Origin of the sequence: Prauserella oleivorans, from assembly GCF_042685745.1 — a bacterium.
GTDB classification, from domain to species: Bacteria; Actinomycetota; Actinomycetes; order Mycobacteriales; family Pseudonocardiaceae; genus Prauserella_A; species Prauserella_A oleivorans.
The window spans coordinates 2,698,903-2,928,411 of record NZ_JBHUNT010000001.1; the positions used below are offsets into that span (position 1 = coordinate 2,698,903).

A 229,509-nucleotide genomic window follows, 5' to 3' on the forward strand; every position below is an offset into this window, starting at 1 on the left:
ATCGGCGCGACCCGGTTCAGCAACTCGGAGAAGCCCACGGCCGCGCCACCGAGCGCGGTGTCCTTCACGATCACCACGACCTGGCTGACGATCGCGGGCAGCATCGCGGTGACCGCCTGGGGCAGCAGGACGTTGGTCATGGTCTGCGACTTGCGCAGGCCGAGTGCCTGCGCCGCCTCGGTCTGGCCCTTCGGCAGCGAGAGGATGCCCGCGCGAACGACCTCCGCCAGCACCGAGCCGTTGTACAGCACCAGGCCCGTCACCACCGCGAACAACGGCCGCTGGTCCGAGTCGATGTCGGTGAAGTTGAAGTAGAACTCGTTGGCGAAGACCATCAGGATCAGCACCGGAACGGCGCGGAAGAACTCGACGATCGTCGCCGCGGGCCAGCGCACCCAGGCGTGGTCGGACAACCGCAGGATGCCGAACAGCGCGCCGATGGGCAGGGCGATGATGATCGACAACGCCGCCGCGATCAGCGTGTTCTGCAGGCCGGGAAGGATGAACGTCGTCCACACCCGGCCGTCGGTGAAGAACGGACTCCACTTGTCCCAGTCGAGCTGGTTCTTCTCGGCCATCGTGGCCAGCACCCACCAGAACACCGCGGCGAGAGCCACGAGGAAGACGATGGTGTAGCCGACGTTGCGGGCCTTGGCCTTGGGGCCGGGTGCGTCGTAGAGGACCGAGGGAGCACTCATCGCTTCACCGCCACCTTGTTGGCCACCCAGCCGAGGATCAGGCCGGTGGGCAGGGTCAGGATCACGAACCCGAGCGCGAAGATCGTGAACACGAGGAAGATCTTGTCGCTTTCGTTCTCGATCATCTCGCTCATCAGCAGCGACGCCTCGGCGACGCCGATCGTGCTGGCGATCGTGGTGTTCTTCGTGAGGGCGATCAGCACGCTGGTCAGCGGGCCGATCACGGACCGGAACGCCTGGGGGAGCACCACGATGGTCAGCACCTGGGTGAACCCGAGCCCCAGCGCGCGCGCCGCCTCGGCCTGGCCCACCGGCACCGTGTTGATGCCGGACCGGATCGACTCACAGACGAACGTCGCGGTGTAGGCGATGAACCCGAGCACCGACAGCCGGAAGTTCATCTCGTCGAAGTTCTGGCCGGCCAGCGTCATGCCCAGGGTCTGGTTGAGCCCCAGCGAGGTCGCCAGGATGATCAGGGTGAGCGGGGTGTTCCGCATCAGGTTGATGTAGGCGGCGCCGAACGCGCGCATCAGCGGCACCGGCGAGACGCGCATGCCGGCCAGGATCGTTCCCCAAATCAGCGCGCCGATCGCGGAGAGGACGGTCAACTGGACCGTGACCCAGAACGCGCCGAGTACGTCGTACTCGCTCAGGAAATCGAACACGGTGGTGCTCCTCAGCTCCGGTCCGAAACGAGCCTGGGCCGGCCGGGTAGGCCGACCCAGGCTCGCCGTCGGTGTGTCTCAGTGCGGCCGGATCACTGGTCGATGGCCGGCGGCTCCGGGACCTTGTAGCCTGCGGGGCCGAACCACCGCTCCGCGGACTTCTTCCAGGTGCCGTCCTGCTGCATCTTCCGGATGGCGTTGTTGATCGCCTGGCGGCCCTCGGTGTCACCCTTGCGCAGACCCACGCCGTACCGCTCGTCGGAGAGGTTCGCGCCCACCAGCTTGAACTTGCCGGGGTTCTGCGCGGCGTAGCCGGCGAGGATCGTGTCGTCGGTGGTCAGCGCGTCGACGGCGCCGCTCTCGAGGCCGTTGAGGCACTGCGAGTAGCCCGCGTACTCCAGCAGGTCGGCCTGCGGCGCGAAGTCGTTCTTGACGTTCTGCGCCGACGTCGATCCGCGCACCGAGCAGAGCTTCTTGTTGTTGAGGTTCTCGGCGCTCTTGATGGAGTTGTCGTTGGCCCGCACGAGCAGATCCTGATGCGCGATGAAGTACGGACCGGCGAAGTCCACCTTCTGCTTGCGCTCGTCGGTGATCGAGTAGCTGGCGACGATGAAGTCCACGTCGCCCTTCTGGATCATGTTCTCGCGCTGGGCGGACGGCGTCTCGACGAACTCGATGTCGCCCTCCTCGACGCCCAGCTCCTTGGCGATGTACTTGGCGACGTCGACGTCGAAGCCCTCGTACCCACCGTCCGGCGTCTGCAGCCCGAGGCCCGGCTGGTCGATCTTGATGCCGATCGTCAGCCTGCCCTGCTCGGCGCGCTGTACCAGGGACTCGTTCTGGGAATCGCCACCGCCGTTGCCGCCGCCACCGCCACAGGCGGCGAGAGCGAGGCTGGTGGCCGCCACGACGGCGCCAACACGCAATACTCTGCTGAACCGCATTTCGTCTCGTGTTCCTTCCAGTGTGATGTCCCCGCGCGCGTCAGCTGCCCGGCGGGCCACGGGCGGGGCTTAGTGAGTCAGGATCTTGCCAAGGAAATCCTTGGCCCGCTCGGACTTCGGGGCACCGAAGAAGTCGTCGGGAGTGGAGTCCTCGACGATCTCGCCGTCGGACATGAACAGCACGCGGTGCGCGGCTCGCCGGGCGAAGCCCATCTCGTGGGTGACGACCAGCATCGTCATGCCCTCGTCGGCCAGCGCCGTCATGGTGTCGAGCACCTCCTGGACCATCTCGGGGTCCAGCGCGGACGTCGGCTCGTCGAACAGCATCACCTTCGGCCGCATGGCCAGCGCCCTGGCGATGGCCGCGCGCTGCTGCTGGCCACCGGAGAGCTGTGCCGGATACTTCTGCGCCTGGTCGGCGATACCGACGCGCTCGAGCAGCTCCATGGCGGTCTGCCGCGCCTCGGCCGCGGACACCTTGCGCACCTTCTGCGGCGCCAGCGTGACGTTGTCGAGGATGGTCTTGTGCGCGAACAGGTTGAACTGCTGGAAGACCATGCCCACGTCCGCGCGCAGGGCCGCGAGCGCCTTGCCTTCGGCGGGCAGTGGCTTGCCGTCGATCGCGATCTCGCCGGAGTTGATCGGTTCGAGCCGGTTGATGGCCCGGCACAGCGTCGACTTTCCCGACCCGGAGGGCCCGAGCACCACGACGACCTGCCCCTTCGGGATCTCGATGTCGATGTCCTTGAGGACGTGCAGGTCACCGAAATACTTGTTCACCGCGGTCGCCCTGATCATGGGCACCGCGGATGCTTCGGTACTCATCTTGCCTCCATCGCGGTGAGCTGCCGGGTCGACGGCATCTCCGGCACCACCGGGATTGAACACCTTCGGGGCAATCCCGGCACGTCGTTCAGATCAAATCGCAACTTTATGTGCCCATTCGCAACATGACGCGCGTGACTGAGCACACTGTGTCCGAACCTTAGCCACCCTGCGTTCACCAGGCGTCCTGAGGTGCCGACCTGCCGTTGACCTACCCTGGTGACGTGAGCAGGACGTACCAGATCCGCACCTTCGGCTGCCAGATGAACGTGCACGACTCCGAGCGCCTTGCCGGCCAATTGGAGGAAGCGGGTTACGTTCCTGTTGCCGACGGTGACGCTGCGGACCTCGTCGTGCTCAACACCTGTGCGGTGCGCGAGAACGCCGACAACAAGCTGTACGGCAACCTGGGGCACTTGCGCGCGCGCAAGAACGAGCATCCCGGCATGCAGATCGCGGTCGGTGGCTGCCTCGCGCAGAAGGACCGGGGCGACATCGTCAAGCGGGCGCCGTGGGTGGACGTCGTGTTCGGCACCCACAACATCGGGTCGTTGCCGGTGCTGCTGGAGCGCGCCCGGCACAACGCCGAGGCGCAGGTGGAGATTCTCGAGTCGCTCGAGACGTTCCCCTCGACGTTGCCGGCCCGCCGCGAGTCCGCCTACTCGGGCTGGGTGTCGATCTCGGTGGGCTGCAACAACACCTGCACGTTCTGCATCGTGCCGTCGCTGCGCGGCAAGGAGCGCGACCGCAGGCCCGGCGAGGTGCTCGCCGAGGTCGAGGCGCTCGTCGCCGAGGGTGTGCTCGAGGTGACGCTGCTGGGGCAGAACGTGAACTCCTACGGCGTCGAGTTCGGCGACCGGCTGGCGTTCGGCAAGCTACTGCGCTCGTGCGGGTCGGTCGAGGGGCTCGAGCGGGTGCGGTTCACCTCGCCTCATCCCGCGGCCTTCACCGACGACGTCATCGAGGCGATGGCCGAGACCCCGAACGTCTGCCACCAGTTGCACATGCCGTTGCAGTCGGGATCCGACCGGGTGCTCAAGGCGATGCGCCGGTCGTACCGGTCGGCGCGGTTCCTGTCCATCCTGGACAAGGTGCGGGCGGCGATGCCGGACGCCGCCATCACCACCGACATCATCGTCGGCTTCCCCGGCGAGACCGAGGAGGACTTCGAGCAGACGCTCGAGGTGGTGCGCCAGGCGCGGTTCTCGAGTGCCTTCACCTTCCAGTACTCGAAGCGTCCCGGAACGCCCGCGGCCGAGATGGAGGGCCAGCTGCCGAAGGAGGTCGTGCAGGAGCGCTACGACCGGCTCGTCGCCCTGCAGGACGAGATCTCCTGGGAGGAGAACCGCAAGCTCGTCGGAGAGCGGGTGGAGCTGCTGGTCGCCACGGGCGAGGGGCGCAAGGACGCCGAGACGCGCCGGATGAGCGGCCGCGCCCGTGACGGACGGCTCGTGCACTTCACGCCGGACGGTCCGGCGGTGGACGGGTCGGTGCGGCCGGGTGACATCGTGGAGACGACGGTGACCTATGCCGCGCCGCACCACCTGGTCGCCGATGGCGAGCTGCTGTCCCACCGGCGCACGCGCGCGGGCGACAACGCCGAAGCGGGCCGGCGGCCGAAGACCAACGGCGTGAGTCTGGGCCTGCCGTCGTTCGGGCAGCCGGCCGCGGCCGCCGCGCCGGCCGGGGGAGGGTGCGCGCTGTGAGCGAGGGTGAGCAGGACCGCGCCCGCGACGGCGAGCACGATCCCGATCTCGACGAACTGGGAGCCGACGTCGACGCCGCGGTGGACGGGGCCGTGCGGACCGTGGAGTTCGGCAGGCGTGGCTTCGGTATCGCCCTGGCGGTCTTCGGCGCCGTGCTGGGTCTGGTGCTGCCGTGGGCAGGCGGTCATGCCGGCTGGGAGGTGCTGGCAGGAGAGGGCGATGCGATCCCGCGGTTGTTCGCCGCGACGTCCAGCGGGTTCGGCATCCTCGCCTCGGCGCTGGCACTCACGACACGGCGCTGGTGGCTGACTTGGGTGTGCTCGCTGGGCTGCTGGGTGGCCGCCGTCGACGGGCTGCTGGCGATCTGGTCGCAGCAGTCGTCCTCGGCGAGCGGCCACCCGGGCGCGGGCCCGGGCATCGGCATGGTCATCGCGTTCGTCTGCATGGTGGTGCTGGGCGTGCAGTGGGTGCGCGTCGCCTGGTCCCGGACCTGACAGACCCCGGCGTGGTGTTATCGACATCACACTTCCGCAGTGGCATACTGACGACGACATACTGTATGCACTAGCGGCGGTGGTCCGATGACGAGCGCGCACGCACTCCAGGTCAGGGAGATCCGGGACTTCTACGGCAGGCGATACCGGGTCGGCGAGAGCGATCGCGACCTGCTCGGCCGTTCGCGTGGGTGGATGCTCTGGTGCGCGTGGCTCGCCATGCTCGCGGCCAGCCTCGGCCAGTACGGCTACGGCGCGCTGATGCCGGTCATCGCCGACACCCACGGCTGGACGCTCGCGCAAAGCGGCTGGGTGCTCGCCGTCTGGATTCTGTGCCAGAGCGGCGCCGTGTATCCCGCGGCACGGCTGCGCACCACGCTCGGGTTGCGGCCGGCCGCGCCGATGATCGTCGGCGCCGCCCTGTGCGGTGCGGGTCTGGTGTCGCTGGGCGGTTCCGGCAGCTTCGCGGCGGTGCTGCTCAGCCACGGCGTGCTCGGCGGGATCGGCGCCGGGCTGATCTATGGGACGGCCCTCGGCGTCGTCGCGCGCTGGTATCCGGAGCGGCCGGGACGCACGGCGTTCGTCGGCGGTGCCTTCGCCTACGGGTCGATCCCGTTCGTCGTGCTGGCGGGTCAGTTCTCCCGGCCGCGGGAGCTCGAGACGTTCCTCGGCATCGCGGGGGTCGCCGTGGTGGTCGTGGTCAGTGCGGCGGCCGTGTTGTTGCGGGACCCGCCCGAGCACTGGTGGCCCTCCCATGTGGACCCACGCCGGTGGGCGCTGGACAAGTCCCTCAATCCCGGGTTGCGTGTCAACCGGCCGCCGATCCGGCGGTACTCGGCGGCGGAACTCCTGCGCTGCCGTGCGTCGATCCTGCTCGTGCTCGCCGTCACGTGCCTGACCGCGATGATCCTCTTCGACATCGCCTACCTCGCCGTGTTCGCGACCCACAGTGGATGGTCGGTCGGCTTCGGTGCTGTGGTGCTTGCCGTGCTCGCGGCGGCGAGCGGCGCGACCCGGACCGCCGAGGGCTGGGCAGGCGACCGGTTCGGCCGGCCGCGCGTCGTGCGCACGGCCTTGTGCGCCGGGGGACTGGCGCAGCTGGTCCTCCTCGTCGCGGGTACCCAGGGCAACGCCGCGCTGCTCCTGCTCGGCGCCGCGCTCGCCGGGGCGTCGGCGGGCGCGTGCTACGGCCTGCTGCCCGGACTGGTCGAGGGTCACTTCGGCGAGCAGCCCGGGCTGCCGAACTTCGCCGTCTTCTACGGCGCGAAGTCGCTCGGCGGGCTGGCCGGGGTGGCGCTCGCGGGCTACGTCGTCGCCGGCACGGGAAGCTACGCGGTGCCGTTCGCCGTCGCGGCCGCACTGGGCGTGGTGGGCGCGGGCCTCGTCGGGCTGCTGCGCCAGCCCGGCAGGCCACCGCTGGCGCTGCCGGGCACGGCCGAGCCGGTGCTCTCCGGGCGCTGAGCACGCCGCGGACCGTCCACTGTGGTCGGCATGACCATCGGCGTCCGGTGTGGACTCAGGAGTCGGGGACGAGTTTCCGGGCGAGTGCGGCGGTTTCGGAGGGGGTCTTGCCGACCTTGACGCCGGCGGCCTCGAGGGCTTCCTTCTTGGCCTGGGCGGTGCCGGCGGAGCCGGAGACGATGGCGCCGGCGTGGCCCATGGTCTTGCCCTCGGGGGCGGTGAAGCCGGCGACGTAGCCGACGACCGGCTTGGTCACGTTCTGCTTGATGTAGTCGGCGGCGCGTTCCTCGGCGTCGCCGCCGATCTCGCCGATCATCACGATGACCTCGGTGTCGGGGTCGTTCTGGAAGGCCTCGAGCGCGTCGATGTGGGTGGTGCCGATCACCGGGTCGCCGCCGATGCCGACGCAGGTGGAGAAGCCGATGTCGCGCAGCTCGTACATCATCTGGTAGGTCAGGGTGCCCGACTTGGACACCAGCCCGATCTTGCCCGGGCCGGTGATGTCGGCCGGGATGATGCCGGCGTTGGACTGGCCCGGCGAGATGACACCCGGGCAGTTCGGGCCGATGATGCGGGTCCCCGGGGTTCGGGGTGTCCCCGACGACGCAGCGCCCGGGGCGCAGGCGCCGGTGCCGGCACCGCTGGGCGAGGCACCGCCTGCGCCCTTGGCGCAGGCGTGTGCCCAGAAGTAGGCCGAGTCGTGCACCGGGATGCCCTCGGTGATCACCACGGCGAGCTCGATCTCGGCGTCGATGGCCTCGATCACGGCGTCCTTGGCGAACTTGGGCGGCACGAAGATGACGCTGACGTTGGCGCCGGTTTCCTTGATGGCCTCCTCGACCGTGCCGAACACGGTGAGCTCCTTGCCGGCGATGGTGACGGTCTGGCCGGCCTTGCGGGCGTTGACGCCGCCCACGATGTTCGAGCCGGCCTGCAGCATCTTGGTCGCGTGCTTGGTGCCCTCGGACCCGGTGATGCCCTGCACGATGATCTTGCTGCTGGAATCGAGGAAGATCGACATGATTTCTTACGCTCCTGCCGCCAGCTCGGCGGCCTTGTCCGCCGCGTTGTCCATGGTGTCCACCTGCGTGACCAGCGGGTGGTTGGCCTCGTTGAGGATGCGGCGGCCTTCCTCGACGTTGTTGCCGTCCAGCCGCACCACCAGCGGCTTGGTCGCCTCCTCACCCAGGATCTTCAACGCCTCCACGATCCCGGTCGCGACCGCGTCGCAGGCGGTGATGCCGCCGAAGACGTTGACGAACACGCTCTTGACCGCCGGATCGCCCAGGATGACATCCAGCCCGGCGGCCATCACCTCCGCCGAGGCGCCCCCACCGATGTCGAGGAAGTTCGCCGGCTTGACCCCGCCGTGCTTCTCCCCGGCGTAGGCCACCACGTCCAGGGTGGACATCACCAGGCCCGCGCCGTTACCGATGATGCCGACCTCACCGTCGAGCTTGACGTAGTTGAGGTCCTTGGCCTTGGCCTTGGCCTCCAGCGGATCCTCGGCCTGCTTGTCGACCAGCTCGGCCTGCTTGGGCTGCCGGAAGGCCGCGTTCTCGTCCAGGGTGACCTTGCCGTCCAGCGCGACGATCTTGTCCTGCGGGTCCCGCACCAGCGGGTTGACCTCGACCAGCGTGGCGTCCTCGGCCACGAAGGTCTCCCACAGCTTCACCAGCACCTCGGCGGCCTCGTCCTTGATCGCCTCAGGGAACTTCCCGGCGGTAAGGATCTCCAGCGCCGTGGCCCTGTCCACCCCGGCGAGCGGGTCGACCGGCACCTTCGCCAGCGCCTCCGGCCGCTCCACCGCCAGCTGCTCGATCTCCATGCCGCCCTCGGCCGAGGCCATCGCCAGGAAGGTGCGGTTGGCCCGATCCAGCAGGAAAGAGACGTAGTACTCCTCGGCGATGTCCGAGGCCTCGGTCACCAACACCCGACGCGTGATGTGACCCTTGATGTCCAGGCCCAGGATCGCCTCGGCCTTCTCCTTCGCCTCCGCCGGGCTCCCGGCCAGCTTCACACCACCGGCCTTACCCCGGCCACCGGTCTTCACCTGCGCCTTCACCACAACCTGCCCGCCGATCCTCTCAGCGGCCGCCTGCGCTTCTTCGGGGGTACTCGCCACGGCACCGGGCAACACCGGAACACCATGGGCGGCGAACAAATCCTTCGCCTGATACTCGTAGAGGTCCACGTCGTAAGAATACAGTATGTTGTATGCAAAGGTCGAGGTTTCCGTCTCCCGGGAAGCGGTCAATTCCCCGAGGGGAAGGAGGAGACGGATATCACTCGCTGTAGTGACTGGCGTCACCGGCAAGGGACATACTGCTCATTGTATGCTGTAGGCAGTCGACCAGTTAGCCGACGCCCTTGGCCGAAATGGCCGGACTACGTGACTTTTGGAGTACACCATGCCGTCGACCGAGTTGCCGCAGCAGTTGTCTGCCCGCCGGATCGACCGGCCTGTTCCGCTGCGTGAGCGGGTCTACCAGGCGATGCAGGAACTGATCATCTCGCGGCAGCTCGCCCCGGGTCAGCACCTCGTGGAGAGTGAGCTGGCCGAGATGCTCGGAGTATCCCGGCAGCCCATCCGCGAGGCGCTCCAGTTGCTGAACTCCGAGGGCTGGGTCGACCTGCGGCCCGGCTACGGAGCGTTCGTGCACGCGCCCACGGCGGCCGAGGTCGACCAGCTGCTGGTCGTCCGTAGTGCTCTCGAGGCCGAGTCCGCCCGGCTGGCCGCGTTGAACGCCGACGCGGAGGGCATCGCGCGACTGCGCAAGATCTGCGCCGAGGGCGAGGCGGCCGTCGCGGCCGACGACATCGACGCCATGGTGGCGGCCAACGCCGAACTCCACCGCCGGGTCACCGAGCTCTCCGGCAACCAGGTGCTGCTCGACTTCGTGGCGCAGGTGGACCGTCGCGTGCGGTGGTACTACACGCCGATCGCCCGCCACCGCGGCACACAGTCGTGGCAGGAGCACGCCCGGCTGATCGACGCCATCGAGGCCGGCGACGCGGACACCGCCGCGAGCGTCATGCGGGCGCACACCGAGCGGACGCGGGAGTCCTACCTGGAACAGCGTCGCGAGAACCCGGAGCCGGACGTCACGCCGGTCCAGGTGCGGTCGCGACGCAGGCGGACCGCGCCGCGCACCTGATTCGTTCTCCGAAACCGACCGGTCGTCGCACTGCCGCGGCGTACCGGAGAGTCGATGACGCCTGCGAAGGGAGGTGAGAAACATGCGTAGCTTCAAGGACATGCTCAGGTCCCTCACCGAGGAGCCCCGCGGCTTCAATGCCGACGGTCGTGTGGTGGGCCTGGGGCTGGCGACCGCCCAGGACAAGGCCCGCCGGCAGACCGGGGCCGAGGCCGAGGACTACCTGCGCGGCCGTGCCACCGACGATCGCCGCGGCACGCCGACGCGGTGACGGCCGGACCGGCGCTGCCAATGGAGCCAGCGCGTCCGGCCCGGCCGGGCACCGGCGCTCAGTCGGCCTGCGCTTCGGCGACGTCGTGGACCTCGTCCACCTCGCCGACCTCGCGCACCGGCTCACGGAGCCGGTCCCGGCGCACCTTGACCAGGCTCGCGACGGTGGTGATGGCGAGCGTGCCGACGATGACCCCGAGCGAGACCAGAATCGGGATCTCGGGCGCCCACGGAACACCGTGGTGATGCAGCGTCTCGGCGATGAGCTTCAAGCCGATGAACCCCAGCACCACCGCCAGGCCCTGGCTCAGATAGACCAGGCGATCGAGCAGGCCGCCGATCAGGAAGAACAACTGCCGTAGCCCCATCAGCGCGAACGCGTTCGCCGTGAACACCAGGTACGGCTCCTTCGTCAGGCCGAAGATCGCCGGAATCGAATCCAGCGCGAACAACAGATCCGTCGTGCCGATGGCGATCATCACGATGAGCATGGGCGTCACGAGCCGCTTGCCGGCCCGGCGGATCGTCAGCTTTGCGCCGTTGTACTCGTCCGTGGCGGGCAGGAAACGCTTCGCCGTGCGGAGTACCGCGTTCTCCTTGAACTCGTCCTCGTCGTCGGAGTGGGTCAGCAGTTTCCACGCGGTGTAGAGCAGGAACGCGCCGAAGACGTAGAACAGCCAGTCGAAGCGCGCGATGGCCTCGGCGCCGACGGCGATGAAGAGGCCGCGCAGCAGCAGCGCCACGATGATGCCGATCAGCAGCACCTTCTGCCGGTACTCCCGCGGCACCGCGAAACTCGTCATGATGATGACGAACACGAACAGGTTGTCCACCGACAGCGAGTACTCGGTGATCCAGCCCGCGAAGAACTCGCCGCCGTACCGGGGCCCGGCCAGCGTGAGCACACCGATGCCGAACAGTACGGCCAGCGTCACGTAACCGGACACCCAGAGCGTGCATTCCCGCAGGGACGGATGCCGCGGGTTGCGGGTCACGAGATAGAAGTCGAACGAGATGATCGCCAGGAGGCCGGCGATCGTGGCCAGCCACATCCACACCGGAATGTTCAACGGTCGCCCCAATCTGGCGCAGGTGTCACCTCGGGAGAGCCACGGCCATCCGCCCGCAGCGAGCGGATGGTCGTGCCCCTCCTCGGCGGAGTTGTCGTCAACGTTGCCGGGTCGCGGCGCGGCTCCGGTTCTGGCGCCGGGCCTGCCGCTGTTCGTAGACCTGCTTGGCGTAGGCGGCGTACACGCTGTAGATGCCGGCGGCCTCGGGGTTGTGCGGGGCCACCTTGCGCCACCACCGCGGGGCGATGCGCTCGTGCAGCCAGAGGTACCCGATGGCGAAGCCGGCGCTGAGAATTCCTTGGTAGGCAAGGAACCCGAGCAGGTCCGGAGGTAGCTGTGGCCGTCCCGTGAGGATCAGGTGCGTGAGCACCTCGTGGGTCAGCCGCGCGAGCGGGAACCCGACGAGCCAGAACAGCGCGGCCGGTGCGAACGCTCCGATCCGTACCTTCCGGTGGGCGACCAGCAGACTGTATCCACCGCTCAGCAGGCTGAGGGGGACACCGAGCGCGAGCATGCTGACCAGCGCCCAGCCGGCGGGCTGACCGACGATGCCGGCCAGCCCGCCGGCCACCACGCCGGCGATGAGTCCTACGACGAACCCGGGGAAGGCGAGTTCGCCGAGCCGGAGCAGGCGTGTCGTGTCCACTCAGCTCACGACCACACCGAAGCGGAACAGGCTGTAGAACAACATGCCCAGGTAGAACAGCGCACCGAACGCGATGATGACGTTGATCCACCACCGTGGCCGGATCGGCTTGGGCAGCATCCTGTTGTTCACGAGCAACAGCACGACACAGTAGGCGCCCATCGCGAACGTGGAGAGGAACGCCAGGATGTCGAGCACTCCGCTCGGCCCGTCGGCGGGCCCGAACAACAGGATCAGGATGCCGAAGATGATCACACCCCACAGGAACGCGGCGTAGAGGTGGGATATCTTGAACCGCTTCGCGCCGGGGACGAAGAAGTACGTCATGTCCGCCTGGCCACGCGAGAACGAGTCGAACAGACCCAGGGTCGCGTTCAACCCGATCAGCGCGATGAACCCGAAGAACAGCCCGCCGAGAATGGGCCCGCCCGCCGCGGCGAACGCATCGGACATGGCGTTCAGTGCCGCGTCCCGGTCACCGCCCTCGATGAGGGTGCGGACGTTCGGGTTCTGTCGTGCCGCCGACTGGGCCAGCACGGTGAACGACACGGTCACCAGCATCGTGATGCCCCAGAAGAGCAGCAGGGCATCGAAGGTGACCCAGCGCCGCCAGCCCTTCCACTTCTTCATCTCCGCGGGATCGCTCGTGTCGAACATGAACCCGCGTGCGGGCATCTCCTCCTGCTCGGCGGAGTGGCGCAGGCCGCGGATCTTCGGCACGTGGGCGCCCATGCCGGCGCCGCTGTCGCGCAGATGCAGCGTGTACCACATCTGCTGCATGCCCGACGGTCCGGCGAAGGCGATGGAGCCGACCACGATGGGGAACCACGCCGCCGACATGGCCTCCGACGGGAAGTAGCCGAAGGCGAACATGCCGGTGATGGTGCTGGTCAGATCGCCCCAGCTGCCGACGATCGAGGCGATGATGGCCGTGCCGATGACGAGCGTGCCGATCAGGATCGACAGCACGTTCTCCAGCAGGTTGTAGATCACCTTCGCCAGCGTGAAGATGATCCCGACCAGCACCAGGGCGATACACGCCGTCACCACCCAGGGGATGCCCGTGATCTCCTCGAACGCCGCGGCGCCGGCCGAGAGGTGACCCGGCCAGATGTAGACGAGTATCGCCACGGCGAAGAAGAACCACATCAGCGGTTTGAACACACGCGCCGCGCCGGTGAAGATGCTCTCGCCCGTGGCCATCGCGTAGCGGGCCATCTCCAGCATGACCACCGCCTGCAGGGTCACACCGATCAGGAACAACCATCTGATCTCGGGGCCGAACACGAGCACGAGTCTCGGCCACATGTACGACTCACCCATGCCGACGCCGAGTGCCACGAGGAACACGGTCGGGCCGAGCAGGTGGATCGCGGGCGGTGCGTCAGGCAGCTTGCGGATCGGCATGGGATCGAGCCGTCCGGCTCGCCACACCCGTTCGGCCTGGCCCGTGTCAGCGCCGGGTTGTCCGCCGGCTCCCGAGACGGGGACTTTCGAAGAATCCACCATTGGACCTCCAGTTGTCGATGTGGCTGCCCCCTGCTGCGGGTGGCGGACAGCTCTCAGCCGAGCAGCCCGGCCGCCCTCGCCCAGCGGTACTTCGCACCGAGCACCGCGACCGGTCGTTCGGTGGTGTACGGATAGGCGATGATCCGGTGATCGAAGAGGTAGTCGCTGGCCTTCTCGACCTCGGTGTCGCCGGCCAGCGACGCGACGACCGGCTTGTCGATGCCCTTCTCCCGCGCTTCCTCGACGACCCGGGCCGTCAGTTCGGCGAACACCATCGGCGGCGTGACGATCGTGTGCCAGTAGCCGAGGATGAGCGCGTGGATCCGCGGGTCCTCCAGCCCGAGCCGGATCGTGGCCTCGTAGGTGGACGGGGGCTCGCCACCGGTGATGTCGATGGGGTTGCCCGCCGCGCCGAACGGTGGAATGTAGCGCCGGAAGGCCTCGTCCAGGTCGGGTGGAATGTCCATCAGGGACAGTCCCGCCTCGACGCACGCGTCGGACAGGAGGACCCCCGACCCGCCCGCGCCGGTGATGATGACGACGTTCTCGCCCCGCGGCGTCGGCAGGAGCGGAAGTCCGCGCGCGTACTCGAGCATCTCGTTCAGCCCCGGCGCGCGCACGACACCCGCCTGCCGCAGGATGTCGTCGTAGACCTTGTCGTCGCCGGCGAGCGCACCCGTGTGCGAGCTCGCGGCGCGCGCGCCGAGCGCGGTGCGGCCCGCTTTGAGCACCACCACTGGCTTCTTCTTCGTCATCCGCTGCGCGGTCTCGACGAAGGCCCGGCCGTCCTTGAGGTCCTCGAGGTGCATGGCGACGGCCTGCGTGTTGTCGTCCTGTTCGAAGTAGGTCAGCAGGTCGTCCTCATCCACATCGGACTTGTTGCCGAGTCCGACGATCGCCGACACGCCCATCTTCGTGGTGCGGGCGAAGCCGAGGATGGCCATGCCGATGCCGCCGCTCTGCGACGTCAGCGCCACGCCGCCCTTGACGTCGTACGGCGTACAGAACGTCGCGCACAGGTTCTGTGGCGTGTAGTAGTAGCCGTAGATGTTCGGGCCGAGCATCCGGATGTTGTACCGGTGGGCGATGTCGACGATCTCGTCCTGCAGTTCCTGGTTGCCGGTCTCGGCGAAGCCGGACGGGATCATCACGGCGGCCGGGATGCCCTTCTCGCCGCACTCGGTCAGCGCGCCCGCCACGAACTTGGCGGGGATGGCGAACACCGCGACGTCGACGCCGTCGGGCAGGTCGCTCACCGACGCGTAGGCCTTGCGGCCGAGGATCTCCTCCGCCTTGGGGTTGACCGGGTGGATGTCGCCCGCGAACCCGCCGTTGACGAGGTTCTTCATCACCGAGTTGCCGATCTTGCCCTCCTGATCGGAGGCGCCGACCACGGCGACGGACCGTGGGTTCATCAGGCGCGTCATCGAGGAGAGGATCTCCTCCTGCGACGGGCGTACCGGCTCGGTGACCTCGCCGGTCTCGACGAGGATCCGGATGTCGGCGGCGGTGGCGCCCCGACCGTCGGCGAACACGGGGTTCAGGTCGAACTCCCGGATCTCCGGGAAGTCGGTGACCAGGCGCGACACCTTCTCGATCACGTCGGCGAGCGCGCCGACGTCCACCGGCTCCGCGCCGCGGGCGCCGTGCAGCACCTCCGCCGCCTTGATGCCGTCCACCATGCCGGCGGCCTCGGTGACGTCGACCGGCGCGAGCCGGAACGTGACGTCCTTGAGGACCTCCACCAGCACGCCGCCGAGCCCGAAACAGACGACCTTGCCGAAGGTCGGGTCGGTGACCGCGCCGATGATGACCTCCTGGCCACCACCGACCATCTGCTGCACCTGGACGCCGGTGATGGTCGCCGACGCCCGGTACGCCTTGGCGTTGGCGACGATCTTGTCGAAGGCCTCCCTGGCCTCGTCCGGTCCCTCGACGCCGACGATCACGCCGCCCGCCTCGGTCTTGTGCAGGATGTCCGGGGAGACGATCTTGCAGACCACCTTCTGCCCGATCTCCGCGGCCAGCGCCGCGGCCTCGTCGGCGGTCGTGGCGAGCCCCTCGCGCGGGGTCGGGATGCCGTAGGCGTCGGCGACTCGCTTGCCCTCCGGCGCAGTGAGCGCGTCGCGGCCCTCCGCGCGGACGCCGGCGAGAATCTCGCGGACGGTGGCCTTGTCCGGTGTCGCCACTCAGATCACTCCATTCGCCTTGAGCTCGGCGAACTGGTCCTCGTCCAGGCCCAGCTCGGTGCGGTAGATCTCTTCGTTGTGCTCGCCCAGCAACGGCGAGCGCTCGATGTCGACGGCGGAGTCGGACAGCTTGATCGGGCAGCCGACGGTCTTGAACTCGCCGCGCTTCGGGTGGTCGACCGACACCACCATCTCGTTGGCCTCGAGCGAGGGGTCCTCGATGATCTCCTTGGTGGACAGCACCGGCCCGCACGGGATGTTGTGCTCGTTGAGCCGGGCCAGCACCTCCCACTTGCCGTGGTTGATGCTCCAGTCCTCGATGAGCTGGAACATCTTGTCCAATTTGTTCAGGCGCGCCTCCGGTGTCGCCCACTCCGGGTCGTCGGCGAGTTCCGGCCTGCCGATGAGTTTGGTGATCGGTTCCCAGCCCACGGGCTGCACGATGACGTAGATGTAGTCGTTGGGACCGCCGGGTGCGCACCGGACGGCCCAGCCCGGCTGCCCGCCGCCCGAGGCGTTGCCCGAGCGCGGCACGGTGTCGCCGAACTCCTTGTTCGGGTACTCCGCCAGCGGTCCGTGCGTGAGCCGCTGCTGGTCGCGGAGCTTGACCCGGCAGAGGTTGAGCACGGCGTGCTGCATGGCCACCGAGACGCGCTGCCCGCGCCCGGTGTGTTCCCGCTGGTAGAGCGCCGCGAGGATGCCGGCCACCGTGTGGATGCCGGTCCCGGAGTCACCGATCTGCGCGCCGGTGGCCAGGGGCGGTCCGTCCTCGAAGCCCGTGGTGCTCATCGAGCCGCCCATCGCCTGGGCCACCACCTCGTAGGCCTTGAAGTGGGTGTAGGGGCCCTCGCCGAATCCCTTGATGGAGGCGTAGATCAGGCGCGGGTTGATCTCCCGCAGCCGGTCCCAGGTGAAGCCCATCCGGTCGACGGCGCCGGGGCCGAAGTTCTCGGCGAGCACGTCGAACTTCGGCAGCATCTCGGTGAAGATCCGCTTACCCTCGTCGGTCTTCAGGTTGAGCGTGATGCTGCGCTTGTTGCAGTTCAGCATCGTGAAATAGAGACTGTCCACATCGGGTAGATCGCGCAGCTGCTTGCGCGTGATGTCACCGCTCGGCGCTTCGAGCTTCACCACGTCGGCACCGAGCCAGGCGAGAATCTGCGTGGCGGACGGACCCGACTGGACGTGCGTCATGTCGAGAACACGGACACCCTCGAGTGCTTTACCCATGAAACAGGCCCCTTACTTGTACATGGTCTGGTTCATCGTTCCCGGCGCGTACACATCCGGGTCGACCCACACGTTGATCAAGGACGGCTTGCCGGATTCGCGAGCGCGTTCGAGCGCGGGCCGGATGCCGGCGGGATCGCGGACCTCTTCGCCGTAGCCGCCGAGCATCCGGGCGAACTGGTCGTAGGGCACGTCGCCCAGCGTGTTGCCGACCCGGCCGCGGCCTTCGCCGTACTTCTGGATCTGCCCGTAGCGGATCTGGTTCATCGACGAGTTGTTGCCGACGATCCCGATGAAGGGCAGGTTGAACCGCACGAGCGTCTCGAAGTCCCAGCCGGTGAGGCTGAACGCGCCGTCGCCGAACAGGCACACGACCTCAGCCTCCGGTCGCGCGTACTTGGCCGCCATGACGAACGGCACGCCGACGCCGAGCGTCCCGAGTGGACCCGGGTCCATCCAGTGTCCCGGCGCCTTCGGCTGCACCACCTGGCCGGAGAAGGTGACGATGTCGCCGCCGTCGCCGATGTAGAGCGAGTTCGGGGTGAGGAACTCGTTGATCTCGTGGACGAGACGGTAGGGGTCGATCGGGTTGGCGTCGGAGAGCTGTCGCGGCAGCCGTTTCTCGTAGGCCTGCGTCTCCACGGCCCGAAGTTCCTCCAGCCACGCCTTGCGGCCGACCGCGCCGTTGTCCACGCGGCCGGACGCGGCCTGGGTCACCGCGGAGAGGACGAGACCGGCGTCGCCGACGATGCCGAGGTCGATGTCGCGGTTCTTGCCGACGGTGCGGTAGTCGAGGTCGATCTGGACCACGGTGGCGTCGGGGGAGAGGCGCTTGCCGTAGCCCATCCGGAAGTCGAACGGGGTGCCGACGATGATGATGAGGTCGGCGTTCTGGAACGCGTAGCGGCGGGCCAGCTGCAGGTGGTGCGGATCCTTGGGGGCGAGCGTGCCGCGGCCGGAGCCGTTCATGAACGCAGGCACGTTGAGTGTCCGGACGAACTCGACGGCGGCGTCGGTGGCGCGACACGTCCAGACCTGGCTGCCGAGCAGCACGCACGGCTTCTCGGCCTTGACCACGAGGTCCGCCAGCTTCTCGACGGCCTCCGGGTCGCCGGCGTTGCGCGTGGAGGCGCGGTAGCCGCCGGCGCGCGGGATGCGCGCCTTCGCCAGCGGCACCTTGGCGTCGAGCACGTCGCGCGGGATCTCGAGGAACGACGGCCCGGGTGCGCCGGCGTAGCACTCGCGGAAGGCCATCGACACGAGGTCGGCCGCTCGCTCGGTGGCGGGCACCGTGGCGGCGAACTTGGTGATCGGCGACATCATGTCGACATGCGGCAGGTCCTGCAGGGACCCCATCTTGTGCTGCCCCAGTGCGCCCTGGCCGCCGATCAGCAGCATGGGGCTCTCGGCACGCAGCGCGTTGGCGACACCGGTGACGGCGTCGGTGGTGCCGGGGCCCGCGGTGACCACCGCGCAGCCGGGCTTGCCGGTGACCCGGGCGTAGCCGTCGGCGGCGTGGGCGGCCACCTGCTCGTGGCGGACGTCGATGACGTCGATGCCCTCGTCGACGCAGCCGTCGTAGATGTCGATGATGTGCCCGCCGCAGAGCGTGAAGATCACGTCGACGCCCTCTGCTTTGAGTGCCTTCGCCACCAGGTGCCCGCCGGAGATCAGCTGTGGGTCGCCGTTGGTGGCAGCCGGCGTGGTCGGCTGGCTGGCGCTGTCCGGCTCCGTCTTGGCCATCTGCCCCATGTGCGTCGTCATCCCTTCGAACTGCTGGCTACCGCATACTGCATACCGTATTGGGTTATCGTGGACCTCGCGTTGAGGCTTGTCCAGAGGCAAAGCCGATCAGTCCCGCCAGTCGATGCGAGGCCAGCGGCGGGTGAGCTCGTCGAGACGGGCGGCGGCGTCGGCCGGGGAGAGGCCACGGGCGACGGCCATGCCGACGAGGAAGGCGGTGACCGGTCCGGCGGGGTTCGAGACCACCCGCCCCACGTTCCGGGCCATGGCGACGACGGCCGCACAGTCGAGGTCCCGGGCGTCGTCGAGTCCCAGGTCGGCGCAGAGGGTGGCTGTCCATTCGCGCAGCTCGTTCACGGCCGCCACCTCCCGAGCCGGGCCATTGACCGGAGATTGCCATACCGTATACTGCATACACAGCCCTCGCAACGGTCCTTTTGTCGGACGCGACCCGTCTATCTCCCTACGTCCAGGACGGAGCCAACGTGAGAGTCGCAGTTCTCGGAGCCGGCGCCATCGGCGCCTATGTCGGTGCCAGCCTCCACCGCGCGGGTGTGGAGGTCTCGCTCATCGCCCGTGGCGCCCACCTGCGGGCCCTGCGCGAGTCGGGCGTACGCGTCATCAGTCCTCGCGGCGACTTCGCCGCCCACCCGCACGCCACCGACGACCCGCGCGAGGTCGGCCCGGTCGACTACGTCTTCCTCGGCCTCAAAGCCAACCAGTACGCCGGCGCCGGTCCGTTGCTGGAGCCGCTGCTGCACCACTCGACCGCCCTGATCGCCGCGCAGAACGGCATCCCGTGGTGGTACTTCCACGGCGTGCCCGGCCCGTACGAGGGCAGGCGCATCGAGGCGGTCGACCCCGGCGGCGCGGTCAGTGCGGTCATGCCGCCGGAACGAGCCATCGGCTGTGTCGTCTATGCGGCGACCGAGATCGCCGAACCCGGCGTCATCCGGCACCTCGAAGGCACCCGGCTCTCGATCGGCGAGCCCGACGGCACGGTGTCCGACCGCTGCCGCGCCTTCGCCGACGCCATGATCGCGGGTGGCCTCAAGTGCCCCGTGGAGGCGAACCTGCGCAACGACATCTGGGTCAAGCTGATGGGCAACATCGCGTTCAACCCCATCAGCGCACTCGCCAGGGCGACCATGGCGGCGATCTGCCGGCACGAGAACACCCGCCGCCTCGTCGTCGAGATGATGCGCGAGACGCTCGACGTCGCCGACGCGCTGGGCGTCCACCCCGACGTCTCCATCGAGCGCAGGCTCGCCGGTGCCGAGCGCACGGGCGAGCACAAGACCTCCACGCTGCAGGACCTCGAGAAGGGCAAGCCGCTCGAACTCGACGCGATCCTCACCGCCGTCGTGGAGCTCGCCGACCTCACCGGCGTCGCCGTGCCGACGCTGCGGGTCGTCGATGCGCTCGCCGACCTGCTCAACGCCCACGTCACCGCCACGGCGGCACCCGCTCCGGTGGCGGTTCCCGGAGGTGCCCGATGACTGTCCTCGCCGAACCGGTCCCGCCCGCCGCCGTGGAGGCCTTCCACGACGGCAGGCCGCTCAACTTCTGGGCCGGGCTGTGGCGCCGCGACGGCGTTCCCGAGCTCGGCGCGACCGACGCGGCCAGAGCCGTGCGCGCGGCCTTCCACCAGCACCGCACATGGTCGCTCGCACCGCTGACCGAACGCACGGCGCGCGTGGGCGGCGCGCTGCGGGAGCTGACCGCCCACCGGGACCCGCTGGTGACCGCACTCGCCGAGGACACCGGGGCCACGCGCCGAAGTGCCGCCGCCGAGCTCGACCGCTGCGTCGCCGAGGTCGCGAGCTGCGTCGAGCGGATCGACGGGCTGCTCGCGGGGCGGGTTCCGCTCCGTGGCCCCGTGAGCAACCTGCCGGACCGCGACTGCCCGCCGTCCGTCGTCGGCTTCGCGATGCTGGTCGAGGCGCTCGCCGGGGACGCCGTGATCGTCCGCGCACCCGAGGACCGCGGCCGGTTCCTCACCCTGGTGACCGCGCTGGCCGCACGGCACCGGCTGCCGCTCACGCTCGTCCACGGCGGCGATGCCGGAGCCGAGGACGCACTCACCAGGCCCGACGTGGTGGGGTGCGCGTCGTATCCCCGTGACCCGCAGCGCGGTGCCGCCGTGGTGCGCGCGGTCACCCGCCGGGCGCCGACATGACCGGCGACCCGCTGGCGGCCGCCCTCGACCGGGTGGTGCGGCCGCACACACGCGAGTGCGACAAGCGTGGCCGATTTCCCCGTGGGGGCCTGGCGGCACTGGCCGGTGCGGGTGTGCTCGGCTGCACGGTCGCGCGGGAGCTCGGCGGCGGCGGGCTGTGGCTGCGTGAGGCGGCCGACGTGGTGCGCCGTGTCGCGCGCGTGTGCGCGTCGACGGCGACGGTGCTGCAGGCGCACCTCACCGCGGTCGCCGTCCTCGAAGAGCACGGACCCCGCGGGCTGCGGGCCGAGATCGCGACGGGACGGCACCTCGTGACCATCGCCGGTGATCTCGTGGAACCCGCCGGTACGGCGGTGCGGCGCGGCACGGTCGCCGACCTGTACGGCCGGCATCCCTGGGTCGCCGCCGCGGCCGAGGCCGACAGCTACGTGTGGGTGGAGGGCGACGGCGTGTGGCTCGTGCCCGCCTCCGCGCCGGGACTGCTCGTGCCCGCTGAGACCGAGCCGCTGGGCCTGCGGGGAGCCGCCGCCGCGCCGGTGGCAGGCGACCCGGTGTCTGTCCCCGTGGAAGCGCTGCTGACGACGTGCGTGCCCGGTGCGGTACGGGACGTCGCGCTGCCGTGGTTCACGGTGCTGGGCGCCGCCGTGAGCCTCGGGATCATGGACAGTGCCATCGAAACGACCGCCGCGGCGGTGCGGGCCCCGGGAGTGCGGCCGCGCGGTGCCCTGCTCGCGGAGCTGGCCCGCATGCAGGTGCGAGCCGATTCGGTGCGCGCGCTGTTCACCGAGACGGCCGACGCGGTGGCGTGGCGGGAACGGGATGTTCACCGCGCGGTGCTCGCGCTGCGGTTCGCCGCCGTGCAGACCGCCATCGGCGTCACCGATCTGGCCATGAAGGTCTGCCAGGCCGGGGCGGGATCCGGCGTCGCCGACGTCGAGCGCCGCTTCCGCGACGCCCGCGCCGCCTACGCCGTACCGCCCACCCCGGACACCGTGCTGGAGCACCTGGGCGCGGTGCTGTACGGCAGCTGACGGCGGGCCGCGGCTGCGACGGTGACCGGATCAGCGGTCCGCGACGGCCGCCTCGGCGGCCCGCAGCCACTCCCGCCACTGCGCGGCCTGCTCCTCGGCCTGCTTCGCCCGCCGTTCGTCGCCGGCCGCGCGCGCCTTCGCCGCCTGTGCCTCGAACTGCTCGACCCGCTCGCGGAACTGGGCCGCGCGCGCCTGCGCCTCGGGGTCGGTGCGCCGCCACTTCGTCTCCTCCGCTGAGCGCACCCGGTCCTGCACGGCCTTCAGCCTGCCGTCGAGCTCCCGGATGCGCTCGCGCGGCACCTTGCCGATCTCGTCCCAGCGCTCCTGAATCTTGCGCAGCTGCGCCTTGGCCGCCTCCAGGTTGGCCGCCGGGTCGATCTTCTCCGCCTCGGCGAGCAGTTCCTCCTTGCGCGCCGCGTTCTCGGCGAACTCCGCGTCCCGCTCCGAGAACGCCGCCGCCCGCCGCGCGAAGAACGCGTCCTGCGCGGCGCGGAAGCGCTGCCACAGCGCCTCGTCGGTGTCCTTCGGCGCCCGGCCCGCGGCCTTCCACTCGGCCATGAGCTGCTTGTAGCGGCCCGCGGTCGGACCCCAGTCGGTGGAGTCGGCCATGGACTCCGCCTCCGCGATCAGTTCCTCCTTGCGCCGCTTCGCGGCCGCCCGCTGCTTGTCGAGCTCGGCGAAGTGCGAGCCGCGGCGCCGGTTGAACGACTCGCGCGCCTTGGAGAAGCGGCGCCACAGCTCGTCGTCGGTCTTGCGGTCGACGCCCTTGATCGTCTTCCACTCCTCGAGGATCGCCCGGAGCCGGTCGCCCGCTGCCTTCCACTGGGTCGACTCGGCGGCGATCCGCTCGGCCTCCTCGGCGAGGGCCTGCTTGCGCCCGACGGCGGCGGCCCGCGCCTGCTCGCGCTGCTGCTTCGCCGCGGTCAGTGCCTGCTCGGCGTGCGCGATGACGTACTCCACCCGGGCCCGCAGCGCGTCAAGGTCACCGACGACGGCGGCCTCGGCGAGACCGTCCCTCAGCTGGGTGGCGCTGGCGACCGCCTGCTTCGGATCGCCCGCACCGGACTTGAGCCGCGTCTCCAGCAGCTCGACCTCGGTGCGCAGGTCGTCGAAGCGCCGGGCGAAATGGGTGAGCCCCTCCTCGGGCGTGCCGGCCTGCCACACGCCCACCTTCCGTTCGCCGTCGGCCGTGCGGACGTACACCGTGCCGTCGTCGTCGATGCGCCCCCACCGCGACGGGTGCGGCTCGGCAGGCGGCACCGCGGGCGCGGCGTGCGTGCCGGCGTGGGTGTGGGGCACCTCGCTGGGCGCCGGAACGTCTGTGCCGTTCGGGGTGTTCTGCTCGGCCATGGCCGGCTCCTTCTCGCCTGTAGGCCCGTGTGCGGCGGGCGCCCCGCGGTCGGCGGGGCCGGGTGTTGCGTGTTGGGTTCTGGCCCGCATTCAAACAGGTCAGCGCGCTTCTCGGTACTCCGTGCCTCAAGACGTACCTCCCCCGGCCCGCCGGGTAACCTCGGAACGCGTGATCTCGCGTGCCGCCGTGGTCCCCGCACCGCCCCTCCTGGTGCCCGAACTCGTGCCCGGTCTCGTCTCCTTCACCGCCGAGGTGCGTGCGGCCGCCGTCGCGGCCGCGGCCCGGCTCCCGTCCCAGTGGATCGCCGTGGGTGCGGCACCCGAGCCCGGCACCGTCGAACCGCACCGCCGTGGCACCTTCCGCGGATTCGGCGTGGACGTGGTCGTGTCGCTGTCCCGGGAGGGAGACACCGGAACGCCGGAGGACCTGCCGCTGCCCGCCCTGCTGGCCGGGTGGTTGCGCGAACAGGCCGGTGCCGAGTCGGTGCGCGTGGAGCTGGTCGCCGAGGACGCGAGCTCGGCGGATTGCGTGGCGATGGGGGAGAAGCTGGCCGAGGTCGCCGAGGAGGCGGGGCTGCTCGTCCTTGGTGACGGCTCCGCCCGGCACGACACCGCGCCGCCGGGGTGGTCCGACGAGCGCGCCGCCGGGTTCGACGCGGCGATCGGTACCGCGCTCGGCGGCCCGGATCCCCAGGCGCTGCTGGACGTCGACCTCGCGGTCGCGGCCGAGCTCGCGGTGCGGGGCCGGGCGCCGTGGCAGGTGCTGGCCGGATTCGCGAGGGCGCGTGCGAACGCGTGGCGGGGCGAGCTGCTGTACTCGCGGGCCCCGCGCGGCGTCGCCTACCACGTGGCCGTCTGGGAGGCGGCGTGAGCGAGAATTGCGGAGCTTGCGCAGCGGCGCTTGCGCGGCCGACCGGGTGCGGGTGTCCCGCAGGGTTCTGGGAGGCGGCGTGAGCGAGAATTGCGGAGCTTGCGCAGCGGCGCTTGCGCGGCCGACCGGGGTGGGCCCCCGCTGCGGCATGCTTGTCCGCCGCAGTAGGGGAGGGTGTCCCGCAGGGTTCCGGGAGGCGGCGTGATGCGGCCCGTCGCGGTGGTGGGCCCGACGGCCACCGGCAAGACCGCCCTCGGTGTCGAACTCGCCCTCGCGCTCGGCGGCGAGGTCGTCAACGCCGACGCCATGCAGCTGTACCGGGGAATGGACATCGGGACCGCCAAGGCAACCCCCGAGGAACGCCGGGGCGTTCCGCACCACCTGCTCGACGTGCTCGACGTGACCGAGACGGCGTCCGTCGCGGCCTACCAGCGCGACGCGCGCACCGAGATCGAGCGGTTGCTCGCGGCCGGGCGGGTGCCGGTGCTCGTCGGCGGCTCCGGTCTCTACGTCCAGGCGGTCGTGGACGACCTGCGGTTCCCCGGAACCGATCCCGAGGTCCGGGCCGCGCTCGAGGAGGAGGCGCGCCGGGTGGGCGCCCAAGCCCTGCACGACCGCCTGGCCGTCGCGGACCCCGACGCGGCGGCCGCGATCCTGCCGACCAACGTGCGGCGCATCGTGCGCGCGCTGGAGGTCATCGAGATCACCGGCAGGCCGTTCTCGGCGAACCTGCCGCGGCCCGGTGAGCCGCGGTACGGCACCGTGCTGGTGGGTGTCGACCGGGACGTCGCGGAACTCGACGCGCGCGTCGACGCCCGCGTGGAGCACATGTTCGCCGCCGGGCTCGTCGACGAGGTGCGGGCGCTGGAGGCACAGGGGCTGCGCAAGGGCAGGACGGCGTCGCGGGCGCTGGGCTACCAGCAGGTGCTGGAGGCGCTCGATGCCGGCACGGACGATTTCACGGCCGCCGCCGCGGCCACGGCGCAGGCCACCCGGCGGTTCGTGCGCAGGCAGCGGTCGTGGTTCCGGCGCGACGAGCGGATCCGCTGGTTCGACGGCGCCGATCCCGGACTGGCCGAGCACGTCCTGTCGTTCGTGGCCCCGTAATCTGATCGCATGGGTGGGATCGAGTTCCTCAAAGGGCACGGCACGCAGAACGACTTCGTGCTGCTGCCCGACGCCGCGGGCGAGCTGGACCTGACGCCGGCGCGGGTGGCCGCGCTGTGCGACCGCAGGCGCGGCCTCGGGGCCGACGGTGTGCTGCGGGTCGTCCGGTCGGCCGCGCTGGGCGTCGACTCCGCGGCGGAGTGGTTCATGGACTACCGCAACGCCGACGGCTCGATCGCCGAGATGTGCGGCAACGGGGTGCGCGTCTTCGCCCGGTACCTGGTCGAGGCGGGCCTGGAGCAGGGTCCGGAGTTCGCGGTAGGGTCCCGCGCGGGCGATCGCCCGGTGCGCGTCCACGCCGACCGGTCCGTCACGGTCCACATGGGACCTGCCCGCATCACGGGCTCGTCGGTGGCCATCGTCGGCGGCCGGGAGATGTCCGGGGTCGCCGTCGACGTCGGCAACCCCCACCTCGTGTCCACCTTGGATGATGACGTGTCAGCGCTCGACCTGCGCGACGCGCCCCGGTACGACCACGACTTCTTCCCGCAGGGCGTGAATCTGGAGTTCGTCAACGTCCTGGATGGGGACGCACTCCGCATGCGTGTCTACGAGCGCGGCGTGGGGGAGACGCGGGCCTGCGGCACCGGCACGGTCGCCGCGGTGGCCGCCGCGCTGCACTTGGCCGGTACCGACCATGGTTCTTCCACTGTGGACATTCCAGGTGGCAGGGTGAGCGTGTCGGTGGACCGGGAGGACTCGACCCTCACCGGCCCGGCCGAGTTCGTCGCGCGCGGCGAACTCGACGAGACCTGGTGGCTGCGGCAGCGCTGACGGTGCGCGCTCACGCCACCACGCTGCGTCGCCGATTCCGGGAATACCGCTGTGCCCGGAGCCGTTGAACCGGTTGTCCCGTCGTGACCGTCCCGCCCGCCTCGGATGTACCCGGGCCGGTAATCCGGTCGGATTCTTCCCGTTTTCGTGGGACGATGGACGTACGACAGGGCATGGGCAATCGCCCGAACAGCGACAATGGAGGCATGTGACCGAGGCACGCTCTGGCGGCGGCAACCCGTCGCGGAGGACATCGTTTGAGGAATCCACGCAGGACGGTGCCGTTCTGGCCGGATTCGACGACCGCGAGCTCTCGACCGGAGAGCTCGAGCTCGAGGACCGTGCGTCGCTGCGCAGGGTCGCCGGGCTCTCCACCGAACTCACCGACATCACCGAGGTCGAGTACCGGAAACTGCGGCTGGAGCGTGTCGTGCTCGTCGGTGTGTGGACCGAGGGCACAGCCGCACAGTCCGAGGCGTCGCTGGAGGAGCTCGCCAGGCTCGCCGAGACCGCCGGTTCCGAGGTGCTCGAGGGGCTGGTGCAGCGCCGCTCCCGGCCTGACCCGGCGACCTACATCGGCTCCGGCAAGGTGCGTGAGCTGGCCGATATCGTGGCCTCCACCGGGGCGGACACGGTGATCTGCGACGGTGAGCTCTCGCCCGGCCAGCTGCGGCAGCTGGAGGCCAAGCTCAAGGTCAAGGTCATCGACCGGACGGCCCTGATCCTGGACATCTTCGCCCAGCACGCGCGGTCCCGGGAGGGCAAGGCGCAGGTGGAGCTGGCGCAGTTGCAGTACCTCATCCCGCGGCTGCGGGGCTGGGGTGAGTCGCTGTCCCGGCAGGCCGGTGGCCGTGCCGGCGGCGCGAACGGCGGCGTGGGTCTGCGCGGTCCCGGTGAGACGAAGCTGGAGACCGACCGCAGGCGCATCAACAAGCGCGTCGCCAAGCTGCGTCGCGAGATCGCCGCGATGGACACCATCCGGGAGACCAAGCGTGGCCGCAGGGTCGCCAACGAGGTGCCCAGCGTCGCGATCGTCGGCTACACCAACGCGGGCAAGTCCAGCCTGCTCAACGCCATCACGGGCGCCGGTGTGCTGGTGCAGGACGCGCTGTTCGCCACCCTGGATCCCACGACCCGGCGGGCCGTGACCCCGGACGGCAGGGCGTACACGATGACCGACACCGTCGGCTTCGTCCGCCACCTGCCGCACCAGCTGGTGGACGCGTTCCGGTCGACCCTCGACGAGGCGGCCGACGCCGATCTGCTGCTGCACGTCGTGGACGGCTCGGCGCCCGCGCCGGAGGAGCAGGTCCAGGCCGTCCGCCAGGTACTGGCCGAGATCGGCGAGAAGCGGTCCGAGCCGTTGCCGCCGGAGCTGGTGGTCATCAACAAGGCCGATGCCGCGGACGAGGTCAGCCTGGTGCGGCTGTCGCACCTGCTGCCCGATGCCGTGGTCGTGTCCGCGCGCAGCGGCGAGGGCATCGACAAGCTCGTCCAGGTGCTCGCCGACCGGCTGCCGCGGCCGCAGATGCTCGTGGACGTGCTGGTGCCCTACACCCACGGTGAGCTGGTGGCGCGGGCCCACGCCGAGGGTGAGGTGCTGGCCGAGGACCACACGCCGGAGGGAACGCGCCTGCAGGCGCGGGTGCACCCGGACCTGGCCGCGGCGCTGCAGCGTTACGTCACCCACGGCTCGGCGATCTGACTGGCGTGAGCTTGCGCGGTCGTCGAGCGGCGGTGGGTGTGTCCGCTCTCGTGGCGTGCCTGCTCCTGGCGCCGGTACCCGCGACCGGCGAGGTGCCCGCGCCGGAACGGGTCTGTTCACTCGGCGACGACGATCTGAGCGAGGTCTCCGGGCTGGCCGCCGACGACCGGCATTGGTATGCCGTGAACGACGGCGGCACCAGCCTGGAGATCTTCGTGCTCGACCGGGACTGCACGGTCGTCGACGTACTCGAGAACGACACCGACCCCTACGATGTGGAGGATCTGGCTCTCGCGGCGGACGGCACCCTCTGGCTCGGCGACACCGGCGACAACGACAAGGATCGTGACACGGTGGCCCTGCACGCGGTCCGGCCCGACGGCAGTGCGGAGCTCTACCGGCTTACCTATCCCGACGGCGCGCACGACGCGGAGGCGTTGCTGCTCGACCGCGCGGGAACTCCGTACCTCATCACGAAGAACGTGGTCGGTTCCTCGGCGGTGTACCGGCCCTCCGCCCCGCTGCGGAGCCCAGGACCGACGCCGCTGGAGAAGGTCGGTGAGCTGAGCGTGTCGGCGACCGGCACGCCGGGAGGCCCGCTCGGCAGCGCGGGTTCGGTGCTGGTCACCGGCGCGGCGGCCAGTCCGGACGGAACGGTCGTGGCCCTGCGGACCTACACCGACGCCTATCTGTACCGCGTTCCGGACGGCGACGTGGTGGCCGCTCTGCGCAGCGCGCCGGTGCGGGTGCCGCTGCCGAACGAGGCACAGGGCGAGGCCATCGCGTTCCAGCCGGACGGCACGCTGGTGTCGGTCAGCGAGGGCGTGGGCAGCCCGGTGCGCGTCGTCCGGGACGCCGCGGCACTGGTGGGGGAGGCCGGGGACGGTGCCGAGGAGGGCGGTGAGGGCGCTGTCGCGGCGGCGGACGACGCCGCGACGCCCGCCGAGCCAGACAGCTCCGGAATCCCCACGCTGCCGGGCATCGCCATCGCCGTCACGGTCGCCGCACTCCTGGTCTTCGGCGTCGGCAAGCTCCGCCGCCGCTGACGCACGGCCGGCGCACGCGTGCCGGCAGGTTCCTCGGCGGCGTCACCCGGCTGCCCGCTCGGGCCGGCCCACGCCTGCGTGACCCGGTGCGCCCTGGTCTCCGACGGCGTCGCACCAGGTTCGCCTCCGGCTCAGAGGCGGCGCAGGACCGCCACCACCTTGCCCAGAATGGTCGCCTCGTCGCCGGGGATCGGCTCGTAGGCCTCGTTGTGCGGCATGAGCCAGACGTGGCCGTCCTTGCGCTTGAACGTCTTGACGGTGGCCTCGCCCTCGATCATCGCGGCCACGATGTCACCGTTCTCGGCCGTGGGCTGCTGGCGTACGACGACCCAGTCGCCGTCGGTGATGGCGGCGTCGACCATCGAGTCACCGGTGACGCTGAGGAGGAACACCTCGCCCTCGCCGACGATGTCCTTCGGCAGCGGGAAGACGTCCTCGATGGCCTCTTCGGCGAGCACCGGGCCACCAGCGGCGATGCGCCCGACGAGCGGGACGAACGCGGGCTTGGGCATCTGCTCGGCGACGGCCTCGCTCCGCGCGGAGTCGGCAGGCAGCACGCCCACCGCACGCGGCCGGTTGGCGTCGCGGCGCAGGTATCCCTTGCGCTGCAGGGCACGGAGCTGGTGCGACACCGACGACGTCGACGTCAGCCCCACGGCCTCGCCGATCTCGCGCACGCTGGGCGGGTAGCCGTAGCGGTCCACCCACTCGCGGATGACCTCGAGCACCTTCTGCTGGCGCGGGGTCAGACTGCCGTCCGGCTCCTCGACCTCGGGCAGGGTGTGCACCCGGCCGCCTCCGGCATCGTCGTTGCTCTTGCGTGCCACCGCGTCGCCTCCCAGTCGTCGGCGGGCCTTCGCCTGCCCCGTGTTGCCCTGTGCTCGCGCGCGCCGCGTCCTGCCGCGCGCTGTCCACTGTCGACGCTAACCCGCATGAGGGGCGATTTCAAACGTTTGTTCGATCGACACGCCGGTGTCCTCTCGATTTTGTCAGACCCGGGTGGTACACATTCGCACGGGCGTTCGATAGAACGCATGTTCGAGGAGGTTCCCAATGTCCCTTGTCCTGCAGCGGGTGGTCCGCGAGGCCGGTCGTCCGGCGCTGTGCCGGGATGTCGCCGTTCCCCCGCGGCCGCGCGGGCCGCAGCGGTCACCCGCGTCCCCGCGTTCGCTGCGGCCGCGTCGGGCGGAGCCACGCCGGCCGCCCACCCGTGGCCGTGTGGTCGCCGGACGGCGCCCCGGAGGGGTGGGTGTCTGCCGGCCGCGGCGTGTGTCCCCGCGCTGGCCCGCGTTCGGTGCCGTCGCCGTGGTGGTGTTCCTCGGCGTGGTCGGCCTGGGCCTGTTCGCCGGAGCGCTGGCGGACACGGGAGGATCGGCGGTGCCGGCGGATACGGCGGTCGTCTCGGTGCGGGCAGGCGACACGCTGTGGGATGTCGCCGAACGGACCGCTCCGGGCAGTGAGCCTGCCGCGGTCGTCGAGCGGATCCGGGAGCTCAACGGGCTCACGGGTGCCCTGGTCGAGCCGGGGACGCCGCTGGTGGTGCCCGCCGGGAACTGACCCACGCTGTCTCCCGGTGTGCACCCGCCGGGTCCCCCGTGTCGGTGGGTATGTCCGTGATCACGCGCTCGATCGCTGTGTCAGCTTGCGTGCGGGACGGCCGACTCTTAAGGTCAACCCCTACATGTAGTAGTTACACGGCTGTAGTTGGTCCATAAATTGGGGTAGGCTCGAGGTAGTTATCCACAGCTCGTCGGCCTTCACCCACCGGGTGTCCACACAATGATCACCAGGCGATTGCCGCCCGAGGTCGGACGCCCAGGACGAGAGCCGGCACGACAACAACGTCGAACCAGGCGTGGTGAGGGAGGTGATCGGACATGCGCTGCCCATTCTGCAGGCATGCCGATTCCCGGGTCGTCGACTCTCGTGAGGTGGATGAAGGGCAGGCCATCCGGCGCCGCCGGTCGTGCTCGAAGTGCGGCCGCCGGTTCACCACCTCGGAGACGATGGTCCTCGCCGTCGTCAAGCGTTCCGGGGTCACCGAACAGTTCAGCCGGGACAAGGTGGTCCGGGGAGTGCGCCGCGCATGCCAGGGCCGCCCGGTCGACGACGATGCGCTGCAGCAGCTCGCCCAGCGCGTCGAGGAGTCGATCAGGGCGACGGGTGTCGCGGAGATTCCGAGTCACGAGGTGGGGCTGGCCATCCTCGGCCCGCTGCGTGAGCTCGATGCTGTGGCATATCTGCGCTTCGCGAGCGTCTACCGCTCCTTCTCCTCGATCGAGGACTTCGAGAAGGAGATCACGGACCTTCGTCAGGCGATTGCTGAATCAGCCGGCTCGGCCGGCAGCGGGAAGAACGCGGACGACGCCTGAAGTAGTCGCCGCTTGTGCGAATCGCGGGAGTGGGAGTCATGACAGAAACCGTGGGGGCCGGCGCCGAGGCCGCCAAGACATCGAAGAAGCGGTCGAGCGGCGGTGCGCGCAAGGGGCTGCGCATCCAGCGCGTCTTCACCACCGAGGGGGTGCACCCGTACGACGAGGTCACGTGGGAGAAGCGCGACGTCGTCATGACCAACTGGCGTGACGGGACGGTGAACTTCGAGCAGCGCGGGGTGGAGTTCCCCGACTTCTGGTCGATCAACGCCACCAACATCGTCACCAGCAAGTACTTCCGGGGTGCCGCGGGCAGCCCGGAGCGGGAGCACAGTCTCAAGCAGCTGATCGACCGCGTCGTCAAGACCTACGTCAAGGCGGGCACGGAGAACGGCTACTTCGCGACGCCGGCAGACGCGGAGATCTTCGAGCACGAGCTGACCTGGATGCTGCTGCACCAGGTGTTCAGCTTCAACTCGCCGGTGTGGTTCAACGTCGGCACGACCTCGAAGCAGCAGGTCTCGGCCTGCTTCATCCTCTCCGTCGACGACACGATGGAGTCGATCCTCAACTGGTACAAGGAAGAGGGCCTGATCTTCAAGGGCGGCTCCGGCGCGGGGCTCAACCTCTCCCGCATCCGGTCGTCCCGGGAGCTGCTCTCGTCGGGTGGGACGGCGTCCGGCCCGGTGTCGTTCATGCGCGGTGCCGACGCCTCGGCGGGCACCATCAAGTCCGGTGGTGCCACGCGGCGCGCCGCGAAGATGGTCGTGCTCGACGTCGACCACCCGGACATCGAGGAGTTCATCGAGACCAAGGCCAAGGAGGAGCACAAGATCCGCGTGCTCCGCGACGCCGGTTTCGACATGGACCTCGGCGGTTCGGACATCGCGTCGGTGCAGTACCAGAACGCGAACAACTCGGTGCGGGTCTCCGACGAGTTCATGCAGGCCGTCGAGTCGGACGGCAAGTTCGGCCTGCGCGCCCGCATGACCGGTGAGGTCATCGAGGAGGTCGACGCCAAGCCGCTGTTCCGCAAGATGGCGCAGGCGGCGTGGGAGTGCGCCGACCCGGGCCTGCAGTACGACGACACGATCAACGACTGGCACACCTGCCCCGAGTCCGGCCGGATCACCGCGTCCAACCCGTGCTCGGAGTACATGCACCTGGACAACTCCAGCTGCAACCTGGCGTCGCTGAACCTGCTGAAGTTCCTCTCCGACGACGGCTCGTTCGACGCGAAGCTGTTCGCCAAGGCCGTCGAGCTCGTCATCACGGCGATGGACATCTCCATCTGCTTCGCCGACTTCCCGACCGAGCCGATCGCGGAGACCACGCGGAAGTTCCGGCAGCTGGGCATCGGCTACGCCAACCTCGGCGCGCTGCTCATGGCGACGGGGCACGCCTACGACTCCGACGGCGGTCGCGCGCTCGCCGCGTCCATCACGTCGCTGATGACCGCGGTGTCGTACCGCCGGTCCGCCGAGTTGGCGGGCATCGTCGGGCCCTACGAGGGCTACGCCCGCAACGCCGAGGCGCACAAGCGGGTCATGCGCAAGCACGCCGCGGCCAACGAGCTGGTCCGCACGCTGCACACCAACGACGCGAACGTGCGGGCGCTCGCGACCGAGGAGTGGAAGCGCGGGATCGAGATCGGGGAGAGCTCCGGCTGGCGCAACGCGCAGGCCAGCGTGCTCGCCCCCACCGGCACCATCGGCTTCATGATGGACTGCGACACCACGGGCATCGAGCCGGACTTCTCGCTGGTGAAGTTCAAAAAGCTCGTCGGTGGCGGGTCGATGCAGATCGTCAACAACGCGGTGCCGCGTGCGCTGCGTTCCCTCGGCTACCAGGAGGAGCAGGTCGAGGCGATCGTCGACTACATCGCGCAGCACGGCCACGTCATCGACGCTCCGGGGCTGCGGCGCGAGCACTACGAGGTGTTCGACTGCGCCGTGGGTGAGCGCTCCATCGCGCCGATGGGCCACGTCCGCATGATGGCCGCGGTCCAGCCGTTCCTGTCGGGCGCGATCTCCAAGACGGTCAACATGCCGGAGACGGCGACCGTCGAGGACGTCGAGGAGATCTACTTCCAGGGCTGGAAGCTCGGGCTCAAGGCGCTCGCGATCTACCGGGACAACTGCAAGGTCGGCCAGCCGCTGTCGTCCGGCAAGAAGGAGAAGGCCGAGGCGGAGCCGGAAAAGGTCGTCGAGTACCGGCCGGTCCGCAAGCGCCTGCCGAAGAAGCGGCCGAGCCAGACGGTGTCGTTCACGGTCGGCGGCGCCGAGGGTTACCTGACCGCGGGTTCGTACCCGGACGACGGGCTGGGCGAGATCTTCGTCAAGCTCGGCAAGCAGGGGTCGACGCTCGCCGGTGTGATGGACGCCTTCTCGATGTCGATCTCGGTGGGTCTGCAGTACGGCATCCCGCTGGAGTTCTACGTGCAGAAGTTCCAGAACCTGCGCTTCGAGCCGGCGGGCATGACCGACGACCCGGACGTGCGGATGGCCACCAGCGTGCTGGACTACCTGTTCCGCAGGCTGGCCCTGGACTACCTGCCGTACGAGAAGCGGGCGCAGCTCGGCATCTTCACCGCCGACGAGCGCTCGGCGCAGGTGGAATCCGAGTACGGCGGCGGGGCGGCCGAGCCGGACAGCGTGGATCTCGAGGCGCTGCGGAGCACGGTCGACGCGAGCGGCTCGCGTCCGGCGACGTCGTCCTCGGACTCCGGGGAGCAGGTTCAGGACCCGGCGCGGGAAGCACACACCACGACCGAGTTGATGGAACTGCACCTCGGCAAGGCGGCCGACGCGCCGCTGTGCATGACGTGCGGCACCAAGATGCGCCCGGCCGGTTCGTGCTACGCCTGCGAGGGCTGCGGCGCCACCTCGGGCTGCAGCTGACGCGCTGAGCCGATGACGCGCAGGGCCGGAGGTCGTTCGCCGATCTCCGGCCCTGCGTCGTCCGATGTACCCGATCTCAGCGGGTGAGGCCGGAGACCGCCGCACGTGTTGCGGGGACGTGCCGCCGCGCGTATGACTCACGCATGGGAACCGATCCGATCCTGGTGACCGGCGCGACCGGCACGCTGGGCAGGGAGGTCGTCCGGAGCCTGCTGGAGCGTGGGCAGGCGGTCCGCGTGGCGACCCGGCGGCCGGCGCCGAGCGGACCACTCCCGTACGAATGGGCCACTGTGGACTATCGCCGGGGCCGGGGTATGGACGACGCGGTGGACGGTGCCGCTGCGGTCGTGCATTGCGCGACCGACGTGCGGGGCGGCGAGGTGCGGCTCGCCCGGTCGGTGCTGGCGGCGATGCGGCGCACCGGCTGCCCGCACTTCGTGTACGTCTCGATTGTCGGGATCGACCGGATTCCCCTGTCGTACTACCGGAGCAAGCTCGAGGCCGAACGGGCCGTGGCCGAGTCCGGGATCGGCTGGACGGTGCTGCGGTCGACCCAGTTCCATGACCTGACGCTCCGGCTGGTCGGGGCACTCACGGCACCGCCGTTGGCGGTCGTGCCCGACGACGTCCGCCTGCAACCGGTGCACGCCGCGGAGGTCGCGGATCGGCTCGCCGGGCTCGCGGCCGGTGAGCCTCAGCGCCGAGTCGCCGACCTCGGCGGACCGGAGATCCACGAACTCCCCGAGCTGACCCGGCTGTACCTGGAGGCGCGTGGCCGGCACCGCCGGACCGTGCCCGTGCGGGTGCCGGGCCGCATCGCCACCGCGCTCCGCGAAGGCCACAACCTGACGCCGGAGCATGCCGAGGGACGGCTGAGCTTCGCCGAGTTCCTCGCTCAGCGGTTCTGACCGGGCGCCAGCCGCTCCCAGAGGAACTCGAACACCAGGGCCCACTTGAATGCGAGCTGGGCGTTGTCCGCCGCCGCGCCGTGCCCGCCCTCGATGTTCTCGTGGTATTGCACGTCGTAGCCGAACTCCCGCATGCGGGCGACCATCTTGCGGGCGTGTGCCGGGTGCACGCGATCGTCCCGTGTGGACGTCACGAACAGCACGGGCGGATACGGCTGTCCACTGCGGACGTTCTGGTACGGCGAGTACCGCGCGAGGTAGGCCCAGTCCGCCGGCTCGTCCGGGTCGCCGTACTCGGCCATCCACGACGCCCCGGCCAGCAGCAGGTGGTAACGGCGCATGTCGAGCAGGGGCACCTGGCTGACGATGGCGCCGAACCGGTCCGGGTACCGCGTGAGCATGACGCCCATCAGCAGGCCACCGTTGCTGCCGCCCTGGATGCCGAGCTGAGCGGGCGTGGTGATCCCGCGCTCGACGAGATCCGCCGCCACCGCGGCGAAATCCTCGTACACGCGATGCCGGTTCTCCTTGACGGCCTGGTTGTGCCAGTCGGGCCCGTACTCTCCGCCGCCGCGAATGTTCGCCAGCACGTAGGTGCCGCCCCGAGCCAGCCACCCGCGCCCGATGATGCCGCTGTAGTACGGCGTTTGCGACACCTCGAAGCCGCCGTAGCCGGTGAGGAGGGTGGGTCCGGGGCCGGCGTCCGGCCTGCCGACCACGAAGTACGGGATGCGGGTGCCGTCCGCCGACGTGGCGAAGTGCTGCTCGGCGGTGAGCCCGTCGCTGTCGAAGAATGCCGGGGCCTGTTTCAGCGTCTCGAGCTCCTCGCCTACGACGCCCCGCACGAGCGCCGAGGGCTGGGTGAAGCCCGTGACGTTCAGCATGAACTCATCGCCGTGGTCGGGCTCGGTGTCGATCAGTTCCACCGTGCCGACCTCGGGAACGCCGGTGAGCGGCTCGTCGCGCCAGCCGCCGTCGCCGGGCGTCAGCATCCGCAGTCGCGTCTTGACGTCCTCGAGCGTGCCGAGGATGAGGTGGTGGCGGGTCCAGGCGTAGTAGTCCAGCGACGTGTGCGCGTTGGGCTCGAACAGCACGGTGAACTCGCGCTCGCCCGCCAGGAACTCGTCGAGCCGCATCGCGAGCAGCGCGCCCGCCGGATAGCGGCCCCACGGCGTACGCGGGTGGACGAGCAGCCACTCGCGGTGCACCGACGCCCTCGCGTCGTCCGGCACGTCGATGCGCACGAGACCGCTGTCGGTGCGCAGGTACAGCTCGCTGCGGTAGAACTCGACGTTGCGGCGCACCAGGTCCCGTTCCCAGCCCTCCGTGGGATCGTGATAGGCCCGCACCGACACGTCGTCGGGTTTGCCCTCGAACACGAGCTCGGCCTCGGCCAGTGGTGTCCCGCGCCGCCATTCCTTGACGAGCCTGGGGTAACCCGAGCTGGTGAGCGAGCCGTCCCCGAAGTCCGTGCCGACGTAGATGCGGTCCTCGTCGATCCAGCCGACCGTGCTTTTGGCCTCGGGCAACCGGAATCCGTCCGGGACGAACTCGTGGCGCTCGAGGTCGAACTCGCGCACGACAACGGCGTCCGCCCCACCCCGGGAGAGCTCGACGAGACAGCGTCGGAAGCCCGGGCGGAGCACGGAGGCGCCCTGCCACACCCAATTCTCGCCCTCGGCCTCGGCGAGCGCGTCGACGTCGAGCAGGAGCTCCCACCGAGGCTCGGGCTTGCGGTACTCCTCGAGCGTGGTCCGCCGCCACAGGCCGCGGGGATGGGAGGCGTCGCGCCAGAAGTTGTAGAGGTGGTCGCCGCGGCGCACCACGTACGGAATGCGGTCGTCGGCGTCGAGCACGTCACGCAGTTGGCCGCGCAGCAGCTCGAATCGGTCACCCCCGGTGAGCGCACGGGCGGTCTCGGTGTTGCGCGCGCGGACCCACTCCAGTGCGCGGTCACCGGTGACGTCCTCGAGCCACAGGTACGGGTCGTCGTCCAGGGGGGATGTCGCCTCGGTCATGCGATCCAGTCTGCCAGTTTCGGCGACGCGGGCGGGAGCCGTCCACTGTGGAGGGCCGATGGCGCCGGTCTCGGGCTTTCACCTTCCGCGGACACTCACTAACCTGGTGTGATCTGGCTCACCGCCAGGGTGAGGAGGAGTGTCATGCGCATTGCCGATGTGCTGCGGAGCAAGGGGTCGGCGGTCGCGACCGTCACCCCCGGGGTGACGGTCGGCGAGCTGCTCGCGCGGCTGGCGGAACACAACGTCGGTGCCCTCGTGGTGGTCGCGGAGGACGGGACCGTCGCGGGCATCGTGTCCGAGCGTGATGTCGTGCGCCGCCTGCATGAGCACGGCCCGGTGATCCTCGAACACCCGGTGGCCGACATCATGACCTCGGTCGTCGCCACCTGCACTCCCGAGGACTCCGTCGACCAGCTCAGCGAGGTCATGACCCGGCGCCGGATCCGGCACGTCCCGGTGCTCGTGGACGGCAGGCTCGGCGGCATCGTCAGCATCGGTGACGTCGTCAAGTCACGCATGGACGAGCTGGAGCTCAACCGCGAACAGCTGGAGGCCTACATTTCGGGCGGCGGCGTTCACCCCACAGGGTGAGCTCAGCGTGGCGGACGACCGGCGAGCGTGGGTGCCAGCGCGGCCATGCCGGCCGTCACCGCCTCGCTGGCGGAGTCGAACCCGGTGCCGTCCGGTTGGAGGGTGAACAGCGCCACGATGTAGCGCCCGCCCGTGCCGACGACGCCCGTGGTGTTGAGCACCACGCCGTTGTCGATCTCCATCCAGCCCTGTTTGATGGCCCACGCGGTGTTCGGCAGTGCTGCGGGGATGCCGAAGTGCTGGTCGAACCCGTCGAGGGCGATGCGGGTGGTGCGGGCGAGCGCGTCGAGCACGAAGTCGCCGGCCGTCGCGGGCATCTTCTCGTCGATGTAGTCGTACACCGTCACGATGTCGCGCGGGGTCATCCGCGTCATCTCCCACTGCTCCGGGTCGGTGGGAGGCGTGGTGCCCGTGAGACCCATGAGGTGAGCCGCGTTGCGGTCGATCTCGGTGCCGCCGTGGCGGTTCCACAGCACGTTGGCCACCCAGTCGGCGCTTCCGGAGAGCATCACCTGCAGTTCCGTGCGGTCCTCGCCCGCGGGCAGGCGCCACCCGGCCTGCCTGAGCACCTCGGTGACGATGAGCAGCTTCATCACCGACGCCGTGTAGAACTGCTCGTCGGGGTTGATGCTGGTCAGCATCGATTCGGTGGTGCGGTCGTAGACGGCCAGGCCGATGTCGGTGCCCGGCACGACCTCGTTGACGGCGTCGGAGACCGCGGCGGCCAGGTTCGCCTGTTCCCGCGGTGAGGCCGGGGTGGGTGGCGGTGCGGCGGGTTCCGCGGGCCGGGCGAGGACGCCCGCCGAGTAGGGAGCGCGTGCCGTGGTCGTCGCGTGACCGGCGGGCTCGCCGGGAGGGTGGTGGGCCGCCGCGGTGACGCCCACCGCGATCAGGACCGCCGCCGACAGCCCGACCGCGAGCGCGCGAGGCTTCACCCGGCCAATCGCAGCATTCGATCAGTACGTTCGGCGTCAACTGTGCGTAAACATCGCACGACCTGAACGCGCAACCGGGTAACACCGCCCCGGAATGCGAGCCGGATTCTTGACACGGTCCAGGGCCGGGGGAAAGGTCGAGCCACTCGTTGTGCCGATCGACTGGGGGTCCCGTTGAGAGCCACGCGCCTGGCCGTTCTGTTCGCCGCCGTCGTCGCCCTGCCGATCCTCGCTCCGATGGCGGCCGCCGAGCCGCCACCGCGCCCCGTGTTCGCGGGCGGCGAGGCGCAGCCGGTGTTCGATCCGGCCGACGTGGTCCGCGAGAGCCTGTGGGTACGCGCGCCCGTCGACAGCGACCGTGACGGAGCCGCCGACGAGGTGCACGTCGAGATCGTCCGTCCGCGGGCGACCGAGCAGGGACTGCGGGTGCCGGTGGTGTATCAGGCCAGCCCGTATTTCGCGGGCGGCAACGCCATCACCAACCACGACGTCGACGTCGAGCTCTACGTTCCGGGCAAACCGCGGCCGCAGATCACGTGGCGGTACGAGGACTACCTGCTGGCGCGTGGTTTCGCCGTGGTGTACGCCGAGTCGCTCGGCAGCGGTGCGTCCACCGGATGCCCCACCACGGGCGGGGAGAACGAGACCATCGGCGCGCGGTCCGTTGTGGACTGGCTGAACGGGCGCGCGACGGCACGGGACGCGTCGGGCGCCTCCGTGGTGGCGGACTGGACCACCGGGAAGACGGCCATGATGGGAGTGTCGTACAACGGAACGCTGCCCAACGCGGTGGCGAGCACGGGTGTCGAGGGACTGGAGACGATCGTGCCGATCGCCGCCATCTCCGACTGGTACGACTACTACCGCGAGAACGGCGCGGTGGTGGCACCGGGCGGGTACCAGGGCGAGGACGCCGACGTGCTCGCCGAGTACGTCTACACCCGTGCCGACACCGAGATCTGCCGCCCCGTCATCGAGGAGCTCGCCCGCCGGCAGGATCGGGTCACCGGCGACGACAACGACTTCTGGGTTGAACGGTCCTATCTGGACGATGCCGGCAAGGTGCGCGCGTCCGTGCTCGCGGTGCACGGGCTCAGCGACTGGAACGTCACCCTGAGCCAGGTCTCGACATGGTACGAGGCGCTCGCGCGACACGGTGTCGAGCGCAAGATCTGGCTGCACCAGGCCGGCCACACCGACCCGTACGTGGTCCGCCAGGAGGCCTGGCTGCGCACGTTGAACCGGTGGTTCTCGCACTACCTGTACGGGATCGACAACGGCGTGACCGACGAGCCGAAGGCGACCGTGCAGCGTGAGGACATGTCGTGGACGGAGGAGGTGGACTGGCCGGCGCCGGGTGCGCGGGACGCGACCGTCCACCTGCGGCCCGGCGGCCCTGCGCGGGGTGGCCTCGACGTGCACGGGCCATGGCACGGCGGGCCGGTGGTGGAACGGCTGACCGACGACGCCGGCAAGACCGTGGAGCAACTCGTCGACATGGCGACGTCGCCGAACCGGCTGGCGTACGCGAGTGGTCCGGCGCGAGAGCCCGTGCGGTTGAGCGGCACACCGTCGGTCGACCTGCGCGTCACGTTCGACCGGCCCGCGGCCAACGTGACCGGTGTGCTGGTGGATCGCGCGCCGGACGGCGGGTCCCGGGTCATCACGCGCGGCTGGGCCGACCCGCAGAACCGCAAGGACCGGGCGCGCACGGACCCGATCCGGCCGGGCACGCCGTACCGGGTGTCGTTCGACCTGCAGCCCCAGGACTATGTCCTGGCTCCGGGGCATCGGCTGGAGTTCGTGCTGCTCTCCAGCGACCACGACTTCACCCTCCGCCCGGCGCCCGGGGCCGGGATCGCGATCGATCTCCGGAAGACGTCGGTGACCGTGCCGGTCGTGGGCGGGGAGGCGGCGCTGCGCGCGGCCTTCTGACCCGGGGACGAGCGGGCTGGAGAGCGTAGCCCACACCACCGACACTTCCGCGCTCTCCCGGCCGCATCCTCCCGAGTTGTCCACCTCGGACCACTCTGTCCACAGATTTCCCTCACCCACGTCCGATCCCGCCTCCCCAGCGCATCGTGGAGTCATGACCACTTCCTCCACGACTGGCGCCACCACCGTCGATCTCCGCTCACCGGGACAGCTGATCGCCGCCGTCCCGCACCTGCTGGGCTTCCGGCCCTCGCACTCGCTGCTGCTCGTCGCGCACCGCGGCACGGCGGGCGACCGCGTCGGACACGTGCTGCGCGCCGACCTGCCGCCGCCTGCGGACGCCGCGAGTCTCGCGTGGACACTGCGGACACCGCTGCTCGCCGGCGATACCACGGGCGTCACCGTGATCGTCGTCGGCGGCGAGGAGTCGCCACCCGGCCCGTTGCCGCCCCGGAGGGACCTCCCGGACGCCGTCGCCGACGCGGGTCTCGCCGTGCTCCACGCCCTCTGGACACCGGAGATCCGGCCGGGCGCCCGCTGGCTCTGCTACGACGACGCGGGCTGCCACGGAGAGCTGCCCGATCCGGGTTCGTCGGTGCTGGCCGCGGTGACGGCGCACGCCGGTCTGGTGACCTACAGCAGCCGGGAGGCGATGCAACGGCAGCTCGATGCCGACGATCCCGCCGCCCTGGCCCGCCGGGCCGCGTTGCTGGAACTCGCCGCGGACGCCGAGGACGGTCTGCAACCCGGCGCTGCGTTCGCGGTCGTCGGCGCGGCACTCGGGAAGGTCGCGCGAGGAGAACCGGTGTTCTCCGACCGTGAGGTCGTCGAGCTGGCCCGGGCGCTGAGCCGGACGGAGGTTCGCGACGCATGCCTGGCAACGGCGTTGCCGCCCGGAGGGCCGAGAGCGGTCACCGCGGAACGCCTGTGGCTCACCCTGGTGCGCGCGACACCCGCACCGGAACGAGCCGAGGTCGCGACCCTGCTCGCCTACTCCGCCTACGTCCGGGGTGACGGACCGCTCGCCGGCATGGCGGTGACGAACGCGCTCGACGCCCACCCTGGCCACGTGCTCGCCGGCCTGCTGAAGCAGGCACTGGCGCATTCGACGCCGCCCGCCAAGCTCGCCCGGCTCGGCGCGACCTGCGACGACTCGCCGCTGTGGCCGCGCGAGGAACGCGGGCCCGCCGGTTAGGAGCGGGCGGCCCGCCGCTCCTGCGTGAAGCGCCACGCGTCCGCGACCATCGTCGTCAGGTCCGGGCGCTCGGGTTTCCAACCGAGCCGGGTGCGTGCCCGCTCGCTGGAGGCGACGAGAACCGCGGGATCGCCGGCACGCCGCTGCGCGACCGTGGCCGGGATCGGGTGACCGGTGACCTCACGACACGCCTCGATCACCTGGCGCACGGAGAATCCGGTGCCGTTGCCCAGGTTGTAGATCTCGTGCTCGCCTGCCCGGGCGTGTTCGAGCGCAAGCAGGTGCGCGTCGGCGAGGTCGGTCACGTGGATGTAGTCCCGGATCGCGGTGCCGTCGGCCGTCGGGTAGTCGTCACCGTAGATCTGCACCTGCGCGCGGTCGCCGGTGGCCACCTGCAGCACCAACGGGATCAGGTGGGTTTCGGTGGTGTGCCGTTCGCCGTAGCGGCCGTACGCGCCCGCGACGTTGAAGTACCGCAGGCTCACCGCGGCGAGCCCGTGTGCCCGGGCGTAGCTGCTGATCGCGTGGTCGATGGCGAGTTTGGTGGCGCCGTAGGTGTTGGTGGGTCCGGTGGGCGCCGTTTCCGGGATCGGACTGACCTCGGGTTCGCCGTAGGTGGCCGCCGTGGACGAGAACACCAGGCGCGGCGTGTTGTGCGTGCGCATCGCGTCGAGCAGCCGGAGGGAGGTGAGCACGTTGCCGCGCCAGTAGGTGCCCGGGTCCTGCATGGACTCGCCCACGAGCGACTTGGCCGCGAAGTGGAGCACGCCGTCGAAGCCTTCGCCGAGCAGGGTCTGCGCGACCTCGGCGGCGTCGCCCTGGATGAACTGGGCGCCCTCGGGGACGGCGTCGGCGTGGCCGGTGGACAGGTCGTCGATCACGGTGACGTCGTGCCCGGCCTCCACCAGCCGCGCGGCGCATACGCTCCCGATGTAGCCGGCGCCACCCGTGACCACCAGCTTCCTCGGCGTGCTGGGCTTTGCCGTGTCGGTGGGCATTACTCCGGGCCTTCCTGGTCGGGACCGTGCACGCCGGGGCCGGGCCGGGTGGCAACGGCGGCGAGCGCGGCCTGTGTGCTCAAGCTGTTGTGCCGACGGTGCCGCTGGTCTCCGGACGCTGTCTCGGGACGGTAACGGCTGTCGTGACGACGACAGTGTGCACCAGATGCCCGAGCGCCCGGAGACAGGGCTGGGTCAGGGGTAGTCGCGGGCCGCCCCGGCCGACGGCACGGCGACGAACAGCCGCGGCTCGCGGAAGCCGGCCGCGTCGAACGCGGTGGTCACGGCCACCTCGACCGCGTGCCGGTCGGACTCGCGGATCAGGGCGATCGCCGAGCCGCCGAAGCCTCCGCCGGTCATGCGAGCGCCCAGGGCGCCTGCGTCCCGGGCCGTGTCGACGGCGAGGTCGAGCTCGGCGCAGGAGATGCGGTAGTCGTCCCGCATGCTGGCGTGGGATGCGCCCAGCAGCGGGCCGATGTCGGCGATGCGGCCTTCGCGGAGGTGCCCCACGGCCTCGAGCACGCGGGCGTTCTCGGTCACGACGTGCCGGGCGAGCGGGGCGAGGTCGGCAGGCAGGCGGTCGAGCGCGGACGGCAACTCCTCCGGTGTGATGTCCCGCAGGGCGCGGACGCCGAGCAGTTCGGCGGCCTTCTCCGTCCCACGCCGCCGGTCGCCGTAGCCGGACCCGCCGAGCGAGTGCTTGACGCGCGTGTCGATGACCAGCACGCACAGGCCGGCCCCCGCCGCGTTGAACGGCACCTGCTCGGCCTGACCGGAGCGCACGTCGAGGAACAGCACGTGCCCCTCGACGCAGCACATCGACGCCGTCTGGTCGAGCACGCCGGTCGGAACGCCGACGAACTCGTTCTCGGCGCGCTGCGCCCAGCGGGCGATCTCGGCGCGGCGGGCGGCGTCGGGCGAGTCCTCGCCGGCGAGCCCCAGCAGCGCCATGGCCACCGCGCACTCGATGGCCGCCGACGACGACAGGCCGGCGCCGGTGGGCACGTCGCCGGCGACGACGAGGTCGGCGCCGCGGTCGATGCCGTGCTCGCGCAGCACCCAGGCGACCCCGGACGGGTAGGCGGCCCACCCGTCCGGGAACCCGGGTCGCAGCGTGGTGATGTCGACGGGCTCGGCCTGCTGGATCCTGCCGTCGGAGCCCACGGTCGCCATCGTGAGGATGGTGTCCTCGCGGGGCGCGGCCGCGCAGGCCAGCCGATGGGGCAGTGCGAACGGCAAGACGAAGCCGTCGTTGTAGTCGGTGTGCTCGCCGATCAGGTTGACGCGGCCGGGCGCGGACCACACCCCCTCGGGGGCGCGGTCGTGCACCGACCGGAACGCGCGGTCGGCAGTCTTGGCAGCGGTCACCGGGCCTGTGCCAGCACGGCGTGCAGCACAGACGTCGCCACGGTGTCGGAATGCGTGTCGTCGGACACCTCGACGGCGGAACCGCCGTTGATTGTGCCCACACGCACCGTGCGGCCCGGCACGATGCCGACCGACTTCAGCTTCGTCATCAGGCTCTCGTCCCGCTGGACGTGCTCGGCGATGCGGCGGATCTCCACCTTGCCGCCGCCCGAGCGCGCCACCTCGTCCAGGCGCACCAGGTCGGCCTCGGCCGGAGGGGCGGGCTCGCCCTCGCCCAGTTTGTCCAGTCCCGGAATCGGATTGCCGTACGGAGACGTGGTCGGGTGGTCGAGCAACTGCACGAGCTTGCGCTCGACAGCTTCGCTCATCACGTGCTCCCAGCGACATGCCTCGCTGTGCACGTGTTCCCACTCCAGACCGATGACGTCGACGAGAAGCCGTTCGGCGAGCCGGTGCTTGCGCATCACCGCGATGGCAAGCTCGCGGCCGTGGTCGGTCAGTTGCAGGTGCCGGTCGTCGGCAACCACCACCAGACCGTCGCGCTCCATGCGGGCCACCGTCTGGCTCACGGTGGGGCCGCTCTGCTGAAGCCGCTCCGCGATCCGGGCGCGAAGCGGGACGACACCCTCCTCCTCAAGCTCGAAGATGGTGCGCAAGTACATCTCGGTGGTGTCGATGAGATCGTTCACGCCTGTCCCCTTTGTTCGCATTGCTCATGGTAGTCGTTGGCCCGGACAGATACGGCAGGCGATCAGGAACGAACAGCGGGCGGGCTCGGGGTGTTCCATGTGTGTGACCGGAACCTCCCAGGGAGGATGAACGAATGCGTCGATTCAGTCCCGTGATGAGCACCGGTGAGCTGGCCGAGCGGCTCGACGGTCCTGCCGAAGGCCGCCCCGCCCTGCTCGACGTCCGGTGGCGCCTCGCCGGCCCGCCCGGCGCCGAGTCTTATCGCGAAGGGCACATCCCGGGTGCGGTGTTCGTCGACCTCGACACCGAACTCTCCGGTCCGCCCGGACCCGATGGCCGGCACCCGCTGCCCGATCCCGCCGACCTGGAGCGTGTGCTGCGCCGGGCAGGCGTCCGCGCCGGACACCCGGTGGTCGCCTACGACGACGGTGACTCGTCCGTCGCCGCGCGGGCCTGGTGGCTGCTGCGCTGGGCCGGTCACGCCGAGGTCGCCGTGCTCGACGGCGGCATCGCCGCCTGGCAGGCCGAGGGCAGGTCGTTGAGCACCGAACCCGCCGAGCCCGCCGAGGGTGACATCGAGGTACGGCCCGGTCACCTGCCCGTGGTGGACGCCGACGGCGCCGCCGCGCTCGCGCGGGAGGGCGTGCTCCTCGACGCCCGCGCGCATGAGCGTTACACCGGGGAGCGGGAACCCGTCGACCCTCGGGCCGGACACGTTCCGGGCGCCCGCAACGCGCCGTTCAGCTCGCAGGTCGGGCCGGACCGGCGCTGGCGCAGCCCCGAGGAGTTGCGGGAGCACTTCGCGGCGCTGGGCGTCGCCGACGAGGTGCCTGCCGGCGCGTACTGCGGATCCGGGATCAACGCCTGCTCGATCGTGCTGGCTCGGGAGATCGCGGGCAGGCCCGAGCCGGCCGCGCTGTACGCGGGCTCGTGGTCGCACTGGTCGGCCGACCCCGCTCGCCCGGCGGCCACCGGCGACGAGCCCGGCTGACCCGTTCGGTTCCGGAGATGCGGACGAGGAGCCGCAGCGGGTCCGCGCAGCCCGTCACGGTGCGTGACGACACCGGCGGGGCTCGCGGGCACGTTCGAGTGGGTGCCTGGAGCCGGGGCCGGACCGGAGGGCAGCTGCGTCGGCGAGGAGACGGCGCCGCGGGATACCTCCCACCACGCGCCGCGCCGGCCGTGCCGAGGCAGCCACGCGCGATGCGCTCGCGCGTGGCTGCCGTCACGGCTTAGGCTCAGCGCATGTCGCCCTCCGCCGTCGTCTGGGATCCCGCACTGCTGGCCTACGACCTGGGCGGGGAGCATCCGTTCAACCCCGTCCGGCTGCACCTCACCATCCGGCTGGCCACCGCGCTGGGGATACTCGACGACGTGCCGGTGCTCTGCCCCGAGCCGGCTACCGAGAAGGACCTCTACCGCGCCCACTCCGCCGACTACCTGGAGGCCGTGAAGCAGGCGCCGATGGCGAGCTGGGACGTCGGCCACGGACTGGGCAGCGACGACAACCCGATCTTCACCGACATGCACGACGCGGCGTCGCTCGTGGTCGGCTCCAGCCTTCTGGGGGCGCAGTGCATCGCCGAGGGCAGGGCACGCCGGGTGGTGAACATCGCGGGCGGCCTTCATCACGCGATGCGCGACCGCGCCTCCGGTTTCTGCATCTACAACGACTGTGCCGTCGCCATCTCCTGGCTGCTCGACCACGGGTACGACCGCATCGCCTACGTCGACACCGACGTCCACCACGGCGACGGAGTGCAGGCGGCCTTCCTCGGCGATCCGCGGGTGCTGACCGTGTCGCTGCACCAGCATCCGTTCACGCTGTTCCCCGGCACCGGGTACTCGGGCGAGATCGGTACGGACGGCGCCGAGGGCAGTGTCGTGAACGTTCCGCTGCCGCCGCGCACCAAGGACTCCGGCTGGCTGCGGGCCTTCCACGCGGTGGTCCCCTCACTGCTCGCCGAGTTCCGGCCGCAGGTTCTCGTCACCCAGTGCGGCGTCGACTCGCACGAGGAGGACCCGCTGGCCGACCTGTCGCTCACCGTCGACGGGCACCGCACCATCTACCGGGAGCTGCGCCGGCTCGCCGACACCCACACCGAGGGGCGCTGGCTCGCCGTCGGCGGTGGCGGCTACCAGCTCCTGCGAGTGGTACCGCGTTCGTGGACACACCTGATCGCCACCGTGCTCGACCGCGACATCGACCCCGACACCCCGCTGCCGGCCGCCTGGACCGACATGGTGCGTGAGGTGGCGCCGCACGCGGACCTGCCGCTCACCATGTCCGACGGTGGCGACACCGGCTACTCGCCATGGGGAGACGGGCTCGACGACGCCGTCGACATCGCGATCCGCGACACGCGCCGTGCGGTCTTCCCGCTGCACGGCCTGGATCCCGACGATCCGAGGGACTGACACGACCGATGACAGGCACGACCGGAGAAGGCACCCGCGACCCGTTCGACTACCCCCGGCAGTGGGAGGCCGACGTCGTCCTCTCGGACGGCGGGACCGTCCACGTGCGACCCATCGTGCCGACCGACGCCGACAAGCTCGTCGCGCTGCACGCCCGGCTCTCGGACCGCACCCGGTACCTGCGCTACTTCGGCGCCTACCCGCGGATTCCGGCGCGTGACCTCGAGCGATTCTCCACGGTCGACCACCACGACCGGGTGGCCTTCGTCGCGCTGCTCGGTGACGACGTGGTGGCGGTCGGGCGCTACGAACGGCTCGACGCCGACTCGGCCGAGGTCGCGTTCGTGGTCGACGACGCCCACCAGGGGCGTGGGCTGGGCTCGATCCTGCTCGAGCATCTGGCGGCGGCGGCCCGGGAATGCGGGCTGCGCCGGTTCGTGGCCGAGGTGCTCGCGGAGAACGCGACCATGGTGCGGGTGTTCCGCGACGCGGGATACCAGGTGAGCCGGGCGTTCGAGGAAGGTGTCGTGCACCTCGAGTTCGACATCGACCCGACCGAGGAGTCCCTCGCCGTCGCGCGGGCCCGCGAGCAGGCCGCCGAGGCCCGCAGCGTCCACAACCTGCTGCACCCGCGCTCGGTCGCCGTGATCGGGGCCTCGACCGATCCCACGAAGATCGGCTACGCGGTGCTGACCAACCTGCTGGCCGCCGACTTCTCCGGACCGGTCTACCCGGTCAACCCCGAGCACGCGTCCGTGCGCGGGGTGCGTGCCTACAAGTCCGTGCTCGAGATCCCCGACCCGGTGGACCTGGCGGTCGTGGCCGTGCCCGCCGACCAGGTCGAGGCGGTGCTCGACGGCGCGCTCGCCAAAGGGGTGAAGACGCTCGTCATCGTGTCGGCAGGCTTCGCGGAGGCGGGGCCGCACGGGTTGCATGCCGAGCTGCGGCTGGTCGGCGAGGCCAGGGCGCACGGCATGCGGGTCGTGGGACCCAACGCGCTCGGCGTCATCAACACCGATCCGGGCGTGCGGCTCAACGCGACGCTCGCGCCCAGGCTGCCGAAGCGCGGCCGCACCGGGTTCTTCTGCCAGTCCGGCGCGCTCGGCACCGCCATCCTGGCCGACGCCGAGGCGCGCGGGCTCGGACTGTCCACATTCGTCTCCGCGGGCAACCGCGCCGACGTGTCCGGCAACGACATCCTGCAGTACTGGGAGACCGATCCGAACACCGACGTCGTCCTGCTGTATCTGGAGTCGTTCGGCAACCCCCGCAAGTTCGCGCGGCTGGCCCGCAGGCTCGCGCGCAGCAAGCCGATCGTCGCGGTGAAGTCCGGCCGGCACGCGGTACGCCCGCAGCTGGCCGCGACCTCGACCGAGATCGACGAGTCGAGCGTGCAGGCACTGTTCGAGCAGGCCGGTGTGGTGCGGGTGGACTCGCTGGCGCAGCTGTTCGACACGGCGCTGGTGTTCGCGCACCAGCCGTTGCCCGCCGGCGCGCGCATCGGCATCGTCGGCAACTCCAGTGCGATCGGCTTGCTCGCGGCCGACACGGCGCGGGCCCAGGGCCTGCGACTCGGCATCGAACCGGTCGACATCGGCCCCCAGGCACCGCCCGAGGAGTTCGCCAAGGCCGTGGGGGAGGCGCTCGACTCGCCCGAGGTCGACGCGCTGGTCGCGGTGTTCGCCCCGCCGGTCGCGATCCCGGGCACGGCGTACGCGCGGGCACTGCGGGAAACCGTGCAGGCGCGGGGCCGCACGCCGGAGAAGCCCATCGTGTCCACGTTCCTCGCCGCCGAAGGGGTGCCCGCGGAGCTCGCGGTGCTGGGCAAGGACGGGGAGCCGGTGTTCGGCTCCATCCCCAGCTACCCGAGCCCGGAACGGGCCGTCAACGCGCTCGCCCGCGTCGTGCGCTACGCCGCGTGGCGACAGCGGCCGCAGGGCACGATCGTGCGCCCGGGCGGTATCCACACCGAGCAGGCGCAGGGCATGGTGCGCGAGCTGTTCCGGCAAGGCGAGAGCCACCGGCTCTCCGACGACGAGCTCGTGCGGCTGCTGCGGTGTTACGGCATCGATGTGGTGCCGTTCCGCGTGGTCGCGAGCGAGGACAAGGCCGCGGCCGCCGCCGCGGAGCTGGGCTACCCGGTGACGTTGAAGGCCTACGACGACCGGCTAAGGGGCAGGCCGGACCTCGCGGGCGTGCGGCTCGACCTGACCTCCGAGGATTCGGTGCGGACGAGCTACCGGGATCTGCGTGAGGTGTCGGGTGCGGACCAGGTGTACGTGCAGCGCATGGCGCCGAAGGGGTTGTCGTGTGTGATCGGGCTGCAGGACGACCCGTCGTTCGGCACGCTCGTCTCCTTCGGACTGTCCGGTGTGGTCAGCAAGCTGCTCGGCGACCAGGCGTTCCGGGCGGTTCCGTTGACCGATGTGGACGCTGCGACGCTCGTGCGCGAGCCGAAGACGGCGCCGCTGCTCACCGGGTACCGGGGCGACGAGCCCGCCGATCTCGCGGCCCTGCAGGACCTTGTGCTTCGCGTCGCGGCGTTGGCCGAGGACAACCCGGAGGTGCGTTCACTGACGCTGGACCCGGTGCTCGCCTCGCCCGAGGGCGTGTTCGTGACCAACGCCAGGATCGTGCTCGGCCCACCCCCGTCCCGCCCGGACACCGGTCCCCGGCGGCTGCGGCAGATCAACGCGTACGTCGACTGACACCCGCACGCCCACCCCGGAGGCGCACACGGCGACGCGGGTGGCGCACACGGCGACGCGGGTGGCGCACACGGCGACGCGGGTGGCAGACACGGCGATGCGGCTTCACCGGCGGGGCACGTCGTCCTTCGCGGAGACGAGTTCGTACCCGGTACCCGTGTCGCGGCGGCGCCAGACCGGGTCTCGGCAGTCCCACCGCTCGGCGGCCAGTGTGCGTTTGACGACCTTGAACGTCGCCGTCTTCGGCAGCTCGGCCGTGATGCGGAGGTAGCGGGGCAGCTGCTTCGGGCCCAGGTCGGCCTGACGGGCGAGGAAGTCGCCGAACTCCGCTGGATCCAGCGTCGCGCCGGCCTCGGGCACGAGCGCCGCCATGACCTGGTCACCGACACGGTCGGGCACCGCGTACACCACGGCCTCGGCGACCCGGGGATGCCGCAGCAGGATCCGCTCGATCGGCGCGGTACCGAGGTTCTCGCCGTCCACCCGCAGCCAGTCGCTGCTGCGCCCGGCGAAATAGGCGTAGCCCCCGGCGTCGGAGTAGGCGAGGTCGCCGGTGTGGTACCGCCCGTGCCGCAGCCGGTCGGCGTCGGCGTCCGGATCGTTGTAGTACCCGGCGAACCAGCCGGGCCCGGCCATGTTGACGAGCTCACCGACCGCCTCGGCGGCGTTGAGCAGACTTCCGTCCGGTGCGAACTCGGCGGGCGGGCACGGTTCGCCGGTGTCCGGGTGCAGGATCCGGACCTCGTCGGTGAGCCTGCCGAGCGAGCCGGGCGGTGAGTCGGGGGTACGGACGATGCCGATGCCGCCCTCGGTGGAGCCGAAGGCGTCGACGACGTGACAGCCGAAGCGCGCACCGAACTCGGCGAGATCGGCCTCGGCGCCCTCGTTGCCGTAGACCACCCGCAGCGGATTGTCGGCGTCGTCGTCCCGGCGTGGTGTGGCGACGACATAGGACAGTGGCTTGCCGACGTAGTTCGCGTAGGTCGCACCGAAGCGGCGGACGTCGGCGAGGAACCCGCTCGCGGAGAACCGGCGACGCAGCGCGATCGCGGCGCCCGCGGCGAGCCCCACGGACCAGCCCGCCATGATCGCGTTGGAGTGGAACATCGGCATGCTGACATACACGGTGTCCGATCCGGACAGTCCGAACCGGTCCGCGAGCATTCTGCCGGGAAAGGCGATCTTGCCGTGTGTGCAGCGCACCGCCTTGGGATCGCCGCTGGTGCCCGAGGTGAAGATGAGCATCAGCAGATCCTGCGGCGTCGCGCGTACGGCACGCACGGGTGCATCCTGGTGCGCGTCGAGCAGTGCCGTCCACTCCGGACCGTCGAGGTCGATCACGGGTACGTCGGTCTCGGCCACCAGCGGCAGGTAGGCCGACTCGGCCAGCACGAGCCGACAGTCGGAGATCCGGATGTCCCTGGCGAGTGCCGCGCCCCGTCGCGTCGTGTTGAGTCCCACGAGCACGGTGCCGGACAGCGCCGCGCCGCCGAGCAGCAACGAGAACTCCGGCACGTTGTCGGCGAGTATCCCGACGTGGGGCACGGCGGCGGGGTCGAGCAGCGACGTCAGCAGCGCGGCCCGCACCGCCGACTCGCGGACGCAGTCCGCCCAGGGCCACGTGCGGTCCTCGAACTTCAGGCCCGTGCCGGGATCGTCCCGCCGGGCCAGCAGCAACTCGGTGACGGTCGGCACGCCACTCATGCGAGGACGTCTCCGAGCCTGCGTAGTTGCGCGGTCGCCCCGCCGAGGGTGAACTCGTGCCGCTTGGCCGCCACGAAGTACCGGTGTACGGGGTGCTCGACGTCGATGCCGACACCACCGTGCAGGTGCACGGCGGTGTGCGCGACGCGGTGGCCTGCCTCGGCCGCCCAGTACTTGGCCGTGGCGACGGCGGCATCGGCGGCCTGATCGCCCTCGGCCAGCCGCCACGCGGCCTGCCAGAGGGTCAGCCGTACGGCCTCGACGTCGACGTAGGCGTCGGCCAGCCGATGCCGCACCGCCTGGAAGGCGCCGATGACCTGCCCGAACTGGGTGCGCTCGCGCGCGTAGCCCGCCGTGAGCTCGAGCGCCCGCTCCAGCACGCCGAGCTGCTGGGCGCAGACCCCGAGGGTGCCGCGCAGGCGCAGCCACCGCGTGGCGGGCGGGTCGAGGACCGCGGCCACCCGGACGTCGGTGGCCTCCACGAGTGCCGCGTCGGCGTGGTCGACCACCTGCTGCCGGGAGATCGCCAGGCCCGCGGTGTCGGCGTCGACGAGGGCGAGCACCTCGCCCTCGGGCGAGGCGGCCTCGATGAGCAGGCCGCCGGGTTCACCGTCGAACGCGGCGAACGGCACCGCCGTCTGCGCGCCCGACAGCCGCCAGCCCGCGCCGTCCCGTTCGGCGGTGAACCCGGCAGGCGATCCCGTGTCGGCGAGGGCCACGGTGACGATCCGGGAGCCGCGCACGATCGGCACCAGCCACCGTTCGAGGAGCTCGCCGGTGCCGAACTCGGCGAGCGCGGAGGCCGCCATCGTGATCGTCGGCAGGTACGGCACGGGCGCGGTCGTGCGGCCCAGTTCGATGAGCACCGAACACTGCTCGAGCAGGCCGAATCCGCCGCCGCCCACCGCGGAGGGCAGTGCGGCGTCCAGGATCCCGGCGCTCGCGAGTTTCGTCCACAGTGATCGGTCGACACCCGCGGTGCCCGCCGGCCCGGGCGGGTTGTCCGACACGTGCTCGCCCGCGATCCGGCGCGTCAGGCCGGCCAGGTCACGCTGTGCTTCGGTAAGGGTGAAGTCCATGGGTGCCTCCGTGCGACTCAGCGGGTGACGGGCAGGCCGAGTTCGGTCGCGGCGATCAGGTCGCGCTGGATCTCATTGGTGCCGCCGCCGAAGGTGAGGATGAGCGCGGCCCGGTGCGCCCGCTCGATCCGGCCGCGCAGCACGGCGCCGGGCGAGCCGTCGCGCACGATGCCGCCGGCGCCCAGCACCTCCATCAACAGCCGGTAGGCCTCCGTGGCGAGTTCCGTGCCGAACACCTTGGTCGCCGAGGCGTCCCCGGGGCCGAGCTCGTTCTGCGCGGCGCCCCAGGCGATCTTCCAGTTCCGCAGCTTGAGGTACTCGGTGTGGGCGTGCACGCGGGCCAGGTGCATCCGCACCCACTCGGCGTCGATGACGCGGCTGCCGTCCGGCCGTTTCGTCTCGCGGGCCCAGTCCAGCACGGCGTCGAGCGCGGCCGCCAGCGGGGCCGCGGAGGTCAGCGCCACGCGCTCGTGGTTGAGCTGGTTGGTGATGAGCGGCCAGCCGGCGTTCTCCTCGGCGATCCGCGCACTCACGGGCACGCGGACGTCGGAGTAGTAGGTCGCGCTCGTGCCGGGGCCGGCGACCGTGCGCACCTTGGTCCACGAGAAGCCGTCCGCGGTGGTCGGCACCACCAGCACGCTGATGCCCTTGTGCCGGGGTGCGTCGGGGTCGGTGCGCGCGGCCAGCCACACGTAGTCGGCGTATTCGATGAGGCTGGTCCACATCTTCTGGCCGTTGATGACGTAGGAGTCTCCGTCGCGGACCGCGCGCGTGCGCAGGGCCGCGAGGTCGGTGCCCGCCTCCGGTTCGGAGTAGCCGATGGAGAAGTGCAGCTCGCCGGCCGCGATACGGGGCAGGTAGTAGGCCTTCTGCTCCTCGGTGCCGTACCGCATGATCGTCGGGCCGATGGTGTTGATGGTCAGGAACGGCACCGGCACGCCGGCGACGGCGGCCTCGTCGGTGAACACGAGCTGGTCGAGCATCGACCGTTCCTGCCCGCCGTAGGCCTTCGGCCAGCCCAGCGCCAGCCAGCCGTCGCGGCCGAGCTGCCGCACGATCTCCTTGTACGCGGTGCCGTCGCCGTACTCGCCGCCCTCGGTCGCGAGCCCCTCCCGCCGCTCGGGCGTCATCAGCTCGGCGAAGTAGCCGCGGAGCCGGGTGCGCAGCTCCTCCTGCTCGGGTGTGTGGGCGATGCGCATCCGATCCTCCTCCTCCGCCGTTGGACGTAGTGCCGGCTCTGCCCGGCGTAGTGTAGAACAAGTTCTACTTTGTGGCGGCCGCGCGCGACGATTTCGGTAGAACGTGTTCCGGTATTGACGATGCCATGTCAGCAAAGACGCTGTTGACGACGGAATATCCCGAGAAGATCAGCCTTGCCACGATCGAGAACAAATTCTATTCTCTGGACGTCGGCGCGGGCTGGGAGGCCCGATCAGGCTTCAGCGAGGAGGCAGCACGTGAGAGCGGCCGTTCTGCACGAGATCGGGAGTGACAAGCTCGACCTGCCTGATGACGTGAGCACCATCGACGTCGGTCCCGGCGAGGTGCGGATCAAGATCATGGCCTCCGGCATCTGCCACAGCGACGTCTCCGCGATGGACGGCACGCTGCCCACCATGGCCCCGGCCGTCGTGGGGCACGAGGGCGCCGGCGAGATCGTCGAGGTCGGCCCCGGAGTCGCCCACCTCGCACCCGGCGACCACGTCACCGTGTCGTTCGTGCCGCCGTGCGGCAATTGCCCGGACTGTCACCGCGGCGAGCCCAACCTGTGCGCCGTGCACGCGGTCGAGGCGTTCACGGTCCCGCGGTTCCGGCTCGGGGAGAGCCGGCTGTTCGGCCTCTCCGGACTCGGCACCTTCGCCGACGAGATCGTCATCCCGGCCGTCGGCGCGGTGAAGGTGGACCCCGACGTGCCGTTCGAGACGGCAGCCCTCATCGCGTGCGGCGTGCTCACCGGCGTCGGGTCGGTCCTCAACACCGCACAGGTCAAGCCCGGCTCGACCGTCCTCGTCTACGGCTGCGGCGGAGTGGGCATCTCGGTGATCCAGGGCGCGCGGATCGCCGGTGCGACCACGATCGTCGCCGTCGACCCGGTTGAAGCCAAGCACGACGTCGCGCGGCGGTTCGGAGCCACGCACGCCACCACGCCCGACGGCGTCGAGGAGCTCAAGCAGCAGCTGACCGCCGCTCAGGGCTTCGACTACGCCTTCGACGTGGTCGGCTCGCCCGGCACCATCCGCGCGGGCTGGGACCACGTCCGCCGCGGCGGTTCGGTGATCGTCGTCGGTGCCGGCAAGGCCGACGCGATGGTCCAGTTCAGTGCTCAGGAGCTCTTCCTGCACGACAAGAAGATCCTCGGCTCGCTCTACGGGTCGGCGCACATCCAGCGCGACACCGCCGCCATGCTGCGGTTCTGGCGCGCCGGGATGCTCGACCTCGACGGCATGATCTCCAAGCGCATCGGCTTCGACGACCTCAACGCCGGCCTCGACGTCCTGCGCTCCGGCAGTAGCGACGTGATCCGCCAGGTGGTGAGCTTCGATTGACGCTCGAGCTTGACGGCACGGTCGCCGTCGTCACCGGAGCGGGTGCCGGGCTCGGCCGGGCCGAGGCGCTGGCGCTCGCACGGCAGGGCGCCGCCGTGGTGGTCAACGACCTCGGTGCCGCGGCCTCGGACACCGTCGCCGCCATCGAGGCGCTCGGCGGCAAGGCGCTCGCGGTACCCGGTGACGTCGGCGAGCGGTCCACCGCCGACGCGCTCATCGCGGCCGCCACCGAGCACTTCGGCGGGCTGCACGTCGTGGTCAACAACGCGGGCGTGGTGCGGGACAAGATGCTGTTCAACCTCTCCGACTCGGACTGGGACACCGTGATCCGCGTGCACCTGCGCGGGCATTTCCTGCTGTCCCGGGGTGCCGTCGCGCACTGGCGGGAACGGTCCAAAGCGGAGGGTGGTCCGGTGTACGGCCGCATCGTCAACACGTCGTCGGAGGCCTTCCTCTCCGGCCCGGCGGGCCAGGCCAACTACGGCGCCGCCAAGGCGGGCATCACGTCGCTGACCGTCTCCACCGCCCGGGCCGCCGGACGGTACGGCGTGCGGGCCAACGCGATCTGCCCGCGGGCGCGGACGGCGATGACCGCGGCGACGTTCGGCGAGGACGCGCCCGAGGACGTGGACCCGCTCTCGGTGGACCACGTCGCGCCGTTCGTGGCGTACCTGGCCACCCCGGCCGCCGAGCGGATCACCGGGCAGGTGTTCGTGGTCCACGGCGGCATGGTGGCCCTGCTGAGCCCGCCCTCGGTCGAACGCAGGTTCGCCGCGGACGGTGAGCTGTGGAGCCTCGCCCAGCTCGACGAGCAGATCGGCCACTACTTCGACGACCGGGACCCGGAGCGGATGTTCTCCGCCACCGAGGTGCTCGAACTGAACCCACGCTGAGGAGACGAGCTCATGACGCTGACCATGCAGCCGCACCGCGAGACGGTGGGGCTCAAGCCTGGCCTGCTCTACATCGAGGGCGAGTGGGGCGCCGCCCGGGACGGCGCCACGTGGACGCACCGGCATCCCGCGACGGGCGAGGAGATCGGCGAACTGGCGGTGGCGTCGGCCGCCGACGTCGACGCCGCCGTCGCCGCCGCGCGCAGGGCGTTCGACTCGGGGGAGTGGTCGAACGCGCGGGCCACGACGAGGATCGGCGTGCTGCGCCGCTACGCCACCCTGCTGCGCGAGCACGCTGAGGAACTCCGGGCGCTGCAGGCGCTCGACAACTCGGTGCCGGTCGGCTTCGGTGCCGGTGTCTATGCCGTCTCGGTGGAGGTGGCCGCCGACGTCTTCGACCACCACGCCGGCTGGATCGACAAGGTCGGCGGGCAGACACTCGACCCCTACCAGGGTGGTGACCACCTGGCCATGACCTTCCGCGAGCCGATCGGGGTCGTCGCGGCCATCCTGCCGTGGAACGCGCCGTTCCTGCTCTACGCGCAGAAGGTCGCGCCCGCGCTGGCGGCGGGCTGCACGGTGGTGCTCAAGCCGTCGGAGTATTGCACGTTCTCGGTGCTGCGGATGGTCGAGCTGCTGGAGGAGGCCGGACTGCCGAAGGGCACGCTCAACGTCGTCACCGGCCCGGGCGACCCGACCGGCGAGCGGCTCATCACCCACCCGGACGTCGACAAGATCAGCTTCACCGGGTCCCGGGCGGTCGGCAGCCGGATCGTCGAGGCCTCCGCGGGCACCATGAAACGCGTGTCGCTCGAGCTCGGCGGCAAGAGCCCGGCGATCGTGTTCGACGACGCGCCCGACGTGGGCATCGCGGCGGCCACCACGGTCGGCGCGGTGACGCTCGGCTTGTCCGGTCAGGTCTGTGTGGCCAACACCCGGGCGCTCGTGCACCGCTGCGTCTACGACGACTTCATCGCCGCCGCGCAGGGCATGGCGGCCGCGGTGAGCTACGGCGACCCATTCGACCCCGCCGTCATGTCCGCCCCGCTCATCAACGCCAAGCAGCTCGACCGCGTGCTCGGCTACATCGAGAAGGGCAAGGCGGAAGGCGCGCGGCTCGTCACGGGCGGCGAGCGGCTCGACGGCGAGTACGCGGGCGGCAACTTCGTCGCACCGACCATCTTCGCCGACGTCGACAACTCCTCGACGATCGCGCAGGAGGAGATCTTCGGTCCCGTGCTGGCGGTGGTGCCCTTCGACGACGAGGAAGAAGCCGTCCGGCTCGCCAACGACACCGACTACGGCCTGGGCGCCAGCGTGTTCACCGCCAACGGGCAGCGAGCGTTCCGCGTGGCCAGGAAGGTCCGCGCCGGAACCGTCGGCGTCAACGGCTTCCAGGTGGAACCGCACCTGCCCTTCGGCGGCTTCAAGCAGTCCGGGCTCGGCCGGGAGGGCGGGCAGTCGTCGTTCGAGGCCTACACCGAACTGAAGACGGTCCTGATGCCGCTGGGTGACGAGATGATGTGACCGGCCGTGCCGGTCGGCTGAGGAAACAGGTGGTGCATGAAAAGGCTCGAGGGCAGGGTGGCCCTGGTCACCGGCGCCGCGCGGGGGCAGGGTGCCGCCTTCGCGCGGCGTCTGGTGAGCGAGGGCGCGCGGGTGATGGTCACCGACGTCAACGACGTCGAGGGCAAGGAGACCGCGGCGGCGCTGGGGGAGGCGGCCGCGTATCAGCGGCTCGACGTGACCGACGAGGACGAGTGGGCCGCCGTGGTGGCCCGCACCGTCGAGGAGTTCGGCGCGTTGACCATTCTCGTGAACAACGCGGGTCTGCTCCATTTCTCCGAATTGGCGCAGACCACGCTGGCCGATTACGAACGCGTGGTCAAAGTCAACCAGATCGGCACGTTTCTCGGGATGCGTTCGGTCGTTGAACCCATGACAGCCGCGGGTGGCGGGTCGATCGTCAACTTGTCGTCGGTCGAAGGGCTCGCCGGCATGCCGTTCCTGGCGGCCTACACGGCGAGCAAGTTCGCCATTCGCGGGATGACGAAGGTGGCCGCACTGGAACTCGGGAGCAAGGGAATTCGTGTGAACTCGGTGCATCCCGGTGTGATCGACACCGGCATGATCCGTGATCTCGTGGGTGCCGGCGCGGATCTCTCGCCGGTGGGGCGGAAGGTCGCGCTCGGCCGGGTCGGCAGGCCGGACGAGATCGCCGGCGTGGTGGCGTTCCTGGCCAGCGACGACAGCTCGTACTGCACGGGTGCCGAGTTCGTCGCCGACGGCGGGGCCACGGCGACGCACGCGCTCAAGGTGTAGCCCGCGCGAGGATGGCTACCGGGGTACCGGTCCGGCCGGCACCACCACCTGCGGTGATGCGGCGTAACGTTCGGTGGCGAACGGCACGGAGGTTGCATGAACGCGAGGGCGAGTTCCGTTGCGATCCCGGGTGCCGCCGCGCTGGCCCAGGTCGGTCGGTTGTCCACACTCGCCTGGGAGGTGCTGCTCGCGATCCCGCGACGGCCCTTCCAATGGCGGGAGTGGATCCAGCAGTGCTGGTTCTTCGCCAGCGTGACGATCCTGCCGACTGCGCTCGTGGCGATCCCGTTCGGCGCCGTGATCGCACTCCAGCTCGGCTCGCTGACCCAGCAGATCGGCGCGCAGTCGTTCACGGGCGCGGCGAGCGCGCTGGCGATCGTGCAGCAGGCGAGCCCGCTGATCACGGCGCTGCTCGTCGCCGGCGCGGGTGGGAGCGCCGTCTGTGCCGACATCGGCGCCCGCAAGATCCGCGAGGAGATCGACGCGATGGAGGTGCTCGGGGTCAATCCGATCCAGCGCCTGATCGTGCCCAGGGTGCTCGCGGCGATCGTGGTGTCGGTGCTGCTGAACGGCCTGGTCAGCGTGGTCGGCGTGCTGGGCGGCTACTTCTTCAACGTCGTGCTGCAGGGCGGCACGCCGGGCGCGTACCTGGCGAGCTTCAACGCGCTGGCGCAGTTGCCCGACCTGTGGATCAGTGAGATCAAGGCCGTCATCTACGGGTTCGTGGCCGGTGTGGTGGCGGCGTTTCGCGGGCTGAACCCCGCGGGTGGGCCGAAGGGCGTCGGCGACGCGGTGAACCAGGCGGTCGTCATCACGTTCCTGCTGCTGTTCCTCATCAACGTCGTGCTGACCGCCATCTACCTCAAGATCGTCCCCCCCGAAGGCGTTGTGAGCGATGACGACACGCAACGCCGGCACGGCGGTCGGTGACCGGACGCTCGAGATCATCGCGCGCCCCGGCGCGTCGCTGGAGGGGTTGGGCGCCCAGCTGCTGTTCTACTTCCGGGTGCTGGCGTGGGTGCCGAGAACGATCCGCCGCTACAGCAAGGAAACGCTGCGGCTGCTCACCGAGGTGTGTTTCGGCACCGGCGGGCTGGCGGTGATCGGCGGCACGCTCGGCGTGATGATCGGCATGACGCTGTTCACCGGGCTCATCGTCGGCATCCAGGGCTACGCGGCGCTGGATCAGCTCGGCACCGCGGCGCTCACCGGGTTCATCTCGGCGTACTTCAACACCCGGGAGGTGGCGCCGCTGGCCGCCGGGCTGGCGCTGTCGTCCACCGTCGGCTGCGGCTTCACCGCGCAGCTGGGCGCGATGCGGATCTCGGAGGAGATCGACGCCATGGAGGTCATGGGTGTGCCCAGCCTCCCCTACCTGGTGACCACGCGCGTCATCGCCGGGGTGACCGCCGTGATCCCGCTGTACGCGGTGGGCCTGCTGTTGTCCTACCTGGCCTCCCGGCAGGTGACGATCTGGATGTACGGCCAGTCGGCGGGCACCTACGACCACTACTTCCATCTGTTCCTGCCACCGGAGGACGTCCTCTGGTCGTTCGGCAAGGTGATCATCTTCTCGACGATCGTCATCATGTCCCACTGCTACTACGGCTACACCGCACGCGGTGGCCCCGCGGGAGTGGGCGTGGCCGTCGGCCGCGCGGTGCGGACGTCCATCGTGCTGGTGGCCGTGCTGGACTTCTTCCTCAGCTTGGCGATCTGGGGCGCGACCACGACCGTGAGGTTGTCCGGATGAGCGCGACCCGCACCGTCGTCGTCCGCAGGCTCGGCCACCAGCTGCTCGGACTGGTCTTCCTGGTGGTGGCGGCCCTGTTCATCGCGACGACGATCGCCATCTACAACAAGACGTTCTCCGACGACGTCCTGGTGCGGCTCGAGGCCGGCTACGCGGGCAACCAGATGCGTGAGGGTGCCGACGTGAAGATCCGGGGGCTGCGGGTCGGCGAGGTCCGCTCCATCACCTCGGACGGCCGCAAGGCGACCCTGGAGCTGGCCCTGGACCCGGACCGGATCAGCGCCATCCCGGCCAACGTCTCGGCGCGGCTGCTGCCCAAGACGCTCTTCGGCGAGCGTTACGTCGCGCTGCAACCGCCCGACGGCGAGGCCGTCAGCCCGATCGCCGCCGGCGACGTGATCCCGCAGGACCGCAGCCGCTCGGCGGTGGAGCTCGAGCAGGTGCTGTCCAATGTGCTTCCTCTGCTGCAGGCCGTGCAGCCGGAGAAACTGTCGAGCACGCTCACCTCCATCTCCACGGCGCTGGAGGGACGCGGCGAGCAGCTCGGGGACACGCTGGTGCGGTTGTCGGACTACCTGCGCGAGTTCAACCCGTCGTTGCCGGACCTTCGCGCCGACGTCTCCGCCATGGCCGATGTCGCCGACATCTACACCGAGGCCGCACCGCAGTTCCTCGACGCGATGGCCGACCTCACCACGACCACCCGCACGCTCGTCGAGAAGCGCGAGCAGCTCACCGGCGTCTACGCGAGCGTGTCCGGCGTCTCGGCCGACCTCGGGCGTTTCCTCGAGGCCAACGAGGACAACCTGATCCGGCTCACCACCACCGCCCAGTCCACACTGGACGTGGTCGCCGAGTACGCGCCGGAATACCCGTGCATGTTCCGGCAGTTCGCCGCCTCGATCCCGGCGGCGAAGGCGGCATTCGGCATCGGGGACGACGAGATGAACCACGTTGTCATCAGGTTTCTGGCGAGCAACCGTGGCAAGTACCGGCCGGGTGTGGACGAACCGGAGTACCTCGACAAGCGTGGGCCTCGCTGTTACCCGCAGGTACCGGCCCCGGGCCGCTGGCCGCAGTACCCACCGGACGGACCGATCGAGGACGGCTCCACACACCCTGCCCCGTCGAAGAACTCCGGGCCGCTGCCCGCGCCGATCATCGGCTACGACGTGCCCTTCCCCGAGGACGGTTCGGGCGGCGGCTCCGCGCGCGGTGGCGTGCCCTCGCTCGCGAACTCCGCCGAGGAACACCGCCTGGTGGCCGTGCTGCAGGAGCCGGCCACCGGCATCGCGCCCCGTGACCTTCCCGGCTGGGGCGGCGTGCTGCTCGGCCCGCTCTACCGCGGAACGATCGTGGAGCTGCGATGAGAAGCTACGTCCCCGCGCTCGTCAAGATCACCGTGTTCGCGGCCGTGACCGTGGTGCTGACCGGCATCCTGGCCGCCACCATCGCCAACGCCAACTTTGGTCCCACGTCCGGGTACGTGGCGCGGTTCAGCGACGCCTCGGGTCTGCACGAGGGTGACGACGTGCGCATCGCGGGTGTGAAGGTCGGCCAGGTCAACGACATCGCGGTGGGCGAGGGCAACGTGGCGGAGGTCCGCTTCGACGTCGACGGCGACCGTGAGCTGCCCGCGCTCGTCACCGCGACAGTGAAGTACCGCAACATCATCGGGCAGCGGTACCTCTCGCTGGGCACCGACGTCCCCGAGACCGGGACCCTCGAACCCGGCGGCACCATCCCGGTGGAGCGCACGCAGCCCGCGTTGAATCTCACCGTGCTGTTCGACGGGTTCCAGCCGCTGTTCCGCGCCCTGGAACCGCAGGAGATCAACCAGCTCTCCTACGAGATCATCCAGGTGTTGCAGGGCGAGGGCGGCACGGTCCGCAGCCTGCTCGACCACACCGCGTCGGTCACGTCGACGCTGGCACAGAAGGACCGGGTCATCGGCCGGGTCATCGACGACCTCAACCACGTGCTGGGCACCGTCAACGGGCGCACGCCCCAGCTCAAGCAGCTTCTCGCCACCACGCAGCAACTCGTCACCGGACTGGCCGAGCAACGGGAACCGATCGGCGAGGCCGTGTCGGGGCTCGCGGAGCTCACCAACGTCACGTCCGGGCTGCTGGAGCAGGCGCGGCCGCCGCTGCGGCAGGACGTCGCCGCCCTCGGTGATCTGGCGGGCAATCTCGCCGACTCGGAGGAGCTGATCGACGAGGTCCTGACGCTCATGCCGACGCACCTGCAGAAGTTCACGCGCGTGGTCAGCTACGGCAGCTGGTTCAACTACTTCCTGTGCGACCTCTCCGGCACGATCGGCATCGAGTCCCTCAACGTGAAACTGCCGATCCTGCCGCTGCCCGCGACCCAGCAGCCGAGGAGGTGCCAGGTGCCGTGAAGCCGTTGAAAGAGCGCAATCAGGCCGCCGTCGGCGTGGTCAGCCTGACCCTCGTCCTGCTGACCGTCGTGGCGTCCTACCAGTCCGACCAGATCCCGCTGTTCACCAACACCACCACGTACACGGCGCATTTCGCCGAGTCGGCGGGGCTCGCGGCGGGCAACGAGGTGCAGATCGCCGGGGTCAAGGTGGGCGAGGTCGACGAGGTGGTGCTCGACGGCACGCGGGTCCGCGCGACGTTCTCGCTGGAATCGTTCGACACCAGCCGGATCGGCACCGAGACGACCGCGTCGATCGAGATCAAGACCCTGCTCGGCGAGAAATACCTGGCGCTGCGGCCGCGAGGCGCCGAGCCGCAGGACCCGAACGACGTGATCCCCGTCGAACGCACCCGGACGCCGTTCCAGCTGCAGGACGCCTTCGACGAGCTCTCGTCCACGGTGGAGGAGATCGACACCGGCCAGCTGGCGCGAAGCTTCGACGTCGTGGCCGAGACGCTCAAGGACACGCCACAGTCCATGAAGGACGCGCTGACGGGATTGTCGGCGCTGTCGCAGACGGTGTCCTCCCGCGACCGCCAGCTGGCCGGCCTGTTGGCCGACACCCGAACCGTCACCGAGACACTCAACAGCCGCAACACCCAGCTGCGCCGGGTCATCGAGGACGGCAACCTCCTGCTCGACGAGCTGCAACGGCGCCGCGAGGTGATCAACGAGCTCCTGATGGGTGCGCAGCGGATGTCCGAACAGCTTTCCGGGCTCGTCGCCGACAACCGTGAGCAGCTCGGTCCGGCGTTGCGGGAACTGGAGACCGTCACGACCGTCCTCCAGCGCAACCAGGACAACCTCGACCGCAGTCTCGAATTGCTCGCGCCGTTCACCCGGCTCGGGACCAACGTCACCGGCAACGGCCGCTGGTTCGACGGCTACATCTGCGGGCTGCTGCCACCGACTATCAACACCGGCGCCTTCGAGTACAACTCCGAGGGGTGCGTGGGCGACATCGCGGCACCGGACCAGGGCGTGGGAGGGGGCCGATGACGATCGACACCCGCGCCGCCCGCAGCGTGTACCGGTGGCTGGCGCTGGCCTGCGTCGGCATGCTCGTGCTCGCCGGGGCCCTGTGGTGGGTGCTGCGCGACACCGGCGGCACGCGGCTCACGGCGTACTTCGACCGCGCGGTGGGGCTCTACGTGGGCTCGTCGGTACGGGTGCTCGGCATCGAGGTCGGCGAGGTCACCCACGTCGAACCACTCGGAAGGCAGGTCAAGGTGGACCTGACCGTGGACGACGGCATCCAGGTGCCCGCCGGCGGCGGTGCCGTGATCGTCGCGCCGAGCCTCGTCAGCGACCGCTACGTCCAGCTCACGCCGGTGTACGAGAGCGGCCCGGTGCTCGAATCGGGAGCGGTGATCCCGCGCGAGCGCACCGCGACACCGATGGAGATCGACGACCTTTACCGCAGCCTCGACGAGCTGTCGACCACCCTGGGGCCGCAGGGCGCCAACTCCGACGGTGCGCTGTCCCGGGTCCTCGACACCGCGGCCGCCAACCTCGAGGGCAACGGCAGGAATCTCAACACCACGGTCACCCGGCTCTCCGAACTGGCCACGACGCTCGACGGGTCCAAAGAGGACCTGTTCGGCACCATCCGCAACCTCCGGTCGTTCACGCAGCTGCTCGTCGACAGCGACACCCAGCTCAACGAGTTCTACGGGCGGCTGACCGAGGTCTCGGGCTTCCTCGCCGAGGACTCCGACGAGGTCGGTGCGGCCCTCTCGGCACTCGGTACGGCACTGACCGACGTCCAGGGGTTCGTCCGCGAGAACCGGGAGCTGCTCACCACGAACGTCGACAAGCTCGCCGGCATCACCCAGGTGCTCGTCGACCAGCGTGCGGCACTGGCCGAGCTCCTCGATGTCGCCCCGCTCGGGCTGGGCAACTTCATCAACTCCTACGACGCGGCGTCGGGCAGCATCGCCATCCGCTACAACGCCAACGAGCTCACCAACCCGCTCATCACCACGGCGTGCAAGCTCACCCAGTCGCTTTCCGACCACCGCATTCCGCCGCCGCTCGCTCGGCTGTGCGACATCCTCGGCCCCGTGGTGGACGGCGTCGCCAAGCTGCCGTCGGTGTCGCAGATCCTCGCGTCCATCCAGACCGGCGAGCTGCCTCCGTTGCCGCTGCCGCTGATCGTGGCACCGGGAGGGCGGCCATGATGCGCAGGCGAGGTCGACGGTTCGCGGCGCTCGGTGCCGTGCTGCTGCTCGTGGCCGGGTGCGGCGAGGGCGGGTTCTCCGGACTGTACAACGCCCCGTTGCCCGGCGGCGCGGACCTCGGGGAGCACCCGTACCGCGTGACCGTGCACTTCCGCGACGTCCTGGACCTCGTGCCGCAGGCATCGGTGAAGGTCAACGACGTCGCGGTCGGCAGGGTCGAGCGGGTCCGGCTGGCGGAGGACGCCAGGTCGGCGCACGTCGATCTCGTGGTCAACGGCGACATCGCGCTGCCGGCCAACTCGGCCGCGGAACTGCGGCAGTCCAGCATGCTGGGGGAGAAGTTCGTCGAGTTGCGGCCGCCGACGGCGGGCGAGGCGCGGGGCCGGCTCGTCGACGGGGCGGTCATCCCGCTGGAGCGCACCAACCGCAACCCCGAGATCGAGGAGGTGCTCGGTGCCGTGTCGCTGTTGCTCAACGGCGGCGGGATCCAGCAACTCCACGACATCGTGGGGGAACTCAACGACGCGCTGGCCGGCAACGAGGCCGAGGTCAAGGCGTTGCTGTCGCGGGTTGACGAGCTGGCCACGGAGCTGGACGGGCAGCGGGGTGAGATCGTCCGGGCGATCGAGGGCCTCGACCGGCTGTCCACCACGCTCGTGAGCCAGACCGGCGACCTGACCACCGCCCTGGACCACCTCGAGCCCGGCCTGCGGGTGGTCGCCGAGCAGCGCGACGAGCTCGTCGGCATGCTGCGGTCGCTGGACGAGCTCTCGGCCGTGGGGACGCGCGTGGTGAACGCGAGCCGGGAGAGCGTCGTCGCCAATCTCCAGGCGCTCGAACCGACCCTGGAGAAGCTCGCCGAAGCCGGCACCGCGCTGCCCGAGGCGATGCAGATCCTGCCGAGCTACCCGATCCCCGTGTTCGGGCACTCCATCGTCCGGGGCGACTACGCCAACGTCAGCGTGCGGCTCGACCTCAACCTGGACGCCATCCTGCGGAACCTGCTCGATGCCGGCCGGCCTGCCGTCCAGGTGCCCACCGGCGACGGCACCGGTGCCGACGGCGCGATCCCGTTCAACAACGGCACCGCGCCACCGCCGCTTCCGCTGCCCGACTCGTCGCTGCCGCTGGACCGGCAGTCGTCCGCTCCGCCGCAGAGTGGGGTCGCCGGCTTGCTGGGCGGCCTGCTGGGAGGTGGCTGATGCGGCTCAACCGGAAGAACAGGGTCCAGCTGATCGTCTTCGGGCTGATCTCGCTGCTCGCGGTGGGCTACGCCGGCGGCAACTACGCGGGCCTGGACCGGCTCTTCGGCAACCGGGGCTACCTCGTACAGGTGCGGCTGACGGACTCCGGGGGCATCTTCGTCAACGCCGAGGTCGCCTACCGCGGCGTCACCGTCGGCCGGGTGCACGCGCTCCACCTCGACGAGGACGGAGTCACCGTGGATCTGGACATCGAGAACAGCGCGCCGAGAATCCCCGCCGACACCGACGCCGTCGTGGCCAACCGCTCCGCGGTCGGCGAACAGTACGTCGACCTGCGCCCGCGCTCGGCCGGCGGTCCGTACCTGGAGGCCGGGTCGGTGATCGACAGCAGCCGCACCGGCGTGCCGATCGCGCCCGAGACGCTGCTGGCGAACCTGGACAAGCTGGTGTCGAGTGTGGACACCGAGTCGCTGACCACGGTCGTCGACGAGACACACCTCGCCTTCTCGGGGGCGGGCCCGGACCTGCAGCGGCTGCTCGACGCGGGCGGGTCGTTCACCGCGACCGCACAGCGGAATCTCCCGCAGACCCGGGAGCTGCTGGAACGCGGCCGCGCGGTGCTGGAGACACAACGCCGCAACGGCGGCAACATCCGGTCGATCGCCACGGGTTTTCACGACATCGCCGAGCAGCTCAGGAGCTCGGACCCGGACCTGCGCCGGGTCGTCGACCGCGCGCCGGAGCTCAGCCGGGAGGTGAGCGAGCTGCTGGCGACGTCGGGGACGAGCCTGAGCGTGGTGATCGCGAACCTGCTCACGACCGCGCAGATCACCTCGGTGCGCACCGACGCGCTGGAGCAGTTGTTCGTCGCGTTGCCGGTGGCGGCCTCGTTCTCCAAGTCGGTGACGTCCAACGGCGAGGGCCACCTCGGGTTCGTGCCGACGTTCTTCGACCCGCACGCCTGTACCAAGGGCTACGAGGGCACGCCCCGCCGCGCGGCCGACCAGGTGGAGGAGACCGAACCGAACGTGCAGGCGTACTGCGCCGAACCTCCGGGCAGCCCGAGCAACGTGCGCGGTGCACAGAACGCGCCGTTCGCCGGGATGCCGGTGGAGCCGCCCGGCACCGGCGAACCCCCGGCGGAGGGCACCGGAGGGGGTCCGGACGGTGAGCCGCGGGAACCCGGCCTGCCCGGATTGCTCGACCTCGCCGGCGAGCCGTCCGCGAGCACCGGGCTGGGTGGCCTGCTGGGGCTCGCGGGATGAGGGCGCCCGGCAAGGACCGGCTCGTCCCGCTGATGGCCGTGGCCGCCCTGGTCGCGGTTCTGTGCTGTGCGGGCTTCGGCCGGCAGTGGTGGTCGGCCGCCGAGGGTGACTTCGGCCGGCGTGGGGCCGCACGGGACGCGGCCGTGCGCGACGGTACCCACGCGCTGACGGTCCTCAACACGATCGACCACCGCAGGGCCGAGCCGGATGTGGACGAGTGGCTGACCGTGACGACCGGGCAATTGCAGGAGGACCTGAAGAACGACCGGGACCTGCACATCGACCGGGCGCGACAGGGCAGGACGGTGGCGACCGCCTCGGTCACGCAGGCGGCGTTGTCCGATCTGGACGAACCGGCCGGCACGGCGCGGCTGCTCGCCGTGGTGCGGGTCGAGCTGGGCGGACAGCCCAAGCGCAGCGCACTGGTGGCCGACCTCGTTCGCGCCGGGGATACGTGGAAGGTCTCCGCGGTGCAGGCGGCAGGCCGATGACGGCGGCGGAGCCGGCCGGGCGGGCGTCGCGGAGAGCGACGTTGCTGGCGCTGCTGGCCGCCGTGACGGTGCTCGCGGCCGCCGGTGCCGTGTGGGCGGTGATGCGGGCGGACGCCGTGGTGGAGGGCAACGCGGCCTTCGCCGACCCGCAGGCGACGCGGGAGGTGACGGAGGAGATCGGGGGCGCCGTCAAGGCGGTGTTCTCCTACGACCATGCCGACCTCGCACGCACGGAACGTGCCGCCGACCGGGTGTTGGTCGGCGAGGCCGTGCGGCAGTACCGGGCGAGCTTCGCGGCCGCGAAGGAACGGGCGAGCACGCACCGGCTGGTGCGGTCGACGACGGTCCGGTCGACCGGAGTCCGGGAACTGCGGGGCGGCCACGCGCGGCTGCTCGTCGTCGTCGACCAGCGGACGCTCACCGCCGACATGCGACCGCGGCGCTCCACCACGGCCTGCCTCGACATCGTGGCCGAACGAGTGGACGGCAGCTGGCGGATCGCGAAGATCTCCGTGCTCTGAGCCGCCGGGCGGCGACATGTCCGCGGAATACCGTGCTCCCCGTTAGCATGGGCCGGGCACCGCCACACTCGAGCGCGCTCGCAAAACTACTAGAACGGGTTCTATCTATGCGGCGCGGTGTGGAACAATCGGGCCGCCTCCTTTCCGCTCTCTGCTTGTCAGAATGCCGGAACTGTGTGATCCGCTTCCATGACGTTGTGGTTGCCATGATCGAAAACACGTTCTAGTCTTGGTCGGCGGTCAACGGATCGTGACCGCGGTGTGTCGGGTTGCCGGGTCGACCGTCGGCGAGGGGTGAAGGTTGCGTATCGCAGTGCTCTCCTACCGGAGCAAACCGCATTGCGGCGGTCAAGGCGTCTACGTCCGGCACCTCAGCCGCGGCCTGGCCGAGCTGGGCCACGACGTAGAGGTCTTCTCCGGGCAGCCGTATCCCGACCTCGAGGACCCGGTGACGCTGACGAGGGTGCCGAGTCTGGACCTGTACCGCGAGCCCGATCCGTTTCGTACCCCTCGCCCGGGCGAGTACCGCGACGCCATCGATCTGCTCGAAGTCGCGACGATGTGGACCGCCGGCTTCCCCGAGCCCCTCACGTTCAGCCTCCGCGCGGCGAGGCTGCTGCGGGCCAGGGCGGACGAGTTCGACGTCGTCCACGACAACCAGTGCCTTGGCTACGGTCTGCTCGGCCTGCGCACGGCGGGCATCCCGCTCGTCGCGACGGTCCATCACCCCATCACGCGGGACCGGGTCGCCGACCTGGCGGCCGCGCGCTGGTGGCGCAAGCCCGCCGTCCGCCGCTGGTACGGCTTCGTCCGGATGCAGGCGAGGGTGGCGCGGCGGATCCCCCGGCTCATCACGGTCTCGCAGGCGTCCGCCGCGGACATCGCCGCCGACTTCTCGGTCCCCGCCGAGCGCATCCGGACGATTCCGCTCGGGGTGGACACGACTCTCTTCCGCCCTTCCCCCGGGGCGCGTGTGCCCGGCCGGGTGGTGGCCGTCGCGAGTGCCGATGTGCCTCTCAAGGGGATCCGGCACCTGCTGGAAGCGGTCGCGAAGCTGCGGACCGAGCGGCCGGTCGAACTCGTGCTCGTGAGCAGGCTGACCGAGGACGGTCCCACCCGCAGACTGATCGACGGCCTCGGTATCGGCGACGTGGTGCGCACCGTGCACGGGCTGGCCGACCACGCGCTGGCGGCGTTGCTGGCGTCGGCGCAGGTGGCCTGCGTTCCCTCGCTGTACGAAGGATTCTCACTGCCCACAGTGGAGGCCATGGCGTGCGGTACCCCGCTCGTGGTGAGCCGTGCCGGCGCGCTGCCGGAGGTCGTCGGCGACGACGGCGAATGTGCGTACCTGGTGCCGCCCGGCGACACCGAGGCACTCGGCAGACGTCTCGGCGAGCTGCTGGACGAACCCGGACTGAGCGGACGTCTCGGCAAGGTGGGACGTAGGCGAGCGCTCGCGCGGTTCAGCTGGCGCTCCGTCGCCGAGTCTACTGTGGACTGTTACGCGGAAGCGATCGAGCGTACCCGGCTGGAAAGGGCGGCGAGCTGATGCTGACGGTGGACTTCGACCGGCTGGGCGTCGGCCCGGGCTGCCGCGTGATCGACATCGGGTGCGGCGCGGGCAGGCACTCCTTCGAGGCCTACCGGCGCGGCGCCGACGTCGTCGCGTTCGACCAGGACGAGCCCGAACTGTGCCGGGTCGACGAGATGTTCGGGGCCATGGCCGCCGCGGGCGAGGTGCCCGAGGGAGCGGTGGCCACCACGGTGGCCGGTGACGCGCTCGATCTCCCGTTTCCCGACGAGTCGTTCGACTGCGTGATCGCCTCCGAGATCCTCGAGCACATTCCCGAGGACGACAAGGCCGTCTGGGAGCTCGCCCGGGTGGTGCGGCCGGGCGGCACCGTGGCCGTGACCGTGCCGAGGTGGCTTCCCGAGCGGATCTGTTGGCTGCTCTCCGACGCCTACCACCAGGTCGAGGGCGGCCATGTGCGGATCTACCGCGGGCACGAGCTGCGCGGCAAGCTCGCCTGCGCCGGGCTGCGGCCGGTGGGCCAGGCGCACGCGCACGCACTGCACTCGCCGTACTGGTGGCTCAAGTGCGCGATCGGGCCGGACAACGAAGGGAACCCGCTCGTCCGGGCGTACCACCGGCTGCTGGTGTGGGACATGATGCACCGACCGTGGTTCACCCGGTCCGCGGAACGGCTGCTGGACCCGGTGATCGGCAAGAGCCTGGTGCTGTACTTCGTGAAGCGGGAGGGCACGGTTGGCGGGCGCTGAGGTACCGGCGGTGGCGGGCGTGCTCTCGGCGTCCGATGTGGAACGGACGGCCCGGTCGATTGCGAAGGCGCAGGAGGAGTCCGGTGCCATTCCGTGGTTCGCCGGTGGCCATGTCGACCCGTGGGACCATGTCGAGTCGGCGATGGCCCTCACCGCGGCCGGTCTCGTCGCGCAGGCCCGCGCCGCCTACGAGTGGTCGCGGCGGACCCAGCGTCCGGACGGTTCGTGGCCGCTGAAGCTCGTGCGCGGCGAGGTGGAGGACGCGAGCGCCGACACCAACTTCTGCGCGTATGTCGCCGTCGGCGTGTGGCACCACCTGCTCGTGACGCGGGACGAGGTGTTCGCGGGTCGCATGTGGCCGGTCGTGCGGCGGGCGATCGACTTCGTGCTCGGGCTGCAGGCCGACCGAGGCGAGATCGGCTGGGTCCGCGATGCCCGCGGCATACCGGTGGCCGAGGCGCTGCTGTCCGGATGCTCGAGCATCCACCACAGTCTGCGCTGCGCGCTCGCGCTGGCCGAGTACGTCGGCGAGCCGCAGCCCGGCTGGGAGGTCGCGCTCGGCAGGCTCGGTCACACGTTGCGCAGGCATCCGGAGGCGTTCGCCGACAAGCGGCGGTACTCGATGGACTGGTACTACCCGGTGCTCGGCGGTGCCGTGCGGGGCGAGCAGGGGCTCACGCGGTTGCGGGAACGCTGGACCGACTTCGTGGTCGACGGGCTCGGTGCCCGCTGCGTCGACGACCACCCGTGGGTCACGGGCGCGGAGACGTGCGAGCTCGTGCTGAGCCTCGACGCGGTGGGCGAGCGTGCGCGCGCGCACGAGCTGTTCGCCGCCATGCAGCACCTGCGCGACCCGGACGGCTCCTACTGGACCGGCCTCGTCTACGCCGACGGCAAGCGGTGGCCGGAGGAACGGACCACCTGGACCGGCGCTGCCGTGATTCTCGCGGCCGATGCGTTGTCGACCACGACACCGGCGGCCGGCCTGTTCCGCGGCGACGATCTGCCGACCGGGCTGGCCGTGGACAGCGGCGCGTGCGGGTGCGACGACGTCTACGCCACCGGCGTACCGGGCTGACCCTCGACGCGGCGCAGCACCCGCAGTGAGCCCAGCACCAAGAGCTCCTCGAACTGGCCGGACGCGATGGCCCTGCGGTAGATGTGAAACGGTGGCCTGCCGCCGTCCCGCGGATCGGGGAACACGTCGTGGATCGCGAGCAGACCGCCGTGGCGCACCCATGGCCCCCACCCGGTGAGGTCGGCGTCCGCCGCCTCCTCGGTGTGCCCGCCGTCGATGAACAGCAGGTCTACCGGCGTGCGCCACAGGGCCGCGACGGCGGGTGAGCGCCCGACGACGGCGACCACGTGGTCCTCGAGCCCGGCGTCGGCGATGGTGCGGCGGAAGGTGCCCAGCGTGTCGAGCCGGCCGGTGTGCGGGTCGACGAGGCCAGGGTCGTGGTACTCCCAGCCCGGCTGGTGCTCCTCCGACCCACGGTGGTGATCGACGGTGACGACGACGCCACCGGTCGCTCGCGCCGCCGCGGCGAGGAACACCGTCGACTTGCCGCAGTAGCTGCCGATCTCGACGGCGACACCGGCGCCGAGATGCGCCCGTGCGGCGTCGTGCAGTGCGAGACCCTCGTCGGTCGGCATGAATCCGGGCGCGGCAACGGCCTTGGCGAGCAGGTCCTCGGGCATGCGGGTCGCCGATGTCATGCCGGTCATTCTCCGTCGTGCCGTGATGCCGTGCCGCATCGGGGGAGCCGAACGGGCATCGACGTCGGCAACGTCGTCGTGGTCGCCGAGCCGGGTTTCGTGAGCCGGCGAGTAAGTGAAACGTGTTATAATTTTGCCGCGCGGATCGACGTCCCCCGGCGTGGTCCACAGTGGAATCGGGTGCGTCCGGAGAGCAACGGTCCGGGCGGCGGCGAGGGCATGACCGCACCCACGCATGCCACGCATGCCACGCATGCCGCGGTGTCGTTGCCTGTCTGGTGAGGAGTGGCTGATGGGGCAGGAGTGGGATGCCGAGTCCGACGTCGTGATCGTCGGGTTCGGCGGTGCCGGTGCCTGCGCGGCGATCGAGTCCGCCGACCGCGGTGCCGAGGTGCTGGTTCTCGACCGGTTCGGAGGGGGCGGCGCCACGGCGATCAGCGGCGGCGTCGTCTACGCGGGTGGCGGGACGCCGTACCAGGAGCAGGCCGGCTTCTCCGACACCACGCAGGCGATGCTCGACTACCTGCGGCTCGAGACCGGCGGCGCCGTCTCGGAGGAGACGCTGGCGCGGTTCTGCGAGCAGAGCGTGGAGAACCTGCGCTGGCTCGAACGCAACGGCGTGCCGTTCGAGGCAAGCATGGCGCCGCGCAAGACGTCCTACCCGACCAACGAGTACTACCTCTACTACTCGGGCAACGAGCTTGTTCCGCCCTACTGCGAGAAGGCCGCGCCGGCGCCGCGGGGGCACCGGACGAAGGGCAGGGGGACCTCCGGCAAGGTGCTCTTCTCGGCGCTGCGCAAGGCCGTGGCCGCGCGGGGTGTCCGGGTTCGCTGCCACACGCGCGTCACCGCCCTCCTCACCGATTCCACAGGCCGCGTCATCGGCGTCGAGGCCCGCGAGATCCCGGCACGGTCGGTGTACCGGCTGGCGCACCGCGTGCTGTCCCGGTCGAACCGCAAGCTCAACATCTACTACCGGCCGCTGGGCAAACTGCTCGACGCTCCGATCAAGCGAATCGAGGCCAAGCGCTCGGTCATCCGGCGGTTCCGCGCCCGACGGGGTGTGGTGCTGGCGGCGGGCGGGTTCGTGTTCGACCGCCGGATGCTCGCCGAGCACGCGCCCGCCTACCGCAGCGGGTCGTCCCTGGGCACCATCGGCGACGACGGCAGCGGCATCCGGCTCGGCCAGTCCGTCGGCGGGCGGACCGACCGGATGCACCGCGTGTCGGCCTGGCGCTTCTACAACCCACCGCTCGCGCTCGTGGAGGGCGTGCTCGTCAACAGCGCCGGCGAGCGCATCTGCAACGAACTGCTCTACGGCGCCAAGATCGGCGATCACATCGCCGGGCAACCCGGCGCCAAGGCCTACCTCGTGGTCGACCAGCGGATCCACGACGAGGCCAGGCGGCAGCTGCCCGGCCAGACGCTCTGGTTCCAGCGGCTGCAGGCCGGCTACCTGCTCAGGATCGGGCACGTGAAGGCCGACGACGTGGTGACGCTGGCGCGGCGAGCCGGCATCGACCCGGCCGGGCTGACCCGCACCATCGAGGGATACAACGCCGACGCGCGGGCGGACCGTCCTGACCGGATGGGCAAGGAGCGGGGGCACGTGCACCCCCTGGAACGGGGGCCGTACTACGTGTTCGACTGCTCGCTACGCACGCAACGCGGGTTTCCCGCGCCGATGATCACGCTGGGCGGGCTGACTGTCGACGAGTCGACCGGCGCGGTCACGCGGGCCGATGGCACGCCCGTGCCCGGCCTCTACGCGGCGGGCCGCACCGCGGTCGGCGTGTGCTCGGAGTCCTACGTCAGCGGGTTGTCGATCTCGGACTGTGTGTTCTCCGGCAGGCGGGCGGGAGCGGCACTCGCTGACGAACGATGACGGACGAGGGTGGTGGGCAGTTGCCCGGCCAAGGTAGAACGTGTTACATTTTCGGCGTCCGAGGGCGACCGCGAGGCGTACGCCGTCCGCGCTCCGAGGTCATCGACGGCAACACGAGGATGCGGGGCGACTCCGGCGCACCTCTCCGGTCCGGGCCGCGCCACGAGGAGGACGCATGAGGATCGTCGTCGACTACGACCTGTGTGAGGCCAACGGAATCTGCGAGGCCGTGGCTCCGGACGTGTTCGAACTCGACGATGACGAGAACCTGAACGTCAAGACCGGTGTCGACGAGGAGAACGTCGGCCGGGTACGGCAGGCCGTGGCCTCGTGTCCGAAAGTCGCCCTGGCACTCGACGAGTCCGGCTAGGTCCGCGTGTCCACAGCAGACCGGGGTCCCGTGGGCAAGGCAACGATTTCCGCGAAAGCTTCCCGGCGGCCGGCGCGGAGCGACGTCCGGGAACGGCAGGCATTCGCAGGCGCGGAGGAGCACAGCGGTGAGCCCACAGCATCCAGGCGACCGGCACGGGACGACGGCCGCGCCGCGCGAGGTCGACGTCGTGGTGGTCGGCAGCGGAGCGGCCGGGATGACGGCGGCGCTTGCGGCCGCCCACAAGGGACTGTCCACTGTCGTCCTCGAGAAGGCGGCCACGTTCGGCGGGTCCACCGCTCGCTCAGGCGGGGGCGTGTGGGTGCCCGGCAACGACGTGCTGCGCAAGGCCGGGGTGAAGGACACCCCCCAGGCCGCGCGCGACTACCTGGCGGCCATCATCGGCGACGCGGTGCCGGCAGACCGGATCGAGACCTATCTGGACCGGGGGCCCGAGGTCCTCTCCTTCGTCCAGCGCACGACACCACTGCGGCTGCGGTGGGTGCGCGGGTACTCCGACTACTACCCGGAGGCCCCGGGCGGCCTGGCCTGCGGCCGGTCCGCCGAACCCAGGCCCTTCGACGCGAAGCTGCTCGGCCCCGAGCGGGCGAACCTGGAGCCGCCCTACAGCGCGGCGCCGCTGGGCGTACCCCTCGGCCAGGCCGACTACCGGTGGCTGAGCCTCATCGCGCGGCATCCGCGCGGGGTGGTCACGCTCGTCAGCCTCGGTCTGCGCTGGCTGGCCGGGCTGGTGATGGGGAAGCGGAACCTGGTGATGGGCCAGGCGATCGCGGGTGCCCTGCGCGTCGGATTGCAACGGGCGGGTGTGCCCGTGCTGCTGGAGCAGCCGCTCGTGCGCCTGCACCGCGACGGCGACCGGGTCACGGGCGTGGTGGTCCGCCGTGGGCAGGACGGCGAGGAGGTACTCGTGCGCGCCCGGCGTGGCGTGGTGCTCGCGGCCGGCGGATTCGAGCATAACGAGCAGCTGCGCCGGAAGTACCAGCGCGCGCCGATCGGTACGGAGTGGACGGTCGGCGCCAAGGCCAACACGGGAGACGCCATCACCGCGGCGATGGAGCTCGGTGCCGCCGTCGACCTCATGGAGGACGCGTGGTGGGGCCCGTCGATCCCGCTGCCGGGCGGCCCGTGGTTCGCGCTGGCGGAACGCTCCCGGCCCGGCTGCATCATGGTCAACCCCCGGGGCGAGCGGTTCGTCAACGAGTCCGCGCCCTACGTCGACGCGGTGCACGCGATGTACGGCGGCAAGTACGGCCAGGGACCGGGCCCGGGCGAGAACATCCCGACGTGGCTGGTGTTCGACCAGCGCTACCGCAACCGCTACATGTTCACCGGGCTCGGGCCACGCCAGCCGCTGCCCGGCCGGTGGTACAAGCACGGCGTCGTCGTCACGGCGAGCACGCTCGAGCAGCTGGCGGAGAAGATCGGCGTTCCGCCCGACCGGCTGCGCGCCACGATCGAGCGGTTCAACGGGTTCGCCCGCACCGGCGTCGACGAGGACTTCGGCCGGGGCCGCAGCAGGTACGACCACTACTACGGCGATCCGCGCAACAAGCCGAACCCCAGCCTCGGCGCGCTCGAGCGGCCGCCGTACTACGCGGTGCAGCTCGTGCCCGGCGATCTGGGCACCAAGGGCGGCCTGCGCACCGATGTGCACGCCCGCGTGCTGCGGGAGGACGGCTCCGTGATCGAGGGCCTGTACGCCGCGGGCAACACCAGCGCGGCCGTCATGGGCCACACGTACGCGGGTCCCGGGGCGACCATCGGCCCCGCGATGGTCTTCGGCTACCTGGCCGCCGAGCACGCGGCCACGCGCGGCGAGGCCGGCCGGGAGGGCGACGTCGCCGAACGGACAGGCGGACGTGTGTCATGACGCAGACGGGGTCGGTGCGGCGGATCGATGTGGGGGTGGTGCCGGAGCGGTTTGCGCGGGGGTGGCATTACCTGGGGTTGGTGGAGCGGTTCGCGGATGGGCGGCCGCATGCGGTGGAGGCGTACGGGACGAAGCTGGTGGTGTTCCAGTCCTCGGACGGGCGGTTGCGGGTGCTGGATGCGTATTGCCGGCACATGGGGGGTCATTTGTCGCAGGGGCAGGTGAAGGGGGATGCGGTGGCGTGCCCGTTTCATGATTGGCGGTGGGGCGGTGTGTGGCGGTGCCGTATGCGCGGCGGGTGCCGTTGCGGGCGCGGACCCGGTCGTGGCCGACGCTGGAGGAACAAGCAGCTTTTCCACGTCGACACCGCCGACGTCACCGACGACATGACCCGCCGCTTCGAGTACGAAGTGGACACCACCCGCGCCACCCAGGTCTGGGACCAGGAAGTCGCCGACAACCTCGCCCGCCAACACCAAGCCGACGCGGGGGTGTAGCGGGCCTCGTGCCGAGTGGAACCGGCCGGGCGCGGGACGGCCGCGCACGGCCGGTCGTCGTGCGCGCACCCTGGGCGACGCCCCGGGGCGCGGCCGCTGCAGAGCGGCTGTCGGGCCGTCGGTAACCTTCCGGCGTGTCTGTCAACAACGACGAGCCTGCTGCCACGGGAGGGCAGGTACCGGACCAGCCGGCCAGGGCGGTGGCCGCACCGCCCCGGCCGAACCTGATCGAACCGGTGCCGGTCACGACGCTGGTCGCGCGCTCGGGCGCCCGCCTCATCGCGGATCCGGTCGCCCCGGAGATCGCGGTGACCGGCGCGACGTTGCGTGCCCAGCACGTCGTCCCCGGTGACCTCTTCGCCGCGTTGCCCGGGGCCCGCGTCCACGGTGCCGACTTCGCCGCCGACGCGCTCGCGGCCGGCGCCACCGCGGTGCTGACCGACGAGAGCGGCGCCGAGCGCCCGGCCCTGCGCGAGGCCGGCGTGCCGGTGCTCGTGCACCCCGAACCGCGCGCCGTGCTCGGCGAGATCGCCGCCTGGATCTACGGCGAGCCGTCGTTGCAGCTGGCCGTGCTCGGCGTCACCGGCACCTCGGGCAAGACCACGACGGCCTACCTCGTCGAGTCGGGCCTGCGCGCCGCCGGCAGGGTCACCGGGCTCATCGGCACCGTCGAGACCCGCATCGGCGGCGAACGGCTCGCCAGCGCGTTCACCACGCCCGAGGCACCCGACCTGCAGGCGCTGCTGGCCGTGATGGTCGAGCAGGGCGTCACCCACGTGCCCATGGAGGTCTCCAGCCACGCGCTCGCGCTGGGCCGCGTCAACGGAACCCGCTTCACCGTCGGCGCGTTCACCAACCTCTCGCAGGACCACCTGGACTTCCACCGCGACATGGAGGAGTACTTCGCCGCCAAGTCGCTGCTGTTCGACGGCCGCTCCACCACGGAGGTGGTCGTCGTGGACAGCGCGTGGGGCCAGCAGCTGGTGACGCCGCACACGGTGACCGTCTCCACCGAACCGGGCACCAAGGCCGCGTGGCGGGCCACCGACATCGCCATCACGCCCACCGGCGAGCAGGCGTTCACGCTGCACGCACCCGACGGCCGCACCGCCACGGCCACCATTCCGCTACCGGGCGAGTTCAACGTCGCCAACGCCACGCTGGCCGCCGCGATCCTCGACACCACGGGGGTCTCTCTGGACAAGATCGTCGCCGGGCTGGCGGCCGTCGAGGTGCCGGGCCGCATGGAACGCGTCTACCTCGGCCAGAAGTTCACGGCGGTGGTGGACTACGCCCACAAGCCCGCGGCCGTCACCCAGGCGCTGCAGGCGCTGCGGGCGCGCACCGAGGGGCGCATCATCACGGTGCTCGGCTGCGGTGGCGATCGCGACACCGCCAAGCGGCCCATGATGGGGGAGGCGGCCGTGCGCGGGAGCGACCTGGTGATCATCACCGACGACAACCCGCGCAGCGAGGACCCGGCGGCCATCCGCGCCGCCATGCTGCAGGGCGCCCGGGCCGTCAGCCCCGCCCAGAGCGGCGAGGTGCTCGAGATCGGCGACCGGCGGGAGGCCATCGCCGCCGCCGTCGAGCGGGCCGGGCCCGGTGACGTCGTCCTCGTCGCGGGCAAGGGACACGAGAGCGGACAGGAGGTCGCCGGGGTGGTGCACCCGTTCTCCGACCGCGCCGAGCTGGAAGCGGCCATTCGCGAGAAACTCGAGGTGAACGCGTGATCGCACTGAGCCTGGCCGAGATCGCCGACATCGTCGGAGGCCGGTTGCACCGAGCCGACGGCACCGAGCGCGTCACCGGCTCCGTGGAGTTCGACTCCCGCAAGCTCACCGAGGGCGGGCTGTTCGTCGCGCTGCCCGGCGAGCGGGTCGACGGGCACGACTTCGCCGCGCAGGCCGTCGCCGCCGGAGCCACCGGGGTGCTGGCCGGCCGCGAGGTCGACGCACCCGCCGTCATCGCGCCGCCGGTGCCCGAAGGGCAGGCGCACCGGCGGGCCATGGCGCTCGCCGGTGACACCGACGGCTCCGGGGCTGCCGTGCTCGCGGCGCTGGGCAAGCTCGCGCGGCACGTCGTCACCGAGCTCGCCCGCGGTGGCCTCACGGTGGTCGGGGTCACCGGGTCGTCCGGCAAGACCTCGACCAAGGACCTCATCGCGCAGCTGCTCGAGCCACTCGGCCCGACCGTGGCGCCGCCGGGGTCGTTCAACAACGAGCTCGGCCACCCGTGGACGGCCCTGCGCGCCGGGCAGGACACCCGGCACCTCGTGCTGGAGCTGTCCGCCCGCGGGCCCGGCCACATCGCGGAGCTGGCGGCCGTGGCCCCGCCGCGCATCGGCGCCGTGCTCAACGTCGGCAGCGCACACGTCGGCGAGTTCGGCTCCCGGGAGGGCATCGCGCAGACCAAGGGCGAGCTCGTCGAGGCGCTTCCGGCCGACGGCGTCGCCGTGCTCAACGCCGACGACGCGCTCGTCGCCGGCATGGCCGGGCGCACGCGGGCCCGGGTCGTGTTCGTCGGCGAGAGCCCCGAGGCCACCGTGCGCGCCGAGAACGTCCGGCTGGACGAGGCCGCCCGCGCGTCGTTCCGGCTCGTGACACCGCAGGGCCAGGCGGACGTGACACTGCGGCTGCACGGCGAGCACCACGTCGGCAACGCGCTCGCCGCGGCCGCCATCGCGCTGGAGCTCGGCTCGAGCGTGGAGGAGGTCGCCGCGCGGCTCAGCACGGCGGAGCGGCGGTCGGCCCGCCGCATGGAGGTCACCACCCGCTCCGACGGCGTCACGATCCTCAACGACTCCTACAACGCCAACCCCGAGTCCATGAAGGCGGCGCTCAAGACGCTGGCGTCGATGTCGGCGGGCCGCCGGTCGTGGGCGGTCCTGTCCGAGATGGGCGAGCTCGGTACCGATAGCGTGTCCGCGCACGACGAGATCGGCAGGCTCGCGGTCCGCCTCAACATCGGCAAGCTCGTCGTGATCGGAGAGAAGGACACCCCGGTGGCGTCGATGCATCTCGGTGCCAGTCACGAGGGTTCGTGGGGAGAGGAGTCGGTCCTGGTACCCGACACCGACGCCGCCATCGCGCTGCTGCGCGCCGAGCTGCGTCCCGGCGACGTCGTGCTGGTCAAGGCCTCCAAGGTCGCCGAGCTGTGGCGGGTGGCCGAGGCGCTGCTGGAGCGCCAGGAGGGCACCGCGTGATCAGCATCATGGTGGCAGCCTCGGTGGGGCTGCTGGTCTCCATCCTGCTCACCCCCTACCTCATCCGGTTCTTCTCCAAGCAGGGCTTCGGCCAGGAGATCCGCGAGGAGGGACCGGAGGGGCACAAGTCCAAGCGCGGCACCCCCACCATGGGTGGTGTCGCGATCATCATCGCGATGGTGGTGGCCTATTTCGCCGCCCATTTCGCGGACTGGCTGCGCGACTCGCCCAACGGCGGCCCGACGGCGTCCGGCCTGCTGGTGCTGTTCCTGTCGGTCGGGCTGGGGGTCGTCGGCTTCCTCGACGACTTCATCAAGATCCGCAAGCAGCGCAACCTCGGCCTGAACAAGACGGCCAAGCTGGTCGGCCAGCTCGTGGTGGCCGTGGCGTTCGGGATCATGGCGCTGCAGTTCGTCGACGAGAACGGCCTCGCGCCCGCCTCCCAGCACCTGTCCTACGTCCGGGACCTGTCGCTGATCTTCTTCCCGGTCCCGGTGTTCATCCTGTTCTGCTATCTGCTGATCTCGGCGTGGTCGAACGCGGTGAACTTCACCGACGGTCTCGACGGCCTCGCGGGTGGCGCGGGGGCCATGGTGCTGGTGACCTACGTCGTCATCGCCTTCTGGCAGACCCGGCTGAACTGTGTGGAGTCACCGCAGGCGGCCTGCTACGACGTGCGCGACCCGCTCGACCTCGCCGTGGTGGCCGCGGCCGCGGCCGGCGCCTGCGTCGGGTTCCTGTGGTGGAACGCCGCGCCCGCGAAGATCTTCATGGGCGACACCGGGTCGCTGGCGCTCGGCGGCCTGGTGGCGGGCCTGTCGATGACCACCCGCACGGAGCTGCTCGCGATCGTCATCGGCGGCCTGTTCGTGGTCGAGATGATCTCGGTCGTGCTGCAGATCGCGGTGTTCCGCACCACCCGCAAGCGGCTGTTCCGGATGGCGCCGTTCCACCACCACTTCGAGCTCGCCGGGTGGGCCGAGACGACCGTCATCATCCGGTTCTGGCTGCTGTCGGCGGTGTGCTGCATGTTCGGGCTCGGCCTCTTCTACAGCGAGCAGCTCGGGCTCGGCGGAGGCTAGGCGACATGGAGCTGTCCGGAACGCGTGTGCTGGTGGCCGGCGCCGGCGTGACCGGCCGGTCGGTGACGACCGCTCTGGTGGAGCTGGGCGCCGAGGTCACCGTGACCGACGGCAACGCCGAGCGGCTCGCCGAGCTCGACGGGCTCGGCGCCCGCCTCGAGCAGGGGCTCGCCGCGCCGCCGGAGGGCACCGAGCTCGTCGTCACCAGCCCCGGCTGGCGGCCGACGGCGCCACTGCTCGCCGCGGCGGCCGCCGCCGGCATCGAGGTGATCGGTGACGTCGAGCTGGCCTGGCGGCTGGGCCAGGCCCGGCAGAACCCGCCCGCGTGGCTTGCGGTCACCGGCACCAACGGCAAGACCACGACCGTCGGCATGCTGGAGGCCATCCTGCGCGCGGCGGGCAAGGATGCCGTGGCCTGCGGCAACGTCGGCTTCGCCGTGCTGGACGCCGTCCGCGCCGGGCACGAGGTGCTGGCCGTGGAGCTGTCGAGTTTCCAGCTGCACTGGTCGAGCACCCTCGCCCCGCACGCCTCGGTGGTGCTCAACGTCGCCGAGGACCACCTCGACTGGCACGGCGGCATCGCCGAGTACGCCGCCGCGAAGGGCACCATCCACGCGCGTTCGGCGACGGTCGTGCACAACGCGGGCGAGCAGTGGTCGCGCAGACTGGCCGAGGAGTACGCGCCCGCAGGCGCCCGGCACGTCGGCTTCCGGCTCGACACGCCGCGCCCGGGTGAGCTGGGCGTGGTCGAGGACCTGCTGGTCGACCGCGCGTTCGTCGCCGACCCGGTGCACAACGCCGACGAGCTCGCCGTGCTGGCCGACGTCCGGCCACGCGGGCCGCACAACGTCGCCAACGCCCTCGCCGCCGCCGCGCTCGCGCGCGCCCACGGGGTGAGCACCGACGCCGTCGCCAAGGGCCTGCGTGACTTCCGGCCCGGGGCGCACCGGGCCGTGCCGGTCGGCGAGATCGACGGCGTGCACTACGTCGACGACTCCAAGGCCACCAACCCGCACGCCGCCGCGGGCTCCCTACTCGCCCATGCCGGGGTGGTGTGGATCGCGGGCGGCCAGCTCAAGGGCGCGTCGGTGGACGAGCTGGTCGCCACGGTCGCTCCCCGCCTGCGCGGTGTGGTGCTGCTCGGCACCGACGCCGACGTGATCGCTGCCGCTGTTGCGCGACACGCGCCGGATGTGCCGGTCCGGCACGTCGATCCGGGTGACCATGACCCCATGACTACGGCGGTGAACGCGGCCCACGGGCTCGCGCGTGCGGGGGACACGGTGCTGCTGGCGCCCGCGGCCGCGTCGCTGGACATGTTCCGCGACTACGCGGCGCGCGGCGAGGCGTTCACGGCGGCCGTCGGCGCGCTGAGACGGGAACGCCTCGGTGACGGCGGTTGACGAGACCCGCGAGAACGACACCGCACGCCGGGAGCGCAGCTCCGGGCGCAGGCGGGAACGGGCCGAACGAGGCTTCGCCGCCGTCCGCACGGCGCTGACGGCGTGGCTGTCCCGCCCCCTGGCCGACTTCCACCTGATCCTCGCCATCTGCGGGTTGCTCGGCGTCATCGGCATCGTCATGGTGCTCTCGGCGTCGTCGGTGTCGTCCTACAGTCCGGACAGCGCCTCCAGCGTGTACGCGCTGTTCCAGCGGCACCTGCTGTTCTTCGCCGTCGGGTCCGTGGCCTTCTGGCTCGGCGTGCGCGTTCCGCTGCCCAGGATCCGGGCGTTGTCCTCGACCGCGGTCGTGGGCTGCCTGGGCCTGCTCGCGCTGGTGCTGACCCCGCTCGGCAGCGAGGTGAACGGCTCGCAGGGCTGGTTCGTGCTGGGCCCGCTGTCACTGCAGCCGGTGGAGATCGCCAAGGTGGCGCTCGCGCTGTGGGGCGCACACATCCTCGTGGTGAAGTACAACGTGCTGCACCAGTGGCGGCACCTGCTGGTACCGCTGGTTCCGGTCGCGCTGCTGATGTTCGCGCTGGTGATGGCGCAGCCGGACCTGGGGGGCACGATCACGCTCGGTGTCGTGCTCATCGCGCTGCTGTGGTTCGCCGGCGCGCCGAAGCGGTTGTTCGCGGTGATCTTCCTGGCGGGTGTGGCCGGCGCGGTGGCGCTCGCCCTCGTCGCGGAGTACCGGCTGGACCGCATCATGTCGTTCCTCAACCCGGACGCCGACCCGCTCGGCAAGGGACTGCAGGCGAACCAGGCCCTGTACGCCCTCGCCGACGGCGGGCTGTTCGGCAAGGGCCTCGGGCAGGGGCAGTCGAAGTGGATGTACCTGCCCAACGTCCAGCACGACTTCATCTTCGCCCTCATCGGCGAGGAACTCGGGTTCGTCGGCTGCCTCGCCGTGATCGGCCTGTTCGGCCTGCTCGCGTTCGTCGGCCTGCGGATCGCCATGCGCAACCTCGACCCGTGGATCCGGATCGTGGCGGGCACGCTCACCGTGTGGCTCGTGGCGCAGGCGGCCATCAACATCGGCTACGTCGTCGGCCTGCTGCCCGTGACCGGCGTGACGCTGCCCATGATCTCCTACGGCGGGACGTCGCTGCTCGTGACGATGCTGTTGTTCGGCCTGCTCGCCAACTGCGCCCGGCACGAACCGGAGGCGGTGGCGGCACTGCGCACACAGGGGCCCGGTAAATTCGGACGCCTGATGCGGTTGCCGGCGCCCGACCCGTACCGGCCGCCGTCGAAACGCCGTGGCAGCGGCCGCGGTCAGGGCGGACGCGGGCAGACGCCGAAGCGGGGCAGGCCCGCGGCGCGCGGTGCGCGGTCGGCGTCGATGCCGGACCGCAGGAGAGCCGCCCCGGAGTACGGTCGGCGGACCACGTCGCGTGGCGCGGACCGGCGCGGACGAGGAACAGGATCGACCGGATCGACAGGATCGACAGGATCGACGCGGAGAGGACGCAGGTGAGCCAGCCCGACACTGGGGCGGAGAAGGCGGCGGCACGCACCGGACCGACGGTGGTGGTCGCCGGTGGTGGGACGGCCGGGCACATCGAACCGGCGCTCGCGCTGGCGGACGCCGTGACACGGCTGCGGCCGGAGGCGAAGGTCGTCGCGCTCGGCACGCAGCGCGGCCTGGAGACCACACTCGTCCCCGCCCGCGGTTACCCGCTGGAGCTCATCTCTCCGGTACCGCTGCCGCGCAAGCCCACCACGGACCTGCTGCGGCTGCCGCTCAAGGTGCGCGAGGCCGTGCGGCGTACCCGCGAAGTGCTCGACCGCGTGGGAGCGGACGTGGTGGTCGGCTTCGGCGGTTACGTCTCGCTGCCCGCCTACCTGGCCGCCCGCGGGCGGGTGCCGATCGTCGTGCATGAGGCCAACAAGCACGCCGGCCTGGCCAACAAGGTCGGCGCGCGGTTCGCCACGAAGGTGGCCGTGGCCGTGCCGGGCACGCCGCTGCCGGGTGCCGAGGTCGTCGGGATCCCGCTGCGCCGGTCGATCACCGCGCTCGACCGGCCTGCTCTGCGCGCCGAGGCCCGCAGGCACTTCGGACTCGACCCCGACGCGCCGACGGTGCTCGCGTTCGGCGGGTCGCAGGGCGCGCGCTCCATCAACACCGCGGTGTCCGGCGCGGCGAAGGCGTTCGCCGACGCGGGCGTGGGAGTGCTGCACGCGCACGGCCCGAAGAACACCGTCGCCGTGCAGGAGTTCCCCGGCAGGCCCGCCTACGTGCCCGTGCCCTACCTGGAGCGGATGGACCTCGCCTACGCCGCCGCCGACCTGGTGCTGTGCCGGTCGGGGGCGATGACGGTCGCCGAGGTCTCGGCGGTGGGGCTGCCCGCGGTGTTCGTGCCGCTGCCGCACGGCAACGGCGAGCAGGCGCTCAACGCCGAGCCCGCCGTCCAGGCGGGTGCGGCGCTGCTGGTGCCGGACGAGAAGCTGACACCCGCCACCGTGGCGGAACAGATCGTGCCGCTGGTCACCGACGCCGAGCGGCTCGGCAAGATGAGCGCGGCCGCGGTGGGGCTCGGCCACCGCGAGGCCGACGAAGTGCTGGCCACGATGGTGCTGGAGGCTGGGGGACATGGCTGGTGAACTTCCCGAGGTGCTGCGCCGCGCACACCTGATCGGGATCGGTGGTGCCGGAATGAGCGGTATCGCCCGCATCCTGCTGGCGCGGGGTGCCGAGGTGTCCGGTTCGGACGCCAAGGACTCCCGCGCGTTCCTGACCCTGCGCGCCCAGGGCGCGCGGATCGCCGTGGGGCAGCGGGCGGAGAACCTGGATGCGTTCGACGGCGGCCCGTCGGCGGTGATCGTCTCGACCGCCATCAAGGACACCAATCCCGAGCTGGCGGCGGCCCGCGAGCGCGGGATCCCCGTGCTGCATCGCGCGCAGGCGCTGGCGGCTCTCATGGAGGGCCACCGCGTGGCCTGCATCGCCGGGACGCACGGCAAGACGTCGACGACGTCGATGCTCACCGTGGCGCTGCAGCACTGCAGGCTCGACCCGTCCTTCGCCATCGGCGGCGACCTCAACGAGTCGGGTGCCAACGCCCACCACGGCGAGGGCGGGCTGTTCGTCGCGGAGGCCGACGAGAGCGACGGCTCGTTCCTCACGTACTCGCCGTCGGTGGCCGTGGTGACCAACATCGAGCCGGACCACCTGGACCACCACGGCACCGCGGAGGCCTACGTCTCCGTGTTCGCCGAGTTCGCGCGCCGCATCGAGCCGGGCGGGGTGCTCGTGGTGTGCGCCGACGACGCGCCCGCCGCCGAGCTGGCCGCCCGTGCCGAGGAACAGGGCGTGCGGGTCCGCCGCTACGGCCGGTCGGCGTCCGGCGCCGGGGATGCCACGGTGCTCGGTTACCGGCCCGGCGAGGACGGCGGCACGGTGCGGATCGCGCTGGACGGTCAGGAGCTGGACGTGCAGGTGGCGGTGCCCGGCGAGCACATGGCGTTCAACGCCGTCGCCGCGCTGCTGGCCGGGCTCGAACTGGGCGCGCCGCTGGACGGCCTGATCGAGGGCCTCGGCGCGTTCGGCGGGGTGCGCAGGCGGTTCGAGTTCAAGGGCCGGGCCGGCGATGTCCGGGTCTACGACGACTACGCCCACCACCCGACCGAGGTCGCCGCCCAGCTGCGGGCCGTGCGGCACACCGCAGGCATGGGCCGCGTGGTCGTGGTGTTCCAGCCGCACCTCTACTCGCGCACCGAGGCGTTCGCGACCGAGTTCGCGCAGGCGCTCGACCTGGCCGACGAGGTGATCCTGCTCGATGTCTACGGCGCGCGCGAGGAACCCAAACCCGGCGTGAGCGGCGAGCTCATCGCCGAGCGGATCACGGGGGCCACGGTGCACTACGAGCCCGCGTTCGACCGGGCCGCGGCGCTGGCGGCCGAGCTCGCCAAGCCCGGCGACGTGCTCGTGACGATGGGCGCGGGCGACGTGACGCAGCTGGGCCCGGAGATCCTGGCCGAACTCGACCGCCGCGGAGCGTAGGACGCGCATGACCACGACGAGGCAGCGCCCGGGCAGGCGACCGTCCCGCCGGGGCGTCCAGCCGGTCGCACGCAGCCGCCGTGGTCGCAGGCCCGAGGAGGCGCGCAGGCGCACGGCCGATCCGGTCTCCCGGCGCAGGGCGCTGCGCCGCCGGTGGGTGGCGCTGCTGTCCGTGCTGACGGTGGTCGGCCTCGGCTACATCCTGTTCTTCACCTCGCTGCTCGGGGTCCGTTCGGTCGAGGTGACGGGTGCGCGCAGCGTGCCGGTCGAGCAGATCCGCTCGGCCGCCGCCGTGCCCGAACGCCGCGCGATGTTCCGGGTGGACACCGATGCCATCGCCGACCGCGTCGCCACCCTGCCCGGCGTCGCGACGGTGGACGTCTCGCGCTCGTGGCCGTCGACGATCGAGATCGCGGTGACCGAACGCACGCCCGTCGGCTACTACAACACCGGGGAGGCGCTGTACCTGGTGGACACGGGTGGCGTCGTCTACAAGGAGATCCCAGAACCACCGGCGGGGCTGCCGGAGTTCAAGCTCGCCGCGGTGGGCCCGGACGACCCCACGACGCGATCCGTCACCTCGGTACTCGGCGCGCTGCCGGAGCAGCTGCGGCCCCGGGTACGCCAGGTGCGGGCGGAGTCGCCGGGCAGTGTCGAGTTCACGCTCGCCGGCGGCAAGGTGGTGCGCTGGGGCGACGCGGAGCAGAACGACCGCAAGGCCAAGGTGCTCGGCGCGCTGCTGACCCGCAAGGGCAAGGTGTACGACGTGTCCAGCCCCGAACTGCCGACGGTGTCCTGACCCGCGCGGTGTGCGGTCGGCCAGACTGCTCCGATGATCATGGAGCCGTCTCGGCCCGAGCCGTCGTGTACCGGCGGGGAGCGGGAGCAACTGACCGGGTTCCTCGACTTCCTGCGCGCCACGGTGCGGTGGAAGTGCGGCGGGCTGTCCGACGAGCAGGCCCGGCGGGTGCTGGTGCCGAGCGAGCTCACGACGATCGCGGGTCTGCTCGCGCACCTGACGTATGTCGAGCACTTCTGGTTCTGCGTGGTGCTCGACGGCAGACCCGATCCGTGGGCGGAGGCGCTCGCCGCGGACCGGGATGCGGAATTCCGTGCGGCACAACGAACTCCGGTGGCGACGCTACTCGCCGGCTACGAACGGCAGTGCGCCGCGAGCAGGGAGATCGCGGCGGGCCTCGAGCTCGCGGAGGAACGGACGGGCGGGGAGCGCACGGTCAACCTCCGGTACGTGCTCGTGCACATGATCGAGGAGACCGGCAGGCACGCGGGACACCTCGACCTGCTGCGGGAGCTCACGGACGGTCTCACCGGCGAGTGAGCCGGTCCGCCACACCGCAGCCATGACGCCATTCGCGTGCCGGCGCACCCCGAACGTGCGATTCGGTCATGAATACCGCGCTCTGACAAGAGTTTGTGGCGAAACACCTCCGCGACACGCGGCGTGGCTCCTGGATTCGGACCTGCCCGATGCTTACCTTCCTACTGCAACGTTGGTAGTTGACATAACTCTAACCCTCTACTTGAGGTTGAGGGTTTTGCTGGAACCGAAGACAGCGAGCCGAGTCCGTCGACATCCAGCGCCAGGCAGGGACAAGCACCACGATCAGGAAGGCGAACCCGATGACGCCCCCGCACAATTACCTCGCGGTGATCAAGGTCGTCGGTATCGGCGGCGGCGGCGTGAACGCCGTGAACCGGATGATCGAGGTCGGCCTCAAGGGTGTCGAGTTCATCGCGGTGAACACCGACGCCCAGGCACTGTTGATGTCCGACGCGGACGTCAAACTCGACATCGGACGGGAGCTGACCCGCGGCCTGGGCGCGGGAGCGTCCCCCGAGGTCGGGCAGAAGGCTGCCGAGGACCACCGTGAGGAGATCGAAGAGGTCCTCAAGGGTGCCGACATGGTGTTCGTGACCGCGGGCGAGGGCGGTGGCACCGGCACCGGCGGCGCACCCGTGGTCGCGCAGATCGCGCGCAAGCTCGGTGCCCTCACCATCGGTGTGGTCACGCGACCGTTCTCGTTCGAGGGCAAGCGCCGTGCCAAGCAGGCCGAGGACGGCATCCAGCAACTGCGCAACGAGTGCGACACGCTCATCGTCATTCCCAACGACCGGCTGCTGCAGCTGGGCGACATCGGCGTCTCGCTGATGGACGCCTTCCGCTCGGCGGACGAGGTGCTGCTCTCCGGTGTCCAGGGCATCACCGACCTGATCACCACGCCCGGTCTCATCAACCTGGACTTCGCCGACGTCAAGAGCGTGATGTCGGGCGCGGGCAGTGCACTCATGGGGATCGGCTCGGCGCGTGGCGAGGGTCGCGCCGTGCAGGCCGCGGAGAAGGCGATCAACTCGCCGCTGCTCGAGGCCTCCATGGACGGTGCGCACGGCGCGCTCCTGTCGATCGCGGGCGGGTCGGACCTCGGCCTGTTCGAGATCAACGAGGCCGCGTCGTTGGTGCAGGAGTCCGCCCACCCCGAAGCCAACATCATCTTCGGCACGATCATCGACGACTCGCTCGGTGACGAGGTCCGGGTCACCGTCATCGCCGCCGGGTTCGATTCGGGCGCCCCGACACACAAGAAGCTCGACCCGGGCACGTTCGGGTCGGGTAGCGGATCGGCCACGACCGCGACGGCGGAGGCGGGCCGGGTCGGCGGCAGCGGCCCGGCAGGCGGGACGGGGGAGCAGTCGTCCCGTCCGTCCGCTCCGGCATCGTCGTCCGACGCGGGCAGGCCCACGTCCCCGGTCTCCCGGCCGCAGTCGCCGTCGAGCGGCACCGGCTACGCGGGCCAGTCCGGTTCCCTGCCGCCGCAGGGCGGTGCGGGCAACCGGAGCTACCCGGCTCCGTCGGCGACGCCGCGCCCGCAGGGCGGACTGCCCGGCAGGGCGTATCCGGTGACCGACGACCCGTCCGACGACGACGTCGACGTCCCGCCGTTCATGCGCCGGTAGGCGATTCGGCTCACGAAGGCCACCGTCCCCGCGCCCGGCGGGACGGTGGCCTTCGCCGTGAGGGCGTCCTTATAGGCTCGGCGGTGGTTGTCGGCGGACGTGGAGAGGCGGGCAGGTTGCGCATCCGGCGGGTGGTCACGACGAGGGCGGGCGGCGCGTCGAAGCCACCGTACGACTCGTTCAATCTGGGGCTGCATGTCGGGGACGATCCCGCGGCCGTCGCGGCCAACCGGGCGCGGCTCGCCTCGGAACTCGGGCTGCGTGAGGACCGGCTGGCCTGGATGGAACAGGTCCACGGCCGGACGGCGACGATCGTCGACGGCACCGAGCAAGGTCCCGCCGAGGCCACGGACGCGCTCGTCACCGCGACTCCCGGCCTCGCCCTCGTCGTGCTGGTCGCCGACTGCGTGCCCGTGCTGCTCGCCGATCCCGAGGCTGGTGTCGTCGCCGCCGTGCACGCGGGCCGGGTCGGCGCCCGGGTGGGTGTCGTGCCCGCGGCGCTCGCGGCGATGCGGTCGCTGGGCGCCGAGCCGGGCCGGACGGAGGCGCTGCTCGGCCCGTCGGTCTGCGGCGAGTGTTACGAGGTGCCCGCCGCGATGGCCGACGATGTCGAGAAGCACCTGCCGGGCAGCAAATGCCGAAGCCGCAGGGGAACTCCCGCGCTCGACCTCCGGGCCGGGCTGTGGCGGCAGCTCGCCGACGCCGGCATCGGCAAGATCGGCGTCGACCCGCGCTGCACCGTCGAGGACGACACGTTGTTCAGCCACCGCAGGGACCAGCCCACCGGCCGCATCGCCGCGCTGACGTGGATCGAGGAGTGAGGACGTGAACCGACGGGCCGAACTCGCGACCGCACTCGACGCCGTCCGGCAGCGGATCGCCGACGCGTGCGCCGCCGCCGGGCGGGACAAGGACGAGGTGCGGTTGCTCGCCGTCACCAAGACCTTCCCGGCGTCGGATGCCGCGCTGCTGACCGACCTCGGCGTGACGGATCTCGCCGAGAACCGCGACCAGGAGGCGGCGCCGAAGAGCCGGGAGGTCGCCCAGCTGCGGCCCGAAGCCGGTGTCCGCTGGCACATGGTCGGCAGGCTGCAGCGCAACAAGGCGCGTTCGGTGGCGCGCTGGGCGCAGGAGGTCCAGTCGGTCGACTCCGCGCGGCTAGTCGAGGCGCTGGCGAAGGCCGTCCGCAACGCCGTGGACGCGGGCGAGCGGAGCGGTCCGCTCGACGTGCTGCTGCAGGCGAGTCTCGACGAGGACCCGACCCGGGGCGGCTGCCCGCTCGGCGAGCTGGACGCCCTGGCCGACGCCGTCGCTCAGAAGAGTGACGAACTCCACTTGCGGGGTCTGATGGCCGTGGCGCCGCTCGGTGTCGACCCGGAGCCGCAGTTCGCGCGCCTCGCGGCGGCCGCGGAACGGTTGCGCCACAACCATCCCGATGCCACCGAGCTCTCCGCAGGTATGAGCGGTGATCTCGAGGCGGCTGTCGCGCACGGCTCGACGTGTGTGCGTGTCGGAACCGCGTTGCTCGGGGGTCGCGGTCTAGCCTCGCCTCAGCGAGGTTCACCCACAGCGGCGTTCGTACGCGTGACTCAGCGTCAGGGGTGGGGACGGCGACCGTGAGGGCGAAGGAGAGGCATGAGCGCGCTGCAGAAGCTGAAGGCCTACTTCGGAATGGTCCCTGCCGAGGACGAGTACGACTTCGACGACGACTACCGGCGTGGCTACTCCGATGACGACTACGACGGCTACGACGAGCCCGGCTACGCGGAGTCGCAGGCTCGGCGCAGCAGGCCGAGGTACCACGTCATGGAGGAGTTCGAGGAGGCCGAACCGGTGCGCTCGCGCCGGCCGGCACCCGCCGAGACACCGGTGCACGGTGCGCTCGCCGTCGACCGGCAGCCCGATCCGGTGGCGCGGCTCCGGCCGGCTCCGGAGCCCGTGCGCTCGGCAGGCGCGGCCCGCGACCCGCTGAGCCGGATCATCACGCTGCACCCGACGAGCTACGTCGAGGCGCGCGAGATCGGTGAGGCCTACCGCGACGGCACGCCCGTGATCATCAATCTCACCGAGATGGACAACGCGGACGCCAAGCGGCTCGTCGACTTCGCCGCCGGGCTCGCTTTCGCGCTGCGGGGCTCCATGGACAAGGTCACCAACAAGGTGTTCTTGCTCTCACCTCCGGACGTCGACGTGTCCGCCGAGGACCGCAGGCGGATCGCCGAAGGCGGCCTTTTCCTGCGGCACTGACCGGGACCGGCGGCGGCGATCGCGAGGTGTGGCAGAGTGGTGGCGTGGATGCGGTCCGGTTGATCCTTTATTGGCTGCTGTTTGCCTTTTGGCTGCTCCTCACGGCACGTATCGTGGTGGAGCTGGTCCGAGCGTTCGCCCGCGACTGGCGGCCCGCCGGCGGGGTTGCGGTCACGCTCGAGACCATCTACACAGTGACGGACCCACCGGTTCGACTCGTCCGCCGGATCATTCCGATCGTGCGGATCGGCGGCGTGGGGCTGGACTTATCGATTATGGTGCTGCTGTTGGTTGTGTTCATACTGATGCAACTGGCGTATCCCGGGTAACGGGGAACCCGGAATCGTCCGGCAGGCCATGGAGTGCGTGAGGTGATCTGATGTCGTTGACCCCTGCTGACGTGCATAACGTCGCGTTCAGCAAGCCTCCAATCGGCAAGCGGGGCTACAACGAGGACGAGGTGGATGCGTTCCTCGACCTGGTGGAGACCGAACTTGCCCGGTTGATCGAGGACAATAACGAGCTGCGTCAGCAGGTCGAACAGCTCGATGCGGAGTTGGAATCGACCCGTAGCGAGCTGGAGTCCGCCAAGGCCAACGCCGGCGCCGCGCCGCAGGCCGCCCCGCAGCGCGACGATGCCCCGTCGCGCCGGCTTGCCCCCGTGCCTCCGCCGTCGTCCGCGGAGCAGACCCAGGCCACGGGCTTCATGGGCGGCGACAACGGCGAGCCGAACGTCCAGGCCGCCAAGGTCCTGGGTCTGGCCCAGGAGATGGCCGACCGGCTCACCGCCGAGGCGAAGACGGAGTCCGACGGCATGCTCGCCGAGGCGCGCACGAAGTCGGAGCAGCTGCTCTCCGACGCCCGCGCGAAGGCGGACTCTATGGTCAACGAGGCGCGGACCCGCGCCGAGAGCATGCTCAACGACGCGAGGACCCGGGCGGAGACGCTCGAGCGTCAGGCGCGCGACAAGGCGACCACGTTGGATCGCGAGGCGCAGCGCAAGTACACCGAGACGATGAACAACCTGAACACCGAGAAGAGCGCGCTCAACAAGAAGATCGAGGAGCTGCGCACCATCGAGCGGGAGTACCGCACGAGGTTGCGCGGGTTCCTGGAGTCGCAGTTGCGCGAACTCGACGACCGCGGTTCGGCCGCGCCCGCGTCGGCGTCGTCGTCGGGCTCCGGCCAGTCGGGCAGTGGTGGCTCGAGCAGCGGAGGCAACCAGGGCTACTCATTCGGCCCCCGGGCCGAAGCGGGCTGACGGGCCCGCGCGCGATCGCATCCAGCTTGGCACAGCGAAACGGTTCCGACGCTCCGTGCGAGGGTCGGGACCGTTTCCTCGTCTCCATCGTGTTGTAATTCACCGTGCTCTACATCGTCCTGATCCTCGTGCTGGGCGCGCTGGGCCTCGTGGTCGCGGCGCTGATCACGGCCGACTCCCTGTGGGCCTGGATCTCCATCGGCCTGTCCGTGCTCGCCGGCGTGCTCCTGGTGGTCGACTGGCTGCGCAGACGATCGGCGAGCGGCGCGAGCTCGGCCACACCGGCTGACGACGCGAACGACGCCGGTGACGAGAAGACGGCAGGCGAGTCGGCAGCGGCCGCGCAGGCCGGGCAGCCCGGCGAGTCGCCAGAGGCCGCCGAGCACACCGCCGGGGCCGCGGAGAACGCCGACGCCGCGGAGGACGAGACGGCCGGAAGCGAACCGGCCACGGTGGACGCGGCAGCCGGAGCCGGTGAGGGCGCGACCGCGATGCTGCCGGCGTCGGGTGCTCTCACCGACCCGGACGGCGAACCCGCCGAGGAGCAGACCGACGCCGCCGACGTGCTCGTCGTCTCGACGCTGGACGCCGAGGTGCTGGTGGTGGACGAGCATCCCCGGTACCACCTCGCCGACTGTGCGTGGCTGGAGACCCGGGAGACCATCCCGCTGCCGGCCAAGGAGGCGCGCGAGCTCGGCTTCACCCCGTGCGCGCTGTGCGGACCGGATGCCACGCTCGCCGCGAAGTACCGCGAGGAGCGCCGGACCCGCAAGTGAGGAGGGTGGGCTCGCGCAACCCGCTTGCCGGGACCGGCTAACCTGGTAGCCACAGGCATCGATCCGGCCATCACCGGGGAGCTTCCGGAAGAACGGGCGTCGGCACGCCTCAGTAGAACCGGACGGCAGCGGCCCGTCACAGCCGCCGAATGAGTGGCTCACGCCGTGACGGCGTGGGCAAGCGGGGTGGTACCGCGGAACGTGCGCCACACGGCGCCGTGTCGTCCCCGTGTGGGCCTGCGAGCCCGTACGACAGAGGACAGACCCGCGAGGAGCACACCGGATGTACCCCAAGGCGTCCGTCGGCGGTCAGCCCGCCGACCAGGTCCCGTCCCAGCCGTCGTTCCCCGCGCTGGAAAAGGACGTGCTGGCGTACTGGGAGAGCGACCGCACCTTCGCCGCCACCGTCGACGCGCGCGAGCCGGGCGAGAACGGCAGCAACGAGTACGTCTTCTACGACGGCCCGCCGTTCGCCAACGGCCTGCCGCACTACGGTCACCTGCTGACGGGGTACGTCAAGGACATCGTCCCGCGCTACCAGACGATGCGCGGCAAGCGGGTCGAGCGTCGCTTCGGCTGGGACACCCACGGCCTGCCCGCCGAGCTTGAGGCCGAGCGGCAGCTGGGCATCACCGACAAGTCGCAGATCGACGACATGGGCATCGCCGAGTTCAACCGGGCGTGCCGGGAGTCGGTGCTGCGCTATACGAACGAATGGCGGGACTACGTCACCCGCCAGGCCCGCTGGGTCGACTTCGACCACGACTACAAGACGCTCGACGTCACCTACATGGAATCGGTGATCTGGGCGTTCAAGCAGCTCTACGACAAGGGCCTCGTCTACGAGGGCTACCGGGTGCTGCCCTACTGCTGGCGGGACGAGACGCCGCTGTCCAACCACGAGCTGCGCATGGACGACGACGTCTACCAGACGCGGCAGGATCCGGCGCTGACGGTCGGTTTCCGGGTCGAGGGCAACGGCACCGAGCTGGACGGGGCATACCTGCTGATCTGGACCACCACGCCGTGGACCCTGCCGTCGAACCAGGCGGTCGCCGTGCACCCGGACGTCGCCTACGTCGTGGTGGAGAGCGACGGCAAGCGCTTCCTGCTCGCCGAGGCGCGACGTGCCGCCTACGCCAGGGAACTCGGCGAGGAGCCTGCCGTGGTGGCGCGCTACCAGGGCGCCGACCTGGCCGGGGTGAGGTACGCCCCGCCGTTCCCGTACTTCGTCGGCGCCGAGAACTCCCACCAGGTGCTGACCGCCGACTTCGTCACCACCGACGACGGCACCGGCATCGTCCACATGTCGCCCGCCTACGGCGAAGACGACAAGGCCGCGGGCGACGCCGCCGGCATCACCCCCGTCACGCCGGTGGACTCGAAGGGCCGCTTCGACGCGACCGTGCCGGACTACGAGGGCCAGCAGGTGTTCGAGGCCAACCCGAACATCATCCGGGACCTGAAGAACGGCACCGGGTCGGCCGCGCAGCAGGGTGCCGTCCTGCTGCGGCACGAGACCTACGAGCACACCTACCCGCACTGCTGGCGCTGCCGGAACCCGCTGATCTACCGCGCGGTGTCGTCGTGGTTCGTGGCGGTGAGCCAGTTCAAGGACCGCATGGTCGAGCTGAACCAGCAGATCACGTGGTATCCGGAGCACGTCAAGGACGGCCAGTTCGGTAAGTGGCTGGAGAACGCGCGGGACTGGTCGATCTCGCGCAACCGCTACTGGGGCACCCCGATCCCGGTGTGGGTGTCGGACAACCCCGAGTACCCGCGCATCGACGTCTACGGCTCGCTCGACGAGCTGGAACGCGACTTCGGGGTGCGGCCCAAGGACCTGCACCGGCCCTACGTCGACGAGCTCACCCGGCCCAACCCGGACGACCCCACGGGCATGTCCACGATGCGGCGCGTGCCGGACGTGCTGGACGTGTGGTTCGACTCCGGGTCGATGCCGTACGCCCAGGTGCACTACCCGTTCGAGAACGCGGAGTGGTTCGAGCACCACTACCCGGGCGACTTCATCGTCGAGTACATCGGACAGACGCGCGGCTGGTTCTACACGCTGCACGTGCTGGCGACCGCGTTGTTCGACCGGCCGTCGTTCCGCACGTGTGTCTCGCACGGCATCGTGCTCGGCTCCGACGGGCAGAAGATGTCGAAGTCGCTGCGCAACTACCCGGACGTCACGGAGGTGTTCGACCGCGACGGCTCCGATGCCATGCGCTGGTACCTCATGGCGAGCCCGATCCTGCGTGGCGGCAACCTGATCGTCACCGAGAAGGGCATCCGCGACGCCGTCCGCCAGGCCGTGCTGCCGCTGTGGAACTCGTACTACTTCCTGGCGCTGTACGCGGGCGCCGAGGGCGTCGAGGGGCGCGTGCGCACCGACTCCCGGCACGTGCTCGACCGCTACATCCTCGCCAAGACCCACGAGCTGGTGACCGAGGTCCAGCAGGCCCTCGACGGCTACGACATCGCGGGCGCGTGCGCGCGGGTGCGGGACTACCTCGAGGTGCTGACGAACTGGTACGTGCGCCGTTCGCGGGACCGGTTCTGGGCGGGCGAGCAGGATGCCATCGACACGCTGCACACGGTGCTGGAGGTGGTCTGCCGGACCGTCGCGCCGCTGCTGCCGCTGACCACCGAGGCGGTGTGGCGCGGGCTCACCGGCGGCCGCTCGGTGCACCTCGCCGACTGGCCGGACGCCGCCGAGCTGCCCGCCGACCCGGAGCTCGTCACGGCGATGGACCGGGTGCGGCAGGTGTGCTCGTCGGCGCTGTCGCTGCGCAAGGCCAACAAGCTGCGCGTCCGGCTGCCGCTGGCGCAGCTGCTCGTCGCCGCCGAGGACGCCGAGATGCTGCGGCCGTTCACCGACATCATCCGCGACGAGGTGAACGTCAAGTCGGTGCAGCTGACCACCGACGTCGCGGCGCACGGCGGCTTCGAGGTCGCGGTGAACGCGCGGGCGGCCGGGCCGCGGCTGGGCAAGGACGTGCAGCGCGTCATCAAGGCCGTCAAGGCGGGGGAGTGGAGCACCTCGCCGGACGGTGCCGTGGTCGCCGCGGGCATCGAGCTGCGTGACGGCGAGTACGAGCGGCGGCTCGTCGCGAAGGACCCGGGTGCGGCCGCGGAGCTGCCCGGCGGGTCCGGGCTGGTCCGGCTCGACACCGACGTCACGCCCGAGCTGTCCGCCGAGGGTGTCGCCAGGGACCTGGTGCGGGTCGTGCAGCAGGCACGCCGCGACGCCGGCCTCGACGTCGCGGACCGCATCACGCTGACCGTCGACGCGCCGGAGTCCGTGGTCGCGGCCGCGCGGGCGCACGAGACGTTCCTCGCGGAGGAGACGCTGGCCGTGGCGGTGGACTACGGCACGCTCACCGACGGCTTCGCCGGCGCGGTGGGCGACGGGGACAAGGTGACCGTCGCCGTCGCCAAGCGGTAACACACCACCGGATGAGCGCGGGATGAAGATTTCTTCATCGTGTGCTCATCCGGTTTTCGGCCGGGTCGGGGAGTGTGGGCGGCATGAACGACACGCCGCGGATCGTCGCGCTGGTGGCCGTGCTGGCGCTTCCCGTCGCCGCCGTGCTGGCCGTGCTGCTGCTGTCGCCGGGCGACGAGCCGCCGCGGGAGACGTCGGTGGTGCGCATCGGTGAGTCGAGCGTGAGCGCGGGTCCCACGGGCGCGAGCCCGACCGCCACACCCACGCCGCCGTCGGCCGAACCGCCCGCGCGCTCGCAGTTGCCGCCGCCGCCACCGGTGGACGACGACGATGACGACGATGCCGACCGCGGCGAGCAGGACGACGATGACGACGACGACGGCTGACCTCCCCGCACCGGCCACGCCGCCGGACGGGCAGCGGCCGCGTGGGACCCGTGTTCCGGCTCGCCTGCAGATCATGGCCTGGCTCGTGCTGGTGATGACGGCCGGACTGGCCACCGTCGTGCTGCTCGTCGCCGAGTTCGAGTACGGCGCCATCGATCGGCGCGTCAATTCCGGACTGGAGCAGGACGTCGAGGAGTTCCGGCTGCTCGCGCGGAGCGGGAGCGACCCGGCGACCGGGCAGCCGCTGCGCGATCCGTACGAACTGTTCCGCCGGCACCTGAGCGGCCAGTACCCGGACCGGGCCGAGGTGATGCTCGGCGTCGTCGCCGACGGCACCGGGTTGCGCTCGCTGCGCCAGGGCGACGCGGCACTGTCGCATGTGGAGCTCGACGACCGGTTGCTGCGGGAGATCGTCGGCAACGCCGAGCACACGGGCACGGTCGACACCCCCGGCGGCGAGCTGCGCTGGCTGCGTGTCGACGTGCTGCCGCCCGGCGGCGGGAACGAACCCCGGGCGTGGTTCGTCAGTGGCTACTTCGTCGACGTCGCCAAGGCCGACGCCAACGACACCGTGCGCACGTTGCTGCTCATCAGTGCGCTCGCGCTCGTGCTGGCAGCCGGGGTGTCGTGGGTGGTGGCCGGGCAGATCCTCGCGCCGGTCAACACGGTCCGCCGGGCAGCGGCCGAGATCACCGAGCACGACCTGACCCGGCGCATCCCCGTGCAGGGCCGGGACGACATCGCCGCGCTCGCCGAGCAGTTCAACGCGATGCTCGATCGGCTGGAGAACGCCTTCAGCACGCGCAGGCAGTTTCTCGACGACGCGGGCCACGAGCTGCGGACACCGATCACGATCATCCGTGGCCACCTGGAGCTCATGGGTGACGGCCCGCAGGAACGCGCCGAGGTGGTGCGCCTGTGCACCGACGAGCTCGACCGGATGGCGCGCATCGTCGACGACCTCCTGCTGCTCGCCAAGGCCCAGCAGCCGGACTTCCTGCGTCCGCAGTGGACGTCCGTGCCCGAGCTGACGAGCGACATCGACGCCAAGGCGAGGGCCATCGCGCCGCGCACGTGGGTGCTGGAGTCCATCGGCGAGGGGAAGGCGTTTCTCGACGCGCAACGCGTCACCCAGGCTGTGCTCCAGCTCGCGCAGAACGCCGTCCAGCACACCACCGACGGCGCCACGATCCGCGTCGGGTCCTCGGTGGACGAACGATCGGTGTCGTTCTGGGTGAGCGACACCGGCCCCGGAGTGTCCCCGGAGGACGCCCCGCGGATCTTCGACCGGTTCGCGCGCGGTGGGTCGGGCGTGCGCGACGGCAGTGGCGCTGGGCTGGGACTCGCCATCGTCAAGGCCATCGCCGAGGCCCACCACGGCCAGGCCAGGGTCGTCTCGCAGCCGGGCCGGGGGCCACCTTCGGCATCGAGCTGCCCCGTCGCGAAGGAGGCCGATGAGCCGGATCCTGATCGCCGAGGACGAGGGCCGGATCGCCTCGTTCATCGAGAAAGGCCTGCGGGCCAACGGTTTCTCCACCACCGTCGTGGCCGACGGGGACGGCGCGCTGGCACAGGCCGTCGCGGGGGAGTTCGACCTCGTCGTGCTGGATCTCGGGCTGCCCAAACGGGACGGTTTCGCGGTGTTGCAGGCGATGCGCCGGGCGCGGGTGAGCACGCCCGTCATCATCCTCACGGCACGCGGGTCGGTGCACGACACCGTCGCCGGGCTGGAGGGCGGCGCGGACGACTACATGACGAAACCGTTCCGGTTCGAGGAGCTGCTCGCCCGGGTGCGGTTGCGGCTGCGCCCGGCCGACCGCACACCCGAGGTGACCGTGCTGCGGCACGGCGAGCTGTCACTCGACCTGCGTACCCGCCGGGCCGAGACCCCCGGCGGGCTCGTCGACCTCACCGCGCGCGAGTTCGCGCTGCTGGACCTGTTCCTGCGCCACCCGGGGCAGGTGCTTTCCCGCGAGCAGATCCTCTCGCACGTGTGGGGCTACGACTTCGATCCCGGCTCCAACGTCGTGGACGTCTACGTGCGCACGCTGCGGCGCAAGATCGGCCCGGACCGCATCGTCACCGTGCGCGGCATGGGCTACCGGCTCGGCTGATCCGCCGCGCTCACCGCAGGCCCACCCGGATGCGGGCAGGGACGGACCGTCGTGAGCAACCTGACGCCGGCTTTGCCGACGACGTTGCCGCACCGGTGCTCGTCGCGACTACTGTCACCGATGACCGGGACTGGGGGGCAGGATGGACAGAGGGACCAGGCGCTGGGTGCTGGCCGGGGCGGCGCTCGCCGTGGTCGTGATCGTCACCGCGGGGGTGCTGGTGCTGGTGAGCGAGTCGAGCACCGGCACGGCCCAGCGCGGCGGGGCCGGGGCGGGCGAGGTGGCGCTGGACTACCTCGATGCCGTGGCCAGGCGGGACGTGCGCGCGGCGGCGGCCCTCACCGACGACCCGCGGGCGGCCGAGTCCGCGCTGTCCGGTGCCCTCGCCGGTCTCGGTGCCACCGCCGTGCGGACCGTCGCCGAACCACCGCATGGCGCCGATGGCGAGCGGGAGGCGGCGCGCACGTTCACGATCACGTGGACGCTCGGCCGCGACCGCGTGTGGACCTACGACAACACGGTGACCGTCCTGCGCGGCGACGAGGGCTGGCGCGTGCGCTGGACGCCCGCGTCGCTCCACCCCCGGCTCGGCGAGGGCCAGACCCTGCAGCTGCGCACGGTGGACGGAACTCCCGCGGTGCTGGCGCGGGACGGCGAGCGGCTGCTGGAGTGGAGGTCCGGCGAGGTCGAGCCCGCTGCGGGGGCAGGCGGGCCGCCGATGCTGCTGCCCGCGCTCGATCGGTACGCCACCGAGCGGCTCGATCCGGGGTGGTCGGTGGTGCGCGTCGGCGCGGACGGGTGGGACATCGACACCTTGACCAGCACCCCTGACCGGGAGAGCGGACCACTCGAGTCGACGGTCAGCGTGCCCGTGCAACGCGCCGCGCAGCAGGCCGTCGACGGCGTCGAGGGCACGGCGCTGCTCGTGGCGATCCAGCCCTCCAGCGGCGACATCCTGGCCGTGGCGCAGAACGCGCGGGCCGGTGCGGCGCCCGATGCCCTCACCGGGTTGTACGCGCCCGGCTCGACGTTCAAGATCGCGACCGCGACCGCGGTGCTCACCCACGGCACCGCCTCGCCGGAGACCGTCCTGCCGTGCCCGGCGACGGCGCGCATCGGCACCCGCACGATTCCCAACGACGACCGGTTCGACCTCGGTGACGTGCCGCTGCACACCGCGTTCGCGCACTCGTGCAACACGACATTCGCCCGGCTCGCCGCCGACCTTCCCGCCGACGCACTGGCCGACGCGGCGACCCGGCTCGGCCTCAACGCCGACTTCGTCATCCCCGGCCTCACCACCGAGGCCGGCACGGTGGAACCGGCCGCCGATCCGGTGCAGCGGCTCGAGGACGGCATCGGACAGGGCAAGGTCCAGGCAAGCCCGTTCGGCGTGGCGCTGATGGCCGCCACCGTCGCCGAGGGCACACCGGTGACCCCGCGGCTGTGGGACGAGGTCGACACCACGGTCCGGGCCGGGTACGACGCGCCCTCCGGCCCGGTGCTCGACGCCGTGCGCGCCATGATGCGCCAGACCGTCACCAGCGGTACCGCCACGGCACTCGCCCCGCTGGGGGAGGTGCACGGCAAGACCGGCACCGCGCAGCTGCCGGAACGCACCGAGGCGCACGGGTGGTTCGCCGGCTACCGCGGCGACGTCGCCTTCGCGGTACTCGCCCAGCGCGCCGGATCGTCGCAGCCCGCCGTCGCGGCCGCGACGGCATTCCTGCGCGGCCTGCCGGCGTAACCCCGTACCGTGTCGCCATGAGCGAACTGCGAGTCGCGCTCCGAGTGAAGCCCGGCGCCAGACGCGATCACGTCGGGGGCCGCTGGGACGGCCCGCTCGGGGACTCTCTCGTCGTGGCGGTGCAGGCGCCCGCGGTCGACGGCAAGGCGAACGACGCGGTGTGCCGGGTGCTCGCGAAGGCACTGGCCGTGCGCAGCCGCGACCTCGTTGTCGTGAAGGGACAACGCTCCCGCGACAAGCTCGTCGAGATCGTGGGAGCCTCGCCGGATGTCGCAGGCCGCCTGGAGGCCCTCAAGAAGATCTAGTGTTGGGGCGCCGGCGACCGGGCTGACAGGGAGGTGACATGGACGATCTTCCGATCATGCTGGGATCGGGGGCGATCGTCCTGCTCGCCTCAGTGCTCGCCGTCCGGTTCTCGATCCGGCTCGGGCTGCCGTCGCTGCTGATCTATCTGGGTATCGGCGTGTTCATCGGCGAGGCCGGACTGGGCGTCGAGTTCGACAACCCCGCACTGACACAGAGTCTCGGCCTTGCCGCACTCGTGATGATTCTCGCCGAGGGCGGGCTGACGACCCGGTGGGAGGTCGTGCGCCCGGCGCTGGGTCCCGGGCTTGCACTGTCCACAGTGGCCATCGTCGTGACCGTCGTGGTCACCGGCTCCGCGCTGCACTGGCTGCTCGATCTCGACTGGCGGAGCGCGTTGCTGTGGGGCGCGGTGCTCGCCTCGACCGACGCGGCGGCCGTGTTCTCGATGCTGCGTACGTCCGGGATCAGCCGCCGGCTGTCCGGAACGCTCGAGCTGGAGTCCGGGCTCAACGACGCACCAGCCTACATCGCGGTGGTCCTCCTGGCCGGGGAGACGACCTTCCACTGGGCCCTCCCGCTGCTCGTGGTGTACCAGCTGGCCGCGGGAGCGGCGATCGGGTACGCGCTGGGCAGGCTGGGCGCCGAGGCTCTGCGCCGGGCCGCGCTGCCCGCCACGGGCCTGTATCCGCTGGCGGCCGTCGCCGTGTGCGTGACGGCCTACGCCGCGGGTCAGTTCGGGCATGCCTCCGGGCTGCTGGCCACCTACGTCGCCGGGGTCGTGCTGGGCAACTCCCGGCTGCCGCATCGCGCCGGCACGCTGTCGTTCGCGGAAGGACTCGGCTGGATCGCCCAGATCGGCGTGTTCGTGCTGCTCGGCCTGTTCGCCTCGCCCGAGCGACTGCTGCACAGCATCGTGCCGGGGCTGGTCGCGGGGGCGGTCGTGCTGCTGGTGAGCCGGCCGGTGTCGGTGCTCGTGTCCGTCCTGCCGTTCCGGTTGCCGTGGCGGGAACAGGCGTTCCTGTGCTGGGCCGGTCTGCGGGGCGCCGTGCCCATCGTGCTCGCCACCATCCCGCTGGCCCAGGGTGTTCCGGGCGCCGAACGGCTCCTCGACGCCGTGTTCGTCATCGTCATCGCGTTGACGCTCATCCAGGGCGCGCTGCTGAACCCGGTGGCGAGGTGGTTGAGGCTCACCCGCGACAGCGAGCCGGAGGAGTTCGTGGTCGACGCGGCACCGCTCGACGAACTCGGAGCCGTGCTGCTCCAGGTGGGCATCCGGCGGGGATCCCGCCTGCACGGTGTGTACCTGGCCGAGCTGCGGTTGCCTGCCGGCGCCGGGGTGAGCCTGGTCGTGCGCGGCGGCAAGGGGTTCACGCCCGCCGAGACCACCCGGCTCCAGGAGCACGACCGGCTGCTGGTCGTCACCACCCAGGACGCGCGCGCGGCCGCGGAACGCCGGATCCGCGCCGTCGACCGGGCGGGTCCGCTCGCGAAGTGGAAGGGCGAATCCGGCGACTGACGGCGCGTGCCAGTCCGTTGCCGGGACAGTGGACAATGGAGGCCGTGAGCACCGAGCACCCACCAGAGGCGGACACCGGCGATCCGGAGGTCCGTTCCGCCGCGCTCCCGAAACGCCGCATCGGTCTGCTGGCCGTCGTCGCCGTGCTCGCCTACGCGGTGGACCTGGTCACCAAGGTCGCGGCGACGTCCGCGCTGGAGGGCGAGGAGCCGGTCCGCATCCTGGGCGGCGCGGTGTACCTGCAGCTCATCCGCAACCCCTACGCGGCGTTCGGGATGGACTTCGGCGGGACGTGGCTGCTCGCCGTGGTCGCGATGGTCGTGGTCGGCGTCATCATCTGGTTCGCCAAGCGGCTCCGGTCGGCGGGCTGGGCGGTCGGCCTCGGGCTGGTGCTCGCCGGGGCGCTCGGCAACCTCACCGACCGGCTGTTCCGCGCACCCGGACCGATGCAGGGACACGTCGTCGACTTCATCTCCGTCTTCGGCCCGGACGGCCGGTACTTCCCGGTGTTCAACGCCGCCGACTCTGCCATCACGATCGGCGCAGCACTGATCGTGCTGCTCTCGGTGCTCGGCCGCGACTACGACGGCAGCGTCACCAGGCGCGGCGGCGACAAGCCGTCCGCCGACTCGCCGGAGGGCACGGCGTGAGCGCGCGGATGCTGCCCGTGCCCGACGGGCTCGACGGCATGCGTGTGGACGCCGGGCTCGCCAAGCTGCTCGGCCTGTCCCGCACGATCGTGGCCGAGCTCGCCGCCTCCGGCGACGTGCTGCTCGACGGCAAGCCCGCGGGGAAGTCCGACCGGCTCGTGGCGGGCGGCCTGCTCGAGGTGACACTGCCCGAGCCGGATTCGCCGCCGCAGGTCGTCGCCGAACCCGTCGAGGGCCTGCGCATCCTGCACGACGACGACGACATCGTGGTGGTCGACAAACCGGTCGGCGTGGCCGTGCACCCGAGTCCGGGCTGGACCGGGCCGACCGTCGTCGGTGGCCTGGCCGCGGCCGGCCTGCGCATCTCCACCTCCGGTGCCGCCGAACGGCAGGGCGTGGTGCACCGGCTCGACGCGGGCACCACCGGCGTGATGGTGGTCGCCAAGAGCGAACACGCCTACACGGTGCTGAAGCGGGCGTTCAAGGAACGCACGGTCGAGAAGGGCTACCACGCGCTCGTGCAGGGGCATCCCGACCCCACACGCGGCACCATCGACGCGCCCATCGACAGGCATCCCCGGCACGACTACAAGTTCGCCGTCGTGGCGGGCGGGCGCCCGTCCGTGACGCACTACGAGGTGATCGAGGCGTTCCGGGCCGCGTCGCTCGTGGACGTCAAGCTGGAAACCGGGCGTACCCACCAGATCCGCGTGCACTTCTCCGCGTTGCGGCATCCGTGCGTCGGTGACCTGACCTACGGTGCCGACCCGGTCCTCGCGCGCAGGCTCGGGCTGACGCGGCAGTGGCTGCACGCCCGTACGCTCGGGTTCGCCCACCCCGCCGACGGCCGCTGGGTCGAGTTCACCAGCGAGTACCCGGACGACCTCGCCAAGGCCGTCGAGGTGCTGCGCGCCGAGTCCTGACGCGCGTGTCTGCCGTTCGCGTCGCCGTGTCCGCGGCCTGCGTCGCCGTGTCTGCGGTCTGCGTCGCCGTGTCTGCCGTTCCCGTCGCCGTGCGGGCTGTCCCGGTGGCCGACCCGGACGCTCAGCCCTCGACCGACCAGACCAGCGACCGCTCGTCGGGCTCGGGCCGCGGACTCCAGCGCACCGACGCGATGCGCGTGGCCTCGGGGACGATGTAGACGGTGTGGCCGCCGGTGGTCTCGCCCGGCTGGACGCCGATCTTGTGCGGTGGCCGGGAGGTCAGCGAGACGGGTGCCTTGCCGATCGCCTGGCCCTCGGCGGTGATCAGCTCGAGGTAGTTGTCCGGCAGGGACGCGAACGGGGTCCCGCCCCGGTTGGTGACCTCGGTGTGCACGACGACGGCGCGCTCGCCCTCGTCGAGCCGGTAGCCGGCGGCACCGAACAGGTAGTCGGCCGGATCCTGCACCTCCAGCAGCTGAATGGCGAGCTGTTCGCCGTCCAGCCCCACGGTCTCGAGAACGTCGCCGATGGTGCCGGTGCGGGGTGTGGCCGGCCCGGTGGTCGCGGGCGGCTGGTCACCCCGCGCCCACGATGCGGTCTGCGGCGGGCCCCACGTGCTGATCACCGGATCCGGTGGTGGAGGAGGGGTGGGTGGCGCGGCGGCCTGGTACGCGCCCGACGGCGTGCCCTGGGCCGGTGGGCCGGCGGTAACCGGCGCGCCGGGATACGGCGGTCCCGGCACGGGGTAGCCGCCGCTGGGTGTTCCCTGGACGGGCCGGCCGGCTGCCGGTGTGCTCTGTACCGGATACGCGCCGCTCGGGACGCCGTGGACGGGGTAGCCGCCGCTGGGTGTGCCGTGCGCGGGATAGCCGTGGACCGGCTGGCCGCCGGGCGGCGTGGCGTGGACGGGATACGCGCCGCTGGGCGCGCCGTGGACCGGGTGCGGAGCCGGCTGCCCCGGCCCGGGTGGCGGCGGTGCGGCGGGAGGCTGTGCGGGCTGCGGTTGCCAGGCGCCCGCCAGGGCGGCGCGCAGGCCGTTCGGGTCGCTTTCCACGCCGACGAGCAGCGGCAGCCCCGTCGCGGAGAGGTTCACGAGCCGGTAGGCGACCTCGCGGGGATCCATGCCGACCCTCGCGGCGACCTCGTGCACGGCGGCCTTGCCCAGCTCGGCCACGACGGCGAGCAGGCGGGCGTCGACAGGATCGGACAGGGACACGTTCAGAGACTAACCGTGACGCGCAGCGTCTCCGTCCGGGTGGTGGTGGGCGACGGGCGGGACTAACCGTGACGCGCATCGTCTCCGTCCGGGTGGTGGTGGAGGCGCCAGTATGCTCCGCCCATGAGTGACGTCGTTGCGCTCGCCGACGAATACATGGACCTGCTGTTCGACGCCGAGCCGCTGCTGCCGGCGATGCTCGGCCTCGACCCGGCACGCACCGGACTCGGTGAGGTGAGCGAGCAGGCCGAGCGCGAGCTGCGGCATGCGCTGGAACGGGTCCTCGAGCAGGCTCGGGCACTGGACCCGGCCGCCCTGTCCGCCGAGGACCGCACGACCCGGGACGTGCTCGTGAGCTCCGCGCAGGGCCGGATCGACCAGATCGACACGAAGACCATCGAGTTCTGCGTCAGCGACCTCTTCTCGGCGCCCGCGGCCGGGCTGCTCACGATCCTGCCGATGGTGCCGGTGGCCGCGCCGGAGCACGCCGCCGCGCACCTCGACCGGCTCGCCGCCGTTCCCGCCTACCTCGACCAGGTGGCCGAGCGGCACCGCGCCGGCGTGGCCGCGGGCCGGGTGCCGGTCGCGCGCCTCGTACGCAACGCCATGGCGCACCTCGACCGGTACCTCGCCGAGCCGGACACGGACCCGCTGCTGCGCCAGCCCGCGCCCGAGGGCGCCCCCGACTTCGCCGCCGCCCGCGAACGACTGCTGCGGGAGGTCGTGCGGCCCGCGTTCGCCCGGTACCGCGACGTCCTCGGCACCGAGCTTGCCGACCACGGCAGGCCCGACGACCGCCCCGGCGTGTGTCACCTGCCGGATGGCGACGCGCTGTACCGCACACTCGCCCGGCTGCACACCACCACCGACCGCGACCCGGAGGACCTGCACGAGACCGGCCTGCGGCTCATCGGCGAGCTCGCGCAGGAGTACCGGGAGATCGGCGGGCGTGTGTTCGGCACCGGTGATCTTCAGGAGATCTTCCACCGGTTGCGCACCGACCCGGCGCTGCGCTGGCGCGACGCCGACGAGCTGCTCGACACGGCCCGGTCGGCGATCACCCGCGCCGAGCAGGCGGCGCCGGAATGGTTCGCCACGATCCCGCCGCAGCCGTGTGTCGTGGAGCCCGTGCCCGCCGCCGAGGCGCCCGGCGCGCCCGCCGCGTACTACCTGCTGCCCGCCGCGGACGGCTCCCGGCCAGGGACCTACTTCGCCAACACCCACGAGAGCACCGAACGGTTCCGGCACGTCGCCGAGGTGACTGCCTTCCACGAGGCCGTGCCCGGGCACCACCTCCAGCTCAGCCTCGCCCTCGGGCTCACCGGCTTGCCGCTGCTGCGCAGACTCGGCGACTTCAACGCCTACAGCGAGGGCTGGGGCCTCTACTCGGAGCGGCTCGCCCACGAGGTGGGCCTGTATTCCGGTGACGTGGCGCTGCTCGGCATGCTCAGCATGGACTCGATGCGTGCCGGACGGCTGGTGGTCGACACCGGCCTGCACGCCAAGGGGTGGAGCCGTGAGCAGGCTCTCGGCTTCCTGCGGCAGAACACGCCGATGCCCGAGGTCGAGATCGTCTCGGAGGTCGACCGCTACATCGCCTACCCCGGCCAGGCGCTGTCGTACATGGTGGGCAGGCTGGAGATCCAGCGGTTGCGCGCCGAGGCCGCGCAGCGGCTGGGGGACCGGTTCGACATCCGCGAGTTCCACGACGTGGTGCTCGGCGGCGGTGCCCTGCCGCTGTCCGTGCTCGGTGACGTCGTGTCGGCCTGGGCGGCGCGCTAGGAGCCGCCGGTGCCGGTGAGCCGCGCGGTCACCAGCACGGCCTGGGTATCCTCGCCGGCCGCGTCGACGGCGCTGAGTAGGCGCAGGTCCGGCTCGTCGCTGGGGGCGAGCGCGGCGGCGAGCGCCGTCTCCTGCGGCAGCCGCTGGACGCGGAACACCGTGAACACGGCCTCGACCCCGTCCGCGCGGCCGACCACGATGCCGCTTCCCGGGGTCAGGCCGGACAAGCCGAAGAAGGCGCCCCGCTCGTAGGCGACGTCGATGTGGCCGGTCAGCAGGGCCGCACCGCGTTCGCCGGGCGTGTGCGCGGCGGGCGTCCAGCCGACGGCGTCGCCGGTACCGGGCACCTCGAGCTCCCCGGTCGGTGTGCGGCCGAGTTCGACGAGGGCGGACGTGTCGAGCCCGAGCGCGGGGATGCGCAGCGACTCGGGCGTCGCCGCGGGCAGCGGGGCGTGTGCGCGTGGCGCGGGTACGGACGCGACGATGCCCACCCGGGCCGGTTCGGTGCCGGTCCCGGTGAGCCCGGTCGGCATGGCCACCGTCCGCGACCGCGCCAGCGTCACCGTGGTGAGGACGGCGGCGAGCGTGACGACGACCGCGGCGGCGGCCGCGCCCAGCCGGCGGGCGTCGTTACGCTGTGTGTTAACGCTCACACTCATGAGTCATCATTCGCAGACCGGACAATGCTCACCAGGCGCCCCCCTCTGGACGAGTTTTCCCACGTCGTCGCCCTCGGCGCCGGCGACTCACCCCTGATGTCCGTGGATCGCTCGAACGTGGGTACCGCGTTACTCCACGAAGCGGAACTGGATTACGTCTCACTCTCCTGGGTTATACGTTCGACGTTCACTGCGTTGTCGCGGCATCCGCCGCGCTCCGGGCGTGGAGGTTCACACATGGGATCGACGACCGTCGGCGTGCTCGACGTGGGCTGCTTCAGCGCGCGTCTGCTGGTGGTCGAGCGCGGTGGCTCGCCGCTCGACCCGGTCCTCCGCCACAAGACACGGCTCCGGCTCGACCGCGAGATGGACGCCGCCGGCCGGCTCACCCCCCGGGGGATCGACGCGATCGCCGCCGCGGTCGCAACCGCCAACGACGTCACCCGGCGGCACGGGGTCTTCGACGTGTTCCCGTTCGCCACCTCGTCGATCCGCGATGCCCGCAACGCCGCCGAGGTGGTGGACCGGGTACGCCGGGCGACGGGGACGAGCCTGCGGTTCCTCTCCGGGCAGCGGGAGGCCGAGCTGTCCTACCTCGCCGCGCGCCGCTGGTACGGCGCGGCGGCAGGCCCGCTCGCCGTGCTCGACATCGGGGGTGGCACCGTCGAGCTCGCCGCGGGAGACGGCGAGCACGCCACCTTCGCCCGGTCGCTGCGGCTCGGCGCCCGCGAGATGACCCGGAACTGGCTGGGCACCGAGATTCCGTCGCGGGCACGCATCGACGCGCTGCGCGAGTACGCGCTGGAGCGGGTCCGGCACACCCTGGCCGAGGACGAGGTCTGCCTGCGCGAGTTCCGCACGGTCGGCTGTTCGAAGGTGCTCCGCCAGCTCGCGCGGCTGGCCGGTGCGCGGCCGGACCGCGATGCAGGCGCCCGGCGGCTGGACGTCGAGGACCTGCGCACCTGGATCCCGAGGCTCGCGGTGCTGCCGCCCTCGAAGCGTGCCGACCTGCCGGGTATCTCCCGCGCGCGGGCACAGCAGGCCGTCGCGGGCGCTGTGGTCGCCGAGGCGTTGCTCACCGTGTTCGGGGGGTCGCTGGAGATCTGCCCGTGGTCGACCACGCACGGTCTGCTGCTCACCCTGCTGGACCACGCCGAGCCGGTCACCGGCGACGACATGCGCCGCATCGTGGCCTGATCAGCCCTGGACGCAGACGCCCGCGCCCTTCTCGGTCCAGCCGTCGGGACACGAGCGGTCCCGGTCCGGGCCCAGGAGCAACCCGGCGAGGACGATGCCCGCCAGCAGCAGCAGCGAGGGCACGCCCACCAGCGCCCACCAGCGACGCAGGCACGCCGTCCGCCCGCAGGCGGGCATGTGCTCGCTGAACGACGTCGCCTCGCCGCACTGGCACGGCGGCCACATCTTCTGATGGCGCTTGCCCACGGCGCGGAGGATAGCGACTGCCTGCCGGGCGTGCTCGGCGTGCTCGCGCCCGACATGACAACAGGCGGGGACAGGAGTACAGATCGGGGTATGCGGAACGACGAGAACCCCAGGCAGCCGGAAACGCCGCTGTCCCCGGACGTCCCGGCTCCGCCGTCCCGGGACTTCGACACCGGGACCGAGGACGTTCCGGAGCCGCCGAACAAGGACGAGGTCCGCCCCGACGACGACGTGAACCCGGAGGCGGGCAGCACCGAGCCGCCCGACTGACCGGGCCCGGCTACGCCCCCGGCCAGATCGGGCCGGGGGCGTGGCCGCCGCCCTTGCGGCGCGCCGGCTCCCGGCCGGGCGGCTGCGTGGGCCGGGGCAGGGGCGCGAACGCCGGAACGGGCAGCGTGACCGTGTCCTCGGCCACGGTCACGGGCGTGTCGTAGTGCCTGATGTCCAGCGGGTCGCCGTGCACGATCCGGTAGCCCGCCTTGTCCTGGTCGATCTCGACGGCCAGCTGTGAACCCAGAAAGCACATCCGGAACGCGATCCGGTCCACTGCGGACGGTAGCCGTGGCCGGAACGTGAGGTTGCCGCCGTGGTCGCGCATGCCGCCGAAGCCGGCCACGAGCGCGAGCCACGCGCCGGCGAGCGAGGCCATGTGCAGTCCGTTGCGGACGTTGTGGTGCAGGTCGTGCAGGTCGATCAGCGCGGCCTCGCCGAGATAGTCGTAGGCCAGATCCAGGTGGCCGCACTCCGCGGCGAGCACGGCCTGGGTGGCCGCGGACAGCGACGAGTCCCGCACCGTCAGCGCCTCGTAGTAGACGAAGTTGCGTTGCTTCTGCTCGAGGGAGAACGCATCCCCTCGCAGGTGCATCGCCAGCACCAGATCCGCCTGTTTCACCACCTGCTTGCGGTACAGGTCGAAGTACGGGAAGTGCAGCAGCAGCGGATAGTCCGAACTCGACGTGTTCGCGAAGTCCCAGCGCGCGTGCTCGGTGAACCGCTCCGACTGCGGGTGCACCTCGAGCAGCTCGTCGTAGGGGACGAGCATCTTGCGTGCCGCCTCCCGCCAGGCCGAGATCTCCTCCGTGCCGACGTCGAGCATCGCCGCGAGGTCGGGGTGGCGCTCGCAGGAGTCGGCCGCCTCCTGCAGGTTCCGCTGCGCCATCAGGTTGGTGTAGACGTTGTTGTCCACGACGGCGGAGTACTCGTCGGGGCCGGTCACCCCGTCGATCCGGAATCCGCCGTGCGGGTCGTGATGGCCGAGCGACATCCACAGCCGCGCCGTCTCGACGAGCAGTTCGGTGCCGTGCTGGCGTTCGAAGTCCCGGTCGTGGGTGGCGGCGAGATACCGCGCGACCGCGTCGGCGATGTCGGCATTGACGTGGAACGCCGCCGTGCCGGCCGGCCAGTACGCCGAGCACTCGTCGCCGTTGATCGACCGCCACGGGAACGCCGCTCCCCGCAACCCGAGCTGGTGCGCGCGGGCCTTCGCCTTGTCCAGTGTGGAGTGTCGCCAGCGGAGGGCGTCGCGGGCGGTGTCCGGCAGCGTGTAGGTCAGTGTCTGGAGCACGAAGCTGTCGCTGTCCCAGAAGGCGTGCCCGTCGTAGCCCGGGCCGGTGAGCCCCTTGCCCGGGATCGCGCGGCTCTCGCCACGGGCCCCGGCCTGCAGCACGTGGAACAACGCGAACCGCAATGCTTGCTGCAGCTCGGGATCGCCGTCGATCTCGACGTCGGCCGTGCTCCAGAAGTGGTCGAGGAACTCCCGCTGCTCGGCGAGCAGGCCCTCCCAGCCGGTCTGCAACGCGCCCGCGAGCGCGGCGTCCACCTGGGCGCGCAGCGCGGGAATGGACCGCTGCGCCGACCAGCCGTAGCCGAGGAACTTCGTCAGCCGCAGCTTGCGTCCCTTCGGCACGTCGACGGCGACGGTGAGCCGCGCGAGGTCCTCCTCCACGGCGATGTCGGTGCGCAGCCCGTCGCAGGTGTCCAGCTCGTGGTCCATCGCCGCGGCCACGCGCAGCCCCGACCGCTTCGTGCGATGCACGAGGACGGCGCGGTAGCCCTCGGCCTTCATGTACTCCGACTGCAGAGGTGCCTCGAGCGCGGCCGCCACGCGGGGATCGCCGGTGTCGGCCTCGATCGGCTCGTTGGCGAGCAGGTCGGACTGGGCGACCAGTTGGACGTCGTCGTCGAGCGGTTCCACCTCGTACCGGATGGCCGCCACCGCCCGCTGCGTGAACGACACCAGCCGTTCGCTGGACACACGCACGCGCCGCCCGGTCGGGGACGTCCACTCGGTCTCCCGGCGCAGCGTGCCGGACCGGAAGTCGAGCACGCGGTGGTGCGCCGTGGCGTGGCCGTAGCGCATGTCCAGCGGCTCGTCCTCCACGAGCAGGCGGATGATCTTGCCGTCGGTCACGTTCACGACGGTCTGCCCCGCCTCGGGGTAGCCGTAGCCCGCCTCGGCGTAGGGCAGCGGATGCTCCTCGTAGAAGCCGTTGAGGTACGTGCCGGGCAGGCCGCGCGGCTCGGCTTCCTCGAGCGTGCCGCGCATGCCGATGTGGCCGTTCGACAGGGCGAACGTCGACTCGGTCCGTTGTAGCTGGTCCACGGCGAGGCCTCGCCAGAGCAGCTGCCACGGAGCGCTCTCGTACCCGTGGGGCACCTCGGTCACGGGCGCACCTCCAGTAGTTCCGCGAGGTCGTCCACGACGACGTCGGCGCCGTGGACGCGCAATGCGTCGGCCTGGTCCACCCGGTTTACCCCGACGACGTATCCGAAACCGCCCGCGCGGCCCGCTTCCACCCCGGCGAGGGCGTCCTCGAAGACCGCGGCCTGGGCGGGCGTGACGCCGAGTTCCCTGGCACAGGCGAGGAAGGAGTCGGGGGCGGGTTTGCCGCGCAGGCCGTCGCGGGCGATGACCAGTCCGTCGACCCGGGCTCGCACGAACCCGTCCAGGTTCGCCGCGGTGAGCACGCTCGTGGCGTTGGCCGACGACGTGACGACCCCGATGGCGAGCCCGGCGTCGCGGACGGCCTCGAGGTAGCGGACCGAACCAGGGTAGGGCGTGACCCCGCGCTCCTCGATGAGTGCGAGGACGAGGCTGTTCTTGCGGGTGCCCACGCCGTGCACGGTCTCGGCGCCGGGCGGGTCGTCCGGACTGCCCTCGGGCAGCTCGATGCCGCGGGAGGCCAGGAACGTGCGCACGCCGTCCAGCCGTGGCCTGCCGTCGACGTAGGCGGCGTAGTCGCGGTCGGTGAACGGGGCGAACTCCTCGCCGGCACGCGCGCGCAGGAGCTCGTCGAAGGTCTGCTTCCACGCCTCCATGTGCAGGGCGGCGGTGCTGGTCAGCACGCCGTCCAGGTCGAAGAGGCAGGCCGTGATCGTCCGGGGCAACCCGATCATGCCGGTCACGCTAGTGCTGGTGTTCCAGGCTCGCCACGCCTAACATCTGAGCGGTTGAAAAGATGAAAAGGCGAGCAGCTCGCCGGGCGGAGGAGCCCGGGCACGCTCGCCGTTTCCGGCCCGGCAGTGCCGCCCGGCCGGGTCCCGGCGCGGCCACGGACCCGCGCGCGAAGGGGCCCGCACGACACAGGAGGTGGCATGACCACACTCGCGATGCACGCCGCCGACGGTCTGCTCGACGCGCCCACGTCCGTGCTGTTCGGCGTCGTGGCGGTGGCGGGGCTGGCCGTGGCGGTGGCGCGGGCACGGCGAGACCTCGACGACCGCACCGCTCCACTCGCGGGACTCGTCGCGGCGTTCGTCTTCGCCGTGCAGATGCTGAACTTCCCGGTGCTGCCGGGCGTGAGCGGCCACCTGCTGGGCGGGGCGCTCGCGGCGATCCTCGTCGGACCATGGGCGGGCGCGCTGTGCGTCGGCGTGGTGCTCGTGCTCCAGGCGTTGCTGTTCGCCGACGGCGGGCTCACCGCCCTCGGCGCCAACATCACCAACATGGCGCTGCTGGGGACCGCGGCCGGGTTCGCCGTCGCCGTGGCGCTGCGGCGGTTCGCGACCCGCTCGCCCGCCGGCCTGGCGGCCGTGGCGTTCACGGCCGCGCTCGTCAACACGGTCGTCGCGGCCGCGGGTTTCGTGGTCGAGTACGCCATCGGCGGCCAGGGCGCGGTGTCGCTCGGCGGCTTCGCGGCCGCGTTGCTCGGGGTGCACGTGCTGATCGGCATCGGGGAGGGAATCATCACCGCGCTCACGGTCGGGGCCGTCGCGTCGGCGCGGCCCGATCTGGTGTACCTGCTGCGCGGCCGGCAGTCCAGCGAGGTGACGGCATGAGCGCGACGTCGTCGCGGCGGACCCGGTGGTTCTTCGCCGGGTTCGCGCTCGTCAGTCTCGTGCTGGCGGGCGTGGTGTCCTACGCCGCCGACAGCGACCCGGACGGGCTCGACACGGTGACCAGGCAGGGCTGCACGGAGGCTGGTGAGGAGCTGTCGGGCTCCTGCCCCGCCCAGCACGCCGAGGATCACGCGCTCGCCGGCACACCACTGGCCGACTACACCGTCGGCGGCGACGACGCGTTCACCGGCGTCGCCGGAGTGCTGGGGGTGCTGGCGACGCTGGTCGTGGCCGGAGCCTTGTTCTGGCTGCTGCGCGGGCGGTCGCGGGACCGGCAGTGAGCGCGGCGGTCCTGCACCGGCCCGGGGACTCACCCGTCCACCGGCTGCCCGCGCAGGTGAAGCTGGTCGGCGCGTTCGTGGCGGTACTGGGGGTCGTCGCGACGCCGCGGGAGGCCTTCTGGGCCTTCGGTGTGGACCTGCTGGTGCTGCTGGGCGTGTGGGCGGTCGCGGGAGTGCCGGTGGGGTGGTTCGCGCGGCGGGCGCTCATCGAGGTGCCGTTCGTGGTGCTGGCGCTCGTGCTGCCGTTCACCGGCGGCGCCCCGCACACCGACGTGGCCGGGGTGTCCGTGTCCGTCGACGGCACGCTGGCGGGGTGGAACATCCTCGCCAAGGGCACCCTCGGCGTGCTCGTCTCGCTGACCCTTGCGGCGACGACCCACCCACACGACCTCGTGACCGGGCTGCGGCGTCTGCGTGTGCCGGGGATCCTCACCACGATCGCAAGCCTCATGCTCCGGTACGTCGAGGTGATCGTCGCCGAGGCGAAGCGCATGCGCACGGCGCGGGTGTGCCGCGGGCACGACCCGCGGTTCCTGTGGCAGGCGGGTGCGACCGCCCGCGGCATCGGGATGCTGTTCCTGCGCAGTTACGAGCGTGGCGAGCGCGTGCACCTGGCGATGCTCTCGCGCGGGTGGTCCGGTTCGCTGCCCGCGCCGCCCGCGCCGCCGGTCTCCGCCGGGCACTGGTGCGCCGGGATCGCTCCGGCGCTCGTCGTCGCGGTCTGCTGTGGAGTGTCGTTGTGGACGGTGTAACGCCGGCCTTGCTGGTCAAGGATCTCGAGTACTCCTATCCGGACGGTCACCGCGCGCTGGCCGGGGTGAACCTGCGGGTCGAGCCCGGCGAGCGGGTGGCGGTGCTGGGACCGAACGGCGCGGGCAAGACGACGCTGATGTTGCACCTCAACGGTGTGCTGACCGGCTCCCGCGGCGAGGTGGAGGTCGGTGGGGTGCCGGTGCGCAAGCCGAATCTGGCCGGCATCCGCCGGCGTGTGGGCGTGGTGTTCCAGGACCCCGACGACCAGTTGTTCATGCCGACGGTCGCGGAGGACGTCGCCTTCGGGCCGCGCAACTTCGGCCTGCCCGAGGACCAGGTGAGCAGGCGGGTGCGCGAGGCGCTCGAGACCGTCGGCATGGCGGGGCATGCCGATCGCTCCCCGATGCACCTGTCGATGGGACAGCGGCGCCGGGTGGCGCTCGCCACGGTGCTGGCGTGCGACCCGGAGATCCTCGTGCTCGACGAACCGTCGTCCAACCTGGAGCCGGTGGCCCGCCGCGAGCTGGCGGAGGTGCTGCTGTCGCTGGACCGGACCATGCTCATGGTCAGCCACGACCTGCCCTACGCGCTGCAGCTGTGCCCGCGCAGCGTGCTCGTCGACGACGGTGTCGTCGTCGCGGACGGACCGACCCGGGACCTGCTCGCCGACGTGGAGCTACTCGCCGCCCATCGCCTCGAGCTGCCGTGGGGCTTCCGCCTCGATTGAGCGCACCGGCAGGCTCGGATCCGTGCCCCACACGAGGTCGGTGACGATGCGCACCGCCCTGGGCACCGCCGCGCGCACGGGGGCGCTCAGCCCGATGCCGTCCGTCTTCAGGGGCTCGCACCCGACCACGAGCACCCGGCCCGCGTCGCCGCCGAGCACCTGGAGCAGGCGCAAGGCGCCCTCCGGCCGGATACCGTGCGGGTCGAGCAGCGTGGGGATGCGCGAGGGATGGTCGTCGAGCTCGGCCTCGATCACGCACACCTCGCCGGGACGGCCCCCGCGAGGCGTGCCGTCGATCAGGATGGTGGTGTCGTAGCCGCCGCACAGATCGGCCTCGACCCGGCCGCAGCCGATGCCGTAGTCCGCGATCTGCACCCAACTGGGCAACACGGCTTCCTCGAGCCGCTGGACGACCTCGACGCCGAAGCCGTCGTCACCGAGCGCGACGTTGCCCACTCCGGCGAGAAGCACGCGTGGCCGCATGTCTCAACGGTAGAACCGCAGGCAGCACGGCACAACGCGAGCCACTCACTCGGCCGCACTGTGCGGGCGCACGTGGTGGATCAGCTCGTGCATCGTCTCGTCGGCGAGCTTGTAGTACACCACCCGGCCGCGGCGTTCGGAGGTGACCAGCCCGTGCGCGCGGAGCAAGCGCAACGCCTGCGACACGGCCGTGTCGCTCATCCCGGCGGCCACGGCCAGGTCGGACACGCAGATCTCCCGCGCGTAGTGGATGCACACCAGCAGCGTGAGCCGCGACGGGTCCGCGATGACGGAGAAGCGGTCCGCCCACTGCTGGACCGTCTCCCGCTCACCCAGCCCCGCCAGCGCGGCGGTGACACGCTCGGGGTCGATCAGACGGCGTTGCGGCTCGGTCGGCACGTTCCCATGATCCCACCTCCGGGCGCCACCGCGTCGCCCCTGGCCTCACGACCGCGGCAAGCCGGCCACCAGGTCCGTCTCGGTGATACCCGGTCCCTGGCCGGCGCGGATGAACCACTCGGTGCCGAAGGCGTAGGCGAACGCGTCGTCGGGGAGGGCGAGGAAGAACGACTGCTCGGAGATCTGGCTCGCGTGCGCCCGCATGGCGCGGCGTTTGTACTCGAGGTAGGGGGTGACGTCGACGGCGACCGTGATGGCCGACTCCGGCTTGCCGAAATCCGGCTGGGTCGCCGGGTCGGGCAGCTCCAGCTCGGCGAGCCCGGGCACCTCGGCGAGCGCCTGCCTGCCGCGGGCCAGGTGGTCGCGGTTGATGGTGTTCTGGTAGACACGCGGCGTGCCGGCGAGCTCGGCGGCACGCAGGCCGACGCGGTGCACCTGGATGTGATCGGGGTGGCCGTAGCCGCCGATGTCGTCGTAGCAGGTGAGCACGTCCGCCGACTCCTCGCGCAGGATGGCGGCGAGCCGCTCGGCGGCCTGTTCGACCGGAGCCGTCCAGAACGTGCCCGGGAGGTCGTTGGCCGGTTCGCCCATCATCCCGGAGTCGGTGTAGCCGAGGAACTCCACGCGGGCGACGCCGAGGATCTCGGCGGCCGCGTGCGTCTCGGCGACCCGCCGTTGCCACAGCGGCTCGCCGGGGCGGAGCAGCCCTGACGGGATCTCGCCGCGCTCACCACGCGTGGCGACGACGAGGACCACCCGGTGGCCCTCCTCGGCGGCCTTGCGCATCACGCCACCGCAGCCGATGCACTCGTCGTCCGGGTGCGCGTGGAAGGTCACCAGGGTCGCCATGGCGCGAGCCTAACTGGAAGGGTGGCCGGCGTGTCTGCCGTTCGGGTTGCCGTGTCTGCCGTCTGGGGCGGCGTGTCTGCCGTTCCCGCGGCGCCTTCGCCGTCCGAGCAGCGGTGCCGGCGGTCAACTGCGACGGCACCGACCACCGCAGCGGCGCAACGCGCCAGTCACCGCAGTGGTGCCGGCCGGCCCCACCTGCCTGGCCGCGGTGGTTGCTCCGTCCTGGACGGACCACCCGCGCCGGCTCAGGACACCGGCTTGAGCGGGTCGTGACCGATGGACATCAGCCTGTGCCGCCAGTGCGCCTGGCCCGCCGTCGGTTCGAGGTCCTCCCGCCGCTGTGCCCGCACCCGGTCGACGACCTTGCGCATCACCCGCAGGTCGTCGGTGTCCAGGTCGGTCTTGCGCTTGCCGAGGATCTCCAGCACCCGCTGGCCGAGCCGGGGACCCGACTGGTCGGGCAGTTCCTCGTCGTCCGGCGCGGCCGCGTCCGTGCGCAGCCACTCGCTCAGTTCGCGCGAGGTCATGTTGACCACCTGGTGGAACTCGTCCCACAGTTCGTCGGTTTCCTGGTCCGCCACGGTGTTCACCTCCTCAGCCACCGGGCGTGGTCTCGCCGCCGAGCGCGGCGAGCACCTCGCCGGTGTAGTACGACGACATCACTTCCGAGGCGAGGAAGACATACGACGGTGCCAGCTCGTCGGGCTGTGCCGCCCGGCCGTACGGCGCCTGTCCGCCGAAGCCCTCGACGTGCTCCTCGGACATAGTCGCCGGGATCAACGGCGTCCACACTGGACCCGGCGCGACACAGTTCACGCGGATCTTGCGCGGGATGAGCGACTGGGCCATCGCATACGTCCACGCGTGCACGGCGCCCTTGGTGGCCGAGTAGTCGATGAGCTTCTTGTTGCCGCGCAAGCCGTTGACCGATCCGGTGTTGATGATCGAGCTGCCCTCGCCCATGTGCTTCAGCGCGGCCGCGGTGACCCGGAAGTAGCTGTGGATGTTGACGTCGAAGGTGCGCATCCACTGCTCCTCGGTGAGCTCGTCGAACGAGTCGAGCTGGAGCTGGGTGGCGATGTTGTTCACCAGCAGGTCCAGTCCGCCGAGCTCGCGCACGGTCTCCTCCACGATGTGCACGCACTGCGCCCGGTCGGCCAGATCGCCCGGCAGGAGCACACAGCGACGGCCCTGGTCGCGGACCAGCTTCGCCGTGTGCTCGGCGTCGGCGTGCTCGTCGAGGTAGGCGACGGCGACATCGGCGCCCTCCTTGGCGAAGGCCACCGCCACGGCCCGGCCGATCCCCGAGTCGCCACCGGTGACGAGCGCGCGCCGGTCTCGCAGCAGATCGCGGCCGACGTAGCCGGACATCTCGTCCCGCGGCTCGGGCGTCATGCGCCCGGTTTCGCCGGGCGGTTGCTGGCTCTGTCGTGGTTGGTTCACAGGGACCTCTCCTCAGACCAGGAACTTGTCGGCGGTCACGGGCAGCTCGCGTACGCGGACCCCGGTCGCGTGCCACGCGGCGTTGGCGATCGCGGCGGCCGTGCCGACGATGCCGATCTCTCCGATTCCCTTGGTGCCCATGGGATTGACGTACGGATCGTGCTCGTCGAGCCAGTGCGCCTCGATCGACTTGACGTCGGCGCACGAGGCGATGTGGTACTCGGCGAGGTCGTGGTTCACCACGAACCCGAACCGGTGGTCGGTGACGCTCTCCTCGTGCAGCGCCATCGACAGGCCCATGGTCATGCCACCGATGAACTGCGACCGCGCCAGCCGGGGGTTGGCGATCCGGCCGGTGGCGAAAACTCCGAGCAGCCGCGGCACCCTGACCTCGCCGGTGGCGGCGTTGACGTGCACCTCGGCGAACTGCGCGCCGAAGCCGTGCATCGCGAACCGCTTGGCGGCCGGGTTGTCGCCCGCCGACTCGGTGAGCTCGTCGCCCGTGCCCGGGTCGGTGCCGAACTTGTCGCGGAACGCGCGCGCGGCGGCCACGATCGCGGCTCCCCAGTTGGCCGTGCCCGACGAGCCGCCCGCCACCGATGCCGTCGGCAGCCGCGAGTCGCCGATCTGCAACTCGACCTCATCCATGTCGACGCCGAGGGCGTCCGCCGCGATCTGGGTGAGCACGGTCCAGGCGCCGGTACCGATGTCGGCGGCGCCGATGCCGACCTCGTAGTGACCGGACCGGGTCCGCCGCACCCTCGCCGCCGACCCCGCGGAGTAGCGAGCGGGGTAGATGGAGCTGGCCACGCCGGTGCCGATCCACCAGCCGTTCCGCAGGGTCGCCCGGGGCTGCGCGGGCCGCCGGTCCCAGTCGAACCGGCGGGCACCCTCGCGCAGGCAGTCGACGAGGTGCCGGCTGGAGAAGGGCAACCCGGACTCGGGGTCGGTGCCCGGCTCGTTGCGGACGCGCAGCTCCACCGGATCGATCCCGGCCTGGTGGGCCAGCTCGTCGAGGGCCACCTCGGGGGCGAACATGCCGGGGCATTCGCCGGGCGCCCGCATCCACGACGGCACGGACACGTCGAGGGCGGCGAGCCGGTGGGTCGTGGACCGGTTCGGCGCCGCGTACATGTGCCGCGTCGGCTCGCCGGTCTGCTCGGCGAACTCCTTGATCCGGGATGTCTGCTCGACGACGTCGTTGCCGATGGCGGTGAGCCTGCCGGCCGAGTCGGCCGCGAGCCGGATGCGCTGGATGGTCGGTGTGCGGTAGCCGACGAAGGCGAACATCTGCTGTCTGGTCAGCGCGTACTTCACGGGCCTGCCCGCGGTGCGCTTGGCGGCCAGCGCGGCCAGCACCGTGTTGGCGTGTGGAGTCCCCTTCGAGCCGAAACCGCCGCCGACGTAGGGCGAGATCACCCGGACGCGCTCGGGGTCGAGCCCGAACAACGCCGCGACGGACTTGCGCAGCGAGTGCACGCCCTGGGTGGAGTCGTAGAGAGTGAGCCCGTCGGCGTCCCACACGGCGATCGTGGTGTGGGGCTCCATCGGGTTGTTGTGGTACATCGCCGTCGTGTACGTCTGGTCCACGCGGTGCGCGGCCTCGGCAAATGCGCCCTCGAGGTCGCCCTGGGCGGTGTCGGTGGGGTAGTTCGGGTTGACGACATCGGGTGCGTAGAGGTCGTCGCGGTCGGCGCGCAGTTCCGTGTCGTGGGGCTGCCGGTCGTACTCGACCTCCACCAGTCCGGCGGCGTGCCGGGCCACCTCGGGTGTCTCGGCGATCACGGCGCCGATGAGCTGCCCGCGAAACGCCACGTCGGTGGATTGCAGCACCTCGAGTTCGGGATTCTGGCCGGTCTCCAACCTCGGCGCGGTGAAGGGGGTCAGCACGGCGATCACGCCGTCGGTCGCCTCGGCGCGCTCGGTGCGCATGGCGACGACCCGGCCGCGGGCGATCGTGGTCTGGATCGGGTGCAGGTACGCCGGCCGGTCGACGCGGTGCTCGTAGGTGTAGGGCGCGCGACCGGTCACCTTGGCGACACCGTCGACCCGTTGCCGGTCGGTGCCGACCACCCTCGGTTGCAGGAGGTCCGTCACGCCGCCTCCTCCGATCCCGTCAGCTCGCCGAGCACGGCGGCGAGCATGTTGCGTGCCATGGGGATCTTGAAACCGTTGCCCGGCAACGGGCTCGCGTCGGCCAGCTCGGCGTCCGCGGCGGCCCGGAACGCTTCGTCGGTCGCCGGGCGGCCGCGCAGCGCCGCCTCGGCCCTCCGTGCCCGCCACGGTGCGTGGGCCAGTCCGCCGAAGGCGAGCCGGACGTCGCGCACGACGACACCGTCGAGGTCGACGGCCGCGGCGAGCGACACGAGCGCGAACGCGTACGACGCCCGGTCCCGCGCCTTGCGGTAGCGGGACCGCGCGGCGAACGGCAGCGGGGGCAGCTCGACCGCCGTGACGAGGTCGCCGTGCTCGAGCACGGTGTCCAGGTCGGGCCGGTCGCCCGGTAGCCGGTGGAACTCGGTGGCGGGGATCGTGCGTGGCCCGGCAGGCCCCTGGACGTGCACCACCGCGTCGAGGGCCGCGAGCGCCACGGCCAGGTCCGACGGGTGCACGGCGACGCAGTGCGGGGATGCGCCCAGTACGGCGTGGTAGCGCGTGTAGCCCTCGAGCGCCGAGCAGCCCTGACCGGGCTCGCGCTTGTTGCACGGTGTCGTGACGTCCTGGAAGTACACACAGCGCGTGCGCTGCAGGAGGTTTCCGCCCGTCGTGGCGAGGTTGCGCAGCTGGCCGGACGCACCGGCGAGCAGGGCCTGTGCCAGCACGGGGTAGCGCGAACGGACCAGTGGGTGCGCGGCGAAGTCGGCGTTGCGGACATTCGCCCCCACGCGCAGCCCGCCGTCGTCGAGCTCCTCGATCCGGTCGAGCGGCAGGCGCGTGATGTCGACGAGCAGGTCGGGCTCGGCCACGCCGAGCTTCATGTGGTCGACGAGGTTCGTGCCGCCGCCGAGGAACGCCGCACGCGGGTTGCCTGCCACGGTGGCCACGGCCTCGGCCGGGTCGTCGGCGCGCCGGTAGTCGAACGGGATCATGCCGATCCCTCCTCGGCCACCTCGGCGATCGCGGCGACGATGTTCGAGTAGGCGCCGCAGCGGCACAGGTTGCCGCTCATCCGTTCCCGGATCTCCTCGGCGGTCAGGGTGGGCGTCGCGGACACGTCGGCGGTCACCGCGCTCGGCCATCCCTGCTCGGCCTCGGCGAGCACGCCCGCGGCCGAGCAGATCTGGCCCGGGGTGCAGTAGCCACACTGGAAGCCGTCGTGGTCGAGGAACGCCTGATGCAGCCGGTGTGGCCGGCCGTCGGAGGCGAGACCGGCACTCGTGGTGATCTCCGCGCCGTCGTGCGCCACGGCGAAGGCCAGGCACGTCGTGGCGCGCCTGCCGTCGAGCAGCACCGTGCACGCGCCGCACTGGCCGTGGTCGCAGCCCTTCTTCGGCGAGGTCACGTCGATCCGGTCGCGGAGTGCGTCGAGCAGCGTGACCCGGGTGTCCACGGTGAGGTCGTGGCGGACGCCGTCCACGGTCAGCGTGATGTCCGATTCCATAGTCCCCTCGCGACGGGCCGGTGGTTGGGACCGTCGCGTACCCCCGGTGCCCTGAGGCCAAACGGCTACTCGGTCAGGCGGGAACGCAGATACGCCAGGGTGCGCGCGAGAAGCCGCGAGACGTGCATCTGGGAGACACCCACGCGTTCGGCGATCTGGGTCTGCGTCATGTTGCCGTAGAACCGCAGGATGAGTACGCGCCGTTCCCGTTCGGGGAGTTCGGCGAGCAAGGGCTGCAGCGATTCGTGGTACTCGACGTGCTCGAGGTCGGCGTCGTCCTCGCCGACCGTCTCCGCGAGCGGAAGGGTGCCGTCGTCGCTGTGCGCGGCGTCCATCGACACCGACTGGTACGCGTTGCCCGCGACGAGACCCTCCTGCACCTGCTCGAGGCCGAGCCCCAGCTCGGCCGCGAGCTCCGAGGGCGTCGGAGCCCGGCCGAGCCGCTGGGCGAGCCTGCCGCTGGTCTGGCTGAGTGCCAGGTGCAGTTCCTTGAGCCTGCGCGGGACGCGCACGGCCCAGCTCGCGTCGCGGAAGTGCCTGCGGACCTCGCCCATGATCGTTGGCACGGCGAAGGCGACGAACTCGGTGCCGCGGGCGGGATCGAACCGGTCGATCGCGTTGAGCAGACCGAGCCGGGCGACCTGGAGCAGGTCGTCACGGGTCTCCCCGCGCCCGGAGAACCGGCGGGCGATGTGCTCGGCCAGCGGCAGGCAGCGCGTGATGATCTCTTCCCGCAGGCCCGCGTAGCGGGGGTCGTCGCGGTCGAGCGTGGCGAGCTCCTCGAACAGGGGCGCGACGTCCTCGTAGCCGCGCCCCTCTTCCTGGGAGTCCGGCTGGAGTCGCTCGTCGGGAGTCACGGCCCCGGCTACCCCGGGCCGCGACCGGTCACACCCCGGTCGAGGTCGGCCACCGCGCCGGCGACGGCGGCGGTGACGTCGGGGTGGCCCAGCGGCAAGGGAGGCGGGATGCGGTCGCGTTCGCTCGCGGCCCTGCGCGCGACGACCGTCGCGGTGACCCCGGCCTCGGCGAGGTCCCGCAGCCGCCGGTCGACGTGCTCACCGGGCTCGGGGTCCACCACGAGCACCGACCGCACCACGTCCGGGTGCCGCGTGGCCATGTCGAGGCCTTCGAAGGCCAGCGGACCGCTCACGACGATGTCCAGTGGAGTACCGAGCCCCGAGGGGTCGGAGAGAAGCTCTTCCGCCTCGGTCAGCGCGCCCTCCACCGGCAGCCGGACCCAGCAGACTCGCCTGCGGGCCACGAGGTCGGCCCAGGTAGGCGGAAGCTCGCCGTGTTTCGCCTCGCCCGCGGGATCCAGCACCACCACCGTGGGCCCGTCGGCGGGTCCCGCCCACACGAGCGACGGTCCTTCGCGACGCGGTTCGGCGGCGTCGGGCGATTCCGGAACGCGTGCTGTTCCGGGCATGGCGTTCTCCTTTCGATTAATCGCGACGTGACGCGTAATCGTGAAACGGAACCCGGATACCCGTTGGCCAACTCGGCGAACCCGGTCCACAGTGGACTGAAGGGGGGTTGGGGTATTGCAGTTCGTTATCTGCGAGCGTACCGTTTTCCGTGACAGCACCCGCGGTTGCTGTGGTGGTAGCTGTTGTCTGTTTCGGCCAGCCAGTCGGGGGACCCGTAGACGAGCGGGGGGAGGCGGCATCGATATGGAGACCCTCAACCATGCGGGAATGGAAGTCAGGGTCGATCGGCATCCGGCGGGTCTCGTGGTGACGCAGGTGCTGGGCGAGGTCGATCTCGCGGCGGTGTCGGCGTTGCGCGTGTGTTTCGGCGAGCAGCTGCGCACGGCGCGCTCACTCGTCCTCGACTTCACCGAAGCGAGCTATATCAGTGCCGCGGGCCTGTCGCTGCTGCTGCAGACCTCCGCGGAAGCCCACCTCAGAAACGTTCCCTGGGCGCTCGCGGCGGCGCGGTCCGTGCTCCGGCCGATCGAGGTGACGGGCTTGGACGGCTGCCTTCCCGTCTACGAGGATGTCCCACACGCCATCGACGCGGTGCTGGGGCAGTGCACGGAGCGCTCATCTTTTGTCCACATCGGACAAGCAGGCTAGCGCGCCCGCCGGGATCGGTAGGCACGCATCTTGTGTCTGGCTCCGCAGATGTCCATGCTGCACCATGTGCTGTTACGCGCGGGTGAACGGTCGTAGAACACGAAACGGCATTGGGAACTGCGGCAGACTTTGACCCGTTCGGGTTCACCCTTGATTTCCGCGAAAAACAAGATCTGCAGTACCGAGATCACGAAGCCGTCGGCCGTGGTGTGATCTTTTTCCGCGAACTCCGGGCTTCCCGTTTCCGACCAGCGGATGCCGGCCCCCGTTCGCGCTGCGACGGCTGTCAGCTCGGCGGAGGTCGCGGCGAGGTCCGCCCGGGCGAGGTGGTCGCGCACCAGTTCCCGGAAGCCCCGCAGGTGGCCGTGTAGTTCGGGGGGGTGTCCCTATGTGGTTGTCAAGCCGCAGCGGGTGTGGTCTTGGGTTGCGGGGTTCGGTAGTGGGTGCGGTTGCGGAGCATGGCGAAGAGCACGTCGCAGCGGCGGCGGGCCAGGCAGATGAGGGCGGCGTTGTGTTTCTTGCCCTCGGCTCTCTTGCGGTCGTAGTAGGCCCTGCTGGTGGGGTCGTGCAGGGCGGCGAAGGCGGCCAGGAAGAACGCCCGTTTGAGCTTGCGGTTGCCGGTGCGGGCGGGGTGTTCGCCCTTGATCGAGCTGCCGGAGGTGCGGGTGACGGGGGCGATCCCGGCGTAGGCGGCGAGGTGGCCGGAGCTCTTGAAGGCGGAGGCGTCGCCGATCTCGAGCAGGATGCGGGCGGCGGTCCTGACCCCGATGCCGGGCATGGAGGTCAGGACCCCGGCAAGAGGGTGCGCATCGAGGATCTCCTCCACCTCGTTGGCGACTGTTTTGCGTTGGTGCAGCACGGTTTTCAGGCTGTCGGCGAGCCGTGGGAGCACGGTGTCGGCGGCCGCCGTGCCGGGGACGGTCACGGTCTGCTCGTCCAGCGCGGCGAGGATGCTCTCGACCAGCTTGGCGCCCATGCGGGGCGCGTGCGCCGTGGCGATGGCGCTCAGTTTGCGGCGTCCGGCTGTACGGATCCCGGCGGGGCCGCCGCAGCGGGAGAGGATCTCCAGCACGGCCGCGTGTGTGATGCGGGGTCCCAGGACGCGTTCCAGGGCGGGGTGGATGCCGGTGAGCAAGCCGCGGATGCGGTTGCCGAGGCGGGTGCCCTCACCGGCCAGGTCATCGTCGAACCCGACCAGCACCCCCAGCTCGGCAAGGGCGTCGTCACCGACATCGACCTGGCGCAGCGTGTGCGGCAGGCTGCGGGCGGCATCGGCGATGATGAACGCGTCCCGGGCGTCGGTCTTGGCGGTGCCGGGGTACAGGTCGGCGATGCGGCGCATTGCCAGGCCGGGCAGGTAGGCCACCTGGTGCCCGCAGGCGCGGGCAACCGCGACCGGCAGCGCGCCGATCGTGGCCGGTTGATCGACCACGACCAGCAGCGGCCCGTGGGCGGCGAGCGTGTCGAACAACGTTCGCAGCTTGGGTTCGCTGTTGGGCAGTGGCCCGTCATGCAGCCGCTTCCCTGCCGGGTCCAGGCCGACGGCGTGGTGGTTGCCTTTGCCGACGTCCAACCCCAGGAACACGCCATAACCGCTGGTCATCCACCACGTCCTTCGTCCGTCGCGGGTGGTCGCCGGTCGAGCATCGATGGCCGGCACCCACGTTACGACGAGACCTACCCGAAGGCGGCCGTGTCCCTATTCAGCGGTCCCTCGATGCCCCCAGGCCCGGCGACACCACCCCCCGGATCATGGACTCGACTGGGGGCATCAGTCATACCGAACCTGGCGACCACAGCTCCTTGATCAGGAACCACGAAAAAGGTAACGGGGGGCTGTGGCCTCGACGCCCTGCTCGCGCAGCCACTGCGCCGTCCCCTCGGGATCGGCGAAGCGATCAGCCGGTAACGGATCGGAGGGTGGATGGACACCTGGCAGCTGCGGGAGCGGTTCGAGACGCCCGGTGGCGCCGTCTGCTGGGACCGGTTCGGGCAGGGGCCTCCGGTGGTGTTGCTGCACGGGACGCCGTTCTCGTCGTTGGTGTGGCGTGAGGTCGCCGGCGCGCTGGCCGACCGCCACGAGGTGTTCGTGTGGGACCTGCTGGGCTACGGCGGCTCGGCCAAGCACGACGGCCAGGACGTCTCACTGGGCGCGCAGGCGGAGATCTTCGCCGCGCTCCTGCGGTTCTGGGAGCTCGACGCGCCCGCGGTCGTCGCCCACGACTTCGGTGGCGCCGTCTCGTTGCGCGCACACCTGCTGCACGGCGCGTGCTACGGCAGGCTCGCGCTGGCCGACGCGGTCGCACTGGCGCCGTGGGGGTCGCCGTTCTTCCGGCTGGTCCGCGAGCACACCGGCGTGTTCGGCGAGCTACCGCCGCGGCTGCACGCGGCGCTGGTGCGCGAGTACATCGGTACCGCGAGTGTGCGGGGCCTGCGCCCCGGCGTGCTGGATGCGCTCGTGCGGCCGTGGCTGGGAGAGGCGGGGCAATGCGCGTTCTACCGGCAGATCGCGCAGGCCGACCAGCGATACACCGACGAGATCGAGCTCCGCTACGGCGAGCTGGACCTGCCGGTCCGGGTGCACTGGGGAGCCGCCGACACCTGGCTGCCGATCGACCGTGGTCGCGAGCTGGCCGCTCGCATCCCGGGCGCGACCCTGCGCGTCATCCCGGATGCCGGACACCCGGTGCAGGAGGACGCGCCCGCCACACTCACCGCGAGCCTGCTGGAGTTCCTGTCAACGTGACGGCGGCGCCCGGGCGTCACGGCAGGGGCAGGTGGGCGCCCAGCACACGGCGCAGCTTCGACGGCCAGCGCGACGGCTGCACGCCTGCCGCGCGCAGTGCCTCGGAGACCGTGTCGAGCAACGACTCGTCGGTGGCCGGTGCGAGCTCGACCTCCAGCTCGCGCCACGCGTCCCGGCTCACGTGCCTGCCTGCCGTCTCGGCCGTGACGTGGTCGTCGACCAGCGTCGCGAGCGGGGTGTCCGCGGCGTCGAGCAGCTCGTAGGAGTACCGCGTCGTGGTGATCCGCGCGACCGGCAGCAGCGGGTCGTCACCCAGCCGGTCGCGGACACGGTCGAGGAGCGACTCCGGGGCCGGCTCGCCCGCGTCGCCCAGCGGTGCGGCGAGCTCCTCCCGGTGCCCGGTCGCCACCGGCAGCTTCAGATGCCAACCGGCGTCGCCGCCGCCGGTCCGGCGACGGAGCGTGATTCCGGAGCCGAGCAGCCGGTAGTCGTGCGTGTCGTAGTAGGTGGCCTCGAGGACCGCCTTCACCGGACCTTCCTGCCTGGTCACCGGCCCCACCCCGTCCAGCCGGGGGACCAGCGCGTCCAGCTCCAGCTCGAACTTCGCTTCCCGCTCGATCATGCTCGTCTCCCGCCTGTGCTCGGCCACATCCTGACAGTAGTGTCGTCCGCCATGAACTCGGCGATGAACACAGCCGTGCCCGACGCGATCACCCGGGCGCTGCCCCTGCTGACGGAGCCACCTCGATCGCCGGATGTGCGCCACGGGTACCTCGACCTCCTCGGCCCGGAAACGCCGGCGCCGCCCGGCCTCGTGCAGGCGCTGTGGCAGTCGACAGTGGGCACGGCGATCTACGACCCGGCGCAGGCGCTGCTGCGGCGGGTGTTCACCGCGCTGCGCCCGCCGGCCGAACAGCTGCGGCTGCCCCGGGCGGGGACGGCGCTCGATGTCGGGTCCGGTCCCGGCGCGGTCACCGCGGCCCTGGGCCGGCAGGCGGGGCCGGACGGGCTCGCCCTCGGCGTGGACGTCTCGGAGTCGATGCTGCGCCGCGCCGTCCGGGACCACGCGGCACCCAACGTCGGCTTCCTGCGCGCCGACGCCCGGCGGCTGCCGTTCCGCGACGCCACGGTCGACGTGGTCACCTGCCTCGCGGTGCTGCAACTGGTGCCCGAGCCGTCGGTCGTGCTCGGCGAACTCGCGCGGGTGCTCGTCCCCGGCGGCAGGCTGGGCATCCTGGTGCCGAGCGTGGACGGCATCGGCGGCAAGCTCGCCCGCTTCATCCCGGGCTTTGCGGGGGTGGACCTGCTCGACGCGCGCGACGTCACGGCGACCCTGCGCGAACACGGGGTCGTCACGCTGGACGTCCGTACCGCCGGGCCGACGTTCCGGATGGTCGCCGAAAAGCGGTAGGCGGCGGGCTGCCGCGGGGCCGTGTCTGCCGCCTCCGTCACGGGGGCCGGCCGCGATTCCGACAACTAGCCGTGTCTTGACAACACTTCTTGTCGGTGAGACCGTGGAGCCATGCACGACGTTGCGGTAATCGACGATCCCCAGGCCGCCGAGGTCTCGCTCGACCCGGTGCGGGCGCGACTGCTCGCCGAGCTGACCGAACCAGGGTCGGCCAGCACGCTGGCCCAGCGGCTCGGGCTGCCGAGGCAGAAGGTCAACTACCACCTGCGTGCGCTCGAACGGCACGGTCTCGTCGAGCTCGTGGAGGAGCGCCGCAAGGGCAACGTCACCGAGCGGATGTTGCGGGCGACCGCCTCGGCGTACGTCATCTCGCCGAATGTCCTGGGCGAGGTCCAGCCCGATCCCGACGACGCGCCCGACCGGCTCTCCGCCCGCTGGCTGCTGGCGCTGGCCTCGCGCATGGTGCGGGAGATCGGCGAGATGATCACCGGCGCCCGGCAGGCGGGCAAGCGGATCGCCACGTTCGCCATCGACGGCAAGGTCCGGTTCGCCTCCGCCGCCGACCGGGCGGCGTTCGCCGACGACCTCGCGCGCGCCGTGACCACGCTCGTCGCGAAGTACCACGACGAGTCCGCGCCCGGCGGCCGGGAGCACCGCATCGTCGTGGCCGTCCATCCCTATGCCGACCCGAGGAAGGACACCCCATGAAGATCAACCTCACCAGCGTGCTGGTGGACGATCAGGACAAGGCGCTGCGCTTCTACACCGAGATCCTGGGCTTCCTGCCGAAGCAGAACTTCCCGATCGGGGGCGCGCGGTGGCTGACGGTGGTCTCGCCCGAGGGGCACGACGACGTCGAGCTGCTGCTCGAGCCGGACGGCAACCCGGCCGTCTCGATCAACGGCCGGCCCGCCGCCCAGGTCTACAAGCAGGCCCTCTACGACGCGGGAGTCCCGGCGATGGCGTTCGGCGTGGACGACGTGCGCAAGGAGTACGACCGCCTCTCCGCGCTCGGCGTGCGTTTCCTCGGTGAGCCGGTCGAGGCCGACGGGGTGACCACGGCGGTTTTCGACGACACCTGCGGCAACCTGCTGATGATCGCCACCGCCTGACCCGCGCATCGACACGCGGCGCCGCCGACCCACCCCTCGGCGTCGCGGCGCGGTTTTGCGTCCCGGGGAACCACGGTCGCGTTGCGGTCGTCGGTGAAGTGACACCATCGAGTGACTGGGGGTGGGTGCGGGATGCCGGACGGTATCGACGCCAGCGAGCGCATGGTCGATGAATGGACCCGGCGTATCCAGCAACAGGCCCAGCGCTATCAGGCCATGGCCTCCCGCGTGCAGGAAATCTCGGTCACCGAGCGGTCCCCGGACAACGCGGTCGAGGTGACGATCGACTCCAAGGGCCTGCTGACCAACCTCTCCATCGCGGAGTCGGCGCAGGGCAAGCGAATGGCCGAGCTGTCCGCGCTCATCATGCGCACGGTGCGCGCGGCCCAGTCGCGCATGCCGGAACTGCTGCAACAGGCGATGGCCGAGACCATCGGCACCGACGATGCCGCGGCCGTGAAGGTGTTCGAGGACGCCAGGAAGACCTTCCCGGAGCCGCCCGAGGACGAGCCCGCGCCGCCCGCCCCGGACACCGAACTGCGATTCGGGCCGGAGGACGAGGAACCGCCGCCCCCGCGGTCCGGACCCCCCTCGCCGCCACCGCAGCCGAGGCCGCGCAGGCGGCCCGAGCGGGACGACGACGATGACGACTTCGGCGGACGCTCCATCCTTTCGTAGCGCAGCGTTTCCGGGACAGGGGGACTCATGACCCAGGGCGGTTTCGAGGTCGGCGCGGATCTCGACGCGCACGCGGGGCAACTCGACGGGTGCACCGACCAGTTGCGGCAGGCCGTGGATGCGGCCCGGCAGGTCAGCATGCCCACCGATGCCTACGGCATCCTGTGCCAGCCGTTCCGGATGTTGCTCGACCCGGTGGAGCAGTTCGGCATCGATGCGTTGTCGGAGGCCGTCACCGCGATGCAGGCGACCGCGGACAAGGTGCGGAAGGCCGCCGACAGCTACCGCACCACCGAAGAGGGCTACACCGATGCGCTCAAGGCGGGTGAGTGATGCCCGAGGGCAACCCGCTCGTCGCCGACGCGCCGCAGGACGGTGACGGCCCCGGTCCGCTGACGGCGGGCAACGGCGACTACGGATGGGCAGGCGGCATCGGGATCGCCGAATCGGCCATGGACGCCTTCAACGGCATCCAGGACGGCAACTGGGTCGAAGGCGGCCTGGGCATGCTCGGTCTCGCCGCCGAGGGCGCCGCCGCCGCGATCGACCCGTTCGGTTGGCTGATGTCGTCGGTGGCCTCGTTCCTGATGGAGCACGTGCAGCCGCTCAAGGACATGCTCGACTCCGTGTGCGGTGACCCGCCGGTCATCCAGTCGTATTCGGAGACGTGGGGCAACGTCGCGAAGCACCTCGAGGAAGCGCAGGTGACCTTCGCCAACGCGGTCAAGAACGGTACCGCGGGCTGGACCGGTGAGGCCGCCGACGCCTACCGGAAGTCCTGCGGCGAGCAGGAGGAGACCATCGCGGGGGCGGCGACGGTCGCCGGGGCGATCAGCACGGTCGTGATGATCATGGGCGAGGTCGTGGCGTTCGTGCGGGAGACCGTGCGCGACCTGATCGCCGACCTCGTCGGCAAACTGATCTCGTGGGTGCTCGAGACCGTCTGCACGCTCGGGTTCGGCACCCCGGTGGTGGTGGCGCAGGCCGTCACCGCCATCTCGAAGTGGGCGACCAAGATCGCCGATCTGCTCAAGAAGCTGATCGAGACGATCCGCAAGGTCTCGCCGCTGCTGGGCAAGCTGGCCGACGTCTTCGCCGACATCATCAAGGTCTGCGGCAAGATCGCGGGCAAGGTCACCGGCCTCGACGTGATCGACACCAAGAACATCATCCCCGGCGGCTTCCTGCGTCGTGGTGACGGGCCCGATATCGGCGGCGGTTCCGGTGGGTCCGGTGGCGGCTCCGGCGGTGGCGGGGGTTCCGGCTCCGGTGGGGATTCCCCTTCGGGTTCCGGATCCGATGGTCAGTCCGGTTCGGACAGTGGTGACGCCGGCAGTGGTGAGGACGCCGGTTCCGGTTCGGACTTGTCCGGTTCGGACGGTGGGGCGCCGGCGAGCAGCGCGGATCCGAGCTCGAGTGGCTCACCGGGTCCCGCGGGGGAGGGTCCCCAGCCGAGGACCGGCAGCGACTCCGGAGACCGTCGCGGGAGTTCCGCCGACGGGTCGGACACCGGCTCCGCGAACGGTGCTGACGGAGGCGGCAGCGCAACGCACCAGGACGGGCGGACTTCCGACGGCGGCGGCTCGGGCGACGGACCGCGGCAGTCCACCCAGGACGGTGGACGGACGGCGCAGAGCGATGGCACCCCGAACCAGGCGAGCCAGGGCAGCGGCCCCGACCGTCCGGGCCAGGGCGGCCCGTCCCCGAATGGGGCGCACACGGCCAATGGTGGCGGCTCCGGCGGCACCCAGGGCGGTGAACCGGGTCGCGCGACCCCGGGCCAGGACGCGCCGAGCCGGGCGGCCCAGAACAATGGTTGGAGCCCGGCAGGCCAGGGCGACGCGCCGAGCCAGGCGGCCCGGAACGACGGCCCGAGCCAGGCCGGCCAGGGCGACGCACCGAGGCAGGCCACCCAGAGCGACGGGGCCGGGCAGGCCGGCCAGGGCGGGGCGCCGAACCAGGGAACGGGCAGCGGCGGACCCGGCCAGGCAGCACAGGGCGGGGCGGCGACCCACACCACACAGGACGGCGCGCCGGGCCACGACTCGCAGGGCGGCGGCACACAGGGTTCCGCATCCCCCAGCGGTACGTCGACCACGCAATCCCCGTCGTCCGGTGGGCCGCACAACCAGGACGCGCCTCACCGGCCCGGGTCGCAGCAGCCGGACCCGGTACGAAGCGACCCGCCTTCCGACACGGCCACCAGCGCCGCGACGCCGTCGTCCACCGCACCCCGCGCCGACGCCGGCTCGGCTCATGTGCCGTCGCAACGTGGCGTGGACGGCGGCCCGCAGAACCACGGTCAGCCACCGACCGCCACCGGTCCCGCCCAGAGCGGTCCGTCCACGGCCTCGCCGGGCAGCCGCGCGGGATCCGCAGGCGGCCGGACCGGCACACCGGAGTCCCCGGGCAGCAGGCCCACCGGCCCCGGCACGAGGCCCGGCCCGGACGCCGGGCCCCCGAACCGTCCGGGCACAGGCCGCCCCGGAAACACCGATCGTCCCGGTCCTGGTCACCACGGACCGGCGGACGGCCGCGGCCCGGGCAGCCAGGATCGCTCCGGCTCTGGCAGCCAGGGCCCGACGGATCGTCGCGGTCAGCCGCCGGCGGACCGCCTCGGCCCGGGCAGCCAGGGCCCCACGGGCCGACCGGGCCCCGCTCACCACATCGGACCCGGTGCCCAGGGCGCCCCTGGCCCGCACCCGGGACCCGGCCACCGGCCCGGCCCCGGCAACGGCAGCGGCCCCGGCAACGGCCCGGCCCCCCATGCCGCACCCCGTCACCAGACCGGCCCCGGCCACGGCGGCCGGCCGCCGTGGCCGCACGGTCCGTCGCGTTCCGGCCCGCAAGGCCCCGGGCCGCAGGGCCCCGGCCGGCCCGCACCCGGTGGCCCGGCCAGCCCCGGCCCGGCACGCCCCGGGCCCTCCGGCCCCGGCGGTCACCCCGGCACCGGCAGGCCGGGCTCCATCGGGCCCGCCGGTACGATGCCGCCCGCCGTACCGCGAGGCTTCGCGCCCGACGGCGCGTCTCCGCAGCCGTCGCCTCCTGCCACCGGCCGTCCACACGGGTTAGAGGGACCACAGCAGGCTGGTCGGCAGCCGTCCGGTGACGTCACACCGGACCGCGCCGAGTCCGCCGACCATGGTCCACAGGAGACACCGCGGCCGACAACGGACGAGGTGAACCAGCGACATGCCGAGCGCACGCCGTCGGGTACGTCGTTCCACCGCGGCGATCCTGACCTCGGCGACCTGCCGCACCGCGTCCGGCCCGACCCGGACGGCCGCTACACGGTCGACGTGCACGTCACCCCGGACGGGCACGCGCGGATCGGCGGCCACCGCTACACGCCGGAGGAGTTCGCCGACATCCTCCGCCGCAACGGCGACTACGACGGCAGGCCCATCCGGCTCATCGGCTGCGACGCCGGCTCCAACGACTTCGCGCGGCGCCTCGCACGCGAGCTCGACACCGAGGTCCTCGCCCCGAACAAGCCCGCCTGGACCGACTCGAACGGCCGGGTGTTCTCGTCGGACTACGAGATCGGTCCCGACGGCAAGGTTCGCCCGAAGATCCCGCCGAACGGCGAGTGGGACGTCCACCGCCCCGACGGTTCCACCGCGGGTGCCGGCGACCACGGTTTCACTCCCGGTACCGCCGGGTCCGACAAGGACGACCTCGACGCCGACGACGCCCGCGCCCGCGGCGACGACAACGGCGCGGACGATACCGACGACACCGACACCGACACCGACGCCGAGGACAGCGGCAACCCGGCGAGTGGTCGCACCACGTCCTTCGACACCGACGACTGGGACGAGTTCGAACTCGACGAGGCCGATCCGCGATTCGACGAACGGTTCGTCGACTTCGACCGGCCCGGACTCGGCCGTTCCGATGCGGAGAACCCGTACCACCGTCCGAACGAGACGAACGGCCCGCCGGGCAAGTCGCCGGAGGAGACCGTCATGGTGGAGGACGCGGGCCGCGACCACACCCCCGCCGGTCAGCATGCGACCCCGGAGACCATCCGCCGCGTCCCCGAGTATCTCGAACGCTTCCTCGAAGGGCATCCGCCCAAACTGCGGCCGCACACCGAGTACCCGGTCGTGCACACCAAGGACGGCCACGAAGTGTCGCGGACGCGTTTCTACACCGACGAGAACGGCGACATCAGGTGGGTCGAGCTGACACCCGGCACCGGGCCGATGCCGGATGGCAGTGGCAAGAAGGCCCCGCCCAACCCGGACTTCGACTACCCGTTGTTGCCGGAGACGAAGTACCGCGTCGACAACTTCAACGACCCGGACAAGAAGTGGGACTTCGAAACCGACGAGCGCGGTCTGACCAAGTACATGACCGGCGAGCCCGAGTACCGGGCGTCGAACCCGATGTATCGCGACGAGGGCGGTGACTACACCGCCCAGGGGCGGGCCGGAGAGGAAGGCAGGCAGGCCTACCGGAACGACCCGGACCACAGCGACGTCCACTGGGCGGGCGGCCACTTCGGGGCAAACGAGGCCGGTGGCCCGCCCGGCTACGGCAACATGCACCCGCAGATGCGGGCGTCCAACAGCGGTAACAACAAGGACGGCTGGGTCGCGTCGGAAACATGGCGGACGCTGGAACGCCAGCTCAAGAAGGTCGACGCGATGGCGGGCCACGACGTCGAGCTGCTGCAGACCGCGTCCCCACGCCGGGGTGACGGACTTGCCGAGGAGGTCACGATTCGCTGGCGTATCACGGAGCCGGGCCCGGACGGGGAGTCCGTGACCCGGGTGTTCGAGCGGGTGTTCCCGGTCGTGCCCGAGAAGGTGTACGACGATCCGTCCACAGTGGTGCGTTATGCCTGACCACGACGCGAGCAGCCTGATCCAGCGGGTGTGCGACGCACTCGCCGCCTCCGCGCCCGAGGACTGGCGGGCGATACGGCTGACGGTGTGGGCGAGCGTGCTCACCTACCAGTTCCACACGACGGCCACGATGGCGGACGGCAGCACCGTGGACGTCGGCACGCCGCCGCTCGCCGAGACTCTGGTCGAGCTGCGGCGCCTGATGTACCAGCCGGGCCGGGGGACCTGGTTCTCGGCCTGGTTCCTGGTGCGGCGGGACGGGGAGCCGGAGGCGGGGTTCAACTACGACCGCGACCCGGCATGGTGGCCGGAGGTCCCGCCGACCCTCTTCGCCCGGGACCTGGAGTCCTTCCCACGCGCCGAGGAGCACATTCCGGGTTGGCTGCGTGTCAAGCTCGCCGAGGCGGCCGACGCCGAGCGCGAGCGGTTCCCTCCGGACGCGGGTGAGCAGGGCGCCGGACGCGGCGGCTAGTGTCTAGCAACCGTTGGTGTCGCGACGACGAAGGACGAGGAGACGCATGACCTCGGCAATGCCGATGAGCCCGGCCGAACAGAACGAACTGCTCGGCGAGATCACCACGATCCTGGTGCGCGATCTTCCGCCGGGCTGGCAGCGGCTGGTCATGGACTACCTGAACGTCGGCAGGCACGTGAACGTGGCCGCCGGGGTCCGGATGGCCGACGGCTCCACCCGCAGGGTCAGTCCGCCGAAGGAGACCGCGCGGCTGTTCTCCCGGCTGCGCCAGGGGATGTACGTCGAGGGCCGCGGCAGCTGGTACTCGCTCGAGCTCATCGTCGATCCTCCCGCGCGCTTCTCGGTCCGCTACAACTGGGACGAGGAGCCACGCTTCCGTTCGGAGCCGGCGCCGGAGCAGTTCGCCGTCGACCAGGAGCGTTACCCGCGCGCGGACGAGAACATGCCGGAGTGGTTCCGTCGCCGCCTGGCCGCCGCCGGGCCCGCGAGCTGAGGTGGTGCGGATGAGCCGGCCGCCGGTGCCGCTGGACGCCGCGCAGCGTCAGCAGCTCATCGGGCAGATCGGCCGCGCGCTCGCGACCGCCGTGCCGCCCGGCTGGCGGCGGATGCGGGTGGAGTACCGCGCCGCGGGCAGGCACGTCGAGGCCGATCTCGCCGTCACCGGACCCGACGGGGTGGCCGTCCCGGCCCGGCCGCCCGCCGAGGCCGTGCAGCTGCTCGGCAGGTTGCGGACGGGAATGTACGAGCCCGGCCGGGGAACGTGGCTCACCGCGGTCCTGGAGTTCAGCCCGGAGGTCCCGCCGCAGCCCACCTTCGTGCTCGACGACGAACCGCGCTGGCGCCGCGTTCCGCCGCCGATCGGGTTCCAGGACGAGCTGAGGTTCTTCCCCAGGGCCGAGCAGCACATCCCCGGCTGGTGGCGGCAGCGCGCCGGCCTGCCGCCCGCTCCCGGCGCCGGCGAACTGCGTACGCCGCGCGTGTACGACGGTCTCGACGCCGCCGGCCGGCCGGTGGTGAACCGGCCGGCCCTGCCGCCGGAGGAGCGCGAGCGCGTCCTGGGCTATCTGGAGCAGGCGCCCGTGGTGCTCGCTGCCCGCAGCTACGACGCCGACGTCTTCGATCCGGACCGCGCGCCCGAGGTGCCGCTGACCTTCCGTACCGACGGGACGTGGGTGTGGCCCGGGGCGGTCGCCTACTACCTGCGCGAGCACGGGGTCGCGCCGGATCCCGAACTGGCGGCGCACATCCGGGCCCGCGGCTTCGTCGTTCCGGACGTCGGCGAGCCCGAGCGGGAACGCGCGATCGTCACCATCACGAGCCGGCAGTCCACAGCGGACTGACCACCACGGGCGGCCCGGTCGTTGCCGTCAGAGCAGGCCGCTGGGATCGGCGGGTACGTCGACGGCGTGCTCACGCAGCGCCTCGAGCGGGATCACCTCGGTCGCCCGCTCGTGCGTGGCGGCGAGCACCACGGGCGGTGCGGCGCCCGCCTCGTAGGACTCCAGCCAGCGCGCCGCGCCCACGCACCAGCGGTCGCCGGGGGTGAGGCCGGTGAACCCGTACTCGGGCCGCGCGGTGACGAGGTCGTTGCCCGTCGCCTGCTGGTGGGCGAGGAACTCCGCCGAGACGACCGCGCACACGGTGTGGTTGCCCAGGTCCTCGGGCCCGGTGTTGCAGCATCCATCGCGGTAGAAGCCGGTGAGCGGATCGGTCCCGCAGGGTTCCAGCTCTCCGCCGAGCACGTTGCGATCGGTCATGGCTTCCAGACTGGCACGTGTGCGCGCGATGCGGCAGGGGCGCGGCCGGGTCCGCCGCAACCGCGCGCTCAGCGCCAGGCGAAGACCGGCTGCTCGTAGTCGCCCACCCGCGTCGGCCTGCCGGCAGGACGACCTCGCGGAACTGGTGCAGCACGGCCGCCGTCGGGGCGTGGATGAGCGTGTCCAGCATGGGCAGCTGGATCACCGGTCGCTCGGACTCGGGAATGCGGACGAACCGCGGCTCCACGTCGAGTTCCGGCAGCGACAGCCAGATCAGTCGCGCCACCTCGGCGGGGTTGGGCCGTACGGGCGGTTCCTCGCCCGCCCACACGACGACCGGGGTGATGACGTAGCCGGAGCGGGTGACGTAGTCGTCGAGCGTGCCGAGCACGTCGTCGGGTGCGAGCCGCACTCCGAGTTCCTCGTGCAGCTCTCGCAATGCCGCCGTCGCGGCATCCTCACCGTCGTCGAGGCGCCCACCCGGCAGAGCCCACTGCCCGGCATGAGCACGCAGCGTCGGCACCCGCCGCGTGATCCAGACGCCGTGTGCTCCGTCGCGTTCGACGATCGTGATCGCGACCGCCGCGGCCCGGCGGTCGCCGACCGGCCGGCCGATCGTGGAGAACGTTCGCAGCGTTTCGGTGACGGCGGCACGGTCCAGGCGCGGCATCCGATCATCGTAGGCGGCATACTCGCCCGGTGAACGGTGTCGTGATCATCACCGGAGGCAGCCGGGGCATCGGCGCGGCGACGGCGCGGCTCGCCGCCCGCCACGGCTGGAACGTCTGCCTGTCCTACCGCGCGCGGGAGGACGCCGCGACGGACGTCGTCGCAGCGTGCCGGGCCGAGGGCGTGCGTGCCCAGGCCGTCCGGGCCGACGTGACCGAGGAGGCCGACGTGGCCGCCTTGTTCGACCGGGCGGAGCGGCTGGGCCCGCTCACCGGGCTCGTCAACAACGCCGGTGTGGTGGCTCCGCAGACCCGGGTGGCCAACCTGACCCGCGACCGGATCGAGCGCGTGTTCGCCGTCAACACGGTGGGCGCGTTCCTGTGTGCGCGGGAGGCCGTGCGCCGGATGTCCGGCGGCGCCATCGTCAACGTCTCCTCGCGCGCGGCCGTGCTGGGGGCGCCGGGGGAGTACGTCGACTACGCGGCGGCCAAGGCCGCGGTGGACGCGCTGACGGTCGGGCTGGCCAAGGAGGTGGCCGGCTCCGGCATCCGGGTCAACGCGGTGCGACCCGGACTGATCGAGACCGACATCCACGCCGAGGGCGGCGAGCCTGGTCGCGTCGCCCGGCTCGCGTCGTCGGTTCCGCTGGGCCGGGGCGGGACGCCACAGGAGGTCGCGGAGACCGTCGTGTGGCTGCTCTCGCCCGCGGCCTCGTATGTCACGGGAGCGTTCGTCGACGTCGGCGGCGGCCGGTGACGTGGCGGTCCTGCCGCACTGCTCACCCGCGGTGCGCGACGAACGTGCCTTTCGACTTGAGTGTCTGTACGAGGCCGCGGTCGCGCAGGATCCGGGTGGCCTTGCGGACGGTGTCGAGCGCGACCCCGTACTCCTCGGACAACGCGCGCTCTCCGGGCAGGCGGCTGCCGGGCGCCCACTCGCCGCTCTCGATGAGGCCCGCCAGGTGGTCGGCCAGCAGCTCGTATTCGTAACCCGTCTTGTTGTCGGGGTTGTACTTCCTCGGTTCCGGACCGCTCATGGGACGACCTTAGAACGGTCCTGAGCTGCACGAAGTGGTGGGACGCGGCATGCCGCGCCGGTCCGCGTCACCCCATTCGGCGCCGCTCGGTAGCGCGTCGGCAGCGTAGCGTGCTACGCTCGCCGCGGCTGAGGTTGCCGGACCGCTCAACCCGCAACCACGGCCGACTGGGGACACGGTCGTGCCGTCGGCGCGCCGTCTGCCGTCCGGGCAGGAAGGGAGAACCGTCGCGTGCGTGGTGTGGTGAGTCCGTCGTGCGCTCGGGCGTCGTGTCCGGCGAGTCTGCGCACGGGCCCGCGGTCAGCGGGCGAGCGCGCCCGCCGACTCGTCGATCAGTGCCAGGGACTCGTCCGCGGGCAGTGCCCGCTCCACCACGAGGCGCCAGACCTCGTCGAACGGGGCGATGTCCTCGGGTTCCTCGTAGTAGACCTCGTCTGCCGCCGTCCGCAGGTGCACGATGCCGGGATACGTCGGCAGCTCCGGCAGCAGTTCGATGCGCGTGAAGCCGCCGCCGGTGCCCGCGTGGGCGCCCGCGTCGTCGGGGAGCACCCGGATGTCGACATGGGGCTGCCGGGCGAGGTGGGCGAGCCGGGCCAGCTGGGCCGCCAGCACGCCGGGGCCCCCGACGCGCCTGCGCAGCACCGCCTCGTCCAGCACACAGTGCACCGCCGGCGGTTCCTCGCGGTCGAGCACGATCTCCTGCCGGCCCGCGAGCAGCGCACACCACATCCGCACCTCGTCGTCCGGCGCCGACGGACGTGCCGCGCGCAGCAGGGTCTCGGTGTAGTCGGGGGTCTGGAACAGATCGGGCACGAACTGCGGCTGGTACAGGCGCAGCGCCACCGCGGACGCCTCGCAACTCAGCAGCAGCTTCGTCTGTTCGGGAACGGCGTCGGGCGCGAACCGGGTCTCCCACCAGTCCTTCCAGTTCCGCCTGCGGTCGGCGCGGCGCAGCACGGTCTCGAAGTGCGGGAGCTGGTCACGGTGACCGTACGCGGACAGCAGCGCGTCGACGTCGGCGAGCTGGGGGAGGTTACGGCCTCGCTCGACCTGCATGAGCGCCTTGTCGCCGGTTTCGCCAGTCGACTCGGCGGCCTTCTTGAGGTTGATGCCCTTGGCGTTGCGCATGCGCTTGAGCTCACGTCCCACGGCTCTGCGTACCGCGGTCTTTCCCGGCTCGACCAAGGCGTCACCTCTCCGCTGCCGGGCGGCGCGCACGGCGTCACCCGAAAAGGTCATCACGATGCGGTAGCGCCGTCTAACGTAGGGCGCTACCTTGGCGGTGTCTCTGTGTTTCTGGCGTCCGTCACGTTAGTCCGCGAGCGCTCGTGCCGTGGGGACCCGGGGCTCGGTGTCGCCACCCGTCGAAACCGGCCGCACGGACACCGAGGACGAGCACAGTGGGCATCAGCGGTGCCGGGGACACACCCTGGCTGGCACAGGCTGTCGAGGAGGCGCGGCGCCGAGCCGAGCACGTCGCACCGGATGATTGGAGCGAAGCCGCCTGTCGTGTCCGGCAGGAGGCGCTCGACGTCGAGGAGTGGGAACGACGGCGGCGGGGTCGCGCGGTGCGACTGTGGGTGGTTCACCTCAAGGTGCGGGCCGCGGCCCTGGACGTCGACGACGCTCGGTTCCGCCTCGCCGGATATCTCCGGCATCCCTACCACCGGAGCGGGAACGTGCCGGCGCTGTACTCGACCACCGGACCCGTGGCGTGCACCGAGCGAGCCGTGCTGGGCGACCGTGACCGGCTCGTCCGCGACTATCCCCGGCCGGCCCTGCTGTGCCGGGACGACCGCACGCCCTACGGCGCGTTCGAACGGGCCCACGTCGCCGACTACGCCGCCGCGCTGACCGCCGGCAGCCGGAGGGCGGCCGGTACACCCGCGCCACGCCGGGAGCCCGTCGCACCGCTGCCCGGCGGCGTCCGGCTCTCGTTCTGGCGGGTGCGTCACCGCGTCCTCGTTCTCGCCGGGCCGGGTGAGGCGCCCGAACGTGCCGAGGAACTCGCGTCGACCATTGTGGACAGTGAGGGGTGGCCGGCAGCGACGGTGGTGGGGATCGAGCCCGACGACGGCCACCGCAGCCCCCTCGACGGGCACTGGGTTCATCCCGTTGCCGGAGTCGGTCCCTTCGCCGCCGACGCACTGTGGGACGACTACGACGCCGCCGAACACGATGCCGGTGACCCCGCCGCACTCGCCGCCGTCCTCGACCGGGCGGCGCGCGCACTCCGCGGCGCGTTCGATGTGGACGCGCATGCCGACTCGGCGCCGCCCCGGGCGTCCGAGGCCTGCCCGGCCGCTCTGCGGCACGCGGCCGAGCAGGCACACCATCGCGCGGTGGGCACGTCGGCGAGCGAGCTTCGCGACCTGGCGTCCGCGGCCGACGAGCTCGCCGGCCGCCTCGCCGACGACGACCGGGAGGACGACGCGGAACGATTGCGTCGGCAGGCCGCGGTGTACCGGCGGCTGTCGGAGCCCTGACCAGGCGGAACACGCGGCTCGCGCGTCGGCTCTGGCGGACATGATGCAGCCGTACGTAAACCTATGCAAACGTCGGCCGATATCGTATTCTCTGCCGAGGCAGCCGTCGAGGGACGTTCGTCCTGGCGACGGCCTGGCCTGGCGCCCTTGGTTCCCCCCTCCCCAGGGGCGCGGCATGGAGTGCCCCGGTGCTGAACCCCCAGCGGCATCGGGGCACTCGCCGTTTCCGGCTCACATCGCGGGACTCGGCACTCGCTCGTGTGCCTGGCCGCGCAGCACCTCGATGCGTTCGCTGCCCGGCCAGCTGTTGACCCAGCTGGATCCGGCGACATCCTTGGCGTGCTTCTTCAACGGTGCGAGCTGGCGGGAGATCTCGCGGTAGGAACCGATCGAGGACCCGGCACACACCAGGGTCGCGAGCGACACGGTCACCGGCATGCCCTCGGCGGACCATTCCGTGTCGAGCAGCGCGTCGGCGAGGGAGGTGATCTTGTCGAGGTCGCACGCGACGAGGAAGTCGTCGCCCCCGACGTGGCTGACCGTCATGCCACCGAGATGCGTCGCGAGGTCGGTGAGGGTGCGGCCGAGTGCGCGGATCAGATCGTCACCCGCCGCGAAGCCCACCGTGTCGTTGATCTTCTTGAACGAGTCGACGTCGAGCCAGCCGACCACGAGCGGCTCGTTCGCGGCGATCCTGCGGTCGACGTCGCGGGCCACGGCGTCGCTGCCGGGCAGCCGGGTGAGCGGGTTGAGGGCGGCCGCCTGCTCCACCTTCGCCTCGGCCATCCCGCGCACCACCTCGTGCACGAGGACCACGCCCTGGCAGCGCCCGGATTCGTCGATCACCACCACGTCGTCGGACGCGCGGTCCGACGCGGCGTCGGTCACCAGGTCGAGCAGTTCGAGCGCGGTCGCGGAGTTCCGGATGACGTGCGGCGGGTCGGCGAGGCGCTCGGCGGCGCGGTGGGCGTGCAGGGCGTGCCCGAACGGGCCGGTCACGGCCAGCAGGAACCGCGTCCGGTCGATGGACCACTGCGGGCGGCCCTCGGCGTCGACGCCGACGATGCCGGTCGGCGCGTCCTGGTCGACGAGGACGGTCCGGACCTCCTCGCACGTGGCGTCCGCGGGCAGGGTCGTGGCCGGGCGCAGGAAGTCCTTGATGGTGAGCGTGCCGGTCGGGGCGTAGCCGGGCGCGCCGAGCTGCGATTCGGGCAGCGCGGGCGTGATCGTGCCGGTCGCCACCATGCCCGGGCGGGCGGGCGCGAACAGGTTTCCCTGTACCAGCCGGATCCCGAGGCCCCGTGCGGTGTTCAGCTGCGCCTCGGTCTCGATGCCGGTGGCGACGAGCCGGATGTCGGTGCGGGCGGCGAAGTGCACGAGCGCCTCGACGAGGGCGACCGTCGGCTTGTCGTCGGGCAGCCGCCGCAGCGAGGTCCGGTCCATCTTCACCATGTCGGGGCGGGACTCGGCCAGCAGGTTGAGCGGGAGGTCGCCGGCGCCCAGGCCGTCGAAGGCGATGCGGAAACCCTGGTCGGCCAGCCGGCCGAGGCCCGACAGGAGCACGGAGGGGGAGATGCCGTGGAACGGCGGGCCGACCTCGAGCACGATCTCGCGCGGTCTACGGCCCGTCTCGGTGAGCGCGTCGAGCAGCGGTTGCAGTGCGGACGGCGGCGAGGCGGCCGTGAGCGCGGTCACGTTGAGGTGCAGGGGGAGGAGAGTGGCGTGGGGGGCGTCGTCGCGCACGGCCCGCGCGGCGAGGCCGACGTCGACCTCGACGAGCCTGCCCCGGCGCAACGCGTATCCCAGCATGTCGCTGACCCTGCCTGAGGTGGGGCGGGCGAGGGCCTCGACCGCCACGACGCCTCCGGTGTGCAGGCTGTACAGCGGCTGAAACGCGAAATGTACCTGGTTCACACCGACTCCCATGTCCGAATACTCAACCGCATTCGGACCGACTCAGTGAAGCTGGCCCGATCTTCACACACGAATAACAGGGCGATCAACCACGCAGGTGATTCCTGGCCGTCGGCTCCAGGCCATCCAGCTGAAATCCAGTTGAACAATGCCGTGTCCCGCCGTGACACCCGATCGGGTGTCCGGAATGGTGTCCCCGCGTGAACAACATCAACAGAAGACAGGTGCTCCGCGCGGGAAGTTCGCTGGCGGTGGTCACTGGAGCGGCTCTCGCCGGCGGGACGGCCGAGGCCCGCACCGTGGCGCCGTTCGCCCACGGGGTCGCCTCGGGCGACCCGCTGCCGGACAGCGTACTGCTCTGGACCCGGGTCACACCCACCGCCGACGCCGTTCCCGGATCGGGCCGGGGCCCCCAGGTGCGGGTGCGCTGGGAGGTGGCCCGCGACGAGGGCTTCACGGCTCTCGTCGCGCGCGGTGACACGGTGACCGGACCCGACCGTGACCACACCGTGAAGGTCGACGTCACCGGACTCGCGCCGGACTCGTGGTACTTCTTCCGGTTCCACTGGCAGGGCGCGACCTCCCCGGTCGGCCGGACCCGCACCGCGCCCGCGCCCGGCAGCCCGGTGCAGCGGCTGCGGTTCGGCGTCGTGTCGTGCGCCAACCTGCAGGCGGGCCACTTCGCGGCCTACCGGCACCTCGCCGCGCGCGACGACCTCGACCTCGTGGTCCATCTCGGCGACTACCTCTACGAGTACGAAGCGCAGGCCGACGCCGTGCGCCCGCACGACCCGCCCGTGGAGATCACCACGCTCGAGCACTATCGCCGCAGGCACGCCCAGTACAAGTCGGACCCCGACCTGCAGGCGCTGCACGCCCGGTCGCCCTTCGCCGTCACGTGGGACGACCACGAGTCCGCCAACGACGCCTGGTCCGGCGGCGCGGAGAACCACACCGAACCGGACGAGGGCCTCTGGACCGACCGCCGCGCCGCGTCCCAGCAGGCCTATAGCGAGTGGATGCCGGTGCGCTACGAGCCGGGCGGGCAGCTCTACCGGCGGCTGACGTTCGGCGCGCTGGCCGAGCTGTCGATGCTCGACCTGCGCACCTACCGCAGCGAGCAGGCGGCGCATCCGTTCGACCGCGGCATCCACGACCCGGAGCGCACCATCACCGGCGAGGAGCAGCTGCGGTGGCTGACGTCCGGTCTGGTGACGGCGAACGCGCAGTGGAAGTTCGTCGGCAACCCGGTGATGATCGCGCCCGTCCAGTTCCCGTCCACCCTGTCCACCCGGGAGATCGCCGCGCTGACCGAGCTCCTCGGCCCCATCGAGGGCGTGCCGTACAACGGCGACCAGTGGGACGGCTACACGGCCGACCGCGCCGAGGTGTTCCAGGCGCTGCGCGACCACGGGGTGCGCGACACCGTGTTCCTCACCGGCGACATCCACTCGGGCTGGGCGGCCGAGCTCCCCGCCGATCCGCTCACCTACCCGCTCAACCGGCAGTCGGTGGGCACCGAACTGGTCTGCACGTCGGTGACGAGCGACAACCTCGACGAGATCCTCGGCGTGGCCCCGCGTACCGCGTCGCTCGCCGTCGAGTCGGCGATCAGGCTCGCCAACCCGCACATCAAGTACCTGGACTTCGACTCGCACGGCTTCTCCGTGCTCGAGGTGACGCCGGCGGCCGTCCGCATGGACTGGTTCCGCCTGGCCGACCGCACCGACCCCGCCAGCGCGGCCACGGTCACGGCGTCCGCCCTTGTGCGCGCAGGCACCCAGCGGATCGCTCGCACACAGGAGGGCTTGCAATGACCGACCTGTCCCGGCGTCGCTTCCTGCGCGTCGCCACCGGCACCGGAGCGGCGGTGGTGCTGTCGGCCGCCACGGGCACGGCGTTCGCATCCTCCGGCCCCCGGGGGCCACGTGTCTACGTGCTCGTGGTGGACGGTCTGCGTCCCGACGAGATCCGGCCCGGCCTCACACCCCGGCTCGCCGCGCTGCGGGATGCGGGGACGAACTTCCCGGCGGCACGCTCGCTTCCGGTGATGGAGACCATCCCCAACCACGTGATGATGATGACCGGTGTGCGACCCGACCGGTCCGGAGTGCCCGCCAACTCGGTGTACGACCGGGCGGAGGGAGCGGTCCGCACGCTGGACCGGCCGGGCGATCTGCGTACGGCCACTCTGCTCGACCGGCTCGCCGCGACCGGGCGGCTGACGGGCAGCGTGCTGAGCAAGGAGTACCTCTACGGCATCTTCGGCGAGCGTGCGAGCCTGCGGTGGGAGCCGTTCCCGGTAATCCCGATCACCGAGCACGCCCCCGATGTGGCGACGATGCACGCGCTGCTCGCGATGGTCGACGAGTCGGACCCCGACCTGGTGTTCGCCAACCTCGGCGACGTCGACCGCGTCGGCCACGCCGACCTGACCGGGACCACCTTGCGGGCCGCGCGTTCGGCTGCGCTGTGGTCCACCGACGCACAGGTCGGCCGGTTCGTCGACCACCTCCAGTCCACCGGCCGGTGGGAGTCGAGCGTGCTGGTGGTGCTCGCGGACCACTCGATGGACTGGTCGTATGCGCACAAGCTGATCTCGCTGCGGGCACCGCTCGACCGGGAGCCGGCGCTGCGGGACAAGGTCGTGATCGCCCAGAACGGTGGTGCGGACCTGCTGGCGTTCACCGGCGAGGAGTCCGAGCGCGCGGCGGCCGTGGCGCGGATGCGGGAAATCGCGCTGGCCACCGACGGGGTGTTGTCGGTGCACGATCCGGCGGAGCTGCGGCTCGGGCCCGAGGCGGGCGACCTGGTCGTCTACTGCCGCGCGGGCTGGCGGTTCTCCGATCCACAGGTCTGGTCCAATCCGATCCCCGGCAACCACGGGCACCCGGCCACCGAGCCGATTCCGTTCTTCATTTCCGGTGGGCATCCCGTCGTGCGGAAGGGCGTGACCTCGTCGGCGCCGGCGACCACCGTCGACGTGGCGCCGACGGTCGGGGCGTTGTTCGGGTTGCCTGCCGTGGCCGGCGGCTACGACGGCACGGCACGGACCGAGGCGTTCTCCGCTCTCGCCCACGTGGGTGGCTGAGCCGGGACATACCGAGGCCGGGCGGCGGCGGTCCCGGGATCGTCGCCGCCCGGCGCACCGTGGCCGACCCTCGGCTTGTTGATCTATGCGCAACGCGTTGCCGAATACGCTTCGAACTCGGCCGCCGTAGCACTTGTCAGGCTCGTGGACTAGGACACCCGGTGAACGCGGCTATTCGACGACCCTGGGTAGCGAAGGCTACTCCGAACGGGCAAATTTGTTGCTTCGCCCACAAAGCGCTTGGCGAGCACCGGCCGAGCTCGGGGGTCGGTAGTGCGAACACCGCTCCCACCTCGCCGTATGCGCGTACTGGAAGCCGTCCGCGACGGTCTCCTGCGGCCGGAAATTGCGTCCCGGCGTTGTACACGGGGTGAAAATTGGTGTCACGCATTCGACCCATTGATCCAGCGTGGTGCATATCAATAGATTGAGTTCAGGCGGTTTGCCCCGGATCGGCGCTGATGGGGTGCAAATTCGCCGAGTCGGGGTGAGGGATGGCGTCCGCCCGGACGCGTACCTGGTTGCGCACATGGCGCGCAGCGGGCCGAATTGACACGCGAACGGCGGCGATTCGTGGGCCCGAAACATTCCCATGCCCTTTTTCCGGCGCTTTGTGGCAGTTCTCCGCACCGCATCGCGTGCTGAGGAGGTAAAGAGCGGACGGTGGACACGGTCCCCGACTACCAACGTCTCGATCCGGCCAAACGTGGAGGGAACGCAATGCAGGAATCAACGGCTGGCACCACTGAAGCGCACCTGGCCGGAATCGCAGAGAGAAGCCGCGCCGAGGCGCACCCGGAGCAGGCGTTCGGTTCCGATCCGCTGACGGTGCGGGAGAGCGACCACTACACGAACGAGTACGTCAAGGGCTTCGTCGAGAAGTGGGACGAGCTCATCGACTGGCGCAGGCGCTACGAGAGCGAGGGCAGCTTCTTCGTCGACCTGCTCCGCAAGCACGGCTGCCAGTCGGTGCTCGACGTCGCCACCGGGACAGGCTTCCACTCCGTCCGGCTCGTCGAGGCGGGCTTCGACACCACCAGTGCCGACGGCAGCGCCGAGATGCTCGCCAAGGCATTCGAGAACGGGCTCGAGTACGGCGGCCACGTTCTGCGGGTCGTGCACGCGGACTGGCGCTGGCTCAACAAGGACGTGCACGGCAAGTTCGATGCCGTGGTGTGCCTGGGCAACTCCTTCACCCACCTCTTCTCCGAGCGCGACCGGCGCAAGGCGCTCGCCGAGTTCTACGCCGTGCTCAAGCACGACGGCATCCTGATCCTGGATCAGCGTAACTACGACTCCATTTTGGACAACGGGTACAGCAGCAAGCACACGTACTACTACTGCGGTGAGGAAGTCACCGCCGAGCCGGAGTACGTGGACGAGGGACTCGCCCGGTTCCGGTACCAGTTCGCGGACAAGTCGCAGTACCACCTCAACATGTTCCCGCTGCGCAAGGACTACGTGCGGCGGCTGCTGCGCGAGGTCGGCTTCCAGCAGGTGGACACCTACGGCGACTTCCAGGAGACCTACACCGCCGACGACCCCGACTTCTTCATCCACGTCGCGTCCAAGGAGTACGTCGAGGAGCGGGCGGACGCGGCACACTACTCGGCAGCGGTGAACACGGCACGCGAGTACTACAACTCCGAGGACGCCGACAACTTCTACTACACGATCTGGGGCGGCCAGGACATCCACGTCGGCCTGTACCAGACGCCGGACGAGGCGATCGCGCCCGCCAGCCGGCGTACTGTGGAGCGGATGGCGGCCAAGCTGGGAATCACCAAGGACATGAAGGTGCTCGACCTCGGGTCGGGCTACGGTGGTGCGGCGCGTTACCTGGCCAAGACCTACGGCTGCCACGTCACCTGTCTCAACCTCAGCGAGGTGGAGAACGAGCGCAACCGTCAGTTCAACGCCACCGAGGGACTGAGCGACCTCATCGACGTCGTGGACGGCTCGTTCGAGGACCTGCCCTTCAACGACAACGAGTTCGACGTCGTCTGGTCGCAGGACGCCTTCCTCCACAGTGGCGACCGGGCGCGCGTGGTAGAGGAGGCCGTGCGCGTGCTCCGCCCGACCGGCCAGATGGTCTTCACCGACCCGATGGCGTCCGACACGTGCGACAAGGCGGCGCTCAAACCGATCCTGGACCGGCTGCACCTCGACACCATGGGCAGGCCCGGGTTCTACAAGCGCGAGTTCGCCCGGCTCGGCATGTCGTCGATCGAGTTCGAGGACCACACACCGCAGCTGGCCACCCACTACGGCCGCGTGCTCGAGGAACTCGAACGCCGGGAGGACGAGCTGGCCGCCACCGTCAGCAAGGAATACCGGGACCACATGAAGCTCGGCCTGAAGAACTGGGTCAAGGGTGGCAATTCCGGCAACCTCGCGTGGGGCATCTTCCACATCCGCGCCTGACCTCGAAAACGCCCGCTCCCGTCGACAAAAGGAAGCATTGTGACTGCAAATCGTAGGTTGTTCACGAGCGAGTCCGTGACCGAAGGCCATCCGGACAAGATGTGCGACGCGATCAGCGACACCATCCTCGACGCGATGCTGGCCGCCGACCCGCGCAGCCGCGTCGCCGTGGAGTCGCTGATCACCACCGGCCAGGTGCACGTCGCCGGCGAGGTGACGACGGAGGCCTACGTCGACGTGCCGTCCCTGGTACGCGACACGGTGCTGGAGATCGGCTACGACTCCTCGGCCAAGGGTTTCGACGGCGCGTCCTGCGGCGTCAACGTGGCCATCGGCTCGCAGTCGCCGGACATCGCGCAGGGCGTGGACACGGCGTACGAGTCGCGGCTGGAGAACGCGCTCGACGAGCTCGACAAGCAGGGTGCGGGCGATCAGGGGCTGATGTTCGGCTACGCGTGCTCGGACACGCCCGAGCTGATGCCGCTGCCGATCGCGCTGGCCCACCGGCTCTCGCGCAGGCTCACCGAGGTGCGCAAGAACGGCACCATCCCGTACCTGCGCCCGGACGGCAAGACCCAGGTGACCATCGAGTACGCCGGCGACCAGCCGGTGCGGCTCGACACGGTGGTCATCTCCAGCCAGCACGCCGAGGGTATCGATCTGGACAAGATGCTCGCGGTCGACCTCACCGAGCAGGTGCTGCGGCCGGAGATCGGCAAGCTCGGCCTCGACGCCGAGGAGCCGAAGATCCTCATCAACCCGACCGGCCGGTTCGTCGTCGGCGGCCCGATGGGTGACGCGGGGCTGACCGGCCGCAAGATCATCGTGGACACCTACGGCGGCATGGCCCGGCACGGTGGCGGCGCGTTCTCGGGCAAGGACCCGTCGAAGGTGGACCGCTCGGCGGCGTACGCGATGCGCTGGGTCGCCAAGAACATCGTGGCCGCGGGCCTGGCCGACCGCGCCGAGATCCAGGTGGCGTACGCGATCGGCAAGGCGGCGCCGGTGGGGTTGTTCGTGGAGACCTTCGGCACCGAGAAGGTGGCGCCGGAGCGGATCCAGAAGGCGATCGACGAGGTGTTCGACCTGCGACCCGCGGCGATCATCCGCGACCTGGACCTGCTGCGCCCGATCTACGCCAAGACGGCCTCCTACGGTCACTTCGGCCGCACCGATGTCGACCTGCCGTGGGAGCGTACGGACCGCGCCCCGGCGCTGAAGGAGATCGCGAAGGCATAGCATCCGCCCGACCGCGGAAGAAACGTCCTGGCCAGCCCGCACGACTCGAGGAGTGTGCCCGTACATGCGCATCGCCGTGACCGGATCGATCGCGACCGACCACCTGATGGTCTTCCCCGGCCGGTTCGCCGACCAGTTCGTCGCCGACCAGCTGGAGAAGGTGTCCCTGTCGTTCCTGGTGGACCAGCTCGACATCCGCCGGGGAGGTGTGGCGGCCAACATCAGCTTCGGTCTCGGCAGCCTGGGCATGACGCCGATCCTGGTCGGCGCGGTCGGCACCGACTTCGACGACTACCGCTCGTGGCTGGAGCGGCACGGTGTCGACACCAAGTCGGTGCACGTGTCGCAGACGCGGCACACGTCACGTTTCCTGTGCACCACGGACCAGAGCCAGGCGCAGATCGCCTCGTTCTACGCCGGTGCCATGGAGGAGGCCCGCAACATCGAGCTGCAGGCGGTGGCCGACCGGCTCGGCGGGCTCGACCTCGTGGTGGTGGCGCCGAACGACCCGGTGGCCATGGTCCGGCACACCGAGGAGTGCAGGCAGCGGGGATTCGCGTTCGCGGCCGACCCGTCCCAGCAGCTGGCCCGCATGGAGGGATCGGACATCCGTACCCTCGTCGACGGGGCGACGTACTTGTTCACCAACGAGTACGAGACCTCACTGCTGCTGCGGGCCACGGGCTGGACGGCCGAGGAGGTGCTCGGCCGGGTCGGCCTGTGGGTGATGACCCACGGCGCGGACGGTGTGCGCATCCGGGGCCGCGACCGCGAGACGGTCGAGATCCCGGCGGTGCCGGTCGCCGAGGAGGCCGACCCGACCGGTGTCGGCGACGCCTTCCGTGCCGGATTCCTGTGGGGCGTGCATGCTCGCCTCGGCGTCGAGCGGGCGGCCCAGGCGGGCTGCACGCTGGCCGCGATCGTCCTCGAGACGGTCGGGACCCAGGAATACACGGTCGACCGGGCCGACTTCTCGAAGAGGGTCGCCAAGGCCTACGGCAGCGACGCGGCCGCGGAGATCGAATCGAAACTGCGAGTGTGATGTGATGGACAGCGCCTTTCTCGCCGCCCTCGACCAGCGAGTACTGGTCGCCGACGGGGGTATGGGGACCGCCCTCCAGGCGTGGGACCTCACGCTCGACGACTTCGCCCAGCTGGAGGGCTGCAACGAGATCCTCAACGAGACCCGCCCCGATGTCGTGAGCTCGGTGTACCGGGGTTTCCTCGAGGCGGGTTCGGACGCGATCGAGACCAACACCTTCGGCACCAACCTGGCCAACCTGGGCGAGTACGGCATCGCCGACCGGATCCGGGAGCTCGCCGAGAAGGGCGCCTCGCTCGCCCGGCAGGCCGCCGACGAGTTCAGCACGCCCGAGAAGCCGCGGTTCGTGCTCGGCTCGGTGGGTCCGGGCACGAAGCTGCCCACGCTGGGTCACGCGCCCTACCGCGACCTCCGCGACGCCTATGTCGAGAGCGTGCTCGGGCTGCTCGACGGCGGTGTCGACGCGGTGCTCGTGGAGACCTCGCAGGACCTGCTGCAGACGAAGGCCGCGATCGTCGCGGCGAAGCGCGCGATGGCGCAGGCCGGCCGGCGGGTGCCGATCATCGCCCAGGTCACCGTCGAGACGACCGGCACCATGCTGGTCGGCTCGGAGATCGGCGCGGCGCTGACGGCGCTCGAACCTCTCGGCATCGACCTGATCGGCATGAACTGCGCCACCGGGCCCGCCGAGATGGGGGAGCACCTGCGGGTGCTCGCCGACCACGCCCGCGTGCCGCTGTCGGTGATGCCCAATGCCGGTCTGCCGGAGCTCGGCCCGAACGGCGCGGTCTACCCGCTGCAGCCGGACGAGCTGGCGCAGTCGCTGGCCGAGTTCGTCACCCGCTACGGCACCCGTCTGGTCGGCGGCTGCTGCGGCACGACCACCGAGCACATCCGCGCCGTGTCAGAGGCCGTGTCGGGGCTGACGCCGGTGCGGCGGACGCCCGAGATCGTGCCCTCGGTGTCGTCGGTGTACCAGTCGGTGCCGTTCCGGCAGGACGCCTCGATCCTCAACGTCGGCGAGCGGACCAACGCCAACGGCTCCAAGGCCTTCCGGGAGGCCATGCTGGAGCAGCGCTACGACGACTGTGTCGAGATCGCCAAGGCACAGACCCGTGAGGGCGCGCACATGCTGGACCTGTGCGTGGACTACGTGGGCCGCGACGGCACCGAGGACATGCGGGAACTGGCCTCGCGCCTGGCCACGGCGTCCACGCTGCCGATCATGGTGGACTCCACCGAGCCGGACGTCATCGAGGTCGCGCTGGAACACCTCGGTGGCCGGTGCGCGATCAACTCGGTGAACTACGAGGACGGCACCGAGCCCGGCGGCCGGTACGACCGAGTGCTGCGGATGGCCGTCGAGCACGGCGCCGCGGTGGTCGTCACCTGCATCGACGAGGAGGGCCAGGCCCGCACGGCGGACTGGAAGCTGCGCGTGGCCGAGCGGGCGATCGCGGACCTGACGCAGAACTGGGGCTTGGAGCCCTCGTCCATCATCGTCGACTGCCTGGTGTTCCCCATCACCACCGGCCAGGAGGAGGTCCGCAAGGACGCCGTCGAGACCATCAACGCCATCCGCGAGCTCAAGAAGCGGCACCCGGACGTGCAGACCACGCTCGGGCTGTCGAACGTCTCGTTCGGGCTCAATCCGGCGGCCCGCCAGGTGCTGAACTCGGTCTTTTTGAACGAGTGCCGGGAGGCGGGGCTCGACTCCGCGATCGTGAACTCCTCGAAGATCCTGCCGATGAACAAGATCGACGAGCAGGCCCGCGAGGTCGCGCTCGACCTGGTCTACGACCGGCGCCGCGAGGGCTACGACCCCCTGCAGACGCTGATGTCGCTCTTCGAGGGCAAGACCGCCTCGTCCAGCAGGGAGTCGCGGGCGGAGGAGCTGGCGAAGCTTCCCCTGTTCGAGCGGCTGGAGCGACGCATCATCGACGGCGAGCGCACCGGGCTCGAGGCCGACCTCGACGCGGCCATGGAGCAGAAGCCGCCGCTGGACATCATCAACGAGAACCTGCTCGCCGGCATGAAGGTGGTCGGCGACCTGTTCGGCTCCGGGCAGATGCAGCTGCCGTTCGTGCTCCAGTCGGCCGAGGTGATGAAGGCCGCGGTGGCGCACCTCGAGCCGCACATGGAGAAGAACGACGCCGGCGGCAAGGGCAAGCTGCTGCTGGCCACCGTGAAGGGCGATGTTCACGACATCGGCAAGAACCTCGTCGACATCATCGTCTCCAACAACGGCTACGACGTCGTCAACCTCGGCATCAAGCAGCCGATCAACGCGATCCTCGAGGCCGCGGAGGAGCACCAGGTCGACGCGATCGGCATGTCCGGCCTGCTGGTGAAGTCCACGGTCATCATGAAGGACAACCTGCGGGAGATGAACGAGCGCGGCGTGGCGGCCAAGTATCCGGTTCTGCTCGGCGGCGCCGCGCTGACCAGGACGTTCGTGGAGAACGACCTGGACGAGGTGTACGAAGGCGACGTCCGCTACGCCAAGGACGCCTTCGAGGGCCTGCACCTGATGGACCGCCTGATGGCGATCAAGCGGGGCGAGACGCCCGAGGCGGACGAGGCCGAGCAGGCGAAGAAGGCCGAGCGCAAGGCCCGCCGGGAGCGGTCGCTGCGCATCGCCGAGAAGCGCAAGGCCGCCGGGGCGGGTGACGGCCCCGAGCCGTCGCACGACGACACCACACGGTCCGATGTGGACGCCGACGCGCCCGTGCCCACGCCGCCGTTCTGGGGCTCGAAGGTGGTGCGCGGCGTCGCCACCGCCGACTACCTGTCGCTGCTCGACGAGCGGGCCACGTTCTTCGGCCAGTGGGGTCTGCGGGGTGCCAAGAAGGGCGAGGGGCCGTCGTACGAGGAGCTGGTCGAGTCCGAGGGGCGGCCACGGCTGCGGGCCTGGATGGACGAGCTGGCCACCGCGGGCATCCTGCAGCACGCGGCGCTCGTCTACGGCTACTTTCCGTGCTACTCCGAGGGCAACGACCTGGTCGTGCTCGACAAGGACGCCCCGGACGCGCCGGAGCGGGCCCGGTTCCGCTTCCCGCGGCAGCTGCGCGACCGCCGACTGTGCCTCGCCGACTTCTTCCGGACCCGCGAGAAGGCGGAGGAGACCGGCCAGGTCGACGTGCTGCCGCTGCAGCTGGTGACCATGGGCCAGCCGATCGCGGACTACGCCAACGAGCTGTTCGCCAAGAACGCCTACCGGGACTACCTGGAGGTCCACGGGCTCGGCGTGCAGCTCACCGAGGCGCTCGCCGAGTACTGGCATCGGCGGATCCGGCAGGAACTGCGGTTCTCCTCGGGGACGCCGGTGGCGGCCGAGGACCCCGAGGACGTGCGGGAGTTCTTCAAGCTCGGCTACCGTGGCGCTCGGTTCTCGCTCGGCTACGGCGCCTGCCCGAACCTGGAGGACCGGACGAAGATCGTCGACCTGCTCGAGGCCGAGCGCATCGGTGTGCGGCTGTCGGAGGAGTTCCAGCTGCACCCCGAGCAGTCCACCGACGCGATCGTCGCCCACCACCCCGAGGCCAAGTACTTCAATACGTGAACACCGAGGAAACCCAGCGTGGAAAGGAAGCCATGAGCGCGAAGTTGCAGAAGGTGAACGGTCTCGAGTTCGCCGTCGCCGACCTGAAGCTGGCCGAGGCCGGCCGGCACCAGATCCGGCTCGCCGAACACGAGATGCCGGGCCTGATGGCGACGCGCCGCGAGTTCGCCGCGTCGAAGCCGCTGAAGGGCGCGCGCGTGGCCGGCTCGCTGCACATGACCGTCCAGACGGCGGTGCTGATCGAGACGCTCGTGGAGCTCGGCGCCGAGGTGCGCTGGGTCTCGTGCAACATCTTCTCCACCCAGGACGAGGCCGCGGCCGCCGTGGTGGTGGGCCCGAACGGGACGCCGGAGAAGCCCGAGGGCGTGTCGGTGTTCGCGTGGAAGGGCGAGACGCTCGAGGACTACTGGTGGTGCACCGACCAGCTGTTCCAGTTCGGGGACAAGGGCCCGAACATGATCCTCGACGACGGCGGCGACGCCACGCTGCTGGTGCACAAGGGCGTCGAGTTCGAGGCCGCGGGTGCCGTGCCCGAGGCGACCGAGGACGACCCGCACGAGTACAAGGTCATCCTGCAGACCCTGCGCAGGAGCCTGGCCGCGGACTCCAAGCGGTTCACGAGGATCGCCGAGGGGATCAAGGGCGTCACCGAAGAGACCACCACCGGTGTCCACCGGCTGTACGAGTTCGCCAAGACGGGGGAGCTGCTGTTCCCCGCGATCAACGTCAACGACTCGGTGACCAAGTCGAAGTTCGACAACAAGTACGGCTGCCGGCACTCGCTCATCGACGGCATCAACCGCGCCACCGACACGCTGATCGGCGGCAAGGTCGCCGTGGTCTGCGGCTACGGTGACGTCGGCAAGGGCTGCGCCGAGTCGCTGCGCGGGCAGGGCGCCCGCGTGATCGTCACCGAGATCGACCCGATCTGCGCGCTGCAGGCCGCGATGGACGGCTACCAGGTGACGGTGCTCGAGGATGTCGTCGAGACGGCCGACATCTTCGTGACCACCACCGGCAACTTCAACATCATCACCGCCGAGCACATGGCCCGGATGAAGCACCAGGCCATCGTCGGCAACATCGGCCACTTCGACAACGAGATCGACATGGCCGGCCTGGAGAAGACGCCGGGCATCAAGAAGGTCGAGATCAAGCCACAGGTGCACGAGTACGTCTACCCCGACGGCCACTCGATCATCGTGCTGTCCGAGGGCCGGCTGCTGAACCTCGGCAACGCCACCGGCCACCCGAGCTTCGTGATGTCGAACAGCTTCACCAACCAGGTGCTGGCGCAGATCGAGCTGTTCACCAAGCCCGGGGAGTACGACAAGCAGGTGTACGTGCTGCCGAAGCACCTGGACGAGAAGGTGGCGCGGCTGCACCTCGACGCGCTGGGCGTCAAGCTCACCAAGCTGACCAAGGAGCAGGCGGCCTACATCGGCGTCGACGTCGAGGGCCCGTACAAGCCCGACCACTACCGCTACTGATCGCCACCGCGACAGCAGTGCTCAGCCGGCACACGATGGTCCCCGGGGCGGCCGCCGCCCCGGGGACCACCACAAGCAACCGGAGGTAGACGTGCGGAGGGTTTCCGACCGGATCCGGAACGCGGACGGCCCGACGTTCTCCGTGGAGTTCTTCCCGCCGAGGGACGAGGCCGACGAGGCGATCCTATGGCGGTCCATCCGCGAGCTGGAGCCGCTCGACCCCGCCTACATGTCCATCACCTACGGGGCGGGCGGCAAGTCGCGGGACGGCACGATCAGCAATATCGCCCGGGTCGCCACCGACACGACCCTCGTGCCGATGGCGCACCTGACCGCGGTGGATCACTCGGTGGCGGAGCTGCGCAACGTCATCGGCCACTTCGCGGCGGTCGGCGTGCACAATATCCTCGCCCTGCGCGGCGACCCGCCCGGCGACCCGATGGGGGAGTGGATCCCGCACCCCGACGGCCTGACCTACGCCGAGGAACTGGTGCGGTTGATCCGCGAGCTCGGCGACTTCTGCGTGGGCGTGTCGGCGTTCCCGTACGGCCACCCGCGCTCGGCCGACCTCGACACCGACACGCATTACCTCGTCCGCAAGCTGCGGGCCGGCGCCGATTTCGCCATCGCCCAGCTGTTCTTCGAGGCCGAGGACTTCCTACGGCTGCGCGACCGCGTGGCCGCCGCAGGCTGTGACGCGTTCATGCTGCCCGGCATCATGCCGCTCACCACGCCACGGACCCTGCGCAAGACCATCGAGCTCTCCGGTGCTACGCCGCCGCGGTGGCTGCTCGAGCGGCTCGAACCGCTCGCCGACGACCCGAAGGCGTTCCGCGCCGAAGGCCTCGACGTCGTCACGGAGCTGTGCCAGCGCCTGCTCGCCGAGGGGGTGCCGGAGCTGCACTTCTACACGTTCAACCGGTCCAAGGCCACGCGCGAGCTGGTCGACCGGCTGGGTCTGCGGTCGCGCTCGGAGGAACCGCCGCTGGCGCTCGCGGGGGCGTAGGCGGCACCCCCCCGGGGAGGCGGACACTTGCCGGACACACCCCGGACACGGAGGAAACACCGAGCGACACGGAACCGGTGGGCGGGGCCGGTCGTTGATCAGTCGCCATGAACGACGAACTGATCCTCGCCCTGACCCTGCTCGCCCTGCTCGGCTCCGCGCTGGTGGCCGGGGTGTTCTTCGCGTTCTCGACCTTCGTGATGCGCGCGCTCGCGCGGTTGCCCGCCGCGACCGGCATCGCCGCCATGCAGTCGATCAACACCGCGGTGCTGAGGCCGTCCTTCCTGGGGGTGTTCGTGGGCACCGCCCTGCTCTCAGCCGCGCTCGCGGTGCTGGCGGTACTGCGGTGGCCGGACTCCGGCTCGCCGTGGCTGTTCGCCGGTGGGCTGCTCTACGTCGTGGGCTCCTTCGTGCTCACCCGGGCCGTGCATATCCCGCGCAACGACGCCCTCCAGCGCTCGGATGCGGACAGCGAGGACGGCGCGGCGTTGTGGGCCCGCTACGTCCCGCAGTGGACGGTCTGGAACCACGTGCGCACCCTCGCGTCGCTGGCGGCCTGCGCCTGCTTCGCGGCGGCGCTCGTGACCGGCTGAGCCGTCAGGCCGAGGTGCGGGCGAGGTAGGCGATCCGCTTGCCGAGCGACACGGCGTGGTCGGCGTAGCGTTCGTAGTACCGGCCGATCAGGGTCAGGTCCATGATCGTGTCGACGTCCGGCTGGCGGGTGCCGCTCGTGAGCTCGCGGTACAGGTCGTGCAGCAACCGGTCCATCGCGTCGTCGTCCTGCGCGATCTCGAGCGCCATCGCGGCGTCGCGCGCGACCATGGCCTCGCCGACCTTGGTCACCAGCTGGTGGGCGACACCGCCCATGGCGCGGATGGTCGGACGGAGCGCATCGGGAACGGCGCGCCGCGGATGGCGGCGCACGACGATCTCGCCGACGTGATGGGCGAGCGCGCCCATCCGGTCCAGATCCGCGCTCATCCGCAGCCCGGCGATGATCGTTCGCAGGTCGGTGGCCACCGGCTGCTGGCAGGCGAGGATCGACAGCGCGTGTTCGTCGAGCACGTGATGCAGGTCGCTGATCGGCTTGCGTTCCCGCACGACGAGCTCGGCGAGCGCGAGGTCGTCCGTGGTCACCGCCCGCGTGGCCTGTTGCATGGCCTCGTCGGTGAGCCGGGTGAGCTCGGCGAGCCTGCCCGCGAACTTCCGCAGCTGCTCCTGGTAGGCCTCCCGCATGACACCCTCCTCGGTTTCCGCGTCACTGTGCCGACCGCGGCACTGACAGGACGGCGCCGGGCGAGGCCCCGGTGCGTTGCCGGGGGATCGGCGGGGCGCCGTCGACCCGCTGGCCGGTGAGCCGGGCGATGCGCACCCGGAACCCGTTGTCGAAGGCGTAGAGCATCGCGTGCGGATGGTCCGCTCGCGGCCGGTCGCGGTGACCGAGCGGCCGGGCCAGACCGACGCCGGTGATGAGCCAGCCGTCCTCACCGCCGTCGATCTCGACCGTCACCGGCCTGCCCACGGCCGCGCGCGGCAGTGAGGGGTCGATGCCGGTGGGCACGAGAACGTCCCCGCCCGGCTGGACGAACGCCGCCACGGGCACCGGACTCCCGCCGTCGACGGCGACCGTGGCGGTGACGCAGCACCCGGCGACGCCGAGCAACGAGAGGCAGTCCTGGTGGGTCAGGCCGGGCGAATCCACGATCGCTCCCTTCCGCTCGGAAGGGCCGGGGAGGCGTCGTCACGCCCGTCCCGGCGGACGGCGTCGCCTCCTTGTCCACGCGCCGTTCCAATTTCGAAAATGACTGTGCTGCCGGGGTTTTCCCGACGACAGGCGGCCGGAGAGTTCCTGTAGTCTTGATCTCGAACACGACGCCGGCGCGAGCGCCGACCCTCCTCAGCGGACGCTTCGCCGAAGCGTCGTGAGCTTCACGCTTTCCTTACTACGCCGGGCGAACGCGTTCGTCCAGGCTTTGTCCCCCTGGGGACGCGTTGTACCCATCCGGGTTTGGCACGAGCAGCGGAGGTGGCAGATGGAGGGGCCGGAAGCCCGAGAGAACCGCAATGGCGTTCTGCCGGTGCGTCCGTGGTTCAAAATGGTGTGGGCCGGTTACGACCGAAAGGCCGTCGATCGTCATCTTCGGGCCATGGAGGACGAGCTGCAGCTGCTGGCCGCCGACCGCGATTTCGCCGCGCGCACGGCCGACAAGCTCACCGTCGAACTCGACGCGCTGCGTGCCGCCCACGAGGAACTCAAGCTCCGCTACGACCGCGCGTGCCGCAGCCCCATCGAGGCCGACGGCCTCTCGGAACGCATGCTGCGCATGGTGGAGCTGGCGCACGTCGAGGCGAACGAGATCGTGCAGAACGCCCGGACCAAGGCCGAGCGCACCCGGACCGCCGCCGACGAGGAAGCGCGCCGTCTTCGTGGCCGCTACGAGCGCAAGCTGCACGAGCTCGAGCAGCGCCGGGCCGCGATGGAGGCCGAGCACGCCGAGCTGATGCGCACCAGCCGGGCCGAATTCGAGGAGAAGGAGCGGCAGGCCGAGGAGCGCAGGCGACGCCTCGACGAGGAGTCGGCGCGCCGGCGTCAGCAGGCCGAGCGCGACCTCGCCCTCGTGCTCAAGGCGCGCCGCGAGGAGGCGACCAAGGCCATCGAGCAACGGGAGGCCGAGTCGAAGGAACGTGCCGCGACACTGGTGGCCGAGGCGGAATCCCGGGCGGCGGACATGATCGCGCAAGCGACCGAACGCGTGCGCGAACTGGAGGAGGTGCAGCGGCAGCTGACCGGCCGACTGCGCGAGGCGCGCGACGTGCTCGCCGCCGCCATGCCGCTGACCGCGCCTCTGCCGGAGGAGACCGCGGAACCGGCCCTGGCGCACGCCCGGCCCGGCTCGGGCGAGGACGAGCCGGTTGCCGACGACGTGCGGGCGGACTCCGCGCGGGAGGTTCGTCCGGGCGTACCTCCCGCGGGGGTGCGGTCGGCTCGGGCCGGGGTCGTGGAGGTACCGGAGCAGCGCACCGACGAGGTGGAGCCTGCGGAGGTTCCGTCCGTGGGTGCGGGGTCGAGTGACGAGGCCTTGTCCGGCGAGGCCGTGTCGGCCGGCAGTGCGTCGGAGGCCGCGAGCGAGGAGGCCGAGGTGTCCGGGCCGGTGTCGACCCGGCGCGAGGACAGGGACCGGAAGCCGTCGGTGGATTCGCCGGTGAGGCCCGTCGTGGCGGCGCCTGGCGTCCGGCGAAGCCGATCGCGACAGTGACCATCGCCGTCGCACCCGAACCGGCCGTGGACACCGACGGGAAGCCGAAGCGCCTGGCCCGGACGAAGGTGCTCGAGCCCGTCGCCGCGGCCCCGGCGGCGCAGGCCGTGCCGGAGCCCGTCGCCGGCAGCTGACGCCGGTAGCTGGCCGGGCGCCTTCGCCTGGTAGCCGGCCCGACGCCTTCGCCGGGTAGCGGACCCACACCGACGCCGTGTGCCGTGCGCTCATCCGCCGAGCCCACGGCACGCGGCGTTCGCCGCCCTGCGGCGGCCCGCCCTGCCTGGGCGCCGGTGCCGTGTCCGCCGGCTGGGTCGCCGTGTCCGCCGCCCGGGCCGCCGTGTCCGCCGCCCGGGCCGCCGACGCGCATGGCATGCCACATGCCCACCGAACCGAACCCGACACCGACCTCGGCCGTACCCCAATCCGGACACCCCGCCGAGCACACGGACCCGTGCCGGTCGTCCGTCTCGGTGGCAACGCGTCCGTTTCCTTGCACATGAAGATCATTACCAGTAGCACTGAGGGTGCTGTTTCAACCCGACCGCCGAAAGGCTGGAGGCCGACACATGTCGCTGAATGTGCCCACCGAGCTGCTGGACCGTGCCGAGCGCGGCGAGGTCGACGACGCCGAGTTCGTCGCGTGCGTGCGTGACTCCCTGCCGTACGCGTGGCAGGTCATCACCGGCGTCGTCGCGGACCTGGAGACGGGCAAGGAGCCGTTCGCGGACAACACCACGCCGCCGCCCAGCGAGGCCGAGCGCGGTCAGCTCCTGCGCGCGCTGGCCTCCGACGCCATCCGCGGGGGGCTCGAACGGCACTTCGGCGTGAAGCTCGCCTTCCAGAACTGCCACCGGGTCGCCGCGTTCCGCACCGCCGCCGTGGACAGCGACGAGTACCGGGACTTCATCTCCGTCCGCGGTCAGCTGCTCAACCAGAGCCCCGAGCTGCGCGACTGCTGATCGGGCCGGCTCCCGCGCAGCGCAGGCAGCACCTCGGCGCCCAGCCGCTCGATCGTCGCCAGCGTGCGCTCGCGGGAGCCGCCTCCCTCGACCATCATCAGCACGTGCTCGATTCCCGTGCGTTCGGCGCTCGCCCGTAGTTGGTCGGCACATTCCGCCGGGCTGCCGACCGGATGCAGCGAGCACAGCAGCTCCGTGTAGGCCACCGGGTCACGGGACGGCCGCGGACGCCCGTCGACCGGGACGTAACCCGCCAGGCCGTCGGCCAGCCAGCCGGGCATCGAGGCCCGGAGCTCCCGGGTCGCCGACTCCCGGTCGGCGGCCACGTACGCCAGCACCGTCGACATGTGCCGCACCGCCGCCGGATCCCGCCCCGCCTCGACAGCCGCCTTCTCGTACCAGGCCACCAGCTCGGCCTTCTCCTGGTCACCGATGTGCATTCCGAGCAGCATCGGCAGCCCGCGGACCGCGGCCAGCTCCACCGTCGCGCGCGACGTGCACGCCACCGCCACCGGCGGCCGTGGGCGGGTGTGTGGCCGGGGCACCATCGGCACCTCCCGGAAAACGAACCGCGGGCCCTCCGCGCTGACGGTGTCCTCCGTCAGGCTCCGCAACAGCAGGTCGAGACTCTCCGGGAAGCCGTTCTCGTACCGGTCGAGCCCCGTGCCGAAGACCTCAAGATCCACCCAAGGTCCACCGCGTCCGACCCCGAGGACGAACCGGCCGCCGGAGAGCTGGTCCAGCATCGCGGTCTGCTCCGCGAGCGCGACCGGGTGCGTGGTCGAGAGCACACTCACCGCCGTGCCCAGCGTGATCCGGCTGGTCGCCCCCAGTGCGTGCGCGGCGAACGTCACCGCCGACGGGCACACCCCGTAGGACAGGAAATGATGCTCCGCGATCCAGGCCTCGTCGAAGCCCGCCGCCTCCGCGGCGACCACCGCCTCAGCCGCCCGGCGCAGCGCGTCACCGTGGTCCTGGCCACCGAAGATGCCCCCGAGCACGAAGATCCCGAACCTCACGCGGGCAGACCCTACTGGACCACCGCCGTCCGAAGTGGACCGACCGCGAGCCGGCGGTGTTCGGCTGCGGGAGGTCGCCGCCGCTCGTGTTGGTACCGTCGGGGTGTGGGGAATCTCCGATCGCGCATCGTCTCCTGGGTGACGCGCCGTTATCTCGCGCGCGCTCAGAAGAAGGGCTTCGACCTGGCGAAGGTCTTGCCCGACTCCGCGCTCATGCCGTTGAAGCGCACTGGCCTGGACCCGGTGCCCGACCTCGCCACCGCGCGCGAGCAGGCACCCGTGTCGAAGCTGCCGGTGCCCTTCGGTCTCAACGTCTGGCTGGTCAGCGGCTACGACGAGGCCAAGGCGGTGCTCGGCGACGGCGCGTCGTTCAGCAACGACTTCGGCAACCTGATGAACAAACTGGGCGCTGAGGTGGAGGACAACCCCGGCGGGCTCGGGTTCGCCGATCCGCCCGTCCACACGCGGCTGCGCCGGCTTCTGACGCCGGAGTTCACGATGCGGCGCCTGGCCCGGCTCAAGCCCGGCATCGAGGCGATCGTCGCCGAACGGCTCGACGCGATGGACAAGGTGGACGGCCCGGTCGACCTGGTCGAGGAGTTCGCGCTGCCGATCCCGTCGCTCGTGATCTGCGAGCTGCTCGGGGTTCCCTACGAGGATCGCGAGGCGTTCCAGCACCTCGCCGTGGCGCGATTCGACCTCTTCGGTGGTGCGGGTGCGTCGCTCGGTGCTATCTCGGAGTCGCTCGACTACCTGCTCGGGGTTGTCCAGGACCAGCGGAAGTACCCCGGCGACGGGCTGCTCGGCCAGATCATCAAGGAGCACGGCGACGAGATCGACGACCGGGAACTCGCCGGGCTCGCCGACGGGGTGCTGACCGGCGGGTTCGAGACCACCGCCAGCATGCTCTCGCTCGGTGCCCTGGTGCTGCTGCGGGATCCGGACGTGCTGCGCCGGGTGCACGATGACGACGACGCGGCGCACGCCTTCGTCGAGGAGGCACTGCGCTATCTCACCGTCGTGCAGGTGGCGTTCCCGCGCTTCGCCCGAGAGGACGTCGAGGTCGCGGGCGTGACCATCGGCAAGGGCGACATGGTGGTGGTGTCGCTGAGCGGCGCCAACCGCGACCCGGTGCTCGGCTCGGGCATGGAGAGCTTCGACGGCACGCGTGACCCCGCCTCTCACCTCGCGTTCGGCTACGGCGCCCACCGCTGCGTCGGCGCCGAGCTCGCGCGCATGGAGCTGCGGGCGGCCTACCCGGCGCTGGTGCGCAGGTTCCCGCGCATGCGGCTCGACACGAGCCCCGACGAGCTCGACTTCCGCCAGGCCTCCATCGTCTACGGCGTCGAGAAGCTGCCCGTCCTGCTGAAGTGAGCCGGCTCAGCCGACCGCCATCGCACCGATGACCAGTAACGGCTCGGCGCCGCTGGCCACCGGCGCGGGCAACGGGGTGTCGGGCGGATCGTGCGAGAGGTCCTGCTCGCACGCGAAGTACCGGACGAACGCGCGACGCCGCAGGGTGCCGTGGTGCCGGATCGTGCCGCGCAGCACCGGGTAGCGGGCCTCCAGCGCGTCGAGCACCTCACCGACCGTCGCTGAGCCATCGGCGCTGTCGACATCCAGGACGACCTCACCGTCGAGCCGCGCGAGGTTGCGTAGGTGGGTCGGTAGGACGACGCGGATCGTGGCCGTCATGGCAGCGTCTGCACCTCCACGGACAGGACGGGCGGCAGGTCGCGCACGATCGGCGTCCAGTGGTCTCCGGCGTCGGCCGAGGCGTACACCTGGCCGCCCGTGGTGCCGAAGTAGACGCCGCACTCGTCGAGGGAGTCGACGGCCATCGCGTCGCGCAGGACGTTGACGTAACAGTGCGTCTGCGGCAGCCCCTGGGTCAGGGGTTCCCACTCGTGTCCACCGGTGCGGCTGCGGTACACGCGGAGCCGGCCGTCGGGCGGGAAGTGCTGGGTGTCGCTCGTGATCGGCACCACGTACACGGTGTCCGGCTCGTGGGCGTGGACGTCGATGGGGAAGCCGAAGTCGGTGGGCAGGTCGCCGCCGATGTCGTACCAGGTGTGTCCGCCGTCGTCGCTGCGCATGACGTCCCAGTGCTTCTGCATGTACAGCGTGTCGGGCCGCTGCGGATGCAGGGCGAGGTTGTGCACGCAGTGGCCGACCTCGGCGTCCGGGTCCGGGATGCCCTCCGACTGCAGGCCGCGGTTGGCGGGCTGCCACGATTTGCCGCCGTCCTCGGTGCGGAACACGCCCGCGGCGGAGATGGCGACGTGCAGGCGGTTCGGCTCGCGCGGGTCCTGGACGATCGTGTGCAGGCACATGCCGCCCGCGCCCGGCTGCCACGACGGGCCCGACTCGTGACAGCGCAGGTTACGCAACTCCTGCCAGCTCTGGCCACCGTCGACCGAGCGGAACAGCGCCGCGTCCTCGACGCCGGCGTAGACGGTGTCGGGGTCGCTCGGCGACGGTTCCAGGTGCCAGACTCGGGTGAACTCCCACGGTCGCTGGGTGCCGTCGTACCACTGGTGGGTGCCGGTCTCGCCCTCGTAGAGCAGTTCGTTGCCGACCGGGTTCCAGGTGGCGCCGCCGTCGTCGGAACGCTGGATCAGCTGCCCGAACCAGCCGCCCGACTGGGAGGCGAAGATCCGGTCCGGGTCCTGTGCGGACCCCTTGACGTGGTAGATCTCCCAGCCCGCGAACAGCGGTCCCTGTACGTCCCAGTCGCGGCGCGTGCCGTCGGCCGTCAGCACGAAGGCACCCTTTCTGGTGCCGACCAGAACTCGTACGCCGGCCATGTCGCCTCTCCCTCCCGTCGCGTCTCCCGGGTCCCCATGTAACCAGAGTCACTTGTGAAAAACAAGCAGGCATGCAAGAAACAAAAGGGCTAGGACGTCGCCGATCTGGTAGCCGGGTACGGTGCTTCCGGCGCGAGAACGTGAGGAGGACGCCGGTGATGCGGTGGGACGAGGTCGCAAGGGCGCGAACGCTGCTGTTCGTTCCGGGACACCGGCCGGACCGGTTCGCGAAGGCCGCGGCCGCAGGCGCCGACGGGGTGGTGCTCGATCTCGAGGACGCCGTCTCTCCGGCCGACAAGGACGCAGCCCGCGAGCACGTTCGCGCCTGGCTCGCCGACGGCAACGCCGCGGTGGTGCGCGTCAACGGCGCGGACACCGAATGGCACGACGACGACCTCGCCGCGCTCACCGGTCTCGTGACCGTCGTGATGCTGCCCAAGTCGGAGGCCGCGAGCGAGGTCACCGCGACCGCCGCCGCCCTGGGTTCCGGCAGCGGGATCGTGCCGCTCATCGAGACGGCGGAAGGCGTGCTGGGAGCCCGCGAGATCTGCGCGGCGCCGGTGACCGTGCGCCCGGCGTTCGGCAGCATCGACCTCGCCGCCCAGCTCGGCGTCAACCCCGACTCGCAGCGGGCGCTGCTGCAGGCGCGATCGAGCCTGGTGCTCGCGGCCGCCGCGGCGGGCTGCGCGGCGCCGCTCGACGGCGTGACGGCGGCACTGGACGACCAGCAGCGCCTGGTCGGCGACACCGAACACGCACTCGAGCTCGGCTTCACCGGCAAGCTGTGTGTGCACCCGCGGCAGATCGCGCCCGTACACGCCGCGCTGGCGCCGTCCGAGGACGAGCTGCGCTGGGCACGCGGTGTGCTGGCTGCCGCCGCGGGGGAGTCGGTGGCCGTCTACGAGGGCCAGATGGTGGACCGCCCGGTGATCCTGCGCGCGCAGCGGATCCTGAGCCGGGCCGGCGAGGGGGTAGGGCAACCGGCCGACGGCTGACCGTCACGGTGTGCCGGCTCGCGGCTGGGCGCGCCGGCGTCAGCGCCGGTCGGAGTGCCCGAGGTCGCGGTCGGGGGCGATCCGGTCGCGCACACGTCGCTTCAGCTCGGCGAGCTCGGGGAAGCCGTCCTGCATCTTGCGTGACCACACCGTCTCGCCGTCGAGCCGGACGTCGAAGACACCACCGGTGCCGGGAATGAGAGCGACCTCGCCGAGTTCCGTGGTGAACGTGGTCAGCAGCTCCTGCGCGGTCCAGCCGGCGCGGAGCAACCACCGGCATGGCGTGCAGTACTCGATCTCCAGGCGGGATGCAGGACGACAGGCGCGCACCGGCTATAGTGCGTGCGCTGGACTCCATGCGAGCGACCTGGCTCGGACACGATCCGGCACAGGGGCCGGTAGCTCAGTTGGTTAGAGCAGGGGACTCATAATCCCTTGGCCGCGGGTTCGAGCCCCGCCCGGCCCACCTTTCTGACCAGCTGTGATAACGGTCAATAACCGGAAAGAATTGATCATTGGTTGCGGCCCTGGGAGCGAATGCCCTGGGTGATGGCTCGAACACGCCCTGAAGGCCGGCGGCGCGGCCGCATCAAGTAGCGCGGCGACAGCCCCCGTGTCGTGGTCTATGCCGGGATCGATCCCGTGACCGGCCTGTCATACCTGCGAGAGACGATCAAGGGCACCGATGATGCGGCCTGGCGAAAGGCGGAGAACGTACTCACGCAGCTTCGCGCGAAGGATTGAAACAATGGTCGACGGCCTCGACGGTCGCTTTCGACTATGCCATCGACGAGTGGTTGCGGACCGCCGACATCGAGCAGAGCTCGCGCTATGGCTATCTGGGTTACATCGACCGTGTCATCAAGCCGGTTCTGGGTGGTGTCGCGGTCAGCAAGATCGGCGCTCGCCAGCTTGAAACCCTTTACGCGGACCTACGTCGCTGCCGTAAACGCCGCGACGGCACGCCGTTCATCGAGACGCACAAGGCTGAGGGTGAGCACGACTGCAGTGCTGCGCAGTGCGTTCCGCACGTCTGTAAACCGATGGCGGCGTCGTGTTCTCAACGCCGCTGTTCGATGGGAGTGGTTCGAGTCGAATCCGGCGAAGGTCGCCCAGCGTCCCAAACAGCCCGCACCACGGCTGGCGAAGACCTCTCCCAGCCGCGGCCCGGAGGGTCTTCGCCGGGTGTCTCGGCACGGTGGCCCATGCTGTGTAGCAGCGGGATCAGGTCGTCGTCTCGACGTAGCCGGCTTCTCGGGCTCGGATGAGGTTCGCGACGGTGCGGGTGACCGGTGTGTCGACGCCGTACTTCTCGCCCTGGACGGCGACCTGGCCGACGATGGCGTCAACCTCGCCGCGTCGCTTGAGAAGGTAGTCGAGCAGCATGGACGGTTTGGCGTCGGGGATCTTGGAGCCGAGCGCGCGAACGTGCTCTATCGGGTCGCCGACGTCGAGCTTGATGCCCGCGGCATTGGCGACCGCGATGGCCTCGCGGGCGCACGCCTCGGCTACGGCCCAAGCGGATGGGTCGTTCATGACCTGGCCGATGGTGAGCTCGGTCGCGCAGGTTGTGCCGGAGAAGGCGACGTTCATGATGAATTTCTCCCAGACCATCTGGTCGGTGTCCTCGAACAGCTTCACGGTGAACCCGGAGCTGATCCACACCTCGGCGGAGGCTTCCAGTGCGAATTTCGGCAGGCTGTCGAATGCGCCGAACCGGACCATCTCCATGCCGTTGTGGTGCGCGAGGCCGGGTTCCGGCACGGAGGCTCCGAACCCGCCGACCACCCCGATTGCCAGGCGCTGCGGGCCGAGGATTGAGGCGACCCGCTCGGGTGAGCCCAGCCCGTTCTGGATCGACTGGACGACTGTGTGGGTGTCGACCAGTGGGCGGCATGCTTCGGCGGCGGTGTCCACGTCGAACGCCTTCGTGGCGATGATGACCAGATCACAGATGCCGATGTGATCGGTGGTTGTGCTCATGGAGGCGAGTCGGACGGTGTGGTCACCACTGGCTCCGGTGACACGCAGTCCGTTGGCGTTGACGGCGTCGACGTGGTCGTTCCAGAGGCAGACGCCGTGGACCTCGTGGCCGGCGCGCTGCATAAGGCCGGCGTAGACCGAGCCCATGGCGCCACAACCGACGATGGCGACCTTGGCCATGTCTGGTTCCCTTCTTGTGAGTTCGTGTTCTCCGTGCGGTGAGTATCCGAGTTACGCGCGGACGCGGGAGGTGCTGAGCGCCTCGGCGACCGCGTGGGTGACCTCGGAGGTCGAGGCGGTGCCGCCGAGGTCCGGTGTCTTGGGGCCCTGGGCGAGGACGGAGGCGACGGCGTCGCGGACCGCTGCGGCCGCGGTCCGGCAGGTGGTGTCGTCGTGACGGTCGGCGATCCAGTCGAGCAGCATCGCGCCGGACAGGATCGTGGCCACAGGATTGGCGTTGCCCTGCCCGGCGATGTCGGGGGCGGAGCCGTGGCAAGGCTGGAAGACACCGTGTTCGAGGCTGACGTCGCCAGACGGCGCAACGCCAAGACCGCCGACGACACCGGCGGCGATCTCGGAGGTGATGTCGCCGAAGACGTTCTCGGAGACGACGACGTCGAAGCGCTCGGGGTTGGTCACCAACATCATCGAACCGGCATCGATGTAGAGGTGGTCACTGGCGATGTCGGGGTACTTTGCTGCGATCTCGTCGAAGATCTTGCGCAGGAACGCGTTGGAGCGCAGGACATTGGCCTTGTCCAAAAGAGTGACCCGGCCGGGTGTGCCCTGGGTGGCCTTGCGGAGAGTCGCCTGCTCGAAGGCCAGGGTGAACAGCCGCTCCGAGGTGGCACGGGTGATGGTCAGGCGGTCGGAGACGGCGTCGTCGCTGGGCTCGAGCGGATCGTGGCGACCAGCGAACAGCCCTTCGGTGGTCTCACGGATTACGAGCATGTCGATGTGCTCGGCCTGGACGCGCGTGGGCACGCCGGGGAACAGGCGGGCCGGTCGCAGGCTGGCGAACAACCCGTAGTGCTCGCGGATGTCGATCTGCGGGGCGATTTCGGTGCCATCGGGCTTGCGGACACTCGGCAGACCGGCGGCGCCGAGCAGGATTGCGTCGGCGGAGCCGATGGCCTCCATCGTCGCGGCCGAGATCGACACACCGGTGCTCTGGTAGAGCGTCGCGCCCGCGTCGTAGCTGGTGTAGCTGAGCGAGAAGCCGTACGCGGCGGCAGCGGCGTCGAGAATGGTCACCGCCGCGTCGACGACCTCGGGGCCGATTCCGTCACCGGGCAGCAGGGCAATGTCGTAGGACGACTTCGACACGAGAATCACTCTTTCGTCGGGAGGTGGACGGAACGAGGGGTCCCAGATGCGGGATACGAGCCGGGTCAGAGGGCGAGGTTGAGCAGCAGGGTGTAGCCCAGGCCCACGACTGAGGCGACCGAGACGCCGAGCGAACAGGTCTTGAGCGTTCCGCGGGTGGTCTGGCCGAGCAGGGACTGCATCAGCCAGAAGGTGTTGCTGGTGACGTGGATGGCGAACATCGCGCCGGTGCCGGCGGCCAGTGCGACGAGGACCGGATCGACGCCGAGCGATCCGGCGATCGGGGCCAGCAGGCCGGCCGCGGTGATCGCGGAGGTGGTGACCGAACTGATCGCCATGTGCAGGACCGCGCCGATCAGCCAGACCAGCAACAGCGGCGCGGTCGTGTGTGCGCTGAAGCTGTCCTGGAGCACCTCGCCGAGGCCGATGTCCTTGACCACCTGGGCCAGGCAGCCGCCGACGCCAGTCAGGACCAGGATCTGCCCCAGATCGCGGAACCCGCTTCCGACGGCCTTCTGGCTCTCGTCACGCCCGAAGTAGCGGCGGGCAAGTGCCCCTGCAGACACCAGGCCGAGCAGGAGAGCGACGGTCGGATTGGAGAACAGGTCAACGACGGGATACTCCCAACCGACGGCTTCCGTGACCGCACCGAGTGCCACCAGCAAGAGCCCCCCGATCAGGGGTGCCAGTGCGAGCGCCAGGCGCGGTTCGCGGGGACGTTCGGGAGCGGTCGCGGTCAGGACTGGCGCGGGGCCCACGGCCCCGTCGGGCGACGCGCCCGGCTTCGGCGTGTCGTCAGGATTCGCGCGACCACGGGTCCCGGTGCCGTCGCCGGCATCGTCGTCACTGCTGTCGACAGGGCCGCCGTGCACTTTGCCGGCGACTGCGACGTGTGGCTGCTCGTCCTTATCCGGGCTCCAGAACCCGGCCCGGAACAACAGGTTCATGATGCAGATCGAGGTCAGGATGGTCGCTGCGGCGACAGCGGAGCCGTAGAGCAGCATCGTGCCCAGCGGGACGTTCAGCAGACCGGACAGGGCCAGCGCTGCGACGCCCGGAATCATCATTGTCAGCCCACATTCGAGGCCGATCGCGATCGCCGTGGCGATGCGCGCGACCCCGTGCGCGCCGATCTTCGGAGCCACCGCGCGCGCGATCGGCGCGACGATCACCAGCATGACGTCGACGAAGATGGCCGGCAGGACGATGCCGATCGTGACACCGAAGGAGTACGGCATTGACTTCGGGCCGAACGTGCGCATGAGGAGATTGACGAGCTTGTCGATCGCCCCCATGTAGGACAGCAGCGCGCCGAGCAGGACGCCGAATGCGATCAACAGACCGATCTCGGCCATCAGGTCGCCGAAGCCGGTCAAGGCTGACTGAATCGCGTCGTCGACCGACAGACCGCCGGCGATCCCCAGGACCACCGCACCGACGAACAGGGCGATCACCGGGTCGAGCTTGAAGCGCATGATCAGCACGACGATGCCAACAATCGTCAGTGCTGAGTACAGCACGAGCTGTGCGCCGTGACTCACTGGCGCTCACCTCTCTCCGTGTCCATGAACCCCTCCTTGGGTCAGGGAACTCGCCATCGCTCCGTTGCAAGGCCCACGAATTCTGGCATACCAACTTGCGTTCCAACAAGCATGGAATCCTGAGGAAGGTAGGCAGGGTGCCAGCCCGACGTGTGTTCGTGAGAACGCCGTCGCCTAGGGTGGTGCGTACGAAGGAGTGGTGAGTCGATGTCGAGGACCGAGCGTCCCCTGCCGGAAGGAAGACTGGACGGGGCAACCCACTTCAGCTCCGACCACGCCGAATCGAGTTCAGATCGCGCCTACCGGGTCATCAAGGACGCGATCATCCGTGGCACCTTGGCCCCGCGCATCACCGTCTCCGAGGCGCAACTCGCACGTCGTCTCGACATGAGCCGCACTCCAGTACACCAGGCCGTCGCACGCCTGGCCGGGGACGGATGGGTATCGGTCGCCCCGCGAAGCGGGGTGCAGATCTCCGATGTCGACGCCGATGATCTGAGCGATGTCTACGAGACGCTGCTGGCACTCGAAGGTTCAGCTGCTGCGCGCCTGGCAAGCAGAAAGCCAGGGCCGGACGAGCTCGACGAGCAGCTCGTCGACGCATGCATCCAATGCGAGGACGCCCTGCGTGACGAGGACTTGTTGCTCTGGGCGGAAAAGGACAACGAGCTGCACAACCTGCTGCTGCGCGGTTGCGGGAACCGTCGACTGTGGCATGCCGCGACGACGGTCGCCGAACAAGCTCATCGGGCGCGCCTGCTAACGGCCAAGCTCCGGCCCTGGCCAACGTCATCGAACGAAGACCATCGCCGGATCGTCGATGCAATCCTCGATCGGGACGCCGACGAGGCGCGGAAGGCGCTCGAACACCACCGCCGCCGCGGGATGGCCACCCTTCTGCCGATATTGCGGGCTATGAACCCGAGCAGAACCACGTTCATCGAGTAGCACAAACACCGCCGCGGCACTTCTGAAGCTTCTCGCACTTGGTCGATCGTGGCCGCCATCATTAACGTTGGTGCGCACGGCGACGTCGAGCTGAAAGAGCCCGAGCGCTGCATCAGTGGGCCCGTCCGCACCGCGACAACGAAGGTGTCGACAAGCACATCGGTGCCGCGGCATTCGTCGACGTAGGTCCAAGATTGCTGCCAGATGTAGCTTCGCGACGGTGTTTTCGCTGACCCGCCAGCCATGTCGCGAGTCCGCGTCCGCGGGCGGGTACGTAAGCGACTTGACCACGGCCAGCGGAGTTCCGCAAGAGGATATGCCCTCGCGTGGTCACTTCACGCTCGAGATTGATCAGGTGGACGTCCGTGGAAGAACCGCTTCAGTCCACGAAGAAGGCCTGGAACTGGACCGCGGAGGACGTGTGCGCCCGCGACGCGATCAGGAGCGGGTGAAGTTTATGAAGGACTCGGCGGTGGCGTTGAAGTGGAAGTCGGTGGCCCAGTGGGTATCGCCGAGTCGGCAGCAGGTCAGATCTCGCGGTGCACGGCCTGGCCGCCGACCAGCGTCAGCACTGTTCCACTATGGGCCATATACACCGCAGCGACCTGGCTCGGACCTCCGGAGGATCCGCACGCCGTCGGTGACGGCGTCCTGACCGAGCCCCTCGAAGCGACACAGGATCGACCTGCGCGTTGCGCTCGACGCCTACACGGCCGGCTCGGCCTACGCCAACCACGCAGAGAAAGAAGCGGGCACGATCGCCCCCGGCAAACTTGCCGATCTTGCCCTGCTGGACCACCCGATCCTGTCGGGCGACCAAATCAGCACGGCGAATGGCCATTCGCCTGGGTGCGCCGTGGGCCCGGCAGCCATCGCCGTCGGGGATCTTGCCGGGCTTCTTGACGTCTGTGTGGGCCAGCTCGCCTGGTCGCTCACGTTCGTAGCGGAGGCCGGTTGCGCGGGAGGCGCGGATGACGTCGCCGGTGATCGGGTCGCATTCGGCCAGGTAGGGCACCTCGTGGCGGCGCAGGATCCGCGACACGGTGCGGGGTGGGACTCCGCTCGGGGCCGATCCAGTCCTGTCCGCGGCGTTCGCGGTGGCGTAGGTCTACCACCCGCTGCTCGACGTCGTCGGGCGTGCGGGTGGGACTGGTGTGTGGGCGTGATGAGCGGGTGGCTGAGGTTCCCCCGCACCGCAGGTGTCCAGCAAGCGGAGGGGGAATCGTCCCCGTTCGACCTACACGGATTCTGTGCGTGGCCGCGTGCTCTGCGAGACAGAAGAGGACACTTGCGTGTTATGGGTGCGGGCCACGCCGACGACGGCGACCCGCTCTCCGGTACGTGCCTCGATGGTGAACGTCCCCGGCTGATCCTCGTCCGCGGTGATCTCGACCCGGAACTCGTCACCCGACTTCACCGGCGCCACGAACTTCACCGAGATGTCGCCGTTGTCAGCCCATTCTGGTGCAAGACTGCACAGCTGCTTCTCGATGACCGCCAGCAGGTAGATGCCTTGGACCACGGTGCTGCCGAACACGGTGTTGCGCGCGTACTCCGGCTCGGTGTGAATCAGTCCCGTTCCCCCGCTGGCAATCCCGAACTCATCCATGTCCCGTTGCCGAAACACGGTCGCGGCCACCTTGTGCCTTCGCACGCTCATGCCGAGTACCCCCACAGCAGTGCTGTCTCGACACGACAGCGAAGATCATGGCCGGTGCCGTAGAACAGGCTCTCGAAGACGACATGTCGCTTGCCGTCTCGTTCGAATTTGGCTGTCACCCGCACTTCGACGTCGAGCACTTCACCGATGCGGGTGGCAGTGACATGGTCGACCTTTTGCCGGGTGTGAACGGATCCTTGTTGCATGCGGCCGGCGAGCGCCCGGTAAAGCGGAAGGAAAGTGCAGTAGACCCAGGGAGGCGCGGTCTGCGACGGCTCCGGCGGATCGGGCTGCCCTACGAGTCCGTTGTAGACGCGAACCAGTTCGCGACTTACCTCGTAGGTCGAGGTGAACGTCTGCCCTTCGTGCAGGGCCTCGTAGCTGACATCGTCGAATTCCTGGGCGATCCTGGGCTGCTCGAACACGGTCAACGCGCTCCCTCCGGCGGGCGAAGTCTGACAAGGGCGTCCGCGATGCTCACTCCGTGGCCCGCGGGAGCGACGAAGACCGGGTTGAGGTCGACCTCGGCAAGGTCGGCGCCTGCCGCCCCGACCATTCGAGAGAACGACATCACGAGCTCGACGAGCGCGTCTCGGTCGAGTGGTCCGGTGCCACGATGGTTCTCCAACATCGGGTAGATCGTCAGCGAGCGGATGGCGTCCTCGATCTGTGCTCTGGTCGACGACGGGAACACGAGTTGGAAGTCGGCCATCGTCTCCACGTAGATGCCGCCGGCGCCGATCAGCACGATCGGTCCGAACGTGTCGTCCCAACGCGCGCCGATCGCGAACTCGAGGTGCCCGAGTGCCATCCGCTCGACCAGCAGACCGTCCACCGAACCGATGCCGGCGTTCTCGGCCCGCGCCAGCACTGTGTCCGCGGCCGCGCGTACGTCGTCGTCGGTGCGCAGGTTGGTGACCACGAGCCCCAACTCGGTTTTGTGCGTGACCTCCGCCGACGACAGTTTGACCACAACCGGATGACCGATTTCACGTGCGGTGCGCACCGCAGCGTCGGCATCCGGCACCACTCGCCCCGCAACGACGGGGAGGTTCCAGCGGCGCAGCACGCGCTTGCTCGTGAATTCACTCAGCAACCCCGTGCTGCTCGCGTGGCGGGCCCACTCGGTGATCGAGCCACCTGCCGGGGGCGCGAACGTGGTGGTCGTGGCTGCCGGCCCCCGGCCGCGGGCCGACTGCCGTCGGCAGTGTTCGACGAAGCGTCCGATGGCATGCACGCATGCGGCATCGTCGGTGTAGGTGGCCACGCCTCGCCGCGACAGCTCCTCGACCGCCGCCTCGTCGCCACCCGTCCAGCACACCACGACCACGGCATCGGAGTCATGATGGGCCGCGGTGATGTCGTCGACGATCGCCGCGACGTCGTACCCGCGGCCGATGATGCCCAGCGCGACCACGACGACGTCGACCCCGGGGTCACCGGCCAGCACCGGGAGGGTCTGGCTGAGCAGCCGGGTGTTGGTCAGCAGCTCGGCTGTGATGTCGACCGGGTTGTCGGTGGCGGCGAAGTCCGGCAGGTGGGCATCGAGCGCGTTCTTGGTCGCTGGCCGCAAGGCGCGGATCTCCAGGCCTGCGGCCCGGCACCGATCGGCCATCATGACACCGAGTCCACCGGAGTTCGTGAGGATCGCGACGCCGTTGCCGCGTGCCCGCTTTCTCCCTGCGAATACCTTCGCCAGGTCCGAAATCTGTCGCAGGCTGTCTGCCCGGACGACTCCGCAATGGCGCAGGAACGCGTCGACGACCGCGTCGTCCTGGGCCAGCGCCCCCGTGTGCGAGCCCGCAGCCTCGGAGCCGGCAGGCGTCACGCCGGCCTTGAGCATCAGAATCGCCTTGCCCGATCGCGACGCGTATTCGGCGGCTTGTGCGAGCTCCTCCGGCCTCTTGAGGTGCTCGCAGTAGGCCTCGACGACCCGGACAGCCGGATCACGCAGCGCCTCGTGAATGAGCTCGCCCAGCCCGATGTCAGCTTCGTTGCCGCTGGCCACCCAGTAGCGGATCCCCTCGGGATGCGCACTGTGAATGTCCGAGAGCATCCCGGCGACCGCCCCGCTCTGGCTCACGATCGCGAGTGCGCCGTCGCGCACATGGTGGGTGGCGAAGCAGGTGGAGAATGAGGCGATGCTGCCGGTCGCGATGTTGGCCACCCCTTGACAGTTGGGCCCGAGCACACGCATCGAGTAGCGGTGGGCAACCTCCACGATGCGTTGTTCCAGTTGCTTGCCCGCGTCACCGAGCTCGCCGAACCCCGAGCTCAACACCACGCAGACCCGCACCCCCTGCTGACCGCACGCGTCCAGTTCTTCGAGCACTCGGTCGGCCGGCGTGGCAATGAGGGCAAGATCGATCGGGTCGTCGATCTTGCCAACCGCGTCGTACGACGGCAGTCCCTGGACGAACTCACGGCGCGGATTGACCGGATAGACCTGCCCGGCGTAACCGTAGTCACGCAGATATCCGATCGAGCGGCCACCGATCTTGTCCGGGTTGTCCGACGCTCCGATGACGGCGCTCGATGAGGGGGAGTACAAGGCCCGCAACTTTTCCGATGCCACGTCAGTCCTTCCTACGACCGAGTCCGGGGACAGACGCGCCGACCAGAATTGTCGTGTTGCCGAATACGTCCTCGCCGCGTCCCATCGTCGCGTGCGCTGCTCCGACCTCGTCGAATCCCAGGACACGACCGACGCACGGGTCGATCTTCCCGGCACGCACGAGATCGTTGTAGGCGATCGCCTGCTCGTCATTGGTGCCGTGGGATCCCTGCAACCGCTTCTGACGGGTCCAGTGGTAGCGGAGGTCGACCATCGCGTCGAAACCGCTCGTGCCGGCGCAGATGACGACCATGCCGCCTGGCCGGCACAGGAAGATGCTCGTGGGGATCGTCGCTGCTCCCGGGTGCTCGAAGACGATGGCCGGATCCTCGCGTGCTCCGGTGATCTCCCAGAGTCGCTTGCCGAACGCGCGTGCGCCTGCTGACCATTCCTTCTGCCCGGCCGCATCGTCGACGAGGGGCGGGACTCCCCAGTGGCCGAACTCCCGGCGATTGAGGTAGCCGATCGCGCCGAACTTGATCGCGTATGTGCCGCGCTCGTCGTCGGATACCACGGCGACCGCTCGCCCGCCGGCGAGCCTGACGAGCTGGCAAGCCTGCGTGCCGAGTCCGCCGGAGCCACCCCAGACCAGGACCAGGTCACCGTCGTGCACGGTGTTGCCTTGCCAACCGTGCAGCATCCGGTAGGCCGTCGTACCGACAAGGGTCGGTGCCGCCGCCTCTTCCCAGCTCAGATGCTCGGCCTTCGGCAGCACCTGGTGCGCCTGGGCGCGAGCGAACTGTGCAAACGACCCGTAGTTGGTGTCGTATCCCCAGATCTTCGCCGACGGCGCGATCATGGGGTCCTTGCCACTCTGCACCCATGGGTCGTCCGCATCCCAGACCCCTGGGTGGATCACGACTTCGTCGCCGATGCTCAGGTGCGTTACGTCCTCGCCAACGGCGTAGACAATGCCCGAAGCATCCGATCCTCCGATGTGGAAGTCTTCGGTTTCTCCTCGTTTCTGCCGGGTGCGTACCTGATCGACAGGGCAGCCGCGCGCCGCCCACACGTTGTTGTAGTTGATCCCGGCCGCCATCACAGCGATCAGCACCTCGTCGCGCCCGATGGGCGGAGTGGCGACCAGTTCGTGTTGGAAGGCGACGGCCGGGTCGCCATACCTGTCGGGGCGCACCACCTGCGCGTGCATCATGGTTGGGACCACACCCAGCCGCGGCAGTTCCCCGATGGGGGTGGCGTCCACTCCGGGGGTCGCCACGCTGCGGCGTTCGTTGGCTGAGGCACTTGTCACTTGGCTTCCTTCTCACTTCGGCTTGGCTTGCCTGACAGCGGATCGCAGCGGCGTGCGGAAACAAAAGCGCCGGCGGAGGGAGCAGGACAGAACGGCGAGCCCGCTCCCTCCGGCCGTCACCGGCAGGCCTACTTGAAGGGGTAGGGGTTGTACCCGTCCATCGCCAGGTGCCCGGCGTCCACCGGGAGCGCGATACCGGTGATGTGCTCGGCGTCGTCGCTCACCAGCCACACGATCGCCTTGCTGACGGCCTCGGACGGGAGCATCGAGCGGTCCTTGAGCAGGTGGAAGTGCCGGACGCTTTCCCAGGCGTCCTCTCGAGTCCCGTTCGGATTGCCGGCAAACCGCTCGTAGATGGGCGGGTTGTTGAGCATCGTGGTGTCGATCGCGCCAGGAGCGACGGCGTTGACCCGGACACCGTAAGGGGCGAGCTCGTTGGCGAAGTTCTTCGTCAGCCCGACCACCGCATGCTTGGAGGCGACGTAGTGCGAGAGCTGATAGCCCGGCTGGAAGCCGTTGACCGACGCCGTCAACACCACCGAGCCCTCCTGACGCTCGATCAGGTGCGGCGCGACCGCCTTCACCGAACGCCACACGCCGGTGAGGTTGACGTCGATCATGTCCTGCCACTTCTCCTCGGACATCTCCCAGAAATTGTCCTGGGAATAGATCCCGGCGTTGGCGACGACAATGTCGATCTTCCCGAAGTCGCGGATTCCCCGCGCAACGACGTCATCGAGGTCGGCGGTATTCCGGACATCCGCCTTGACGAACAGCGCGCGCCTGCCCAGTGCTTCGACGTCCGCGCCGGTCGCCTTCAGGTCCTGCTCTGTCGCAAGGCTGTACGGCACCGTGGCAATGTCGCGAGCGATATCGATGCCGATGATGTCCGCACCCTCGCGAGCAAGGGCGAGGGCGTGCTCGCGCCCCTGACCCCGCGCGGCTCCGGTCACGAACGCGACCTTACCGTCGAGCTTTCCCATGAGAATCTCCCATCTATCGTGTGCGTTGAGCACGGAAAAACGTTGTGAGGCACGTGGCCGTGACATTGCGCATCCACAGCCACGACCTCTTGTTCTCGATCTCTGCGGCTCAGACGGAGCTGAGGGCGGCGACGTCGGACCTGAAGCTCGGATATCCCTGGTCGGCCTCGCGGGCCAGCGCCTCACGGAAGTCCTTCAACCCGCCGAGGAAGAACAGCACCGTCTCCTTTCCGCCCGGTGCGTTGCCTCCGAAGATCCAGGACGACACCTTGGGAAAGAGTGTTTGGTGAGCGACCTCGGAGCATGTTTCCAGCCACGCGGACTCGCTCTCCTGCCTGACGTCGATCCAGCGCGCGTCGCCGTTCATGACATGTCCGATCAGGTCGGCGATCCAGTCGACCTCCGCCTCGATCATGGGTGGGTTGTTCACGAACGGTCCTTGCGGCCCCAGCACCATGAACATGTTCGGGAAGCCGCTGGTCACCATTCCCAGATAGCCACTGGGACCGTCGGCCCAGTGGTCCGCGAGTCGCTGCCCACCGAGCCCACGGATGTCGATACGGCGGTAGTTGCCTTCGACCGCGTCGAACCCGGTCGCGAGGATGAGGACGTCGAGCTCGTGGAGCCGGCCGTCCGCCGTGACAACTCCCTTCTCCGTAAGGTGCGTGATCGGGTTCTCGTCGATCCGTTCCAACGACACGTTGGGACGGTTGAAGGTTTCGTAGTAGCCGGAGTCGCACAATGGCCGCCGGGCGTAGAGACCGTGCGGTGTCAGCTTTCGCGCCGTTTCGGGATCGGAGACGATCTCGCGAATCTTGCGGCGGATGAACGCCGCCGCCTCCTCGTTGGCTGCTGCGTCGGTCGCGACGTCGTTGAAGGTCTCGAACATGAAGCGAAAGCCGCCGCCCTCGTCCCAGGCCCGCTGGTAGATCCGTTCACGCTCCTCGGCCGAGACGCTGAAGGTCGCCACCTCGCTCTCCACGAAACCCATTGCGACGGTGGAGTTGCGGACCTGCTCCCAGTTCGCCTCGAAGTTGTCCCGGTACGCCTGCAGGACCTCGGGTGACAGCTCCCGGTTCCCGGCCGGGACGCTGTACTGCGGAGTCCGCTGGAACGAGGTCAGGTGGGCAACGATGGGGGCCGTCGCGGTGATCACCTGGTTGCCGGTCGATCCGTTGCCGATGACACCGACGCGTTTTCCGGACACGTCGAGGTCCTCCGGCCAGGCGGCCGTGTGGACCACGCGACCGGCGAAGCGGTCGATGCCGGGGAACTCAGGGATGTTGATCGCAGAAAGCAGGCCGAGGCTGTTGATGAGGAACCGGCACTCGTACGTCACCCCGCGGTCGGTTTCCACGGTCCACGTGGCGGTCGCTTCGTCGAAGCCGGCGGCGGTCACGGTCGTTTCCAGCTCGATGTGCTGTCGCAGGGCGTAGCGGTCGACGACGCCGTTGAGATAGGCCAGAATCTCGGGCTGCCGCACGTACTTGCTCGTCCACCGGGTCTGCTCGTAGAGCTCGCGGTCGAAGCTGTACTGGTAGAACGGCGCCTCCGTGTCGGACAGGGCACCGGGATACTTGTTCCAGAACCACGTGCCTCCGACGCCGCCTGCCTTGTCGAGCCCGATGGCATCCAGCCCCATGTCGTTGCGCAGCTTGTGCAGCATGTAGATCCCGCCGAAGCCCGCGCCTACGACGAGTGCATCGAGCTTGCAGACCTGGCCGGATGAGGTGTCGTTCATGGCCGTTGCTCCTTCGGAATCTGCGACCGGTGTTGCGTACGTCACGTACAGGCCTCATGATTCAAGGTCGGCCGGGACGCGCGATGTTCCGATCTGGGACACGCTCGATTCGGCTGTCCGAGGCGGGATCTATACCCGGGGAGGAAGCAATCAATGAGGATTGTTGTCCGCACCGAGCGGTCCGTCCGCGCCCAGCGGGCATGGCTCGATCAGCGCGACCAGCGTGAGCAGGCGGGTCGGCGATGACAGATCCGGTAGTTGCCGCACGAGAGGAATTGGTCCGTGCCGGTCTCCGGAGCGAGGTGCACGTCGACGGTGTGGTGCCCGACCGGATCCTGCGGAGTTGGCGGCGCTCGATCAGCAGCGGCGTCGCTACCGAAGGGGTGAACGAGCGCTTCCGCGACATCAATGTCGAGTCGAGACTGGTCCGTTCGGCGACACCGGTGCTCGAACGGTGGCAGCACAAGCTCGCCGACACCGAGACCTCGCTGCTCCTGTGTGATCGCGCCGGGAGCGTCCTTGCCCGGCTGAGCAGCGACAGGAGCGTGCTGCGACACCTCGACCGGCTGCACGTCGCGCCGGGCTACGACTCCTCCGAAGAGTCGATCGGCACCAACGGACTGGGCACCGCCATAGCCGAGGCCACACCGGTGTGCGTGCAGGGCAGCCAGCACTACAAGACCGCGCTGGCCGGCCTCACCTGCGCGGCCGTGCCGATCATGGCGCCGTCAGGATCGGTTGCCGGCGCCATCTCCCTCAACGGGCCGGCCGCCAGCACGACCGACTTCATGCTCTGTGTCGCCCGGGAGATCGGCAACCAGATCGAGGATTGCCTGCGCGCCTCCTCGCGGCCTCAGGACCTCGCGCTCGCACTGTCGTTCATGCGCTACACCAACTCCAGCCGACCCACCGTCGTCATCGACGAACAGTCGATGCTGGCGAATACACCGGCGCTCCCGTACGTGAGCGTCGGGACCCACGTCCTTCTCTGGGAGACGCTGAACGCCGAGGATTGGAAGCGCGAAGGAGCCAGACGACTCCGACTCGACGAGGTTCCCGCAGAGGTCCTCGCCCGGCGGGTACTCGCGGGACCGAAGGTGCACTTCGTGCTCCACTTCGACGATCGAACGGAACCGACGCCACCCGACGCGCACGCGTCGGCCGCAGGTGACGCCGTGGTTGCCTCTGCCAGGCGGGCGGTGCGCGACCTGGCGAAGGAGGTCATCGTCGTCGAAGGACCCCGCGGGTCTGGCCGGGCCACCGTGGCCCGTCGCCTGCACCGTGACCGCTCGGCGGGAGCGCTGCACGAGTTCGTCGTCACCCCGGGGGTGGGGCCCGCGTGGAGCCGGATGGCCCGGCTTCTCGATGCCGGCTGCGACGTCCTCCTCCGTCGTACCGAGCGCCTCTGCGCGTCAGACGTCGCTGATCTGCGGGATCTCGTCGACCGGCGACCTGGAGCAGGTGTCCGGAGGGGCACGCTCGTGCTCACGGCCTGCGTCGCCGAGTCGGAGCCGGAGCTGCGCGCCGTGGTCGAGCGCATCGGTCCTGAGGTCCGCCTCGAGGCTCTGTCCCATACGCCCGAACGGATACCCGGCCTCGTCGAACAGGTCCTCGAGTCGCTGCCCGCAGAGCATCGCCGCGCTATTTCACCTGCGGCGTTGCAAGCCCTCATGCAGTGGCGATGGCCAGGCGACCTCGCGGAGCTCGTCGAGACCATCACCACGCTGGCGGGTGAGACACCGGGCCCCGTCATCCAACGCCGCGACCTTCCTCCCCACCTCCGGCAGGAGTCCCCGAGGCGTGAGCTCTCACTCCTGGAGGAGGCCGAACGGGAGGCGATCATCCGAGCTCTGCACACGGCAGGTGGCAACAAGTCCCGAGCGGCCGACCTGTTGGGCATCGGCAGAAGCACCCTGTACCGGCGCCTGCGCCGGCTCAAGCTCGATACCGACGAGGGGTCGCTCTAACGCGCACCCCTACTGAGCCTGAAGAGCTCCTCGATCACCGCGGACAGGGCCGGATCGCCGTGATCGGCGCGCCACGCGGCCCGCATGTCGACACTCCCGCCGACCTCGTCGATCGGCAACAGCACCACGTGGGGATCCGACACGCATTCGGCGACCGACGCGAGCGTCAGGTGGCAGCCCACCTCCGCGCCGACGAGTGCCAGAGCGGTCTGCGTGTCGGGGGCCTCCTGCACGATCTTCGGCGTGAACCCCGTCGACTCCGCGAGGAGTACCAGCTGCTCGGTGAGGACGGAGCCGTAGTCCGCGGGCAGGGTGATGAACGTGTCGGTGGCCAGTTGACCCAGCGAGATCCGGCGTGCTCCTGCAAGGACATGCGTGTCGGGCAACGCGATGACCAGCGAATCGGCCATCACGACCTGTGACGACAGCCCGGCAGGGATGTCGCGCCAGCGCCCGAGTGCGATGTCGGTCTCGGAGTCGATCACCTTCTTCAGGGCGGGCCGCGCGTAGGTGTGACTGAACAGGTCCAGCTGGATGCCGGGACTCCGTGACCGAACGGCACGCGCCAGACCGGCGACCAAGCGGTGAGTGGACAGGCCGGCGAAGGCGATACGCACGAGCCCGGACTCCTCGCTTCCCGAACGCACCGACGTCTGCGCCCTCCGCACCGCTTCCAGGACCTCACGTGCGGGTGTCACCAGCGCCTGACCCGCCGGCGTCAGGCGGACCGAGCGGGTGGTCCTGTCGAACAGCGTGACGCCGAGCTCGCGTTCGAGATGCTTGATCGTGCGGGACAGCGGCGGCTGGCCGATGCGCAGGCGCTCTGCGGCACGGCCGAAGTGCAGATCCTCGGCGACGGCGAGAAAGGCCCGAACCTGCGCGATGTCCACCGCTACCTCCCGTGTCCAGCAGGCCGCGTTCCGAGCATCCCAGGTCGAGCCGCGGTCAGGTGTGTCGATCTGGCACACCGCTCGCCGCGCCGGTCGGCACACGATGGGACTCAGCCCACCGGCCCGCAAGCCCATCGCGCGGAGGATGGAACATGACGCAGTACGCAACCGTGGACCCGACGAACGGCCGTCTCGTGCGCGAGTTCGCGACGATCAGCGACACGGAGGTCGCCAGGGCGCTCGACTCGGCGCAGGCTGCCTTCCTGACGTGGCGGGAGACGGACGTTGAGCACCGCGCGGCGACGCTGACGCGCGTGGCCGAGCTCCACCGGGAGCACGCCCAGGAGATGGCCGAGCTGATGACGCTGGAGATGGGTAAGCCGATCTCCGAGGCTCGTCGCGAGGTGGAGCTGTCGGCGTCGATCTACGACTACTACGCCATCGAAGGCGTCGACCTGCTCGCAGACGAGGAGCTGAAGGTCAACGGGCCGGGGCGTGCCTTCATCCGGCAAGCGCCGATCGGCGCGCTTCTGGGCATCATGCCGTGGAACTTCCCGTACTACCAGGTCGCCCGATTCGTGGCGCCCAACCTACTGCTGGGCAACACTGTCCTGCTCAAACACGCGAGCAGTTGTCCGCAGCAGGCATTGCGGATCGAGGAGCTGCTACGGGAGGCCGGAACTCCGGACGGCGTGTACCAGAACGTGTTCGCCAGCTCCGCGCAGGTCGCGGACATGATCGCGCATCCAGCGATCCAGGGCGTCTCGCTCACCGGATCCGAACGCGCAGGTAGCGCTGTCGGCGCCGTGGCTGGACAACACCTGAAGAAGTGTGTACTGGAACTCGGCGGATCGGATCCGCTGATCGTGCTCCCCGGCGTCGACATCGAACACGCTGTGTCGGCCGCGGTCGCCGGCCGCTTCTTCAACGGTGGACAAGCGTGCACGTCCTCGAAGCGGATCATCGTCGACACGCAGGTCTGGGACAAGTTCGTCGCGGCCTTCGTCGAGATGGTGGGTGAGCTGACGATGGGCGATCCCCGAGAGGAGTGCACGCAGCTGGGTCCGATGGCTTCGACGGCGGCGCGCGCGGACCTCGCGGCGCAGGTCGACGATGCCCTCGCCAAGGGGGCCACGGCGCATGTGGGCGCGGTAGTCCCCGAAGGCGACGGCGCCTATTACCCGGCGACCGTCCTGTCCGGCGTGACGCCTCAGATGCGTGCCTGGCACGAGGAGCTCTTCGGTCCCGTGGCCGTTCTCTACCAGGTCGGTTCGGTGGACGAGGCGGTCGCCTTGGCGAACGACTCGCCGTATGGGTTGGGCGGCGCCGTCTTCGGTCCGGATCCGGACGAGGCGGCGCGCGTCGCGGACCGCCTCGACGTGGGGATGGTGGGCGTGAACCAGGTCATTCGCAGCGCACCGGAGTTGCCCTTCGGTGGTGTGAAGAACTCGGGAACCGGTCGTGAGCTCGGCCGCCTCGGCTTGGAGGAATTCGCCAACAAGAAGCTGATCCGCACACCGTGAGAGGATCAGACGACGATCACCCCGTGTCCACGTGAGACGGTAGCTACTGCACTGCTGCCGACAGGGGCCTACGGACCCTTATGCATAGCAGGTCCGTTGACAGGGAAGGTGACCGTCGGCGGCGGGGAACCGGCACCTGTCGAAGGCTCGTCTGAGGCCGAGAAGGCCGAATACCGGCGCGGGGACAAGCCCACAGACCGTTTTGCCGGCTGCACGAGGTTGATGTACGCAGTCAGAATCGGCGGCAGGTCGCCCGCAGCGCGCGGCTAATCATTGTGCTGTTGGATGCTGTCCACGCCATATGTCGGGCCCGCGACCTGAACATCCGGGTACAACCACGGCCACTGCGCGCGTGCTCGGACATGGAAGGTCTTGATCGACTCCGCCTCGGCCATCGTGGCCTGAATGGCGTCGAGGCCCTCCAGGAGGTTGCGTCGGCGGAAGCCGGACAGGCTGAACGGAATGCGCTCACCGGACGGTGTTGTCAGGCAGCAATCCTCGAGGTTGACGGTGAACAGCGCATCGTCTCGCGGGCGAGCCTGGTCGGCCAGCCGAGTGATGACGGCAGTGGGAAGCGTCAGCGGTAACACACCGTTCGCGTAGCAGTTGCCCAGAAAGATCTCGGCGAAGCTCGGAGCGATGATGCACCGGAACCCCCATGCAGCCAGGAGCCACACGGCCGACTCCCGGGAGCTACCGCAGCCGAAATTGTCACCGGTAAGCAGAATCCGGGCACCGGAGTAACCGGGGTCGTTGAGCACGAAATCCGGCCGCGGTGAGCCGTCGGCGTGATATCGCCAGTTGGCGAACAAGTCGTCAGCGGATTCCGTTCTCTCGCGGAAGTGCTGGCCGGTTTTCCGCTCGGACCTGACCGTTCCGGGGGAGATACTGTCGGTGTCGATGTCACTGCGGAGCAGGGGGACGGCCTTGGACCGTACGACGACGAAGGGGTCAGGCATGCGTGGCTCCCGTCACGGTGCGTGGGTCGACGATGTGTCCGGCGATGGCCGCCGCGGCGGCGGTAGCCGGACTCGCGAGATGTGTCCGGACGTCCGGCCCCTGACGTCCGATGAAGTTCCGGTTGGTGGTGGAGACAATGCGCTGCCCGGGCCGGCCGGTCTCGCGCATCTGGTCGCCCGCTCCCGCACACATCGAACATCCTGCACGGCCCCAGCCGAACCCGGCCTCCAGGAACACCTGATCGAGCCCCTCGGCCTCCGCTTCCCGGCGCACACGTTCCGAGCCTGGTGAGACCCAGGCCGTGACGTGCTCGGCGACCCGCTTGCCCCGCACCACGTCTGCCGCGGCGCGTAGATCGGACAGCCGCGCGTTCACGCACGATCCGATGAAGACCATGTCGACGTCGACTCCGGCCAGGCGCTGTCCCTCGGTGAGGTCCACATAGCTCAGTGCGGCCTCGTGGGTTGCGCGCACGGTGTGCTCATCCGACGGTGCCGACGGAACGGCCTCGTCGATGCCGATCGTCTGTGCGGGAGTGATTCCCCACGAGATTTGCGGAGTCACGTCGCGGGCATCGAAACGCAGCTCCCGGTCGAAGGTGGCCCCTGGATCGGTCGGTAGACTGTGCCAGTCTTCGACGGCTCTCTGCCAGTCCTCGCCCTGTGGACCGTGCGGGCTGCCGTCGAGGTATGCGACGGTGACGTCGTCAGGCGCGATCATGCCGAACCGCGCTCCGAACTCGATCGACATGTTGCACACCGTGAAGCGACCCTCCATCGGCAGCGCGTGAATCGCCTCTCCGGCGAACTCGACCGCGTATCCAGCGCCGCCATGCACCCCGATACGAGAGATCATGTACAGCACGAGGTCTTTGGCGGTGACTCCCGGGGAAAGCTGTCCGTCCACAGTGATCCTCATGGTCTTCGGCTTGCGCAGGACCATGGTTTGCGTAGCGAGGATGTGGACGACGTCGGACTGCCCGAGCCCCCAAGCCAGCGCGCCGAGCGCTCCGAGCGTGCAGGTGTGACTGTCACCGCACGCGACGGTGGCGCCGGGCAGCGCGATGCCTTGTTCGGCCGCGACGATGTGAATGATCCCGAAGTCGGGATCGTCTGTGTCGAACAGCCGGAAGCCATGGCGCCGCGCGTTGTCCCTGAGGTTGGTGACGAACGGATTTGCGGAGGTGCGCTCGTCGTCGGTTGCGTTCCACAGTGTCGCGACCGTGTGGTCAGCCCCGGCGAACGTGAGTTCCGGGTGGCACACGGCGAGTCCACGTCGGTTGAGGGTCAGCAGACCCCTGCCGACGACATCGTTGATCATGTGCCGGTCAACGAAGAGGAGCGCGAAGCCGTCTCCCAGATCGCGCACGACGTGTCGCGACCACACCTTTTCGAACAGCGTAGCCGGCATGATCTCAACCCTCCGCGGTCATGTCACGGTGGCGTTCTTCGATCGACTCCCACTCCGGCAGCCCGACGAGCTCCTTGAAGTCGGCGAAGCTCATATCGCGATCTGCGAGTGCGAAGCGACCGTGTTGGATGTCCTTGATGCGGGACCGGATGGCGCCCGCGGCCGTGAGAACGGGTGTGATCCCGTAGCAGACGATTGAGAAGCCCAACTGTTGGTATTCTTCCGGAGACAGGACCGGCGAGACGCCCCCGGGAAGGGGATTCGCGAGCAACGGGACGTCGAACTCCGCGCCGATGCGTTCGAGCTCCTCGACGGTTTCCGGCGCCTCGATGAACAATGCGTCCGCGCCGGCGTCCAGACAAGCCTCGGCGCGGTGTAGGGCGTCGGCCAAGCCGTGAACCGCGCGTGCGTCGGTTCTCGCGAAGATCATCGTTTCAGGATCGCAACGCTCAGCCGCCGCCGCGCGGATCTTGGCTACGAACTCAGCACGCGGCACCACCGTCTTGTTCGCCATGTGCCCACATCGCTTGGGCCATTGCTGGTCCTCGATCATGACGGCACTTGCGCCGATCTGCTCGTAGCTACGGACGGTGTGCACGACGTTCTTGACATCGCCGTAGCCATCGTCGGCGTCGACCAGGACCGGAATCGAGACAGCCGCTGTGATGTCGCGAACTGTCGCGCTGATATCGCCGAAGCTTCGCAGCCCTATATCGGGAACGCCATACCGCGCACCCACTACACCGAAACCACTGACGAACAGGGCCGGACTGCTGGACTGCTCGATGATACGTGCGCTGAGCGCGTCGTATGCCCCGAACATGATGAGCATGTCCGTATCCGCAAGCGTGGCGCGCATGCTGCGTTTGCGGGGTGTGGCCGAGAGTGTTGTCACTGACTTCTCCTATCGCGACGATGCGATCTGTCAAACCGATGCGGAGCTACCAGGGCTGCGCCGATGAGGCGGTTCACGTGGGAAGCCCGGGTTGACCGCGGCCGCGCAGAACGACCTCGACCATCACGTGCGTGAACGAGTCGTCTTCGGCCGCAATCCGGCACTCCCGCTTCACAGCATGGATGGCAGGACGAACACGAGACACGCGAGTATCGGGGCGACCACGATCATGGAAAGTCCCCAAGCCAGTAGCCCGCGATAAACCCGTCGCTGATCGTTCTCGGCGGTATTCGCGACCACGAGTGCTCCGGTCGAGGTCAACGGGCTCGCGTCGACGAGGCTGGCGGAGACCAAGATCGCGATGAACATGCCAAGCCCACTGACGTCGCCGGACAGAAGCAGCGGAGCTGCGAGTGGGATGATCGCCGTGATGGTCGCGATGCTCGAGGCGAACGCGGACAGGAACGCGGCGGCGGCACAGAGCAGCAGGGCTGTGACGAACTGTGAGCCGACACCGGCGAGGCTCTCGCCGATACGGGTGATGGTGCCTGCACGCTCGAGGGCCGCGATGTAGGTCACCACACCGCAGATCAGGACGATCACCATCCAGCTGACGTGCTGCATCGCGTCCTTGCGGGGAAACAGCAGGTGCAGGAGCGCGGCGGTGATAAGCGACAGGAAGCCCATATCGAGGTCGAATCCCAGGGCTCCGATGGCCACGGCCGCGATCGCCGCAAGTGTGGTGGTCTGCGCTTTGTTCAGCTTTCCTGCCGCGGGTACCGCCTCGGTATCCACCGAACCGGACGAGGGCGGGTCGACGGGGCCGGCCGAATCGGAGCCACCCGTTCCTGGCCGGGGAGCCGTGGTCACGCCGGCGGGGACCGCGGCGCTCGTGGCGGTTGTTTCGGCGAGTACCGCCTTCCTGCTGCCGAGCAAGGACCGCCCGCCGAACAGGAAGTAGATGACGGCGGCCAGCACCGTGTTGAACGCGAAGATGGCAAGGAATGCCGTTATCGGGCTGGCGGGGAACCCGATGTTGCGCAATGCCTGGTTGGACACCACGCCGATCGGGCCGATGGGCGAGAAGTACCCCGCGAGGGTTCCCGTGATCACCATGACGGCCACCAGCATCGGGCGGATGTCGAACATGGCCGCCAGGGACATCCCCATTGCCGACACGAGACCCGCCACCGCGGGGCCCGCTGCCCCAGCAGAGGTGGCCGCCGAAGCTACGAAGAAGCCCAGCCAAGGCACGACCGCGGGTCTTCCCCGGACCACGAATCTGGCAAGCGAGGACACGATCCAGTTCATCGTTCCGTTCACGGTCGCGATCGAGAACAGATACGTAATCCCGAACAGGAGCAAGAAGAGATCGGCCGGAAACCCCGACAGGATCTCCTCGGTGCTCTCGCCCAGTACGAGGCCTCCGACCGCGAAACTGGCCACCAGACCGAGCACGCCGAGATTGACGGAGCTGAACGTCCCGATTGCGAAGACCGCGAGCAGGACGAGCACAGCGAGAAGGTCGATTGACATGTATCGCCCAATCATTCGTCGCGCGACTTCCCTGTCACGTCGTTGCGAGGACCGTGGCACACGCCTCTGGCGTGCACAGTGGGCTCTCTCAGTCAGTGGAAGATCGTTCCGGGATGCAGTGCTGTGCGCGGCACGAGTACGCATGCAAGCCGGGGCGGCTGAGTAGACGCCGCCCCGGCTGCGATTCGTGTAACAACCCGTGGTTGGTTCAGGTGTCGTCGACCTCGTGTGCCGAGACCGGGGCAGGGCTTCCCGATCTGAGGTCGCTGTCGGTATCGAAGTTCAGATCCCTGTTCACCGTCTCCTTGGACAGTGCCACTGCGAGGATAGTCACTATTGCGCCGACAGCGATGTAGACGGAGATCGGGACGGACGAGCCGAACGCATCGAGTAGCGCCACCGATATGAGGGGAGCAACACTTCCAGCGAAAATAGAGGCAAACTGTGCTCCGATCGAGGCCCCGCTGTAGCGGACGCTGGTACCGAACAGTTCGGAGAAGAACGCGCCCTGCGGGCCGAAGCTAGCCGCATGGAGCAGCAGTCCCACTGAGGCCGCGACGATCAAAAGTACTGTCGACCCTGTGTCGATGAGCGGAAAGGCGATGAAAGACCACACGCCCAGGGCGACCGCGCCGAAGAGGATCACTGGTCGCCTCCCGAGTCGGTCAGACAGGTGACCCCAGCCGATGATGCCGGCGAACTGCACCAGCGCGGCGACGAACACCGCCAACAGAGCGTCCGAGCGATCGAAGCCGGCGTGGCTCGTCGCGTATGTCAACACGAAGACGGTGAACACATATCCGGCGATGTTTTCGCAGAAGCGTGCGCCCATGGCGACAAGCAATTCCCGCTTGTAGTGTTTCAGTACCTCTATCAAAGGTGTTCTGCGGGGCCGTCCTTTTCGTTGCGCGCGTAAGAAGACCTCTGACTCGGCAATCGAGAGGCGAACCCACAACCCGACCACGACCAGCACGCCGGAGACGAGAAATGGTATTCTCCAGCCCCACGCCTCGAAAGTCGCATCGGCCATCGTCACCGCGAAGATCGCGAGGACAGCGACGGACAGGGCCTGCCCGAGTGCGAGGCCGGACTGTGCCCACGCCGCCCAGAAGCCGCGTCTACGGCCGTCGCCGCGCTCGGAGAGCATCAGGACCGCACCGCCCCACTCGCCACCCACGGCGAACCCCTGCAGCAGGCGAAGGCAGACCAGGATGATCGGGGCGGCTATGCCGATGGAATCGTAGGATGGCACAAGGCCGATCGCCACGGTCGCCGCGCCCATCAGGACCAGGCTGACAACAAGCATCTTCTTGCGGCCGAGGATATCGCCGAAATGCCCGAACACCAGCCCGCCGAGCGGGCGTGCTATGAATCCGACGGCGTAACCCGCGAGCGCGAGCAAGGTGCCGACCAGCGGGTCGAAGCTCGGGAAGAAGATCTTGTTGAAGACCAGCGCGGCTACTGAACCGTAGAGGAAGAAGTCGTACCATTCGACGGTCGTCCCGATTGTGCTGGCGAAAACGACCTTGCGCATGCCATGGTGGGCAGTGCTGTCGGTGTCCCTGCTCATCTTCCGATCCTTCCCGCGTGCGGTCCGGGGGCCAGCTCGACGGCAACGCATTTGAGTTGGGTGTAATGCTGAAGTGCCTCGGCGCCTTTTTCGCGTCCGTAGCCGCTCAATTTGTAGCCGCCGAATGGGGTCTGAACCATGGGGGAAAGCCAGGTGTTGACGTATACCTGACCGGCTTCCAGTCGTCCTGCGACGGTGAGTGCGCGCGAGACGTCCGCGGTCCAGACGCCGGCTGCGAGGCCGTACTCGGAGTCGTTGGCAATGGCGACGGCATCATCTTCGGTGTCGAACGGGATGACCGCCACCACGGGCCCGAATATCTCCTCGCGAGCGATTCGCATCTTGTTGTGTACGGCGGTGTAGATCGTCGGCGCGACGAAAAAGCCCGAATCGGGCGGGTCGGCCAGTGGTGCACCTCCGAGCGTTGCGACAGCCCCATCAGCGTGCGCGATGTCGAAGTACTCGTGCACCTTGGCGTATTGCGCGGCGGTGGTAACCGGGCCGAGGGTATGCCCTATCTCCAGCTCCTGCGCCGCGGCGGTGAGCTTGTCGACGAACTCATCGTGGATTTCGCGCTGCACCAGCAACCTGGTTCCCGCCGTGCAGGTCTGACCGGTGTTGGCGGAGAACGCTCGCAGAGATCCGGCGACAGCTCGATCCAGATCAGCATCGGCGAACACGATGTTCGCGGACTTGCCACCCAGCTCCAGGGTCAACGGAAGGACCCGGTCCGCGGCAATCTTGCCGACGTCTCGCCCCGCGCGAAGTGATCCGGTGAACGCGAGTTTGCGTACGTGAGGGTTCCGCACCAAAGCGGCGCCGGCTTCTTCACCGTGCCCTGTGACGACATTGAGCACGCCGGCTGGAATACCGACCTCGGTGGCCAGCCTTGCGAGTTCCAATGTCGTCGCCGAGGTGAATTCCGAGGGTTTGACGACCACGGTGTTTCCTGCGGCAAGTGCCGGCGCGACGGCTCGGGCGGCTTGGTTGAGGGGCGCGTTCCAGGGCGTGATCACGCCGACCACGCCGAACGGTTCGCGTCGGGTGAAGCAGTGGTACTGCGGCCCGAGATCAATCGTTTCACCGTGAAGTGCGTGCACCAGGCCGCCGTAGAACTCGAAGTAGAGGGCGGCGTTCGCAACTTCGGTGGACGCGAGCCAGTCCGGTTTGCCCGTTTCGGCTGATTCGAGTTCCGCGAGCCGGGCCGAGTTCTCCGTGATGGCCGACGACAACGCCGTGAGGAGTCTGCCCCGAGCCGTGGGGTCTTGGTCACGCCAGGCGGGGAGCGCGCTGGTAGCGGCGTCGGCGGCCGCGGCTACATCTGCCGGTGTTCCAAGGATGACCGATGCGACTTCTTTACCGTCTGCCGGACTCCTGGTGGTCATCCGTGTGGCTCCCGTGTCGGCGACCTCACGGCCGCCGATCCAATGTCCGTATACCGCGTCCATTTTCACGCCCTTCTGTCGGGTCGGTCGCTGTCGTTCCGCAGTGGCTTCGTGTCAGCTGATGCTCCGGCCGCCGTCCACGTCGAGGCACACGCCCGTGAGGAAGGTGGCCTTGCTTGACGCGAGATAGAGGATCGCGTTCGCTACGTCCTCCACGTCTGCGGTACGCCCCATGGGGATTCCATCGACCATGGACTTTCGTGTGTCGTCGGGAAGGGAGTCGACCCCGAAGGCGCTCTTGACGAATCCTGTTTCGGCGATGACCGGGCTCACCGCGTTCACGCGGACTTGTGGCGCCACTTCGGCGGCGAATCCACGAGTGAAAGATTCCACGGCCGCTTTCGTGGCGCAGTAGACAGTTGATCCCGGCCGGGGTCGTCGTGCGGAGATGGAGGCGACGTTCACCACCGAGGATTCCTGCTGCTTTTGTAGGTACGGCAGCGCGTACTTACAGCCCAGCACGACGCTACGGAAATTGATGGCCACTTGCTGGTCGATGTCTGCGGATCCCATGTCGACAACCGAGGTAAGCGGATGCGGCATACCGGCGTTGTTCACGAGCACATCCAGCCGTCCGTACTCGTCGACCGTGCGGTCCATCAGCTCGCGCATCGAGTCGGCATCGGTGACGTCCGTGCGTACGGCGATTGCCGACGGAAGTTTCTCCGCCACCGCTGCCGCGCCCTCGACATTGATGTCCGAGACAACGACATGGGCTCCGGCTTTGGCAAACGCGATCGAGGTGGCGGCTCCGAACCCGCCCGCACCCCCTGTGACGATCACCGCGCGACCGGCGAAGGATATCTCCATTGATGCTCCCTTGATCAACCACGATCCGTGGCATACTCCGCCGGTAGACCCGGCCATACTTCCGGCGAATGCTAATCCGGCTGCCCCGCTACGCCAGGGCACGTCGCACAGAGTGGAATATCTACGCTGCGTTCGGACTTCTTCCACGGACGGTGACGGTCCGGGTGTAGGAACCGGTATCAACGCGTGCCGGATGTGGTCTTTCTCTCGCCCAATGGAAGATATTGCGTCGTCATTTAGGCTCACGCCATGGCATCGTCGCCCCATCAGCAGCCCGAAGCCGGCTCATCACGATCGCCGGAGAAGGCGGTGCTGCGCCGCGCTTTCGTGATTCTGGACGCCTTCGCGGGCAGCCAGGAGGAACAGACGATCACGGGGATATGCAGGAAGACTGACCTCCCACCGTCCACCGTGCACCGGATGCTGGCCACCATGGTCGACTGGGGTGGTGTCGAGCGCACCGGCCGTGGTCGATACCGGCTCGGTTTGAAGTTCTGGAAGTTGGGCTCTCAGGTGCCCCAAGCGCGCCAGCTACGGGATATTGCGCTGCCCTTCCTCGAGGACCTGTACGAAGCTACCCACGAGGTGGTGCATCTCGGTGTCCGGGACGGACTGGACCTGCTGTACGTCGAAAAGATTTCCGGGCGGCGCTCGGTGCAGGCGATGTCCGGTGTCGGCCGGCGACTTCCGCTGTATGCCACCGGCCCGGGAAAGGTGCTACTCGCTCACGGAGGTACCGAGCTGCTGGACGACGTGATCGCGCACGGCCTCGTGCGTCGCACGGAGTACACCATCACCGACCCGGCGCAGTTGCGGCGCGCACTGGCGGAGGTCCGGAAAACCGGGGTGGCCGTGTCCCGCAACGAGGCGTCCATGGGTACGGCTTCGGTGGCCGCTCCCATCCGTGACTCGACAGGAACGGTCGTCGCCAGCGTCTCGGTGGTCATGCCGGACGATCGCATAGACGTCCCGAAGCTCATCCCACTGGTCAAGACCGTCGCGCGCGCGATCTCGAGGCAGAACACCGAACCTGGATGAAGGGCTCGCGACTTCCGGTTTTCCGTCAGGTGAGAGCACGGGGTGACCGTGCCGTGCGCTCGAGCGCATAGTCGACCGCAGAGAACGAGACTTGCCGTCGTCCGATCGGGAACGGTTCGGCCCCCGCCCGCGCGGCCGTCGACACCTGAAGTCAGGAGTGCCAGCGATGCCAACAGTGAAGGACGCGTTCTTCGGCGTCCTCCGCGATCTGGGAATGACACGCATCTTCTCCAATCCCGGGTCGACCGAGGTGGACCTGCTGGTCGACCTGCCCGGCGACATCGAATTCGTCCTCGGCCTGCATGAGGGTTCGGTCGTCGGGATGGCGACGGGGTGGGCGATCGGCTCCGACCGGCCGGCGCTCGCACTACTGCACACCACGGCTGGGTTGGGGAACGCGGTCGGCGCGCTGGCCACGGCCAGGGAGAATCGCGCGCCGCTGGTCGTGCTCGTCGGTCAGCAGGACCGCAGGCACCTGACGGCCGAGCCGTTCCTGGCCGGCCAACTTGAGGACCTCGCCGGTCCCTACGTCGTGTGGGCGACGACCCCGGCCCGGCCGTCGGACGTCCCTTCGCTCGTCGCTCGGGCCCATCATGAGGCGCGGGTGCGGCGCGGACCGGCGCTCGTCGTTGTGCCGATGGACGACTGGCAGGCGGAAGCGGACAAGGTGCGCGCGTTGACCGCGCCCCGGTCGATGACTCTCGCCTCCGGGGTGGACGAGGACGCGTGCCAGGAGCTCGCCGCGAGGATCGCAGGGGCGAGCAGGCCTGTTGTCGTCGCCGGTGCCCGCGCTGACGAGAGCCGGTGCTGGGCCGCCCTGACCCGGCTCGCGGAACGGCTGAGGCTCCCGGTTTGGCAAGAGGCGTTCGGAGCCCGGGCGGGCTTTCCCCAGACGTCGCCGCATTTCGCGGGTCACCTCCCGGCGCACCGATCGGGCGTCCGGGCGGCCCTGGACCCCCACGACTTCGTCCTCGTGGTCGGGGCGGCCTCGTTGCGGCAGTATCGCTACGAACCAGGGCCCTTCTTCCGGGATGACGTAGAGGTCGCCGTCGTCAGCGATGATCCGGCGGACCTCACGCACAGCACCGCAGACCTGGCCATCATGACCCCGCTCGCAGGCTTCCTCGACCGGTTGGCCGACATCGTGCAGCAACGCCCGGCCGACGCCGGCGATCTCCCGGCGGCTCAGCCACGCCAGACGCCGTGGAAACCGGGCGAGACGTTGCTCGCCCAGCACGTCTTCGGAGCGTTGGCCGAGCGGTTGTCCCCGGAGACCGTCCTCGTCGAGGAAAGCCCGTCAACCCGGCTCGACTTGCAGCAACACGTACCGGCGAGCCGTCCGCTCGGCTTTCTCAGCGCCGCGATGGGTGGGCTGGGCTTCGCGCTGCCGGCCGCGATCGGCGTGAAGATGGCGCAACCGCAACGGCCGGTGGTCGCGGTGGTAGGTGACGGATCGTCGCTCTACGGCATCCAGGCACTGTGGTCGGCGCAACGCTATGGGCTGGGGGTCTTGTTCGTTGTCCTGTCCAATGGCGCCTACGCGATCATGAATCACCTCGCGCAGGTGGCGGGGGGTAAGGCGCCATGGCCGGACTTCGCCGATGTCAATGTCGCCGGGCTGGCCACTGCCCTCGGTTGCCCCGCCAAACGCGTCACCTCCTACGAGGAGCTCGTGGCCGAGCTGGACGCGCTGCCTTCGGATCTGGCCGGATTGCCCGAGCCGCTCGTCCTCGACGTCGTCGTGGGCACCTCCACCTGAACCCATCACGGCGCCGCCGTGACCCCGTAAGACCAAGGAGAGCCGATGTCTCACGAGCTGACCGACGATCAGCGAGCCCTGCAGGAAGCCGTCGCCGAGCTGGCTCAGCAGTTCGGGCAGGACTACTGGACGAAGGTGGACGCGGAAGGGCGATACCCCGACGAGTTCGTCCAGGCACTGACCGACGGTGGCTGGCTGGCCGTGCTCATCCCGGAGGAGTACGGCGGCGGCGGTGGCACGGTCGCCGATGCCGCGTTGATCCTGGAGACGCTGGAACGCAACGGGTGTGCGACCTCGGCCGCGCACGCGCAGATGTACACGATGGGCACGATCCTCCGGCACGGCAGCGGGGAGCAGAAGCAGCGCTACCTGCCCGACATCGCGGCGGGCAAGCTCCGCCTGCAGTCCTTCGGCGTCACCGAGCCGGACGCCGGCACGGATACGACGCGCATCAGGACGTTCGCCCAGCGGGAGGGCGACGAGTACGTCGTCAACGGCAGCAAAATCTGGACATCGCGGGTCCAGCACTCGGACCTGCTGCTTCTGCTGACTCGGACCACCCGCTACGAGGACGTGCAGAGGAAGACCGACGGCATGACCGTCCTCCTCGTCGACCTCCGCCAAGCCATCGCGGACGGGCAGATCGAGGCACGGCCGATCAAGACCATGGTCAACCACGAGACGAACGAGCTGTCGATCACCGACCTACGGGTTCCCGTCGCCAACCGGATCGGGGAGGAGGGCAAGGGGTTCCGCTACATCCTCAGCGGGATGAATGCCGAGCGGATTCTGACCTCCTCCGAGTACATCGGCGCGGGCCTGTACTTCATCGACCGTGCTGTCGAATACGCCAGGACCCGCGAGGTGTTCGGCCGCCCGATCGGCATGAACCAGGGCATCCAGTTCCCGCTCGCCACCGCCTATACGGAGCTGCAGGCCGCCAGCCTCATGCGCTGGACCGCGGCACGCCTATTCGCCGAGGGCAAGCAACCCCAGTTCGAGGTCAACGCGGCCAAGCTGCTGGCCTCGAAGGCGTTGTGGGCCGCCGCGAACGCCGCGATGGACACCTTCGGTGGCTACGGCGTCGCCGAGGAGTACGGCATCGAGCGGCGCTTCCGGGAGGCTCGCCTGCCGATGATCGCGCCGATCAGTAACAACATCGTCCTGGCCGGCATCGCGCACGGCACCCTCGGCCTGCCCAAGTCGTACTGATGGCGAACGCATACAGCCACCAGACGACCGAGGCGGTCGCGGCCTTCATCGCCGGCACGCGGTCACCGCAACCGGGCCACGAGACGGCATTGAGCCGGGCAATCCTCGACACGGTCGGCTCGGCCCTCGCCGGGATGGGGACAGCCCCGGACCGCATCCTGCGCCAGTGGATCACGAGTGAGGGCAGCACCGGCCGTTCGACGGTGTGGACCTCCGGGCAGCGCGTGTCGGCGGCGACCGCGGCGCTGTGCAATGGCACGTCAGGACATGCCCTCGACTGGGACGACGTCTCGCCCGGCAGCGCCATGCACCCGAGCACGGTCCTGTTGCCTGCGCTCCTGGCGGTGAGCGAGGAGCGCGGGACGTCGGGCAGCGACCTGGTGCGCGCGCACGATGTCGGTGCCGCCGTGTTCCGCGGCCTGACCCAGGCACTTCCTCGTGCAGTGCATTACGGCCGGGGCTGGCACACCACGGCCACCGTGGGCAGGCTGGCGGCGGTGGCCGCAGTGGCCGCGCTGGTCGGTCTCGACGAACGCGCCTGCGGCCACGCACTCGGGCTGGCCGGTTCCCTGGCAGCGGGGAGCCTGGCGAACTTCGGCAGCATGACCAAACCGCTGCACGCCGGTTTGGCCGCGAGAGACGCCGTCATGGCTGTCGCCCTCGCGGAGTCCGGGTTCACCGCCGGCTCCCGGATACTCGAAGCAACGGGCGGATTCTTCGACCTCTACGGCGACAAGGACGCCGCGCGGCTGGCGACGCTGGCCGAGGACCTCGTCGCCTGGCGGAGCCGCTGGGCCTGCGACTGGGCGCAGAAATTCTACCCCGCCTGCTACGCCACACACCGCGCCATCGACGCCGTGCTGCGGATTCGCCGTGAGCTGGGCGGTCGCAGCCCACAGGCGATCCGGGTCGTCACCGAGCCTGGTGGGCTCCGGCCGCTCATCGACCGGCGGCCTGCCAACGGCACGGAAGCGAAGTTCAACCTCGCTTACGTCCTGGGCGTGGCCCTGGTGTACGGCAAGGTCACGCTGGCGCACTTCGACGACACGGCACTCCAGGACGACGCCGTCGCGCGTGTTGCGGCCGTCGTCTCCGCGCGCGAGCAGGACAGCCCGCCGGTGGGCGAGGCCGACTACCGCGACGGGTTCACGGTCGTGGAGATCGACGCCGGCGACGGGCACACCCACCGCGTGCGGGTCGACACGACCTACGGCGACGCGGCATCGCCCCTGTCGGACGCCGACCTTGCCGAGAAGGCTGCCGAAGGCTGCCGGATCGCGGGGTTCTCCGCAGCCCAGGCGGACGGCATCACGACCGCACTTCAGCAGATACCGCACGCGACCGTTCCGGGTGACCTCCTGGACGTGCTCGCTCGCCCACACCGACCTCAGGAGGCGACTGTATGAGCCAGCCGGACAACCCCACCGTCGTCGTTGTCGAAGAGGGCATGCGCGAGGGCATGCAGATCGAGAGCGCCGACATCCCGGTGGAAGCGAAGATCGAACTGCTCGACGCGCTGTCCGCCACCGGACTGCGACACATCGTCGTCGGATCCTTCGTCAGCCCGAAATGGGTACCGCAAATGGCCAGGATCGAGGACGTCATCGCCGGGTTCACCCCGCGGGACGGCGTCACGTACACGGCCCTTGCCCTCAACGCGCGTGGTGTCGAGCGGCGTGCCCAGCACGTGCCTCCCCTCGCCCCGCCCGACGGGGTCGGGCGCTCGATGCTGCACCTGTGTGACGTGTTCGTGCAGCGCAACACCGCCCGCACGGCCGAGGACGAGCGGAAGGCGTTGCCCGATGTCGTCGCCGCGGCTGTGGCGGAAGGAGCTCGCGAGGCGACGGTCGCCGTGAACGCGGCCTGGGGCTCCAACTGGCTGGGCACCTTCACCCAGGACCAGCGGATCGAGGCCCTCACCGAGCAGCGCGACGCGTGGACCGCTGCGGGCGTTCCCACCACGGGTGTGTACCTCGGCGACCCGATGAGCTTCAACACCCCGCGTGAGGTCGCGGCCATGGTTGCGTGGGTCCGCGACAACTGGCCGGACGTGCGGACCGTGCACCTGCATCTCCACGATGCGCGCGGAGCCGCGATGACCTCGGCATGGGCCGCGCTGAGGGAACTCGACTCCCGGTACACGCTCGTCATCGACGCCTCCATCGGCGGCATGGGAGGGTGCCCGTACTGCGGCAACGGCCGGGCCACGAAGATGATTCCGACCGAGGACCTCGTCGAGATGTTGCGCGGTGAAGGGATCGACACCGGCATCGACATCGACGCCCTGATCGAAGCGGCTCACCTCGCCGAGCGGGTCGTCGGCCATGAGCTCTACGGCCACGTGTCCAAAGCCGGGCCGAGACCCGGTCCGGGCCGGCTGTACCCGATGGACATGCCGCTGGTGGAAACCATCGAATCGGCACAGCACTTCCGGCTGGGACCGGCTGTGTACGCGGGGAACCCGGCCCCGTGGAAGCGCCCCATCACGTCCGAGGCCCGCGATGCGGTGGACGGGGTGAGCGCGTGAACGCCCTTCCGACGCCAGGTCGCGGTTCGCTGAGCGACGTCCGGGTGGTGGAGATCGGCACGAGCGTCGCGGCACCGATGGCGACTCAGATTCTCGGTGATTTCGGAGCCGAGGTCGTCAAGGTGGAGCGGGTCGGCCGTGGCGACGACAGTCGCAGCTGGGCGCCGCCGGACTGGGATGGCCAGAGCGTCACCTACCTCGCCCTGAACCGGAACAAACGGAGTCTCGCCCTCGATTTCAAAGACCCTCGGGGGATGGGTGTCCTGGAGGAACTGATCCGGCGCAGCGACGTGCTCGTGCAGAACCTCCGTCCGGGAGCGCTCGCCGCGCTGGGCCTCACTCCGGAGCGGATCGCGGAACTGAACCCTCGGCTGATCTACTGTGAGCTCACCGGGTTCGGCCCGACCGGTCCGCGATCCGGGCAGCCTGCCTACGATCCACTGTTGCAAGCGTACAGCGGCATCGTCAGCATCACCGGTGATGACGGAGGTGAGCCTGCACGGGTGCCGGTGTCCATCCTGGACATCGGCACTGGCATGTGGACCGCGCTGGCGGTGTTCGAGGCATTACGCCGCCGGGAACGCACCGGTTCGGGAACCCATGTCGAGCTTTCCCTGCTCCAGACAGCGCTGACGTGGGTGTCGATGCCGTTGCTCGCGGTCGCTGCGGGCAACGGCGTGCCCTCCCGGCTGGGTTCGGGTCTGGCGGGCGTGGTGCCCTACGGTGCCTTCCCGACCTCCGATGGGCACGTGTTCATCTCCGCGGGCAACGACGACACGTGGGCACGCCTGTGTTCCGCATTGGACGCCGAGCATCTGCGCTCGGCCGACGGATTCGCCACCAACCGGGAGCGGGTGCAGCAGCGGACGGAGGTCGTCGCGGCGCTCTCCGCCGTAACGCGGGGGTTCTCGAGCGAGGAGGTACTGAAGCGGTTGACGGAGAACAAGGTGCCGTGTTCCCCGGTGCACACCCTTGATCAGGTTCTCGCCGATGAACAGGTGCGGGCGATCGGTGCGCTGACACCGGTCGAGCATCCGAGCGTCCGTAACTTCCAGGTGGTGAACCTGCCCATGACCTTCGAAGGAGCGTACCCATCGGCCCCGACGGCACCACCAGCACTGGGCGCCGACTCCGCGGACGTCTTGACGGAGATCGGCCTCGCGCCCAACCAGGTGACCGAGTTGGCCGACTCCGGCGTGGTCGGGCTGGCCGAACCCGCCGGCGCCGACGCACCAATCCGGAAGGGAGACCCGGCATGACGGAAGCGCATGTGCGGTACGAGATCCACGACCGGACGGCGTGGATCCGGATCGACCGTCCGGAGCGGCGCAACGCGCTGGCGACGGCCACCGTCCAGCAACTGACCGAGGCGTTCGTGCGGGCGGGCGAAGACCCGGAGGTATGGGCTGTCGTCCTGACCGGAGCCGGAGACCGGGCGTTCTGTGCGGGCGGCGACCTCAAGGAAATGGACGAGACCGCCCGTAGCGGCCGGGACATTCACGTCCCGATGACCGGGCTGTACCGGAACATGTTCGAGGTCATGCTCGAGACGTACAAACCCACGATCGCGGCGGTCAACGGTGCGGCGCTCGCGGGCGGCTGTGAATTGATGCTGTCATGCGATATCCGCGTCGCCGTCGAAGGCGTGGCCATCGGTCTGCCCGAGGCCAAACGCGGGATGGGTGCCAACCTGGGCTCGGTGCTCCTGCCGCGCCTAATGCCGCGGGCGGTCGCCCTGGAGCTGCTCTACACCGGCCGGTCGATCACCGCAGAGGAAGCCCGATCGTGGGGTCTGGTGAACCGCGTCGTGCCCCGCGCCGACTTCGACACCGAGGTCAAGGCACTGGTCTCGGAGATCACCGCGAACGCCCCACTCACCCTGCGCCGCTACAAGGAAATGGCGGTCAAGGGCTGGGAGCTGCCCGTGCAGACCGCGCTGCGGCTGAACGTGGGGCCCAACCCCTACCTCAGCGAGGACCGCGTCGAAGGCGTACGTGCTTTCGTCGAGAAGCGCTCGCCCCAATGGCGAGGCCGGTGACCGGTCCGCTGCAACGTAACGAGAGGAACTGACGATGGCCTTCATGGACCGCACCGACTGGGACAACAAGATCTTCCTCGACGGCTGGAGGGCCGGCGGGGGCGAAGCGATCAAGGTCGTATCGCCTGCCACGGGTGAGGTCCTGGGCACCGTGGGCAGCGCGACGCCCGAGGACGTGGCGCGCGCCGCCCGCGGCGCCGCCGAAGCGCAACGGCACTGGTCGGCGCGGTCACCCGAGGAGCGTGCAACCGTCCTGCGCCGAGCCGGACAACTGTGGGAGGAGCACGCCGAGGCGGTGGCGGACTGGATCGTCCGCGAAGCCGGCTCCATCCCCGCCAAGGCCGGGCTCGAGACGCGCACAGCGGCCCAGGAATGCTATGAGGCCGCGGCGTTGCCCACCCACCCACAGGGCGAGGTTCTCGCGACGGGGGACGACGCTCGATGGAGTCTGGCTCGTCGGCGACCCGCCGGCGTGGTCAGCGTGATCTCGCCGTTCAACTTCCCGCTGATCCTGTCCATTCGGTCGGTCGCGCCGGCGCTGGCTCTCGGCAACGCCGTATTGCTGAAGCCGGACCCGCGCACGGCCGTCTGTGGTGGCGTGGCGCTGGTCGAGATCCTTCGCGAGGCAGGTCTGCCCGACGGCGTGCTCCAGTTGCTGCCAGGTGGCAGAGATACCGGCGAGGCGGTGGTGACCGCCCCTGAAGTTCGCGTGGTTTCCTTCACCGGCTCGACCTCGGCAGGCCGCCGGGTGGGTGCCCTGGGCGCCGAATCCCTGAAGCGGGTGCACCTCGAACTGGGTGGTAACAACGCGCTGATCGTCTTGCCCGGCGCCGATCTGGACCGCGCCGTCTCGGCGGGTGCGTTCGGTTCCTTCATGCATCAGGGCCAGATCTGCATGACCACGGGCCGCCACCTGGTGCATGAAAGCCTCCACGACGCCTACGTCGACGCACTCGCCGAGAAGGCGGCACACCTGCCGATCGGGGACCCCGCCGAGGGACAGGTCGCACTCGGTCCGCTCATCGACGAGGGCCAGCTGCGGCGAGTCGATGAGCTCGTCCAGGCCACGGTCGAGGCGGGGGCACGGCTGGCCGCAGGGGGCACGTACGAAGGCTTGTTCTACCGGCCGACCGTGCTGGCCGGGGTCGACCCGGGAATGCCCGCCTGGAAGGAGGAGATCTTCGGTCCGGTCGCTCCGGTCGTGCCCTTCGGCTCGGCAGAGGACGCCCTCCAGATCGCGCGGGACACGGAGTACGGACTGTCCCTCGGAATCCTCGGCGACGTCGGTGAGGCCATGCGGATCGCGGACGCGATCCCGAGCGGAATCGTGCACATCAACGAGCAGACAGTCGCCGACGAGGCCATGGCCCCGTTCGGCGGTGTCGCCGCCTCGGGCACCGGCTCCCGCTTCGGCGGCGCGCAGGCCAACATCGAGGCCTTCACCGAAACCCAGTGGCTTACCCTCCGCCCGGAGATCGCATCGTATCCGTTCTGACGAGCAGTGCCGCCTGGCCGTGGTCGGCAATGACGGCCGGGGGTCTCGTTCGGCAACCGTCAGTGTTCACGACACAGCGCACCACCGCCCCGGTCCCCAGCTGCGGGGATCGGGGCGGTGGTGTGTTCTTCCGGACAAACGGGCCGACGGCTCGGCTACCGCCCGAGCTCGAGCACCGGCGTCCGATAGGTTTCCTGTGCCGTCCATGCCGCGGCGGCGGAGATCGCGCCGCATCCGAGGGCGAACAGCGCGACGGGCCACCACATCGACTCACCGCCGCCGGTGATGGCCACGGCGATCGACGGTGAGAAACCTGCGAGCAGGAAGCCGATTTGCGTGCCGATCGCGAAGCCGGTGTAGCGCACGCGAGCATCGAACATCTCGGTGAAGAACGACGGCCACAGCCCGTTGACGGCGCTGTAGGCGATTCCCGCGTGCAGCACGCCGATGGTGAACACCAGCGCCATCGAACCGGTGCTGATCGCCCACAGGTACCCGACGAACGTCACCGCCGATGCCAGTGCGCCGAACACCCAGACCGGACGCCGGCCGATCCGGTCGGAAAGCAACGCCCACAAGGGAATCGCGGGGATCGCGACAGCATTGGCCGCCACCGAGACCCACAACATCGCCGCGCGGTCGAGGCCGATCGTGTCCGACGTGCCGAAGGACAGGGCGAACACGGCGAAGAGTGTCTGGAACACCGCGAACAGCGAGCATCCGATGACGCGCACGAGGTCTCGCCACTGCTCGCGCAGGAGCTTCAGCAGGGGCAGTGCCGGTGCCGGTTCGTCGACCGCGGTGAACACCGGCGTCTCGTCCAGGCGGCGGCGGATGAAGTAGGCGACCGCGACCACCAGAACGCTGAGCAGGAACGGGATCCGCCAGCCCCACGTGTGCAGGGCATCCTTCGGCAGCGCCGCCACGGGCAGGAACACCAGTGTCGCGAGCACCATGCCCGCCGCGAATCCGGCCATGGCGAAGCTGGTGAAGAACCCGCGACGCCCCTCGGGCGCGTACTCCAGCGTGAGTGTGCTGGCGCCGGCGGCCTCGCCACCCGCGGACAGTCCCTGGATCAGGCGGCAGATCACCAGCAGAACCGGCGCCAGCGTGCCGACCGACTCGTAGGTCGGCAGCAGGCCGATCGCCAGGCTGCTCGCGCCCATGAGCAACACCGTCGCCAGCAGCACACCGCGCCGGCCGAAGCGGTCGCCGAAGTGGCCGAAGACCACAGCGCCGAGCGGCCGGGCGATGTAGGCGATGCCGAACGTCGCGAGCGCGAGCACCGTCGCCACCGTGGGGTCGCCTGGTGGGAAGAACGCGGTGCCGAAGACGAGCGCGGCGGCGGATCCGTAGATGAAGAAGTCGTAATACTCGAGCATGCTGCCGAGGAACGCGGCCAGCGCGGCACGGCGGGCGAGACGCCGTTCGTGGGCGGTTACCGGTGCCTCGAGCTCGGTGGAACTGGACACGTGATCTCCTTTGGCCGGTGTCCGGAAGCTGCCCAGAAGCGTGCGTGTCCGGCATCACCCGGCGAAACCGTGGCTCCATTGAATGAGAAGCATCAGTGGGTGAGGATGGGGCCCATGGCGCGTTCCACGTCTGGGGAGTCGGTCCTGACGCGGGTGGACCGGGTCCTGTCGTGTTTCGATGGCGACAACCCGACCCGCACGGCGGCCGACATCGCACGGCACGCCCGGCTGCCCATCGCCACGGCACACCGGCTGGTCAACGAGCTCGTGTCGCTGGGCTACCTCGAACGCACGCCCGGCCGCCGTATCCGGCTCGGGGTGCGGCTGTGGGAGCTGGCCTCGCGCGGGTCGCGCGCGGCGGGGCTGCGGGAGGCCGCGATGCCGGTGATGGAAGACCTGCACGCCGTCGTCGGGCACCACACGCAGCTTTCCGTGCGCGACGGGCTGGAAGCGCTGTTCATCGAACGACTGTCCACACGGGGCGGTTCCCGCAACATCATCCGTGTCGCCGGACGCCTGCCCGCACATGCCTGCTCGTCCGGAATCGTGCTCGTCGCGCACGCGCCGGCCAACGTCCAGGAGCAGCTGCTGGCCTCCCGGCTGCAGCGCTATACCGACCGTACGCCCACCGATCCCGAGTCGCTACGCCGGATGCTTGCCGACGCCCGCACCCACGGTTTCGTCGTCGCCGACGGGCTCATCACGCCGGGCGCCACCGGAGTCGCGGTGCCGATCAGGGGACCGCGGGAGGATGTCGTCGCCGCGCTCAACGTGGTCGTGCCTTCCGAGGGCGGCAACGGGCTCGCGCAGATCTCCGCACTGCTGGCCGCCGCACGCTCGATATCCCGCGCGCTCGGCCTGCATCCGCGGCTGGACGCCGACCTCACCTCGATGTAGCCGAACTCTCTCATTCAACGGAGTCCTCCTTCCGCGCCGGCCCACGGTGCGGCGATCGTCGACGGAGAGATTCGCCGACGAGCAAAGGGGTCGCTGATGATCCGGCACGTGGTCCTGTTCCGCTGGAAGCCCGGTTACGACCCGGGTGAGTGGCTGGCGGTGGTGCGCGGGCTACCGGACCGGATCCCCGAGATCAAGTCCCTGTCGGTGGGTGAAGACGTCCTGCACGCGGAGCGTTCGTGGGATGCGGCGGTGGTCGCCGACTTCGAACGGATCGAGGACGTCGCAACCTACACCGCGCATCCGGCGCACCAGCCGGCGATCGCGTTGTCCGGTGCGGGTGCCGAGCAGATCGTCTCGGTCGACTTCGAAGTGGAGGTCCGATGAGGGTCGCGGGCAAGACGGCGATCGTCACCGGCGCCTCCGGTGACCTCGGCCGGGCGAGCGCACGGAAACTCGCGGAGGAGGGAGCCACGGTGGTGAACTTCGATCGCGCGCGGGCGGATGGCGGCTGGGACGGGCTCGCGGTCCAGGACAGGATCGTCGACGTCACCTCCGAGGACAGCGTTGCCGGTGCGGTGGCAGAGGTCGTCGCCGAGCACGGTCCGCCCGACATCCTGGTCAACGCCGCCGGGATCATCGGTCGTCCGGCGCCGTCGTACGAGGCGACCGTGGCGGAGTTCGACCTGATCTTCGGCGTCAACGTCAAGGGTGTGTGGCTGACGACGCGCGCCGTCGTCCCGCACATGATCTCCGCCGGCGGCGGCAGCATCGTCAACTTCTCCTCCATCCACGGCCTCACCGGCGGCAAGGTCGTGCCGCTGTATCACGCCACCAAGGGTGCGGTGCGGCTGCTGACCAAGGCCGACGCCGCCACCTACGGCGAGTACGGAATCCGGGTCAACTCGGTGCATCCCGGTTCCATGCGCAGCCGGATGAGCCGGGCCGCCGCGGAGAACTCGGCGATCGGGCCCGAGGCGTACTACCGCCAGCTGGTGGGTGGGAACCCCTTGCCACGACAGGGCGAGCCGGAGGAGATCGCCTACGCCGTGCTGTACCTCACGTCGGATGAATCGGGCTTCACGACCGGCGCCGAACTGGTCGTCGACGGCGGCTACACGGCCATCTGAACCACGTTTCGAAGGAGAAACCGTGACCATCAACTGTGATGTCCTCGTCATCGGTTCCGGCGCCGCCGGGATCGCCACCGCGCTCAAGGCCGCGCACGACGGCCACAGCGTGATCGTCGTCGACAAGGACCGTTACCTCGGCGGCACGACGGCGATTTCCGGCGGCTGGGCGTGGGTGCCCGGCAACCGGCAGGGAGTGGCCCAGGGAGACACTCGCGAGGAAGCCGAGACCTACATCCGGCACCTGGCGGGGAAGAGTTACGACCCCCAGGCCACCGGGGCTTTCCTCGACACCGTGCCGGAAGCGATGGACTTCTTCGAAAACGACGCCGGCATCAAGTTCCAGTACCCCGAGAAAGCGCCGGACTACCGTATGGACGCGCCGGGCGCGAAGGTGTCCGGCCGTGCGGTGACCGTGCCCGCGGTCGACGCGCGGATCCTCGGTCACAACCGGTTGCGCCTGCAACCCTACCTGCTCTCCTACACAGTCTTCGGTTATATGCCGGAGATCGGGCCGGACATCGCGATGTTCCTCAAGGCCAACCAGAACCTCAAGGCGTTCGCGTACGCGGCCAAGCGGGTCACCTCGACGTGGGCACAGACGCTGCTGCACAAGCGCGCCTACACGCGGACCAACGGGAACGCGCTGATGACCCGGATGATCGCCGCGGCCGACGAAGCCGGCGTCCGGATGTGGACCTCGACGAGTGCGCAGGAGATCCTGCGTGACGCCTCTGGGGTCGTGTGTGGGGCACGCATCTCCGGTGAACATTCCGGTGAAGTGCGGGCCCGGCTGGGCGTGGTCATCGCCGCGGGCGGATTCTCCGGCAACGCCGAGCTGCGCAAGCGATTCTTCCCCCACGACCCCGACGGCACCAACCACACCACCCCGACCATCGGACACCACGGCGACTCGCTCCGGCTGGCCGAGCCCTTCGGCGGCCATATCGACGACAAGCCGCACCAGCCGGCCGCGTGGGGACCGGTTACGGTGTTCCGCGGCTTGCGTGGCCAGAAGCGGTGGTTCCCGCACCTGCGGGCGTTCGGTCTTCCCGGGCTGATCGCAGTCGATCGCGAGGGCGTACGGTTTGCCAACGAGTCACTGTCCTATCACGACTACGGTGTCGAGATGATCGACAACGATCGGGGACGCAAGGGCACATACGGCTGGATCATCGCCGACCAGAAGGCGATGCGCCGGTACGGGATCGGCTACGCCAAGCCGTGGCCGTTCCCGCAGGTCTACTTCAAGCGCTCGGGCTTCCTGCACAAGGCTCCGACGGTGGCCGAGCTCGCCCAGAAGATCGGTGTTCCCGCCGACCGCCTCCAAGCGACACTGGACGAGTTCAACGCCGGCGCCGCACGAGGGGAGGACCCGAAGTTCAACCGAGGGTCCAACTGGTTCCACCACTTCAAGGGAGACCTGGACCACAAGCCGAATCCCAACCTCGCGCCGATCGACCAAGGTCCTTACTACGCGGTGAAAATCGAGATGGGTGACCTGGGAACCTACGCCGGACTGGCGGTGAACACGCGCAGCGAGGTGCTCGACGACGACAACCAGCCGGTGCCGGGGTTGTACGCCGTGGGCACGGCGGCCGTGAGCGTCTTCGGCGGCGGTTACCCGGGCTACGGCGCGAACATCGGGCCCGCCATGGTGTTCGGCTATCGCGTCGGGCGGGACATCGCTGCGCACGCAGAGGAGCGCCGGTCCCGTGGTCCGAAGAAGTCGGCGTCGGTCCGGTCATGACCGGTGTCGTCGTCGTGACCGGGTCGGCCTCCGGTCTCGGCGCCCACGTCTGTGCGCGAGCGGCGAACGAAGGCTGGACCGTTGCCGGCATCGACATCACCGGCGGTGACTACCGGGCCGACGTCCGCGATCCGGCGCAGCTGCGGCGAGCGTTCGCGGACATTCGTGACCGGTACGGGCGGATCGCGGGTCTGGTCAACAGCGCAGGCCTGACCCGCCCCGGCCCCTCGGCGACGCTACCGGAGGCGGATTGGCGCATGGTGGTCGATGTCGACTTGTCGGGCACGTTCTTTGCCTGCCAGGCGGCGTTCGAGCATCTGGCCGAGGGCGCCTCGATCGTCAACATCTCCTCGATCGCCGCGGCGCGCGGCCTGCCGGAGCGGGCGGCGTACAGTGCGGCGAAGGCGGGCGTGACCGGGCTGACGAACGCGCTCGCTGCGGAGTGGGGGCCGCAGGGGCACCGTGTCAACGCGGTCGGCCCGGCGTGGACGAACACGCCCCTGGTGCAGAAGATGATCGCCGGTGGTGTCGTGGACCTGAAGTCGGTGGTCGATGCGATCCCCTTGGGCCGCTTGTGCACGGAGGACGACGTGGCGAGCGCGGTGCTGTTCCTGTTGTCGGATCGGGCGGCGTTCGTCAACGGGCAGACGCTGTATGTGGACGGCGGGTATGCGGCCGCGGGTTGACGACGCCCTCGTGTTTCCTGTCCACCCGCATCATCGCTCCCCGGCAGAGCCGGGCGAGATGCCGGACACGGAGTGAGAGCAACGCGATCGGGACCTCCTCGGTGACGCCGAGGAGGTCCCGTTCGCTGTGCGCGCCCATCCTCCGATGGGCGCGACGCGGTCAGGCCGACGGCCAGCCGGTGTAGCCCTCGGCGAGGAAGGTCGATCCGGCGGTGGAGCGCACCACCGAGCGGAGCTCGCCGACCTGGCGGCGGAGGTCGAAGTCGTCCGCGTTGGGTGGCCGGTGCAGCATGGAGGTCATCCAGTACGAGAAGTGCTGGGAACGCCAAACCCGGTCGAGGGCGCGGTGTGAGTAGTCGTCGAGTACGTCGTCGTCGTTCTTGGTGAGGGCCTGGTCGAGGACCTCGGCGAGGACGCGGACGTCGGCGAGGGCGAGATTCAGGCCCTTGGCGCCGGTGGGCGGGACGGTGTGCGCGGCGTCGCCGGCGAGCAGCATGCTGCCGTAGCGCATCGGTTCGACCACGTTGCTGCGGAATCGGAGCACCGCTCTGTCGGTGATCGGTCCTTCTTTGAGCTCACATCCGTTGAGTCCCACGCGGGCTTGGAGTTCGGACCAGATCCGGTCGTCGGACCAGGCATCGACGTCCTCGTCGGGGTCACACTGGAAGTACATCCGCTGCATGGTGTCGGTGCGTTGGCTGATCAGCGCGAATCCGCGTTCGGAGTGGTTGTAGATCAGCTCCGGGGCGCTCTTGGGGGCCTGGCAGAGGATGCCGAACCAGGCGAACGGGTATTCCTTGCGGTACTGGCGGATGTCGGTGGCCGGGATTTCGTGCCGGCACATGCTGTGCGAGCCATCCGCGCCGACGAGGTAGCGGCACCGGACTTCATGCTCGGTGCCGTCGGCGTCGGTGAACCGGATTGACGGCTGTCGGCTGGTGATGTCGTGGACGGTGGTGCCGCTGACGCCGAACCGCACGTCGGCGCCCGCGGCTTCGCGCGCGTTGGCGAGGTCGATGAACACCTCCGTCTGTGGGTACAGCCACACGGAGGCACCGGCGAGTTCCTGGAAGTCGATGTGGTGCAGCTCGCCGCCGAAGGCGAAGTAGGTGCCGTGGTGCTGGTCGCCTTCCCGGAGCACGCGGTCGGACACGCCGGTGTCGGCGAGCAGTCGGACGCTGTCGGCTTCGAGGATGCCGGCACGGACGGTGTGTTCGATCTCGAGCCGGCTGCGGTGGTCGACGACGACCGAGTCGACGCCGCGGCGGGCCAGCAGGTGGGACAGCATGAGCCCGGCGGGTCCTCCGCCGACGATGCCGACCTGCGTGGTGGTGGTCCGTGGGGTGGTCATGCCTTGTTCTCCGCTTCGTCGAGGACCTGCTGGGCAATGGCGAAGCCGTGGTTGGCGACGGGGACTCCGCAGTAGACGGCGCTTTGCAGGATCACCTCGCCGATCTCGTCGGGGGTGAGCCCGTTGCGACGGGCGGCGCGCACGTGCATCGCGAACTCGTCCCAGTGATGGTTCGCGAGCAGGGCGGTCAGCACGGCGACGCTGCGCATCTTGCGGTCGAGGCCGGGCCGGGTCCAGATGCTGCCCCAGGCGTAGCGGGTGATCAGTGTCTGGAAGTCCTCGGTGAACGGTGTGGTGCGGGCGGTGGCGCGGTCGACGTGCGCGTCGCCGAGGACCTCGCGGCGCACCGTCATCCCGGCGTCGTAGGGGTCGTGGAACTGGTCAGGCACGGTCGGTCTCCGTCGGGGACGTGGGGGTTGGCTGGGCGCTGCCGCGGTGACCGGCGGGGTGCCCGCGGGCGTCTGTGGTGCGGTGGTGGCGCTCGAGTGCGTGGTCGACGAACCGGCCCGCGGCGCCGAGGTAGTCGGCGGGTGTGCCGGGCCGCCCACGTTCGGCGAGCAACTGGTCGGCCGCGCCGTCGGCGTGGGCCCGCATGGCGGTGACGTCGACGCGCAGCCCGGTGACGAGCTCGACGGCCTGCGCGGCGGCGGTGACGGTGAGTTCGAGCAGGCGGCGCAGGGCCGGCCACTCGGCGTGCCAGGCGCCGTCGGGACGCTGGTCCACGGCCTGGGCGGCCGCGGTGTGCAGCTGGGCGGCCAGCGGTGGCGCCTGGAGGGCGGCGGAGCGCAGCAGGACCGACAGCACCGGGTTCTGCTTGTGCGGCATGGTGGAAGACCCGCCGCGGCCGGGCGCGGGTCCTTCCCGGACCTCGCCGATCTCCGGCCTGCCCAGCAGCGTGACGTCGGTGGCGATCACGCCGAGCGCATCGCACACCCCGACCAGGGCGTCGCCGAGGTCGGTGAGCGGGCGGCGGCGGGTGTGCCAGGGCAGGCCGGGCCAGCACAGCCCGAGCTCGGTGGCGAAGGCGCGTGCCGCGGCGATCGGGTCGCCGGTGAGCTCGGCGACCAGCGCGAGGGTGCCGGCGGCGCCGCCGCACTGCACCGGCAGCCGGCCGGCCACGTCACCGGCCGCCTCCGCGGCGTCCAGCACGCCGGTGAGCCACTGGGCGGCGGTGAGGCCGAAGGTGACCGGGACGGCGTACTGGGTCAGGGTGCGGCCGGGCTGCACGTCGTCGCGATGGCGCGCGGCCAGGCGGGCCAGGCCGTCGGCGGTGCTGCGGAGGTCGGCCACGATCCGTGCGAGGGCGTCCCGGGCGAGCAGGACGAGCGCGGTGTCGAGCACGTCCTGGCTCGTCAGGCCACGGTGCACCAGGCGGCTGAGCGAGTCGTCTCCGACCGCTGCGCGCAGCTGCCGGACCAGCGCCACCACCGGATTGCCGGCGGCTTCGGCCTCCATGGCGAGCGCGGTGACGTCGACGTCCGCCGCGCCGATGGCCGCGGCCGCGCGCGCGGCGTCGGCGGCGTCGATGGCACCGGCCGCGGCCAGCGCACGCAGCCACGCGGTCTCCACGCGCACCATCGCGGTGAGCAGTGCCCGGTCGTCGACCAGGCCGCGCGCCCGGTGCGATCCAGGTTCGAGGAGCCCGCTCATCGGTCTGCGTGCGCCGGGAAGGTGAGGAACACCGTTTCCGACTCGCCCTGCAGGTGGATGTCGTGGCGCAGGTTCCCCGCGTCGTCCCGCGTCGCGATCAGCGTGGGGCGGCGGTCCTCGGGCAGCGAGGTGAGCAGCGGGTCGGACTCGGCGGCGGGCCCGGGCAGGTAGATCCGGGTGAAGAGCCGGTCCAGCAGGCCGCGGGCGAACACGGTCACGGCGAAGTACGGCGCGGCGCCCTCGCGGGTCGGGCCCGGCTCCAGGGTGGTGAAGGCGTAGCGACCTGCGGCGTCGGTCGCGGCGCGGCCCCAGCCGGTGAAGACGCCGCTACGCCGCAGCGAGCCCTCCACCCGGGGCACCCGGCCGGAGGGATCGGCCTGCCGGATCTCGAGCAGCGCGTCCGGCACCGGCAGGCCCGCGCCGTCGTACACGGTGCCGTGCACGCGGATCGCGCCGGGCGAACCCGGGGGCACCAGGTGCGGGCCGTCGTCGTAGGGCAGGGCGTAGTGGAAGAACGGGCCGACCGTCTGGCCGGGCGCCGCCACGAACTCACTCATCGTCGGCCTCCTGTTCCAGCGGGGTGGCGTGCGCGCCGGTCAGCACGATGTCCCAGCGATACCCGGTGGCCCACTCGTGCGTGGTGAGATCGTGGTCGTAGGAGGCGACCAGCCGGTCCCGGGCGGCCTGATCCGTGATGGACTGGTAGATCGGATCCAACGCGAACAGCGGATCACCCGGGAAGTACATCTGCGTCACGAGGCGCTGGGTGAACTCCTGGCCGAACAACGAGAAATGGATGTGCGCCGGACGCCAGGCGTTGTGATGATTGCGCCACGGGTAGGGGCCGGGCTTGATCGTGGTGAACCGGTACCAGCCGTCGTCGTCGGTCAGGCACCGTCCCGCGCCGTAGAAGTGTGGATCCAACGGCGCCGGGTGCTGGTCACGTTTGTGCACATACCGTCCGGCCGCGTTGGCCTGCCACACCTCCACCAGCTGCCGGCGCACCGGACGGCCGTCACCGTCCAGCACCCGCCCGGTCACCACCAAGCGTTCACCGATCGGCTCGCCCTGCGGGTGCAGGGTCAGATCGGCCTCGGTGGGATCCACATCGGACTGGCCGAAAACCGGCGCCAGCAGCTCCACCTCCTCCGGGTCCACCATCCGCAACTGCTTCGTCGGATGGCGCAGCAGCGAGCTGCGATACGGTGGGAAATCCAGCCGCGGCCGGGTCTGGCCGGCGCCCGCCTCTTTATGGATCCTCGCGATCTCCTCCGAGATCTGCTCCTGCGGTTCGAGTGGTGTCGTGGTCACCGTCACAGCATGTGGCCAGGTCGCCCAGGAGGCCACATGCTGTTCTCACTGAGTGAAAGGGGCGGTGATGGCCGGCAATACCTCCACCCCGGGAGCCACGGTGGTGTCACGGACGTTGTCCGTTCTGTACGCGTTCGACAACGCCCATCGCCGGCTGAGTGCGACCGAGGTGGCGCGGCGGGCAGGTCTGCCGGTGCCCACCACGCACCGGCTGCTGCGTGAACTGGTGGCCGGGGACGCGCTCGTGCGCGGCGAGGACGGTCGATACGCCGTGGGCCGGCGGCTCTGGGACGTCGGTTTGCTGGCGCCCGACCGGACCGACCTGCGGCACGTCGCCTCACCGTTTCTGAGCGACATCCATGCGGCGACCCGGGCGACGGTGCATCTGGCCGTGCGGGACGGCTTGGAGGTGCTGTACCTGGACCGGTTGTCCGGACGCGCGTCCGTACCCGTGGTGAGCCGCACCGGTTCGCGCCTGCCCCTGCACGCGACAGGCGTCGGCAAGGTGCTGCTCGCCTACGCCCCGGACGACGTGCGCGAGCGGGTGCTCGCCGGACCGTTACCACGGCTCACGGCCCACACGATCACCCAGCCAGGCTGGCTCCGGGAGCAGCTCGACACCGTACGTCGCGCCGGCTATGCCACCACGACCGACGAGATGACCCTCGGCGCCTGCTCGATCGCCGTCCCCATCACGCGCCCGGCATCCGCCGCAACCGAGCCCGAGGTCGTGGCGGCGCTCGGGATCGTCGTGCCCACACTGAAGCGTGCCCGGACACGGTTGCTGACCGCGCTGCAGATCGCGGCGCAGGGCATCGCGCGGAACCTGCACTGACCGCGGCGCCGGGTCTCATCGAGCGCCGCGACGGTGAGGGACACCGACCCCTATAGGCGACACAGTTGTTGACGCCCGACATGGAAGTAGTTCATTCTGTTGCGGGCGTTCGACGGCGAGCTGCCATCCGGCTCGGCGCGGTGCCAGGAGAGAGAGGGCCTCCCGTGAAGCTGTCTTTCCGACCTCCACGCGTCAGCGCATGCGCCGCGGTCCTCGTGGTCGCCGTCGCGAGAGCACAGTTCCCTCCGTAGCCGCGAGCACCGATCACGCACCACACATGAAAGGTCGGCGCTCGATCACGAGCAACCTGCCGACAGGCCACAGTGGATTCCGGTTCGATCCCGTGGCTCCGTCGCACCCCCACCGAAACCGGTCACCCGGCCCTACTTCCTTGTCGAGGCACGCGGGCTTTGCGCAGTACCGGCTCGCCCAAGACTCCTGAGCGGGGAGAATCTCATGCGCACAACACGTCTTCGTCATGTCACCGCTGCGCTCGCCGCCGTCGTCGTCGCGGCGGGCGCGTCCTCGGTCGCCGCCGCCGAGCCTCCTGCGCCCCCATGCCTTGCCGGCACAGTGGTGCGGCACGAGTGTGCCGAGGGCACTCTCGACGACGGCACACGCTACCGGTTCGCACGGCCCAGCCAGTGGAACGGGATCGTGCTGGTGGACCTCGACTTCGCGAGCCGGGCGCCCGACGACGCCCTCGCGCGGCGGCTCGTCGAACTCGGCTACGCGGTCGGCGGCACCACCCGTACGGTCACCGGCTGGGACATCGCGGCCGCCATCGACAACCAGGCCGCCGCATTGGAGCGGTTCGAGGCGGCGTTCGGCAAGGCCCGCTGGGCCATCGCCTCGGGCAGCTCCATGGGCGGCATGGTGTCGGCGGGCGCGGCGCAGGTGTACCCGGATCGCTTCTCCGCCGCGGTGCCGTTTTGCGGCGGTCTCGGCGGCGCGGTGGGGCAGTGGAACCAGAAGCTCGACACCGTGTTCACGCTCAAGACACTGCTGTTCGGCGACACCTCGCTGCCGATTACCGGCATCCCCGCCGACGTGGCCGGTGCGCAGCAGGCGTGGTTGGCGGCCGTCGGCGAGGCCCAGCGGACACCGGAGGGCAAGGCCCGGATCGCGCTTGCGGCCGCCATCGGCCAGCTCCCGGCATGGGGGCTCACCGCAGCCGGTGAGCCGACACCTCGACCGGATCCGCGCGATGCCGACGCCCTGCAGGAGGGTATGTACCTGGCGCTGGCCGGCGGAGCCCTGCCCTACCTGGGGCAGGCGATGAGCAGTCGACGCTCCATCGAGCAGCTGGTGGGCGGCAACCCCTCCTGGAACACCGGGGTCGACTACGCCCGCCAGCTGGCGCTCGCCGAGCCGTCGCACCGACGCGTGGTTCGCGAGCTGTACGCCCGCGCGGGTCTGGACCTCGCGGCCGACCTGCGCGCGCTCGCGGCCGCTCCCAGGATCGCGGCGGACCGGCAGGCGGTGTCCCGCCTGGAACGGGGCATCGTCTACGACGGCGATCTCCGCATCCCGGTACTGACCGTCAACCCGATCGGCGACCAGATCTCCACGGTCGCGCAGCAACAGTCCTACGGCGCCGTGGTGCACCGGCGGGGCAACGCCGTGCTGCTGCGGCAGACCTACGTCGGCACGGCGGGCCACTGCACGTTCACCACGGCCGAGCAGGAAGCGGCGATCACAGCCATGACCCACCGGCTGCGCACGGGCCACTGGGGCCCGACGGATGCCGCCTCGATGAACCGACTCGCGGCCTCGGGTACCGAACCAGGCCGCTACCTCGGTTACCGGCCGCCGACCTTCAACCGGCCCTATTATGGTGAGGAGAACAGGTGAAAGCCTTCTGGCGCGCCACATTCGCGATGGCGCTGCTACTCGTGACGGCGGTCCCGGCCACGGCGGCCGAGGCGGAGCCGAGGATTTCGCGCCCCGGTGAGTACTCGGGCTACGCCCCGGTGCTCTACGACGAGTGGGTCCGCACATCCCAGTATGTGCCGATGCGCGACGGCACCCGGCTGGCGGTCGACCTTTACCGGCCTGCCGTCGACGGCCGTGCGGTGGACACGCCGCACCCCGTCGTGTGGGAACACCAGCTGAGTCGCGCATCGCGTGCCGAGGACGGCACGGTGAACCTGGCCGGCGTCACGAGTGGCATGGCGGAACTGACCCGGTACGGCTACGTCGTCGCCTACGTCGACCGGCGGGGCAACGGCGCGTCGTTCGGGACGATGACCGGCTACCACTCCCGCACCGAGGCGGCCGACGCCTACGACATCATGGACTGGCTGGCGACACAGCCCTGGAGCGACGGGCAGATCGGCGTCTTCGGGTGCTCCAACACCGGCGAGGCCGCCATGCACGCCGCCACGGCCGGATCGCCACACCTGAAGGCCGTCTTCGCGGGCAACTACTCCTTCCACAAGTACGACGGCTTCCAACGGGGCGGCATCCGCGCCAACTGGGGAGTGGGTCCGAACCGGACGATCGAGGAGGACCTGCGCAACCTGCCCGTCGACGCCGACCCCAATGGTGAGCTGCTGTATCAGGCGGCCTTGGAGCACCAGGCGAACACGCAGCTGCGGGACATGTGGAGGGCAGCGCCGTTCCGCGACAGTCACGTCGACTCCGTGGGAGCGCGGCCGTGGATCGACTACAGCGTCGCCACCTACGCCGAGCGCATCGAACGTTCCGGTGTGCCGATCTACAGCTATGACGGCTGGGACGACGACTTCCGCAAGGAGATCCTGGTGAGCGCCGCGACGCTCAGCAATCCGCACAAGGTACTGATCGGCCCCTGGCCGCATTGCGGGCACGAGGGCTTCGACCTCGTGGCGGAGCAGCACCGGTTCTTCGACTACTGGCTCAAGGGCATCGACAACGGGATCATGGCCGAGCCGCCCATTCACTACTACACGACCTCCGGCGAGACGGGACGGTGGAACTCCGCGAAGTCCTGGCCGCCGGAGGCGAGCGCGACGCGGTACTACCTCGCGGAGGGCCCCACGGGCACCGTCGGCTCCGTCAACGATGGCGCGCTCACGACCAGCACCCCGCGCGGACACGGGGGCGCCGACGTCTACCACGTCGACTATTCGGTGAGCTGTCCGGAGCCGGTCGGCCTGAACCAGACCTGCCCGCAGGACGAGAGGGGGCTCACCTACACCAGCGCTCCGTTGCCCGAGGCGACCGAGCTGACCGGTCATCCCGTCGTCTCGCTGCGGCTGTCCTCGACAGCGGCCGACGGCAACGTCTTCGCCTACCTCGAGTCCGTGGCTCCGGACGGCAGCGTGCGCATCCTCACCGACGGCAGGCTGTGGCTGTCCATCCGGGACACGGCGAAGGCGCCGTTCGACGTGCTGGGCACCCCGTGGCATCGCGGGCTCGAACGGGACGCCGAGCCGATGCGGCCACACAAGGCGGAACGGGTGTCGTTCGACATGCTGCCGGTGTCCACTGTGGTTCCGGCCGGACACCGCCTGCGGGTGACGATCACGGGCGCCGACGTGCGGGAGAGCAACCGGCAGGAGCAGAGCCCGGCTCCGGTCTACACCGTGCACCGCGAGCCTGGGCATGCCTCGTCGATCGACCTGCCGATCGTGCGCTGAGCACCGCGGGTACGAGCTGGGCCGCCGGTACTCAGCTCGTACCCAGCGGGGTCTCCCGGACCAGGAGCACCGCGACCAGCGCCGCCAGGGCGAGTGGGACCGCGATGAGGAACACCGCGGCGAGACCGTTGCTGTAGGAAACGCGTACCGCCTCGGCGAGCGCGGGCGGCAGCTCGGCGATCCGCTCGGGCGTGCCGAGGAGCAGCTGCACGTCCTGGCCGGCGCGCCCGGAGCCCGCGAGGGCGGAGGGCAGGTCGGTGTGCAGCCGCGTGCTGATCACGGCACCGAACGCGGCGACTCCGACCGCGCCGCCGAGGGTGCGGGTGAACGTCGCCGCCGAACTGGCCACCCCCAGGTCCCCAGGGCCCGCCGAGTTCTGCGCGATCAGCACGAGCACCTGCTGGGTCATGGCCGTGCCCGCCCCGAGCACGGCCATGCCCGCGGCGAGCCACCACGGGGCCGTGTCCGCCGCGAGCGGGGACAGCATGACCATCCCCGCGGTGAGCAGGGCGCAACCCGCGACCGGAAACAATTTCCATCTGCCGGTCCGGCTGATGAGGTAGCCGGACAGCGTCGAGGCGACGATCATCGTGCCGATCTGCGGCAGCATCAGCAGGCCCGCCGTCGTGGCGTCGTGCCCGCGCACCACCTGAAGGTACTGGGGAAGGTAGATGATGCCGCCGAACATCACCGCCCCCAGGAGGAACCCGGTGGCACAGGCCACGGAGAAGGTGCGGGCGCGGAACAGCCGCGGCGGCAGGATCGGATCGGCCGCACGACGCTCGTGCAGCACCGCGAGCGTGGTCAGGGCGGCCACACCGAGTCCGAACGCGACGGTCGGCCAGGACGGCCACGGCCAGGCACGCCCGCCCGCGGACAGCAGCACAACGAGGCCCGTGGCCGCCGCGGCGAAGAGGGTGCCACCGAGGACGTCCACGGTGCCGCGAGGCTCGGCGGGCTTGCTGTGCGGGGCGAGCCGTACCAATCCCGCGGCGAGCACGGCGACCGGTACCACGCCGAGGAAGCACCAGCGCCAGCCGAGCCCGGGCAGGCCGACCAGGAGCCCGCCGATCAGTGGTCCCGCCACCGACGCGACCCCGAACGACACCCCGAACCAACCGGTGTAGCGGCCCCGTTGGCGTGCGGGTACCAGGCCGGCGATCAGTGTGTTGGTGAGCGCCAGCATGCCACCCGCCGCGGCGCCTTGGACCGCGCGGCCCGCGATGAGCGTGCCCATGTCCGGGGCGCAGCCCGCGAGCACCGACCCGGCCACGAACACGCCGAGGGCGGCCAGGAGCAGCGGCCTCGGTCCTCTGCGGTCGGCGGCCTTGCCCCACAACGGGGTGGACACCGTCATGGTGAGCAGTGCCGCGCTCGCGACCCACGGCACCTGGTCCTGGCCACCCAGCTCACCTGCGATGGTCGGCAACGCGATACCGACGATCGTGTTGGTGAGGGAGCCGACGAACAGCGCCACGAGCGCCCCGGACAGCACCGCGGGCATCGAGGGCGGCTCAGTCACGCGCGAGCACCCGGGCCTCGAGCCACTCGCCGACGGTACGGGCGAGCGCGTCGGCGTCGGCGCGCCTGGCATCCACGTTGTCCGCACGCAGTTCCAGCACCGGGATCCCGGCGGCCTCGAGTGCGCGCGTGGTGAAGTAGCCGCCGCGCGCGTCGTCGGACACGAGGTGCACGACGCCGTCGACGCCGTGGTGGCGAGCCTCCTTGACGTACCACTCCGCCGACCACGGCGGTGTGTAGAGCTGGTCGGAGAACGCCGCGAACCGGGCGGCAAGTGCGCGCAACGGGTCATCGCCGTAGCGCAGGTAGCCGTCGGCGGCGATCGCGAGGTACATCGACCAGACGAACACCGCGCCGTGGGACTCCTGGAACCTGCGGTAGAAATCCAGGTCGAACCACAGCCCTCGCCCGATCCACATCACCCGCGCCCGCTCGCCGGGACACACGGCCGCGCCCGCGCGGACGCGCTCGGCCACCTCGTCGTGGAAGGCTCGGGCCGCGTCCCGTGCCCACGTCGTCCCGCGATGCCACTGGGGGATCATCACGCTGGGAATGCTGTCGGTGACAGCGAGCGGGCACGGCCGCGCTCGGGCGATGAGGTCGCGGGTGCGCCGGTTCCACTCCTGCTGCTCGTTGACCAGCGCCATGACCTCGCGGAAGCGGGTTTCCGAGAACACCAGCCCGGTGGTCTGCTCCAAGAACCGGATGAGCCCTTCCAGCTCACCGACCATCAGGTCGAGCCGGTCGCTACCCACCGCCTCCTCCCACCGCCTCGGCATGAGCTCCCACCAGCGGACGGGGACGTCGTTCTCGGCGGCACTCTCCAGCGGGTAGAACGTGATCCCCGGTTGCTCGCCCCAGACGTCGAAGATCTTGCGGGAGGCGTCGCCGGTGGTCTCGGCGAGCACGATCGACGGCCGGGGCAGCCCGCCCCACGGCGCCGACGCGGGGTCCGGGTCGAACAGCGAGCCGAGGGGGACGGCGCTGTACTGCTCGATGTAGTCGGGAAGTCCACGTTCGCGCAGGTGGCCGAGGTAGTCCTGGGTTCGCCGCTTCGCCGTGATGATCGAGGCCCACCATTGGTTCACGACGTAGGGGATCCCCATCGTCCGGAAGATCTCCTGGGGCGCGTCGGCGTTGACGAGCGCGAGCGGCCCGCCCTCGGCGGCGTTCGCCCGGAGGTCGGCGAACCACTCACGCTGGTAGGCGGTGGCCGCCGTGGCCGAGGCCAGCCGCGCGCTCATCGGGCCACCCCGACCGGACGGCGCAGGCCGGCGACGGCGGCGAGCGCGTCCTCGGTCAACCCGCCGTAGGGTTGGCGCTCCAGCAGCACCGACGGGAGCCCGCACAGTTCGCGCTGGGCGGGGAAGTCCCAGGGTGGTGCGTCGTCGTGCACGCGCGCGTAGGAGACCAGCGCCTCGGCCGTGCAGGCCCGGGCGGCCTCGGCGGTGTAGCGGGCCCGTTGCCGGATCGACGCGCGAGGCGCGGCGGGTCCATTGTGCTGGTAGCGCTCGGCGAGCGCCAGCATCGTCGGTGCCGTGACGTCCCGGTCGAAGAGCCGGTCGCCCCAGTCGTGGTCCTCGCCGACGATCACCAGCCCGGCCTCCTCCAACGCCGAGTACACGCCGGGCTCGTCGTGGCCGCTGCCGGTGAGGAACACCCGCAGACCGTCCTTTCCGGACAGCGCGGACGTGTCGGCGAGTAGTTCCTCCACCAGTGCGCAGGCCTCCCGCACGGGCCTGCGTGTGGTCGCGGCGACCACCGACAGCGCCTGGGTTCCGGTGAGCAGCGCGGGGGAACTCCTGCGCAGCTCGCCGAGCCGGCGAAGCAACCCGCGCAGCCGGTTGTGCGCCTCGATCGCCTCGGCGAGGTCGTCGTCGGTGATCTGGCGCCCCGCCCAGGTCTCCAGCGTCGCCCGCAGCTCGGCGAACTTCGCGTCCACGTACCGGGTCGTGGTGCGGTGCGGTAGATGCAGCACGTCCACGAGCTGGACGGGCGGCAGCGGCGTCGCCGGGTCGATCCGCTTGAGTTCCCTGATCGCGTAGAACAGCCGCGACGACGCTTCGCAGTCGCGGCTCACCACCAGGCCGTCGAGGTGCCCGTACTCTCCGTCGAGCAGCCGGGTGAGCACCGAGCGCGCGACCGGGTCGAGTCCCGTGCCGAGGTAGCGGTCGCCCGCCGTGCTCGGTGAGCCGGGAGCGCCGGTGAGCCTGACCGGGTGCGCCCCGGCGGCGGTGAGCAGTTCGACCGGCACGTCGGCGCCGACGTAGCCGATCACGGGCCGGCTCCCATCGCTGACCACCGGGTCGGCGATCGGGCCGGCGAGCCGCGAGAGGACAGCGGACATCGTGCTCCTTTCGAAGGGTCGCGGCAGCGTCAGATCACGGCGTCGGCGGCCAGCTCGGCCAGCTCGTCCTCGCTGTAGCCGAGCCGGTCGCGGTACACGGCGTCGTTGTGCTCGCCCAAGCTCGGAGCGGGCCGGTCGAAGCCGGCCCTCGCCGACGAGAAGCGGATGGGAACGCCGGTGGCGGCGAGGTCGACGACGTCGCCGTAGCGAGGATGCGTCACCGGCACCACTTCCTCGCGCTCCCGCACCAGCGGGTCCCGTACGGCGTCCCGTGGCTCGCGCACCTCCGCAGCCGGCACACCCTGCTCGGTGAGGGCGGCCAGTACTTCGGCGACGGGCCGTTCCCGGCACCACTGCCGGATGAGCTCGTGCAGCTCGTCGGCGTGGCGGACCCGCTGGTCCCGGCTGTGGAAGCGGGGGTCGTCGATCAGGTCGGGCCTGCCCATCGCGCGCAGCACGCCGTGGGCGAACGCGTCGGTCGGCGCGCACAGCGCCAGATGCCCGTCGGCGGCAGGCAGGATCCCGAACGGTGCGAGCCTGGGCACCATCGAACCGGTGCGTTGTGGCAGGCCGACCGCCTCGAAGGCGTCGAACGGCTCACACGCCACGAGGGAGGTCAGCGCTCCCAGCATGGAGACATCCACGTGTTGGCCTTCGCCGGTGTGCTCGGCCTGCAGCAGTGCGGAGACGGTGCCGATCACCGCGAACAACGGGGCGAGCATGTCGCCGACCGGCAGTCCGAACCGGACCGGCCCCTCGTCGGGCTCGCCGGCGGTCATCATCACGCCGGAGAGCGCCTGGATGATCGAGTCCATCGCCTTGCCCGAGCCGGGGCCGCCCTGCGCGCCGAAACCGCTGATCGAGGTGTAGACGATCTTGGGGTTGAGAGCGCGCACGGAGGCGTAGTCGATGCCGAGCCGCTCGGTGACCCCCGGGCTGTAGTTCTCCACCACCACGTCGGCATCACGCACCAGATCGGCGAAGACGCCCCGCGCGCGTGGGTTCTTGAGGTTGAGTGTGACGCTGAGCTTGTTGCGTCCACGCACGAGCATCGACACGGACATGTCGTCGGCGTCCTGACGCGCGAGCGAGAGACCGTGGCGGCCGACGTACGGGGCGTTGTTGCGGGAGGAGTCACCACCGGTGGCCGGGTTCTCGACCTTGATCACGGTGGCTCCGAGCCCGGCGAGGAGCAATGTCGCGTAGGGCCCGGCGAGGGCGGTGGTCAGATCGATGACGGTGCGCCCGGCAAGTGGCTGGTCGGTCATGATGTCCTTTCAGTCGGTGGTGCCGGACTCGATGACGACGCGGTCGCCGCGCGGGCAGAACCGGCCGTTGAGCCCCGCGGCGCGGGTGATCTGCTCGATGTAGGCGGTCACGCGCTCGCCGTCCGGGGTTCCGCCGCAGGGCACCGGACGCCCGCCGTCGTCGATCCAGCACGGCACGAAACCGGCCTCGGTCAGGCCGTGCGCGTCGAACCGGCACCACGCGATCGCGGTGTTGCGGCTCTCCGGGTGGAAGGGGTAGTACGGCATGTCCGGATCGGGAGCGAAGCCGTAGAGCTCCTTGCGGCGCTGCGCCCACGCCTCGAGCTCGGCGCTGGAGGCGGCTCCCGCGCCGGGAGTCAATGCGTGGGTCACCGTGACGAAGTTGCCGAGTCCGTGGAAGATCGGCTTGCCGCGGTGGGTCTCGATGCCGCGCATGATGTGCGCGTGGTGGGAGAACACCGCGTCGGCACCCGCGTCGATCGCCGCGCGGGCGACCGGCCGTTCGTACATCGCGACGGCGGCAGGGGTGTGACCGACGCCCTTGTGCAGGGACACGAGCACGACGTCGGCCTCGGCGCGCAGTGCCCGGACGTCGGATTCCATCGCCTCCAGGCTGTCCGGGTCGGCGAAGGTGTAGATCTTCGGCGGGCCGCCGGGACTGGCGTGGTCGAGCTCGTAGTGGGTCAGCACGTGTATGTAGGCACACCCGGCCTTGCGCGACGTTGCCCATGACTCCCGGGGGCCCACACAGTTGTAGGACAGCACGCCGACCCGTAGTCCGCCGCGTTCCACGACGGCGGGAGTGCGTGCCTCCGCCAGGGTCGCGCCCGCGCCGGTGGGGACGAGTCCGGCCGCGCGGGCGTGGGCGACCGTGTCGGCGATTCCGACATCGCCCGCGTCGTGGATGTGGTTGCCGGCGAGCGTCACGATGTCGAACCCCGCGTCGGTGAGGGCGGGCAGCGCGGCCGGGTCGGCCGGCGGCGCGGGCACATCGGTGCTCTGGGAAACGGTGGTGGTCGAGTGCGGCACCTCGACGTGCCCGATGGTCACGTCCGCCGCCCGCAGCAGGGGAGCGGCGGGTGCGAGGAAGGACGCCGGGTCGGGTTCGTCGAGGATGAGGTCGCCGACGGACGCGATCGTGATCACGAGTTGCTCTCCACAGTAGACGCAAACGCTTCCGCGTTGTGGTGCCGGGCGAGGAAGGACCGCAGGCGCGGGCTGCTGGGTGTCGTGAAAAGCTCGGCGGGCGGGCCCGACTCCACGATGCGTCCGGATTCCATGAACACGCACCGGTCGGCGACCTCGCGGGCGAAGGCCATCTCGTGGGTCACCACGATCATCGTCATGCCCTCCTCGGCGAGCCCACGCATGACGGCGAGCACGTCGTCGACGAGCTCGGGGTCGAGCGCGCTGGTCGGTTCGTCGAACAGCGTGATCCTCGGCTTGGTCGCGACGGCGCGGGCGATGGCCACGCGCTGCTGCTGACCGCCGGAGAGCTGGCGAGGATAGTGGTGGGCGCGGTCGGCGAGCCCCACCCGTTCCAGCAGCTCCATGCCCTCGGCCTCCGCCTCGGCCCGCGGCCGCCCGTGAACGCGCACCGGGGCCTCGGTGATGTTGCGCAGCACCGTGAAGTGGGGGATGAGGTTGAACTGCTGGAACACCATGCTCATCCGGCTCCGTTGCGCGGCCACCCGGCGCGCGCCGAGCGCACGCAGGCCGCCCCGGTGCTGTTCGTAACCGAGCAGCTCGCCGTCCAGGTAGATCGCGCCGGCGTCGATGGTGTCGAGCTGGTGCACGCACCGGATCAGTGTCGACTTGCCCGAGCCCGACGGCCCGATGACCACGACCACCTCCCCTTCCTGCACATCGAGACTGACACCGTCGAGCGCGGCGTGCTCGCCGAAGTTCTTGCGCACGCCTCGCAGCCGCAGAGCGGGTCCTCCGGTCATATCGTTGCTCCGTCCGATGTGGATGCTGTGTGGCGACGCCCGCGGGAGTTCGCCGTGTGGCCACGGGAGAAATGCCGTTCCAGCCAGCGCTGGCCGATGGTGAGGATGGTGACCACCACGAGGTACCAGATGCAGGCGACGATGAGCAGCGGCACGATTTGGTAGGTGCGGTTGTAGATCACCTGGACCGAGTGCAGCAGGTCGGCCATCGCGATCACCGACACGAGCGCGGTTCCCTTGAGCACGCTGATGAACTGGCTCCCGCTCGGTGGAATGATCACCCGCATGGCCTGGGGGAGCACCACCCTGGCGAACGTCTGTGCCGGAGTGAAACCCATTGCCCTGGCCGCATCACGCTGACCGGAGTCCACGCCGAGCAGTCCGGCCCGGATGATCTCGGCCATGTACGCCGACTCGACCAGCGACAACCCGATCACGGCGGCGGTCAACGGTGTGATCACGGTGTTGGCGTCCCACGACGCGAACTCGGGGCCGAACGGGATGCCGATCGAGATCCGGGGCAGCAGGTAGGCCAGGTTGAACCAGAAGATCAGCTGGACCAGCGGTGGGATGCCGCGGAACACCCCGACGTAGAGGGTGGCCGCCCAGCGCAGTGGAGCGAAGTCGCTCAGCTGCGCCGCGGCGAGCAGGCCGCCGACCACCGAGCCGATCACCATGGCGACCACCGCGAGCAGCACGGTCGTGGCGAGTCCGGACAGGACGGTCGGTGCGAACAGGTACTCGGCGACGACGTTCCATTCGAACCGGTCGTTGGTCACCAGGAACCAGGCGAGCTGGGCGGCGACGACAGCGAGCACGATGCCCGCCACCCAGCGCCACGGCCGGACTCGCCGCCGCGCGGTGGCGACGTCGTCGACCGCCTCCGGGGCAGGGGCGGAAAGGGTTGTCATGGGGATTGCTCCAGGGATGTGGGGGGACGAGCCTCAGCGCTGCGAACTGGCGACGTTGAGCAGCGGTTTCTCCACCATCACGTCGGTGAGTCCCCACTGCTCCATGATCCGGCGGTACTCGCCGGAGTCGAACAGCTCCTGGAACGCCTTGTGCAGCACCGGTCCGAGTCCGCTGTCCTTCGGGACGAACAGCGCGAGGTGGTCACTCGTGGCACCCTGCGCCTCGGTCTGGGTCACGTAGGTATAGGTGTCCTTCTGCGCCCGGATGACGTCGATCGCGGCCGCTTGGGTCATGCCGGCCGCGTCGGCGCGGCCCGATCGGGCCGCCAGCATCGTCGCGTTGGTGTCGTCGAGCCCGATCGTCTGTGCCGGCTTCTTCCCGCTGCTGGTGCAGAACTCCGAGAGCTTGGTCAGCTGCTCCTCGACCACACTCGCCTTGACCACGGCGACGCGCTTACCGCAGAGATCCTCGGCGTCGTCGATGCCCGCCTTCGAGTCGGTCGGCACCACATAGGACGTACGAGTGGTCATCCAGGTGATCGTGTCGAATTGCCGCTCGCGCTCGGGAGTGGCTTTGACCGGGCCGTTGAACGCGTCGTACCGGCCGCTGAGCATGCCCTGCAGCGCGGCGGGCAGGTTGTTGACGATGGTCGTCTCCGTGCGTACGCCGAGCACCTCGCCCAGAGCGTCCTGGAAGTCCTTGTCGATTCCCGTGATGGAGCCGTCGGCCCCCACGGTGCGGTAGGGAGGGTGTGAGTCGCCCGCGAACCTCAGCACCCCGGAGTCCTTGACGGACTGCGGAAGCGCGTCGTGCAACGCGGGCACGGGTTCTGCGGAGTTCTCGGCATCGTTCTGTGCGGCGGTGCCGCAACCCGCCGTGGTGAGTGCGGCGGCGATGGCGAGCACGAGCAAGCGGTGACGGCGGGCGCGGTGGCGCATGGCGGTCTTCTCCCTGCGTTGGGCCTAGTGCCAGGCGTGGATCCGGTAACCGCTTCCGGCCGAGGACGGCCGCCAGCGGCGGGTTGTCGTGTGCGGCGACGAGCGTCGCATGAGCTGTCGCCTATTTCAAGACTCGTGTGTAACTTTGTGACAATCCGGCGGGCGACAGTGCAGACGCCGACCGGACCCGTAGGCTTGACGGAACGTGACCGCGACATGACGCAGCAGGGGTGCCGAGTGATGCCAGGGATGACCACGGACCCGTCGAGGGCCGAACTGCCCCGCCCGCAGAGTGGTGCGGAGCCCCAGCTGTTGCTCACCTCGCTGCTGGGCGACTTCTGGTACTGGCGCGACGAGCACATCCCGGCGACCGCGCTGGTCCGGCTGCTCGCCGACTTCGACGTCACCGCGGACGGCGCACGTGCCGCCATGCGCAGGCTGGTGGCACGCGGATTGCTCGCGTCGTCGCGCCGCGGGCGGACCACGGCCTACGGTATCCCGGCCCGGACCTCCGAGGTGATCATCGAGCGCACCTACAGGATGCTGACGTTCGGGGTCACCGCACCGGACTGGGACGGCCGGTGGACCGTCGTGGCGTTCTCGGTGCCCGAGCAGGATCGGGGTGTGCGAACAGCCCTCCGGTCGCGCCTGCGGGTGTTGCATTTCGCGGCGCTGTACGACGGCGTGTGGGTGTCACCGCACGACCGGGCGCGGGAGGTGCTCGACATGCTCGAGGACCTGGGGGTGCGGACGGCGACCGTGCTCCGCTCGGAGGAGGTGCCCGGCACACCGGAGGGGGGAAGCCCGCTGTCGGCGTTCGACCTGGCGCCACTGGCCAAGGAGTACAAGGCGTTCGCCGAGCGTTACGAACCGCTGCTGGAGAGCCTGGAGGCCGGCCTGATCGGTCCGGCGCAGGCACTGCGAACCCGCACCGAGTTGCGCGTCGACTGGCGACGGTTCCCGGAGACCGACCCGGATCTGCCCGCCGAGCTGCTGCCGGAGGATTGGGACCGGCCCCGGGCACAACGGGTCTTCGTCCAGATCTATGACCGGCTCGGCCCGCTCGCCGAGCTCCGGTTCCGGCAGATCCTCGGCACCGTGGCTCCTGAACTGGCCGAGCTCGCCTCCCATCACGACTCGGCGACGGTGGCCCGGCTGTTCGCCTCGCTCGGCGACCGGAGGGCACACGGTGACACGCCGTTCGAGCAGGCGGCGCAGGCGCGCAGGCTCGCCGAGGCCACGCGCACCCGGTGCTGAGCGCGCCCCTCGGTTCACGGCGCGACGGCATCCTGGGCGGCGGCTCTGACGACGCGGCGCAGCAGGTTTCGGAGGGTGTCCTGCTCGTCGGCGGCGAGATCTGCCAGTTGCTCCCGCACGGCCGCCGAGGCGCGGGCGGCGGCCTCCTGCCGGACGGACCGTCCTTTGTCTGTGGCGGCGATGAGCTTGGTGCGGCGATCGGAGGGGGCCGGCCGCCGTTCGACGAGTCCGGCGCCCGCGAGCTCGTCGACGAGCTGGACGACCTGACTCGGGTCGAGGCCCAGTGTGCCGGCGAGGTCGCGTTGCGAGATGCCGGAAGGCGTGTCGCAGGCCAGGCACAGCACGGAGTACTGCCGTACCCGCAGCCCGTCGGCGGCCAGTGCGGCGTTGGTGGCCCGCACGACCAGCCCGCTGGACCGGGAGAGCAGGAACCCGATGTCGTCCGTCAGCTCTGACATGTAGTGGTCTCCCTCAATTATTGACAACCTCAATGATATCGGCTTACGGTCCTGGTGGGGAA

General features: G+C 70.3%; 206 protein-coding genes, 1 tRNA gene and 5 pseudogenes (1 of these 212 only partly in view). 126 read left to right on the top strand and 86 right to left on the bottom strand.

Annotated elements, in window-relative coordinates; genetic code table 11:
* From ACFSZT_RS13315 to ACFSZT_RS13330, 4 genes are all read right to left on the bottom strand, one after another.
* Positions 1-698 carry the 5' portion of an amino acid ABC transporter permease gene (locus ACFSZT_RS13315; RefSeq protein ID WP_377394023.1) on the bottom strand. The gene continues 175 nt to the left of window position 1, outside the view, so only the first 698 of its 873 coding nucleotides appear in the window; the start codon lies at positions 696-698; its stop codon lies beyond the left edge, outside the window.
* Positions 695-1,363: an amino acid ABC transporter permease gene (locus ACFSZT_RS13320; protein ID WP_377394021.1), complete on the bottom strand. Its 669-nt coding sequence runs from the start codon at positions 1,361-1,363 to the stop codon at positions 695-697. The genes ACFSZT_RS13315 and ACFSZT_RS13320 overlap by 4 nt, the downstream gene beginning before the upstream one ends.
* A 92-nt stretch (positions 1,364-1,455) precedes the next feature.
* The gene (locus tag ACFSZT_RS13325) at positions 1,456-2,307 is read right to left on the bottom strand and encodes a glutamate ABC transporter substrate-binding protein (protein WP_377394019.1); all 852 of its coding nucleotides are present in this window, start codon (positions 2,305-2,307) and stop codon (positions 1,456-1,458) included.
* A 69-nt stretch (positions 2,308-2,376) separates the two neighbouring features.
* Positions 2,377-3,105, bottom strand: a complete 729-nt coding sequence (locus tag ACFSZT_RS13330) for an amino acid ABC transporter ATP-binding protein (RefSeq protein ID WP_377394545.1) — start codon at positions 3,103-3,105, stop codon at positions 2,377-2,379.
* A 251-nt stretch (positions 3,106-3,356) separates the two neighbouring features.
* Between ACFSZT_RS13330 and miaB the strand changes: the two genes are divergently transcribed.
* From miaB to ACFSZT_RS13345, 3 genes are all read left to right on the top strand, one after another.
* Positions 3,357-4,838, top strand: coding sequence for a tRNA (N6-isopentenyl adenosine(37)-C2)-methylthiotransferase MiaB (gene miaB, locus ACFSZT_RS13335; RefSeq protein ID WP_377394017.1), 1,482 nt, complete (start codon positions 3,357-3,359; stop codon positions 4,836-4,838).
* Positions 4,835-5,332 (top strand): Rv2732c family membrane protein, encoded by a 498-nt coding sequence (locus ACFSZT_RS13340; RefSeq protein ID WP_377394015.1) that lies wholly within the window; start codon positions 4,835-4,837, stop codon positions 5,330-5,332. Before miaB ends, ACFSZT_RS13340 begins: the two co-directional genes overlap by 4 nt.
* An 87-nt stretch (positions 5,333-5,419) precedes the next feature.
* Positions 5,420-6,793 carry an MFS transporter gene (locus tag ACFSZT_RS13345; RefSeq protein ID WP_377394013.1) on the top strand — a complete coding sequence of 458 codons (1,374 nt, stop codon included), beginning with the start codon at positions 5,420-5,422 and terminating at the stop codon, positions 6,791-6,793.
* A gap of 55 nt (positions 6,794-6,848) precedes the next feature.
* On the opposite strand, the gene ACFSZT_RS13350 is transcribed toward ACFSZT_RS13345, so the two are convergent.
* Complete coding sequence (locus ACFSZT_RS13350; protein ID WP_377478244.1) at positions 6,849-7,814, bottom strand: succinate--CoA ligase subunit alpha; 966 nt, start codon at positions 7,812-7,814, stop codon at positions 6,849-6,851.
* A gap of 6 nt (positions 7,815-7,820) precedes the next feature.
* Entirely contained in the window at positions 7,821-8,987 is a 1,167-nt protein-coding gene (sucC, locus tag ACFSZT_RS13355) for an ADP-forming succinate--CoA ligase subunit beta (protein WP_377478245.1), read from the bottom strand.
* A 217-nt stretch (positions 8,988-9,204) separates the two neighbouring features.
* Here sucC and ACFSZT_RS13360 point away from each other — a divergent pair, with 217 nt between their 5' ends.
* Both ACFSZT_RS13360 and ACFSZT_RS13365 read left to right on the top strand, forming a co-directional pair.
* Positions 9,205-9,951, top strand: a complete 747-nt coding sequence (locus ACFSZT_RS13360; RefSeq protein WP_377388068.1) for a GntR family transcriptional regulator — start codon at positions 9,205-9,207, stop codon at positions 9,949-9,951.
* Between the two features lie 82 nt (positions 9,952-10,033).
* Positions 10,034-10,222, top strand: coding sequence for a hypothetical protein (locus ACFSZT_RS13365; RefSeq protein ID WP_377388070.1), 189 nt, complete (start codon positions 10,034-10,036; stop codon positions 10,220-10,222).
* A gap of 58 nt (positions 10,223-10,280) precedes the next feature.
* Here ACFSZT_RS13365 and ACFSZT_RS13370 read toward each other — a convergent pair whose 3' ends face one another.
* The 7 genes from ACFSZT_RS13370 to ACFSZT_RS13400 all read right to left on the bottom strand — a co-directional run bounded on the left by ACFSZT_RS13370 (position 10,281) and on the right by ACFSZT_RS13400 (position 18,965).
* The gene (locus ACFSZT_RS13370) at positions 10,281-11,291 is read right to left on the bottom strand and encodes a TerC family protein (RefSeq protein ID WP_377388072.1); all 1,011 of its coding nucleotides are present in this window, start codon (positions 11,289-11,291) and stop codon (positions 10,281-10,283) included.
* Positions 11,292-11,388: 97 nt separating this feature from the next.
* Positions 11,389-11,937 (bottom strand): hypothetical protein, encoded by a 549-nt coding sequence (locus ACFSZT_RS13375; protein WP_377388074.1) that lies wholly within the window; start codon positions 11,935-11,937, stop codon positions 11,389-11,391.
* Complete coding sequence (locus ACFSZT_RS13380) at positions 11,938-13,344, bottom strand: Nramp family divalent metal transporter (protein ID WP_377388076.1); 1,407 nt, start codon at positions 13,342-13,344, stop codon at positions 11,938-11,940.
* 155 nt (positions 13,345-13,499) lie between these two features.
* Positions 13,500-15,635, bottom strand: coding sequence for an acetate--CoA ligase family protein (locus tag ACFSZT_RS13385; protein WP_377388078.1), 2,136 nt, complete (start codon positions 15,633-15,635; stop codon positions 13,500-13,502).
* Entirely contained in the window at positions 15,636-16,865 is a 1,230-nt protein-coding gene (gene frc / locus ACFSZT_RS13390) for a formyl-CoA transferase (RefSeq protein WP_377388080.1), read from the bottom strand.
* 12 nt (positions 16,866-16,877) lie between these two features.
* Positions 16,878-18,617 carry a thiamine pyrophosphate-binding protein gene (locus ACFSZT_RS13395; protein WP_377388267.1) on the bottom strand — a complete coding sequence of 580 codons (1,740 nt, stop codon included), beginning with the start codon at positions 18,615-18,617 and terminating at the stop codon, positions 16,878-16,880.
* 99 nt (positions 18,618-18,716) lie between these two features.
* A complete protein-coding gene (locus ACFSZT_RS13400; RefSeq protein WP_377388082.1) occupies positions 18,717-18,965 on the bottom strand; it encodes a DUF6457 domain-containing protein in 249 nt (82 codons plus the stop codon).
* A gap of 128 nt (positions 18,966-19,093) precedes the next feature.
* Between ACFSZT_RS13400 and ACFSZT_RS13405 the strand changes: the two genes are divergently transcribed.
* Genes ACFSZT_RS13405 through ACFSZT_RS13415 form a run of 3 tightly spaced genes read left to right on the top strand, consistent with a single transcriptional unit; the run spans position 19,094 to position 21,818 of the window.
* Positions 19,094-20,107: a 2-dehydropantoate 2-reductase gene (locus ACFSZT_RS13405; RefSeq protein WP_377388084.1), complete on the top strand. Its 1,014-nt coding sequence runs from the start codon at positions 19,094-19,096 to the stop codon at positions 20,105-20,107.
* A complete protein-coding gene (locus ACFSZT_RS13410; RefSeq protein WP_377388086.1) occupies positions 20,104-20,787 on the top strand; it encodes an aldehyde dehydrogenase family protein in 684 nt (227 codons plus the stop codon). Before ACFSZT_RS13405 ends, ACFSZT_RS13410 begins: the two co-directional genes overlap by 4 nt.
* Positions 20,784-21,818: an acyl-CoA dehydrogenase family protein gene (locus tag ACFSZT_RS13415; protein ID WP_377388088.1), complete on the top strand. Its 1,035-nt coding sequence runs from the start codon at positions 20,784-20,786 to the stop codon at positions 21,816-21,818. Before ACFSZT_RS13410 ends, ACFSZT_RS13415 begins: the two co-directional genes overlap by 4 nt.
* 30 nt (positions 21,819-21,848) lie before the next feature.
* On the opposite strand, the gene ACFSZT_RS13420 is transcribed toward ACFSZT_RS13415, so the two are convergent.
* On the bottom strand, positions 21,849-23,168 hold the full coding sequence (locus ACFSZT_RS13420) for a DUF349 domain-containing protein (protein ID WP_377388090.1): 1,320 nt from the start codon (positions 23,166-23,168) through the stop codon (positions 21,849-21,851).
* A gap of 169 nt (positions 23,169-23,337) precedes the next feature.
* Between ACFSZT_RS13420 and ACFSZT_RS13425 the strand changes: the two genes are divergently transcribed.
* The 5 genes from ACFSZT_RS13425 to ACFSZT_RS13445 all read left to right on the top strand — a co-directional run bounded on the left by ACFSZT_RS13425 (position 23,338) and on the right by ACFSZT_RS13445 (position 28,731).
* Positions 23,338-24,039 carry a hypothetical protein gene (locus tag ACFSZT_RS13425; protein WP_377388092.1) on the top strand — a complete coding sequence of 234 codons (702 nt, stop codon included), beginning with the start codon at positions 23,338-23,340 and terminating at the stop codon, positions 24,037-24,039.
* A gap of 204 nt (positions 24,040-24,243) precedes the next feature.
* Complete coding sequence (gene miaA, locus ACFSZT_RS13430) at positions 24,244-25,146, top strand: tRNA (adenosine(37)-N6)-dimethylallyltransferase MiaA (RefSeq protein ID WP_377388269.1); 903 nt, start codon at positions 24,244-24,246, stop codon at positions 25,144-25,146.
* 9 nt (positions 25,147-25,155) lie between these two features.
* A complete protein-coding gene (gene dapF / locus ACFSZT_RS13435) occupies positions 25,156-25,980 on the top strand; it encodes a diaminopimelate epimerase (protein ID WP_377388094.1) in 825 nt (274 codons plus the stop codon).
* A 286-nt stretch (positions 25,981-26,266) separates the two neighbouring features.
* Entirely contained in the window at positions 26,267-27,685 is a 1,419-nt protein-coding gene (gene hflX, locus ACFSZT_RS13440; protein ID WP_377388271.1) for a GTPase HflX, read from the top strand.
* 32 nt (positions 27,686-27,717) lie between these two features.
* A complete protein-coding gene (locus tag ACFSZT_RS13445; RefSeq protein WP_377388096.1) occupies positions 27,718-28,731 on the top strand; it encodes a hypothetical protein in 1,014 nt (337 codons plus the stop codon).
* Positions 28,732-28,862: 131 nt separating this feature from the next.
* Here the strand turns inward: ACFSZT_RS13445 and lexA are convergent, their stop codons facing one another.
* Positions 28,863-29,558, bottom strand: coding sequence for a transcriptional repressor LexA (lexA, locus tag ACFSZT_RS13450; protein ID WP_377388098.1), 696 nt, complete (start codon positions 29,556-29,558; stop codon positions 28,863-28,865).
* Positions 29,559-30,000: 442 nt separating this feature from the next.
* On the opposite strand from lexA, the gene ACFSZT_RS13455 reads away from it, so the two are divergent.
* The 4 genes from ACFSZT_RS13455 (at position 30,001) to ACFSZT_RS13470 (ending at position 34,911) form a co-directional block, all read left to right on the top strand.
* A complete protein-coding gene (locus tag ACFSZT_RS13455; protein WP_377388100.1) occupies positions 30,001-30,288 on the top strand; it encodes a LysM peptidoglycan-binding domain-containing protein in 288 nt (95 codons plus the stop codon).
* 320 nt (positions 30,289-30,608) lie between these two features.
* Positions 30,609-31,103, top strand: coding sequence for a transcriptional regulator NrdR (gene nrdR, locus ACFSZT_RS13460; protein ID WP_377388102.1), 495 nt, complete (start codon positions 30,609-30,611; stop codon positions 31,101-31,103).
* Positions 31,104-31,141: 38 nt separating this feature from the next.
* Positions 31,142-34,003 carry a vitamin B12-dependent ribonucleotide reductase gene (locus tag ACFSZT_RS13465; RefSeq protein ID WP_377388104.1) on the top strand — a complete coding sequence of 954 codons (2,862 nt, stop codon included), beginning with the start codon at positions 31,142-31,144 and terminating at the stop codon, positions 34,001-34,003.
* 143 nt (positions 34,004-34,146) lie between these two features.
* The gene (locus tag ACFSZT_RS13470; protein WP_377388106.1) at positions 34,147-34,911 is read left to right on the top strand and encodes an SDR family oxidoreductase; all 765 of its coding nucleotides are present in this window, start codon (positions 34,147-34,149) and stop codon (positions 34,909-34,911) included.
* On the opposite strand, the gene ACFSZT_RS13475 is transcribed toward ACFSZT_RS13470, so the two are convergent.
* Positions 34,899-36,929, bottom strand: coding sequence for a prolyl oligopeptidase family serine peptidase (locus ACFSZT_RS13475; RefSeq protein WP_377388108.1), 2,031 nt, complete (start codon positions 36,927-36,929; stop codon positions 34,899-34,901). The two genes, ACFSZT_RS13470 and ACFSZT_RS13475, sit on opposite strands and share 13 nt — an antisense overlap.
* Positions 36,930-37,073: 144 nt before the next feature.
* Between ACFSZT_RS13475 and ACFSZT_RS13480 the strand changes: the two genes are divergently transcribed.
* Positions 37,074-37,523, top strand: a complete 450-nt coding sequence (locus tag ACFSZT_RS13480; RefSeq protein WP_377388110.1) for a CBS domain-containing protein — start codon at positions 37,074-37,076, stop codon at positions 37,521-37,523.
* A gap of 2 nt (positions 37,524-37,525) precedes the next feature.
* On the opposite strand, the gene ACFSZT_RS13485 is transcribed toward ACFSZT_RS13480, so the two are convergent.
* Positions 37,526-38,458: a hypothetical protein gene (locus tag ACFSZT_RS13485; protein ID WP_377388112.1), complete on the bottom strand. Its 933-nt coding sequence runs from the start codon at positions 38,456-38,458 to the stop codon at positions 37,526-37,528.
* Between the two features lie 174 nt (positions 38,459-38,632).
* On the opposite strand from ACFSZT_RS13485, the gene ACFSZT_RS13490 reads away from it, so the two are divergent.
* Together ACFSZT_RS13490 and ACFSZT_RS13495 are read left to right on the top strand one after the other, a co-directional pair.
* A complete protein-coding gene (locus tag ACFSZT_RS13490) occupies positions 38,633-40,393 on the top strand; it encodes a Xaa-Pro dipeptidyl-peptidase (RefSeq protein WP_377388114.1) in 1,761 nt (586 codons plus the stop codon).
* Positions 40,394-40,547: 154 nt separating this feature from the next.
* Complete coding sequence (locus ACFSZT_RS13495) at positions 40,548-41,588, top strand: DUF4192 domain-containing protein (RefSeq protein WP_377388116.1); 1,041 nt, start codon at positions 40,548-40,550, stop codon at positions 41,586-41,588.
* On the opposite strand, the gene galE is transcribed toward ACFSZT_RS13495, so the two are convergent.
* From galE to ACFSZT_RS13510, 3 genes are all read right to left on the bottom strand, one after another.
* On the bottom strand, positions 41,585-42,586 hold the full coding sequence (gene galE, locus ACFSZT_RS13500; RefSeq protein ID WP_377388118.1) for a UDP-glucose 4-epimerase GalE: 1,002 nt from the start codon (positions 42,584-42,586) through the stop codon (positions 41,585-41,587). The two genes, ACFSZT_RS13495 and galE, sit on opposite strands and share 4 nt — an antisense overlap.
* A gap of 195 nt (positions 42,587-42,781) precedes the next feature.
* On the bottom strand, positions 42,782-43,954 hold the full coding sequence (galK, locus tag ACFSZT_RS13505; RefSeq protein ID WP_377388120.1) for a galactokinase: 1,173 nt from the start codon (positions 43,952-43,954) through the stop codon (positions 42,782-42,784).
* Entirely contained in the window at positions 43,951-44,643 is a 693-nt protein-coding gene (locus ACFSZT_RS13510; protein WP_377388122.1) for a metal-dependent transcriptional regulator, read from the bottom strand. The genes galK and ACFSZT_RS13510 overlap by 4 nt, the downstream gene beginning before the upstream one ends.
* A 155-nt stretch (positions 44,644-44,798) precedes the next feature.
* Here ACFSZT_RS13510 and ACFSZT_RS13515 point away from each other — a divergent pair, with 155 nt between their 5' ends.
* The 3 genes from ACFSZT_RS13515 (at position 44,799) to ACFSZT_RS13525 (ending at position 49,770) form a co-directional block, all read left to right on the top strand.
* A complete protein-coding gene (locus ACFSZT_RS13515) occupies positions 44,799-45,635 on the top strand; it encodes a sulfurtransferase (protein WP_377388124.1) in 837 nt (278 codons plus the stop codon).
* 254 nt (positions 45,636-45,889) lie between these two features.
* The gene (locus ACFSZT_RS13520; RefSeq protein ID WP_377388126.1) at positions 45,890-47,062 is read left to right on the top strand and encodes an acetoin utilization protein AcuC; all 1,173 of its coding nucleotides are present in this window, start codon (positions 45,890-45,892) and stop codon (positions 47,060-47,062) included.
* 8 nt (positions 47,063-47,070) lie between these two features.
* Positions 47,071-49,770 (top strand): bifunctional acetate--CoA ligase family protein/GNAT family N-acetyltransferase, encoded by a 2,700-nt coding sequence (locus ACFSZT_RS13525; protein WP_377388127.1) that lies wholly within the window; start codon positions 47,071-47,073, stop codon positions 49,768-49,770.
* 105 nt (positions 49,771-49,875) lie between these two features.
* Here ACFSZT_RS13525 and ACFSZT_RS13530 read toward each other — a convergent pair whose 3' ends face one another.
* The 3 genes from ACFSZT_RS13530 to ACFSZT_RS13540 are packed head-to-tail and all read right to left on the bottom strand — an operon-like array spanning position 49,876 to position 53,752.
* The gene (locus ACFSZT_RS13530; RefSeq protein ID WP_377388129.1) at positions 49,876-51,474 is read right to left on the bottom strand and encodes a long-chain-fatty-acid--CoA ligase; all 1,599 of its coding nucleotides are present in this window, start codon (positions 51,472-51,474) and stop codon (positions 49,876-49,878) included.
* Complete coding sequence (locus tag ACFSZT_RS13535) at positions 51,471-52,553, bottom strand: acyl-CoA dehydrogenase family protein (RefSeq protein WP_377388131.1); 1,083 nt, start codon at positions 52,551-52,553, stop codon at positions 51,471-51,473. The genes ACFSZT_RS13530 and ACFSZT_RS13535 overlap by 4 nt, the downstream gene beginning before the upstream one ends.
* Positions 52,554-52,570: 17 nt before the next feature.
* On the bottom strand, positions 52,571-53,752 hold the full coding sequence (locus tag ACFSZT_RS13540) for an acyl-CoA dehydrogenase family protein (protein ID WP_377388133.1): 1,182 nt from the start codon (positions 53,750-53,752) through the stop codon (positions 52,571-52,573).
* Between the two features lie 71 nt (positions 53,753-53,823).
* Between ACFSZT_RS13540 and ACFSZT_RS13545 the strand changes: the two genes are divergently transcribed.
* The 18 genes from ACFSZT_RS13545 (at position 53,824) to ACFSZT_RS13630 (ending at position 71,529) form a co-directional block, all read left to right on the top strand.
* Positions 53,824-54,045 (top strand): hypothetical protein, encoded by a 222-nt coding sequence (locus ACFSZT_RS13545; protein ID WP_377388135.1) that lies wholly within the window; start codon positions 53,824-53,826, stop codon positions 54,043-54,045.
* Positions 54,011-55,099 (top strand): Zn-dependent alcohol dehydrogenase, encoded by a 1,089-nt coding sequence (locus tag ACFSZT_RS13550; RefSeq protein WP_377388137.1) that lies wholly within the window; start codon positions 54,011-54,013, stop codon positions 55,097-55,099. The genes ACFSZT_RS13545 and ACFSZT_RS13550 overlap by 35 nt, the downstream gene beginning before the upstream one ends.
* Complete coding sequence (locus ACFSZT_RS13555) at positions 55,096-55,992, top strand: 3-oxoacyl-ACP reductase (RefSeq protein WP_377388139.1); 897 nt, start codon at positions 55,096-55,098, stop codon at positions 55,990-55,992. The genes ACFSZT_RS13550 and ACFSZT_RS13555 overlap by 4 nt, the downstream gene beginning before the upstream one ends.
* Positions 55,993-56,004: 12 nt before the next feature.
* On the top strand, positions 56,005-57,519 hold the full coding sequence (locus ACFSZT_RS13560) for an aldehyde dehydrogenase family protein (protein WP_377478246.1): 1,515 nt from the start codon (positions 56,005-56,007) through the stop codon (positions 57,517-57,519).
* A 36-nt stretch (positions 57,520-57,555) separates the two neighbouring features.
* A complete protein-coding gene (locus ACFSZT_RS13565; RefSeq protein WP_377388143.1) occupies positions 57,556-58,314 on the top strand; it encodes a glucose 1-dehydrogenase in 759 nt (252 codons plus the stop codon).
* 96 nt (positions 58,315-58,410) lie between these two features.
* Positions 58,411-59,244, top strand: a complete 834-nt coding sequence (locus tag ACFSZT_RS13570) for an MlaE family ABC transporter permease (RefSeq protein WP_377478247.1) — start codon at positions 58,411-58,413, stop codon at positions 59,242-59,244.
* Positions 59,210-60,067 carry an MlaE family ABC transporter permease gene (locus ACFSZT_RS13575; protein WP_377388147.1) on the top strand — a complete coding sequence of 286 codons (858 nt, stop codon included), beginning with the start codon at positions 59,210-59,212 and terminating at the stop codon, positions 60,065-60,067. The genes ACFSZT_RS13570 and ACFSZT_RS13575 overlap by 35 nt, the downstream gene beginning before the upstream one ends.
* Positions 60,064-61,437 carry an MCE family protein gene (locus ACFSZT_RS13580; protein ID WP_377388149.1) on the top strand — a complete coding sequence of 458 codons (1,374 nt, stop codon included), beginning with the start codon at positions 60,064-60,066 and terminating at the stop codon, positions 61,435-61,437. The genes ACFSZT_RS13575 and ACFSZT_RS13580 overlap by 4 nt, the downstream gene beginning before the upstream one ends.
* On the top strand, positions 61,434-62,468 hold the full coding sequence (locus tag ACFSZT_RS13585; protein WP_377388151.1) for an MCE family protein: 1,035 nt from the start codon (positions 61,434-61,436) through the stop codon (positions 62,466-62,468). Before ACFSZT_RS13580 ends, ACFSZT_RS13585 begins: the two co-directional genes overlap by 4 nt.
* Positions 62,465-63,508: an MCE family protein gene (locus ACFSZT_RS13590; RefSeq protein WP_377388153.1), complete on the top strand. Its 1,044-nt coding sequence runs from the start codon at positions 62,465-62,467 to the stop codon at positions 63,506-63,508. The genes ACFSZT_RS13585 and ACFSZT_RS13590 overlap by 4 nt, the downstream gene beginning before the upstream one ends.
* Complete coding sequence (locus ACFSZT_RS13595) at positions 63,505-64,689, top strand: MCE family protein (RefSeq protein ID WP_377388155.1); 1,185 nt, start codon at positions 63,505-63,507, stop codon at positions 64,687-64,689. Before ACFSZT_RS13590 ends, ACFSZT_RS13595 begins: the two co-directional genes overlap by 4 nt.
* On the top strand, positions 64,689-65,891 hold the full coding sequence (locus ACFSZT_RS13600) for an MCE family protein (RefSeq protein WP_377388273.1): 1,203 nt from the start codon (positions 64,689-64,691) through the stop codon (positions 65,889-65,891). The genes ACFSZT_RS13595 and ACFSZT_RS13600 overlap by 1 nt, the downstream gene beginning before the upstream one ends.
* Entirely contained in the window at positions 65,891-67,159 is a 1,269-nt protein-coding gene (locus ACFSZT_RS13605; RefSeq protein WP_377388157.1) for an MCE family protein, read from the top strand. Before ACFSZT_RS13600 ends, ACFSZT_RS13605 begins: the two co-directional genes overlap by 1 nt.
* Complete coding sequence (locus ACFSZT_RS13610) at positions 67,156-67,650, top strand: hypothetical protein (protein WP_377388159.1); 495 nt, start codon at positions 67,156-67,158, stop codon at positions 67,648-67,650. The genes ACFSZT_RS13605 and ACFSZT_RS13610 overlap by 4 nt, the downstream gene beginning before the upstream one ends.
* A complete protein-coding gene (locus tag ACFSZT_RS13615) occupies positions 67,647-68,171 on the top strand; it encodes a hypothetical protein (protein ID WP_377388161.1) in 525 nt (174 codons plus the stop codon). The genes ACFSZT_RS13610 and ACFSZT_RS13615 overlap by 4 nt, the downstream gene beginning before the upstream one ends.
* A 301-nt stretch (positions 68,172-68,472) precedes the next feature.
* A complete protein-coding gene (locus ACFSZT_RS13620) occupies positions 68,473-69,720 on the top strand; it encodes a glycosyltransferase family 4 protein (RefSeq protein ID WP_377388163.1) in 1,248 nt (415 codons plus the stop codon).
* Positions 69,720-70,451 carry a class I SAM-dependent methyltransferase gene (locus tag ACFSZT_RS13625; RefSeq protein WP_377388165.1) on the top strand — a complete coding sequence of 244 codons (732 nt, stop codon included), beginning with the start codon at positions 69,720-69,722 and terminating at the stop codon, positions 70,449-70,451. The genes ACFSZT_RS13620 and ACFSZT_RS13625 overlap by 1 nt, the downstream gene beginning before the upstream one ends.
* Positions 70,438-71,529, top strand: coding sequence for a prenyltransferase (locus ACFSZT_RS13630; protein WP_377388167.1), 1,092 nt, complete (start codon positions 70,438-70,440; stop codon positions 71,527-71,529). Before ACFSZT_RS13625 ends, ACFSZT_RS13630 begins: the two co-directional genes overlap by 14 nt.
* Here ACFSZT_RS13630 and ACFSZT_RS13635 read toward each other — a convergent pair.
* Positions 71,505-72,167, bottom strand: coding sequence for a class I SAM-dependent methyltransferase (locus tag ACFSZT_RS13635; protein WP_377388169.1), 663 nt, complete (start codon positions 72,165-72,167; stop codon positions 71,505-71,507). The genes ACFSZT_RS13630 and ACFSZT_RS13635 overlap by 25 nt on opposite strands.
* Before the next feature lie 292 nt (positions 72,168-72,459).
* On the opposite strand from ACFSZT_RS13635, the gene ACFSZT_RS13640 reads away from it, so the two are divergent.
* The 29 genes and pseudogenes from ACFSZT_RS13640 to ACFSZT_RS13780 all read left to right on the top strand — a co-directional run bounded on the left by ACFSZT_RS13640 (position 72,460) and on the right by ACFSZT_RS13780 (position 104,892).
* Positions 72,460-74,052, top strand: coding sequence for an FAD-binding protein (locus ACFSZT_RS13640; RefSeq protein ID WP_377388171.1), 1,593 nt, complete (start codon positions 72,460-72,462; stop codon positions 74,050-74,052).
* 175 nt (positions 74,053-74,227) lie between these two features.
* On the top strand, positions 74,228-74,422 hold the full coding sequence (locus ACFSZT_RS13645; protein WP_377388173.1) for a ferredoxin: 195 nt from the start codon (positions 74,228-74,230) through the stop codon (positions 74,420-74,422).
* A gap of 217 nt (positions 74,423-74,639) precedes the next feature.
* Positions 74,640-76,313, top strand: a complete 1,674-nt coding sequence (gene kstD, locus ACFSZT_RS13650) for a 3-oxosteroid 1-dehydrogenase (RefSeq protein ID WP_377388275.1) — start codon at positions 74,640-74,642, stop codon at positions 76,311-76,313.
* Positions 76,310-76,656, top strand: a pseudogene (locus tag ACFSZT_RS13655) (Rieske 2Fe-2S domain-containing protein); the annotation flags it as partial. The gene kstD and the pseudogene ACFSZT_RS13655, both read left to right, overlap by 4 nt.
* 354 nt (positions 76,657-77,010) lie before the next feature.
* The gene (locus tag ACFSZT_RS13660; RefSeq protein ID WP_377388277.1) at positions 77,011-78,543 is read left to right on the top strand and encodes a UDP-N-acetylmuramoyl-L-alanyl-D-glutamate--2,6-diaminopimelate ligase; all 1,533 of its coding nucleotides are present in this window, start codon (positions 77,011-77,013) and stop codon (positions 78,541-78,543) included.
* Positions 78,540-80,015 (top strand): UDP-N-acetylmuramoyl-tripeptide--D-alanyl-D-alanine ligase, encoded by a 1,476-nt coding sequence (locus tag ACFSZT_RS13665; protein WP_377388175.1) that lies wholly within the window; start codon positions 78,540-78,542, stop codon positions 80,013-80,015. The genes ACFSZT_RS13660 and ACFSZT_RS13665 overlap by 4 nt, the downstream gene beginning before the upstream one ends.
* Positions 80,012-81,097: a phospho-N-acetylmuramoyl-pentapeptide-transferase gene (gene mraY, locus ACFSZT_RS13670; RefSeq protein WP_377388177.1), complete on the top strand. Its 1,086-nt coding sequence runs from the start codon at positions 80,012-80,014 to the stop codon at positions 81,095-81,097. Before ACFSZT_RS13665 ends, mraY begins: the two co-directional genes overlap by 4 nt.
* Before the next feature lie 5 nt (positions 81,098-81,102).
* Positions 81,103-82,500 carry a UDP-N-acetylmuramoyl-L-alanine--D-glutamate ligase gene (gene murD / locus ACFSZT_RS13675; RefSeq protein ID WP_377388179.1) on the top strand — a complete coding sequence of 466 codons (1,398 nt, stop codon included), beginning with the start codon at positions 81,103-81,105 and terminating at the stop codon, positions 82,498-82,500.
* Entirely contained in the window at positions 82,487-84,016 is a 1,530-nt protein-coding gene (ftsW, locus tag ACFSZT_RS13680) for a putative lipid II flippase FtsW (protein ID WP_377388181.1), read from the top strand. The genes murD and ftsW overlap by 14 nt, the downstream gene beginning before the upstream one ends.
* Positions 84,013-85,143 (top strand): undecaprenyldiphospho-muramoylpentapeptide beta-N-acetylglucosaminyltransferase, encoded by a 1,131-nt coding sequence (murG, locus tag ACFSZT_RS13685; protein ID WP_377388184.1) that lies wholly within the window; start codon positions 84,013-84,015, stop codon positions 85,141-85,143. The genes ftsW and murG overlap by 4 nt, the downstream gene beginning before the upstream one ends.
* Positions 85,133-86,542 carry a UDP-N-acetylmuramate--L-alanine ligase gene (gene murC / locus ACFSZT_RS13690; protein WP_377388186.1) on the top strand — a complete coding sequence of 470 codons (1,410 nt, stop codon included), beginning with the start codon at positions 85,133-85,135 and terminating at the stop codon, positions 86,540-86,542. Before murG ends, murC begins: the two co-directional genes overlap by 11 nt.
* 7 nt (positions 86,543-86,549) lie before the next feature.
* A complete protein-coding gene (locus ACFSZT_RS13695; protein ID WP_377388188.1) occupies positions 86,550-87,341 on the top strand; it encodes a cell division protein FtsQ/DivIB in 792 nt (263 codons plus the stop codon).
* A gap of 33 nt (positions 87,342-87,374) precedes the next feature.
* A complete protein-coding gene (locus ACFSZT_RS13700) occupies positions 87,375-87,881 on the top strand; it encodes a DinB family protein (RefSeq protein WP_377388190.1) in 507 nt (168 codons plus the stop codon).
* Positions 87,882-88,183: 302 nt separating this feature from the next.
* Positions 88,184-89,515, top strand: coding sequence for a cell division protein FtsZ (ftsZ, locus tag ACFSZT_RS13705; protein WP_377388192.1), 1,332 nt, complete (start codon positions 88,184-88,186; stop codon positions 89,513-89,515).
* A gap of 116 nt (positions 89,516-89,631) precedes the next feature.
* Entirely contained in the window at positions 89,632-90,336 is a 705-nt protein-coding gene (gene pgeF, locus ACFSZT_RS13710) for a peptidoglycan editing factor PgeF (protein ID WP_377388279.1), read from the top strand.
* Between the two features lie 4 nt (positions 90,337-90,340).
* Positions 90,341-91,135 carry a YggS family pyridoxal phosphate-dependent enzyme gene (locus ACFSZT_RS13715; RefSeq protein ID WP_377388194.1) on the top strand — a complete coding sequence of 265 codons (795 nt, stop codon included), beginning with the start codon at positions 90,341-90,343 and terminating at the stop codon, positions 91,133-91,135.
* 15 nt (positions 91,136-91,150) lie between these two features.
* Positions 91,151-91,762, top strand: coding sequence for a cell division protein SepF (locus ACFSZT_RS13720; protein WP_377388196.1), 612 nt, complete (start codon positions 91,151-91,153; stop codon positions 91,760-91,762).
* A 44-nt stretch (positions 91,763-91,806) separates the two neighbouring features.
* Positions 91,807-92,091: a YggT family protein gene (locus tag ACFSZT_RS13725; RefSeq protein WP_110340495.1), complete on the top strand. Its 285-nt coding sequence runs from the start codon at positions 91,807-91,809 to the stop codon at positions 92,089-92,091.
* Positions 92,092-92,141: 50 nt separating this feature from the next.
* Entirely contained in the window at positions 92,142-93,023 is an 882-nt protein-coding gene (gene wag31 / locus ACFSZT_RS13730) for a DivIVA-like cell division protein Wag31 (protein ID WP_377388199.1), read from the top strand.
* Between the two features lie 104 nt (positions 93,024-93,127).
* Complete coding sequence (locus ACFSZT_RS13735) at positions 93,128-93,799, top strand: hypothetical protein (protein WP_377388201.1); 672 nt, start codon at positions 93,128-93,130, stop codon at positions 93,797-93,799.
* A 283-nt stretch (positions 93,800-94,082) separates the two neighbouring features.
* Complete coding sequence (ileS, locus tag ACFSZT_RS13740; RefSeq protein WP_377388203.1) at positions 94,083-97,250, top strand: isoleucine--tRNA ligase; 3,168 nt, start codon at positions 94,083-94,085, stop codon at positions 97,248-97,250.
* A gap of 83 nt (positions 97,251-97,333) precedes the next feature.
* On the top strand, positions 97,334-97,636 hold the full coding sequence (locus tag ACFSZT_RS13745; RefSeq protein WP_377388205.1) for a hypothetical protein: 303 nt from the start codon (positions 97,334-97,336) through the stop codon (positions 97,634-97,636).
* Between the two features lie 310 nt (positions 97,637-97,946).
* A pseudogene (locus ACFSZT_RS13750) lies at positions 97,947-98,990 on the top strand (sensor histidine kinase); the annotation flags it as partial.
* A 100-nt stretch (positions 98,991-99,090) separates the two neighbouring features.
* A complete protein-coding gene (locus ACFSZT_RS13755; RefSeq protein WP_377388207.1) occupies positions 99,091-99,750 on the top strand; it encodes a response regulator transcription factor in 660 nt (219 codons plus the stop codon).
* Between the two features lie 142 nt (positions 99,751-99,892).
* Positions 99,893-101,497 (top strand): penicillin-binding transpeptidase domain-containing protein, encoded by a 1,605-nt coding sequence (locus ACFSZT_RS13760; RefSeq protein ID WP_377388209.1) that lies wholly within the window; start codon positions 99,893-99,895, stop codon positions 101,495-101,497.
* Positions 101,498-101,514: 17 nt separating this feature from the next.
* Positions 101,515-101,802 carry a DUF167 domain-containing protein gene (locus tag ACFSZT_RS13765; RefSeq protein ID WP_377388211.1) on the top strand — a complete coding sequence of 96 codons (288 nt, stop codon included), beginning with the start codon at positions 101,515-101,517 and terminating at the stop codon, positions 101,800-101,802.
* A 38-nt stretch (positions 101,803-101,840) separates the two neighbouring features.
* Positions 101,841-103,319: a potassium/proton antiporter gene (locus tag ACFSZT_RS13770; RefSeq protein ID WP_377388213.1), complete on the top strand. Its 1,479-nt coding sequence runs from the start codon at positions 101,841-101,843 to the stop codon at positions 103,317-103,319.
* A gap of 44 nt (positions 103,320-103,363) precedes the next feature.
* A complete protein-coding gene (gene lspA, locus ACFSZT_RS13775; RefSeq protein ID WP_377388215.1) occupies positions 103,364-103,969 on the top strand; it encodes a signal peptidase II in 606 nt (201 codons plus the stop codon).
* Positions 103,966-104,892: an RluA family pseudouridine synthase gene (locus ACFSZT_RS13780; protein WP_377388217.1), complete on the top strand. Its 927-nt coding sequence runs from the start codon at positions 103,966-103,968 to the stop codon at positions 104,890-104,892. The genes lspA and ACFSZT_RS13780 overlap by 4 nt, the downstream gene beginning before the upstream one ends.
* A 121-nt stretch (positions 104,893-105,013) precedes the next feature.
* On the opposite strand, the gene ACFSZT_RS13785 is transcribed toward ACFSZT_RS13780, so the two are convergent.
* Positions 105,014-106,108 (bottom strand): AsnC family protein, encoded by a 1,095-nt coding sequence (locus tag ACFSZT_RS13785; protein WP_377388219.1) that lies wholly within the window; start codon positions 106,106-106,108, stop codon positions 105,014-105,016.
* Positions 106,109-106,231: 123 nt separating this feature from the next.
* Here ACFSZT_RS13785 and ACFSZT_RS13790 point away from each other — a divergent pair, with 123 nt between their 5' ends.
* Positions 106,232-107,890, top strand: coding sequence for a DUF885 domain-containing protein (locus ACFSZT_RS13790; protein WP_377388221.1), 1,659 nt, complete (start codon positions 106,232-106,234; stop codon positions 107,888-107,890).
* Here the strand turns inward: ACFSZT_RS13790 and ACFSZT_RS13795 are convergent.
* A complete protein-coding gene (locus ACFSZT_RS13795; protein ID WP_377388223.1) occupies positions 107,887-108,549 on the bottom strand; it encodes a sortase domain-containing protein in 663 nt (220 codons plus the stop codon). The genes ACFSZT_RS13790 and ACFSZT_RS13795 overlap by 4 nt on opposite strands.
* A gap of 237 nt (positions 108,550-108,786) precedes the next feature.
* On the opposite strand from ACFSZT_RS13795, the gene ACFSZT_RS13800 reads away from it, so the two are divergent.
* Complete coding sequence (locus tag ACFSZT_RS13800; protein ID WP_377388225.1) at positions 108,787-109,746, top strand: Ppx/GppA phosphatase family protein; 960 nt, start codon at positions 108,787-108,789, stop codon at positions 109,744-109,746.
* On the opposite strand, the gene ACFSZT_RS13805 is transcribed toward ACFSZT_RS13800, so the two are convergent.
* The gene (locus ACFSZT_RS13805) at positions 109,747-109,992 is read right to left on the bottom strand and encodes a hypothetical protein (protein WP_377388227.1); all 246 of its coding nucleotides are present in this window, start codon (positions 109,990-109,992) and stop codon (positions 109,747-109,749) included.
* A gap of 90 nt (positions 109,993-110,082) precedes the next feature.
* Between ACFSZT_RS13805 and ACFSZT_RS13810 the strand changes: the two genes are divergently transcribed.
* Entirely contained in the window at positions 110,083-110,262 is a 180-nt protein-coding gene (locus ACFSZT_RS13810; RefSeq protein ID WP_377388229.1) for a hypothetical protein, read from the top strand.
* A gap of 10 nt (positions 110,263-110,272) precedes the next feature.
* On the opposite strand, the gene ACFSZT_RS13815 is transcribed toward ACFSZT_RS13810, so the two are convergent.
* Complete coding sequence (locus ACFSZT_RS13815; RefSeq protein ID WP_377388231.1) at positions 110,273-112,657, bottom strand: glycoside hydrolase family 65 protein; 2,385 nt, start codon at positions 112,655-112,657, stop codon at positions 110,273-110,275.
* The gene (locus tag ACFSZT_RS13820) at positions 112,654-113,388 is read right to left on the bottom strand and encodes an HAD family hydrolase (protein ID WP_377388233.1); all 735 of its coding nucleotides are present in this window, start codon (positions 113,386-113,388) and stop codon (positions 112,654-112,656) included. Before ACFSZT_RS13820 ends, ACFSZT_RS13815 begins: the two co-directional genes overlap by 4 nt.
* Before the next feature lie 198 nt (positions 113,389-113,586).
* Between ACFSZT_RS13820 and ACFSZT_RS13825 the strand changes: the two genes are divergently transcribed.
* The 4 genes from ACFSZT_RS13825 to ACFSZT_RS13840 are packed head-to-tail and all read left to right on the top strand — an operon-like array spanning position 113,587 to position 116,091.
* A complete protein-coding gene (locus tag ACFSZT_RS13825; RefSeq protein WP_377388235.1) occupies positions 113,587-114,270 on the top strand; it encodes an energy-coupling factor ABC transporter permease in 684 nt (227 codons plus the stop codon).
* A complete protein-coding gene (locus ACFSZT_RS13830; RefSeq protein ID WP_377388237.1) occupies positions 114,267-114,611 on the top strand; it encodes a PDGLE domain-containing protein in 345 nt (114 codons plus the stop codon). The genes ACFSZT_RS13825 and ACFSZT_RS13830 overlap by 4 nt, the downstream gene beginning before the upstream one ends.
* Positions 114,608-115,363 carry a cobalt ECF transporter T component CbiQ gene (cbiQ, locus tag ACFSZT_RS13835; RefSeq protein ID WP_377388239.1) on the top strand — a complete coding sequence of 252 codons (756 nt, stop codon included), beginning with the start codon at positions 114,608-114,610 and terminating at the stop codon, positions 115,361-115,363. The genes ACFSZT_RS13830 and cbiQ overlap by 4 nt, the downstream gene beginning before the upstream one ends.
* Positions 115,351-116,091, top strand: a complete 741-nt coding sequence (locus tag ACFSZT_RS13840; protein ID WP_377388241.1) for an energy-coupling factor ABC transporter ATP-binding protein — start codon at positions 115,351-115,353, stop codon at positions 116,089-116,091. Before cbiQ ends, ACFSZT_RS13840 begins: the two co-directional genes overlap by 13 nt.
* Here the strand turns inward: ACFSZT_RS13840 and ACFSZT_RS13845 are convergent.
* The 10 genes from ACFSZT_RS13845 to ACFSZT_RS13890 all read right to left on the bottom strand — a co-directional run bounded on the left by ACFSZT_RS13845 (position 116,041) and on the right by ACFSZT_RS13890 (position 124,292).
* Positions 116,041-116,574: a hydrogenase maturation protease gene (locus tag ACFSZT_RS13845; RefSeq protein ID WP_377388243.1), complete on the bottom strand. Its 534-nt coding sequence runs from the start codon at positions 116,572-116,574 to the stop codon at positions 116,041-116,043. The two genes, ACFSZT_RS13840 and ACFSZT_RS13845, sit on opposite strands and share 51 nt — an antisense overlap.
* A gap of 45 nt (positions 116,575-116,619) precedes the next feature.
* Positions 116,620-116,973: an ArsR/SmtB family transcription factor gene (locus ACFSZT_RS13850; RefSeq protein WP_377388245.1), complete on the bottom strand. Its 354-nt coding sequence runs from the start codon at positions 116,971-116,973 to the stop codon at positions 116,620-116,622.
* A gap of 45 nt (positions 116,974-117,018) precedes the next feature.
* Complete coding sequence (locus ACFSZT_RS13855; RefSeq protein WP_377388247.1) at positions 117,019-117,822, bottom strand: PIG-L family deacetylase; 804 nt, start codon at positions 117,820-117,822, stop codon at positions 117,019-117,021.
* Positions 117,823-118,067: 245 nt separating this feature from the next.
* On the bottom strand, positions 118,068-118,403 hold the full coding sequence (locus ACFSZT_RS13860) for a DUF3140 domain-containing protein (RefSeq protein ID WP_377388249.1): 336 nt from the start codon (positions 118,401-118,403) through the stop codon (positions 118,068-118,070).
* A 13-nt stretch (positions 118,404-118,416) separates the two neighbouring features.
* Positions 118,417-119,265 (bottom strand): SDR family oxidoreductase, encoded by an 849-nt coding sequence (locus tag ACFSZT_RS13865; RefSeq protein WP_377388251.1) that lies wholly within the window; start codon positions 119,263-119,265, stop codon positions 118,417-118,419.
* A gap of 12 nt (positions 119,266-119,277) precedes the next feature.
* Positions 119,278-121,362 (bottom strand): xanthine dehydrogenase family protein molybdopterin-binding subunit, encoded by a 2,085-nt coding sequence (locus tag ACFSZT_RS13870; protein ID WP_377388253.1) that lies wholly within the window; start codon positions 121,360-121,362, stop codon positions 119,278-119,280.
* Entirely contained in the window at positions 121,359-122,354 is a 996-nt protein-coding gene (locus tag ACFSZT_RS13875; RefSeq protein WP_377388255.1) for an FAD binding domain-containing protein, read from the bottom strand. The genes ACFSZT_RS13870 and ACFSZT_RS13875 overlap by 4 nt, the downstream gene beginning before the upstream one ends.
* Complete coding sequence (locus ACFSZT_RS13880; protein WP_377388257.1) at positions 122,351-122,866, bottom strand: 2Fe-2S iron-sulfur cluster-binding protein; 516 nt, start codon at positions 122,864-122,866, stop codon at positions 122,351-122,353. Before ACFSZT_RS13880 ends, ACFSZT_RS13875 begins: the two co-directional genes overlap by 4 nt.
* Before the next feature lie 65 nt (positions 122,867-122,931).
* Positions 122,932-123,723, bottom strand: coding sequence for a SigB/SigF/SigG family RNA polymerase sigma factor (locus ACFSZT_RS13885; RefSeq protein ID WP_377388259.1), 792 nt, complete (start codon positions 123,721-123,723; stop codon positions 122,932-122,934).
* Positions 123,724-123,731: 8 nt separating this feature from the next.
* Positions 123,732-124,292, bottom strand: a complete 561-nt coding sequence (locus tag ACFSZT_RS13890) for a hypothetical protein (RefSeq protein WP_377388261.1) — start codon at positions 124,290-124,292, stop codon at positions 123,732-123,734.
* A 268-nt stretch (positions 124,293-124,560) separates the two neighbouring features.
* Here ACFSZT_RS13890 and ACFSZT_RS13895 point away from each other — a divergent pair, with 268 nt between their 5' ends.
* Positions 124,561-124,941, top strand: coding sequence for an STAS domain-containing protein (locus ACFSZT_RS13895; RefSeq protein ID WP_377388263.1), 381 nt, complete (start codon positions 124,561-124,563; stop codon positions 124,939-124,941).
* Here the strand turns inward: ACFSZT_RS13895 and ACFSZT_RS13900 are convergent.
* Both ACFSZT_RS13900 and ACFSZT_RS13905 read right to left on the bottom strand, forming a co-directional pair.
* The gene (locus ACFSZT_RS13900) at positions 124,938-125,279 is read right to left on the bottom strand and encodes a CGNR zinc finger domain-containing protein (RefSeq protein ID WP_377388265.1); all 342 of its coding nucleotides are present in this window, start codon (positions 125,277-125,279) and stop codon (positions 124,938-124,940) included. The two genes, ACFSZT_RS13895 and ACFSZT_RS13900, sit on opposite strands and share 4 nt — an antisense overlap.
* Before the next feature lie 59 nt (positions 125,280-125,338).
* Entirely contained in the window at positions 125,339-126,544 is a 1,206-nt protein-coding gene (locus ACFSZT_RS13905; protein WP_377478238.1) for an IS110 family transposase, read from the bottom strand.
* A gap of 321 nt (positions 126,545-126,865) precedes the next feature.
* Here ACFSZT_RS13905 and ACFSZT_RS13910 point away from each other — a divergent pair, with 321 nt between their 5' ends.
* Positions 126,866-127,687, top strand: coding sequence for an alpha/beta fold hydrolase (locus ACFSZT_RS13910; RefSeq protein ID WP_377392326.1), 822 nt, complete (start codon positions 126,866-126,868; stop codon positions 127,685-127,687).
* Positions 127,688-127,703: 16 nt separating this feature from the next.
* On the opposite strand, the gene ACFSZT_RS13915 is transcribed toward ACFSZT_RS13910, so the two are convergent.
* A complete protein-coding gene (locus ACFSZT_RS13915) occupies positions 127,704-128,336 on the bottom strand; it encodes a CYTH domain-containing protein (RefSeq protein ID WP_377392323.1) in 633 nt (210 codons plus the stop codon).
* A 12-nt stretch (positions 128,337-128,348) separates the two neighbouring features.
* On the opposite strand from ACFSZT_RS13915, the gene ACFSZT_RS13920 reads away from it, so the two are divergent.
* The 9 genes from ACFSZT_RS13920 to ACFSZT_RS13960 all read left to right on the top strand — a co-directional run bounded on the left by ACFSZT_RS13920 (position 128,349) and on the right by ACFSZT_RS13960 (position 137,556).
* Positions 128,349-129,098, top strand: coding sequence for a class I SAM-dependent methyltransferase (locus ACFSZT_RS13920; RefSeq protein WP_377392320.1), 750 nt, complete (start codon positions 128,349-128,351; stop codon positions 129,096-129,098).
* A gap of 111 nt (positions 129,099-129,209) precedes the next feature.
* Positions 129,210-129,806 carry a winged helix-turn-helix domain-containing protein gene (locus ACFSZT_RS13925; protein ID WP_377392317.1) on the top strand — a complete coding sequence of 199 codons (597 nt, stop codon included), beginning with the start codon at positions 129,210-129,212 and terminating at the stop codon, positions 129,804-129,806.
* Positions 129,803-130,210, top strand: a complete 408-nt coding sequence (locus tag ACFSZT_RS13930; protein ID WP_377392314.1) for a VOC family protein — start codon at positions 129,803-129,805, stop codon at positions 130,208-130,210. The genes ACFSZT_RS13925 and ACFSZT_RS13930 overlap by 4 nt, the downstream gene beginning before the upstream one ends.
* A gap of 132 nt (positions 130,211-130,342) precedes the next feature.
* Positions 130,343-130,888 (top strand): YbaB/EbfC family nucleoid-associated protein, encoded by a 546-nt coding sequence (locus ACFSZT_RS13935; protein WP_377392312.1) that lies wholly within the window; start codon positions 130,343-130,345, stop codon positions 130,886-130,888.
* Between the two features lie 27 nt (positions 130,889-130,915).
* Positions 130,916-131,221: a type VII secretion target gene (locus ACFSZT_RS13940; RefSeq protein WP_377392309.1), complete on the top strand. Its 306-nt coding sequence runs from the start codon at positions 130,916-130,918 to the stop codon at positions 131,219-131,221.
* Entirely contained in the window at positions 131,221-135,741 is a 4,521-nt protein-coding gene (locus ACFSZT_RS13945; protein WP_377478248.1) for a hypothetical protein, read from the top strand. Before ACFSZT_RS13940 ends, ACFSZT_RS13945 begins: the two co-directional genes overlap by 1 nt.
* Positions 135,734-136,213, top strand: coding sequence for a hypothetical protein (locus ACFSZT_RS13950; protein ID WP_377392303.1), 480 nt, complete (start codon positions 135,734-135,736; stop codon positions 136,211-136,213). Before ACFSZT_RS13945 ends, ACFSZT_RS13950 begins: the two co-directional genes overlap by 8 nt.
* A 46-nt stretch (positions 136,214-136,259) precedes the next feature.
* On the top strand, positions 136,260-136,709 hold the full coding sequence (locus ACFSZT_RS13955) for a hypothetical protein (RefSeq protein WP_377392299.1): 450 nt from the start codon (positions 136,260-136,262) through the stop codon (positions 136,707-136,709).
* A 10-nt stretch (positions 136,710-136,719) separates the two neighbouring features.
* Positions 136,720-137,556 carry a ferredoxin gene (locus tag ACFSZT_RS13960; protein WP_377392296.1) on the top strand — a complete coding sequence of 279 codons (837 nt, stop codon included), beginning with the start codon at positions 136,720-136,722 and terminating at the stop codon, positions 137,554-137,556.
* 27 nt (positions 137,557-137,583) lie between these two features.
* On the opposite strand, the gene ACFSZT_RS13965 is transcribed toward ACFSZT_RS13960, so the two are convergent.
* Positions 137,584-137,973: a DUF2237 family protein gene (locus ACFSZT_RS13965; RefSeq protein WP_377392293.1), complete on the bottom strand. Its 390-nt coding sequence runs from the start codon at positions 137,971-137,973 to the stop codon at positions 137,584-137,586.
* Between the two features lie 301 nt (positions 137,974-138,274).
* Positions 138,275-138,643: pseudogene (locus tag ACFSZT_RS13970) on the bottom strand (NUDIX hydrolase); the annotation flags it as partial.
* Between the two features lie 29 nt (positions 138,644-138,672).
* Here ACFSZT_RS13970 and ACFSZT_RS13975 point away from each other — a divergent pair.
* Positions 138,673-139,398: an SDR family oxidoreductase gene (locus ACFSZT_RS13975; protein ID WP_377392290.1), complete on the top strand. Its 726-nt coding sequence runs from the start codon at positions 138,673-138,675 to the stop codon at positions 139,396-139,398.
* Between the two features lie 22 nt (positions 139,399-139,420).
* Here ACFSZT_RS13975 and ACFSZT_RS13980 read toward each other — a convergent pair whose 3' ends face one another.
* Together ACFSZT_RS13980 and ACFSZT_RS13985 are read right to left on the bottom strand one after the other, a co-directional pair.
* A complete protein-coding gene (locus ACFSZT_RS13980; RefSeq protein ID WP_377392287.1) occupies positions 139,421-139,678 on the bottom strand; it encodes a GntR family transcriptional regulator in 258 nt (85 codons plus the stop codon).
* Positions 139,679-139,978: 300 nt separating this feature from the next.
* Positions 139,979-140,917, bottom strand: coding sequence for a helix-turn-helix domain-containing protein (locus ACFSZT_RS13985; protein ID WP_377392284.1), 939 nt, complete (start codon positions 140,915-140,917; stop codon positions 139,979-139,981).
* Between the two features lie 161 nt (positions 140,918-141,078).
* Between ACFSZT_RS13985 and ACFSZT_RS13990 the strand changes: the two genes are divergently transcribed.
* On the top strand, positions 141,079-142,164 hold the full coding sequence (locus ACFSZT_RS13990) for a hypothetical protein (protein WP_377478250.1): 1,086 nt from the start codon (positions 141,079-141,081) through the stop codon (positions 142,162-142,164).
* 231 nt (positions 142,165-142,395) lie between these two features.
* Here ACFSZT_RS13990 and ACFSZT_RS13995 read toward each other — a convergent pair whose 3' ends face one another.
* The gene (locus ACFSZT_RS13995) at positions 142,396-144,090 is read right to left on the bottom strand and encodes an EAL domain-containing protein (protein ID WP_377392278.1); all 1,695 of its coding nucleotides are present in this window, start codon (positions 144,088-144,090) and stop codon (positions 142,396-142,398) included.
* Between the two features lie 188 nt (positions 144,091-144,278).
* Between ACFSZT_RS13995 and ACFSZT_RS14000 the strand changes: the two genes are divergently transcribed.
* The 9 genes from ACFSZT_RS14000 (at position 144,279) to ACFSZT_RS14040 (ending at position 158,525) form a co-directional block, all read left to right on the top strand.
* On the top strand, positions 144,279-145,895 hold the full coding sequence (locus ACFSZT_RS14000) for an alkaline phosphatase D family protein (RefSeq protein WP_377392275.1): 1,617 nt from the start codon (positions 144,279-144,281) through the stop codon (positions 145,893-145,895).
* On the top strand, positions 145,892-147,169 hold the full coding sequence (locus tag ACFSZT_RS14005) for an alkaline phosphatase family protein (protein ID WP_377392272.1): 1,278 nt from the start codon (positions 145,892-145,894) through the stop codon (positions 147,167-147,169). The genes ACFSZT_RS14000 and ACFSZT_RS14005 overlap by 4 nt, the downstream gene beginning before the upstream one ends.
* Before the next feature lie 720 nt (positions 147,170-147,889).
* Positions 147,890-149,593, top strand: coding sequence for a glycine/sarcosine N-methyltransferase (locus ACFSZT_RS14010; RefSeq protein WP_377392269.1), 1,704 nt, complete (start codon positions 147,890-147,892; stop codon positions 149,591-149,593).
* 39 nt (positions 149,594-149,632) lie between these two features.
* Positions 149,633-150,832, top strand: a complete 1,200-nt coding sequence (metK, locus tag ACFSZT_RS14015) for a methionine adenosyltransferase (protein WP_377392266.1) — start codon at positions 149,633-149,635, stop codon at positions 150,830-150,832.
* A gap of 64 nt (positions 150,833-150,896) precedes the next feature.
* Complete coding sequence (locus ACFSZT_RS14020; RefSeq protein WP_377392263.1) at positions 150,897-151,874, top strand: carbohydrate kinase family protein; 978 nt, start codon at positions 150,897-150,899, stop codon at positions 151,872-151,874.
* A gap of 4 nt (positions 151,875-151,878) precedes the next feature.
* Positions 151,879-155,436: a methionine synthase gene (metH, locus tag ACFSZT_RS14025; RefSeq protein ID WP_377392260.1), complete on the top strand. Its 3,558-nt coding sequence runs from the start codon at positions 151,879-151,881 to the stop codon at positions 155,434-155,436.
* Positions 155,437-155,468: 32 nt separating this feature from the next.
* A complete protein-coding gene (ahcY, locus tag ACFSZT_RS14030) occupies positions 155,469-156,926 on the top strand; it encodes an adenosylhomocysteinase (protein WP_377392257.1) in 1,458 nt (485 codons plus the stop codon).
* 91 nt (positions 156,927-157,017) lie between these two features.
* A complete protein-coding gene (locus ACFSZT_RS14035) occupies positions 157,018-157,932 on the top strand; it encodes a methylenetetrahydrofolate reductase (protein ID WP_377392254.1) in 915 nt (304 codons plus the stop codon).
* A 107-nt stretch (positions 157,933-158,039) separates the two neighbouring features.
* Positions 158,040-158,525, top strand: a complete 486-nt coding sequence (locus tag ACFSZT_RS14040; RefSeq protein WP_377392251.1) for an anthrone oxygenase family protein — start codon at positions 158,040-158,042, stop codon at positions 158,523-158,525.
* A 4-nt stretch (positions 158,526-158,529) separates the two neighbouring features.
* On the opposite strand, the gene phoU is transcribed toward ACFSZT_RS14040, so the two are convergent.
* Both phoU and ACFSZT_RS14050 read right to left on the bottom strand, forming a co-directional pair.
* Positions 158,530-159,168 (bottom strand): phosphate signaling complex protein PhoU, encoded by a 639-nt coding sequence (gene phoU, locus ACFSZT_RS14045; RefSeq protein WP_377392248.1) that lies wholly within the window; start codon positions 159,166-159,168, stop codon positions 158,530-158,532.
* A 22-nt stretch (positions 159,169-159,190) separates the two neighbouring features.
* Positions 159,191-159,634: a hypothetical protein gene (locus tag ACFSZT_RS14050; RefSeq protein WP_377392246.1), complete on the bottom strand. Its 444-nt coding sequence runs from the start codon at positions 159,632-159,634 to the stop codon at positions 159,191-159,193.
* Between the two features lie 445 nt (positions 159,635-160,079).
* On the opposite strand from ACFSZT_RS14050, the gene ACFSZT_RS14055 reads away from it, so the two are divergent.
* The 3 genes from ACFSZT_RS14055 (at position 160,080) to ACFSZT_RS14065 (ending at position 162,148) form a co-directional block, all read left to right on the top strand.
* Positions 160,080-161,189 (top strand): metallopeptidase, encoded by a 1,110-nt coding sequence (locus ACFSZT_RS14055; protein WP_377392243.1) that lies wholly within the window; start codon positions 160,080-160,082, stop codon positions 161,187-161,189.
* Positions 161,186-161,323, top strand: a complete 138-nt coding sequence (locus tag ACFSZT_RS14060) for a hypothetical protein (RefSeq protein ID WP_377392240.1) — start codon at positions 161,186-161,188, stop codon at positions 161,321-161,323. Before ACFSZT_RS14055 ends, ACFSZT_RS14060 begins: the two co-directional genes overlap by 4 nt.
* Before the next feature lie 432 nt (positions 161,324-161,755).
* Positions 161,756-162,148, top strand: coding sequence for an SCO5389 family protein (locus ACFSZT_RS14065; RefSeq protein WP_377392237.1), 393 nt, complete (start codon positions 161,756-161,758; stop codon positions 162,146-162,148).
* Here the strand turns inward: ACFSZT_RS14065 and ACFSZT_RS14070 are convergent.
* Positions 162,109-163,167: an LLM class flavin-dependent oxidoreductase gene (locus tag ACFSZT_RS14070; RefSeq protein ID WP_377392234.1), complete on the bottom strand. Its 1,059-nt coding sequence runs from the start codon at positions 163,165-163,167 to the stop codon at positions 162,109-162,111. The genes ACFSZT_RS14065 and ACFSZT_RS14070 overlap by 40 nt on opposite strands.
* A gap of 105 nt (positions 163,168-163,272) precedes the next feature.
* Between ACFSZT_RS14070 and ACFSZT_RS14075 the strand changes: the two genes are divergently transcribed.
* Positions 163,273-164,541, top strand: coding sequence for a cytochrome P450 (locus ACFSZT_RS14075; RefSeq protein ID WP_377392231.1), 1,269 nt, complete (start codon positions 163,273-163,275; stop codon positions 164,539-164,541).
* Positions 164,542-164,547: 6 nt separating this feature from the next.
* Here ACFSZT_RS14075 and ACFSZT_RS14080 read toward each other — a convergent pair whose 3' ends face one another.
* Positions 164,548-164,862: a MoaD/ThiS family protein gene (locus ACFSZT_RS14080; protein ID WP_377392228.1), complete on the bottom strand. Its 315-nt coding sequence runs from the start codon at positions 164,860-164,862 to the stop codon at positions 164,548-164,550.
* Positions 164,859-165,974 carry a WD40/YVTN/BNR-like repeat-containing protein gene (locus ACFSZT_RS14085; RefSeq protein ID WP_377392225.1) on the bottom strand — a complete coding sequence of 372 codons (1,116 nt, stop codon included), beginning with the start codon at positions 165,972-165,974 and terminating at the stop codon, positions 164,859-164,861. The genes ACFSZT_RS14080 and ACFSZT_RS14085 overlap by 4 nt, the downstream gene beginning before the upstream one ends.
* Positions 165,975-166,132: 158 nt before the next feature.
* Here ACFSZT_RS14085 and ACFSZT_RS14090 point away from each other — a divergent pair, with 158 nt between their 5' ends.
* Positions 166,133-166,969: an HpcH/HpaI aldolase/citrate lyase family protein gene (locus ACFSZT_RS14090; RefSeq protein WP_377392332.1), complete on the top strand. Its 837-nt coding sequence runs from the start codon at positions 166,133-166,135 to the stop codon at positions 166,967-166,969.
* Between the two features lie 39 nt (positions 166,970-167,008).
* On the opposite strand, the gene ACFSZT_RS14095 is transcribed toward ACFSZT_RS14090, so the two are convergent.
* A complete protein-coding gene (locus ACFSZT_RS14095) occupies positions 167,009-167,299 on the bottom strand; it encodes a SelT/SelW/SelH family protein (RefSeq protein ID WP_377392222.1) in 291 nt (96 codons plus the stop codon).
* A 62-nt stretch (positions 167,300-167,361) separates the two neighbouring features.
* Between ACFSZT_RS14095 and ACFSZT_RS14100 the strand changes: the two genes are divergently transcribed.
* Positions 167,362-167,435 (top strand) — tRNA-Ile (locus tag ACFSZT_RS14100).
* A 758-nt stretch (positions 167,436-168,193) separates the two neighbouring features.
* Here ACFSZT_RS14100 and ACFSZT_RS14105 read toward each other — a convergent pair.
* The 3 genes from ACFSZT_RS14105 to ACFSZT_RS14115 all read right to left on the bottom strand — a co-directional run bounded on the left by ACFSZT_RS14105 (position 168,194) and on the right by ACFSZT_RS14115 (position 171,819).
* Entirely contained in the window at positions 168,194-169,132 is a 939-nt protein-coding gene (locus ACFSZT_RS14105) for a ketopantoate reductase family protein (RefSeq protein WP_377392220.1), read from the bottom strand.
* Between the two features lie 51 nt (positions 169,133-169,183).
* Entirely contained in the window at positions 169,184-170,278 is a 1,095-nt protein-coding gene (locus ACFSZT_RS14110) for an isocitrate/isopropylmalate dehydrogenase family protein (protein ID WP_377392217.1), read from the bottom strand.
* Positions 170,279-170,343: 65 nt separating this feature from the next.
* Positions 170,344-171,819 carry a GntP family permease gene (locus ACFSZT_RS14115; RefSeq protein WP_377392214.1) on the bottom strand — a complete coding sequence of 492 codons (1,476 nt, stop codon included), beginning with the start codon at positions 171,817-171,819 and terminating at the stop codon, positions 170,344-170,346.
* Positions 171,820-172,026: 207 nt separating this feature from the next.
* Here ACFSZT_RS14115 and ACFSZT_RS14120 point away from each other — a divergent pair, with 207 nt between their 5' ends.
* The gene (locus tag ACFSZT_RS14120) at positions 172,027-172,767 is read left to right on the top strand and encodes a GntR family transcriptional regulator (RefSeq protein ID WP_377392211.1); all 741 of its coding nucleotides are present in this window, start codon (positions 172,027-172,029) and stop codon (positions 172,765-172,767) included.
* A 679-nt stretch (positions 172,768-173,446) separates the two neighbouring features.
* Positions 173,447-173,563, top strand: a pseudogene (locus ACFSZT_RS14125) (amidohydrolase family protein); the annotation flags it as partial.
* A gap of 48 nt (positions 173,564-173,611) precedes the next feature.
* Here the strand turns inward: ACFSZT_RS14125 and ACFSZT_RS14130 are convergent.
* The 7 genes and pseudogenes from ACFSZT_RS14130 to ACFSZT_RS14160 all read right to left on the bottom strand — a co-directional run.
* Positions 173,612-173,939: pseudogene (locus ACFSZT_RS14130) on the bottom strand (IS481 family transposase); the annotation flags it as partial.
* Between the two features lie 65 nt (positions 173,940-174,004).
* On the bottom strand, positions 174,005-174,406 hold the full coding sequence (locus ACFSZT_RS14135) for a MaoC family dehydratase (protein WP_377392208.1): 402 nt from the start codon (positions 174,404-174,406) through the stop codon (positions 174,005-174,007).
* Between the two features lie 17 nt (positions 174,407-174,423).
* On the bottom strand, positions 174,424-174,852 hold the full coding sequence (locus ACFSZT_RS14140) for a hypothetical protein (RefSeq protein ID WP_377392205.1): 429 nt from the start codon (positions 174,850-174,852) through the stop codon (positions 174,424-174,426).
* Between the two features lie 2 nt (positions 174,853-174,854).
* Positions 174,855-177,002 carry an acetate--CoA ligase family protein gene (locus ACFSZT_RS14145; protein WP_377392202.1) on the bottom strand — a complete coding sequence of 716 codons (2,148 nt, stop codon included), beginning with the start codon at positions 177,000-177,002 and terminating at the stop codon, positions 174,855-174,857.
* 1 nt (position 177,003) lies between these two features.
* Positions 177,004-178,245 (bottom strand): crotonyl-CoA carboxylase/reductase, encoded by a 1,242-nt coding sequence (gene ccrA, locus ACFSZT_RS14150; protein ID WP_377478252.1) that lies wholly within the window; start codon positions 178,243-178,245, stop codon positions 177,004-177,006.
* Positions 178,246-178,421: 176 nt separating this feature from the next.
* Positions 178,422-179,276 (bottom strand): mycofactocin-coupled SDR family oxidoreductase, encoded by an 855-nt coding sequence (locus ACFSZT_RS14155; RefSeq protein WP_377392197.1) that lies wholly within the window; start codon positions 179,274-179,276, stop codon positions 178,422-178,424.
* 109 nt (positions 179,277-179,385) lie between these two features.
* On the bottom strand, positions 179,386-181,017 hold the full coding sequence (locus ACFSZT_RS14160; protein ID WP_377392194.1) for a flavin-containing monooxygenase: 1,632 nt from the start codon (positions 181,015-181,017) through the stop codon (positions 179,386-179,388).
* A gap of 242 nt (positions 181,018-181,259) precedes the next feature.
* Here ACFSZT_RS14160 and ACFSZT_RS14165 point away from each other — a divergent pair, with 242 nt between their 5' ends.
* The gene (locus ACFSZT_RS14165) at positions 181,260-182,984 is read left to right on the top strand and encodes a sigma-54-dependent Fis family transcriptional regulator (protein ID WP_377392191.1); all 1,725 of its coding nucleotides are present in this window, start codon (positions 181,260-181,262) and stop codon (positions 182,982-182,984) included.
* Here the strand turns inward: ACFSZT_RS14165 and ACFSZT_RS14170 are convergent.
* The gene (locus ACFSZT_RS14170; protein ID WP_377392188.1) at positions 182,981-183,874 is read right to left on the bottom strand and encodes a LysR substrate-binding domain-containing protein; all 894 of its coding nucleotides are present in this window, start codon (positions 183,872-183,874) and stop codon (positions 182,981-182,983) included. The genes ACFSZT_RS14165 and ACFSZT_RS14170 overlap by 4 nt on opposite strands.
* A gap of 152 nt (positions 183,875-184,026) precedes the next feature.
* Here ACFSZT_RS14170 and ACFSZT_RS14175 point away from each other — a divergent pair, with 152 nt between their 5' ends.
* Positions 184,027-185,397, top strand: coding sequence for an NAD-dependent succinate-semialdehyde dehydrogenase (locus ACFSZT_RS14175; protein WP_377392186.1), 1,371 nt, complete (start codon positions 184,027-184,029; stop codon positions 185,395-185,397).
* Between the two features lie 266 nt (positions 185,398-185,663).
* Here ACFSZT_RS14175 and leuD read toward each other — a convergent pair whose 3' ends face one another.
* The 7 genes from leuD to ACFSZT_RS14210 all read right to left on the bottom strand — a co-directional run bounded on the left by leuD (position 185,664) and on the right by ACFSZT_RS14210 (position 194,023).
* Positions 185,664-186,356: a 3-isopropylmalate dehydratase small subunit gene (gene leuD, locus ACFSZT_RS14180; RefSeq protein WP_377392184.1), complete on the bottom strand. Its 693-nt coding sequence runs from the start codon at positions 186,354-186,356 to the stop codon at positions 185,664-185,666.
* Positions 186,349-187,767, bottom strand: a complete 1,419-nt coding sequence (locus tag ACFSZT_RS14185) for a 3-isopropylmalate dehydratase large subunit (RefSeq protein WP_377392181.1) — start codon at positions 187,765-187,767, stop codon at positions 186,349-186,351. Before ACFSZT_RS14185 ends, leuD begins: the two co-directional genes overlap by 8 nt.
* A 4-nt stretch (positions 187,768-187,771) precedes the next feature.
* Positions 187,772-188,662, bottom strand: coding sequence for an isocitrate lyase/PEP mutase family protein (locus tag ACFSZT_RS14190; protein WP_377392179.1), 891 nt, complete (start codon positions 188,660-188,662; stop codon positions 187,772-187,774).
* 171 nt (positions 188,663-188,833) lie between these two features.
* The gene (locus ACFSZT_RS14195; RefSeq protein ID WP_377478254.1) at positions 188,834-190,342 is read right to left on the bottom strand and encodes an SLC13 family permease; all 1,509 of its coding nucleotides are present in this window, start codon (positions 190,340-190,342) and stop codon (positions 188,834-188,836) included.
* A gap of 64 nt (positions 190,343-190,406) precedes the next feature.
* Complete coding sequence (locus ACFSZT_RS14200; RefSeq protein WP_377392173.1) at positions 190,407-191,768, bottom strand: MFS transporter; 1,362 nt, start codon at positions 191,766-191,768, stop codon at positions 190,407-190,409.
* Positions 191,765-193,153 (bottom strand): aldehyde dehydrogenase family protein, encoded by a 1,389-nt coding sequence (locus tag ACFSZT_RS14205; RefSeq protein WP_377392171.1) that lies wholly within the window; start codon positions 193,151-193,153, stop codon positions 191,765-191,767. Before ACFSZT_RS14205 ends, ACFSZT_RS14200 begins: the two co-directional genes overlap by 4 nt.
* A gap of 114 nt (positions 193,154-193,267) precedes the next feature.
* Positions 193,268-194,023 (bottom strand): SDR family NAD(P)-dependent oxidoreductase, encoded by a 756-nt coding sequence (locus ACFSZT_RS14210; protein WP_377392168.1) that lies wholly within the window; start codon positions 194,021-194,023, stop codon positions 193,268-193,270.
* A gap of 249 nt (positions 194,024-194,272) precedes the next feature.
* Here ACFSZT_RS14210 and ACFSZT_RS14215 point away from each other — a divergent pair, with 249 nt between their 5' ends.
* The 8 genes from ACFSZT_RS14215 (at position 194,273) to ACFSZT_RS14250 (ending at position 204,092) form a co-directional block, all read left to right on the top strand.
* Positions 194,273-195,061 (top strand): IclR family transcriptional regulator, encoded by a 789-nt coding sequence (locus tag ACFSZT_RS14215; RefSeq protein WP_377478256.1) that lies wholly within the window; start codon positions 194,273-194,275, stop codon positions 195,059-195,061.
* Between the two features lie 166 nt (positions 195,062-195,227).
* The gene (locus ACFSZT_RS14220) at positions 195,228-196,820 is read left to right on the top strand and encodes a thiamine pyrophosphate-dependent enzyme (protein ID WP_377392162.1); all 1,593 of its coding nucleotides are present in this window, start codon (positions 195,228-195,230) and stop codon (positions 196,818-196,820) included.
* Positions 196,821-196,865: 45 nt separating this feature from the next.
* Positions 196,866-198,032 (top strand): acyl-CoA dehydrogenase family protein, encoded by a 1,167-nt coding sequence (locus ACFSZT_RS14225; RefSeq protein WP_377392159.1) that lies wholly within the window; start codon positions 196,866-196,868, stop codon positions 198,030-198,032.
* Positions 198,032-199,438: an MmgE/PrpD family protein gene (locus ACFSZT_RS14230; protein WP_377392156.1), complete on the top strand. Its 1,407-nt coding sequence runs from the start codon at positions 198,032-198,034 to the stop codon at positions 199,436-199,438. Before ACFSZT_RS14225 ends, ACFSZT_RS14230 begins: the two co-directional genes overlap by 1 nt.
* Positions 199,435-200,559 (top strand): citramalate synthase, encoded by a 1,125-nt coding sequence (locus tag ACFSZT_RS14235; protein ID WP_377392153.1) that lies wholly within the window; start codon positions 199,435-199,437, stop codon positions 200,557-200,559. Before ACFSZT_RS14230 ends, ACFSZT_RS14235 begins: the two co-directional genes overlap by 4 nt.
* Entirely contained in the window at positions 200,556-201,818 is a 1,263-nt protein-coding gene (locus ACFSZT_RS14240) for a CaiB/BaiF CoA transferase family protein (RefSeq protein WP_377392150.1), read from the top strand. The genes ACFSZT_RS14235 and ACFSZT_RS14240 overlap by 4 nt, the downstream gene beginning before the upstream one ends.
* Positions 201,815-202,597: an enoyl-CoA hydratase/isomerase family protein gene (locus ACFSZT_RS14245; protein WP_377392147.1), complete on the top strand. Its 783-nt coding sequence runs from the start codon at positions 201,815-201,817 to the stop codon at positions 202,595-202,597. The genes ACFSZT_RS14240 and ACFSZT_RS14245 overlap by 4 nt, the downstream gene beginning before the upstream one ends.
* Before the next feature lie 34 nt (positions 202,598-202,631).
* On the top strand, positions 202,632-204,092 hold the full coding sequence (locus ACFSZT_RS14250; protein WP_377392144.1) for a benzaldehyde dehydrogenase: 1,461 nt from the start codon (positions 202,632-202,634) through the stop codon (positions 204,090-204,092).
* Positions 204,093-204,247: 155 nt separating this feature from the next.
* On the opposite strand, the gene ACFSZT_RS14255 is transcribed toward ACFSZT_RS14250, so the two are convergent.
* Positions 204,248-205,564: an MFS transporter gene (locus ACFSZT_RS14255; protein WP_377392141.1), complete on the bottom strand. Its 1,317-nt coding sequence runs from the start codon at positions 205,562-205,564 to the stop codon at positions 204,248-204,250.
* Between the two features lie 114 nt (positions 205,565-205,678).
* Between ACFSZT_RS14255 and ACFSZT_RS14260 the strand changes: the two genes are divergently transcribed.
* From ACFSZT_RS14260 to ACFSZT_RS14280, 5 genes are all read left to right on the top strand, one after another.
* Positions 205,679-206,461 (top strand): IclR family transcriptional regulator, encoded by a 783-nt coding sequence (locus ACFSZT_RS14260; RefSeq protein WP_377392138.1) that lies wholly within the window; start codon positions 205,679-205,681, stop codon positions 206,459-206,461.
* Positions 206,462-206,557: 96 nt separating this feature from the next.
* Positions 206,558-206,848: a Dabb family protein gene (locus tag ACFSZT_RS14265; protein ID WP_377392135.1), complete on the top strand. Its 291-nt coding sequence runs from the start codon at positions 206,558-206,560 to the stop codon at positions 206,846-206,848.
* Positions 206,845-207,591 (top strand): SDR family NAD(P)-dependent oxidoreductase, encoded by a 747-nt coding sequence (locus ACFSZT_RS14270; protein WP_377392132.1) that lies wholly within the window; start codon positions 206,845-206,847, stop codon positions 207,589-207,591. The genes ACFSZT_RS14265 and ACFSZT_RS14270 overlap by 4 nt, the downstream gene beginning before the upstream one ends.
* Positions 207,592-207,613: 22 nt before the next feature.
* Positions 207,614-209,341: an FAD-dependent oxidoreductase gene (locus ACFSZT_RS14275; protein WP_377392129.1), complete on the top strand. Its 1,728-nt coding sequence runs from the start codon at positions 207,614-207,616 to the stop codon at positions 209,339-209,341.
* Positions 209,338-210,027: an SDR family NAD(P)-dependent oxidoreductase gene (locus ACFSZT_RS14280; protein ID WP_377392126.1), complete on the top strand. Its 690-nt coding sequence runs from the start codon at positions 209,338-209,340 to the stop codon at positions 210,025-210,027. The genes ACFSZT_RS14275 and ACFSZT_RS14280 overlap by 4 nt, the downstream gene beginning before the upstream one ends.
* 160 nt (positions 210,028-210,187) lie before the next feature.
* On the opposite strand, the gene ACFSZT_RS14285 is transcribed toward ACFSZT_RS14280, so the two are convergent.
* The 5 genes from ACFSZT_RS14285 to pcaH are packed head-to-tail and all read right to left on the bottom strand — an operon-like array spanning position 210,188 to position 214,339.
* Positions 210,188-211,378, bottom strand: coding sequence for a 4-hydroxybenzoate 3-monooxygenase (locus ACFSZT_RS14285; RefSeq protein ID WP_377392123.1), 1,191 nt, complete (start codon positions 211,376-211,378; stop codon positions 210,188-210,190).
* Positions 211,375-211,767: a 4-carboxymuconolactone decarboxylase gene (gene pcaC / locus ACFSZT_RS14290; RefSeq protein ID WP_377392119.1), complete on the bottom strand. Its 393-nt coding sequence runs from the start codon at positions 211,765-211,767 to the stop codon at positions 211,375-211,377. The genes ACFSZT_RS14285 and pcaC overlap by 4 nt, the downstream gene beginning before the upstream one ends.
* Positions 211,760-213,028 carry a lyase family protein gene (locus ACFSZT_RS14295; protein ID WP_377392116.1) on the bottom strand — a complete coding sequence of 423 codons (1,269 nt, stop codon included), beginning with the start codon at positions 213,026-213,028 and terminating at the stop codon, positions 211,760-211,762. Before ACFSZT_RS14295 ends, pcaC begins: the two co-directional genes overlap by 8 nt.
* Positions 213,025-213,585 (bottom strand): protocatechuate 3,4-dioxygenase subunit alpha, encoded by a 561-nt coding sequence (pcaG, locus tag ACFSZT_RS14300; protein WP_377392113.1) that lies wholly within the window; start codon positions 213,583-213,585, stop codon positions 213,025-213,027. Before pcaG ends, ACFSZT_RS14295 begins: the two co-directional genes overlap by 4 nt.
* Positions 213,578-214,339: a protocatechuate 3,4-dioxygenase subunit beta gene (gene pcaH / locus ACFSZT_RS14305; protein ID WP_377392110.1), complete on the bottom strand. Its 762-nt coding sequence runs from the start codon at positions 214,337-214,339 to the stop codon at positions 213,578-213,580. Before pcaH ends, pcaG begins: the two co-directional genes overlap by 8 nt.
* A gap of 67 nt (positions 214,340-214,406) precedes the next feature.
* Here pcaH and ACFSZT_RS14310 point away from each other — a divergent pair, with 67 nt between their 5' ends.
* The 3 genes from ACFSZT_RS14310 to ACFSZT_RS14320 all read left to right on the top strand — a co-directional run bounded on the left by ACFSZT_RS14310 (position 214,407) and on the right by ACFSZT_RS14320 (position 218,797).
* Complete coding sequence (locus ACFSZT_RS14310; protein WP_377392107.1) at positions 214,407-215,174, top strand: IclR family transcriptional regulator; 768 nt, start codon at positions 214,407-214,409, stop codon at positions 215,172-215,174.
* 456 nt (positions 215,175-215,630) lie between these two features.
* Entirely contained in the window at positions 215,631-217,028 is a 1,398-nt protein-coding gene (locus ACFSZT_RS14315; RefSeq protein ID WP_377392104.1) for a hypothetical protein, read from the top strand.
* Positions 217,025-218,797, top strand: a complete 1,773-nt coding sequence (locus ACFSZT_RS14320; RefSeq protein ID WP_377392102.1) for a CocE/NonD family hydrolase — start codon at positions 217,025-217,027, stop codon at positions 218,795-218,797. Before ACFSZT_RS14315 ends, ACFSZT_RS14320 begins: the two co-directional genes overlap by 4 nt.
* Positions 218,798-218,828: 31 nt before the next feature.
* Here ACFSZT_RS14320 and ACFSZT_RS14325 read toward each other — a convergent pair whose 3' ends face one another.
* From ACFSZT_RS14325 to ACFSZT_RS14360, 8 genes are read right to left on the bottom strand one after another with little or no spacing between them, the layout of a single operon-like run.
* Positions 218,829-220,319 (bottom strand): MFS transporter, encoded by a 1,491-nt coding sequence (locus ACFSZT_RS14325; RefSeq protein WP_377392099.1) that lies wholly within the window; start codon positions 220,317-220,319, stop codon positions 218,829-218,831.
* A complete protein-coding gene (locus ACFSZT_RS14330) occupies positions 220,312-221,562 on the bottom strand; it encodes a 2-hydroxyacyl-CoA dehydratase (protein ID WP_377392096.1) in 1,251 nt (416 codons plus the stop codon). Before ACFSZT_RS14330 ends, ACFSZT_RS14325 begins: the two co-directional genes overlap by 8 nt.
* A complete protein-coding gene (locus tag ACFSZT_RS14335; protein ID WP_377392093.1) occupies positions 221,559-222,665 on the bottom strand; it encodes a 2-hydroxyacyl-CoA dehydratase in 1,107 nt (368 codons plus the stop codon). The genes ACFSZT_RS14330 and ACFSZT_RS14335 overlap by 4 nt, the downstream gene beginning before the upstream one ends.
* Before the next feature lie 29 nt (positions 222,666-222,694).
* On the bottom strand, positions 222,695-223,933 hold the full coding sequence (locus ACFSZT_RS14340; RefSeq protein ID WP_377392090.1) for a CaiB/BaiF CoA transferase family protein: 1,239 nt from the start codon (positions 223,931-223,933) through the stop codon (positions 222,695-222,697).
* A gap of 9 nt (positions 223,934-223,942) precedes the next feature.
* Entirely contained in the window at positions 223,943-225,079 is a 1,137-nt protein-coding gene (locus ACFSZT_RS14345) for a CapA family protein (RefSeq protein ID WP_377392087.1), read from the bottom strand.
* Positions 225,076-225,882 carry an amino acid ABC transporter ATP-binding protein gene (locus tag ACFSZT_RS14350; RefSeq protein WP_377392084.1) on the bottom strand — a complete coding sequence of 269 codons (807 nt, stop codon included), beginning with the start codon at positions 225,880-225,882 and terminating at the stop codon, positions 225,076-225,078. The genes ACFSZT_RS14345 and ACFSZT_RS14350 overlap by 4 nt, the downstream gene beginning before the upstream one ends.
* Positions 225,879-226,793 carry an amino acid ABC transporter permease gene (locus ACFSZT_RS14355; RefSeq protein WP_377392081.1) on the bottom strand — a complete coding sequence of 305 codons (915 nt, stop codon included), beginning with the start codon at positions 226,791-226,793 and terminating at the stop codon, positions 225,879-225,881. Before ACFSZT_RS14355 ends, ACFSZT_RS14350 begins: the two co-directional genes overlap by 4 nt.
* A 33-nt stretch (positions 226,794-226,826) precedes the next feature.
* Entirely contained in the window at positions 226,827-227,732 is a 906-nt protein-coding gene (locus ACFSZT_RS14360) for a transporter substrate-binding domain-containing protein (RefSeq protein WP_377392078.1), read from the bottom strand.
* A gap of 249 nt (positions 227,733-227,981) precedes the next feature.
* On the opposite strand from ACFSZT_RS14360, the gene ACFSZT_RS14365 reads away from it, so the two are divergent.
* Complete coding sequence (locus tag ACFSZT_RS14365; RefSeq protein WP_377392329.1) at positions 227,982-228,989, top strand: PaaX family transcriptional regulator; 1,008 nt, start codon at positions 227,982-227,984, stop codon at positions 228,987-228,989.
* A gap of 14 nt (positions 228,990-229,003) precedes the next feature.
* Here ACFSZT_RS14365 and ACFSZT_RS14370 read toward each other — a convergent pair whose 3' ends face one another.
* Positions 229,004-229,447: a MarR family winged helix-turn-helix transcriptional regulator gene (locus tag ACFSZT_RS14370; RefSeq protein WP_377392075.1), complete on the bottom strand. Its 444-nt coding sequence runs from the start codon at positions 229,445-229,447 to the stop codon at positions 229,004-229,006.
* Positions 229,448-229,509 lie beyond the last annotated feature (62 nt).

Bases quoted from the DNA above. Each gene is read 5' to 3' on its own strand.
- ACFSZT_RS14310 (WP_377392107.1), top strand. From the start codon at position 214,407: ATGGCCGGCAATACCTCCACCCCGGGAGCCACGGTGGTGTCACGGACG.
- ACFSZT_RS13770 (WP_377388213.1), top strand. From the start codon at position 101,841: ATGGACGATCTTCCGATCATGCTGGGATCGGGGGCGATCGTCCTGCTC.
- ACFSZT_RS14205 (WP_377392171.1), bottom strand. From the start codon at position 193,153: ATGACCACCAGGAGTCCGGCAGACGGTAAAGAAGTCGCATCGGTCATC.
- ACFSZT_RS13820 (WP_377388233.1), bottom strand. From the start codon at position 113,388: ATGATCGGGTTGCCCCGGACGATCACGGCCTGCCTCTTCGACCTGGAC.
- ACFSZT_RS13570 (WP_377478247.1), top strand. From the start codon at position 58,411: ATGAACGCGAGGGCGAGTTCCGTTGCGATCCCGGGTGCCGCCGCGCTG.
- dapF (WP_377388094.1), top strand. From the start codon at position 25,156: ATGGGTGGGATCGAGTTCCTCAAAGGGCACGGCACGCAGAACGACTTC.
- ACFSZT_RS13940 (WP_377392309.1), top strand. From the start codon at position 130,916: ATGACCCAGGGCGGTTTCGAGGTCGGCGCGGATCTCGACGCGCACGCG.
- ACFSZT_RS13515 (WP_377388124.1), top strand. From the start codon at position 44,799: ATGAGCACCGGTGAGCTGGCCGAGCGGCTCGACGGTCCTGCCGAAGGC.
- phoU (WP_377392248.1), bottom strand. From the start codon at position 159,168: ATGCGGGAGGCCTACCAGGAGCAGCTGCGGAAGTTCGCGGGCAGGCTC.
- ACFSZT_RS13925 (WP_377392317.1), top strand. From the start codon at position 129,210: ATGCACGACGTTGCGGTAATCGACGATCCCCAGGCCGCCGAGGTCTCG.
- ACFSZT_RS14360 (WP_377392078.1), bottom strand. From the start codon at position 227,732: ATGCGCCACCGCGCCCGCCGTCACCGCTTGCTCGTGCTCGCCATCGCC.
- ACFSZT_RS13700 (WP_377388190.1), top strand. From the start codon at position 87,375: ATGATCATGGAGCCGTCTCGGCCCGAGCCGTCGTGTACCGGCGGGGAG.
- ahcY (WP_377392257.1), top strand. From the start codon at position 155,469: ATGAGCGCGAAGTTGCAGAAGGTGAACGGTCTCGAGTTCGCCGTCGCC.
- leuD (WP_377392184.1), bottom strand. From the start codon at position 186,356: ATGCCTGACCCCTTCGTCGTCGTACGGTCCAAGGCCGTCCCCCTGCTC.
- ACFSZT_RS13600 (WP_377388273.1), top strand. From the start codon at position 64,689: ATGCGCAGGCGAGGTCGACGGTTCGCGGCGCTCGGTGCCGTGCTGCTG.
- ACFSZT_RS13955 (WP_377392299.1), top strand. From the start codon at position 136,260: ATGACCTCGGCAATGCCGATGAGCCCGGCCGAACAGAACGAACTGCTC.
- ACFSZT_RS13910 (WP_377392326.1), top strand. From the start codon at position 126,866: ATGGACACCTGGCAGCTGCGGGAGCGGTTCGAGACGCCCGGTGGCGCC.
- ACFSZT_RS13795 (WP_377388223.1), bottom strand. From the start codon at position 108,549: ATGAGTGTGAGCGTTAACACACAGCGTAACGACGCCCGCCGGCTGGGC.
- ileS (WP_377388203.1), top strand. From the start codon at position 94,083: ATGTACCCCAAGGCGTCCGTCGGCGGTCAGCCCGCCGACCAGGTCCCG.
- ACFSZT_RS13890 (WP_377388261.1), bottom strand. From the start codon at position 124,292: ATGCCCGGAACAGCACGCGTTCCGGAATCGCCCGACGCCGCCGAACCG.
- ACFSZT_RS13615 (WP_377388161.1), top strand. From the start codon at position 67,647: ATGACGGCGGCGGAGCCGGCCGGGCGGGCGTCGCGGAGAGCGACGTTG.
- murC (WP_377388186.1), top strand. From the start codon at position 85,133: ATGGCTGGTGAACTTCCCGAGGTGCTGCGCCGCGCACACCTGATCGGG.
- ACFSZT_RS13580 (WP_377388149.1), top strand. From the start codon at position 60,064: ATGAGCGCGACCCGCACCGTCGTCGTCCGCAGGCTCGGCCACCAGCTG.
- ACFSZT_RS14055 (WP_377392243.1), top strand. From the start codon at position 160,080: ATGGAGGACGAGCTGCAGCTGCTGGCCGCCGACCGCGATTTCGCCGCG.
- ACFSZT_RS14065 (WP_377392237.1), top strand. From the start codon at position 161,756: ATGTCGCTGAATGTGCCCACCGAGCTGCTGGACCGTGCCGAGCGCGGC.
- ACFSZT_RS14120 (WP_377392211.1), top strand. From the start codon at position 172,027: ATGTCGAGGACCGAGCGTCCCCTGCCGGAAGGAAGACTGGACGGGGCA.
- ACFSZT_RS14250 (WP_377392144.1), top strand. From the start codon at position 202,632: ATGGCCTTCATGGACCGCACCGACTGGGACAACAAGATCTTCCTCGAC.
- murD (WP_377388179.1), top strand. From the start codon at position 81,103: ATGGAGCTGTCCGGAACGCGTGTGCTGGTGGCCGGCGCCGGCGTGACC.
- ACFSZT_RS14370 (WP_377392075.1), bottom strand. From the start codon at position 229,447: ATGTCAGAGCTGACGGACGACATCGGGTTCCTGCTCTCCCGGTCCAGC.
- ACFSZT_RS13605 (WP_377388157.1), top strand. From the start codon at position 65,891: ATGCGGCTCAACCGGAAGAACAGGGTCCAGCTGATCGTCTTCGGGCTG.
- ACFSZT_RS13525 (WP_377388127.1), top strand. From the start codon at position 47,071: ATGACAGGCACGACCGGAGAAGGCACCCGCGACCCGTTCGACTACCCC.
- ACFSZT_RS13905 (WP_377478238.1), bottom strand. From the start codon at position 126,544: ATGACCAGCGGTTATGGCGTGTTCCTGGGGTTGGACGTCGGCAAAGGC.
- ACFSZT_RS14195 (WP_377478254.1), bottom strand. From the start codon at position 190,342: ATGCGTACTCGTGCCGCGCACAGCACTGCATCCCGGAACGATCTTCCA.
- ACFSZT_RS13935 (WP_377392312.1), top strand. From the start codon at position 130,343: ATGCCGGACGGTATCGACGCCAGCGAGCGCATGGTCGATGAATGGACC.
- ACFSZT_RS13745 (WP_377388205.1), top strand. From the start codon at position 97,334: ATGAACGACACGCCGCGGATCGTCGCGCTGGTGGCCGTGCTGGCGCTT.
- ACFSZT_RS14080 (WP_377392228.1), bottom strand. From the start codon at position 164,862: ATGACGGCCACGATCCGCGTCGTCCTACCGACCCACCTACGCAACCTC.
- ACFSZT_RS13825 (WP_377388235.1), top strand. From the start codon at position 113,587: ATGACCACACTCGCGATGCACGCCGCCGACGGTCTGCTCGACGCGCCC.
- ACFSZT_RS14230 (WP_377392156.1), top strand. From the start codon at position 198,032: ATGGCGAACGCATACAGCCACCAGACGACCGAGGCGGTCGCGGCCTTC.
- ACFSZT_RS13945 (WP_377478248.1), top strand. From the start codon at position 131,221: ATGCCCGAGGGCAACCCGCTCGTCGCCGACGCGCCGCAGGACGGTGAC.
- ACFSZT_RS13610 (WP_377388159.1), top strand. From the start codon at position 67,156: ATGAGGGCGCCCGGCAAGGACCGGCTCGTCCCGCTGATGGCCGTGGCC.
- ACFSZT_RS13395 (WP_377388267.1), bottom strand. From the start codon at position 18,617: ATGGGGCAGATGGCCAAGACGGAGCCGGACAGCGCCAGCCAGCCGACC.
- ACFSZT_RS13585 (WP_377388151.1), top strand. From the start codon at position 61,434: ATGAGAAGCTACGTCCCCGCGCTCGTCAAGATCACCGTGTTCGCGGCC.
- ACFSZT_RS14020 (WP_377392263.1), top strand. From the start codon at position 150,897: ATGCGCATCGCCGTGACCGGATCGATCGCGACCGACCACCTGATGGTC.
- ACFSZT_RS13810 (WP_377388229.1), top strand. From the start codon at position 110,083: ATGCGGAACGACGAGAACCCCAGGCAGCCGGAAACGCCGCTGTCCCCG.
- ACFSZT_RS14235 (WP_377392153.1), top strand. From the start codon at position 199,435: ATGAGCCAGCCGGACAACCCCACCGTCGTCGTTGTCGAAGAGGGCATG.
- ACFSZT_RS13760 (WP_377388209.1), top strand. From the start codon at position 99,893: ATGGACAGAGGGACCAGGCGCTGGGTGCTGGCCGGGGCGGCGCTCGCC.
- ACFSZT_RS14220 (WP_377392162.1), top strand. From the start codon at position 195,228: ATGCCAACAGTGAAGGACGCGTTCTTCGGCGTCCTCCGCGATCTGGGA.
- ACFSZT_RS14185 (WP_377392181.1), bottom strand. From the start codon at position 187,767: ATGCCGGCTACGCTGTTCGAAAAGGTGTGGTCGCGACACGTCGTGCGC.
- ACFSZT_RS14245 (WP_377392147.1), top strand. From the start codon at position 201,815: ATGACGGAAGCGCATGTGCGGTACGAGATCCACGACCGGACGGCGTGG.
- ACFSZT_RS13350 (WP_377478244.1), bottom strand. From the start codon at position 7,814: ATGTCGATCTTCCTCGATTCCAGCAGCAAGATCATCGTGCAGGGCATC.
- ACFSZT_RS13520 (WP_377388126.1), top strand. From the start codon at position 45,890: ATGTCGCCCTCCGCCGTCGTCTGGGATCCCGCACTGCTGGCCTACGAC.
- ACFSZT_RS13495 (WP_377388116.1), top strand. From the start codon at position 40,548: ATGACCACTTCCTCCACGACTGGCGCCACCACCGTCGATCTCCGCTCA.
- ACFSZT_RS13875 (WP_377388255.1), bottom strand. From the start codon at position 122,354: ATGATCCCGTTCGACTACCGGCGCGCCGACGACCCGGCCGAGGCCGTG.
- ACFSZT_RS14280 (WP_377392126.1), top strand. From the start codon at position 209,338: ATGACCGGTGTCGTCGTCGTGACCGGGTCGGCCTCCGGTCTCGGCGCC.
- ACFSZT_RS13880 (WP_377388257.1), bottom strand. From the start codon at position 122,866: ATGGAATCGGACATCACGCTGACCGTGGACGGCGTCCGCCACGACCTC.
- miaA (WP_377388269.1), top strand. From the start codon at position 24,244: ATGCGGCCCGTCGCGGTGGTGGGCCCGACGGCCACCGGCAAGACCGCC.
- ACFSZT_RS13565 (WP_377388143.1), top strand. From the start codon at position 57,556: ATGAAAAGGCTCGAGGGCAGGGTGGCCCTGGTCACCGGCGCCGCGCGG.
- ACFSZT_RS13960 (WP_377392296.1), top strand. From the start codon at position 136,720: ATGAGCCGGCCGCCGGTGCCGCTGGACGCCGCGCAGCGTCAGCAGCTC.
- ACFSZT_RS13470 (WP_377388106.1), top strand. From the start codon at position 34,147: ATGGGAACCGATCCGATCCTGGTGACCGGCGCGACCGGCACGCTGGGC.
- pcaG (WP_377392113.1), bottom strand. From the start codon at position 213,585: ATGAGTGAGTTCGTGGCGGCGCCCGGCCAGACGGTCGGCCCGTTCTTC.
- ACFSZT_RS14005 (WP_377392272.1), top strand. From the start codon at position 145,892: ATGACCGACCTGTCCCGGCGTCGCTTCCTGCGCGTCGCCACCGGCACC.
- ACFSZT_RS13540 (WP_377388133.1), bottom strand. From the start codon at position 53,752: ATGCGCATCGCCCACACACCCGAGCAGGAGGAGCTGCGCACCCGGCTC.
- ACFSZT_RS14040 (WP_377392251.1), top strand. From the start codon at position 158,040: ATGAACGACGAACTGATCCTCGCCCTGACCCTGCTCGCCCTGCTCGGC.
- ACFSZT_RS14085 (WP_377392225.1), bottom strand. From the start codon at position 165,974: ATGGCCGGCGTACGAGTTCTGGTCGGCACCAGAAAGGGTGCCTTCGTG.
- ACFSZT_RS13465 (WP_377388104.1), top strand. From the start codon at position 31,142: ATGACAGAAACCGTGGGGGCCGGCGCCGAGGCCGCCAAGACATCGAAG.
- ACFSZT_RS13800 (WP_377388225.1), top strand. From the start codon at position 108,787: ATGGGATCGACGACCGTCGGCGTGCTCGACGTGGGCTGCTTCAGCGCG.
- ACFSZT_RS14165 (WP_377392191.1), top strand. From the start codon at position 181,260: ATGACAGATCCGGTAGTTGCCGCACGAGAGGAATTGGTCCGTGCCGGT.
- ACFSZT_RS13765 (WP_377388211.1), top strand. From the start codon at position 101,515: ATGAGCGAACTGCGAGTCGCGCTCCGAGTGAAGCCCGGCGCCAGACGC.
- ACFSZT_RS14155 (WP_377392197.1), bottom strand. From the start codon at position 179,276: ATGGGAAAGCTCGACGGTAAGGTCGCGTTCGTGACCGGAGCCGCGCGG.
- ACFSZT_RS13325 (WP_377394019.1), bottom strand. From the start codon at position 2,307: ATGCGGTTCAGCAGAGTATTGCGTGTTGGCGCCGTCGTGGCGGCCACC.
- ACFSZT_RS13640 (WP_377388171.1), top strand. From the start codon at position 72,460: ATGGGGCAGGAGTGGGATGCCGAGTCCGACGTCGTGATCGTCGGGTTC.
- ACFSZT_RS14175 (WP_377392186.1), top strand. From the start codon at position 184,027: ATGACGCAGTACGCAACCGTGGACCCGACGAACGGCCGTCTCGTGCGC.
- ACFSZT_RS14335 (WP_377392093.1), bottom strand. From the start codon at position 222,665: ATGTCCGCTGTCCTCTCGCGGCTCGCCGGCCCGATCGCCGACCCGGTG.
- ACFSZT_RS14105 (WP_377392220.1), bottom strand. From the start codon at position 169,132: ATGGCCAAGGTCGCCATCGTCGGTTGTGGCGCCATGGGCTCGGTCTAC.
- ACFSZT_RS14160 (WP_377392194.1), bottom strand. From the start codon at position 181,017: ATGAACGACACCTCATCCGGCCAGGTCTGCAAGCTCGATGCACTCGTC.
- ACFSZT_RS13845 (WP_377388243.1), bottom strand. From the start codon at position 116,574: ATGCGGCCACGCGTGCTTCTCGCCGGAGTGGGCAACGTCGCGCTCGGT.
- ACFSZT_RS13595 (WP_377388155.1), top strand. From the start codon at position 63,505: ATGACGATCGACACCCGCGCCGCCCGCAGCGTGTACCGGTGGCTGGCG.
- ACFSZT_RS13830 (WP_377388237.1), top strand. From the start codon at position 114,267: ATGAGCGCGACGTCGTCGCGGCGGACCCGGTGGTTCTTCGCCGGGTTC.
- ACFSZT_RS14340 (WP_377392090.1), bottom strand. From the start codon at position 223,933: ATGACCGACCAGCCACTTGCCGGGCGCACCGTCATCGATCTGACCACC.
- ACFSZT_RS13365 (WP_377388070.1), top strand. From the start codon at position 10,034: ATGCGTAGCTTCAAGGACATGCTCAGGTCCCTCACCGAGGAGCCCCGC.
- ACFSZT_RS13625 (WP_377388165.1), top strand. From the start codon at position 69,720: ATGCTGACGGTGGACTTCGACCGGCTGGGCGTCGGCCCGGGCTGCCGC.
- galE (WP_377388118.1), bottom strand. From the start codon at position 42,586: ATGCCCACCGACACGGCAAAGCCCAGCACGCCGAGGAAGCTGGTGGTC.
- ACFSZT_RS13995 (WP_377392278.1), bottom strand. From the start codon at position 144,090: ATGGGAGTCGGTGTGAACCAGGTACATTTCGCGTTTCAGCCGCTGTAC.
- ACFSZT_RS13380 (WP_377388076.1), bottom strand. From the start codon at position 13,344: ATGCCGATCCGCAAGCTGCCTGACGCACCGCCCGCGATCCACCTGCTC.
- ACFSZT_RS13410 (WP_377388086.1), top strand. From the start codon at position 20,104: ATGACTGTCCTCGCCGAACCGGTCCCGCCCGCCGCCGTGGAGGCCTTC.
- nrdR (WP_377388102.1), top strand. From the start codon at position 30,609: ATGCGCTGCCCATTCTGCAGGCATGCCGATTCCCGGGTCGTCGACTCT.
- ACFSZT_RS13695 (WP_377388188.1), top strand. From the start codon at position 86,550: ATGACCACGACGAGGCAGCGCCCGGGCAGGCGACCGTCCCGCCGGGGC.
- ACFSZT_RS14355 (WP_377392081.1), bottom strand. From the start codon at position 226,793: ATGACAACCCTTTCCGCCCCTGCCCCGGAGGCGGTCGACGACGTCGCC.
- ACFSZT_RS14225 (WP_377392159.1), top strand. From the start codon at position 196,866: ATGTCTCACGAGCTGACCGACGATCAGCGAGCCCTGCAGGAAGCCGTC.
- ACFSZT_RS14295 (WP_377392116.1), bottom strand. From the start codon at position 213,028: ATGAGCGGGCTCCTCGAACCTGGATCGCACCGGGCGCGCGGCCTGGTC.
- ACFSZT_RS13420 (WP_377388090.1), bottom strand. From the start codon at position 23,168: ATGGCCGAGCAGAACACCCCGAACGGCACAGACGTTCCGGCGCCCAGC.
- ACFSZT_RS13720 (WP_377388196.1), top strand. From the start codon at position 91,151: ATGAGCGCGCTGCAGAAGCTGAAGGCCTACTTCGGAATGGTCCCTGCC.
- ACFSZT_RS14260 (WP_377392138.1), top strand. From the start codon at position 205,679: ATGGCGCGTTCCACGTCTGGGGAGTCGGTCCTGACGCGGGTGGACCGG.
- ACFSZT_RS13360 (WP_377388068.1), top strand. From the start codon at position 9,205: ATGCCGTCGACCGAGTTGCCGCAGCAGTTGTCTGCCCGCCGGATCGAC.
- ACFSZT_RS13415 (WP_377388088.1), top strand. From the start codon at position 20,784: ATGACCGGCGACCCGCTGGCGGCCGCCCTCGACCGGGTGGTGCGGCCG.
- ACFSZT_RS14010 (WP_377392269.1), top strand. From the start codon at position 147,890: ATGCAGGAATCAACGGCTGGCACCACTGAAGCGCACCTGGCCGGAATC.
- kstD (WP_377388275.1), top strand. From the start codon at position 74,640: ATGACGGCGGCGCTTGCGGCCGCCCACAAGGGACTGTCCACTGTCGTC.
- ACFSZT_RS13645 (WP_377388173.1), top strand. From the start codon at position 74,228: ATGAGGATCGTCGTCGACTACGACCTGTGTGAGGCCAACGGAATCTGC.
- ACFSZT_RS13985 (WP_377392284.1), bottom strand. From the start codon at position 140,917: ATGACCTTTTCGGGTGACGCCGTGCGCGCCGCCCGGCAGCGGAGAGGT.
- ACFSZT_RS13530 (WP_377388129.1), bottom strand. From the start codon at position 51,474: ATGAGTGGCGTGCCGACCGTCACCGAGTTGCTGCTGGCCCGGCGGGAC.
- ACFSZT_RS13560 (WP_377478246.1), top strand. From the start codon at position 56,005: ATGACGCTGACCATGCAGCCGCACCGCGAGACGGTGGGGCTCAAGCCT.
- ACFSZT_RS13635 (WP_377388169.1), bottom strand. From the start codon at position 72,167: ATGACATCGGCGACCCGCATGCCCGAGGACCTGCTCGCCAAGGCCGTT.
- ACFSZT_RS13535 (WP_377388131.1), bottom strand. From the start codon at position 52,553: ATGGACTTCACCCTTACCGAAGCACAGCGTGACCTGGCCGGCCTGACG.
- ACFSZT_RS14350 (WP_377392084.1), bottom strand. From the start codon at position 225,882: ATGACCGGAGGACCCGCTCTGCGGCTGCGAGGCGTGCGCAAGAACTTC.
- metH (WP_377392260.1), top strand. From the start codon at position 151,879: ATGGACAGCGCCTTTCTCGCCGCCCTCGACCAGCGAGTACTGGTCGCC.
- ACFSZT_RS13930 (WP_377392314.1), top strand. From the start codon at position 129,803: ATGAAGATCAACCTCACCAGCGTGCTGGTGGACGATCAGGACAAGGCG.
- ACFSZT_RS13790 (WP_377388221.1), top strand. From the start codon at position 106,232: ATGAGTGACGTCGTTGCGCTCGCCGACGAATACATGGACCTGCTGTTC.
- ACFSZT_RS13855 (WP_377388247.1), bottom strand. From the start codon at position 117,822: ATGGCGACCCTGGTGACCTTCCACGCGCACCCGGACGACGAGTGCATC.
- ACFSZT_RS13475 (WP_377388108.1), bottom strand. From the start codon at position 36,929: ATGACCGAGGCGACATCCCCCCTGGACGACGACCCGTACCTGTGGCTC.
- ACFSZT_RS13480 (WP_377388110.1), top strand. From the start codon at position 37,074: ATGCGCATTGCCGATGTGCTGCGGAGCAAGGGGTCGGCGGTCGCGACC.
- ACFSZT_RS14090 (WP_377392332.1), top strand. From the start codon at position 166,133: ATGCGGTGGGACGAGGTCGCAAGGGCGCGAACGCTGCTGTTCGTTCCG.
- ACFSZT_RS14365 (WP_377392329.1), top strand. From the start codon at position 227,982: ATGACCACGGACCCGTCGAGGGCCGAACTGCCCCGCCCGCAGAGTGGT.
- ACFSZT_RS14210 (WP_377392168.1), bottom strand. From the start codon at position 194,023: ATGGAGATATCCTTCGCCGGTCGCGCGGTGATCGTCACAGGGGGTGCG.
- ACFSZT_RS13980 (WP_377392287.1), bottom strand. From the start codon at position 139,678: ATGAGCGGTCCGGAACCGAGGAAGTACAACCCCGACAACAAGACGGGT.
- ACFSZT_RS14330 (WP_377392096.1), bottom strand. From the start codon at position 221,562: ATGAGCGCGCGGCTGGCCTCGGCCACGGCGGCCACCGCCTACCAGCGT.
- ACFSZT_RS14215 (WP_377478256.1), top strand. From the start codon at position 194,273: ATGGCATCGTCGCCCCATCAGCAGCCCGAAGCCGGCTCATCACGATCG.
- ACFSZT_RS13895 (WP_377388263.1), top strand. From the start codon at position 124,561: ATGGAAGTCAGGGTCGATCGGCATCCGGCGGGTCTCGTGGTGACGCAG.
- wag31 (WP_377388199.1), top strand. From the start codon at position 92,142: ATGTCGTTGACCCCTGCTGACGTGCATAACGTCGCGTTCAGCAAGCCT.
- ACFSZT_RS14315 (WP_377392104.1), top strand. From the start codon at position 215,631: ATGCGCACAACACGTCTTCGTCATGTCACCGCTGCGCTCGCCGCCGTC.
- ftsZ (WP_377388192.1), top strand. From the start codon at position 88,184: ATGACGCCCCCGCACAATTACCTCGCGGTGATCAAGGTCGTCGGTATC.
- ACFSZT_RS13575 (WP_377388147.1), top strand. From the start codon at position 59,210: ATGACGACACGCAACGCCGGCACGGCGGTCGGTGACCGGACGCTCGAG.
- ACFSZT_RS14265 (WP_377392135.1), top strand. From the start codon at position 206,558: ATGATCCGGCACGTGGTCCTGTTCCGCTGGAAGCCCGGTTACGACCCG.
- ACFSZT_RS14270 (WP_377392132.1), top strand. From the start codon at position 206,845: ATGAGGGTCGCGGGCAAGACGGCGATCGTCACCGGCGCCTCCGGTGAC.
- frc (WP_377388080.1), bottom strand. From the start codon at position 16,865: ATGGGTAAAGCACTCGAGGGTGTCCGTGTTCTCGACATGACGCACGTC.
- ACFSZT_RS13755 (WP_377388207.1), top strand. From the start codon at position 99,091: ATGAGCCGGATCCTGATCGCCGAGGACGAGGGCCGGATCGCCTCGTTC.
- ACFSZT_RS13950 (WP_377392303.1), top strand. From the start codon at position 135,734: ATGCCTGACCACGACGCGAGCAGCCTGATCCAGCGGGTGTGCGACGCA.
- ACFSZT_RS14200 (WP_377392173.1), bottom strand. From the start codon at position 191,768: ATGAGCAGGGACACCGACAGCACTGCCCACCATGGCATGCGCAAGGTC.
- ACFSZT_RS13345 (WP_377394013.1), top strand. From the start codon at position 5,420: ATGACGAGCGCGCACGCACTCCAGGTCAGGGAGATCCGGGACTTCTAC.
- ACFSZT_RS13965 (WP_377392293.1), bottom strand. From the start codon at position 137,973: ATGACCGATCGCAACGTGCTCGGCGGAGAGCTGGAACCCTGCGGGACC.
- ACFSZT_RS13330 (WP_377394545.1), bottom strand. From the start codon at position 3,105: ATGATCAGGGCGACCGCGGTGAACAAGTATTTCGGTGACCTGCACGTC.
- ACFSZT_RS14285 (WP_377392123.1), bottom strand. From the start codon at position 211,378: ATGACCACCCCACGGACCACCACCACGCAGGTCGGCATCGTCGGCGGA.